We start from the raw sequence: 230686 nt of genomic DNA on the forward strand, positions 1-230686 counted from the left end.
GATTCGTCGGTGCCGGCGACCTTCGCGGCGAAAACCTTCTGTGCGCTGTACCGCATCGAGAAGACCTACCTGAAGCCGTGCCTGGATGCCCGCCACGACATCAATGAGGCGATGAAAGCCTTGCTCGATTATCGCCTGCACAAGGCTCAGACCCTGACCCAGGACGTGCCGCCCGTGGTGGCGAAAACCGGGTTTCTGCAGTGGTTGCGCAATCGCGTGTGATGCGGTGGTCTACTCGTCTTCCGGGAGATTGGCTATTTGTGCGGAGCGGGGGTGGGACTACCTTAGTCACACATTCACTGGCCCCGGAAACTCACCATGCAAACTCGTACCGATTTCTACACCGCTTCCCCTGACGCCATGAAAGCGATGATGGCCCTGGAAACCGCGGTCTCGAAACTGCCGCTGGAAAAGACCCTGATTGAACTGGTCAAGCTGCGCGCTTCGCAGATCAACGGCTGCGCCTTCTGCATCGACATGCACACCGCTGACGCGATCAAGGGCGGCGAAACCCCGCGCCGGCTGTTCGCCGTCACCGCGTGGCGTGAAGCGCCATTCTTCACCGAGCGTGAGCGCGCTGCGCTGCTGTGGACCGAATCGCTGACCCAACTGAGCCTGACCCACGCCCCGGACGAAGACTACGACATCGTCGCGGCGCAATTCACGCCCAAGGAAATGGTCGACCTGAGCGTGGCGATCAACACCATCAACAGCTGGAACCGTCTGGCGGTGGGCTTCCGCAAAATCCCGCAGCTCTAAGCCCCAGACACAATCTTTTGTAGGAGTGAGCCTGCTCGCGATAGCGATTATCCGTTCAACATTAATGTTGAATGAACTGGCGCCATCGCGAGCAGGCTCACTCCTACAGGGGGCATGCATTGCAGATCTGGATCAATGCCCATCCGCACTCGGCGCGGCCGGTGGTTGTACCTTGCGCATCAAGGGCACCATCGCCGTGGCGATGATGAAGCACAGCATGATCATCAAAAAGGTGTCGCCATAGGTCTGGGTCTGCGCCTCGCGGTAGGTCAGCAGCCACAGTTGACGCAGGCTGGCGGTGACCCCTACGTCACCGCTCTGACCCAGCGTCGCCAGGTTGCCACCGACCTGCGCCAGCCACTGATTCATCGCCTCGTTACTGCTGTTCAAATGCTCGGCCAGACGGGTGAAGTGCAGGTTGGTGCGGTCATTGAGAATGGTCGCGCACGCAGCAATGCCGATCGCCCCGCCCAGATTGCGCATCAGGTTGAACAGCCCCGAAGCGTGCTTCAAGCGTGCCGGTGCCAAACCTCCCAATGTCAGTGTCACTGCCGGCGGCACCGCCAGTTGCTGGGCGATTCCGCGCAGCGCTTGCGGTAGCATCAACTCAGCGGAACCCCAGTCGTGGGTGATCGGACTGAACTCCCACATCGACACCGCAAACAAGCCCAGGCCGATCATCATGATCCAGCGCAGATCCATGCGATTGGCGAGAAAGGCATACAGCGGAATCGCCATGATCTGGAACACCCCGGTGGAAAAAACCGCCAGACCAATGTCTAGCGCGCTATAGCCACGCACCCGTCCAAGAAACAGCGGAGTCAGGTAAATCGTTGCGAACAGGCCGATCCCGGTGACAAAGGAAAAGAAACAACCCAAGGCAAAGTTGCGATCCTTGAGCGCGCGTAGATCGACGATCGGGTTGGCCACGTGCAAGGTGCGTCCGATGAAGGCCAGACCCGCCAGACCGCTGATCCATGCCGTGGTCAGAATCGTTTGATCGCTGAACCAGTTCCAGCGCGGGCCTTCTTCGAGGGTGTATTCCAGGCAGCCGAGAAACAGCGCAAGAAACACCATGCTCAGGTAGTCCGCACCCTTGAGCAGCGACAGCTCCGGCTGGTCGATCTTCACCAGCATCGGCACTGCCACCGCGACGAAAATCCCCGGCACCAGATTGATGTAGAACAGCCAGTGCCACGATGAAATGTCGGTGATCCAGCCACCGATCACCGGCCCCAACGTCGGCGCCAGCGACGCTACGGCACCGATGGTCGCGGCGGCAATCACCCGTTGTTTACCGCTGAAGAAAAAGAACGCGGTGGTGAACACCAGCGGGATCATCGAACCGCCGAGAAAGCCTTGCAGCGCGCGAAAGGCGATCATGCTCTGGATATTCCAGGCCACGCCGCAGAGCAGGCTGGCCAGAGTAAAACCGACCGCCGAGGCGCAGAACAGCCAGCGTGTGGAGAACACCCGCGACAGCCAGCCCGACAGCGGGATCACGATGATTTCGGCGATCAGGTAACTGGTCTGCACCCACGCGGTTTCGTCGGTGCCGGCCGAGAGTCCGCCGCCGATGTCACGCAGCGACGCCGAGACGATCTGGATGTCCAGCAGCGCGATGAACATGCCGATGCACATCGTGGCGAAGGCGAACACTTTGGTCGCGGTGGCCATGTCGGCGGCGTTGAACGGTTGCGCCGGGGCGGTGAGGGCGGTGCTCATGGAGCGACGGCCACGGCGCTGGTTTCGGCTTGTGCGCGGGTGTCGACTTCAGCGGTGACCGACAGCCCCGGCCGCAGATGGCCGAGCACGCCATCAGCCGGATCGAGGAGGATTCGCACCGGCACCCGCTGGACGATTTTGGTGAAGTTGCCGGTGGCGTTCTCCGGCGGCAGCACGCTGAATTGCGAGCCGGTGGCCGGGGCGAGGCTGTCGAGGCGGCCGTGGAACTCCTGGCCGGAGAGCACGTCGGCACGGATGCTCACCCGTTGCCCGGGTTTCATCCGCGCCAGTTGGTCCTCCTTGAAATTGGCATCCACCCACAGACCGCTGGCCGGCACCACCGACAGCTGTTGCGAACCGGCCTGGGCATAGGCGCCGACCCGCGCGCGGCGGTTGCCGATCACGCCATCAACCGGCGCGCGCAGTTCGGTGTAGCCGAGATTCAACTGCGCCAGATCACGCTCGGCGCGGGCCTGTTGCAGGGCGGCGCGGGCCTGTTGTTTCTGAGTGTCGATCACCGCCAGTTGGCGCTGTGCGGCGAGCAGTTCTGCCTGGGCGCGGGCACTCAGGGCCTGGGCGGTCTTGAAGGTGGCGTCGGCGCGCTGGGCACTTTCCACCGACACGGCATTGGTGCTGACCAGGCGTTTGTAGCGCGCATTGTCATCCCGCGAGCGTGCGGTTTCGGCACCGGCGGCATCGATGCCGGCGCGGGCCTGGCCGATCACCGCATGCTGCAGTTGCTCAGTGGCGTCGAGGTTGGCCAACAGCGCTTCTTCGGCGGCGACTGCGCCTTCGGCTTTGGCGAGGTTGGCGCGATAGTCACGTGCGTCGAGGCGGATCAGCACGTCGCCGGCCTTCACCGACTGGTTGTCGCTGACCAGCACTTCTTCGATGTACCCGGCAACCTTCGGCCCGATCACCGTGACGTCGCCACCGATGTAGGCATCGTCGGTCTCTTCGAGAAAACGCCCGGTGCCCCACCAATAACTGGCGTACACGCCGACCACGATCAGCGCGATCAGGCCAGAGCCGGTCAGCAGCAGGCGCTTGCGCAGTGGCGGCTTGGCGGGGGAGACCGGGGCAGACAGGTCTGGCTCAAGGGTGGGCATGCTGGTCATTGCGTAATACCTGCGGAAACGGGCTGTTATTACGGCTGTAATATGACGCGAGTAATATTTTGTGGCAATTGAATTTTTGTGCCGGCCGTCAGTTGCTTGCCAGGACTCGGGGTTTGGAGCGGTTTCGATAAACGACAGCGTCGTTAATACGGGACAGGTCTTCGAGAACCCAATGAAAAGCTTCGGGGAAACCCTGATGGAGTGGCGTTGAACACAGCAAAATCAATTGTTTAAGAAATGTAAGCACTGTAGGAAGCGTCTTGCATTTGTGTTGGAAGGCTCTGACTATCACCAGCATTGATGAAGTGGCATTACGCCATTTTATGATTGCAAGGATGTTGCGTGCCGTATTCGCTTCGCGTTGTTTCTCGTCGTCGTTCCACGCTTTGCCCGCTGTTGTCGGCCTTTGTGTTGAGTGTGTGTGCCTCCTCGATTCAAGCGGCTGACCCTGTTGCGCCGGGCCAGGAAGTGCTGCGCCAGCAGCAACAGCAACAGCGCGATCTGCAACAACTGCAAATGGAACAACGCAAGCGCCAACTGGAGCGCGGTGCGTTCGGCCCGGCGCCGGCCACACCAGCGCTCCCGCAGACAGTCGCCCCCGATGAACGTTGCTGGCCGCTAAGTGGCACGCGCATCGGCGGTGTCACGCTGATCGACAGCGACAAACTCAACGCCCGGATCAAACCGCTGCTGGCACCGTGCATGGGCGTCGGCCAGATCAACCATTTGCTGGCGACCATCACCGCGATCTACGTCGAGCAAGGCTACATCGCCAGCCGCCCGTACCTGTTGAGCGCGCCGGCGGCGGGGCAGTCGCTGGACATCATGATCGACGAGGGCTACATCGAGTCCATCGAACTGGCCGATCAGAGCCTGCCCGTTTCGCTGGGCGGCGCGTTCCCGCACATGCTCGGCCAGCCGCTGAACCTGCGCGATCTGGAGCAGGGCCTGGATCAGTTGAACCGCTTGCGCTCGATTGACCTGACCGCCGACATCGCCCCCGGCAGCCAGCCCGGCGCGTCGCGAATCATCCTGCGTTCGCGCACGGCCGGGCAGTCGCGCTGGGCGTTGGGCCTGGGCATGGACAACCTCGGCAGCGCCAGCACCGGGCGTGATCGCGATACCGTCAGCCTGAGCTTCGACAGCCCGTTGCAACTCAACGATCTGTTGAGCCTCAGTGCCAGCGACACGTTGAATCAGGGCGACCGCTACAGTCGCAACGCCAGCCTGTATTACGCGATTCCCTACGGCTACTGGACCTACAGCGCGTTCGCCAGCCACGCCGAATATCGCGCGCCGTTCAAACTGCCCAGCGCGACCTTGTACAGCACCGGCATCACCGATCAACTGAGCCTGCGCGCCGACCGCGTGTTGTGGCGCGACCAGAGTCGCCAGCTCAGCGCCAACCTGCAACTGGCGCACAAAGACGTCGACAGCTATCTGGAAAATGTCCGTCTGGGCATTCAAAGCCCGACCCTGACCGTGGCCGAAGCCGGACTCAATCTGTTCTGGCTCGACCGTGCGGTGTGGAACCTCGACTTCACCTATTCGCAAGGCCTGCGCTGGCTGGGCGCCGATGACGACGCCAATCACTCGGTCAGCAACCTGCCCAAAGCGCAGTTTCGCAAGTACCGCGCCGGCCTCAGCCAGTGGCGCAACGGCCAGTTCGGCGCGCAAGCGTGGCAGTGGCAGAGTCAGCTCAATCTGCAATACAGCCCCGACCCGTTACCGGCTATCGAACAGTTGCTCGGCACCGACGATTCGGCGGTGCGCGGTTATCGGGTCAGCAGCGCATCAGGTGCCAGCGGCGCGATCTGGCGTAACACCTTGCGTCTGCCGCTGCGCAGCGATTGGCCAGTGCAGATCACCCCGCGCGTGGGCCTGGACAATGGCTGGCTGAAGGCCGATCACGGCGCTCCCGGCCAACGCCTGAGCGGTGCCAGCGTCGGGCTGAATCTGGGCTGGAAGAATCTGCAAGTGGACGTCGATTACCAACGCGCCCTCAACACCCCCAAAGGTTTGCAGCACGAGCCAGAGACCTGGCTGATGCGCGTGGGGTTGCAGATATGAGCACCACCGAAACTCATCATGCAGTGAACAAACAGCCGTCGGATCTGAGCGCGACAGCCACGGCCAAGACTAAATCGCGCGCCGTGATGCCGTACTTACATGGAGACGTTTTTATGCCAGCACACACCTTTGCATTCCATCTTTCTCCTCGGGGCAAACTGCGCTGGGCGATCGCCAGCCTGTTCTTCGCCGTGCACCTGCCCAGCGCCATCGCCGGCGGTGTGGTGGTGGCTCCCGGCCCCGGCGGCACCGCGCAATTGCAGACCCAGGGCGGCGTGCCCATCGTCAACATCGTCGCGCCCAACGGTGCGGGCCTGTCGCACAACCAGTTCCTCGACTACAACGTCGACCGTCAGGGTCTGGTGCTGAACAACGCCTTGCAGGCCGGGCAGTCGCAGCTCGCCGGGCAACTGGCGGCCAACCCGCAACTGCAGGGGCAGGCCGCGAGCGTGATCCTCAACGAGGTGATCAGCCGCAACCCTTCAGCCATCAACGGCGCCCAGGAAATCTTCGGCCGCGCGGCCGATTATGTGCTGGCCAACCCCAACGGCATCTCGGTGAACGGCGGCAGTTTCATCAACACGCCTAACGCCAGTCTGCTGGTCGGTCGTCCGGAGTTGAACGACGGCAAACTGCAAGCCTTGAACACCCGCGACGCCAGCGGTCAGTTGCAGATTCAGAGTGGCGGCCTGCGTAACGCCGAGGGTTCGGTCAACCTGATCGCCCCGCGTATCGACAGCCAGGGCCGCATCGATGCCCGCGATCAACTGAACCTCACGGTCGGACGCAATCAGGTCGATTACGCCAGCGGGCAGGTCAAAGCTGTGGATCCGGCTGGCAGCACTAAAGATCAACGCATCGACGCAAGCCTGTTCGGCGCGATGCAGGCCGGGCGCATCAACATCGTCAGCACCGCCGAAGGCGCGGGCGTGCGCGTGGGTGCGGTACAAGTGGCCGGGCGGGACGGCGTGCAGATCCGTTCGGCTGGCGACCTCAGCGTCAGCGGTGAAACCATCCCCAACAGCCTCGAAGTGATCCGTGCCGGCATTCGCAGCAGTCAGGGCGATGTCGGCCTGCACAGCGGCAACGACCTGACGCTGGCCGCCACCGACGTCAGTGCTCGCGACGTCAGCGTCAATGCCAAGCGCAATCTGACCCTGAGCAGCGTCGAAAGCCGCAAGCTCCAGGAGCAGCGTGAAAACTGGAGCAACAGCACCATCGGCATCACCTGGGAAACCTACGACCGCACCCAGACCGACAGTGAAACTCGCCAGCACGGCAGCCAGATCGTCGCCAGCCGCGACGTCAAGCTGAATTCCGGCAAAGACACCGAACTCAAAGCCGCCAAGGTTGAAGCGGCGAAAAATCTCGATGTGCAGAGTGGCGGCGATCTGCGCCTGAGCGCGGCCAGCGAAAGCCATATCCAGACCGATCAGGGCAACCATCGCAAGCATCTGTGGAAAGCTGACTGGAACAACAGCAGCGAAGAACAGCGCAGCATCGGCAGCCAGTTGAAGGGCGGCAATATCGCGCTGCAGACCGCCGCGTTGTTGCGCGCCGAAGGTGCCGAACTGAACAGCGCCGGCGATGTGAAACTGGCGGGCAAGCAAGTGGACGTCACCACGGCCACGCGCACCAGTCGCAGCAATAACAACAGTTACTCCGGCGACCTGGTGGGTGGCGGTTTCTTCGGCAAGACCGGTGATGTCGACAAGGGCCAGACCCGGCATCAGGGCAGCAAAATCAATGCGGCGGGCAAACTGATCGTCAAGGCTGACGACGTGCGCATCAGCGGCAGCCAGGTCCGTGGCGGCACCGAGGCCAGCGTGATCAGCGATCAGGGTTCGCTGGTGATCGACGGCGTGCAGGACACTTCGCACAGCAACAACCACGACAAGGACAGCAAGTTCTTCGGCATCACCAAGGACGAGTCACGGCAGAACTCTAGGGACAGCACCACGCTGCGCAGCGAGCTGGTGTCCGACAGCAACCTCAAGCTCAAAAGCGCCAAGGACATTGAAGTGGCTGGCTCCACGGTCAAGGCCGGTGGTGCGCTGACGGCGGACGCCGCCGGTGATGTGAACGTGCATTCCACGCAGAACACTCACGACAGCAGCTCGACCACTGAGACCCGTGGCTTCGATGCCTACGCCAAAGAGCAAACGCCGGAGCAATACCGCGCCGGGGTGCACTACGAAGACAAGCAGCAGACCGTCACCCGTAACGACGTCAACCAGCAGGGCTCGAGCCTCAGCGGTGGCAGCGTGCAAGTGAAGGCCGGCGGCGATCTGACGATCAAGGGCGGTGAAGTCAAATCCACGGCCGGCGACACCACGCTGGGCGGCAAAAATGTGTCGTTGCTGGCCGAACAGGACAGCCACAAAACCTCATCCGACACCTCCAGTACTGGCGGCGGTTTCTACTACACCGGCGGCCTCGACCGCGCCGGCAGTGGCGTCGATTTTGCCCACAGCACCACGCAAGACAGCAGCAGCAAAACCACCGCGCAAACCACCAATGTGCAGAGCAGCGGCAGCCTGAACATCAATGCCGACAAACTGCTGACCGAAGGCGCGCAGGTCAAGGCTGGCAACGGCCTGAACGTCGCGGCCAACGAGATCGACAACCGCGCGGCGAGCAACACCGAAAGCAGCAGCCACAACCAGAGCAACTGGTCGGCGGACATCGGCGCCAACGTCGAGTACAAGGACATCGCCCGGCCGATTGCCGGTGCAGTCAAGGATGTGCTCAACGGCAAGGTGCCGGACAAGGAAGCCCTGAGCAATCTTGGCCAGCCGAACGTCGGTATCGACGTGGCGATCGGTCACGGCAGCGCCGACAAGACCGAGCACAACAGCAACGCCGTGGTCAGCCGTTTCGACGGCGGCAGCGTCGAGGTGAAAACTGCCGGCACCCTGCACGACCAGGGCACCCAGTACAGCGCGAGCAAGGGCAAGGTCAACATCAGCGCCGATAAACTGGTGGCCGATGCCGCGAGCAACACCCACAGCAGCACCGATAACTCAGTGGACGCCAAGGTCGACGTGCGGGTCTACACCAAGACCGGCGAAGACGTGAACGTCGCCGGCAGCGGTGCCGGTGGTAACAGCTATAGCAGCAAGGACAGCAGCACCGCAGTGGTTGGCGGTTTTGCCGGCAGTCAGGGCGTGAACATCAATGTTGGCGCTGACGCGCAGTTCGCCGGCAGCCGTTTCGACGGCGGCCAGGGCGGTGTGAGCATCAAGACCGGCGGCGATCTGGCGCTGAATCAGGCCAGTGACCGCCAGAGCAGCAGCGACTCCAGCCTGCGCGGCAACGGCTCGCTGACGGTCGGCACCTTGCCGGGCACCGACGGCACCAACGTCGACCTCGGCGCCGGGTTCCAGCTCGATCACACCGGCAAGCAGACCACTGACACTCAGGCCCATGTGGCGAGCATCAGCGCCAACGGTCCGGTGCAACTGAGCAGCGGCGGCAATCAGGTTCAGCAAGGCACGAAGATCGACAGCGTCGGCGCTATCGATCTGCACGCTGATGGCAAGCTTGATCTGCAAGCGGCCGTTGATACGCACACCGCGACTGGCAGCAATCTCGGCGGCGGTTTGAAGGGTGGCGGCAGCAAATCCAGCAGCGAGAAGAGTCGTGATCAGGGCGGTAACCTGAACGGCAACTTCAACATCGGCCGGATCAACGAAAGCTCGCAGACGTTGACCGGTGGCCAGCTCAACAGCCAGAGCGGGGTCGCGCTGAGCGGTGACGCGGTGCACCTGCAAGGCTCGCAAGTCAGTGCGCCGAACGTCAGCATCGATGCGCAGAAGGGCGGTTTGATTCAGGAGTCGGCGCAGTCCACCGAGAGCCGCAACAACTGGAACGTCGCACTGAATGCCGGCGGAAACCTCAGCAGCAAGACCCCGACCGCAGCCGATGAAAAGGCCAGCAGTGACCACGGCTTCAACGCCGGGGCCAAGGTCGGCGTCGATTACCTGCAAGGCACCACCCAGCAGAACAGCCAGATCAAGGCTGACAGCGTGGTGCTCAACAGCGCTGGCGATGCACAGATGTCAGGTGCGCGGATCGACGCGAAAAATGTCAGTGGCAAGGTCGCTGGTGATCTGACCGTCGAAAGCCGCCAGGACTCGACGATCCAAGCCAAGGTCGATGTCGATCTGGGCCTGACGGCGAAGAAGAACCCACCAAGCGACAAGGAAAAACTCGCCGGCACCGACTACAAACCGACGCTGAAAGCGCAAGGCGAATACGCGCATAAGGACAGTGTGGCGCAGGCGTCCGCCATCAGTGGCAATCAGGTTGTGAAGTTGAACGTTGGTGGTGGCACGCAGCTGACCGGCGCGCGGATCTCGGCGACTGAGGGCAAAGTGGATCTGGGTGCTTCGAAAGTGGGTAGCAGCGATCTGGTCAGTCGTGAATACGGAGTGAAAGCCGGGCTGGATCTGCCGCAGAAAACCGAGGAGAACGCACCCAAGGTGTCGTTCGATAACGGCAGTCTGAAAGTCGGCCCGGTGACCCTGAGCGGCAATCTGGACAGCCAGACCCTACAGGCCGGGATCGACGAAAAAGGCTGAGCAGCACCGCTGTAAAAACTGTGGGAGCGGGCTTGCTCGCGAAGGCGGTGGTTCAGTCGATAAATTAGCTGACTGAATTGACGCTTTCGCGAGCAAGCCCGCTCCCACATTGGTTTTCTGTCTCGACCCGATCTGGCGGTCAGCTCGAAGCCTTCGCTTTACCCGCATTCATCAGCACGACCACCGCCAGCAGCGCCGACAGGATCGAACCCAGCAACACGCCGACCTTCACCGAATCGACCAGATGCGGCGCGCCCGGGAAGGCCAGTGCGCCAATGAACAGGCTCATGGTGAAGCCGATCCCGCAGAGCAGGGCGACGCCGTACAGTTGCAGCCAGCTCGCGCCTTGCGGCAGTTGCGCCAGGCCGCTGCGAATCGCCAGGGCGCCGAGGCCGAGGATGCCGATCTGCTTGCCGAACAACAACCCCAGCGCCACGCCCAGTGGCACCGGCTCAAGCAGATTGCTTGGGGAAATGCCAGTCAGCGACACCCCTGCGTTGGCGAAGCCGAAAATCGGCACCACAGCGAACGCCACCCACGGATGCATTTTTTCTTCGAGGTACAGCAGTGGCGAATTGCGCTCGTCTTCCGGGTTACCCAGCGGAATGCACAGGGCCAGAATCACCCCGGCGAGGGTCGCGTGAATCCCCGATTGCAGCATGAAGAACCACAGCAGGGCGCCGGCGAACAGGTACGGCCAAAGCTTTCTGACGCCGCAGCGGTTGAGGATCACCAGCAATGCGATCACCGCCAACGAGGCCAGCAGCATGCTTATCGACAGGCCGCTGGTGTAGAAAATCGCGATGATCACCACGGCGCCCAGATCATCAAGGATGGCCAGCGCGGAGAGGAAGATTTTCAGCGACACTGGCACCCGTTTGCCCAGCAACGACAGCACGCCCAAGGCGAACGCAATGTCGGTGGCCGCGGGGATCGCCCAACCGCTTAGGGTCTGTGGATTGCCCCAATTGATCGCAACGTAGATCAGGGCCGGGACCAGCATCCCGCCCAGTGCGGCGAAGCCCGGCAGGGCGCGCTGACCCCAGGTCGACAATTGACCGGCGAGCATTTCGCGCTTGATCTCCAGGCCCACCAGCATGAAGAAGATCGCCATCAGGCCATCGTTCACCCAGTGCTCGATCGACAAGCCGGCGACTTTGATATGCAGGGTAGAGAAATACGTGGCCGCCCACGGCGAGTTGGCAACCAACAGTGCGGCAAGGGCCGCGGCCATCAGGATCAGACCACCGGCGGACTCGGCGGCGAAGAATCGGGTGAGAAAGGCCAGGGCAGACGGCGACTGCTGACGGGCAGGGGCAGCATGCGGGCGTGACGGATCGTGGCTCATAGGCACGGCGACTCCGCGCGGCGGCCCGACCTGCGCTGAATTAAACCTGCCCTGCCGCGTTGTTGCGGTGGCACCCGGGCGGCATTTTACACAATAGGTGGGGGAAGGCGCGGTTTTACTGACGGTTGCCCTTGAATCGAGCGTTTCCAAGGAATGAATTGCCGGCCTTAATAGGAAGCATTACTATTCACGCCCTTTCCACAGCACGCCGTTATGAACCCCATGCTGCCCCGCAGACCCGGCTTTTTCGAGCATTACGAAGAGTTGATCGGCACCTGGACCCGGCGTCTGCGCAATCGCGCGCAGGCCGAGGATCTGGCGCACGACACCTTTGTGCGGGTGCTCGAATCCGATTCGGCAGCGGTGCAGCAGCCACGGGCGTATCTGCACCAGACCGCACGCAATATTGCGGTCGACGGTTATCGGCGTGAGGATCGGCGGGAAGCCATGGAGTCGCAGGCGATCGATCACAGTGTGTCGTCCACCGGCGACCCGGAGCATTACATGCAGGCGATCCAGCTGGTCGACTCCATCGAACGGGCGCTGCAGGAACTGCCGCTCAACTGCCGGAAGATTTTCGTCTGGCAGAAGATCGAAGGCCTGACCCAGGCGGAAATCGCTGAACGTCTGGGGCTGTCGAGGAACATGGTCGAAAAGTATATGATCCGCACCCTGCGCCACTTGCGCGATCGCCTCGACGGCATGCAGTCATGAGCGGCCGCCGCTTTTCATCCCCAGCCCGACAGGACATTCCATGATGGATACCCGTGATTGCGCGTGCGGGCAAACAACGGTGCGCGATGAAGCGGCACGCTGGTTTGTGCGTTTGCAGGAACCGCTGATCAGCGCCGACGAACAGCAGCGCTTCGACGTCTGGCTCAATCAGCATCCGCAACACCGTGACGAATTCCAGTTGCTGCAAGGCCTGTGGACAGCGGCCGATCTGCTGCCGGCGCCACGTCTCAAGGCCCTGGTCGAAACCCAGCCAACCCGCCGCGAACGTCGCCCGCTGCTGCGCTATGCGGTGGCGGCCAGTGTGCTGGCGGTGGCGCTCGGCCTCGGTTTGTTCAGTGGTCTGAATCACCCGGACGGCTATAGCGCCGAGTTCGCGACGGCGTTGGGTGAGCGCAAGCATGTGGCGCTGCCGGACGGATCGGTGATCGACCTGAACAGCCGCAGCCGTCTGCAGGTGCGTTATGAGAAAGATCGACGGCTGATCGAGTTGAGTGAAGGCGAGGCACTGTTCAGCGTTCAGCACGACACCGCGCGGCCGTTCGTGGTCGAGGCCGGTAGTGGCAAGGTCACGGTCACCGGCACGCGTTTCGATGTGCGCCGCGATGTCACGCAAACCCGGGTCGCGGTGGAGCAGGGCACCGTCAAGGTGCAGGGGCGCAATGCGCCGGACGACCAATTCATCAATCTGACCGCCGGCCTCGGCACCCATGTCGATGCCGAAGGCAAAGTCGCTGCCGCCTACGCGGTCAACCCCGCCGAACTGACGGCCTGGCGCAGCGGCAAACTGGTGTTCAACAACGCCAGCCTCAGCGAAGTGGTGGCGGAGGTTTCGCGTTATCGCGACAAGCCGCTGACGGTCAGCAACCCGGCCGTGGCCAGTCTGCGCCTGACCAGCGTGTTCAAATCCGACAACACCGACGCCTTGCTCAAGGCCCTGCCAGACATCCTGCCGGTGGCCGTTCGCACCTTGGCCGATGGCAGTCAGGAAATAATTTCAAAATAAAATTCAGGTTTTTTTCGAGTTCATCGTCTTCCTGTTCAACTGCAACTGGTTTGCATTAACAGACGCACACTCTTGCGCTCCACAGGACTACGTTCGACGTGAAAAACACCTCAGCCAACAACAAAAAATCCCCTTGGTTGCCGCTGGCTCTGGCGCTGGCGGTCAACGCCGCCGTGCCGCTGGCCTTCGCCGCTGAAGCCATTCACATCCGCGCCCAGCCGCTGGGCCAGGCTCTGAGCGAACTGGCCCAGCAAACTTCGCTGCAAGTGTTTTTCAGCCCGGATCTGGTCGCCGGCAAACAGGCGCCGGCGGTTGACGGCAATCTTTCCCCCGAGCAGGCGTTGCGCCAATTGCTTCAGGGCAGCGGCCTCGACTATCAGATCAACGAAGGCTCGGTGACTCTGGCGCCAGTCGCAACCGCCGCCAGCAATGGCCCGCTGGAACTGGGCGTGACCGACATCAAAGTGGTCGGCGACTGGCTCGGTGACGCTGACGCCGCCGTGGTGCAGAACCACCCGGGCGCACGCACGGTGATCCGTCGCGAAGCCATGGTCGAGCAGGGCGCGATGAACGTCAGTGATGTGCTCAAGCGTGTGCCCGGCGTGCAGGTGCAGGACTCCAACGGCACCGGCGGCAGCGACATTGCGCTGAACGTCGGCGTGCGTGGCCTGACTTCGCGCCTGTCGCCACGCTCCACCGTGCTGATCGACGGCGTGCCGGCCGCGTTCGCACCGTACGGCCAGCCGCAACTGTCGATGGCGCCGATCTCCTCGGGCAACCTCGACAGCATCGACGTGGTACGCGGTGCCGGTTCCGTGCGTTATGGGCCACAGAACGTCGGCGGGGTGATCAATTTCGTCACCCGCGCCATTCCGGAAAAAGCCACCGGGGAAATCGGCACTACCCTGGAAACCACCCGTTACGGCGGCTGGAAGCACATCGACACGGCGTTTCTCGGCGGCACCGCCGACAACGGCATGGGCGTGGCGCTGTTGTATTCCGGGGTCAATGGCAACGGTTACCGCGAGCGCAACAACGGTAACGATATCGACGACGTGCTGCTCAAGACCCACTGGGCGCCGACCGATCAGGACGACTTCAGCCTCAATTTCCATTACTACGATGCCAGCGCCGACATGCCCGGTGGCCTGACGCAGAAGCAGTACGACGACAAGCCGTACGACTCGGTGCGCGATTACGACAACTTCAGCGGTCGGCGCAAAGACGTGTCGTTCAAGTGGATTCGGCAGATCGACGAGCGCACTCAGGCAGAAATCCTCACCTACTACACCGACAGCTTTCGCGGCAGCACCATCGCCGCCCGCGACCAGAAAACCCTCAGCTCGTACCCGCGTTCCTACTACACCCTCGGTGTCGAGCCGCGGGTGTCGCGGGTGTTTGACGTCGGCCCGACCACCCAGGAAGTCAGCGTTGGTTATCGCTACCTGAAAGAGGCGATGCACGAGCAGTCGAGCCGTCTGGCGCTGGTCAACAATCAGCCGGTGGTCACGCCGACGTCCGACGGCCATGTATTCCAGGACCGCACCGGCGGCACCGAGGCCAACTCGGTGTATGTCGACAACAAGATCGACGTCGGCAACTGGACCATCACCCCGGGCATTCGCTTCGAACACATCAGCACTGACTGGCATGACCGCGCCGTGCTCGACACCGCAGGCAAACGCGTGCCGGAGAAAAACCGCAGCATCGAAAGCAACGAACCGCTACCAGCGCTGAGCGTGATGTATCACCTGTCGGACGCGTGGAAACTGTTCGCCAACTACGAAACCTCGTTCGGCAGTCTGCAGTATTTCCAGCTCGGCCAGGGCGGCGCGGGTGACCAGACCGCCAACGGCCTGGAGCCGGAAAAGGCCAAGACCTACGAGATCGGTACGCGCTACAACAATGACGTGTGGGGCGGGGAAGTGACGCTGTTCTACATCGACTTCGATGACGAGCTGCAATACATCAGCAACGATGTCGGCTGGACCAACCTCGGCGCGACCAAGCACCAGGGCATCGAAGCCTCGGTGCACTACGACATGGCCGCGCTGGATCCGCGTCTCGACGGTCTGACCGCCAACGCAGGTTTCACCTACACCCGTGCGACTTACGAAGGTGAAATTCCGGGCTTCAAGGGACGTGATCTGCCGTTCTATTCGCGGCAGGTGGCGACTGTGGGCTTGCGCTACGACGTCAACCGCTGGACCTACAACATCGACGGTTTCGCCCAATCGAAACAGCGCTCACCGGGCACCGGGGTCAACGCCGATGGCAGCTTCAACGGCAACTACATCACCGAAGGCACGGCCGACGGGCAATACGGCGACATCCCGGGTTATGTGACCTGGAACGTGCGCGGCGGGTATGACTTCGGGCCGCAGGTGTCGAACCTGAAGCTCGGCGCCGGGGTGAAAAACGTCTTCGACAAGCAGTACTTCACCCGGTCCAGCGACAACAATTCGGGGATGTATGTCGGTGCGCCAAGGACGTTCTTTGTGCAGGCCAGCGTCGGTTTCTGATAACGCCTGACCCTGTGGCGAGGGAGCTTGCTCCCGCTGGACTGCGCAGCAGGCCCGATTTTTTGGGGTCGCTTCGCAACCCGGCGGGAGCAAGCTCCCTCGCCACAATGATGCTGTTCAGACTTTGAGTGTTTTGCCGCCAATCGCCACCGCCACCAACAGCACCGCCATCAACCCGAACGCAAAACTCAAACTGCTGGCATGCGCGACAAAGCCGATCACCGCCGGCCCCGCCAGAATTCCTGCGTAACCCAGCGTGGTGATCGCCGGCACCGCGATGCTTTCCGGCATCACCGTCTGCTTGCCCACCGCCGTGTACAGCACCGGCACGATGTTCGAGCAGCCGGCGCCGACCAGCGCGTAACCGAGCAGCGCGGCTTCCCAGCTCGGGGCGAAGGTCGCCAGAAACAGACCTGCCGCTGCCAGCAGCCCGCCGAACAGAATGATCCGCGTGGCACCGACACTGCGCACGATCCGGTCGCCCAGCAAGCGTCCCGCCGTCATGGTCAGGGCAAACGCGGCGTAACCCAATCCTGCATACGCCGTGTCGATCCCGCGTTCCTGGGCGAGAAACACCGCGCTCCAGTCCAGCGCCGCGCCTTCGGTGAGGAACACGATGAAGCACATCCCGCCGATGAACAGCACGATGCCGTGGGGAATGGCGAATGCCGGGCCGGAACTTTCGCTGCCGTACGGCAGCATGTGCGGCACCGCTTTGAACAGCGCGCCGATCAACACCGCCACCACCACCAGCATCGCCGCCAGCGGCGTCAGCCCGAGGCCGAGCAGGGCGCTGACACCGGCCGCGCCGACAATCCCGCCGAGGCTGAACAGGCCATGAAACCCCGACATCATATTTTTGCCGCTGGCTCGCTCGACGATCACCGCTTGCAGGTTGACGGTCGAATCCACCGTGCCCAACCCGGCGCCGAACATGAACAGCGTGGCGATCAGCGCCGGTATCGACGACACCGTCGCCAGCAACGGCAGTGCCGCGCAAATCAGCAGGGTACCGCCGGTGGCGACTTTGCGGCAGCCGAAGCGCGTGGCGAGAATCCCCGCCAGCGGCATCGCCAGAATCGAGCCGACCCCCAGGCACAGCAACAGCAGACCCAACGTACCCTCATCGAGCCCGGCGCGGGCCTTGGCGTACGGCACCAGCGGCGCCCACGCGGCAATGCCGAGGCCGGCGATGAAAAAAGCGATGCGCGTCGACATCTGTTGCAGGCGTCCGGGGACGAAGGTGTCTTGGGGGTTGAGGCTGGTCATATCGGTCCTTGGCAAAAAACGTCGCGTCCCCGAATGACAGTGATAGCGCGTCGAGGTTCGATCGCAGGTCTCGGGGCGGTGCAACCGATATCCTAACCTGTAGGGATGAGTCTGCTCGCGATAGTGGTGTGTCAGCCAAAAAATATAGTGAATGACACACCGCCTTCGCGAGCAAGCCCGCTCCCACAGTGATCTGCGCATGACAGCAGATTTGTGAGCGCCCGCCATTTAATGTGGGAGCGGGCTTGCTCGCGAAGGCGGTGGCTCCGGCAATGAATAGGGCGCCTGACACCCCGCTATCGCGAGCAGGCTCACTCCTACAGGGGATCGCGGTTTACAGTAGGTGCTTCGACTAGGTGAGTGAGGCTAGTGATGACGCAGTTCTACGATGCACGGGGCAATATCTACGGGGTGGTTTCGCCTCAGGCACTTCGTGAGGCGGGGATCGATTTGCCTGTCGGTGCCGCGCAGTGTGCCTTGTCGAGAAAGGCATGGAGTCAGGCAGCCATTGCGCTGTGCTGCGACTGGCCTGAGGGGCGGCGTCCGGCGGGGAGCAAATCGCACCGCAGCGATGGCCTGCTGATCGGCCCGTTTCAGTCGGCAGCGCCGTTCGACGTGCTGATCGTCAACACCGACGGCACCTTGGCCGAGCGCAGTGGCAACGGTCTGACGATCTTTTCCCAAGCGTTGCTGGAGCAGGGGCTGATGCCGGAAGAAGGCGCGTTGCTGAAGGTGCATCACGACAAGGGTGATGCTGTGCAAACCGTGGTGAAACCGGCCGCAGTCGAAGACGCTAACGGCTTCTGGCTGGACCTCGGTCAACCGGGCTTCGGGCCTTCAGCGGTGACCGCCCGGAATGTTGAAAGCCGCGAATTCAATGGTCATGAAGTGAGCCATGTAAAACCCTTGGCGCAGCTCGATCCCGCGTGGCAGCACAGCCAGTTTGTGCGCATCGGCAACCCGCATTGTGTGACGTTGTTGAGCGACGTCGCCGAGCTGCCGAGCAACTCACAAATGCGCGAATCGCCCTTGGCTGAAGGCCTGACCGGAATCGCCTACGCCATGCCGACTGGCGCCGGATTGCCATGCCCGGCGGGCGTCAATCTGCAATGGGCCGCGCTTGAGTCCGCGCAGCGCATCGTCGCCCGAGTATTCGAGCGTGGCGAAGGGCCGACGGCGTCTTCCGGCACCAGTGCCAGTGCGGTGGCGTGTGCGGCATGGCGAGTGAATTGGGTGACGGCGGGGGAGGTGGAAGTGATCATGCCCGGCGGCACCGCGCCGATTCTGCTCGAAGAAGTGCACGGAGAGCTGGTGCGGGTCAGGTTGTTCGGTGCGGCGCGGTTGATGGGCTGAGTTCTGAATCGTCATCGCTGGCAAGCCCGGCGCCCACATTGGATTCAGGTGGACACGAATAATGTTTCCACACAAAACCCTGTGGGAGCCTGGCTTGCCAGCGATGAGGCCCGCAGAGTTACCCTGTCAAATGAGCCTTGAACAACGTCACCGACACTACATGATCATCCTGCACCGCCAACCAGAGCAGTGCACGTGGCGAAAGCTCATCCTCGAAACATTCAACAATCACCGTGTGCGCCGAACTGGCCTGTAGCGCCAGCCTTTGCGCATGTTTCAACTGGCGCTTTACCGCGCCACTCACAGGAATCGGTGCATGCCCAGCGCGCACTTTTTCACAGAAGGCCTGTGCGACTTCACGGGGTGTCGGTGGGGGCGGTGAGGTCAGGCCGGCTTCGTCGAACAGCCGATTGAGTTGCTCCGCTGCGCTGACCGCCCGAGGAAAACCGGCAAATGCCGAGGCCTGCAACAACACTTCGGTCATTTCGCCGGGCGCCAGCCCCGAGGCCATTCCCGTCTTGAGGTGCACACTCAGCGGCGGACCGACCATCCCCGAGGCGACAATTGCAGCAAACGATACGGCTTCACGCAAACGCGGGTCGAGGCCGGGGCGCGCATGCAAATGCCCGTAAACCACACCCACCGCCAACTCGCCCAACGCGGGCACGGTGTGAAACAGTGCATCGAGACGAGCGCCTCCATCGGGTACAAGTCCGGTAAAGGTATGACGGCCTTCTTGGTACAGCGTGGCCATGGGAGAAGGTTTGTGATTCATGGAGAAATCCTCAAGCCAATGAGGATGGCGGTTGATCAACTACGCACGAACTTCAGCATGAAAAAGCGTCCATCGAGGTGGGGGGAAATCGGCGTCATCGCGACGCCGATATGATTATCCTAGACGAACTCCACCACCGGCATCTGCCGCTGCATCAGCACCTTGCCGCCGCGAATCGAATACAGCGGCAGGCCCTGGCTGCGAATAACCTCGTAATCGCTGTCCGCCGACAGAATCAGCAGGTTCGCCGGGCGCCCCTCTACCAGCCCATATCGCTCGCCCAGGTGCATGGCCTTGGCGCTGTTGTCGGTGACCAGATCCAGCGCGTTCTGCAGGTTGCGATAGCCGAGCATGTGGCAGATGTGCAACCCGGCTTCCAGCACGCGCAGGATGTTGCCGTTGCCCAGCGGATACCACGGATCGACGATCGAGTCCTGGCCAAAACACACGTTCATCCCGGCCTCCAGCAATTCATTCACGCGGGTCACGCCACGGCGTTTCGGGAAGTTGTCGAAGCGCCCCTGCAGGTGAATGCTTTCGGTCGGGCACGAGACGAAGCTGATCCCGGAATGCCCGAGCAGGCGAAACAGTTTGGCGCAGTAGGCGTTGTCGTAAGAGCCCATTGCCGTGGTGTGGCTGGCGGTGACCCGCGCACCCATGTCGCGGCTGCGCGCCTCTTCGGCGAGCACCTCAAGAAAGCGCGAGTGCGGGTCGTCGGTCTCGTCGCAATGCACGTCAACCAGGCAGCCGGTGCGTTCGGCCAGGTCCATCAGAAACTTCACCGAACTGACGCCCTGATCACGGGTGTACTCGAAATGCGGAATGCCGCCGACCACATCGGCGCCCATGCGAATCGCTTCCTCCATCAGCTCGCGACCGTTGCGGAACGACTCGATGCCCTCTTGCGGGAACGCAACGATTTGCAGGTCGATCAGCTGCCGGGTTTCTTCGCGCACTTCGAGCATCGCCTTGAGCGCGGTGAGTTGCGGATCGGTGACGTCGACGTGGGTGCGCACGTGCTGGATGCCGTGGGCGGCCAGCGCCTGGATGGTTTTCTTGGCGCGGGTTTTGGTGTCTTCTTCGGTGATGGTGACCTTGCGCTCGCCCCAGCACTCGATGCCCTCGAACAGCGTGCCACTCATGTTCCAGCGCGGCTCGCCAGCGGTCAGCGTGGCGTCGAGGTGGATGTGCGGCTCGACGAAGGGCGGCACCACCAGATTGCCGCCGGCGTCGAGGTCGCCGGGGTTGAGGGTCGGGGCTTCGGTCTGGCGGCCGATGCTGCGGATCAGGCCGTCTTCCAGGTGCAATTCGTGCAAACCGTCCTGGTTGCGCAGTCGGGCGTTGATGATGTGCATCAGGCGAATCCTTCTTATAGGTCTGGTAGTGGCGCACTGGCGCGACGGGCGCCGAGCAGGCCGGTGACGATGACATACGTTAGCGCGGCGGCGGCAATCCCTACCAGCGGCGCGACCCAGGGCGAGTGGAACGCGGCGAGCGTGCCGACCGCGTAAGCCCCCAGCCCCGGCCAGTTGAACGCCGGTAGCCGTGCGTCGGCCAGCCGCGGATAGCGCCCGCGCCAGCGGAAGAAAAAGTCGGCCATGATCACCCCGCCAATCGGCGGAATCACCGTGCCCAGCAGAATCAGGTACGGCACCAGCATGTCGTACATGCCCAGCAGGGCGAGCAGGGTGCCGATCACCGCGCCGGCCAGGGTCACGGTTTTGCGCCGTCCGGTGCGCAGCAGGTTGCAGCCGGCGACGGCAAAGTTGTAGATGGTGTTGTCCTGGGTGCTCCAGATATTCAGCAACAGCATCGCCATCGCGGCCATGGCGAAACCTTGCAGCAGCAACACTTCAACCACGTCGGGCTGCTGATAGACAATCGCACCGTAGGCGCCGATCAGCACCATCAGGCCATTGCCGATGAAAAATCCGATCAGGCTGGCCAACACGGCAACGCGTGCCGAGCGTGAGAAGCGGGTCCAGTTGGTCGCCTGGGTCGCACCGCTGACGAAGGTGCCGAACACCAAGGTGATGGCGGTCGACCAGTCCAGCGAACCCGTCGGCACCACGCTGAGCAAACCTTCGAGGCCGCCGACTTTTACCGTCGCGACCAACATCGACAGCATCAGCAGCAACATCATCGCCGGCACCGCGATGTACGACAGAATCTCCAGACCGCGATACCCGACATACGCCGTGGCGCAGAACACCAGGCCGAACAGCACCATCAAACCGAGCACCGCGCCTTGCTCCAGATCGAAGTATTTGCCGAGCACCACGGCGGCGGTCGCAGTGCCCCAGGCGTACCAGCCGATCTGGGTGAAACCGAGGATCAGGTCGCTGAGCTTGCTGCCAACTTCACCAAAACAGAAGCGCCCCATCAGCACGGAGTTAAGTCCGCTCTTGAAGGCGATATAACCGAGGCCCGCCGCATACAGACCGAGCAGCAGGTTACCGACGATGATCACCGCCAGCATCTCGCCAAAACTGAAGGCGACCCCAAGCTTGCCGCCGGCAAACATGGTTGCGGTGAAAAATGTAAATCCCAGTAACACCATGGCGGTCGAGGCCAGGCCTTTTCGCGCGTGCATCGGGACTTCGCTGAGGGGGTAATCGTTGCCGGGATCGTTCTGCGTCATGGGGCGTTCCTTGCTGAAAGGGGGGGACGCGGGGTGGGTTGCAGTGGTCGTGCCAAGCTACGACATTGCGCGTAGGTATAGACGAGGCGGTGATATTTGGCGCGAAAACGGTGCACCTGAACGCACCGAAGCCCAATGTAGGAGCTGCCGCAGGCTGCGATCTTTTGATCTTGTTTTTTAAGATCAAAGTCAAAAGATCGCAGCCTGCGGCAGCTCCTACAGATGTATGTGTGTGGGGTCAGAGGAAGCGCAGCAGGGCGGCGACGATGGCTTCCGGGGCGTCCTCCTGGACCAGGTGGCCGGCGTTGGCGATTGGGTGAAATTGCGAACCGGGAATCATCTTGTGCAACGCCCGACCACGTTCGAACGGAATCCACTGATCGGCTTCACCCCAGAGAATCTGCACCGGGCAGCGGATGCTCGGGTACAGCGGTTCGGCCTCGCGGGTGTAGCGCTCGTCCATCTGCGCGATCTGCCGATAGAACGCCGCTTGCCCGGGATTGCCGAGCCACGGTTGCACGTAGGGCGCAAGTTCAGCATCGGGGATGTCGCGGTGAATCGCCCCGCGAATGTAAGTCGGGACGATCGCGCGCTGAATGTAATCCGGCAGGCCGCTGAACGCCGCTTCATGCTGGCGCACATGCTGCACGAACGGCGAACCCCACGGCGTCAGCGCCACCGGATCGATCAGCGTCAGGCTGCGGTAGTCCTTGCCATTGAGCAAATGCGTGCGCAACGCGGTGGCACCGCCGAAGTCGTGGGCGACCACGTCCGGGCGCTGGATGTTCCAGTGATCGAGCAACTGCGCGAGAAGTTGATTCTGCACGCCGAGGGAAACATCGGCATCCGGTTGTGCGGAGCGTCCGTAGCCCAGCAGGTCGAAATAATGCACCCGATGACTGGCAAAGAAATGCGGCACGATGCGGTGCCACACGTAAGACGAGAACGGCGTGCCGTGCACGAACACCAGTGGCGGGCCGTCACCGCGCACGGCGTGGCGCACCGGATGCCCATTGAAATCGAAGACCTGATCCAGCAGCCAGTCTGTCATCGGCCTGTCCTCTTGGCGGGGTTGAGCCAAAAAGCATAGGCATAAAAAAACAGCCGTGAAGGCTGTTTATTCATTTACTGACACGCCGCCTGTCCCTGTGGGAGCGAGCCTGCTCGCAAAGACATTGTGTCAGTCAACATTTGTGCGACTGGCAGACCGCATTCGCGAGCAAGCCCGCTCCCACAGGTTTTTCGGTGATCTCTGGATCAGGTCACTCACCGCGATAGATGCAACCGCTGGTGCAGGTCTCGTGAATGCGGATCGCGCTGAGTTCCGGCAGCAGTGGCTTCATTTCATTCCAGATGAATTTGGCCAGCACTTCGCTGGTCGGGTTTTCCAGGCCGGGAATGTCGTTCAGGTAGTTGTGATCCAGACGCTCGTACAGCGGCTTGAAAATCGCCTTGATCTCGGAGAAGTCGCGGATCCAGCCGGTGTGCGGATCGAGGTCGCCGCTCAGGTGCAGCGCCACTTTGAACGAGTGACCGTGCAGGCGTCCGCACTTGTGGCCGTCCGGGACGTGCGGCAAGCGGTGGGCGGATTCGAAAGTAAATTCCTTGAAGATTTCCACAGTATTTTCGGCTCTGTTCAGGTGGCGTTCGCCGCAGCGATTCGGGCAGGCGGCGAGTTTACCAGCTTGTGTTTGGCGATGCGGGAAAACACTGACTAAAGGGTCAGCAAGCGCTCGGCGAGGCGACCGTTGGCGGCCAGTTCGAGAAACTCGTCGCCCAGTCGGCGGCTCTCGTCCATCGCCGCGTGCCAGTACTTTTGGCGGCTCGGCGCATCACCCATGAAGCGCTTGAAGTCATTACGGTCGGGCAGTTTGCCGTAGGGCAGGCGTGCCAGATATTCCTTGGATGGCGCGAGCAACAGCACGTCCTGCAAGCGCTCGACCGACGCGCGGCGCCACGGCAGGGTCTTGTCGAACCAGCCCGGAATCACCCGGTCGGTGAAGTGCGGATAAAGCACGATGCCGTCGCCGCTGTAGGGCAGGTCGAGGTGGTAGTCGAGCAGCCCGCCATCGCGGAACGTGCCGGCACCGGCACCCGGCAGGTCGCGCACGCCTTCCATGACCATCGGGATCGAGCCCGAGGCCAGCAGCGCCTGACGCAAGTTGCCGGCATTCAGGGCGACGAAGCGCGACGGAAAGTCATTCAGCGCATTCACCGGCGGGGCGAGGCGCGGGTCGTGAATGATCAGCCGTTCGAAGTGCCGCGACAGCCGCGCGCGACCGCGCAGGTTATCCGCGATCACCGAACCCAGCGCCAGACCGAGGCGGCCACGATGATCGTCGGCCAGGCGTCCGTGGCTTTTCACCACCATGATGTTCAGACGGTAGTCGGCATTGTTGAGGATGCTGGCGTCGCGGCCGTCGAGCAGGTCATTGAGCATGCGCTGCGAGCTCTGGCTGATCGCGGCCATGGTCACGCCTTTGTTGAAATTCTGCTCGGCGTACAACTGACCGAGGCGGCGGATGCCTTCGGCGGCGTCCGGCAGGCAGGCGCTGGCGAAGCGCCAGGAACCGACCGACGCGCCGATCAGCGAGCGCTCACGCGGCGCGCTCGGCAGCCATTCACCGAACAACGCCAGGTCCAGCCCCTGAATCCCCAGAGCCTTCGGCCCGCCGGCCGCACCGGGCAGGGTGCCGACGTCAGCGGCGTTCAGACCCTGAGCGCGAATGCGCGCCATGGCCCGTGGGCCGGCCTTGAGGGTGAGGGCGGGGAACTTGATGTGGATGGCAGTCATACCGGTCTCGATCGTTAGCAAGCGAACAATTATAAGCACATGTTGCAAAACACTGTAGGAGTGAGCCTGCTCGCGATAGCGGTGTATCAGACATATCAATGCTCAATGACACATCGCAATCGCGAGCAGGCTCACTCCTACAGGGGAAATGGGTTGCTCTGGGACAATGATGGCAATTCAGTTTCAGTTAAGTTCGCACCGCTATGGTGCCCACCGTAGCTGCACATAAAAATACGGAGACACCCATGAGAACCCTGACTGCCCTGTCCATTGCCTCGATCATCGGCCTGACCGCCAGCCTCGCCCATGCCCGCGATCTTGGCCCCGATGAAGCCCTGCGCCTGCGCGACGCTGGTACTATCGTCTCCTTCGAGAAGCTCAACGCCACGGCGCTGACCAAACATCCGGGGTCGACCATCACTGATACCGAGCTGGAAGAGCAGTACGGCAAGTACATCTATCAGATCGAAATGCGTGATCCGCAAGGGCTGGAGTGGGACCTGGAATTGGACGCTGTGACTGGGCAGGTTCTCAAGGATCATCAGGATACGTAATGAAGGTTAATGTTCGCGCCACCCGCCGCACGGCGCTGGCGCTGGTGATGTGTTGTTCGACGGCCATGGCCCGCGATCTCGGTCCGGACGAAGCGCTGGATCTGCGCAAGCAGGGCGTGATTCTGCCGCTTGAGCAAGTGCTGCAGCAGGCAATGGATCGTTACCCCGGCGCAAAACTGCTGGAAGTCGAGCTGGAAGAAAAACACGACGTCTACATTTATGAAGTCGAGTTGCTGACCGTCGAAGGTGTCGCCCGTGAGTTGCACCTGAAGGCCGATACCGGCGAACTCGTGAAAGACAAGGAAGATTGACTGATGCGTTTGCTACTGGTGGAAGACCACGTGCCGCTGGCCGACGAACTGATCGCCGGCCTGCAGCGCCAAGGCTACGCGGTGGACTGGCTGGCGGACGGGCGCGATGCGGTTTATCAGGGCAGCAGCGAGCCCTATGACCTGATCATTCTCGACCTCGGCCTGCCCGGCGTTCCCGGGCTGGAGGTGCTGGCGCAATGGCGGGCCGGTGGCCTGGCGACCCCGGTGCTGATCCTCACCGCTCGCGATTCCTGGGCCGAGCGCATCGAAGGCCTGAAGGCTGGCGCCGACGATTACCTGACCAAACCGTTCCACCCTGAAGAACTGCACCTGCGGGTGCAGTCGTTGCTGCGCCGCTCCAAGGGCCAGGCCAACCAGCCGACGCTCAAGGCCGCCGGCCTGCATCTGGACGAAGGCCGCCAGTGCGTGATCCGCGACGGCAGCGAGATTCAGCTGACCGCCGCCGAATTCCGCCTGCTGCGTTATTTCATGCTGCACCCGGAACAGATCCTGTCGAAAACCCACCTCGCCGAGCACCTCTATGACGGCGAGACCGAGCGTGACTCCAACGTCCTCGAAGTTCACGTCAACCACCTGCGGCGCAAGCTCGGCAAAGCGGTGATCGAAACCCGTCGCGGCCAGGGTTACCTGTTCGGCGGGCAAGCTTCGTGAGGTCGATCCAGCGCCGTTTGAGCCTGGGATTGATCAGCGTGATGGTGATCGTCGGCCTGGTGCTGGCGCAAACCAGCCTGTGGTTGTTCGAAGTCGGTTTGCAGCGTTATCTCGAAGCCGGCCTGCGCAACGACAGTGAAAGCCTGCTGGTCGCGCTGGTGCGTGGCCCGCAAGGTTTGCAACTGGATGAGAGGCACCTGTCGCCGGCCTATCAGCGACCGTTTTCCGGGCATTACTTCCGCATCGATTTTGCCGACAGCCACTGGCGCTCGCGTTCGCTGTGGGATCAGGATCTGCCGCTGCTGGAGCACCCGGGTTTGCACAGCAACCTGCAACTGGGGCCGGACGGTCAGCAGTTGCTGGTATTGCGTTCGGATTATCGGCGTCTGGGACAGTCGATCTCGATCAGCGTCGCCCAGGATTACACCCCGGTGCGCGAGAGTTTCCAGCGCATGCGCCAGATCGGCCTCGGTCTGGGCCTTGCCGGTTTGCTGCTGATTCTGCTGCTGCAACGGCTGACGGTGCGCCGCGCGTTGAAGCCGCTGGAACGCGCGCGCGAGCAGATCGCCCAGTTGCAACAGGGCCAGCGCTCGCAACTGGACGATCAGGTGCCGGTCGAGCTGGAGCCGCTGGTGGCGCAGATCAACCATTTGCTGGCGCACACCGAAGACAGCCTCAAGCGCTCGCGCAATGCGCTGGGCAATCTGGGACATGCGCTGAAAACCCCGCTGGCGGTGCTGCTGAGTCTGGCGTCGAGCGAGAAACTCGATGCCCACCCGGAGTTGCGCCGAATCCTCAAGGAGCAACTGGAGCAAGTGCAACAGCGGCTCAATCGCGAACTCAATCGGGCACGGTTGTCCGGAGATGCGCTGCCCGGTGCGCTGTTCGACTGCGATGCCGAACTGCCGGGATTGCTGGCAACGCTGAACATGATCCACGGCGAGCATCTGGCGCTGAGCTACGTTGCGCCGCCGGGGCTGCAATTGCCATGGGATCGCGAGGACTTGCTGGAGCTGCTCGGCAACCTGCTGGACAACGCCTGCAAATGGGCGGACGCCGAGGTGCGTCTGAGTGTGATCGAACGTACTGACGGCTACGCCCTGAGCGTTGAAGATGACGGGCCGGGGATTCCTCAAGAGCAGCGCACTCAAGTGTTCAGCCGTGGCACGCGGCTCGATGAGCAGACTGACGGGCATGGTCTGGGGCTGGGGATTGTGCGCGATATTGTCGAGACGTGGGGCGGGTTGCTGGTATTGGGCGAGAGTGAGTGGGGCGGGTTGAAGGTGGTGATCGAATTGCCTAAACGCTAACCCCGGCCTGCCAAAGAACTGTAGGAGTGAGCCTGCTCGCGATTGCGCCGATACATTCGAAATCAATGTGTCTGACAAACCGCTATCGCGAGCAGGCTCACTCCTACAGGGACGGATGGTTTTCAGACCCGGAACTGATCCATCAGACTCTGCTGCTGATTCGCCAGACTGTTCAGCGACTGGCTCACCCGCGCCGACTCGTTGGCCTGTCCGGACAGCGATTCGGTCACGTCGCGAATGGTCGCCACGTTGTTGTTGATCTCCTCGGCCACCGCGCTCTGTTCTTCCGCCGCGCTGGCGATCTGCAGGTTCATGTCGCTGATCACTGTCACCGCGTCGCCGATCTGGCGCAGTGCGGTCACCGCTTGCCCGACCTGTTCGACACTGCCCTGCGCCTGACGATGGCTGTTGCCCATCGAACCGACCACATCCTGGGTACCGGTCTGCAATTGCTCGATGACCTGACGGGTTTCTTCCACCGACTCCTGCGTGCGGCGGGCGAGGTTGCGCACTTCGTCGGCGACCACGGCAAAACCACGCCCGGCTTCACCAGCGCGTGCGGCTTCGATCGCCGCGTTGAGGGCCAGCAGATTGGTCTGTTCGGCGATAGCGCGGATGGTTTCCAGCACGGTGCCGATTTTCTCGCTGTTGGCGGCCAGGCCTTCGACCTGAACCATCGCCGCGCTCATGTCGGCGGCGAGGGTGTCGATACTCGCGGTGGTGCGGTCGATCACGGTCAGGCCCTGGCGGGTGGCGCGGTCGGCGTCCTTGGCCGCTTCGGCGGCTTGCGCGGCGCTGCGTGCGACGTCCTGCGCGGTGGCGCTCATTTCGTGGGAGGCGGTGGCGACCTGATCGACCTGACGGTATTGCTGCTCCATGCCGGCGCTGGTCTGGGTGGCGATCGCCGAAGACTGGTCGGCGGTGTTGCGCGCGTCCTGCACCGAGCGTTTCACTTCGGCGATGATCGGCTGCAACTTGTCGAGGAACTTGTTGAACCAGCCAGCCAGTTGACCGAGTTCATCCTGCTTGTCATAGGCCAGACGCCGGGTCAGGTCGCCTTCGCCACTGGCGATGTCTTCAAGCATGTTGGCCACGCCGAGGATCGGTTTGGTCACGCTGCGCGCCATCAACCACACCAGTAGCAGGCCGACCAACGCCGCTAGCACGCCGAGGCTCAGTTCGATCAGGGTGCCGGAGTTGTTGCTCGCATCCAGTTGCTGCTTGAGCGCTTCGGCGCGGCTGACCAGCACCTTTTCCGGCACGTCGAGCAACACGGCCCACGACGGCCCGCCGGGGATCGGCTGGAACGGCGACAGGACTTTCAACTGGCCGTTGCTGTGCAGGCTGCTGACGCTGCTGCTGGCCGCGAGCTGACGCAACAGTTCGGCACCACTGACGGTGTCCACGGCATCCAGACGCTTGCTCAGCTTGCTGGCGTCCGGGCTGTAGCCGGCGAGCAGGCCGGTGGGGCTGATGATGCTCACGGCGGTCTGGCCGTCGTAGAGTTTTTTGCTCGCGCCCTGGCTGATCGCCTGCAGGCTGTTGAGGTTGATGTCCACCGACAGCGAGGCGATGACTTTGCCGTTGACCATCAGCGGGAAGACGATGCTGGTCATCAGCACGTTCTGGCCGTCGATCACATAGAAGTACGGTTCGATCACGCACGGTTTGAGCGTGGTGCGCGGGCAGGTGAACCAGGCGTTGGCCGCCTGACCGCTGGGGCCGGTGCTGGTATCGGTCATGTCGCTTTCCGGCAGGGCCATCGAGGTGACTTTGCCGGGAGTCGGCTGCGACCAGTACAGGGCGAAGCGGCCCTTGTCGTTGCTGCCGAGTTCAGCCTGACCGGCGAACAGTTCATCCTTGCCATCCAGCGCGTTGGCTTCGAACACCAGCGACAGACCGAGCAGATCCGGGTTGGCCTGCAGGGCGGACTTGACCTGACGGGTCATGTCTTCGCGCAGGTCGAAGGCGTCGAGGAAGCGCTTCTCGGCCTGTTCACGCAGGAACAGCACCTGACGCGAGAAGCCGTGGCCGTATTGATAGGCGTCCATGAACTGCTGGCGAATCCCGGCAGCCTGCACTTCGCCTTGCGATTGAATGCGCGCTTGGGCCGACTCGGTCAGCATCTCCATGCTCGAAGCCTTCACCAGCTCGGAGCTGTGCTCCATGCGGTACAGCGAAAGACCCACCAGCAGGGTCACGATGCCCGCCAGGCACAGGCCGGCGAGCAGGGTGATTTTCCATTGAATGGAAAGTTGTCTGAGCGACATGGAGACGTCCTTATTCGATAAATATCTGAGACTTTGCACTGTAACGGCCGCGTTTCGGCTTTCTTTATTGTTCAAGTGCAATATGACTAATTGCCGCATGCAACCAATCCCCTGTAGGAGCTGCCGAAGGCTGCGATCTTTTGATCTTGTTTTTTAAAAATCAAAATCAAAAGATCGCAGCCTTCGGCAGCTCCTACAGGGTTGTTCATCGGTTGTTACATTCGGTTGCTTTGACACCGCCGCCACTCTGCGGCACAGTGCGCGCCCTTCTAATAAGACCCTCTTTGCAAATCCGCCGGTTAACCGTGGGCGGACTCATCCTGTCTGGCGGTGATATTTCATCGCAGTGTTTTTGAGGTAGTGAAATGAATGCAGTGATTGCTGCGGTCGGCGTCATGCTGATCCTCAGCCTGTCCCGCGTGCACGTGGTGATCGCCCTGATCGTCGGTGCGCTGGTCGGTGGCCTGACCGGTGGTCTGGGCATCGACGCCACGCTCAAGGCGTTCAACAGCGGCCTGGGTGGCGGGGCGACGGTGGCGTTGTCCTACGCATTGCTCGGCGCTTTCGCCGTGGCGATTGCCAAGTCCGGCCTGGCCCACGCGCTGGCCGACAAGGCCCTGGCGATGGTCGACCGTCAGCACTCGACGGGCGGCGGCAGCGTCAAGTGGCTGCTGATCGGCCTGCTGTGGGTGGTGGCGATTGCCTCGCAGAACATCCTGCCGATCCACATTGCGTTCATTCCGCTGCTGGTGCCGCCGCTGCTCTATGTACTGACCAAGTTGCAGCTGGATCGCCGGCTGATCGCCTGCGTCATGACCTTCGGCCTGATCACCCCGTACATGGTGTTCCCGGTGGGGTTCGGCAACATCTTCCTCAACCAGATCCTGCTGGCTAACGTCAGCAAGGCCGGGGTCGACATCAGCCAGATCAACGTCATGCACGCCATGGCGATTCCGGCGCTGGGCATGGTCTTCGGCCTGTTGCTGGCGGTGTTTTTCAGCTATCGCAAGAAGCGCGTTTACGATCTGCAGAAGATCGAACAGGTCGAGCAGGTCAGCGTGGCGTACAACCCGAAGACCATTGGCATTGCCGGCCTGGCGATTGCCGCCGCGTTCATCATTCAGCTGCTGCTGGACTCGATGATTATCGGCGCACTGGCCGGGTTCCTGATCTTCTCGGCCTCGGGCATCGTCAAATGGCGCGAGACCGACGACCTGTTCACCGAAGGCATGAAGATGATGGCGATGATCGGCTTCATCATGATCTCCGCTTCGGGTTTCGCCGAAGTGCTCAAGGCCACCGGCGAAGTGCGTTCGCTGGTGGAAAGCGCGGCGGCGTGGATCGATCACAGCCAGGCGATCGGCGCGTTGTTGATGCTGCTGGTGGGCCTGATGGTGACCATCGGTATCGGCTCGTCGTTCTCCACGGTGCCGATTCTGGCGGCGATTTTCGTGCCGCTGTGCGTGCAACTGGGCTTCAGCCCGATGGCCATCGTGTGCATCGTCGGCACCGCCGGGGCATTGGGCGATACCGGCTCGCCGGCCTCCGACTCGACGCTGGGCCCGACCTCGGGTCTGAACGTCGATGGCCAGCATCACCACATCTGGGACACCGTGGTTCCGACCTTCCTGCACTACAACTTGCCGCTGCTGGCGTTCGGCTGGGTGGCGGCGATGGTCCTCTAAACCCGCCAATCCTCTGTGGGAGCGGGCTTGCTCGCGAAAGCGGTGTATCAGAAACATAAATGTTGACTGACACGACGCCTTCGCGAGCAAGCCCGCTCCCACAGGGGAATGCGGTGAATCCCCCGCTCAACTTTTGCTATTGCGTGCCGTTAACGCCTTTAACCACGCCAATAAAACCAAAAGAGTGAGCCCCCCCAATGCGCTTGAGTCTCAAGGCCAAAGTCCTGTCCCTTGCCGTCCTGCCGGTGCTGCTCTTTGCGCTGGTCATCAGCCTGACCATGCTGTTCATCCTCCAGCAGCAGGCGCACACCGAGGTCGAACAGACCCGCGAGCGCTTGCTCGCCGACGCCAAGGCCACGCTGCAAAGTTACGTCGCCGTGGCCATGACCACGATCAAACCGCTGTACGACGCAGCCGCCCCCGGTGACAACGCGGCGCGGGCGCAGGCGATCAAGTTGCTCTCGGGCATCCGCTACGGCAAGGACGGCTACTTCTTCGGCTACGACTCCGAGACCGTGCGCCTGTTCAAGGCCAACGACCCCGAAGGCGTGGGCAAAAGTTTCAAGGACAACCGCGATCCGAATGGCGTCTACGTCAACCTCGGCCTGGTGAAAGTGGCGAAGGACGGCACCCACTATCTGCAATACAGCTCACCGCTGCCGGGCAATGCCAGCGTGCTGGTGCCGAAACTCGGCTACACCGAATACCTGGCGAAGTGGGACATGGCGGTCGGTACCTCGGTCAACCTCGACGGCATTGAAGCGCAAGTGGCGGTGGTCGAGGCGCAAGTGCAGGAGCGCATGCAAGGCGTGATCCTCAGCATCGTTGGCGTGGCGGTGCTGGTGCTGCTGGTGATCGCCGCTGCGGGGATGCTGCTGGCCAACGCCATTCTGCGCCCGCTCAACCTGATGAAAGCCAACCTCGACGACATCGCGGCGGGCGAGGGCGATCTGACCCGCCGGTTGAACATCACCAGCCAGGACGAACTCGGCGAACTGGCCGGCTCGTTCAACCGCTTCGTCGACAAGATCCACGGTCTGGTGCGGCAGATCACCGAGATGACCACGCAACTCACCGGCCTGGTGACCCAGGTGTCGGATCAGGCCCAGCGCTCGGATCAGGCGATGGAGCGTCAGCGCCACGAGACCGATCAGGTCGCCACGGCGATCAACGAGATGTCCGCCGCCGCCCAGGAAGTCGCCAAGAGCGCGCAGAACGCCGCGGTCGCTGCGCAGCAGACCGACGAAGAAGGCCAGAGCGCCAAACGCGTGGTCGCCGGCAGCATCAAACAGATTCATGCGCTGGTGGATGACATTCGCAGCAGCGGCGTGTCGCTCGACAGCCTGCAGCAGGACGTGTCGTCGATTGTCGGTGTGCTCGGGGTGATCCGCTCGATTGCCGAGCAGACCAACCTGCTGGCGCTCAACGCGGCGATTGAAGCGGCGCGGGCCGGGGAGGCCGGGCGCGGCTTTGCGGTAGTGGCGGACGAAGTGCGGGCGCTGGCCAGCCGTACGCAGATCAGTACCCAGGAAATTCAGGGCATGATCGATCGCCTGCAAGCGGGTACGCAGTCGGCGGTCGAGGCGATGCGCCGTTCCAGTGAAGCGGGCGATGGCACCTCGGCGCAGGCCAATCAGGCCGGGGCGTCGCTGGACGCGATGGCCGATCTGATCGCGACCATCAACTCGATGAACGCGCAGATCGCCAGCGCGGCCGAGGAACAAACGGCGGTGGCCGAAGAGATCAACCGCAGCGTGCATCAGATCGCGGTGGCGGTGGACAGCGTGGCGGACGAGACCCAATTGGGCGCGCAGACTTCGCGCAGTCTGGCGGAGCTGGGGCAGCGGTTGGGCAAACTGGTGGGCCAGTTCCGCATTTAAAAAACTCTGCAAAAAACCATTGTGGGAGCGGGCTTGCTCGCGAAGGCGTCATGTCAGTCAGTATTTTTGTATCTGACACACCGCCTTCGCGAGCAAGCCCGCTCCCACATTGGGTTTTGTGTAGGGCTCAGGGCCTGTCCCAGTACGGCACTTCGCCGAAGCACTCGACAAAGAAATCGATCACCGTACGCACCTTCACCGACAGCCGCCGGCTCCCCGGCCACAGCACCGCAATCTGCTGCGGCTCCAGGCTGTTCGATACCTGATATTCGCCCAGCACTGGCACCAGCGTGCCTTCGCGCACCGCCTCACCAATCAGCCAGGACGGAAACATCACCAGCCCCAGGCCTTGCTCGGCGGCCTGGGTGAGGGTGTCGGCGTGGTTGCCGGTGATCGGGCCTTTGACCGACCAGGGCGTCCAGTCGCCCTGGTCCTGACGGAAGAACCAGCGCTGCTGACCGGTCGCACCTTTGTAGGCCAGGCATTGGTGTTGCGCGAGTTCGTCGGGATGCTGCGGTGTGCCATGGCGCTTGAGATACGCCGGGCTGGCCGCGACCTGAAAGCGATGCGGCGCGAGGATCCGCGCCTGCATGCTCGAGTCGTGCATCGGCCCGATGCGAAACAGCAGGTCGGCGCCTTCCTGCAACGGGTCGACGTAATGGTCGGTCTGCTGGATGTCCAGTTGCAGCTTCGGATAGCGCGCGCACAACTGGCCGAGCCACGGCGTCAGATGACGTTGGCCGAACACCACCGGCGCGTTGATCCGCACCAGTCCGGTGGGTTCGCTTTGCTGCTCCTGCAACGCCTGCTCGGCTTCCTCCAGTTGCACCAGCACCAGCCGCGCGTGGTGGCCGAGCATGCGCCCGGCTTCGGTCGGGGTGACAGCGCGGGTGTGGCGGTAGAGCAATTGCTGGTTCAGCGCCTGCTCCATCAACTGGATCTGTCGCGAGATCGAAGAGGGCGCCACGCCCTCGCGGCGGGCGACTTCGGAAAAACTGCCGTGGTCGAGCACCGCCACAAACAGCCTGAGTGCCTTGAATCCCAGTTCATTGAACCCGTGCATGAATCATCCTGCTGTGCATGTTTCGCAAAAGTGTTGTCCGGATGCTCCCATTTATCGCACAGCTGCGCCAGCCGATAATCCGCGCCATCGTTTACTTGCACGGGTTTTGGATATGCAGACGTTGGATGAGGTGAGTGTGGCGGCGCCGGCGACCCGGTCGTGGTTGCGCCTGTTGTTGCTGCCGCTGGTGATTCTGGCCGGCATGGGGCTGTCGGTGGAGGCCGGGTTACTGGGGCCGTTGGGGGAGCAGGTCGGGCATCTGTGGGCGACCTTGAGCATCTTCGGTGTGGGTTCGGCGATTCTGTTTTTGCTGCTGTTGTTCGCCGGCCCGCAGAAAGGCCCGGCGCTGAGCGATCTGCCGCGCTGGCAATTGATCGGCGGGTTTCTCGGGCCGATGTACGTGGTGGTGCTGACCCTGGCGACGCCGCATATCGGGATTGCGATGACGATGATCGCGATCCTGTCCGGGCAGGTCGGCAAGAGTGTGCTGATCGACCATTTCGGCTGGTTCGGCGCGACGCGCAAGAAGGTCAATGCCGAGCGCTGGCTGGCGTTGGGGTTGATTGTGGTGGCACTGGTTCTGATTGCGCGGGGTTGAGAATATGAGTCTGGTTATTTTGTTGGCAGTGGTGGTGTTGGCTGGTGCGGTATTGAGCGTCCAGGCGGCGATCAATGGGCGCCTCGGTGAAAGCGTCGGGGTATTGCGCAGCAGTTTGCTGACGTTTTTTGTCGGGGCTGTGGTCACCGGGTTGTTGATTGTGTTTTTTGAGCCGGCGCATGCGGTGAGTTTGCTCGATGTGCCGAAGTGGCAGGTCTGCGGTGCGCTGTTTGGCGTGGTTTACATGATGGTCATGGTGGGGGCGGTGCCTGTTGTGGGGACTGCGGTGGCGACTGTTGCGGTGATTGTCGGGCAGCTTGGGATGGGGATGTTGATCGATAATTTTGGCTGGCTTGGGAATCCGGCGATCGAGCTTTCGTCTTCTCGGGTGTTGGCGATGGTGTGTCTGGGGTTGGCTTTGGTTTTTATGTATCGGAGTAGTGTTCGTCGTTCTGATTGAGTTTTGGGTGTATATCCGTTGCTGCGGTAACGGCGGCTTAGGGTTCCGCCCTTACGGCGGGTCACTTTTTCCAGACGCCGAAAAAGTAACCAAAAAGGCTTTACCCTGACGTTCGGCCCTCGCCTAGGCTCGGGTTCCTTCGCTGCGGGATTCATCCGGGGGGCAGCGCCTACGGTTTGCTTCGCTGCACCTCCTCTCGCTGTGTTTGGCTGCGCCAAACGGTCGCTGCGCTCCCACCCCCGGATAAATCCCTCCGCTCAGCCTGCCGACGGGCCCTGAGATCAAAAGCGGTACTCGAGCTAACGCTCATTGTGTTGAGTGGGGCGGCTTCGCCGCATGCGGGGCACGCAATCTGAACTGTAGGAGCCAGCCTGCTGGCAAAGGCGGCCTACGAGCCGACCAGTCTCTAACTGACCACACCCCATCCCCCTGTGGGAGCGGGCTTGCTCGCGAAGGCGGCCTGCCAGTCGACCAAACTCCAACTGAACACACCCATTCCAACTGTGGGAGCGGGCTTGCTCGCGAAGGCGGCCTGACAGCCGACCAAACTCCAACTGAACACACCCATTCCAACTGTGGGAGCGGGCTTGCTCGCGAAGGCGGCCTGCCAGTCGACCAAACTCCAACTGAATGCACTCCGTCCAACTGTGGGAGCGGGCTTGCTCGCGAAGGCGGCCTGACAGCCGACCAAACTCCAACTGAACACACCCAATCCCATGTAGGAGCTGCCGAAGGCTGCGATCTTTTGATCTGGCTCTGGCTCTGGCTCTGGCTCTGGCTCTGGCTCTGGCTTTGGCTCTTGATGTGGCTTTTGATTTTTTGCCCCTTCGGCAGGCCGAGCGAAGGTGTCCATCAGGGGGTTAGGCGCGCAGCGCCATGCGGCGGAGCCGCATACATCGAGAGGAGGTGCAGCGAAGCAAACCGGAGGCGATGCCCCCGGATGGACACCGTAGCGAGGGAACACTGAGCCTCAGCGAAGTGCCGTACGCCGGGGCAAAGCCTTTTGGGTTACCTTTTCGGCGTCTGGAAAAGGTGACTCGCTGTAAGAGCGAAACCGCCAGCGGCAGCACCCGCAGAAACGGATATTCACCCCATCCCCCAAAAAAACCAGATCAAAAGATCGCAACCTTCGGCAGCTCCTACACTGGTATCTACGGCTTATCCCAAAAGCCCAGACAACCACCCAAAAAGGAGTCTGCCCCCATGACCGAAAGAAAATGCGATTGCCCCAACTGCAAATGCACGATCAAGGAAGGCGACCACGCCTACGCCGTGCACGGCAAACACTATTGCTGTGAAGCCTGCGCCCACCACCACAAGGACGGTGCGGAGTGTTCAAGCAAAGGCTGCCATTGCGCCCACCCCAAATAACCGCGCGCAAAAAAAGTGGAGCCTAATCAGGCTCCACTTCCAGTTTCAGGCTTTCATCATCCAGCCGTTCGGTATGGCGAACCGTGCCTTGCAGTCGCCGACCGTCAACCCGCACCACCACGGTTTTCGCCTGGTCCAGGTCTTCCGGTAGCGGCGCCGGCACGCGCACTGCAAAGCGGTACGGGTCATCTTCGACGGGTTCCAGGCCCAGCTCACAGTCGACGCTTTTGGTGATACGGCCGAACAGGGTGTCGAGGCCGTAATCCAGATGCGCCAGGCTGAAGAGGTTGCTCATGTGTATCCCCCGAAAAGTCCCCGTTGCCGGGCGAGAGTCTAGCCCGCCGGTCGCCATGTGACATTTTCCACCCCGAATTTCTCCGCCATCGGTTTGCTGGTCTTTTGCACTTTTTCCCGGCCGAAACGCGGGATGCGACCCACACCGGCGTCGCAGCTTGCCCAGTGCCACGCCTCGGCGTTGTCCATTCTGTCCGAGCGGATAATGAACGACTTAGGCGTGCCGTGAAGGGTGTAATCGATGACAAACAGTTTTGCGTTGTTCATAAAGCCCGTATTCCTCCCTGTGGTATTAGAAGGATCGCGGCGCGTCGGGAAAATTCACTCGGATTGTCCGACGGTATCTATCGTTGTCGACGCTGTGACCGGCTGGTTACCATGCGCCTTCCGCCAACCCCAATGAATGCTCGCCATGGCCCTCGCCGCACCCCCTGATCTCACGGATACCGATGTGCCGGTACAACCGCTGGCGCGTACCTATCCGCGTGGGTTGTTCATCGAGCCGCACGAGCATGTCTGGGGGCAGTTGCTGTATGCGATGAGCGGGGTGATGTGGGTCGAGACCCCGCACGAGGCGCTGGTGGTGCCGCCGCAGCGCGCGGTGTGGTTGCCGCCCGGGGTGCCGCACGGGATTCGCGTGGTCTCGGACTTGCAGATGCGTAATATCTACCTGCGCCCGGCGCTGGCGGCAACGCTGGATCCGATGGTGCAGGTGATCGAGGTCGGTGGCCTGTTGCGTGAGTTGATCGTCGGGCTGGTGGAGCAGGGCGACAGCGGTGAGCCGGCCTATTACGACGCCTTGGTCGGGCTGGCGTTGCTGGAGCTCAAGCGTGCCCGGCGCTCACAATTGAAGATCCCGCTACCGGACGATTCCGACCGGCGTCTGATGAACTTGTGTCAGGCAGTGATGGCGGCGCCGTCGCTGGACATTCCGTTCGAACAGCACGCGGAAAACGCCGGGGCGAGTGTGCGCACGCTGGCGCGGTTGTTCAAGGACAGCCTGGGCATGGGCTTCGCCGAATGGCGGCGGCAGGTGCAACTGGCAACGGCGGTGGCGGAGTTGATTCAGGGCGTGCCGGTGAGCGCGATCGCTCGCGAGCTGGGCTATTCGCCGAGCAGTTTCAGTGACATGTTCCGCCGCGAGCTGGGCGTGGCGCCTTCGCAATTTACGATCACCTGAACGCAACCCCTGTGGGAGCGGGCTTGCTCGCGAAAACGGTGTGTCTGTGAAGCATAAAGGGACTGACCTGCTGCCTTCGCGAGCAAGCCCGCTCCCACATTTTTACCGTGTTGTACTCAGGACTACGGGACGCCGTTTTCCCACGCCGACCAGTGTTTCAGGATGTCTGCACCAGCGGACTGCCTGTGCGATAGAGGTTCTCCAGCTCCGGCTCCCCTGACACCGCAAAACAACTGTGGGAGCGGGCTTGCTCGCGAAAGCGGTGTGTCTGTGAAGCATAAAGGGACTGACCTGCTGCCTTCGCGAGCAAGCCCGCTCCCACATTTTTACCGTGTTGTACTCAGGATTACGGGACACCGTTTTCCCACGCCGACCAGTGTTTCAGGATGTCTGCACCAGCGGACTGCCTGTGCGATAGAGGTTCTCCAGCTCCGGCTTCCCTGACACCGCAAAACAACTGTGGGAGCGGGCTTGCTCGCGAAAGCGGTGGGTCTGTGAAGCATAAAGGGACTGACCCGCCGCCTTCGCGAGCAAGCCCGCTCCCACAGGGGACGGCAGTGAACGCGGGGAATTGGCCGAAATTCAGAAGTCCTTGGCCGATACCTCTGCCGAACCTTCCCTAGACTTTGCCCATTCCTTTCACGCGGCGGAGTTTCCTCCCATGAACTACCTGATTTCGCTGGGCATCGGTCTCGGTGTCGGCCTGCTCTATGGCGCGCTGGATTTTCGTTCCCCGGCACCTCCGGCGATTGCGCTGGTGGGGCTGCTGGGCATGCTCGCGGGTGAGCAGCTGTGGCCGATGGGCCGGCAACTGGTGGCCGGTTGGCTGTCTTGAATGTCCTTTTTTCCCTTTGGTGGATGTCCTCATGAAAGCACTGCAATTCGATAAAACCGGCGACCTGTCCTCCCTGCATTTCGTCGACGTACCGACCCCGGTGCCCGGCGCTGATGAAGTGCTGGTCGAGATCAAGGCGGCCGGACTGAACCCCAGCGATGTGAAGAACGTGCTCGGGCGGTTTCCGTACACCACGTTGCCACGGATTCCCGGGCGTGATTTTGCCGGTGTCGTGGTCGAGGGGCCGCAGGCGTTGCTCGGTCAGGAAGTCTGGGGCACCGGGCGCGAGTTGGGCTTTTTCGCCGATGGTTCGCACGCGCAGTTCGTCAAACTGCCGGCCAATGGCGTGGCGCACAAGCCCTCGCACTTGAGTTTCGCCCAGGCCGCCAGCCTCGGCGTGCCGTACACCACGGCGTGGGATGCGCTGGAGCGTAGCTTGGTGACGGCTGAAACCCGTTTGCTGGTGATCGGTGGCGGCGCGGTGGCCACGGCGGCGTTGGCGTTGGCCAAGGTACGCGGGGCGCAGATCCTCGCGGCCGCGCGTAGGCCGGAGCAGGTCAAGGAGTTGCAGGCGCAGGGCTTCCAGACGATTCAGCTGGAGAAACCCGAAGACCTCGGCGCACAGGTCAACGCGGTGTACCGCGGCGGCGCTGACGTGATCTTCGACACCACCGGTTTCTGGCTGCCGGCCTCGGTCGCGGCATTGGCAGCGTTCGGGCGCATCGCGATCATCGCCGCACCGGTCGACGGCCATGTGCAATTGCCGGCGCTGGCGCTGTACCGCAAGGGCGGTTCGGTGGTCGGGATCAACTCGCTGCTGTACGGCGTGCAAGCCTGCGCAGCGATGCTGGAGCAATTTGGGCGATTCTTTGATGAGGATCTGTTGCCGTTGCCGCAGGGGTTGGTGGAGGTGCCATTGGCGGAGGGGTTGGACAGCTACGCGCAGGTGAATCAAGGCAGTGGCGACAAGATAATTCTCATCCCCTGACACCACAAAACAACTGTGGGAGCGGGCTTGCTCGCGAAAGCGGTGTGTCAGCGAAGCAAATATTGACTGATACAGCGCATTCGCGAGCAAGCCCGCTCCCACATTTTTTACCGTGTTGTACTCAGGATTGCGGGACGCCGTTCTCCCACGCCGACCAGTTTTTCAGGATGTCCTGCACCAGCGGATTGCCGGCGCGATAGAGGTTTTCCAGCGCTGGCACGAACCCGCCCTGATCGGCGTACTTGAGCAGGTTGTCCACTTCGCTGCCGCCCGGCTCCGGACGATCAAAGTCAGAGCCTGCACGCACCACGGCCAGACGCTGCACATCCACCAGACCTTCGCGACTGGCGCGTAACAAGGCCTCGTAGGTCGAGTTGTCTTCCTGTTGCGTGGTGCAATATTCACCCTGGTTGTCGGTCAGCAGTTTGGTCCAGACTTCGGCACGTTCGCTCAGGCGTGTGCCGGAGAACCAGGTGTTGCCCGCCAGTGTGTCGCAACGCGTGACGACCGGCGGCTGATTGGCCGGGGCTGACGGGTATTTCCGGCGCCAGGCCGCCGATTCCTTGCTCTCGCTCAGTTCGACCTTGTGGCTCAGGGCGAAGGCCTTGGCCTGCAATTTCGGGTTGAGTTCGAAGACTTCGGTCTTGTAGTCCAGCGGCGGTTTTTCGTTCGGCCCCTTGGTGTTGATGCCCAGGTAGCCGGTCGGCCAGCTCGCCGGCGCGTCGCGCGAATCCAGCTCCCATTGGGTACCGAATTCCACCAGGTAGTGCGCCCACGCGGCGGTGCCGATGGTCCCGTGTTTGGGGCTGATGCCGGCGATCCCGGCGATCAGAAACCAGCTTTTGCGCAGGTCGAATTTCGGCGACAGGGCCAGTGCCAGGGTCGAAGCGGCGGCATTGGTCTGGCCCATGCCGGTGGTCAGCAGGCACACCTGTTGCGCGTTGCAGCGCACAGTCGGGTACTCGGCAGACAGGCCCGGCACGCGGATTTCCTGTTTCAGATCGAGGCGCTCGATCCAGTTCTGCGCCTCGGGGGCGAACATGGTGATCAGCACGACTTTCGGCTGGATCGGCGCTTCAGCCGCCCAGGTGGTGGAGGAGAGCAGGGCCGCAGCGGCCAGGGTCAGACGCGTCATTGCTTGCATGAGAATCTCCTGATTTCAGAACTGGTAGCCGATGCCGGCGTAGTAACCCCAACCATTGGAGCGTGCGCGGAAATTGCCGTCGCCGAAGTTCAGCTCACTGCCGTCCTCCCAGTTGCCGCCGTTGTGGAAATAACGGCCGACCAGGGTGAAGCGCAAGTGGGTGAACGAGTACAGCAAGACGTTGGTCGCCACCGTGGCATTGGCGGTGCGTGCGGGGTTGTCCTTGTGGATGTCCGAGCCGAAATCGAAGTTGGTGAAACCGATGTAGGTCAGCGACGCGCCATTGCTGAATTTATCGATGGGCACGATGTACTTGAGCTGCGCGCGGTAGCCGTCCCACGAATACTCATTGCTCGCGCCGTAGTTTTCCCACTGATAGCGCCCGTACAGGTTGGCCGACAGGTTGACCCGCGAATGGGTGTCGATGTCGGTGCCGAAGCCGCTGTACAGGGTGTTGGCGCGGTTCTCTTTACGGCTGCCGTGATCGTAGATCCAGTCGAACGCCACGTACCATTCCTTGAACGGGCCGATGGCCAGGCTGCGGCCGGCGAGGTAGTCGATGGAGATGCGCGGCTCGTGCTCCATGAACACCGGTGAGCCGTGATCCCACACGCCTTTGTCGTGGCTGTTGCCGATGTTGAAGATCTTCGGAATGTCGACATAGCCGTACAGCTCGAACGGCCCCTTGCGCCCGAAGTACTCGTATTCCAGATAGATGTCGTCGGCCGGTTGCGGGCCGAAACTGATGTCTTTGCTGCCGATCAGCGTCAGGTCCTGGTTGTACCAGTCCGACAGATACGCACCTTGTTTGGGCGGGCTGGCCTCGGGGCTGAGGGTTTCGCCTTGCGCCGATTCTTCGGGAAGCGCCGGTTGCGCCAATGCGCTGTGGCTGAGAAGTCCGGTAACGCCGGTCAGTAGCAAGGAAACAGCAAACGTGCGCGAGAAAGGTGCGCGAACAGGGCATGCGATGGGCATTCAAAGTCCTTTTTTGCAGATCAAGGCCCGTGTTCCGTGGGCTTGTACGGTTTTGTTACGAAAACGTTGGCATCGACGTTACGCAAACGTTTGCACAAGGCGTACCAAAACCTTCAATGGGCTGAAAAATCCGTCTTTTTTCAGTATTTCCTGATGGATCGGTCAGGCGAGGGTTTGCAGACCCTACAGGTCCCTGTGGGAGCGAGCTTGCTCGCGAAGGCGGGGTATCAGAAAAGTATCCGCAAGCTGACACAACGCATTCGCGAGCAAGCTCGCTCCCACAGTTTTAAACCTCTTCACAGTCAATGATTGCGGGCTGAAACGCTGATTCCAGACCCCTCTAGTATTAAAGTATTAACACCATTTAATCAGTGCTCCATGGCGGGGCGTCTACTAGCTTGTCACCCAGAACGCGGTTTTGTGATGACCGTCGCAGTCTTGATTCGCGTGTGGAATAAGCACGGTTTGCACGCCTTCAAGGAAGAATTTGGCCACGACAAGGAGTAGCCCGTGGAAGCAAGGTTTGGTGTCGCCCTCGTTTCGCGTTTTTCCCCACTTTCCCTTGCTGTGCACCTGAGCGTTGCCGGGCTGTTGTTCGGCGGCGTCAGCGCACCTGCACTGGCCACATGCTCCACGGCGGGTTCCACAGTGACCTGTACCGGCGTGCCGAGTCTGCCGCTGTTTCTCAACAATTTCGCCAGTGCCACCAACGGCCTGACGGTCAACGTCAACTCCGGGGCGCAGATGAACGCGACGCTCGGCGGCCACGTGATGGACCTGACCGGGGTCAACATCAGCCTGAACAACTCCGGGACGATCGACCCGGCGCTGCTCGGGCTGGTCTCGGTGTTGAGCGGCGGCGCCTTCATCGGCACCGGCGCAACCAGTACCGTCAGCGTGCTCAACAATGCCAGCGGGATCATTCGCGGTACCGGCATGTTGCTCGGGCTCAACCTGACCAGCCTCGACGGCTTGGGTATTGCGGTGAACAACGCCGCGGCCGGCACCACCAGCATCACCAACAACGGCACCATCACTTCGACCGGACTCTCGATCGGCGGCATCACCCTGGCCGATACTCCGGTGGTCGGTGTGTACGGCGGCTCGCAGGTCAACATGACCAACAGCAGCACTGGCGTGATCAACGGCCGGATTGCCTTCGAGACCTCGGCGGCGGGCAACACTTTCACCAACGCCGGTGCGATCACTGGCGGCGTTTCGATGGGCGCGGCCAGTACCAACACCTTCACGGCGGTAACCGGTTCCAGCGTCAACGTGGGTGACGGCGTACAGATCAGTGTGGGGCTCGGCGGGCTGATCGGCATCAACCTGACTTTCGCCCCCACCGGTACCGTCGACGGTGGCGCAGGCGGCACCAACAGCCTGATCCTGCAGAACCCGATTGGCGTCGGCGGCGGCACCACCGGGGTCGGCACGGCGTCCAGCGCGACCTACGTCAATTTCAATAACCTGACCATCAACAGCGGCACCTGGACCTTGCAGGGACCACTGGTCAGCGGCGCGACCACGCTCAATGGCGGCGTCGCGCAGTTCAACAACAACGCCACGTTCGGCAGCGGGGTGCTCACTTCCAACGGCGGGATCCTCCAGGCCAGCAACGCCGGGTTGAACCTCAGCAACCCGATCTCCCTCGGTGCCGGTGGCGTGACCGTGCAGGGCACCAACGCCACCACCCTGAGCGGGGTGATTTCCGGCAGCGGCGGCCTGACCAAAGTCGGTTCCGGGCAACTGAGCCTCAGCGCCGCCAACACCTACCTGGGCAACACCACGCTCAACGGCGGTACCGTGCAGTTGGGCAACAACCTGGCGCTGAGCACCGGAACCCTCAACGTCACCGGCGCGACGACGCTGAGTGCACCGGGCACCGTCAGCCTGGCCAACGCCATCAGCCTCGGCGGCACTTTGACGGCTGGCGGCGCGGGGGCACTGACCCTTGGTGGCCTGATCAGCGGCAGCAGCGGCCTGACCAAGACCGGCACCGGCAGCCTGACCCTCAGCGGGGTCAACAGCGGCTTCACCGGCACCACCACCCTCAGCGCCGGCAGCCTGCTGGTGACCAATAACAACTCGCTGGGCAGTGGTGCACTGAACACCGCCGCCGGCACCAGTCTGGACAGCACCACCAACGTCACGCTGGCCAACAACATAGGCATGACCGGCGCGCTCAACGTGCTCGGCAGCAATGCGCTGACCCTCGGTGGCGTGTTGTCCGGTACAGGCGGGATTACCAAATCCGGCACCGCCAGCCTGACCCTGACGGGCAACAACACCAACTCCGGCAACACGCTACTGAACGCCGGCAGCCTGTTTGTCGGCAGCAACACTGCGCTGGGGACCGGCACGTTGAACGCGGCGGCCGGCACCACGCTGGATGCGACCACCGCTGTCACCCTGGCCAACGCCGTCGCGCTGGCAGCGGATCTGACCATTGGCGGCACCCAGGCACTGGGCCTGAGCGGTGTCGTCAGCGGCGCCGGCAACCTGATCAAGAACGGCACTGCGAGCCTGAGCCTCAGTGGCAACAACACTTTCTCCGGCGGTACTGCGCTGAATGCCGGTACGCTGATTGTCGGCAGCAACACCGCGCTGGGTACCGGGGCATTGGCTGCAGCGGCAGGTACCAAGCTCGATGCCAGCACCACGGTCGCGCTGACCAACGCAGTGTCCCTTGGTGGTGATCTGGAAGTCCTCGGCAGCGCTGATCTGACCCTCGGCGGTTTGATCAGCGGCAGTGGCGGGCTGATCAAACGCGGGTTCACCAACCTGGTACTCAACGGAGCCAACACCTTCACCGGCGGCACCACGCTGACAGCCGGCACGCTCACAGTAGGCAACGCCGGGGCGTTGGGCAGCGGCGCCTTATCGGTTACCGATACGGCAACGCTGGACAGCAATACTGCCGTCACCCTGAACAACAACGTCAACCTCAACAGCGCCCTGACCATTGGTGGCAGTAGCGGCCTGACCCTCTCCGGTTTGATCAACGGTTCCGGCCAGTTGCTCAAAAATGGCGCGGCCAACCTGACGCTCAGTGGCGTCAATACCTACAGCGGCGGCACCACCCTGAATGCCGGCAGCCTGACCGCTGGCAACGGTGCTTCACTTGGCAGCGGAGCACTCACTGTTGCCGGGGCCGGAACGCTCAACAGCAGTTCGGCGGTAACGCTGAACAACGCGATCACTCTCAATGCCAACCTCACCGCCGGCGGCGCCAACGCGCTGACCCTCGGCGGGGTAATCAGTGGCGCGAACGGCCTGATCAAGACCGGGGCATCGAGTCTGACCCTGACCGGCAACAACACCTACACCGGCACCACAGCACTGAATGCCGGTTCGCTGGTGGTCGGCTCCAACACCGCACTCGGCACCGGCACACTCAACGCGTCGAACGGCACCACTCTCGATGCCAGTACCGCCGCGACCCTGGCCAACAACGTCAACCTCGCCGGCACGCTGACGGTGGGTGGCACCAATGCGCTGACCCTTGGCGGTGTGGTCGCCGGTATCGGTGGGCTGACCAAGAACGGCGCCGCAGACCTGACCCTCAATGGCGCCAACACCTATTTCGGTAACACCGCGCTGAACACCGGCAAACTCATCGTCGGCAGCAACAGCGCGCTCGGCTCCGGCACGCTGAACGCGGCGGCCAACACCACGCTGGACGCCAACACGGCGGTCAGCCTGAACAATGCCGTGGCACTCGCCGGTGCCTTGAACATCGGCGGCACGGCGAATATGACGCTGACCGGTCTGGTCAGCGGCGCCGGCAGTCTGGTGAAAGACGGCGCGGCCAATCTGATTCTCAATGCGGCCAACAACTACCTCGGCGGTACCACGTTGAACGCCGGTACGCTGACTGTCGGCAACAGTTCGGCGCTGGGTTCCGGCGCACTGACCGTCGCTGGCGCTGCCACACTGGACAGCAATTCGCCGCTGGTCAGCCTCAACAACGCGGTCGCCTTGAATGCGGCGCTGACCGTGGGTGGCACGCAGAATCTCACCCTTGGCGGCGTCACCAGCGGCACCGGTCAGTTGATCAAGAACGGCGCGGCCAATCTCACCCTCAACGGCAACAACACTTTCAGCGGCGGCACCACCCTCAACGCCGGTACCCTGACCCTGGGCAATGCCAACGGTCTGGGCAGCGGCGGCTTGATCGTCGGCGGTGCGGCGACTCTGGATAACAGCGCCTCGTTCGGCATCGGCAACGCAATCACCCTCAACGCCGGGCTGACGGTGGCCGGCAATAACGACCTGAGCCTCAACGGCATCATCGACGGCGCCGGCAGCCTGACCAAAAACGGTTTGTCTGACCTGACTCTGGCCGGCAACAACACCTTTACCGGCGCACTGAACATCGTCTCCGGCAGCGTCACCACGCTCAACAGCAATGCGCTGGGCAGCACTTCCGGCGTCAACATCAGTGCCGGTGCCGGCCTCAATCTGGGCAGTGACGCCAGCCTCGGCGCGCTGACCGGCAGCGGCAGTGTGCAACTGACCGGCAGCAATACCCTGACCGTCGGAGGCGGTAACGTCACCAGTACGTTTGACGGTGATCTCAGTGGCAGCGGCGGCCTGACCAAAATCGGCACCGGTACTTTGAACCTCACTGGCATCAACGGCATCACCGGCAATACCGCGATCGATGGCGGTATCGTGAACCTGAGCGGTTCGCTGGGCAGTGCGCAGGTCAACGTCAACACCGGTGGCACGCTGACCGGTAGCGGTTCGGCGCTCGGCGCGGTGAACATCAATAGCGGCGGTCATCTGGCGCTGTCATCGGGCAACACCCTGTCGGCGGGTGCGCTGACCCTTGGGGCCGGCAGCAATGTCGATGTGGCGCTGGGGACTCCGTCGACCAGTTCGCTGATGAACGTCGGCGGCAACCTCACCCTCGACGGCAATCTCAACGTCAGCGATGCCGGTGGTTTCGGCGTCGGCGTGTATCGCCTGTTCAACTACACCGGCGCCCTGACCAATCTCGGTCTGGACGTCGCCAGCGTGCCGGTCGGTTACGCCCTCGGCGATCTGGTGGTGCAGACCGGCGTGGCCAATCAGATCAACATTCAAGTGTCGGCACCGAACAGCAACATCCGTTACTGGGACGGCAGCCAGACCATCGCCAACGGCGTGGTCGATGGTGGCAGCGGCACCTGGAACGCGGTCGGCACCAACTGGACCGATGCCAACGGGCTGGTCAACCAGCCGTGGGCCGGTGATTTCGCGGTGTTCCAGGGCACCGCCGGCACCGTGACGGTGAACGGCACACAAGCATTCACCGGCATGCAATTCCTTACCGATGGTTACAGCCTGGTCAACGGCGCGGCGGGGCAACTCACAGCGGTCAACGGCACCGGCGGCACTACTTCGTTGCGCGTCGATCCGGGTGTGACGGCGACCATCAATGCCAATATCGATGGCAGCGGCATTCTCAATAAACTCGACGCCGGCACCTTGGTGCTCGGCGGTGCCAACGCCTACACCGGCGGCACGCAACTGGACGGCGGCAAAATCATCGTCGGCAGCAACACCGCGCTCGGTACCGGTACGCTGACGGCAAATGCCGGCACACAGCTGGACAGCAACGCGGCGGTGACACTGGCCAACGCGGCGACACTCAACGGCAACCTCACCGTGGTCGGCAGCAATGCGCTGACGCTTAACGGCGTAATTGGCGGCACTGGTGGCCTGATCAAAACCGGCACGGCGAACCTGACCCTCGGCGGCAACAACGCCTTCCTCGGCCCGGTAGCCTTGAACGCCGGCGGGTTGATTCTGGCGTCGAACTCGGCGTTGGGTTCCGGCACCTTGAACGCGGCGGGCGGCACCACGCTGGATGCGAGCACGGCGGTTTCGCTGAACAACGCGGTGAATCTGGCCGGCAATCTCGGCATTGGCGGCACCGCGGATCTGACCCTGGCCGGCACGGTCAACGGCGCCGGCAGCCTGAGCAAAAATGGCGCAGCCAACCTGACACTCAGCGGCAACAACAACTTCCTCGGTGGCACCACCCTCAACGCCGGCACCCTGACCGCCGGTAGCAACTCGGCACTCGGCCTGGGTAACCTGACCGTGGCCGGCGCTTCGGCGCTGGACAGCAGCAGTGCGCTGAGCCTGGGCAACAACGTCGTGCTCAATGCCAATCTGAGCAACTCCGGCAGCAACAACCTGACCCTCGCTGGTGTGGTCAGCGGCGCGGGCGGGCTGATCAAGAACGGCGCGTCGAACCTGACGCTCAACGGCATCAACACTTACTCCGGTGGCACCACGCTGAACGCCGGTACGCTGACCCTCGGCACGGGCGGCTCCCTGGGCAGCGGCGCGCTGACTGTGACCGGCGCTTCGACCCTCGACAACTCCGCGCCTCTGGTGCTGGCCAACAACCTCGACGTCAATGCCAACCTGAGTCTGGCTGGCAACAACAACCTGACCCTCGGCGGCGTGATCGCCGGGGCGGGCACCCTGACCAAGAATGGTCTGGCCGACGTGACACTGTCCGGCAGCAACACTTTCAGCGGCACTTTCGATGTGCTCTCCGGCAGTCTGACGACCCTGAGCGGCACGGCATTGGGCAACAACGCCACGGTCAATCTCGCGGGTGGCGCGGCGCTGAATCTCGGCGCTTCGGGCAGCCTCGCCAGCCTGACCGGCAGCGGTACCGCGCTGGTCGGCACCGGCAACAACCTGAGCCTGGGTGGCAACAACGTCAGCAGCACCTTCGCCGGTATCCTCAGCGGTGACGGCGGGCTGACCAAACTTGGCTCGGGTACGCTGACCCTCAGCGGCATCAGCGATCTGACCGGCGATACCAACGTCAACGCCGGCAGCTTGCAGGTCAACGGTTCGCTGGCCAGCGGCAACGTGCTGGTCAACAGCGGCGGCACCCTCGGCGGCAGCGGCACCCTGACCGGTGCGGTGACGGTGGCCGATGGCGGGCATCTGGCGGGCGTTACCGGCAGCACCCTGTCGGTGGACTCGTTGGTGCTCAACGGCAATTCCAACTTCGATGTCGGCCTCGGCACACCGGTGTCCGGTGGCGGCAATGCGCTGGTGAATGTCGGCGGCAACCTGACCCTCGACGGCAACCTCAATGTCAGCGACATCGGTGGATTCGGCAGCGGCGTGTATCGGCTGATCAACTATACCGGCGGCCTGACCGACAACGGCATGCTGATCGGCACGGTGCCGGGCAGCGTCACCCCGGGCGATCTGACCCTGCAAACCGCGCTGGCCAATCAGATCAACCTGCTGGTCACCGCACCGGGCGTCACCGTGCAGTTCTGGGACGGCAACCAACTGGTGGCCAACGGCTCGGTGGAGGGCGGCAGCGGTACCTGGGGCACCGGCACCACCAACTGGACCGACGTCAACGGCACCACCAATCAGGCCTGGACCAATAATTTCGCGGTGTTCCAGGGCGCGGCGGGCACGGTCACCGTCAACGGTGCACAAACCATCACCGGCATGCAGTTCGTCACCGACGGCTACAGCCTGGTAAACGGCACGGCGGGCTCGCTGAATCTGGTCAACGGTTCGCTGGGCAATGCCACGGTGCGGGTTGATCCGAACGCTACCGCGACCGTCGGCGTTGCGCTCAATGGCAGCGGCACCCTCGGCAAATACGACAGCGGGACACTGGTGCTCAACGCCGCCAACGGTTACACCGGCGGCACCGCGCTCAATGGCGGCAAGATCGTGGTCGGCAATAACGCAGCGCTGGGCACTGGCGTGTTGACTGCCGCGGACGGCACCGCACTGGACAGCAACGCGGCCGTCACGCTGGGCAACGCTGTGGTGGTTAACGGTGGCCTGACTGTCGCCGGCAACAACGCCTTGACCCTCGACGGTGTCGTCAGCGGTGCGGGCAGCCTGATCAAGACTGGCGCATCGAGCCTGACCCTCAACGGCAGCAACACCTACAGCGGCGGCACGCAACTGGCTGGCGGCACCCTGGTGCTGGGCAACAACAGCGCAATCAGCAGCGGTGCATTGAATGTGACCGGCAACGCCAGCCTCGACAGCAGCGCGGCGCTGCAACTGGCCAATGCCGTCAACCTCGGTGCGCAACTGACCCTGGCCGGCAATCAGAACACCACCCTGCTCGGTGCCATCACTGGCACCGGCAGTCTGGTGAAAAACGGTGCCGGCGATCTGGTGCTCAGCGGCGCCAATACCTACAGCGGCGGTACCACGTTGAATGCCGGCACTACGCGCGGTGACACCAGCAGCCTGCAAGGTGCGATCGTCAACAACGCGACGCTGACCTTCGAACAAAACGCCGACGGCAGCTACACCGGTAACCTCACGGGTGCCGGTACGCTGAACAAAACCGGTACGGGTGAGTTGCTGCTGACTGGCAATAACAGTTTCACCGGTAACACCTCGGTGCAGGCCGGTAACCTGATCGTCAACGGCGTGCTCAACAGCGCCAATGTCAGTGTCGCCAGCGGCGCGAGCATCGGCGGTGGCGGTCAGCTCGATGGCGCTGTGCAACTGGCCGACGGTGCGACGCTGGCCGGTGGCGGCACCGCGACGCCGTTGTCGGTCGGTTCGCTGGCACTGTCCTCGGGGACCAATCTGGACTTCAGCCTTGGCTCGGCAACCAGTTCGACCACCGTGGTCAATGTCGCTGACAACCTGACCCTCGACGGTACGCTCAACGTCAGCAATGCCGGCGGGTTCGGTACCGGGGTCTATCAACTGTTCAGCTACGGCGGCAGCCTGACCGACAACGGTCTGGACTATGGCAGCCTGCCGGTGTCGGCGGCCAATCTGACCCTGCAAACCGCGATCGCCAATCAGGTCAACCTGCTGGTGCAAGGTACGCCGGGTGAGGTGCAGTTCTGGAACGGTGGCAAAACCAATCCGGACGGCAGCATTGGTGGCGGCAGTGGCGTGTGGGGGCCGGGGACCAACTGGACTGATCCGAACGGCACCCAGGCACTCGTTTCGAATGGCCAGTTTGCGGTGTTCGGTGGTCAGGGCGGCACGGTCACCGTGCAGGGCAATCAGAACTTCACCGGCCTGCAATTCCTCGCCAATGGCTACAGCCTGACGCCGGGTGCCGGTGGCTCACTGACCCCGGTCAACGGCACGGACGGCAGCCTCGCACCGGTACGGGTCAATGCCGGCGCGAGTGCGGAAATCTCCGCGCCGCTGGTGGGCACAGGGGGTATCGAGAAGCTTGATTCCGGCACGCTGGTATTGAGCGGCGCCAACACCTACAGCGGTGGCACCACGGTCAGCGGCGGTACGCTGGTCGGTAACACCACCAGCCTGCAAGGCAACATCCTTAACAACGCTTCGCTGTTGTTCGTGCAGAACTTCAACGGTCAATTCAATGGGTCGCTGCGCGGACTTGGTGCGATGCTCAAACGCGGGACCGGCACCTTGCTGTTGACCGGTGACAATCCATTCAGCGGCACCGTTTCGGTCGATCAAGGGGTGCTGCAGGTGGGTAGTCGTGCCGCGCGCGCCTCGTTGGGCGGGCAAGTCACCGTGGCCAACGGTGCGGGCCTGAGTGGTAATGGCAGCGTCGGTTCGGTGGTCAACCATGGCGTTGTCGCCTCGGGTTCTGAAGCGGGCACCTTGAGCGTGGCCGGTAACCTGACCAACGCCAGTGACGGTGTGCTGGCGCTGACCGTCAGTTCACCAACCGCAACGCCACTGGCAATCGGCGGCACGGCGACCCTGGGCGGCGGCTTGCAAGTCAACTCGCTGGCCCCGTTCACCGGTAACACCACGTATTCGCTGATCACGGCGGGCGGCGGGGTAAACGGCACTTTCAGCGCTGCAGACCTGCCGCAATACGCGTTCCTCAACAGCGCACTGGTGTATGACGCCAACGCGGTGAATCTGGTGGTCAGTCGCAATGGCAATTCCTTTGCCGATGTCGCCGCCACCGGCAACCAGTTCCGGACCGCCACTGCGCTGTCGAACAACGGCCCGGCGGGCGCAGCGTTGCAGAACGAAATCGTCAACCTCAGCGTGGCCGGTGCACGCAATGCCTTCGACAGCCTGTCCGGCGAAATCCACGCCAGCACCGCCAGCGCCATCCTCGAGGATTCGCGCTACGTGCGTGAGGCGGTCAACGATCGCATGCGTCAGCCATCGTGCAGCGCGCCGGATGATCCACGCCGTGCCCTGGCGCCGAGCGACAACCAACTGAGCAGCAACGGTTGCCACGGTGAAATGGTCGGCTGGGCGCGCGCACTCGGTGCCTGGGGAGAATCGGATGGCGACAGCAACAGCGCCAAGCTTGATCGCAACCTCAGCGGCTTCATGCTCGGTACCGACAAGCAACTCGATGACCAGTGGCGCGTGGGCATGGCCGCCGGTTACACCCGCAGCGACCTCGATGCGCATGATCGTCGCTCGGATGCCACTGTCGAAAGCTACCACCTGGCGGCCTACCTCAACTCGCAGTTCGATGCCCTGGCGGTGCGCCTCGGCGCGGCTTACAGCTGGCACGACATCGAAACCAAACGCGACGTCAGCGTCGGCGGCTACAACGACCGTCTGAAGGCCAACTACGACGCACGCAGTGCGCAGGTGTTCGGTGAAGTCGGTTACACGATTGAAGCTGGCGGCATTGCGCTTGAGCCGTTCGCCGGGCTGGCCTACGTCAATTACGACACCGACAAGGCCAAGGAAAAAGGCGGAGTAGGGCGCCTGGAGGCCGATGCCGATCAAGACATCACCTTCTCGACCCTCGGTGTGCGCGCCGGCAAGGTCATCACTCTGGCCAACGGTGGGCAATTCACCCCGCGCGCGGCCATCGGCTGGCGCCACGCGTTTGGTGACACCAAGCCTGACGCTGATCTGACCTTCATCGACGGCGGCGCGTCGTTCAGCACCCAGGGCGTGCCGATCGCCAAGGACAGCGCCATCGTCGAAGCGGGAGTGGACTTCCAGATCAGCCCGACCGGCAAGCTCGGGGTTGGCTACTCGGGTCAACTGTCGAACGACAGCAACGACCATGCGATGACCATCAGCTTCAGCCTGGGGTTCTGAATTTAGGGTCGAAGCACTTTTAGCCGCCCGTAAGGGCGGTTTTTTTTGGCTTGGCAGAAAGTCCGGCCGTGAAGTCGCGGTGACCGGGCGACAGCTTTCGCGAGCAAGCCCGCTCCCACACTGGATCTGAAGTGAACACAGGATTTGTGAATCACAGCGATCTGCTGTGGGAGCGGGCTTGCTCGCGAAGGGGCCCGGCCATTCAACGCAAAATTCAGCCGGCCCGCGCTCTGCTAGAATCGCCCCCATCAACTGCCAGAGACTCCCCCATGAGCGAGCCGATTCGTCTGACCCAATACAGCCACGGTGCCGGTTGCGGCTGCAAGATTTCCCCGCAAGTACTGGAAGTGATTCTGGCCGGCAGCGGCGCACAGAACCTTGATCCGAAGCTGTGGGTTGGTAATGCCTCGCGTGATGACGCGGCGGTGTACGAGATCGATGCCGAGCGCGGTGTGGTGTCGACCACTGATTTTTTCATGCCGATCGTCGACGACCCGTTCGACTTCGGTCGTATCGCCGCGACCAATGCGATCAGCGACATCTATGCGATGGGCGGCGATCCGCTGATGGCGATTGCGATCCTCGGCTGGCCGGTGAATGTGCTGGCGCCGGAAGTGGCGCGGGAAGTGATTCGCGGCGGGCGTGCGGTGTGCGACGCCGCCGGCATTACGCTGGCCGGCGGGCATTCGATCGATGCACCGGAGCCGATCTTCGGCCTGGCCGTGACCGGTCTCGTCGAAAAACGCCACATGAAACGCAACGACACCGCCACCGCCGGTTGCCTGCTATACCTGACCAAGCCGTTGGGCATCGGCATCCTCACCACCGCCGAGAAAAAGGGCAAATTACGCCCCGGCGATGTCGGTGTGGCCCGCGACTGGATGTGCACCCTGAACAAACCCGGCAGCCGTTTCGGCAAACTCGCCGGCGTCACCGCGATGACCGATGTCACCGGTTTCGGCCTGCTCGGGCATCTGGTGGAAATGGCCGATGGCAGCGGCCTGACGGCACGCATCGCCTATGCTCGCGTGCCGCGTCTGGACAGCGTCGAGTATTACCTCGATCAGGGCTGCGTGCCCGGCGGCACGCTGCGCAACTTTGACAGCTATTCGAGTAAGGTCGGTCGCGTGCAGGAGCTGCACAAGCGTGTGCTGTGCGACCCGCAAACCAGCGGCGGTCTGCTGATTGCAGTCACTCCCGAAGGCAACGACGAGTTCCTTGCCGTCGCTGCTGAACTGGGCCTGAACCTGATGCCGATCGGCGAGCTGGTTGAGCGACAGACCCACGCAGTCGAGGTGATCTGATGTCACGCGACTGCACCGATTACCGCGATATTTTCCTCAACGACCGGCCAATGATGGATGCCCGTGCGCCGATCGAGTTTGCCCACGGCGCGTTTCCCGGCGTGGTCAACTTGCCGCTGATGAACGACCGCGAGCGCGAGCAGGTGGGCACCTGCTACAAGCAGCATGGGCAACAAGCCGCCATCGCCCTGGGTGAGCGGCTGGTGTCTGCCGACGTGCGTGAGCAGCGCATTCAGGGCTGGGTCGAGTTTGCCCGGGCGCACCCCGACGGCTACCTGTATTGCTTTCGCGGCGGCTTGCGTTCGCAGATCGTCCAGCAATGGATCAAAGAGGAGGGCGGGATCGATTACCCGCGGGTCGGCGGTGGCTACAAGGCCATGCGCACGTTCCTGCTGGAGACGATCGATCAGGCCGTTGCCGAGTGCGATCTAGTGCTGCTGGGCGGGATGACCGGCACCGGCAAGACCGAACTGCTGGTGCAATTGCGCAACGGTCTGGATCTGGAAGGTCACGCCAATCATCGGGGATCGAGCTTCGGCAAGCGCGCCACCGGGCAACCGACCAACATCGATTTTGAAAACTGTCTGGCCGTTGATCTGCTGAAAAAACGCGCTGGCGGCATCCAGCAGTTTGTACTGGAAGACGAGAGCCGGGTAGTCGGCAGTTGTGCCTTGCCATTGCCGCTGTACCGAGGCATGCAAGTGGCGCCGATGGTCTGGCTCGAAGACAGCCTGGAGCAGCGGATCGAGCGGATCCTGCAGGATTACGTGATCGACCTGCACGCCGAGTTCGTCGCCGTGCATGGCGAGCAGGGCTTTGCGCTGTATTCCGAGCGGTTGATTGCGAGTTTGAACAATATCCAGCGCCGGCTGGGCGGCGAACGCCATCAGCGGATGTTCCTGCAGATGGAAGAGGCCCTGGCCGAGCAGGCGCGCAGCGGTTCGGTCGAGATGTTCCGGGACTGGATCAGCGTGTTGCTAAGGGAATACTACGACCCGATGTATGCGTTCCAGCGTGAGAAAAAGGGCGGGCGGATTGAATTTGCCGGGGAGCGCGGGGCGGTGTTGGAGTATCTGCGTGAGCGGGTGACTCAGCGGGTTTGAGGGTGTTGCTGCCGGCCTCTTCGCGAGCAAGCCCGCTCCCACAGGATATTTGCGCAGATCGAATGTGGGAGCGGGCTTGCTCGCGAAAGGGTCGGCACAGGCAGCCAATCACTCAAGTCGGACAGGTCGCCTTGCCGTTATCCAGCCCCTGCTTGTAGCTGTGGCTTTGCAGGCTGGCCTTGCCGTTGTGCCAGGTCAGGGTCAGTACGTACAGCGAATCGAAATCACCTGAGGCCCAGTCGTCGGTGATGGTCTGCTTCTCGCCGACGGCCTTGCCCGCGACCTTGTTGATCAGCTCCGGCAAGTAGCCGTGCGACCAGGCAGTGTAGATCGTCGCGTTGTGGTACTTGTCCTCGGTCAGTTCACGCGCCAGGTCACTGGTGTCGTTGGCGGAAAACTCGATGTTCACCGGCAGGCCGAGCTTGATCGCGGCGGGGCTGATGGTCATCAACGGACGGATGTAGCTGTAGGAATTGTCCAGTTCGCCTTCCTCGACATTGCGCGTCGGGTTGGCGGCGAACACATAATCGGCCTTGCCGAATTTTTCCGGCAACAGGGTCGACAGGTCGATGGCGCGATTCAGGCCCTGACAATTGAGCTGGCCGAGACCGCCCTCGGGCTTTTCCGCATGGCGCAGGAAGACCAGTGTCTGCGTACCGTCCACCGGTTGCGCGCGAATCTGGCTCGACTCCAGCGACAGGAACAATGCACTGACCGCCAGCAGCGAAGGCAGGGCCACGTAGGCGCGATGTTTGAAACGTTTGGCGAAACTCATGAGGTTCGTCATTGAATATAGGTTCTTCAGCAAATTCGGTTGGGGCTGACCAACCCTTACACCACGGGCTCCCAGCACCGGATGTTGTCCATGTCGTGTGTCGCGCTTCCTCTGCGAAGGGCTTAGCTCAGAGTCCTCTGAAGCCGGTTTGGTTCATGCACAGTACCCGCAAGATGTTACGGTTCGTGTAGGAGCTGCCGCAGGCTGCGATCTTTTGATTTGGTTTTTAGAAGCCAGATCAAAAGATCGCAGCCTGCGGCAGCTCCTACTTTATGATCAGCGCTTCCCATGTGACTGGATGTTTCCAATGACCGATCTGTCCGCGTTCCAAATTACCCAGAAATGGCCGGCGCAGTACCCCGACTGGATTCAGCTCTACTCCCTGCCGACCCCCAACGGCGTCAAGGTCGCGATCATGCTCGAAGAGATCGGCCTGCCTTACGAGCCGCACCGCGTGGGCTTCGACACCCAGGATCAGCTGTCCCCCGAGTTCCTGTCGCTGAACCCCAACAACAAGATTCCGGCGATCCTCGACCCCCACGGCCCCGAGGATCAGCCGCTGCCGCTGTTCGAATCCGGCGCAATCCTGATCTACCTCGCCGACAAGAGCGGCCAGTTGCTGGCCCAGGAAGGCGCGCTGCGTTACGAGACGATTCAGTGGCTGATGTTCCAGATGGGCGGTATCGGCCCGATGTTCGGTCAGCTCGGCTTCTTCAACAAATTCGCCGGCAAGGACTACGAGGACAAGCGTCCGCGTGATCGTTACGTCGAGGAGAGCAGACGCCTGCTCAACGTGCTCGACAAACGCCTGCAAGGTCGCGACTGGATCATGGGCGAGCGCTACACCATCGCCGACATCGCCACGTTCCCGTGGGTGCGCAACCTGATCGGGTTCTATGAGGCGGGAGATCTGGTCGGGATCAGCAACTTCCCGAACGTGACCCGGGTGCTGGAGCGCTTTCTGGCGCGCCCGGCTGTGGTGCGCGGGTTGACCATTCCTTCCTGAGGCCACACATAACCCTGTGGGAGCGGGATTGCTCGCGAAGGCGTCGTGTCAGTCAACACGTCTTGTTCTGATACACCTCCTTCGCGAGCAAGCCCGCTCCCACAGGAATAGTGATGACGCCCGCAGATTATTGCGTCCTTGGTAACGCACTGTTGATTGATCCAGGTTTGTACCTGCGCCCAACGAAGGCATAAGCTTCGCCCCCTACGACTTTCGTCTCATCTGCCGTTTTCAGGAAGCGCCATGTCCAGCCAGTTCCCCGAAGCACGTCCCCGCCGTCTGCGCCGCAATGCGAGCCTGCGCAGTCTGTTCCAGGAAACCGAGTTCAGCCTGAATGATCTGGTGCTGCCGATTTTCGTCGAAGAAGAAATCGATGACTTCGTACCGATCAAGAGCATGCCGGGGGTGATGCGCATTCCCGAGCGCAAGCTGGCCAGTGAAATCGAGCGTTATGCCCGTGCCGGGATCAAGTCGGTGATGACTTTCGGCGTGTCCCATCACCTGGACGCCAACGGCAGCGACACCTGGCGCGAAGACGGTCTGGTTTCGCGCATGTCGCGGATTGCCAAGGACGCCGTGCCGGAAATGATCGTGATGTCCGACACCTGCTTCTGCGAATACACCGATCACGGCCACTGTGGCGTTATGCACAACCACGAAGTCGACAATGACCAGACCCTGATCAACCTCGGCAAGCAAGCCGTGGCGGCGGCGCGTGCCGGTGCGGACGTGATCGCGCCGTCGGCGGCGATGGACGGCCAGGTGCGGGCGATCCGCCAGGCGCTGGACGCCGCCGGTTTCACCCAGATTCCGATCATGGCCTACTCGACCAAATTCGCCTCGGCGCTGTATGGCCCGTTCCGCGAGGCCGGCGGCAGCGCGCTGAAGGGTGATCGCAAAAGCTATCAGATGAACCCGATGAACCGCCGCGAAGCCCTGCGCGAATCGCTGCTCGACGAGCAGGAAGGCGCCGATGCGCTGATGGTCAAGCCGGCCGGTGCGTACCTCGACATCATCCGCGACATTCGTGAAGCCTCGAACCTGCCGCTGTCGGCGTATCAGGTCAGTGGCGAGTACGCGATGATCAAGTTCGGCGCCCAGGCCGGTGCAATCGACGAGGATCGCGTGGTGCGCGAAAGCCTGGGCGCGATCAAGCGCGCGGGTGCGGATCTGATCTTCACCTACTTTGCGATGGATCTGGCGCTGGCCGGGATCTGACAGACACCGCAGAACCCCCTGTGGGAGCGGGCTTGCTCGCGAATGCGGTGTATCAGCAACGAATAGGTTGACTGACACGACGCCTTCGCGAGCAAGCCCGCTCCCACATTGGGACTGTGTAGTGTCACGGACAGTTGAAGTAGGGCCGGATGCCGTGATCGCGGAAGTACCGCTCGATCACCTTCGGATCCGCGCTGTTATCGGCAATCGCCACATAGGTATCCGGGCGCAACAGGTAAAAGCCGTTACGCCCCAACCCCGCCGTTTCAAACGCCGGCCGCCAGTCGAACACGTGCAGCGGCAGATGGCGTTCATTGCACCAGGCGATCATCTCGTCGCTGGTGTCGCCGTACACGTGCACCTGCCAGCAGGGCTGGCGCAGCGGCTCGAAATTATCCCCCTCGCCATCATGCGCCCACGGCAAGCGGTCGCCGCCGTGGACATGGCCGGCCGTGCCTTGGCTCAGCGGCATGCCGCGATAGTTGAGGGTGACTTGCGAAACCGTGCGAAAGAGGAATTCGCGGCTGGCCTCGAACGTGGCCATTTTCGGGATCAGGAACGGTGCCAGGCGCGTGCGCAGCAGATCGGCAATGCGCCCTTCGGCGGTGACGAAGCTGAACACCTTGTCGGTGGTCGACACCAGCCTGCGGGCGAAGGCGATGCGTTCGGTTTCGTAGGTGTCGAGCAGTTGCGCCGTGGCGCTGCCGTTGAGCACCGCGGCGAGTTTCCAGGCCAGGTTGATCGCATCGCCAATCCCGGTGTTCATGCCCTGGCCGCCGGCGGGGCTGTGCACGTGCGCCGCGTCGCCAAGCAGAAACGCCCGGCCGCTGCGAAAGTGCTCGGCCACGCGGTGATGCACGCGGTAGGTGGAGAACCAGTTGACCTCGTCGATATGCACTTTCAAATGTTCGATGGCGCGGCTGCTGACGTCGGCAAATTGCAGGGTTTCAGCACGGTCGGCACGTTCGTCACGCACCGTGCCGATCAGCCGGGCGCGGCCTTCACCGGCCAGCGGGAACACCGCGAGAAAATCCGCTTCGTCCAGATCCAGATGCAGCTCGCCATTGAGTGCCGGGCCGCTGGCCTGCACATCCGCGACGTAGAAAATCTGCTGATAGGTGCCGCCCGGGAACCCGGTGTCGAGGGTTTTGCGCACCACCGAACTTGCGCCATCGCAGCCTGCCAGAAAACACGCCTGACAGATTTCCTGCTGCCCGTCCGGCAAGCGCAAATGCGCGCTGAGGCCGTCGCCGGTTTCTTCGAAACTCTCCAGTTCGGTGTTGCGCTCAACCACTACGTCGTAGTCTTCGAGGCGTTCGAGCAGCAGCCTTTCGTGCAGGTCCTGGGGAAATATTTCGATGAACGAGTAGGGCGTCAGGCCTTCGCCGATGCGCTGTAACGGCAACTGCGCGACCGGTTTGCCCTTGACCCAGAAACTCGCCGCCGCGACCTTGTGACCGTTGCGCACCACGGTATCGGCCAGGTCCAGCTGGCGGTACAACTCCAGGGTGCGCGCCTGCACCGCCAGTGCCCGCGAGGTGGTGCCGGGCGCAGAGGTCTTGTCGATGATGCGCACGCGCACGCCCAGTTTGCTCAGCCACAGGGCCAGCACCAGACCGGTCGGGCCGGCGCCGATGATCAGTACGTCGCTGCGGTTCATGGGCCTGTCCTCCGTTTGCTGTGGAGCAAGTATGGATCAGATGGAAAGGGTAGCCAGTGCCGGCCCCTTCGTGAGCAAGCCCGCTCCCACAGTCGAACGCATTCCAAGGTGGGAGCGAGCTTGCTCGCGAAGGGGACTTATGACCCGCCACAAAAACAAAAAAAGGCCCCGCAACGCTGAAGCTGCGGGGCCTTTGTTACGACGGGATGACGCTTAGAAATCGATCGTCCCCGACAGCTTCGCCACCCGTGGCTCACCCTGGGTCAAGTAGCCACCCTGAGCCGATTCCCAGTACTTCTTGTTGGCCAGGTTCTCGACGCCCAGACGCAACGTCACGTCTTTCTGCGAGACCTTGAAGGCGTAACGCGCGCCGGCGTCAAAGCGGTTCCAGCTCGGCAGGCTGAGGTTGTTGGCCGCGTCGGCGTACTGGCCGCCGGTGCGCAGCATCCGCGCATTCAGCGCCACACCTTGCAGGCCCGGTACATCCCAGTCGGCACCAGCGTTGAACTGGAAGCTCGGCACGCCGATCGCTCGGTTGGCGTCGTTGGCACCGTTCTGAGTGTTGCGCAGTTCAGTGTCCATCAGGGTCAGGCCGCTGATCAGGCGCAGGCCGTTGATCGGTTCGCCGAACACGTTCATCTCTACGCCTTTGTTGATCTGCTCGCCTTCACGCACGTAGGTGCAGGTGGTGGCGCTGTTGATTTCGCAGTAACCGTCGCTCGGCTGCTCGATGCGATAGACGCCCAGGCTCGCGCCGTAAGTGCCCATGTCGACCTTGACCCCGGCCTCGGTCTGCTTGGAGCGGGCCGGTGCGTAGACTTCGTTGCCGTTGGTCACGCGCAAGCCGCCGGCGCTGGTCGGCGAGGTCGGGCCTTGTGCCAGGCCTTCGATGTGGTTGGCGTAGAACGACACGTGCTCCCACGGCTTGAATACGATGCCGTAGACCGGCGTGGTGATCGATTCGTCGTAGCTCGACTTGCGGCTGCCGCTGCCGTAACTGGCGTAGTTGTAGCCTTGCACCACCAGTTGCTGACGACGCAGGCCGGCGGTGATCAGCAGGCGATCATCGAAGAAACCGAGGGTGTCGGAGAGCGCGAGGCTGCGGTTGAAAGTCTTGCCGACAATGCCCGGATCGCTGACGTCGCCGCCGGCAAAATTGCCGACCGGCGACGGGGTTTGCACCGGATGGTAGATGTTGTTGGCGTATTGGGTCAGGTCGAAATCATAGGCGCTGCGCTGTTCCGCCCACAGACCGCTGAGGCCGAAGTTGAGTTTGTGGCTGACGGCGCCGGTGTTGAATTTGCCGTTGAGGCCGGCCATCAGGCTGGTGTTGTCTTCATCGTGGGGGATGAACGAGCCGGTGGTGTAGGAGGCGCCGTTGTTGCCCACCAGCGTGGTCGAGTTATAGCGGCCGACTTCGCGGGTGTGCTTGGCGCCGCCGGCGACGTAGGCGGTCCAGTTGTCGTTCAGGTCGTATTCGGCGCGGAGCATGCCGAAGGTGTCTTCGATGTCGGTGTAACCCCACTTCGGCGCGTAATTGGTGTCTGCCGACGGCGCGTCCGGAATGTGCGTGGCGGTGCCGAGGTTGACCGAGTTGCGTCCACCGTTGACGCGTTCTTTCTGGTAGGCGAAGTCACCGGAAATTCGCAGCGCGTCACCACGGTAATCAAGGCCGATGCTGAACAGTTTCGAGCGCTGGTTTTCGTGATCGATGCCGGTGTCGCCCTCGCGCTGCGACAGGTTGATCCGCGCGCCGAAGCGGTTGTCTTCGCCAAAACGCTGGCCGATATCGAAGTGCTGACCGATGCGGCCTTCGCTGTTGATGTCGGTGGTGTAGCGGCGCAGCGGCTCGTCGCCGGCACGCTTGGGCTGCAGGTTGACGCCGCCACCGATGCCGGAGCCGGTCGGGGTCACGCCGTTGATGAAGGCGTTGGGGCCTTTGAACACTTCCACGCGCTCCAGGGCATCGGTGGAAATGATCTGCCGGGGCAGCACGCCGTACAGGCCGTTATAGGAAATGTCGTCACCGTTCAGCGGCAGACCGCGGATCATGAACACCTGCGCCTGGTTGGAGAAACCCGAAGCCTGACGCACCGAAGCATCGTTGAGCAGGACGTCGGCAACGTTTTCCGCTTGCTGATCCTGAATCAGCTGTTCGGTGTACGACGCGGCGCTGAACGGCACGTCCATCATGTCCTGATTGCCGAGCACGCCGAGCTGGCCGCCACGGGCGACCTGACCACCGGCGTAGACCGGGGGCAGGGCGTTGGGCGTCGGTGCCTGGGCGTTGATGTTGACGTTGTCGAGCACCAGCTCCTTGCCGTTTTCATCGGCAGCGTGAGCGGTGACAGTCAGGGAGCACAGCAGGGCGAGAAGCGTCGGGCGAAACGGGACGGCGAGTCGAGCTGAAACGGGCATGTCGATACCTGGAGGCGTACGGCCGGTGAGAAAATTAGAACGGCGCGGGGAACTCCTTGCGCAAATACGACTCCAGGCGCAAATGATAGGAGTTCGCAGTAACGTTTTGCAATCAGTTTGTCATCAATCCGGAAAACTCATTCACCTGTAGGAGCTGCCGCAGGCTGCGATCTGTTGACTTGGTTTTTAAAAGACAAGATCAAAAGATCGCAGCCTGCGGCAGCTCCTACAGGGATTGTGTATGGTGGTTCTGGCTTACTGGATTGGATTAAGCAACATGCGATTACTTATTACCCTCGCCGCCCTGTTGGTGCTCGCCGGTTGCGCCGGCCAGCGCAGCCAGGAGCCGGCACCGCGTGCACCGGCCGAAGTGAAGGCCGAAATAGTGCGGCTGATGCCGGCCAAAGTGCCCGACCGTCAAGGCTGGGCCACCGACATCTATGCCGCGTTTGCCGCGCAGAACATCAGCCCGACCACGCAGAATCTGTGTTCGGTGCTGGCCGTGGCCGAGCAGGAATCGACTTTCCAGGCCGACCCCACCGTGCCGGGCCTGGGCAAGATCGCCCGCGATGAAATCGACCGTCGTGCCGCCAAAGTGCATATCCCCGGCCTGCTGGTCAGCGGCGCGCTGCAAGTGCGCTCCACCAACGGCAAGACCTACAGCGAACGCTTGAACGCGGCACGCAGTGAAAAAGAACTCAGCGCCATTTTTGACGACTTCATCGGCAGAGTGCCGATGGGCCGCACCTTGTTCGGCGGCTTTAACCCGGTGCACACCGGCGGGCCGATGCAGGTCAGCATTGAATTCGCCGAGCAGCACGCCAAGGATTATCCATACCCGGTAGACGGCACGATCCGCCGCGAAGTGTTTACCCGCCGTGGCGGCATGTACTTCGGCATCGCGCACTTGCTTGGCTACCCGGTGAGTTATCGCGAGCCGCTGTACCGCTTCGCCGACTTCAACGCCGGCTGGTACGCCAGCCGCAATGCCGCGTTTCAGAACGCCGTCAGCCGAGCCTCGGGCATCCCGTTGGCGCTGGATGGCGACTTGATCCGCTACGAATCGATCATGCCCGGCGGCACCGAACTGGCGGTGCGCACCCTCGGCAAGTCGCTGGGCATGCGCAACCCGACCATTCGCGATCAACTGGAGAAAGGCAAGACTCTGGAGTTTGAAGACACCAAGCTTTATCAGCGGGTGTTCGAACTGGCGGAGCAAGCGGAGGGAAAAAAACTGCCGCGTGCGGTGTTGCCGGGGATCGTGCTGCAGAGCCCGAAAATCACGCGCAAACTGACCACGGCGTGGTTCGCCAAGCGCGTGGATGAGCGCTACAAGCGCTGCATGGCCAAGGCCGGGTGAAAAAACGAAACAAACTAGACCTAAAAATGACCCGGATTATTTTCTGAGAATCTATCTCAAATGTGAGAGATGAGTGGGAGATGGAAAGTACAAATAATTTTCCAGCTCGCGAGTCACGTGCGAAAACTGGCATTGTCGTAGGTCGATCGAAGCTTTAGCGCTATTAAAAAGCATGCGATTCCAAAGCGTGATGCGGGAGCGGAATGATGAAAAGTTAGATCTTAACCCCCCCAGACCGGCCTTGCGGCCGGTTGTGTCATAAAGTGAACTTTTTTATTTGGCCTTAGTACCTGGTTTTTTTAATGTTCTTGTAGATGCAGAAGCAATCGACGTCGCAAATTCGAATAGCTCGGTGGTGACTGCTTTAATGTGATGGTTAGTGTCAATAGCAATCCAGTCGGTTGAATTGCCGACAAAGAGCTTTTTGCTGCAATCGAGAATTCTTTTGTCTCCCCAGCTAAAAGGGGGAGCGGTATTGATGTAGTGTTTCGAAGCCACTATGACTTTGGAAAGTGTTTGGCTTTGTGCATATCCTTCATCTCCCCGAACAGAGTGACCCCTAACAATAAAAAAACCATTCTCAATCGTATAGCGAATTTTAACATTCATGTCGGGTGCAATCACATCGGATGAGCGAGGATTGCGTATCCCGTAGTCACCAAAGCTCAATGTTGCTTGAGGATTAGCTGAAATGTATCCCTTCCACGCAAGCATTTCTTTCCGGTCAACGACGTCTGAGGAATCTCTATCCTTTACAGCTTTCTCTATTGAATCCGGTATAGAGCTTGCGGTAACGATAACTTTTTCGAAGTCAAATGAGGTAAGTGTTAAGTAAGCATCCTCCATGATCTCCGTTATTTCCGAGATTGGAAGCTTAGTAACGTCACCAATGTCTACGATTATCGGAGTGTCCGAATTCGACATGCCAATGGTAGTAGATATGTCATCAAGTACTCCTTCAAAGTGATCTACATCAGCCATGTCTTCTAGCGCAATGTCATCAAGGCGTATGCAAAAATTCTCGTTTTCTGCAAGAGATATATTTTTGATGCCCTGCCGATATTGAACGGACTCCCATCTGTCGTACCCAATCACGGGGAAAACGGTGACGCCTAGTGATGAAAGCCTAGAGTGCATAAAGCCTAGGATTTGGCTGCCACTTTCTGTGAGGAAGTTGGTCGGCCATTGAGACGCATCCAAGAATACGGTTGCGCCTTTGAAAATCGATCCAATTTTATCAGCTCTATTATCCAGCCAGTATTCATAAGGTGTTGTCGACTTTTTGCAGGCTCTTGCATAATCGTCAGCTGACATTTTGGGGATTTCAAGTACTGGCGTGCAGCGATTTAAAACGCTTTTTGGCAGATTCTTGAAAGCGTCAAACTCACCTTTTTTTGCTCTAACAACTGGATAATAGTGTTCGTTCATTTTTTGTCTACCTATATGTTTTCAAAGTGTTTTCGTACTTCGCCGTGGCCGATGAGATCTGTGAATTGGTTAAAATTTCCTGTTTCTTTTCTTAATCTTCCCGCGACTATTGCAGGGTGAATTTTTAACTCTTTTGAAAAACTCAAAATACTCTCTCTTGAAGGGGATAAATAAGCATCGCTGCTTTTCCAAAGTGAGCGAGGTATAAATGCGTCACGGGCGATCCTATTCGCTTCCGCTTCTCTTTTGTCGTCTGATGAGTGCTCCAAATCATCGAGGATCACTTCATCGGGGCTCTTTATGTGCTTCCATATATGGGCTAGTTCATGTGTTAAAGTGAACCAGAAGTTGTCAAGTCGATCGTGTCGTAGTGTCAGTGCGATTATAGGGGTCCCGTCTGTATCCATAAGCGCTGCCCCGTCTAGCATAGTGCCCTTAAGTTGGGGTTCTATAACTACTGCTATTCCTTGTTTTTTTATAAGCTCTACAGCGAGTTTTGGGCCGGAAATGGAGGTGCTTAATTTTATAAGTTTTTTTATGAAGGCGTCGCTTATGGTTGTGTGGTTGTATTTTGGTCTGGAAATGGCATCCTCTCGAGACTTTTGAATTACTCTCGCTAGCCACGCGTGAAGCGTATAGGTCGTAGTCTGAGTTAATGCGTCCCCGGATAATGTTCTTCTGAAAGCGGCGTTTTCCGTTTGTAATCCCATGCTCTTGATGAAGTTTTTTACAATTTCTTCAGGAGACTGCTTCGGCTTTTCACTGGCTGATTTTATCCAACCACGTGTGATCATTTCTTTGATCGGAAATTTTGACCAATCTATGATGCTGTTGTCTTTTTTTTGCTCTATTTGTTCTAGCCCTATAAGCACTTCAGCGGAAATACCCAGCCCAATTGATAGTGCTTTGATCATTGGGACGGTGAGCGGTCTTTTGCGAGCTAGTACTTCGGATACTCTACTGCGTGTTCCAAAATAACGAACGAGATCAGCTTGACGCAGCCCTTTTTCATTCATTCTGAATAAAATAGCATCGATAGGATCAGGCGGTTCTATAGGGTGTTTCTGTAGCTCGTAATTTTCAATAAGTACAGATAGTAGTTCGAGTTTTTCGCTTTCTTCTGTTCCGAGGTTTGGCGATTTATTAATGAGCTCTTGAACTTCTTCGAAATATTCAAAATACTGTTTTTCTGTCTTAATAATTTTTGCAGTTGTCGTAATCATGATTTTTTAGTTAACTCTGTGATGATTGCGATTCCTTGCGCAAAAGCTATCTGTAACTTTATTACTATTCCTGTTTCTAAAACAGAAAAAAGATAGCTCTCATCTTCCGTTATAACTACTGCTGGAAAATGATCTGTAAGATTTTCGGGATTTTTCCAGTTAGCATGAGTCATTTCACTCACCCAACTGGACACCCATTTATCGATCAGATCGCTTTCACCCTTTACTAAGGCTAGCTTTGGTATTCCAAGCAGTTTCATAGATTTATTCGTGTTCCCAATTTGGGAACAAGCTACGTCTGCCCAATTGATCTGTCAAGAAGGTGTTACCAATTTGGGAACATTTATGTGTTGGCTATGCTGGTGACGCGCCCTTAATCCCGGAGGATATCAGCCCTGGGCCAAGGTAACTGGTCGATAAAACACAATGTAAACAAATAGATAGGATGTTCGCTCTAGACTAAGGGGCGCTATGCCTATAGACATAAAAAACCCGGCCAGGGGAGCCGGGTTTTTCTGGGGTGTTGCGCTTGCCGCCATTCATCAGGCAACGCGTCGTTCCAGCAAACGATCCGAGCCACCTTCGGCAACGCGGCGTTCAATCAGTCGATCCGCACCACCTTCAGCAACGCGGCGTTCAAGCAGACGATCAGAACCACCTTCAGCAACGCGACGTTCAATCAGACGATCCGAACCACCTTCAGCAACGCGACGTTCGATCAGACGATCCGAACCACCTTCGGCAACGCGACGTTCCAGCAGACGATCAGAACCACCTTCAGCCACACGGCTTTCGATCAGTTTGTCCGAGCCGCCTTCGGCGATCATGGTGTGGGCCGGGGTGGCGGCGAAAGCGTTGATAGCGAAGACCGAGAAAGCGATGCCGAGAAGGGTTTGGCGTTTCATGATGGTGTGCTCCGGGGTGTTGTTGGTTGGTATGGAGCCGATGTTACGCCGGAGATTTTTTATGAGAACTTCATTGCCGTGATGGTGAACATCGATGTCGATGATGGTCGCCAGAAGCCGCAGATCAGAGCCTTACAGCACCTTCACCGCACGCCCGATCGCCTGAATCGGCCCGGTCGGTTTACCGATCGGCGAGCCATTGGCGCCTTCCAGCGTCAGCTCGAATAGCTGATTCGGTTGCAGCGGCGGCAATTTGTCCAGCGGCACCGACAGCGTCTGCCCCGGTTTGACCAGCCCCAGCGACACCGGCCCCTGCCAGCCGTCAGCCTTGGTCCAGAACTCCAGCGCCTTGTCCGCCGGCACTTCGACCACGCCCAGCGGGATCAACTGGATTTCACGCGGATTGCTGGCCTGGATCACCCAGCCCGGCGCCTTGTCCTGCGGGGCGACCAGCACCACCAGATAATTCGGTTTAGGCGGGGTCTGGGTCAGCAGAATTGAACCCAGGACCAACGTCGCAGCCAGTCCGGCAGCGCTCAGCCCGCGCCACAGCGGCAGCAGATTCCACCACGAGGTGGTGGACGTTTCAGGCGTCAGTCGCTCGACGCTGCGCTCGATTCGCGGCCACAGGAACGCCGACGGTTGCTGCGCTTCGGCATAGTCCGTCAGCTCCAGCAGCCGCCGTTCCCAGGCGTCCACCGCTGCGCGCAGATCCGGCTCATGCGGCAGACGTTTCTGCACCTCTATCCGCTGTTCAGCAGAGAGTGTGCCGAGCACGTATTCGCCGGCCAGTTCATCACGTTCCTGCGCCGATTCAGTGGTCATCCCATGCACTCCCGCAAAGCGTTGAGGCTGCGTTTGATCCAGGCTTTGACCGTGCCCAGCGGCGTGCCCAACCGTTGGGAAATCTGCGCGTGGCTGTAGCCATCGACATAGGCGTGGAGGATGCAGCTTCGGCGTTGTGGGTCGAGTTGTTCCAGGCAGCGATGGATGCGCCCCGAATGCGCCTGGGCATCGAAGCCGTCATCTTCTTCGGCAGGCATTTCATGATCTTCGCTGAACGGGGTTTCCCGAGCCTGATTGCGCAGCAGATTCAGCGCCAGATGCCGGGTCACGCTGAACATCCAGCCCCGCGCCGAGCCGCGCGCCGGATCGAACTGCGCCGCACCGTTCCAGATCTTGATGAATGCCTCATGCACGATGTCCTCCGCCAGTGCCGTGTCACGCACCAGCCGTTTGGCCACGCCGAGCAGGCGCGGGCCTTCCTGCACGTACAAATCGCGCAGGGCCTGACTCTCGCCGCGGGCACAGGCAGCGAGGCGGGCTTCGTAATCAAACACGGATTCGGGCAAGGACATGTGGTGCAATCTAGCTCACATTCCGCAAACATCCAGACAACTCGGCTCTCCCTATGGACTCCTCTGTGGGAGGGGGCTTGCTCCCGAATGCAGTGTGCCAGTGAACGAGATGCTGGCTGACACGCCGCCTTCGGGAGCAAGCCCCCTCCCACTAGGAAGATTTGAGTAGGCCAGAAACTCAGTTCGCCGCCCAGAAAATGTAATCGGCCTGGTATTTCACCACTTCCTGCTTGCCCTTGTTCGCCGCCGTGCATTCGCTGCCCGGGGCCACGCCGCCCTTGAGTGCGACCCGCTGGATGTAACTCACGCCGCTCATCGCGCCTTTGCCTTCAGCCGGGTTGGCCTTGACCAGTTGATAGGGCAGGTTGCCCGGGCTCGACGGAGCGACGGCCAATTGCGTGCCGGTGACTTTCGATCCGTCCTTGGCCTGCCAGGTGGCTGGCGGGCCGAAGTAGGTGCCGACCTGCTTGCCGCTGCGATCATTGAGCACCGCTTTAGGGCCGACGAAGGTCCATTCGGTCTGCCCGGCGGCATTGGGCTTGTCGCGGCATTCGTAAGTGATCTCGCCGACGCCGGTGGTTTCCATGGCGATCTTGTGGCCTTCCGGGACTTTGATCGCATCGGGATAGCTGCTTTGGGCGAAGGTTGTCGAGGACAGGGCGAGCAAACCGGTGAGGCCAATCAGTTGAGTGATGTTCATCAGTGTTATCTCCGAAAGGGGTAGACCGCTGACAGCCGAAGAGGGCTGTTACAGGGACTACCCGTGACGGAGGCGTTTGGATGCAGTGCCTGAAAAATATTTTCCACCTCCACCGATCTCCCCCTGTGGGAGCGGGCTTGCTCGCGAAGGCGTCCTGTCAGTCGATATTCATGTCACAGGCATATCGCATTCGCGAGCAAGCCCGCTCCCACAGGGATTTGCGTCGGGCTTGAGGCCGGAGGCTTTCAGCAGTTCCTGGGTGTAGGGGTGGGTTGGCGCAGCAAAAATCTCCCGCGACGAACCCTGTTCCACCACTTTGCCATCCTTGATCACCAGCAAGTCATGGGCCAGCGCATGCACCACCGCCAGGTCATGGCTGATGAACAGATAGGTCAGCCCATGCTTGATCTGCAGTTGCCGCAACAGGTCCACCACTTGTTTCTGTACCGTGCGATCCAGCGCCGAGGTCGGTTCGTCGAGCAGAATCAGCGCCGGCTCCAGCACCAGCGCGCGGGCGATGGAGATGCGCTGACGCTGGCCGCCTGAAAATTCGTGGGGGTAGCGATGACGACTGCTGGGGTCGAGGCCGACTTCCTCCAGCACGCGAATCACCGCTGCTTCGCGCTCCGCCTCAGTGCCGATGCCGTGGGTCAGCAACCCTTCGGCAATGATCTGCTGCACCGACATCCGTGGGCTCAGGCTGCCGAACGGGTCCTGGAACACCACCTGAATCTGCCGTCGCAGGGGGCGCATCAAGCGCTGATTGAGCAGGCTCAGCTGCTTGTTGCCGAAGCGGATATCGCCCTCGGATTCCACCAGCCGCAGGATCGCCTGGCCCAGCGTCGATTTGCCCGAACCGGACTCGCCGACAATCCCCAGGGTCTTGCCGCGTTGCAGGCGGAAACTGACTCCATCCACCGCTTTGACGTACGCCTGTGAACGACTGAACAGCGTCTTGGGCAGGGCAAACCAGACCTTCAGATCATCGACTTCCAGCAGATTGTGTTCGTACGGACTGGGCACCGGCGCACCGCTCGGTTCAGCTTCGATCAGCAAGCGGCTGTAAGGATGCTGCGGCGCGCGAAACAGCGTCTCGCAGTCGGCCTGTTCGACGATTTCGCCGTGGCGCATCACGCACACCCGTTGCGCGATGCGCCGCACCAGATTGAGATCGTGACTGATCAGCAGCATCGACATGCCGAGCCGCTGTTGCAACTCGATCAACAGTTCGAGAATTTTCTGCTGCACGGTGACGTCCAGCGCCGTGGTCGGCTCATCGGCGATCAGCAGTTCTGGCTCGTTGGCCAGCGCCATCGCAATCATCACCCGTTGCCGTTGACCGCCGGAGAGCTGATGTGGATAGGCTTTCAAACGCTGCAGAGGTTGGCGAATGCCCACCAGTTCCAGCAGTTCCAACGTGCGCTCACGGGCGGCGCGACCCTTGAGGCCCTTGTGAATCTCCAGCACTTCGCTGACCTGTCGTTCCACGGTGTGCAGTGGATTGAGCGAGGTCATCGGCTCCTGGAAAATCATTGCGATCCGGTTGCCGCGCAAACCGCGCATCTGCTGCTCGCTGGCGTGCAGCAAGTTCACCCCGTTATAAGCAATCGAACCGTTGCTGCTGACGGTTTTGCCCGGCAACAGACGCAAAATCGAATGCGCCGTGACCGACTTGCCCGAGCCGGACTCGCCGACCAGTGCCAGGCATTCGCCACGACGAATGTCGAGGTTCAGACCGTGCACCACTTCCTGCCCGGCGAAGGCGACACGCAGGTCGCGGATTTCAATCAGGTTGTCGCTCATGTCAGCTCCTCGGATCAAGATCTTGGATCAAACGCATCACGGCAAGCCTCACCGATGAACACCAGCAACGACAGAATCAGCGCCAAGGCAAAAAATGCCGTCAGCCCCAGCCATGGCGCTTGCAGATTGCGCTTGGCCTGACCGATCAATTCGCCCAGCGAGGCGGTGCCGGCGGGCATGCCGAAACCGAGGAAATCCAGGGCGGTGAGGGTGGCGATGGCGCCGGTCAGAATGAACGGCAGGTAGGTCAGGGTGGAGGTCATCGCGTTGGGCAGGATGTGCCGCAGCATCAGTTCGCTGTCGGTCAGCCCCAGCGCCCGCGCGGCTTTGACGTATTCCAGATTACGGCCACGCAGGAACTCGGCGCGCACCACGTCCACCAATGCCAGCCAGGAAAACAGCGCCATGATTCCCAGCAACCACCAGAAACTCGGCGAGACGAACCCGGACAAGATGATCAGCAGATACAGCACCGGCAGCCCCGACCAGATCTCCAGCACCCGTTGCCCGAGCAGGTCGACCCAGCCGCCGTAGTAACCCTGCAGCGCCCCGGCAACGATGCCGACCAGCGCACTGATGCCGGTGAGGATCAGCGCAAACAGAATTGAAATCCGTGTGCCGAAAATCACCCGTGCCAACACGTCCCGCGCCTGATCGTCGGTGCCCAGCCAATTGCTGGAAGAGGGTGGGCTGGGTGCCGGTTCAGTCAGGTCGTAATTGACCGTGTCGTAGCTGAACGGGATCGGCGGAAACAGCATCCAGCCGCCCTGATCCTCGATCAGCCCGTGCACGTAAGCGCTGGCGTAATCCGGCTGGAACGGCAGTTCGCCGCCGAAATCGGTTTCCAGGTATTCGCTGAGGATCGGGAAGTAGTAGGCGCCGTGGTAGCGGATCACCAACGGTTTGTCGTTGGCAATCAGTTCGCCGCCGAGGCAAATCAGGCACAGGCCAATGAACAGCCACAGCGACCAGCCTCCACGGCGGTTGGCCTTGAACTGCGCGACCCGGCGCTGACCCAGAGGAGAAAGTGTGAACATCAGGCAGTCCTCGCCGAGAAGTCGATACGCGGGTCGAGCAGGGTGTAGCAGAGGTCACCGATCAGCTTGATCAACAGGCCGAACAGGGTGAACAGAAACAGCGCGCCGAACACCACCGGATAGTCACGCGACACTGCCGCTTCGTAACTCATGCGCCCGAGGCCGTCGAGGTTGAAGATGGTTTCGATCAGCAAGGAACCGGCGAAAAACACCTCGATCAGCGCCGAGGGCACCCCGGCCACCACCAGCAGCATCGCGTTGCGAAACACGTGGCCGTAGAGCACGCGGCGCTCGGTCAAACCCTTGGCCCGCGCGGTGATCACGTATTGGCGGCTGATCTCGTTGAGGAAGCTGTTTTTGGTGAGGATGGTCAGGGTGGCGAACCCGCCGATCACCAGTGCCGTGACCGGCAACACCAAGTGCCAGAGGTAGTCGCCGACCTTGCCCAGGGGGCTGAGGCTGTCGAAGTTATCCGACACCAGGCCCTGCACCGGAAACCAGTTGACGTAGCTGCCGCCGGCGAACACCACGATCAGCAGCATCGCAAACAGAAACGCCGGCATCGCGTAGCCAATGATGATCGCGGTGCTGCTCCAGACATCGAACGCGCTGCCGTTTCTGATCGCCTTGCGGATGCCCAGCGGGATTGAAATCAGGTAGGTGATCAGCGTTGCCCAAAGACCCAGGGACAGTGACACTGGCAGCTTCTGCATGATCAGATCGGTGACCTTGGCGCCGCGAAAGAAACTGCTGCCCAGATCCAGCTGGGCGTAGTTTTTAAGCATCAGCCACAGGCGTTCGTGCATCGGCTTGTCGAAACCGTAGTGATGCTTGATTTCCTCGATCAGCGCCGGGTCCAGCCCGCGACTGCTGCGCCCGGCACCGCCAATCGCGGCGACTTCGCCACCACCGCCCATGCCGTGCCCGCCGAAACCTTGCAGGCGCGCAATGGCTTGCTCGACCGGCCCCCCCGGTGCGGCCTGCACAATCACGAAGTTGACCACCAGAATGCACAGCAGCGTAGGGATGATCAGCAGCAAACGTCGACTCAGATAACGCAGCATGTCACTGACCCCCTGCGAGCTGGGAGTGCATCTGTTGCGTGGTCAACGGCTTGGCCGAGACCTCCCACCAGGTGTTGAGGCCTTCGTCGTACGCCGGTTGCACCGCCGGCATGCCGAAGCGGTTCTGATACACCGTCGGCGTGCCTTTGGAGTAGTAGTTGGGAATCATGTAGTAACCCCATTGCAGCACCCGGTCGAGGGCGCGGGCGTAATGCACCATGGCGTCGCGGGTATCAGCCTTGACCAGCCCGTCGATCAGTTGATCGACCGCCGGGTTGGCCAGCACCATCGAGTTCGAACTGCCGACTTGCGTGGCACTTTGCGAGGCGTACAGGCTGTACAGCTCGCGTCCGGGAGAGACGATCGGATCGCCGCTGCGCGGGAAACTGGTGACGATCATGTCGTAGTCGCGGGCGTTGAGCCGATTGACGTATTGCGCCGAGTCGATCCGGCGCAGATTGAGGGTGATGCCGATCTGCGCGAGGGTGCGTTTGAACGGCAAAAGCATGCGATCGAACCCGCCCTGACCGTCGAGGAAGGTGAACTCCAGAGGCTCGCCGGCGGCGTTGACCAGTCGGCTGTGTTGCGGCGTCCAGCCCGCCTCGGCGAGCAGCTTCAAAGCTTGCAGTTGCTTGTCGCGGATGTAACCGCTGCCATCGGTTTTCGGCGCCTGATACACCGTGGTGAACACCTCGTCCGGAATCTGCCCGCGCAACGGTTCAAGGATCTTCAATTCCTCGGCGTCGGGCAGGGCGGTGGCGGCCATTTCACTCTTCGGCCAGAAGCTGTTCTGGCGCACGTAGAAGCCGCGCATCATCTGCTTGTTGGTCCATTCGAAATCCCACAGCAGGCTGATCGCCTGGCGCACGCGGCGATCCTGGAAGATCGGGTTTTGCAGGTTGAACACGAAGCCTTGGGCCGCGGTGGGTTTCTGCGGGGCGAGGATCGCCTGTTGCAAGCGACCGTCACGCAGTGCCGGGCTGTCGTAACCCACCACGTAGCCGGACGAGGAAAACTCGCGGTTGTAGTCGAACGCCCCGGCCTGCAACAGCTGGCGCGCGACGTCGGTGTCGCCGTAGAAATTCACCGTGAGCGTGTCGAAGTTGTACATGCCGCGACTGACCGGCAGGTCTTTGCCCCACCAGTCCGGGTCGCGCTGGAAACTGATGCTGCGTCCGGCATCAACCTTGCTCACGCGGTACGGGCCGCTGCCCAGCGGCGGTTCGAAGCCGCCGCCGTTGGCGAAATCGCGCGTCTTCCACCAGTGTTCGGGCACCACGCGCAGTGTCGCCAGATCCAGCGCCAGGGTGCGGTTGAGGTTGTTCTTGAAGGTGAAGCGCACCTGCCGTGGGTTTTCGATCAGCACGTCCTGCACGTCGGCGTACTGCTGACGATAACTGAGGCTGCCCTTGGTCATCAGCAGGTTGAAGGTGTAGCGCACGTCCTCGGCGGTGATCGGCGTGCCGTCGGCGAAGCGTGCCTTGGGGTTCAGGGTGAAGCGCACCCAGAGACCCTCGGGATCGCGCTCGATCTGCTGCGCGACCAAGGCGTAAACGGTGTAGGGCTCGTCCAGCGAACGGAACGCCAGCGGCGCATACACCCAGTCGTTGACCTGCACAACGGAAATGCCCTGATCGGCATACGGAGTGATGTAGTTGTACTGGCCGATCTCCATCGACGCGCGGCTGAGCGAACCACCCTTGGGCGCCTTGGGATCAACGAAATCAAAATGCTCGAAGTTCGCCGGATACTTCGGCGCCTCGCCGTACACCGTCAGTGCATAGCTGCCAGCGGCCATTGCCGGCACGGCGGCGCAGAGCAAAGCGCCGCCGAGCAGCAGGCCTGCCATGTTGCGCAAAACACTCATGCAATCACTCCTCAAAATCCCTGGAAAAGCTCAGCTCAACCTGTGGGAGATCTACTGTGGGAGGGGGCTTGCTCCCGAAGGCGGTGTGTCAGTCAACACACCCTTCACGGATATACCGCCTTCGGGAGCAAGCCCCCTCCCACAGTGGAAACATCTCCCACAGGAGAGACATCCGGTGCTCTCGGTCAGAAGTGATACGTCATGCGCGCAAACAGCGTGCGGCCCAGCGGGTCGGTGTAGCGCGGGTCATAGCCGCTCTGGAAGTTGTAGGCCTGGTTGGAGAACGGTGGGTTGCGGTCGAACATGTTCTTCATCCCGGCATCGACATCCAGCACCTTGTTGAAGGTGTAGCCGGCCGACAGGTCCCACACCGAATACGAGGCCACGCGAGCATGGGTATCGCGGTCGTAGTCGTTGTAACCGGTGGTGAAGCGGTTGGTCAGCGACGCACGAGCTGCACCGAAGGTCCAGCTGCCGGTCAGGTTGTGTTTCCAGCGCGCGATCACGCCGTCACCCTGGAAGTCGCCGACCTTGTCAGTGAACGGGCCCTTGATGGTGCTCTGGAAGTCGTACTCGTCCACGTAGGTGCCTTGCAGGCCCAGACCGAACTGGCCGTAAGGCGTGTTCGGGAAGCGGTAGTCCAGCGACACATCGACACCGTTGGTCTCGACGATGCCGAGGTTGGCATTGCCGGTGACGATGTAGTTGAGCGTGCCGTCGGCGTTGCGCACGAAGCGATCCGGGTAGCTGCCGGCCTGATCGAACACGGTGGATTCAGGGAACGGCTGGATCTGGTTGGAAATGTGAATCCACCAGAAATCCAGACCCACCGACAGGTTGTTGACCGGCTGATAGACAAAGCCCAGGGTCACGTTACGCGCCTTCTCCGGTGCCAGATCTTCGTTGCCGCCAATCTGGTTGAGGAACTGCTGGCCGCAATCGCGCCCGCCGTTGCCACCCGGTTGCACCACGCCACCGGTACACAGCACCGGGTCGTTGTAGTAGCCCTGAGTGAAGGTGATGCTGCGCGGCGAATACAGCTCGTACAGCGACGGCGCACGGAAGCCTTCACTGTACGCCCCGCGCACCACCAGCTCTTTGAGCGGTTGATAACGGAACGAGTATTTCGGGTTGGTGGTGCTGCCGAAGTCGCTGTATTTGTCGTGGCGCACGGCGGCGGACAGTTCGAGGCTGTCGAGCACCGGCACGTTGATTTCGGCGTACGCGGCTTTCACGCTGCGGTCGCCCTCGACGCTGCCGGCCGGGTCGATGCCGAGGCTCTGAATGTCGCCGGCAAACTGCTCGAAATCCTGATGGAATTTCTCTTTGCGGTACTCGCCGCCCAGCGCCAGACCGGAGGGACCGGCACCGAACCAGTCGCCGATTTCGCGGCTGATCCGCCCGTCAAACCCGGCGACCCGACCAACAGCGGTGGAATAGGCGCCGTGGTAAGCCGCTTGATCGATGTACTGCTGACCGGCGGCCGATTGCGGGCCGAACGGGTTGAGCAGACCGCTGGCCAGGCCATCGATCATCGCCTGATCGCTGACATAACCGCTGGTGACGCTGGAGACGATTTTGTTCTGGTTGTACGAGGCGCCGACGTTGTAATCCCAACCGCCGACCAGACCGTCAAAACTCAGCAGAAAGCGCTGGCTGGTGTTCTGGTCTTTCGATTCACGCGGGCCAGCGGCGGTTTCGCGCCAGTTGACGTCGACCGGCTGCGTCGGGTCGAGGGCGAAATCGGTCGGGGCCGGGGTAATGCCGTTGCCGGGGTAGTAGGGCGACGAGGAATCCAGGCTCAAACCGGTGAGCGGGGCCGGGCCGACTGCGGTGGCGTTGTTGTTGCGCGACCAGAAGTATTCGAGGTTGACGTTGTGATCGTCGCCGAGCTTGCCGGTGGTCTTGCCGAAAAACGAAGTCTTCTCGGTTTGCGGCACCAGGTCGATGTATTCGCGGGTGCTGAAGCGGCATAGGCCATCACGGGCGACCAGGTTGGGGCCGTTGCAATTGCTGTTGGCCAACGGGTTGGTGGCGTTGCCGTTCTGGCTATAGTTGCCGGGGAATGCGGTGCCGGAGGTCTGGTCCAGGCCACGACCAGGATCGTAGTCGCGGGCGAAGGAGCGGTCGTTGGCGTCGAGGTTCTGTTGCTTGTTGTAGTTGAATACGCCGAGCACGTTGAAGCGGTCTTGCTCAAGGTCGCCGTAGCCCCAACTGGCGCTCATGTCTTTGGTGGCACCGCCGCCGCTGTGGGTCGGGGTTTCGCCACCGAGGGTGAGCTGGCCGTCGGTCAGGGATTTCTTGGTGATGAAGTTGATCACGCCGCCGATGGCGTCGGTGCCGTACAGGGCTGATGCGCCGTCGCGTAGAACCTCCACTCGCTCGATCGCGGCAAACGGGATCATGTTCAGATCCACCGCGCCGCCGGCCGAGTTGGTGCCCGACAAGGCGTTGTTCGCCAGGCGTCGACCGTTGAGCAGCACCAGGGTCTTGTTCGCGCCGATGCCGCGCATGTCGGCAAACGAAGCGCCACCGGTGGCGGCGCCGACCGAGCCGGCGCTGTTGTTGATCGACTGGCTGCCGGTGATTCGCTGCACCAGTTCGGCGGTGGTGGTCACGCCCTGTTTGCGCAGCTCATCGGCCTTGAGAATGGTGATCGGCACCGCCGTTTCCGCATCGACCCGGCGAATCGCCGAACCCGTCACTTCCACCCGTTGCAGTTGCGTGGTCGGCGCCACCACCGCTGCCGCAGCGGGCACGGTGGCGTTGTCATCCTCGGCGGCTTGCACAGTCCCGGCGCCCATCCCCATGGCCACCAGATACAACGGAACAAAACGGTGACGAGAGATCGTTGCCACCAAAGGTTTGAGCGTGAAGCGTGGAGTGTTCATCAGCATGGTTGTTTCCGACTTGTCAGACGTTATCGAATTGGCCTTGTGAGCCCCTCATTGCTCCGCTATCGGTGATACCGCGTGCGGAAAACCACTTTCTTCAAGCAAGCCGATCCCCTCCGAAGACGCGTGGCGTTTTTTCGGTCGGCTGATTGCGACGGGAGTCAGCGAACGGTGGCGGGCGTGTCCCTCAATGCGCGCCCGCCACCGCACTCAATGGGTGGTCATCACCGAAATCTTGGTAATGCCCGAGCGTTCGATGGATGCCATGGCTTTCGCCACCTGGCCGTAATTGACGGCGGAGTCGGCCTGCAACTGCACGCGAACTTCGGCGTCCTTGGCCTTTACCTCCTTGAGGCTGGCTTCCAGCGATTCCGGCGCCAGTTCGGTTTTCGCCAGGTAGAACTTGCCGTCCTGATCGACGCTGACCACCACCGGGTCTTTCTTTTCGGCGGGGGCGACGGCATCGGTTTTCGGCAGGTTGACCTTGATCGCGTTGGTCATCAGCGGCGCGGTGACGATGAACACCACCAGCAGCACGAGCATTACGTCCACCAGCGGCGTGACGTTCATTTCGCTGAGCACTTCATCGCTGTCTTGCGTGGAGAACGACATCAGCTGGCCTCCCGCACGGCGGCTGTGGTTTTGCTGGCGATGGCCTGACGGCTGATGGAAAACGCGCTGCGCGAGGCGAGCGCATCGAAGTCGTGGGCGAAGTCATCCATGTCTGCCGAGGCGAGTTTCAGGCGGCGCAGGAAGAAGTTGTAAATCAGCACTGCCGGGACCGCGACGGCGATCCCCACACCGGTGGCGATCAGTGCATGACCGATGGGGCCGGCGACCGCTTCAAGGCTGGCCGAACCGGTTTCGCCGATGCTTTGCAGGGCTTCCATGATTCCCCACACGGTGCCGAACAGACCAATGAACGGCGCGGTGCTGCCGATACTGGCGAGGATCGCCTGACCGTTTTCCAGCGAGCGGCGTTCCTTCTGGATCTGCTGGCGCAGGTTGCGCTCCAGGCGATCGGAACGGTTGATGGTGTGCGCCAGTTGTTGCGTGGTCCGCGGAGACTCTTCCACCAGCAAGGCTTCGAAACCGCTGCTGGCGATGCGCGCCAGCGAGCCCGGATACTGACTGGCGTGTTCGGCCGCGGTGAGCAGATCCGGCGCGCCCCAGAAAGCTTTGCTGAACTGTTTGTTCTGGGATTTCTGGCGCAGGTATTGCGCCGACTTGACCAGCAGGATCGCCCAGCTGACCACGGAAAACAGCACCAGGCCCCAGAGCACACCGGGGACAATCATCGAAGACAGTGAATTGTTCATCGCTACACCTCGCTTGCATTAAGTCGGTTGTGAGTTCGTCGGGTTGTGCCGTTATTGCGGCAATTTGAAATCGATGGTCTGGGTGGCGAAGCCGTCAATCGGCGTGTCACCGCGTTTGGCCGGAATGAACTTCCAGTTCTTCACCGCCGCGACGGCGGCGTCATCCAGTTGCGGCTTGCCGCTGGACTTGGTCACTGTCACCGTGCCGGCGCGACCGTTGGCCAGCACCTGAATGCGCAGCACCACGCTGCCTTCCCAATTGCGCCGCAGCGCCAGCGACGGGTATTCCGGCGGCGGGTTGCCAAGGCTGGCGAGACCGGAAATCGCTGCCGATTCCTTGACCGGGCCAGGCGCGGCGGCCGGGGCCGGTGGCGCGCTCGGTGTCGCCGGCGCAGCGGGAGCGGCCGGTTGTGCCGGGGCGGGCGGAGCTTTTGGCGGCTCGACTTTCTTCACCGGTTTGGGCTTCTCGACCGGTTTCGGTTTTTCGATCGGCTTGGGTTTCTCTACCGGTTTTGGCGGTGGCTTGACCGCGTCTTCGTCTTCCACCGGTTGTTCAGGTTCCGGAGGGGGCGGCGGCGGCGGTGGGGGCGGTGGTTCCGGTGTGGGCGGTGCCGGCGGCGTCGGGCTGGTCAACTCGACGGTCATTTCCGGAATCTGCGGCGGAGTCGGCAGTGGCTCGGGCCGGGTCTGCTGGAAAAACCACCAGGCGCCGCCGTGTATCAGCGCCGATACCGCCACCAGCAACAGCATCTGCTGTTTGTTCAACCCGCCGGGCTGCGAGGTATTGGCCGTGAAGGCTGGCCTGTCCGGCGACGGCGGGACGGGCGCTTCCCGTAACGACCCCGGCAGGGTTCTGTGCTTTACCGCATCGTTCATTAAAGCTCCCTCGGGTTGATGAAGGGCAATAAGGTGCCGTCCGAACATTGGGGTGATGTTCGAGTGGGTGGGTGTAACTTTCTTTAAGGTGTGCGCAGGCCGATAGTTGAACTATCCATTGAACAGGGCTTGCTTACAGTTACTGGCTTAGAGCCATCGACTTCGAGTGTTCATTACCCATTCCCTGGTTGTTCTGGTGCTTTATGTAGGAGCTGCCGCAGGCTGCGATCTTTTGATATTGAAAGCAAAGATCGCAGCCTTCGGCAGCTCCTACAAATTTCGTGTTCGCAGTTCAATTAGCAACCGCTGTGCCAGATATTGCTGAAATGTAGAGCGCTTATTTCATCAGTGTTACCCATGTCGCATTTATATAAGTTTTGCCTTGGTCGTGTATTTCTTCGGCCAACAGTTTCCCGTAACGCCCGTGAGTGGAGTTTTTTCAGAGGCGAGTCAGGCTCTACGCGGTATCACGCTGATCGGCGGGATAGAGCGGCGGCTTGGCTAACTGCCGGGGCACTTGCTGGTGCGCGGCGGACTGATTTGGTGCGGGTCTTTGTTTTAGCGGATCACGGCGTTTATTCCTTGTTCTTGTTTAAATGAAATCAGTGTTTTCAGTGTTGAGTAGTTCAGGTTGCTGGAGCCGTTTTGGTGCACTTGCAAAGTCATTGAAAGTTATTGTCCGACAATCTCGTCTACGCTCACTTAATACGGCGCTCGTGCAGTAACTTTTGCAGTTGTATTTAAAAAATAAATAGCACGCCATTGTCGGCGAAGAGCTCATCGCCAATCACGGTGTGCGGCCATGCAGTCAGGTAATAAAGTAAAGGCGCTCGCCGCCGGGACTGTTCGAATGAACGCGGCGTTGTGGATAAACAAACAAGCAGAGGTTGATGCGGCAGAGCGTTTGAAGATTCACGCGGTGAACTCCTTGTTGCCAGCTCGGATACGCGAACTTTTGGTTCGGTATCGCACCTTACAAGAACGCGGATAGCGTTCGATGATTGCTCTTGGTGCGGGATGGGCACCGCCAGCGCTGTTTTGCGAGGTTTGAATTCGCAAGTCGCGATTGCATGGGAAAAACGTGCCAAAGCGGATACACCCGCTATAAATAGGGCTACACAGATCTGTCGAGATCGAGGAGGGGGCATGTATCAACTGTACGGACATCGCAATTCAGGTGCCGCAGCCATCGAGGCGGCGCTGGAGTTATGCCAGATCGCCTATCGCTTTATCGATATCGAAGCCTCGACTGAGGCCGCGGAGGTACTGGCGCGCCTCAATCCACTGAAGCAGGTGCCGACCCTGCAATTGCCCGATGGCAGTGCGATCACCGAGAGTGTGGCGATTCTGATTCATCTGGGCCTGAGCTTTCCCGAGTCCGGCCTGTTGCCGGCCAAGGCTACCGATCGCGATCAGGCGATTCGCGGCATGGTCTATATCGCCAGCAATTGCTATGCGGCCATCGGCGTCATCGATTATCCCGAGCGCTGGCTGGTGATGCCGGACGAAGCCTCACGGCAGAACCTGATGGCCGGCGCACGTGAGCGCCTGCACTGGAGCTGGGAAGTGTTTGCCGACCAGTTTTCCGCCGAGTTGTACCTGGACGACGAAGCGCCCGGCGCGCTGGATGTGCTGGCGGCAGTGGTGACGCGCTGGGCGGGGAGCCGCGAGCATCTGCGCCAGACCCGTCCAGGGTTTTATGCGTGGCTGCAACGCATCGACCGGCATCCGGTGCTGGCGCCTGTCTTCGCCCGGCATTGGCCGTCCTGAACACCCGGTAAACCAATGTGGGAGCGGGCTTGCTCGCGAATGCGGTGTGTCAGTCAGAGATGTTTCGACTGATACACCGCATTCGCGAGCAAGCCCGCTCCCACAGGGGATTTGCGGTGCTCGGACGGAAGGAGATCACTCCCCGCGAATGTACTGCTCCAGCTGCTTGATCAGCTCTGCCTGTTCGGCAATCGCCTCTTTCACCAGGTCGCCGATCGACAGCAGGCCGATCAGCTTGCCGTTCTCCACCACCGGCAAGTGGCGCAGGCGTTTGTCGGACATGATGCCCAGGCAAGTGTCGACGGTCTGGTGGGTGTCCACGGTGATGACGTCCTTGACCATGATGTCGCGCACCGGTGTGCCCACTGACGAGCGCCCGTGCAGTACCAGTTTGCGTGCGTAATCACGCTCACTGATGATACCGACCACTTTTTCGTCCTCCACCACCAGCAAGGCCCCGACGTTTTTTTCGGCCATTTTCATCAACGCTTCGAGCACCATGTGATCAGGTTTGATCTGGTGCACTTCCTGATTTTTCTGATCTTTGAGCTTGAGCAGTTGGGCGACGGTCTTCATGGCGGTTACTCAGGTGTTGTCGTTGTTCTTCAAGCATCGTAGACCCTTGCGCGCAGGGCAAGGTGGCAAAGCGGCAGATAGCACGCAAAAAACGTCATTTGGCGGTTTTTCCGGGTTGGCTCTAACCCTGTGGCGAGGGAGCTTGCTCCCGCTGGACTACGTAGCAGGCCCAAACCCTGAGAATTCGGTTTGTCTGATACGCCGCATTGCCTGGTTTTGCGACTGCTGCGCAGCCGAGCGGGAGCAAGCTCCCTCGCCACAGGGGATGGGGTTATCTCGGACGATGCCGCGTAGAATGCCCCTCTGATTCAATTCCTGAGGTTGCAGTGGTGGATTTACAGCAGGGCTTCGTCCTGACCCGGCATTGGCGCGATACCCCGGCCGGCACCGAAGTCGAGTTCTGGCTGGCGACCGACGCCGGGCCGCGCCGTGTGCGCCTGGCGCCGCAGACGTCGGTGGCGTTTATCCCTGCCGCACAACGCGAGGCGGCCGAACGCCTGCTGCTTGACGAAAAGAACGTCGAACTCCGACCACTGGCCTTGCAGGATTTCGAACATCGTCCGGTGTTGGGCCTGTATTGCCAGCAACACGGCCAGTTGATGCGCCTGGAAACCGCGCTGTCCCGCGCTGGTGTCGATGTCTTCGAAGCCGACGTGCGTCCGCCCGAGCGCTACCTCATGGAGCGTTTCATCACCGCACCAGTGCTGTTCGGCGGTAGCGCCGACGCTGACGGCGTGCTGCTCAACGCCCAACTCAAACCTGATCCGAAATACCGACCGCAACTACGGCTGGTCTCGCTGGATATCGAAACCACCGAAACCGGCGAGCTGTATTCCATTGCCCTTGAGGGCTGCGGCCAGCGTCAGGTGTACATGCTCGGCGCGCCCAACGGTGACGCCAGCATCGTCGACTTCGATCTCGAATACTGTGATTCGCGCACCGTGATCCTGAAAAAGCTCAACGACTGGTTCGCCCGCCACGATCCCGACGCGATCATCGGCTGGAACGTCGTCCAGTTCGACTTGCGCATCCTTCACGAACACGCGCGGCGCCTCGGCGTGCCGCTGAAAATCGGCCGTGGCGGCGAAGAGATGCAGTGGCGCGAACACGGCAGCCGCACGCACTTCTTTGCTTCGGCGGCGGGGCGGCTAATCATCGACGGCATTGAATCGCTGCGGTCGGCGACCTGGAGTTTTCCCTCCTTCAGCCTGGAAAACGTCGCCCAGACCCTGCTCGGCGAAGGGAAAGCGATCGACAACCCGTACCAGCGCATGGACGAAATCAACCGCATGTTCGCCGAGGACAAACCGGCGCTGGCCAAGTACAACCTCAAGGACTGTGAGCTGGTCACGCGGATCTTCGCCAAGACCGAGCTGCTGACGTTTCTCCTGGAACGCGCCAGCGTTACCGGCCTGCCGGCGGATCGCAGCGGCGGCTCGGTGGCGGCGTTTACCCATTTGTATATGCCGCTGATGCACCGTCAGGGTTTCGTTGCGCCAAACCTGGGCACCAACCCGCCACAGGCCAGCCCCGGCGGTTTCGTCATGGATTCGCAGCCGGGGCTGTACGAGTCGGTGCTGGTGCTCGATTACAAGAGCCTGTATCCGTCGATCATCCTCACCTTTCTGATCGACCCGGTGGGCCTGATCGAAGGCCTGCAACACCCGGATGATGCCGATTCGGTGCCGGGTTTTCGCGGCGCACGGTTTTCGCGCACCCGGCATTGCCTGCCGTCGATTGTCGCGCGGGTCGCCGAGGGCCGCGAGACCGCCAAGCGCGAGCACAACGCACCGTTGTCGCAAGCGCTGAAGATCATCATGAACGCTTTCTACGGCGTGCTCGGCTCCAGTGGTTGTCGGTTTTTCGACACGCGGCTGGCGTCGTCGATCACCCTGCGCGGCCACGAGATCATGCTGCGCACCCGTCAACTGATCGAAGCGCAGGGCCACGCGGTGATCTATGGCGACACCGACTCGACCTTCGTCTGGCTGCGTCGCGCGCACGGGCAGGAGGAAGCGGCGCAGATCGGTCAGGCGCTGGTCAAGCACGTCAACGACTGGTGGCGCGCGCACGTACGTGAGGAGTACGGCCTGCAAAGCGCCCTCGAATTGCAGTACGAAACCCACTACAAACGCTTTCTGATGCCGACCATTCGCGGCGCCGAGGAGGGCAGCAAGAAGCGCTACGCCGGACTGGTGACCCGCGCCGACGGCAGCGAAGAAATGGTCTACAAGGGCCTGGAAACCGTGCGCACCGACTGGTCGCTGCTGGCCCGGCAGTTCCAGCAGGAACTCTACGAGCGGATCTTCCAGCGCAAGCCGTATCAGGATTACGTGCGCGATTACGTGCGCAAGACTCTGGCCGGCGAGTTCGATGAGCGACTGGTCTACCGCAAACGCCTGCGCCGTACCCTCGACGACTACGAACGCAACGTGCCGCCGCATGTGCGTGCGGCGCGGCTGGCCGACGATTACAACGCGCAGCAGGGTCGCCCGCGGCAATACCAGAACGGCGGCTGGATCAGTTACGTCATCACCCTGGCCGGGCCGGAACCGTTGGAAGTGCGCCGCGCCGCGATTGACTACGACCACTACATCACCCGCCAGCTGCAACCGGTGGCGGATGCGATCCTGCCGTTTGTCGACGACGATTTCTCAACCTTGATCGGGGGGCAACTGGGCCTGTTTTGAGTCCAGCAGTTGCAGGGTCCATTCATCGAGGATGCCGTGGAAGTAGCGCTCCAGTGCCTGAGCAAACAGGCAATCTTCGGCGCTGAACTGCGCAAACAGGGTCATCGAGGAGTGGAATTTCAGGTCATCCGGGTGGCCGAAAATCTCGGCAATCGAACGCTGGCGGAGGTTCAGCACCAACTGCGTGCAGGTACGCAGCCGTGCACCGAGCAGGTCGTGGGCCAGATAGGCCCGCGCCTCGTCAGCGGATTGAATGGCGAAGCGTCTGGACATTTCGCTGCCGCCCAGCCCGGCGAACTGCGGGAACACAAACCACATCCAGTGGCTGCGCTTGCGCCCCTCGTTGAGCTCACGCTGGACCCGTTCGAACACCGGATCCTGGGCCTGGACGAAACGCTGCAGATTGAACGGGTCGTACTGATCAGTGCTTCTCATGACGAAGCCCTCGCCAGCAGCCAGCGACTCAGACCATCGCCAGCCGCTGCTTGCGTTGTGGCGCTTTGAATACCTGGTCCAGCGCCGCCAGATCCCCGGCATCCAGTTGCAACTGCGCCGCTTGTGCATTGAGTTGCACATGTTCCGGTCGCACAGCTTTGGGAATCGCAATTACACCATCCTGACGCAGAATCCACGCCAGCGAAACCTGCGCCGGGGTCACGTTGTGACGAGCGGCAATCTCTTTCAACACCGGTTCGGCCAGCATCGCACCGCCCTGGCCGATCGGGCAGTACGCCATCAACGGCAGGCGCTGTTGTTGGCACCATGGCAGCAAGTCGAATTCGACGCCGCGCTCCTCCAGGTTGTACAGCACCTGATTGGTCGCGCAGGCCGGATTGGTCAGCTCTTCGAGGTCATCGACGTCAAAATTCGACACTCCCCAACGCCCGATCTTGCCGTCCTCGCGCAGGCGTTCGAACGTTTCGACGGTTTCTTCCAGCGGATACTGGCCGCGCCAGTGCAGCAGATAGAGGTCGATGTAGTCGGTGTCGAGCCGGCGCAGACTGCGCTCGCAGGCTTGCGGGATGCCTTTGCGGCTGGCGTTGTGCGGATAGACTTTGCTCACCAGAAACACCTGATCACGCAGGCCGGCAATGGCTTCGCCGACCACGCTTTCGGCACCGCCTTCGGCGTACATTTCTGCGGTGTCGATGAGGGTCATGCCCAACTCGATACCTTGTCGCAGCGCGGACACTTCACGCTGGTGCGCCGAACGGTCTTCGCCCATGCGCCAGGTGCCCTGGCCAATCACTGGAACCTGCACGCCTGCCAGTTCAAGGGTACGCATTCAAACCTCCTGTGCTGATGGTCATACCTTAGTGGGCAGCAGGATAGCGCAGGGGTTCCATGGGGCTCAAAAGCAAAAGATCGCAGCCTTCGGCAGCTCCTACAGGAGGGATGGGGTCCCACTGTAGGAGCTGCCGCAGGCTGCGATCTCTTGATCTTCAGCTTTTACCTGGCAGAAAACTTCAACACCACTTTATGGTTGTAAGTCTGCCCCGGATCAAGACGCGTGCTCGGGAAGTCCGGCTGATTCGGCGCATCCGGATAGTGCTGGGTCTCCAGGGTAAACGCGCCCCAGTGCGGATAGACCTTGCCACCCTTGCCCTTGACCGTGCCATCAAGGAAGTTGCTGGTGTAGAACTGCACGCCAGGTTCGCTGGTGAACAGCTGCAGATGCCGCCCTGACTGCGGATCGCTGACCTCGGCGGCGACTTTGCTCACATCACCTTTGGTATCCAGCACCCAGTTGAAATCGAAGCCACCCTGTTTCGGCTCGGCGAATTTCAGCTGTGGGTGATCAGCCTTGATGTGCGTGCCGATCGCGGTGGGTTTGGTGAAGTCCATCGGTGTGCCGGCCACTGGCGCCAGTTCGCCGGTCGGGATCAGTTTGCCGGTGACCGGGGTGTAATGGCTGGCGTGCAAGGTGGCAACCTGCTGGAGGATGTCGCCATTGCCGGCGCCGGCGAGGTTGAAGTAGCTGTGGTTGGTCAGGTTGAGCACCGTCGGTTTATCGGTGCTGGCCTTATAGTCGATACGCAACTCGTTGCTGTCGGTCAGGCGGTAGGTCACTTCGGTGGTGAGGTTGCCGGGGAAGCCCATTTCGCCGTCTGCCGACAGATAGGTGAGGGTCACGGCGACTGAATCCTTGTCTTTGGTTTCCTGCGCTTTCCAGACCTTCTTGTCGAAGCCCTGAGTGCCGCCGTGCAAAGCGTTGGACTTGTCGTTCTGCGGCACCTGATAGCGCTTGCCGTCGAGTTCGAACGCACCGTCCGCGAGTCGATTGCCGAAACGGCCGATGGTCGCGCCGAAATACGCCGTGCCTTTCTGGTAACCCTGGACATCGTCAAAGCCGAGCACCACGTCAGCGGCTTTGCCGTGTTTGTCCGGCACCAGCAGTGATTGCAGGGTGGCACCGTAGGTGATGACAGTCGCCTGCATGCCGTGGCTGTTGCGCAGGATGTATTGCTCGACGGGCGTGCCGTCATTGGTTTTGCCGAAGGCTTTGTGTTCAGCGGTCAGGCCCGCCGCATTGGCGGAAAGGGTGGCAATCATCAGAGACAGTCCGAGGCCGGAGAGCAGGTGACGTGATTGAAGCATGGTTGACCTTCCTTTTTGTTGTTGTTTTGAAAACACCACAATTCCCCTGTAGGAGCTGCCGCAGGCTGCGATCTTTTGATCTTCGTTTTTTAGAATCAAGATCAAAAGATCGCAGCCTGCGGCAGCTCCTACACGGTACTAGTCAATCTATTTTGGCGTCTGAAGAAGATTTATAGTTGATTGATCGTGTATTTCAACAATAAAGACTGACTAATTGGCTTGGCGCTCCTTCGCCGTCAATCGACCGGGAAAATCCGCCACTGCACTTTTTCGCAATTGCCGGCTCTATCCATGGCCAGGATGCGGCGACGCCCGCCGCACAGGAATGTGCCTGTTCGAGAATTCATGCCGAGAGTTTTTCATCAGATCGCCCGATTTGTTCACCGCCCGTGCCTGATGCTGGCCTGTCTGTCATTGCTGTCTGTCAGCGGTTGCTCGCATCAGGACGGCAATGGCTTTATCGCTCAGATGCGTGAAGGACAACCGCAGGAATTCCTGCAGACCAGCGTTGACCGCATGGCCACGCTGGCGATGCGCGACAACCTCAACAGTCTTTATCGGCTAATGGGCAAGCTGTACCTGCGCAACCCGGAAGAACTGCGCAAATCGGGATTCCTCGACATCAACACCGCGGTGAAACAGGTGCGCCTGGCGGTCGAGCAGCAACAACCGTTGCCGGTGCTGGGCGGCCGCAAGGATCTGGCAGCGCTCAGCTATGCGATGAGTCCGGAGTTTCTCGGGGATCGGGTCGGCGCCTTTATCTATGCCATCGGCAGCATGCTGGTCACCGCCCACGGTAATCGCGTCGAGTTCTACATGACTGATGCGATCAACCCGACCTTCGTCCACAACGCCGCGCGCAACATCGAGAAAGCCACGTGGATTCTGGCCCAGCGCCAGAACAAGGAAGGCCAGCCGTTGCTGTTCTCCAACGAAATCTCGGAGGAGGGCAGCAACCTCAGCTTCGCCACCGAGTTCGGCAAGATCGTCGCGCGGCTCGATCTGCTGACGCAGATGCTCGACGAGCGCTACCGGCGCATCGGGTTGAATTACGCGCAGAGTCTGTTGTTCCTGAATTTCCTGCCGGTGCAATAAAACCCGTGGGGAGCGGGAGTGGTATCGAGAAGGCATAACGATAGACCGCATCGATATATGTGGTTATATGAAAAATCGCTATGCTGCGGGCCAGATTTTTCCTGTCGTTTTTCTGGACGTCTTAATGGAATTGGCAAATTTCGGCCTGGTGATTGCCGGGCTGGTGGTGGGTTTTATTGTCGGCATGACCGGTGTCGGCGGCGGTTCGTTGATGACGCCGATCCTGCTGTGGTTCGGCATCAACCCGGCAACAGCGGTGGGCACTGACCTGCTGTATGCGGCCATTACCAAATCCAGTGGCGTGCTGGTGCACAAGAAGAACAACAACATCGACTGGGCCATCACCGGATGGCTGACACTCGGCAGCGTGCCGGCAGTCGCCATGACGTTGTGGTTTCTCAGCACCCTGCACACCGCGCCCGAAGCGATGAACGCGATCATCAAACAAGCCTTGGGCTTCGTGCTGTTCGCCACGGCGCTGGCGATTCTGTTCAAGAAGCGTCTGCTCGAATTCGCCCACAAACGCGCGGGCGGCAACTACAACCCGAGCGGCGCGCGCCTGAATGTGATGACGGTGATCACCGGGTTGATCCTCGGCACCATGGTCGCCCTGACCTCGATCGGCGCCGGCGCCCTCGGCACGGTCGCGCTGTTCATCCTCTATCCGCTGCTGCCGACCCGGCGGCTGGTCGGCACCGAAATCGCCCACGCCGTGCCGCTGACGCTGGTTGCAGGGCTGGGCCACGCGAGCATGGGCAACATGGACTGGGGCGTGCTGGGCTTTTTGCTCATGGGTTCGTTGCCGGGCATCTGGCTCGGCAGCCACCTGACCGGGCGCATTTCCGATGAATTGCTGCGCCCGTGCCTGGCGACCATGTTGCTGTTGATCGGCTACAAACTGGCGTTCTGAACCAGCCCTTTCGAGACGCCGCAGTCCCCTGTAGGAGCTGCCGCAGGCTGCGATCTTTTGACCTTGAAAATCAAAAGATCGCAGCCTGCGGCAGCTCCTACAGTGGGTCTTGAAGGATGTTGAATTTCATGACGGTCACTGGCAGGTCTTCGTAAACCAGATCCTCGACCACCTCCCACCCCAGCCGCGCATACAGCGATTGCGCGGCGTCGGTGTACAGATACAACTCGGTCACGCCCAGCGCCGCCGCTTCATCGACGATCCTGTTGACCAACTGCGAAGCAACCCCGCGTCCACGCTCCTCGGCCTTCACATAAACCCCGGCCAGCCAAGGCGTCAGTTCGGGACGGATCTTCATGTCGCTGTCGATCAACAGCGCGCCACCGAGCAAGCGGCCGTCTTCAATGGCCACCACCGCGCTGGGAACCGCACCCTTGCCGCAGGCCGCGCGCATCCGTTCGGTGCGGGCTTCAAGAGTATCGCCGTCACGGAATTCGCCCCATTCCTTGAAATTGAGAGTAGCCAGTTCCTCAATCAAATGGGGGTGATCGCAAAGGTAGTCGATGTGCATGGGTTGAACTCCATTTCGTGGGCAGAACGACCACCCTAATGCGCTCATAAAAGGTAATCAAATCCGCGTCACGATTACGCCGATGCGGTTGCGCAATGACGCGGCTGACCTAAGCTTCTGACAAGGCGAAACATACTTGCCGGGCACGACCCCGGAACAATCGCCGCGATGCGCAATCATTAGAGCGTGGATATCAAAAGGAGATGCGCATGCTCATCAGGTCACTGACCCTGACACTCTTGCTGGCGATTGCCGGCCCCTTGTTCGCCGCTGACAACGACTCGCCCATAGCCGGGGATATGGGACGGGCCCGACCGTTGATCGTGATCGCACAAAGCACCGTCGACCCGGTGTGGGTGGGGCTGAAAAAGTCGCTGGAAGATCCGGCGAACAAGAAGGGCGTCGCCGACCGCAACATCAAGGTCTACACCATTCTCAATATGGCCGGCCAGCTCGACGGCAAGGATCTTGGTCAGCAGGACACCATGGCCCTGTTGCGTTCGTTGAAGCTGGGCGCCGGGGCGTATCCAAAAGTCTTCCTGGTGGGCAAGGACGGCGAGATCAAGCTTTCGGCCTCGGGTGATGAAGCGAAGTCGGTGGACCTGAAGAAAATCTTCGACACTATCGACGCCATGCCAATGGCCGAGAAAGAAGCGGCCGCTGCAGCCGCCGCTCAGACCCCGGCCGCCGCTGAGTCTGAACCCGCCAAAGGTGTAAAGGGGGCCAAACCGGGCAAGCCTGCGAAACCGAGCAAGCCACCGCAGATGCCGGATGATTGATGGCGTGGCCTGAATCAGAAAAATGGGCGACCTCTGCAGGTCGCCCATTTTTATTGCCCGTCAAAAAGATCGCAGCCTGCGGCAGCTCCTACATGGGATCGGTGTAGGAGCTGCCGAAGGCTGCGATCTTTTGATTTTCAGTCGGTCAAAACGCTGAGGATCGTGTGAGCAATCTTCACCCGCTCCGGAATCGGAAAGTTCTTGTTCGCCAGAATCACCACGCCGACATCCTTCGACGGCACAAACGCCACGTAACTGCCAAAACCACCCGTCGATCCGGTTTTGTTCAGCAGCACATTATCCACCTGCGGCTGTGGCGGGTTGAGCCACTGCACCTTGTGCGGCTGCATGGCCATTTCCGTGCTGTTACCGGCCAGCAAGCGCTCGAGGCTGATCGGGTAACGGTACATTTCCCAGCCCAGACCCTGGGTCATGTCGCCGACGCTGTAATAACCGGTGTGGGTGTTGGCGATGGCTTGTTGCAGCGGGGTTTCCAGGCTTGCCGGTTTCAGGTTGGCCTGCACGTATCGCAGCATGTCGGCGGCGCTGGTTTTCACGCCGTAGGCTTCTGAATCCATTGCGCCCGGGGTGACGCGCACCGGTTGATTGTTCTTGTCGTAGCCCTGCGCGTACAGGTTCATTTGTGCTTTCGGCACCTGCAGGTAGGTGTGTTGCAGGCCGAGTTTCGGCAGCAGGGTTTCGCTCATCGCCTGATCATAGGGCTGGCCAAGGGTCTTGGCGGCCAGATAACCGAACAGACCCAGGCTCGGGTTGGAGTACAGACGCTGGCTGCCGGCCGGAAAGCTCGGTTTCCACTGTTGGTAATAGCCAAGCATCTTGTCGGCCGAATCCCACTCGGCCGGGAATTGCAGCGGCAGGCCGCCGGCGCTGTAGGTGCCCAGTTGCAGCACGCTGATGTTGTCGAAAGCGCTGCCTTTCAGTTCTGGCCAGAGCTGGCTGGCCTTGGTCGAGAGGTCCAGTTTGTCGGTCGCCTGCGCATAGCCGGCCAGGGTTGCGGCGAAGGTTTTGCTCACCGAGCCGATTTCGAACAAGGTGTTTTCGCTGACTTTCTGCCCGGTATCCTTGGCGGCGACGCCGTAGTTAAAGTAATGCGGCTGACCCCTGACGGTGATAGCCACGACCAGGCCCGGAACCTGCTGTTGCTGCATCACCGGGGTGACGGCTTTATTCACCAGGGCTTGCAGTTGCTCGTCGCTGGGCGTGGCAGCCATGCACGCGTTTGCAGCGAAAATTACGCCGAATGCGCTGCAGGAAATGACTTTGCTCGGGTTGATGAAGGACATGAGTGAACCACTCTCCATGAGTGTTGAGGGTGATATCCCGCTAGACTGCGGGCAATTGAAACGTTAGTCGACTGATCAGCGCCGACAATTTAGGCAGTCTGGCACTCGTCGACAAACGATGATATTTCGCATGAGCCATTAGAAAAATTTGGGACTGGGTATGATTCGACCTCAATTGTCGCTCAATGCACTGCGCGCGTTCGAAGCCTCGGCGCGGCATCTGAGCTTCACCCGTGCCGCCGTCGAGCTGTGCGTGACCCAGGCGGCGGTGAGCCATCAGGTCAAAAGCCTTGAGGCGCAGCTCAACGTCACCCTGTTCAAGCGTCTGCCGCGTGGGCTGATGCTGACGGGGGAGGGCGAAACCCTGTTGCCAGTGCTGACCACCTCGTTCGATCACATTGCGCAGATGCTTGAACGTCTGGCTGGAGGACAGTACCGCGAAACGTTGACCGTCGGCGCCGTGGGGACGTTCGCGGTCGGCTGGCTGTTGCCGCGGCTGGCGGATTTTCAGGCGAAACATCCGCTGATCGATTTGCGCCTGTCGACCCACAACAACCGGGTCGACGTCGCCGCCGAAGGGCTGGATTACGCGATTCGTTTCGGCGCCGGGGCGTGGCATGGGATCGAGGCGACGCGACTGCTCGATGCGCCCCTGTCGGTGCTGTGCGTGCCGGAAATCGCCCGGCAACTGCACACGCCGACGGATCTGCTGCAACAGCGCTTGCTGCGTTCCTATCGCACCGATGAATGGCCGGAATGGTTTCATGCCGCCGGCTTGGCGACTCACGTGGCGCCGCCGCAGAGCATTGTGTTCGACTCATCGCTGGCGATGATGGAAGCCGCGCTGCAGGGCAGCGGGGTAGCGTTGGCACCGCCGCTGATGTTCGCCCGGCAACTGGCGGCGGACGTGATTCGCCAGCCGTTTGCGATTGAAATCACCACTGGCAGTTATTGGCTGACGCGCTTGCAGTCACGGCCGGAGACGGCGGCGATGACGGCGTTCAAAAACTGGCTGCTGCAAATCTCTGTCTGACATAAATCCCCCCCGTGGGAGCGGGCTTGCTCGCGAAGGCGGCGTGTCAGTCAACTCAAATATCGACTGACACACCGCCTTCGCGAGCAAGCCCGCTCCCACAGGGGACAGTGGTGGACTAGAGATCAGGATTCAGCGCACCAGACACGGCCGCTTGTTATCGAACGTCCATCCCGGAATCAAAAACTGCATCGCCACGCTGTCATCCCGCGCGCCGAGGCCCATGCCTTTGTACAGTTCGTGAGCCTTGGCCAACTGATCCATGTCCAGCTCCACACCCAGCCCCGGTTTCTGTGGCACTTGCACGCAACCGTCGACAATTTGCAGCGGTGCCTTGGTCAGACGCTGGCCGTCCTGCCAGATCCAGTGCGTGTCGATGGCGGTGATGTCGCCCGGTGCCGCCGCCGCGACGTGGGTAAACATCGCCAGGGAAATATCGAAGTGGTTGTTGGAGTGCGAGCCCCAGGTCAGGCCCCACTCATGGCACAACTGCGCGACACGCACCGAGCCTTGCATGGTCCAGAAGTGCGGGTCGGCCAACGGAATGTCCACCGACTGCAACTGGATGGCGTGGCCCATTTCGCGCCAGTCGGTGGCGATCATGTTGGTCGCCGTCTTCAGCCCGGTGGCGCGGCGGAACTCGGCCATGACTTCGCGCCCCGAGTAACCGTTTTCCGCACCGCAGGGGTCTTCGGCGTAAGCCAGCACGTGATGTTGATCGCGGCACAGGCGGATCGCTTCTTTCAGTGACCAGGCGCCGTTCGGGTCGAGGGTAATTCGTGCCTCGGGAAAGCGTTCGGCCAGTGCCGTCACGGCTTCGATTTCCGCGTCGCCGCTGAGCACGCCGCCCTTGAGTTTGAAGTCCTGGAAACCGTATTTCGCCTGAGCCGCTTCGGCCAGACGTACCACCGCTTCGGCGCTCATGACCTTCTCGTGACGCACGCGGAACCAGTCGTTATCGGCATCCGGTTCGCTGCGGTAGGCGAGGTCGGTCTCGCGTTGATCGCCGACGTAAAACAGATAACCGAGCATCTTCACTTGGTCGCGTTGCTGGCCTTCGCCGAGCAACGCCGCGACCGGCACGTCGAGGTGTTGCCCGAGCAGGTCGAGCAGGGCGGCTTCGAGTCCGGTGACCGCGTGGATGGTGATGCGCAGGTCGAACGTCTGCAGGCCACGGCCGCCGGCGTCACGCTCGGCGAAGGTCTGGCGCACCTGATTGAGGATTTTCTGATAGTTGCCGATCGCGTTGCCGAGCACCAGGTTGTGGGCGTCCTCCAGCGTCTGGCGGATGCGCTCGCCACCGGGCACTTCACCGACGCCGGTGTGCCCGGCGTTGTCCTTGAGGATGACGATATTGCGGGTGAAAAATGGCCCGTGGGCGCCGCTCAAGTTGAGCAGCATGCCGTCGTGGCCGGCCACGGGAATCACCTGCATGTCAGTGATGATTGGCGCTTTGGCAGTGTCGTATGCGGTCATGTTTTTTATCCTTGTCAGCATTCTTCAAAACGAAATTCAGGCGTGCTTCGGCGCGGCTTCGGCCACGGCGAGGTCAGCAGCGGGTTTCGGGGTGGTGCGTGCAGCGAAGACGATGACCGCGGCGATGATCGAGGTCGCGGCCAGGCCGTAGAGGCCGCCCTGAATCGAACCGGTGTGTTCTTCGAGCAGGCCGAAGGTGGTGGGCGCGACGAAGCCGCCGAGGTTGCCCACCGAGTTGATCAGTGCGATCACTGCCGCGGCGATCCGTGCATCCAGATAGGCCTGCGGAATCGGCCAGAACAACGATGAGGCGGACTTGAAACCCAGCGCGGCAAAACAGATCGCGACAAAGGCGAAAATCGGCCCGCCGGTGGTGGACATGAACATCCCCGCTGCGGCGATCAGCAATGCGGTGGCGACCCAGGCTTGCTGGTGCTTCCACTTGGCCGAGAGCGAGGCGAAGGCGTACATGCCGACGATCGACAGCAACCACGGAATCGAGTTGAACAGGCCGACCTGGAAGTCACTCATCTCGCCCATTTTCTTGATGATGCTCGGCAGCCAGAACGTCGCGGCGTAGATCGTCAGCTGAATGAAAAAGTAGATCAGGCAGAACAGGATGATCTGCCGGTCCTTGAGCAGTTTGCCCATTGATGGACGGATCGGCGTCGCGGCTTCGCGGGCCTTCTGTTCATCGTCGATGGCGCTGACCAGTGCGTCCTGTTCGGCGCGGGTCAGCCATTTCGCGTCGTGGGGTTTGGCGTCTAGCCAGAACCAGACGAACACGCACAGCCCGACGGAAAACATCCCCTCGATGAAGTACATCCATTGCCAGCCGTGCATGCCAAGACCGTTGATCTGCAAGAGCAGGCCGGACAGCGGGCCGGAGATCAGCGAGGCCACCGCCGAACCACTGAGGAAAATCGCGATGGCCTTGCCGCGTTCGGCGCCGGGTAGCCAGCGGGTGAAGTAGTAGATCACTCCGGGAAAGAACCCGGCTTCGGCCACGCCGAGCAGAAAGCGCAGGATGTAGAAGTGCGTTTCGTTCTGGATGAACGCCATGCCGGCGGCGACCAGACCCCAGGTGAACATGATGCGGGTCAGCCAGATGCGCGCGCCGACTTTCTGCAGGAGCATGTTGGACGGCACTTCGAACAGTGCGTAACCGATGAAGAACAGACCGGCGCCGAAGCCGTAGGCGGCAGCGCCGATGCCCAGATCATGTTCCATGTGGGTGCGGACGAAACCGATGTTCACCCGGTCAATGTAATTGACGATGAACATGATCACGAAGAGCGGCAGGACGTGGCGTTTCACTTTCGAGATGGCGGACGCGAGTGTCGAATCGACGCCCTCGTTCATCCCGGAGACGGAGGTTTTCACTTGGTTTTCTCCCACTGATTATTTTTATGCGGGGTAGGGCTGAGTGTTGCGTTGTTGATAGACATCATACAACCTGATTTTTTTGTCCTACAAGTGGGGTGCAGCGATTAAATTTGTCTGGTGAACGAATTTTTTATTTCTTTTTGGTGTTTGGCCCAGTTTTTATTGGCTCTAGACGCACCCGTCAGACGCACTTCACGGTTCACGATCCAAATGTTCAAACAGGGCGTAGCGCTTGCTTGTTGCAGTTATTTTCTTTTGCATTGAGTGTTGTCATACAAGTTGAAGGCTGATTCGGCGCTAAAATCAAATCTCGTCAGCCACCGCGCAGTGCTACGATCGCCAAGCCCCGATCACCGGAACCGAACATGCAAGAAGACCTCGACGCTCCCGCCCGCAAACGTGCGCATAACCTTGCGCATGATCTGGTGGAAAAACTCACCCAGAGCATCCTGCTCGGCCAGCTGTCGCCCGGCGACAAACTGCCGTCGGAGAACGCCATCGTTCAGGAGCACGGCGTCAGTCGCACGGTGGTGCGCGAGGCGATTTCCAAGTTGCAGGCGTCGGGGCTGGTGGCGACGCGGCACGGCATCGGCACGTTCGTCATCGAGCGCGTCGCGGAGCAGGGCTTGCGCCTGAATGTCGACACCGCGCTCGGGGTGCGCAGCATTCTTGAATTGCGCATGGGCCTGGAGACCCAGGCCGCCGCGTTGGCCGCGCAACGGCGCAGCGAGCAGCAACTGCTGCAGATGCGCCAAGCGCTGGATGACTATCAGCGCTTGCTGGACAGCAATGACAGTTGTGTTGAAGCCGACCGACGTTTTCACCTGCTGATCGCTGAAGCCACCGGCAACGTCTGTTTCAGCGAAATCATGCAGCACCTGGGCAGCGCGATGATTCCGCGTCAGCGGCTCAATGCCGCCGAGCGTGGCGCGGCGGATTTGAGCAAGCTGGGGCAGTTGGCGCATCTGGAGCACGAAGCGATCCTGAATGCGATCAAGCGTCAGGATCCGGACGCGGCGCGCGCGGCCATGTGGCTGCACCTGACCAACAGCCGCGACCGCTTCGGTGCACAGGGCTGATTGCCGTTGGTCTGCTCGATGGCACGGGCTGCGCAGGCACGCTTCCAAGCTGTATGGCCCGGGTTTTCCGGACCTCCTTGGTGAGGTGTGTCATGGCTAATGATTTGCTGTTTCAAGGTGGTGTGCTGCCGACCGATCCGACCCGTCCGGTGCCTGGCACGGATGAGCCGACACTGGCCGATCACGATGCGCCGCCGGGCATGAGCCCCGGGCGTGATCCGTTGAGTGATGCCGATCGGCCGGAAGACTGGAAGGAACCGGCGGCGGACGATGATGATGTGCCGCCAGCGGATGAGCCGACGCCGTTGTCGGATGATCGCAGGTAGTGAAAACCCGGCCTTGGTGCCGGGTTTTTTGTGGGCGGTCAGCGGCAGGGTGTGTTGTTCATGCCGGCCTCTTCGCGGGCAAGCCCGCTCCCACAGTGGTCGGTGGTGGCATGAGATTTTGTGTTCGACACGCACAGCGGGTGATCAGGACAAGCGTTCAAACAGGATTGGTTGCTATATCGCGCATCAGCAGGCCAAAGCGCAAATCCACCGCATCCGGAATCGGCAGGTACACCGTGTGTCCATCCCCCGGCGCAACCTCGATCGCTTCACCCTTGGCACTCTGCAACTGGTGCAGATCGAAGTGGAAATTGCCCTTCGGAGTCATCAATTCCAGATGATCGCCCAAGGCAAAACGGTTCTTCACTTTGACCTCGGCCAACCGGTCGCGGCGCTCGCCGGTGAGTTCGCCGACGAACTGCTGACGCTCGGACACCGAGCTGCCGTTCTGATAATTCTGGTATTCGTCATGCACATGGCGACGCAGGAAACCTTCGGTGTAGCCGCGCTGGGCCAGTGATTCCAGATCGGTCATAAGGCTGCGATCGAACTCGCGTCCGGCCACTGCATCGTCGATCGCCCGGCGATAGACCTGGGTGGTGCGTGCGCAATAGAAGTGCGATTTGGTGCGGCCCTCGATCTTCAGCGAATGCACGCCCATGCGCGTCAGGCGTTCGACGTGTTGCACCGCGCGCAGATCCTTGGCGTTCATGATGTAGGTGCCGTGCTCGTCTTCAAATGCCGGCATCAACTCATCGGGGCGATTGGCTTCCCGCAGCAGGAACACCTGATCGGTCGGCGCGCCGATGCCCAGGGTCGGCTCCGGCTGGAAGGTCTGCACGATCTCGCCGAGCTGATTTTCCGTGGCTTGCTGCGCCGAATACTTCCAGCGGCAAGCGTTGGTGCAGGTGCCCTGATTGGCGTCGCGCTTGTTCATGTAGCCCGACAACAGGCAGCGCCCGGAGTAAGCCATGCACAGTGCACCGTGGACGAAAACTTCCAGCTCCATGCCGGGCACCTGTTCGCGGATTTCGCCGATTTCTTCCAGCGACAATTCCCGCGACAGGATGATCCGGCTCAGGCCTTGTTGCTGCCAGAACTCGACGCTCGCCCAGTTCACCGTGTTGGCCTGCACCGAAAGGTGGATCGGCATCTGCGGGAAGTGCCGGCGTACCAGCATGATCAGGCCCGGGTCGGACATGATCAGTGCGTCCGGAGCCATCTCGATCACTGGCGCCAGATCCTTGAGGAAGGTTTTCAGTTTGGCGTTGTGCGGGGCGATGTTGACCACCACGTAGAAACGCTTGCTCTGAGCCTGCGCTTCGCGAATACCGAGGGCGAGGTTGGCGTGGTCGAACTCGTTGTTGCGCACCCGCAGGCTGTACCGCGGCTGGCCGGCGTAGACCGCATCGGCACCGTAGGCGAAGGCGTAGCGCATGTTCTTCAGGGTGCCGGCGGGGGCGAGCAATTCCGGGGCGGCGAGGGGGAGGTCTGGCTTCATGGCGGCTTCGGTCGCAAAAGCGCGGCAGGGTAGTGCAGTGGCAAGTGCGGTTTATTGATCTGGATCTACGTTTGCGTGCGCGGAGTCGATCTGTGCAGAAAGGGCACAGATCATGTGCCGGTTTCACTGTGTTCGGTGCGGCGGTGGCTGCTTAGGATTCGCTTATCAAATCAACCGACGCAGGACTTTCCCATGCAGAACTTTACACGCCGCTTTCTCACCGCTTGTGCATTTTCCGGTGTATTGGCCAGCAGCGCAGCGATGGCCGACAACCACTCGACCATTCGGGCAATGTCAGGCGCTACACCGGTCGATCATTTGCCAGCCGGAAAGTCTGCGCTGGTGGTGATCGACTTCCAGAATGAATATTTCAGCGGCCGGATGCCGATCCCGGACGGTGCCGCTGCGTTGGCGAAAACCCGAGAGCTGATCACCTTTGCCGACAGTCACAAGATCCCGGTGTATCACGTGCAGCACATCGCGCCGGCCGGTTCGCCGGTGTTTGCCATCGATGGTCAGACCGTCAAATTTCACCAAGACATGCAGCCGCGCCCGCAAGACGTGGTGCTGCAAAAAAGCACCGTCAGCGTGTTCGCCAGTACCGACCTTGACCAGCAACTGAAAAAGGCCGGCATCCAGACACTGATCATTTCCGGCCTGATGACCCACGCCTGCGTGGCGGGTGCCGCTCGGGATGCCGCGCCTTTGGGTTACAACGTGATTGTCGCCTCCGATGCCTCGGCGACCCGCGCCATCACTCGGGCCAACGGCGTTTCTATCGACAAGGACTCCCTGCACAAAGCCGCGCTGGCGGAAGTCGAAGACACCTTCGGCGACGTGTTGAGCACTGCGCAGATCGTCAAACTGCCGGTGCGCTGATTAGCCGGGCTGCGTCGTCCAGGCAATCTATGCTCCATGAACAAAGATGGCACTCGCGCGCGCCCCGGCTGACTAAGGTTCGGGGCGTGCGAGACGCCTGACTGACATGGATCGGACATGAACGAAAAAACCCTGCAATTCAAATCCCTCACCGTGCTGTTGCTGTTGGTGACGGTCGCCTTCATCTGGATTCTGCTGCCGTTCTACGGCGCGGTGTTCTGGGCGGTGATTCTCGGCATTCTGTTTGCGCCGATGCAGCGCAAGTTACAGCTCAAATTTGGCTGGCGGCGCAACCTGACAGCGCTCTGCACTCTGGGCATCTGCCTGGTGATCGCGATTCTGCCGGTGATCATCCTCAGCATCCTGTTGGTCCAGGAAGGCGCAACGCTGTACAACAACATCGAAAGCGGCCAACTGGACATCGGTGCCTATCTGGCGCAGTTCAAGCACAGCCTGCCCCCGTACTTCCAGCATCTGCTCGATCGCTTCGGCATGGGCGAGCTTAACGGCGTGCGCGAGAAAATCGTCAAGGCGTCGATGCAGGGCAGCCAGGTGCTGGCGAGTCAGGCCTTCAGTTTCGGCCAGGGGACGTTCGAGTTCGTGGTCAGCTTCGGCATCATGTTGTACCTGCTGTTTTTCTTTTTGCGTGATGGCGCCGAACTGGTGCGCAAGGTACGCACCGCGGTGCCACTGGAAGAGAGCCACAAGCGCCGTTTGCAGTTGAAGTTCAATCGGGTGGTACGCGCGACGGTCAAGGGCAACCTGGTGGTGGCGGTCACTCAGGGCGCATTGGGTGGGGCGATTTTCTGGTTTCTCGACATCCCCAGCGCATTGCTGTGGGCGGTGTTGATGGGCTTTCTGTCGCTGTTGCCGGCGGTGGGTGCGGGGATTGTCTGGGCGCCGGTGGCGCTGTACTTCCTGCTCAGCGGGATGATCTGGCAGGGCGTGGTGCTGGCGCTGTTCGGGGTGTTTGTGATCGGCCTGGTGGACAACCTGCTGCGCCCGATCCTGGTCGGCAAGGACACGCGCATGCCCGATTACATGATCCTGATCTCGACCCTCGGCGGCCTCGCGGTATTCGGCCTCAACGGTTTCGTGATCGGGCCGCTGATCGCGGCGCTGTTCATGTCCAGTTGGGCGCTGTTCATCGAGACCAAACCGAAAGTCCAGTTGCCTTAGGCGTGGAACGGCGCACTGACCAACTTCTGTGACAGGGCCTGCGCCGCTGTCAGCGACGTGAGCGGGCCGCTGATCGGCTCGCCTTCGCGCACCAGATACCAGCAGGCGAGCAATCCCGACGCTCTGAGCGATGCGGGAACAGCGCTGCCGATTACCGACATGATTTGAACCTGAGCCATGAAAAGTACCTCCATCAATCTGTGGAGTTACCTTAGGGATTCGCTGCGCTCAGGAACAATCAACGCTTTTGATAGTGGTCATTGATCACAGTGAGGGCTGAATCAGTCGACAACCTGGTCGAGCATGTGCACCACTTCGCGCTCATTGAGCAGGCCCTTATGCACGAGATTCTCCGCCAGCAGCGAAAGAAACTTGGCGCAGCGGTGGCCTTCCAGGTGTTTCAGTTCAGTCAGCGCGCTGTACACCTTGCTTGAAGTGCACAGGCCGACGATGCGGTGCGGATTTTGTGTAGGCATGGGTCGTCCTTGTTTTTATCAACCTGTTGTTTACGGACGGATTCAGATTGCGGTTCCGTCATGACAAATAGATGACCGTTCTGTGTTTTGCCCCCAACGGTCAAGTCCATCATGCCGACTTTAGCTGCTGGAACTGTCCTCACAGCGACCTTGACGAGATTTTTTCAGACTTTGCCCGACCGACGGTCATAAAAAAGCCCCGCTATAAAGCGGGGCTTTTTGTTTGCGATTACCAGCGTGGGCCACCGTAGTAGCCGTGTGGCCGGCCGTAGTAGCCGCGTGGCGGGCCGTAGTAGACCGGGCCTGGCACATAAACCGGTTGTTGCACGTACACCGGAGCCGGCTGGTAGTAGACCGGTGGCGGCGGTTGTTGCACATAAACCGGTGCCGGTTGAGCGTAAACAGGCTGTTGCACGTAGACCGGCCGGTCCTGGTTGATCAATGCGGAGCCGATGATGGCCGAGCCGACGATCGCACCAAACACTGCCGGACCCTGCCAGCCACCGCCGTGGGCTTCTGCCTGACCTGTGATAGCGAATGCACCAATCAACAAGGCCACGATGGGGAGTTTACGAATCATGATAATTCCTCGGTTCTTCGACCCGGCGTCCGGGCCTGCACCAGGCCCAACGTTGTCGCGGGGATACTTCTATGACAGCGAAATTCTGAAAATCAGCACAGCCGTTCGGTAAATTTTGTGTAAGGTCTGTACCGGTTTCTTTACCGGCAGGTCAAAGGGGCTCGCAGCCCGTTGCAGACAGGCGCTTATGATCGTCCAGAACCCGATGGAATGGCTAACTCCGTCCATCCGAAAGTCCGTTTTGAAGGAGAAGTTTCATGCAGATGAATCCCAACAAAGACACCCAGCTGTGCATGTCCCTGTCCGGGCGCCCCGGGAATTTCGGTCTGCGCTTTCATAACCATTTGTACGAGCAGTTGGGCCTGAACTTCTATTACAAGGCGTTCAGCAGTCAGGACTTGCCGGGTGCGGTGGGCGGCATTCGTGCGCTGGGGATTCGCGGTTGTGGCGTGTCGATGCCGTTCAAGGAAGCCTGCATCGCGCTGGTCGATGAACTGGATGCGTCGGCGGCGGCGATCCAGTCGATCAACACCATCGTCAACACCCACGGCCACCTCAAGGCTTACAACACCGACTACATCGCCATCGCCCAGTTGCTGGAAACCCACTCAGTGCCAAAGGATACGAGGTTCGCCCTGCGCGGCAGCGGCGGCATGGCCAAAGCGGTGGCCAGTGCCTTGCGCGATGGTGGCTACAAAAATGGCTTGATCGTTGCGCGTAACGAGCGCGCCGGACGGGCACTGGCGGACTCGCTGGGCTATCGCTGGCAGGCTGAGCTGGGCGAAGAGCGGCCGCAGATGCTGATCAACGTCACCCCGGTAGGCATGGACGGCGGGCCGGAAGCCGGGCAACTGGCGTTCGAGCCTGAAGTGATCCAGGCGGCCGAGATCGTGTTTGATGTGGTGGCGATTCCGTCCGAGACGCCGCTGATCGTGCGGGGGCGGGCCGAGGGCAAGAAGGTGATTACCGGGCTGGAGGTGATTGCGATCCAGGCGCTGGAGCAGTTTGTCCTGTACACCGGGGTGCGGCCAAATGAAGAGCAGTTTGCGGCGGCGGTGGCATTTGCTCGCAGCTGATCATTGAGTTTTGCGCTGATCCATCGGGCCTCTTCGCGAGCAAGCCCGCTTCCACAGGTATCAGGTTGCAACACAACCAGGTAAGCAACCACAAATCCTGTGGGAGCGGGCTTGCTCGCGAAGGCCGCGACTCGGTTTTTAGTCGGTTGCCTATACTGCGGCCTCAGCAAGCCCAGACTTGCCCCTCATAAAAAACCTGATCGAGGCTCCCCATGCATCCGCCTATCCTCAACCTGCACCAGGTCGAACTCGAACCTTTACCCGAAGCCCTTGCCCCGGAAGGCGAAACGGCTGGCCGCTATCAACAACGCATGGCGCGCATTGGCCAGCAGCTTGGTGCGCAGAAACTCGGCTATCGGTTGTACGCATTGCCGCCAGGCATGCGCGGCAGTCCGTTTCACAGCCATCGGGTCAATGAAGAGATGTTTTATGTGGTGGCCGGGGAGGGCGAAGTGCGGTTAGGAGCCGAGCGCTTTGCGATCCGCGCGGGCGACGTGATTGCCTGCCCGCCGGGCGGCCGGGAAACGGCGCATCAGATCATCAACACCAGCGACGCGGAGCTGCGTTATCTGGCGGTCAGCACCCAGCAGCAACCGGATATCTGTGAATACCCGGACTCCAACAAATACGCGGTGATGGACAACTTCAAAGTCGATGACCAGGGCAATGCGTCAGGCTTTGTTGCCGTGGCGCGGCAGGCGGATGGAGTGGATTACTGGGATGGGGAGTAAATAGAGATCTTCGGCTTGGTATAGATCCTGTGGGAGCGGGCTTGCTCGCGAATACGGTGTGTCAGTCACAGTGATTTGACTGACACAGCCTCTTCGCGAGCAAGCCCGCTCCCACCATAGGACTGTGGTGATTATTCGAGACGCGCCAAACGCTCTTCCAGTGCGGCAATCCGTGCTTCCAGCTCTTCGATGCGTTCAACTGACACGCCGCTTGGCGCGCGTTCTCCCGGATTCTGCCGAGCCGCCAGAATCGCCTCGATATCCGCCGGATCGCCCAGCGCATGGGTGTAGCGGTCTTCACGCTGACCGGCCTGACGCGGAATCAACACCGCCAGCCCGCGCGCGATCAGGCGTTCGAGCTGATGCACCACTTGCTCGGCATCTTCGAAGTCGTGCATGCGGCCGCTGCGGGTCAGCAGCTCATTTACCGTCTGCGGGCCACGCAGGAACATCAAGCCAGTGAGAATCACCTGGGCCGGCACCAGTTCCAGCGCCTTGTCGAGCTTGTGCTCCCAGCGGTCGGCGCGACTGCCCATGACCAGTCTGGCGTAACCGTGGCTTTCCAGCGCGCGCAGGCTCTGGCCGACCTGGCCTTGAGTCAGGTTCATCACCGGCTCGCGGCTGGTTTTCTGATTGCAGGCCAGCACCAGCGCATTGAGGGTCAGCGGATAGGTTTCCGGGCTGGTGGCCTGTTTTTCGATCAACGCACCCAGAATGCGGATTTCCGTGGCGTTGAGCCGTGGTTCGTCGGTAGTTGTTTCAAGTTCTGTGGTCATCGCGCGTTCCCTCTGCAGTCGAAGGCGCCTAGCCTAATCCTTGGCTAACAAAAGGCAAGCCGTGCGGTCATCAAGCATGGCTATAATCGCCTCCACGTTCCACCCAGCCACTACACGAGACTGCCATGACCATTTCCCTGTACGCCGCATCCGTCCCGGTTTTTCAACAAATGCTCAACGCCCTGAGCGATGTCCTGAAAAAGGCTGAAGCCCACGCCACCGAGAAAAACATCGACCCGAACGCCTTCCTGCAAGCGCGCCTGTACCCGGACATGTTCCCGCTGGTGCGTCAGGTGCAGATCGCGGTCGACTTCGCCAAGGGCGTTTCCTCGCGTCTGGCCGAAGTCGAAATCCCGAAATATGACGACACCGAAACCACCTTCGCCGAGCTGCAGGCGCTGATTGCCAAGGTCCTGGCCTACATCGGCGAGATCAAGCCGGAGCAGATCAATGGCAAGGAAGGCATCGAGATCGTGACTCGTCCGGGCACCCCGAAGGAGAAGCGCTTCAGCGGCCAGGCTTACCTGCTGAGCTACGGTCTGCCACAGTTCTTCTTCCACGTCACCACCACCTACGCGCTGCTGCGCCACAACGGTGTTGAAGTGGGTAAACGCGATTACATGGGCGCGTACTAAATCGTTAGAAGCCCTCACCCTAGCCCTCTCCCAGGGGGAGAGGGGACTGATCGCGTTGTTTGTTCGAGATACGCCGACTTGATCTATCGAGTCGAACTCAAGACTTGAATGCGACAAAGATCGGCTCCCTTTCCCCCTCGCCCCTTGGGGGGAGAGGGTTGGGGTGAGGGGGGGAAAGATCTCGGCCACAAAAAAGCCCGCCAGGGTTCACACCTTGGCGGGCTTTTCATTGCAGCAATTGTTACGCAGTGCGCTGGGCTTTCGCCTCTTCACCCAGGCACGCCGCGGCGGTAAACAGCACATCGGTGGACGAATTCAACGCCGTCTCCGCCGAGTCCTGCAACACCCCAATGATGAAACCGACCGCCACCACCTGCATGGCAATCTCGCTCGGAATGCCGAAAAGGCTGCACGCCAGCGGAATCAGCAACAGCGAACCACCGGCCACGCCCGAGGCGCCACAGGCGCAGATCGCCGCGACGACGCTGAGCAGAATCGCGGTCGGAATGTCCACGGCAATCCCCAGCGTGTGCACGGCGGCCAGGGTCAGTACGGTGATGGTGATCGCCGCGCCGGCCATGTTGATGGTCGCGCCCAGCGGGATCGATACCGAGTAGGTGTCTTCGTGCAGGCCCAGGCGCTTGCTCAGTTCCAGGTTGACCGGAATGTTCGCCGCCGAGCTGCGGGTGAAGAACGCTGTGATCCCGCTTTCGCGCAGGCACTTGAGGGTCAGCGGGTACGGGTTGCGGCGCAGTTTCCAGAACACGATCAGCGGGTTCATCACCAGCGCGACGAACAGCATGCAGCCCAGCAGCACGCCCAGCAGGTGCGCGTAACCGATCAGTGCACCGAAGCCCGATGTGGCCAGAGTCGAAGCCACCAGACCGAAAATCCCCAGGGGAGCGAAGCGAATCACTACACGCACGATCAGCGTCACGCCGTTGGACAGATCGCCAACCACTTCGCGGGTGGTGTCACCGGCATGGCGAATCGCGACGCCCATGCCGATCGCCCAGGCCAGAATGCCGATGAAGTTGGCGTTCATCAGCGCGCTGACCGGGTTATCGACCACGCTCAACAGCAGGCTCTGCAGGACTTCAGTGATCCCGCCCGGTGCCGTCACCGCGACGTTTTCGGTGGACAGCACCAGATGCGAGGGAAACGCCATGCTGGCAACCACCGCCACCACCGCCGCAGCGAATGTGCCGAGCAGATACAGAAACAGGATCGGCCGGATATGGGTTTCCTGACCGTGCTTGTGGTTGGCAATCGACGCCATCACCAGCACGAACACCAGAATCGGCGCCACGGCTTTCAGTGCCGAGACGAACACTTTGCCGATGAACGCCGAGCCTTTCGCCGCTTCCGGGGCGAACAGCGCCAGAGCGATGCCGGCAATCAGGCCGATCAGGATCTGCGTGACCAGGCTGAGGTTTTTCAGGCGTTGCAATAGAGAAGGGGATGAAGCGGTCATAACGGCATCTCTGATTTTTTATAGGGTGCAAGGTTGCGTGAAACCGGTGATACATCGGGGGCAGGTCACCGGCACCAACCGAAAGGGCTGACGCGCCATCAACGCTGTTAAACAGGTCGCTGAATAGGGTGTACGTTTTTCAGGGCGCGGACTTTATCACAGCGTAGGCGTTATCCTTCAGGCCTGTGACGATCTGCCACCGGATTGATCGGCAAGTCGGCAGGTTTGTGCAAGTCAGCCCGGAAACACTCTGTTAAGATTCGCCATCCTCATTTTCATAGTCTGCCAGCGGGCCTCTTGGTCATCGCTGGTGTCGTCGTTTTGCTGGAGTTGCTCATGCTGTTGCCCATTCTTCTGTTGTCCGCCGCCGGATTCACGGTGCTGACCACGGAATTCGTCATCGTCGGCCTGTTGCCGGCCATTGCCCGCGACCTGGCGGTAACCATTCCGCAGGCCGGCTTGCTGGTGACCTTATTCGCTTTCACGGTGGCGATGTTCGGTCCATTTTTGACCGCGTATTTCGCCCGCTTCGAGCGGCGCAAGTTGTTCATCACCATTCTGATCATGTTCGGTCTGGCCAACACCGTGGCGGCGCTGGCGCCGAACATCTGGGTCATGGCCATCGCCCGGTTGATCCCGGCGCTCGGCCTGCCGGTGTTCTGGGCCTTGGCCAGTGAGACAGCTGTAGACATCGTCGGCCCGGATCACGCTGGCCGTGCGATTGCCAAGATCGGCTTCGGCATTGTTTGCGCGACGGTGTTCGGCATTCCGGTGGGTACGTTGATTTCCGATGCATTCGGCTGGCGCAGTGCGTTCGCAATTCTGGCGGTGATCGCTTTCGCCAAGGCCTTGCTGCTGTTGGTTTACCTGCCGAAAACCAGCCTGCACCAGCATCAGGTCAGCTTCGCCTCGCAGTTCAAGATCCTGCGCAGCCCGCTGATGCTCGGCCATGTGCTGTTGTCGATTCTGGTATTCAGCGGCATGTTCACCGCCTACACCTATCTGGCCGACATTCTTGAACGTCTGGCCGGGTTCAACGGCACGCTGGTTGGCTGGTGCCTGATGGGCTTCGGTGCGGTCGGGCTGATCGGCAACTCGCTGGGCGGCCGCGCGGTGGATCGTCATCCGTTGGGCGCGTCAGTGCTGTTCTGCGCGTTCATGATCGCCGGCATGGTCTCGCTGGTGCCGAACATTCACTCGACGGTGGGTCTGGCGGTGGCCATGGGCATCTGGGGCATTACTCAGGCTGCGCTGTTTCTGGTCAGCCATGTGCGTCTGATGAAAGCCGCGCCGGAAGCACCAGCCTTTGCCGCGTCGCTGAATATCGCCGGGGCCAACCTCGGGATTGGTCTGGGTGCGATGATCGGCGGTCGGGTAATCGACAGTGCCGGCCTCGGCTTTCTGGGGTTCGCCGCTGCCGGGTTTATTCTGTTGTCGGTGTTCCTCGCCATGGTGCTGATGACGCTCAAGCCGCGCGAAGCGTGCGCCCAGGCGTCATAACGCGGTAAACAGCTCGCGTCGGGCACCTTCGGTAATCGCAACGATGCCGGGGTGCTTGACCTTTCGCTCCACCGAAATGGCATAGAACGACTCGGTCACCGCATCGGTCTGGCCAATCACTTCGACGCCATACTGGCGTTTCACTTCATCGGCAATCACGCTCGGACCGATGAAAATCCCGCTGCCCGATTGGCCGAAAGCCTGCATCAGGGCGCTGTCATCGAACTCCCCGACGATTCGCGGCTGAATCTGTTGCTCGGCGAACCAGCGCTGCAAACGGCTGCGCACTACGGTTTCCGCGCCGGGAATCAACAGCGGTGCACCGTTGAGGCTGCGCGGGAAATCCTGCCCGTATTGTGCCGCCAATTGCGCGGTGGCGAAGAAACTGATCCCGCATTCGCCGAGCTTCTGGCTGTAGCCCTTGATGTCGAGGTGCGACGGCATCGGGCTGTCGGAAATCACCAGGTCCAGGCGCTGGATCGCCAGATCCGCCAGCAGGCGTTCGAGTTTGTCCTCGCGGCAGGTGATGCGTAGCGGCTCGTGCAACTCCATGGTCGGCGCAATCAGGCGGTAGACGATGGATTTGGGCACCACGTCCGCCACGCCGACGCGAAACAGGATCTGCTGCTCGTCAGGCTGCGCGCGCAGCATCAACTCCAGTTCGCCGCCTAACTGAAACATCTGCTCGGCGTAGGGCAAGGCCTGGCGTCCGGCTTCAGTCAGCTCCAGTTGGCGGCCGACCCGTTGAAACAGTTCGATGCCGTAGGTTTGTTCGAGCAGCGAGATCTGCCCGCTGATGGTTTGCGGGGTCAGGTTGAGCTGTTCGCAGGCGCGCACGATGCTGCCGGTCTTGGCGACCACCCAGAAGTAATGCAGTTGTCGGTAATTCAGCATCCGTCGCGCCCCCTCTGTAGGAGCTGCCGCAGGCTGCGATCTTTTGATCTTGCTTTAAAAAATCAAAAGATCGCAGCCTTCGGCAGCTACTACACTGATTGTCATAGTTCGTTAGAGCCGAAGTATAGCCGCTAAAAATACGAATTTTCCTGAAGTGTTTGTCTCCCTAGAATGCCCAGCCATCGACGGGCGGTCTGTGGCCCTGTCTGTTCATTCGAAGGAAAGCCTCATGAAATACACAATTCCAGCATTGATGTTTACGTCTTTACTGTTTATGGCCGGTTGCGATCAGGCCGAGAAAAGCGCCCAGGAATTGATGGGCAAGGCCGCCGAGAGCGCCAAACAGGCGATCGACGATACGCACAAGGCTGCTGAACAAGCGCTCAGCGACGCCACTGGCGGCTTGATCGAGAAAAAAGAAACACCGGAAAAAGACGCGGAAAAATCCGAATCTTCCTCCAAGACCATCTAAATCGTCTTACACAGAGTCAGGACTGACCCATGGAATATCTGTTAGAACTCGCCGCCAGCCCCGCCGCCTGGGTTGCTTTGGCCACACTGGTGGTGATGGAAATCGTGCTCGGCATCGATAACCTGATCTTTATTTCGATCCTGACCAACAAGCTGCCCGTGCAGCATCGGCAGAAGGCGCGGCGCATCGGTATCGGCATGGCGCTGATTCTGCGTCTGGCTCTGTTGAGCACCATCGCCTTTATCGTGCAGTTGACCGAACCTGTGATCGAAATCATGGGTCAGGCGTTCTCCTGGAAGGACATGATCCTGATTGCTGGTGGTCTGTTCCTGGTGTGGAAAGCCACGACCGAGATCCATCACAGCATGGACCCGGCGCCGGAAGACCCGAAATCCGCGACGTCGACCGTGACCCTGGGTTTTGCGGCTGCGATCGGTCAGATCCTGATGCTGGACATGGTGTTCTCCATCGACAGCATCATTACTGCGGTGGGCATGACTGAGCACTTGCCGATCATGGTGATCGCGGTGGTGGTCTCGGTGATGGTGATGCTGTTCGCGGCTGAGCCGCTGGCCAAGTTCATCAACGACAACCCGACGGTGGTGATGCTGGCGCTGGGCTTCCTGATCATGATCGGCATGACGCTGATCGCCGAAGGCTTCGGCGCCCACGTACCGAAAGGTTATGTGTACGCGGCCATGGCCTTCTCGGCAGCGATTGAGGTGCTGAACATGATGTCGCGCCGGGCGAGACAGAAGAAGCTGGCTGAGCAGGCGTAAACCGTAACAAATAAAAAGGCCGGCTGAACTTCAGGAGTTCAGCCGGCCTTTTTGCTTTATGGCTTGTGCTTATGTAGGAGCTGCCGAAGGCTGCGATCTTTTGACTTTGAAGATCAAAAGATCGCAGCCTTCGGCAGCTCCTACAGGGGGGCATATCTGGCGAGGTGGCAACGTTTCAGTGCGCAGTCGCGTGGCGGGTACGGTGTTTTTCAGGCTTGTGAGCCGAGGCGGATTCGACCGGGTGGTGATGGCGCCGCGCGATTCGCAGCACGCCCCACAACATGGCGCTGGCCACGGCCAGCCAGCCGGCTATCAACATTACGATGGTCATGGTCAGGCTCATCAGTGCCTCCTCTTTGCCCTGCATCGGGCACACACTTTTTCAATTCGCTCTGTTTCAGTGACAGTCTAGACAATGGGGTGTTTCAGACTATTGACCAAAGGTCGGTAATGACCAATCAGTTCGCTCTATGCAAACGATCGGTCTGCGGTTTAAGGCTATACCGCAGGCGTGCGCCGCCCTATGATCGCAGGCGTTGCCGGAACACGATGACCGGCGTCTGATGAGAGTGATCATGGTGCAGGTATTTTCTCGATTGCGAGGGGCGTTGCTGGTGGCCGGTTGCGTGGCCGTGTTGGCGGGGTGTGCGGGCAGTGTGGCGCCTCAGGTCAAGCGCCTGCCGGAGCGTGTCGAGCTCAGCGGCACCTTCTATCGCGGCGAAGCCAATCAAAGTGGTCCGCAAGTGCTGGCCAGCCTGTTGTCGCAGCAGGGCATCATGATCACCCCGGGCCTGCTGGAAAAACCGTTGCATCTGCCGGATGCACAAGAGCAGTTGCAGCAGAATCTGCAGAGCCTGGCTCGCGATTACGGCATGGTGGTCTATCCGCTGGACAAGAATTTGCCTGCCCTGTTGACCCAGGTCGCGGCAGGTTATCCGGTAATGGTGCGCTTCAGTGAAGGCTCGGCGTTCTGGGCCGAACCGCGTTACGCGATCCTTTCCGGGTATGACCGGCTGAAACAGAAGGTGCTGTTGCGCGCCGGAATGAATCGCCGCGAACTGATGAGCTTCAGCTCCTTTGAATCGGCGTTCGAAAAGTCAGGCGGCTGGGCGGTGCTGATCCAGAAACCGTCGCAGATTCCCGCCGAGGTTGATCGCCAGCGCTGGCTCGCCGCAGCGGATGAGCTGGCGCAAGCCGGGCAGGAACGTGAAGCGGCGCAAGCCAAAAAGGCTCTGGCCGCACATTAAGGCTCCGTTCGTCATCTGCCGGGCACCCTCACGCTCGGCAGGCCTCTCACTGATAGAGCCCGAATGTGCGGGTGAATCAGGAGGCGAGCATGGCAGATTCCCCATCCCCGAAAGGCCCACACTCAAGCGAGCATTCGTCCGGTCATGATCTGGGTTTCGATCCGGATTCACCGGACCTCGACGATCCACAGGTCGACCCCGTCGGCCCGGCCAAGGCACCGAAAGACGTGGACCCCGGCGAAGACAGCAAGCGTCCGGCCAAACCTTACGATCCTTTGGCTGACTTGAAACCGTGAAGTGAGGTGCGTATGAGTACCGATTCAAGTTTCGACGATAAACATCCCGCCAGTGTGCCGACCACGCCTGAAGAGGAAGTGGATCCGGTACTGGACCCGGACAGCCCGCTGCGGGATCCGCTGGCCCGGCCTAATGTGCTGACGCCAGATCCGAGCGCCGGCGACGGCATTCCTGATGACGACAAAATGCCGTTACCCAATGATTGAGTAACGGGTTTTTAAAGACTGGCTAATAACCTCTGTGGCGAGGGAACAAGCTCCCTCGCCATCGGTTACTTCGAGGCTTCGACCACGCCGCTCTGGCGTGCCTTGAGGTTCTTCTGAGCCTTGTATTGTTGAGCCACTGCCGGAACGTTGGCGCTCCGGCCGGTTTCCATCCAGCTGCGGATACGACTGGCATCGGCAAAATGCGTGTACTTGCCGAACGCATCGAGAATCACCAGGGCAACCGGGCGGTTGCTCATCCGCGTCACCAGCACCAGGCAATGACCCGCCGGGTTGGTGAAGCCGGTTTTGGTGATCTTGATATCCCAGTCGGCCTTGTTCACCAAGTGATCGGTATTGCGGAAACCCAGGGTGTAATTGGGTTTGCGGAACGCTACGGTTTTTTCCTTGGTGGTGGTCAACTCGCTGAGGATCGGATGCTTGCTCGCCGCCACCAGCAGTTTGGCCAGATCGCGTGCAGTGGACACGTTGCGTTCCGACAGACCGGTCGGCTCGACATAGTGAGTGTTGGTCATGCCCAGCGCTTTGGCCTTCGCGTTCATCGCCGCGATGAACGCGGCGTAACCACCGGGATAGTGATGCGCGAGGCTGGCGGCCGCACGGTTCTCCGAGGACATCAGGGCAATCAGCAGCATCTCGCGACGCGGCAATTCGCTCTTGAGTTTGACTCGGGAGAATACGCCTTTCATTTCCGGCGTATGGCTGATGTCGACGTCGATCCATTCGTCCATGTTCTGGTGCGCTTCAACCACCACCAGTCCGGTCATCAGTTTGCTCACCGAGGCGATCGGCACGATCACATCCGGGTTGCTCGAATAGATGACTTTATTGGTCTGCAAATCCATAAGCAGGGCGCTGCCGGAGGCGATCTTCAGTTGTGAAGCGTCGCGTGGCGCGGCGGTAGTTTCTGCGGCGTTGACCGTTGGCGTGACGAATGTGCCTGAAACAGCAAATAACAGGCTCAGGATCGAAAGACGAATTTTCACGCGGGCGAACTCATAAAGGTTGGATATTCCGTTAGTTTGTAACGGGTTATTTCTTCAAAGCGTCGCATTCTAGAAGTATGGCTGAAGATCTGTCGATGGTTGTTTGAATGACCTGAAAATCTCGTGAAAAGGCCTGTAAAAAGAGGGGTTTCCGGCGAACGGTTAGTGTTTTTTCTCAGATACAAAAAAACCCCGCACAAGGCGGGGTTCTTTTATTGCGGAAAAGCGTCTCAGGCGTGCAGGGTTTCTGCCGCGTAGAGGGTGTTTTCCAGCAGGCAGGCACGGGTCATCGGGCCAACGCCGCCCGGAACCGGAGTGATCCAGCCGGCGCGGGGCAGGGCGGTTTCGTATACCACGTCACCGACCAGCTTGCCGTCGTCCTGACGGTTTATGCCGACGTCGATGACGATCGCACCTTCCTTGATCCACTCGCCCTTGACCAGGCCCGGCTTGCCGGCGGCGACCACCACCAGATCGGCGCGACCGACGTGGCCGGCCAGGTCCTTGGTGAAACGGTGGGTGACGGTCACGGTGCAACCGGCCAGCAGCAGCTCCATCGCCATCGGACGACCGACGATGTTGGACGCGCCAACCACCACTGCATCCAGACCATAAAGATCCACGCCGGTGCTTTCCAGCAAGGTCATGATGCCTTTTGGCGTGCACGGCCGCAGCAGCGGAATGCGCTGGGCCAGGCGGCCAACGTTATAAGGGTGGAAGCCGTCGACGTCTTTGTCCGGGCGAATGCGCTCCAGCAGTTTGGAGGCGTCCAGGTGCTCGGGCAGCGGCAGTTGCAGCAGCACGCCATCGATGGCCGGGTCGTCGTTGAGGCGATCGATCAGATCGGTCAGCGCTTCTTGAGTGGTGTCGGAAGGCAGGTCGTAGGCTTGAGAGAGGAAGCCAACCTCTTCACAGTCTTTACGCTTGTGCGAGACATAAACCTGAGAGGCAGGATCGCTGCCGACCAGGATCACCGCGAGGCCGGGAGTGCGCAGGCCTTGCTGGCGACGCTCGGCAACTCGTTGGGCGATCTGCTGGCGCAGGCTGGCGGCGATCGATTTGCCGTCGATTAGTTGTGCAGTCATTGCGCGTGATTAACCATCGAGAGGGGAAAAAAAGAGAACGCATTCTCGCATGTCAGACGGTGAGGGCAAAGGCGCTTGGTCAGCAAATTCCCCTAACTCCTTTAATTAAATGAATTTTTTTCAAAAAGGATTTGACGACCTTGGGAGCGCTCTATACTATTCGTCGCACTTGTCGGGCACAGCCTAGCACTGGTTAAGAAGGTTGAGCGGAATTAGCGTTCTGCGAAGCTGGAAAGCATTTAGTTTGTAGTCCTCCAAGAGTACAGATTAATAAGGCGCCCGTAGCTCAGCTGGATAGAGCATCCGCCTTCTAAGCGGATGGTCGCAGGTTCGAGTCCTGCCGGGTGCGCCATTAGGCAGCTTTGGCACAAGTAGCGCGATATGGTGGGCGTAGCTCAGTTGGTAGAGCACGGGATTGTGACTCCCGTTGTCGTGGGTTCGATCCCCATCGTCCACCCCATATTTCGAAAGGCGCCAGATGTAACAGTCTGGCGCCTTTGCTTTAAAAAGCTTCATCTGCGGATGTGGTGGAATTGGTAGACACACTGGATTTAGGTTCCAGCGCCGCGAGGCGTAAGAGTTCGAGTCTCTTCATCCGCACCAATTAAAGCTTCATTCATGCCGCAGGCCTGATGAAGTTCAGCAAAGAAGTTGAATGGCTTTTTTGTGACGCAATATGGTGGGCGTAGCTCAGTTGGTAGAGCACGGGATTGTGACTCCCGTTGTCGTGGGTTCGATCCCCATCGTCCACCCCATATTTCGAAAGGCGCCAGATTTAACAGTCTGGCGCCTTTTTTGTTTTACGGCTGGTGGTTTGTCGCGCAGCGTTTCGGGTCGAAGGGCAGGGCGTTTCGTCGTGTTCAGGGGTTTGCTGCCAGCGTGCCGACCGCCGGCCATGTTCGCGGGATCAGCCGTCAGGGAGATGGTTCGCGGTCTCTTCTATATATAGAAGCGGTTGAACAGAGCCCTGGCGTGATGGTCTTTATTCGTCTTCGGGGTGGAGTGCATTGCTGCATTCACACCTATAAATGGCCTGCTGTTTTTTTACCCGTTTTCAGTAGGGTGACTTCTTGAGTTTGACCCACTAGAATGCATGCCCTTGATTCTGGGGTCGGAAACGGCCGGCTAACGTCTGTGCAACGAGGAATATCCATGCAAGTTTCTGTTGAAAATACTACTGCTCTTGAGCGCCGCATGAGCGTCACCGTGCCGGCTGAGCGCATTGAGAGCCAGGTCAACAAGCGTCTGCAGCAGACTGCCCAAAAGGCCAAGATTGCTGGCTTCCGTCCAGGCAAAGTGCCAATGAGCGAAATCAAGCGCCGTTTCGGTGCTGACGCTCGTCAGGAAGCTGTTGGTGATGTCATCCAGTCCTCCTTCTACGAAGCCGTGGTTGAGCAGAAGCTGAACCCTGCCGGTTCGCCTTCGATCGAGCCGAAGTCGCTGGAAGCTGGCAAGGACCTGGAATACGTTGCCGTATTCGAAGTGTTCCCTGAGTTCACCGTTGCCGGTTTCGACGGCATCACTGTCGAGCGCCTGAGCGCTGAAGTGGCTGACGCCGATCTGGACAAGATGCTGGACATCCTGCGCAAGCAGAACACCCGTTTCGAAGTGGCCGATCGCGCTGCTCAGAACGAAGACCAGCTGAACATCGATTTCGTTGGCAAGGTTGACGGCGAAGTGTTCGCTGGCGGCTCGGCCAAAGGTACTCAGCTGGTGCTGGGTTCCGGTCGTATGATCCCGGGCTTCGAAGAAGGCCTGGTGGGTGCTAAAGCGGGCGAAGAGCGCGTTCTGAACCTGACCTTCCCTGAGGATTATCAGAACCTGGATCTGGCCGGCAAAACCGCCGAGTTCACCGTGACTGTAAACACCGTGTCCGAGCCTAAGCTGCCAGAGCTGAACGAAGAGTTCTTCGCTCAATTCGGCATCAAGGAAAGCGGCATCGACGGTTTCCGCACCGAAGTTCGCAAGAACATGGAGCGTGAGCTGCGTCAGGCCATCAAGTCCAAGGTAAAAAATCAGGTAATGGACGGTCTGCTGGCCACCAACCCGATCGAAGTGCCAAAGGCTCTGCTGTCCAACGAAGTCGACCGTCTGCGCGTGCAGGCTGTTCAGCAGTTCGGTGGCAACATCAAGCCTGACCAACTGCCGGCCGAGCTGTTCGAAGAGCAAGCCAAGCGCCGCGTAGTGCTGGGTCTGATCGTGGCTGAAGTGGTCAAGCAATTCGACCTGAAGCCTGACGAAGCCCGCGTTCGCGAAATGATTCAGGAAATGGCTTCGGCTTACCAGGAACCTGAGCAGGTCGTGTCCTGGTACTACAAGAACGAGCAGCAACTGAACGAAGTTCGTTCGGTTGTGCTGGAAGAACAAGTTGTGGATACTGTTCTGCAGAAAGCTAGCGTGACCGACAAATCGGTCTCTTACGAAGAAGCGGTCAAGCCGGTAGAAGCTCCAAAAGCCGACTGATTGTTTTTGCGTTAAGAAGTACACACATAAGCCAGCCTTCGAGCTGGCTTATGCGTATTCAAGACATAACTATTTGGGAGTGACTGCAGAGCATGTTCCGTAATTCGTATATTCAGCAGAACTCTGATATCCAGGCCGCCGGCGGCCTGGTCCCGATGGTTGTCGAGCAATCTGCTCGTGGCGAGCGCGCCTATGACATCTACTCGCGCCTTCTGAAGGAGCGCGTCATTTTTCTGGTGGGTCCTGTAGAGGACTACATGGCCAACCTGATCTGTGCGCAATTGCTGTTCCTTGAAGCGGAAAACCCGGACAAGGACATCCATCTCTATATCAACTCCCCGGGCGGTTCGGTGACAGCGGGCATGTCGATCTACGACACCATGCAGTTCATCAAGCCAAACGTATCGACGACGTGCATTGGTCAAGCGTGCAGCATGGGTGCATTCCTGCTGACGGCCGGTGCTCCAGGCAAGCGTTTCTGCCTGCCGAACTCGCGTGTGATGATTCACCAGCCACTGGGCGGTTTCCAGGGCCAGGCGTCGGATATCGAAATCCATGCCAAGGAAATCCTCTTCATTCGCGAGCGTCTGAACACGCTGATGGCCAAGCACAGCGGTCGTACGCTTGAAGAAATCGAGCGTGACACCAACCGCGACAACTTCATGAGTGCAGAAGCTGCGAAGGAATACGGCCTGATCGACGAAGTCATCAACCAGCGTCCTGCGTAAAATAAGCAGCTCAAAATAAGGTGGGTCGGCAGGTCCGACCACCAGCGGGCTTGAAAAAGCCCGCAATAGCCTTCATCTTGTGTTGCAAGCCTATCGGATTTGGATCGAACGAATGACTGACACCCGCAACGGCGAGGACAACGGCAAGCTGCTCTATTGCTCCTTCTGTGGCAAAAGCCAGCATGAAGTGCGCAAATTGATTGCCGGCCCCTCGGTCTTTATCTGCGACGAGTGCGTCGACCTGTGCAATGACATCATCCGCGAGGAGGTGCAGGAAGCACAGGCCGAAAGCAGCGCGCATAAATTGCCTTCGCCTAAAGAAATCAGCGGCATCCTTGACCAATATGTAATCGGTCAGGAGCGTGCGAAAAAGGTTCTGGCCGTAGCGGTGTACAACCACTACAAGCGCCTGAATCAGCGTGACAAGAAGGCTGACGACGTCGAACTCGGCAAGAGCAACATCCTGCTGATCGGCCCGACAGGCTCCGGTAAAACCCTGCTGGCCGAAACACTGGCCCGCCTGCTGAACGTTCCGTTCACCATCGCCGACGCAACCACCCTCACCGAGGCCGGTTACGTAGGTGAAGATGTCGAGAACATCATTCAGAAGCTGCTGCAAAAGTGCGATTACGACGTGGAAAAGGCCCAGATGGGCATTGTCTACATCGACGAAATCGACAAGATTTCCCGCAAGTCCGACAACCCGTCGATCACCCGCGATGTTTCCGGTGAAGGCGTGCAGCAGGCCTTGCTCAAGTTGATCGAAGGCACGGTCGCTTCCGTCCCGCCGCAAGGTGGTCGCAAGCATCCGCAGCAGGAATTCCTGCAGGTCGACACCCGTAACATCCTGTTCATCTGCGGTGGTGCGTTCTCCGGTCTGGAAAAGGTTATTCAAAACCGTTCCACCAAGGGCGGCATCGGTTTCAACGCAGAAGTGCGCAGCAAGGAAGAAGGCAAGAAAGTCGGTGAATCCCTGCGTGAAGTCGAGCCTGACGATCTGGTCAAGTTCGGTCTGATCCCGGAATTCGTCGGTCGTCTGCCGGTTCTTGCGACGCTGGACGAGCTGGATGAGGCTGCGTTGATGCAGATCCTCACCGAGCCGAAAAATGCTCTGACCAAACAGTATGCCAAGCTGTTCGAGATGGAAGGCGTGGATCTGGAATTCCGGACCGACGCACTGAAATCGGTCGCCAAGCGTGCCCTGGAACGTAAAACCGGTGCCCGTGGCCTGCGCTCGATTCTCGAAGGTGTGCTGCTCGACACGATGTACGAAATCCCTTCGCAGTCCGAAGTGAGTAAAGTCGTCATCGATGAAAGCGTGATTGAAGGCAAGTCCAAGCCACTGTATATCTACGAAAACAGTGAGCCGACGGCCAAGGCAGCGCCGGACGCGTAAGCGTCCACACTGCCGGAACAAAGAAGGGGCCTTCGGGCCTCTTTTTTTTTATGTCGTTTTTTACATCCGCTTTGCGCTTGTTTTTTTTCAAGGCAGCCCCCATCTTGGTTTCAAGTTTAATTCCATCTGATTACGGCCATATGGCCGCCGTAGAGGCGAAATCATGAAGACAACCATCGAATTGCCTCTCCTGCCATTGCGTGATGTCGTGGTTTATCCGCACATGGTTATCCCGCTGTTCGTGGGGCGCGAGAAATCCATCGAAGCCCTCGAGGCCGCGATGACGGGCGACAAGCAGATCCTGCTGCTGGCCCAGAGAAACCCGGCTGACGATGATCCCGGTGAAGACGCTCTCTATCGCGTAGGTACTATCGCCACTGTATTGCAGCTGCTGAAGCTGCCGGACGGCACCGTCAAGGTTCTGGTCGAAGGTGAGCAGCGCGGCGCTGTAGAGCGCTTCAGCGAAGTCGACGGGCATTGCCGTGCCGAAGTCTCGCTGATCGACGAAGTCGACGCCGCCGAGCGCGAATCTGAAGTGTTCGTGCGTAGCCTGCTGTCGCAGTTCGAACAATATGTGCAGTTGGGCAAGAAAGTCCCGGCTGAAGTCCTGTCTTCGCTCAACAGCATCGATGAGCCTGGCCGCCTGGTCGACACCATGGCCGCGCACATGGCGCTGAAAATCGAGCAAAAGCAGGAAATCCTCGAAATCATCGATCTGTCGGCCCGGGTCGAGCACGTGCTCGCCTTGCTGGATGCCGAGATCGATCTGCTGCAAGTTGAAAAACGCATTCGCGGCCGCGTCAAAAAGCAAATGGAGCGCAGCCAGCGCGAGTACTACCTGAATGAGCAGATGAAGGCCATTCAGAAAGAGCTGGGCGACGGTGACGAAGGTCACAATGAAATCGAAGAGCTGAAAAAGCGCATCGATGCCGCCGGCCTGCCGAAAGATGCCTTGGCCAAGGCCACCGCCGAGCTGAACAAGCTCAAGCAAATGTCGCCGATGTCCGCTGAAGCCACCGTGGTGCGCTCCTACATCGACTGGCTGGTGCAGGTGCCGTGGAAGGCACAAAGCAAGGTACGCCTCGACCTGGCGCGTGCTGAAGACATTCTCGATGCCGATCACTACGGTCTCGAAGAGGTCAAGGAGCGCATCCTTGAATACCTCGCCGTGCAGAAGCGTGTGAAGAAGATCCGTGGCCCGGTGTTGTGCCTGGTGGGTCCTCCTGGCGTGGGTAAAACCTCGCTGGCAGAGTCGATTGCCCACGCCACCAACCGTAAATTCGTGCGCATGGCCCTGGGTGGCGTGCGTGACGAGGCGGAAATTCGTGGCCACCGCCGGACTTACATCGGTTCGATGCCGGGAAGATTGATTCAAAAGATGACAAAAGTGGGTGTACGCAACCCGCTGTTCTTGCTCGATGAAATCGACAAAATGGGCAGCGACATGCGTGGCGACCCGGCATCGGCGTTGCTGGAAGTGCTCGATCCGGAGCAGAACCACAACTTCAACGATCACTATCTGGAAGTCGATTACGACCTGTCCGATGTGATGTTCCTGTGCACCTCGAACTCGATGAACATCCCGCCGGCACTGCTGGACCGGATGGAAGTCATTCGTCTGCCGGGCTACACCGAAGACGAAAAGATCAACATTGCCGTCAAGTACCTGTCGCCCAAGCAGATCGCCGCTAATGGTCTGAAGAAGGGCGAGCTGGAATTCGACGAGGAAGCGATTCGCGACATCATCCGTTACTACACCCGTGAAGCCGGTGTGCGTGGCCTCGAACGTCAGATCGCCAAAGTCTGCCGCAAGGCCGTGAAAGAGCACGCGCTGGAAAAACGCTTCTCGGTAAAAGTGACAGCAGATTTGCTGGAGCATTTCCTCGGCGTACGTAAATTCCGCTACGGTCTGGCAGAGCAACAGGATCAGATCGGTCAGGTGACTGGCCTGGCGTGGACTCAGGTGGGCGGCGAATTGCTGACCATCGAGGCGGCTGTGGTGCCGGGTAAAGGTCAACTGATCAAGACCGGTTCGCTGGGCGATGTAATGGTCGAATCGATCACTGCCGCGCTGACCGTTGTGCGCAGCCGTGCCAAAAGCCTGGGCATTCCTCTGGACTTCCACGAGAAGCGCGACACCCACATTCACATGCCGGAAGGGGCGACCCCGAAAGACGGTCCTAGCGCTGGTGTGGGCATGTGCACGGCATTGGTGTCGGCCTTGACCGGGATTCCGGTGCGCGCCGATGTTGCCATGACCGGTGAGATCACGTTGCGTGGTCAGGTACTGGCGATTGGTGGTCTGAAGGAAAAACTGCTCGCGGCTCATCGCGGCGGAATCAAGATTGTGATTATTCCGGAAGAAAACGTGCGCGATCTGAAGGAGATTCCTGACAATATCAAGCAGGATCTGCAGATTAAACCGGTTAAATGGATTGACGAGGTCCTGCAAATTGCGCTGCAATACGCGCCGGAGCCCTTGCCGGATGTGGCTCCGGAGATAGTTTCCAAGGACGAAAAACGTGAGTCTGATTCAAAGGAAAGAATTAGCACGCATTAATACGTTTTTGCCTGGGTGGCTTCCTTGACAGCTTTTTAGAGCCCTTGTTATAAAGCGGCTCTTAAGTGTCTGTAGGCCATTCAGCACTCGTTTTTGCTTTCACCAAAAAACTTAGAATCATCTCAAAATAGATATAAGGGGACTTAGAGTGAACAAGTCGGAACTGATTGATGCTATCGCTGCATCCGCTGATATCCCGAAAGCTGCTGCTGGCCGTGCGCTGGACGCTGTGATCGAATCCGTCACTGGCGCTCTCAAGGCTGGCGACTCCGTTGTTCTGGTTGGTTTCGGCACTTTCTCCGTGACTGATCGTCCAGCTCGCGTTGGTCGTAACCCACAGACCGGCAAGACGCTGCAAATCGCTGCTGCTAAAAAGCCAGGTTTCAAAGCCGGTAAAGCACTGAAAGAAGCTGTTAACTAAGTTAGTTTGTTTCAGGTTTTTACCCATCCGGGTCGGGGTCATGCCTGACTTGGCAGCGGAGCGGTAGAGCAGGTCGCTGGAACAGCCGCCTGTAACGCCGGGATCGAGGGTTCGAGCCCTGTCCGCTCCGCCAGTTACGAGAAGGCGCATCCTCGGATGCGCCTTTCTTCTATCCGGATTCTACCCACGCTCCACGGTTGCCAAATTTTTGAAGTTCAACCGTTTCTGGGGGACGCATGCTGCAGAATATCAGGGACAATTCACAAGGCTGGATTGCCAAGACCATTATCGGGGTCATCGTTGCACTGATGGCTCTGACCGGTTTCGACGCCATTTTCCAGGCCACGACGCATACCAACGATGCGGCCAAGGTCAATGGTGAAGAAATCAGCCAGAACGAGCTGAGCCAGGCCGTTGACATGCAACGCCGTCAGCTGATGCAACAGCTGGGCAAGGACTTCGATGCTTCCTTGCTTGACGAAAAAATGCTCCGCGAATCGGCCCTTAAGGGGCTGATCGATCGCAAGCTGCTGCTGCAAGGCGCAGAACAGTCGAAATTCGCTTTCTCCGAAGGCGCACTGGATCAGGTGATCCTGCAGACTCCTGAATTCCAGGTGGACGGCAAGTTCAGCTCCGAGCGCTTCGACCAGGTGATTCGTCAACTGGGCTACACCCGCATGCAATTCCGCCAGATGCTGGCTCAGGAAATGCTGATCGGTCAGTTGCGCGCCGGTGTTGCCGGCAGCGGCTTTGTTACCGACGCCGAAGTGCTGGCCTTTGCCCGTCTGGAAAAACAGACCCGCGATTTCGCCTCGCTGAACGTCAAGGCCGATCCGGCCGCGGTCAAGCTGACTGACGATGAGGTCAAGGCTTACTACGACGAGCACGCCAAAGAGTTCATGACCCCTGAGCAAGTGGTTGTCGATTATGTCGAGCTGAAGAAGTCCTCGTTCTTCGACCAGGTTGCGGTCAAGGACGAAGACCTGCAGGCGGCGTATCAGAAAGAGATCGCCAACCTGTCGGAACAGCGTCGAGCGGCGCACATTCTGATCGAAGTCAACGACAAGACCACCGACGCTCAGGCCAAGGCGAAGATCGAAGAAGTCCAGGCGCGTCTGGCCAAGGGCGAGAAATTCGAAGCGCTGGCCAAGGAGTTCTCGCAGGATCCGGGTTCGGCCAATAATGGCGGTGACCTCGGTTTCGCCGGTCCTGGCGTTTACGATCCTGCCTTCGAAAAAGCCCTGTACTCGTTGAACAAGGATCAGGTGTCCGAGCCGGTGCGTACCGATTTCGGTTACCACCTGATCAAGCTGTTGGGTGTTGAAGCGCCGGAAGTTCCGACCTTGGCCAGCCTGAAAGACAAGCTGACCCGCGAGCTGAAGACTCAACAGGTCGAGCAGCGTTTTGTCGAGGCAACCAAGCAACTGGAAGACTCGGCGTTCGAAGCGTCTGACCTGGCTCAGCCAGCAGCGGACCTGAAGCTGACCGTGCACACTTCCAAGCCGTTCGGCCGTGAAGGTGGTGAAGGCATTGCGGCCAACCGTGCTGTGGTGACCGCTGCGTTCAGCCAGGAAGTGCTGGAAGAAAACGCCAACAGCACCGGCATCGAGCTGGATCCGGAAACCGTGGTTGTCCTGCGTGCCAAGGAGCATCTGAAGCCCGAGCAACTGCCGCTGGAAGCGGTCAACACCTCGATTCGTGCCCAGTTGACCAAAGAGCATGCCAGCGCTGCGGCCAAGACCAAGGCTGACCAGTTGATCGCCAGTCTGCGTGATGGCAAGACTCCGCTGGACAAGGCAGTTGATGGCCAGAGCTGGAAGGTTGTGACGGCGGCGACTCGTGCTCAGGAAGGGGTTGACCCGACTGTGCTGCAGGCGTTGTTCCGTATGCCGAAACCGGCGGCCAAGGGCAAGCCGACGTTCAGCAGCGTGACCTTGCAGGACGGTAGTCTGATGATTGTGCGTCTGGACGGTGTGAATGAAGCGGTAGCGCCGACTGATGAAGAGAAGGCGCAGTACCGTCGTTTCCTTGCTTCGCGTGAGGGGCAGCAGGATTTTGCGGCGTTGCGTAAGCAGTTGGAGAGTCAGGCGGACATCAAGCGGTATTGATGGTTGACTGAGTGGTAACAGGGAAGCCCCGATCTTATGGTCGGGGCTTTTTTTTCGCTTGGGTTTTTGGGCTTGGCGGCCTTTGGGCCGACCATGCTCTTGTGAGTTGGGTGAATATCCGTTGCTTCGGGTGCTGCGGCTGGCGGTTTCGCCCTTACGGCGACTCCCTTTGGCAAACGCCCCAAAGGAAGCAAAGGTCTGGGCCCCGGCGTTCGGCCCTCGCCGTGGCTCGGGTTCCTTCGTTACGGGATTCATCCGGGGGCATCGCCTACGGTTTGCTTCGCTGCACCTCCTCTCGATGTGTTCGACTTCGTCGAACGGTCGCTGCGCTCCCATCCCCGGATAAACCCCTTCACTCAGCCTGCCGATGGGGCCGGCACGGCAAGATCAAGAGCTGCAGCCGAGCTTGCGCTCATCCTGTTGAGTGGTGAAAAGCGTGCGGTCGGCTTTTGCTTTTCTGTAGGAGTGAGCCTGCTCGCGAAGGCGGCCTACGAGCCGACCTGTCTCTAACTGACTATCCGCAGATCAATTGTGGGAGCTGGCTTGCCAGCGAAGACGGCCGACTAGTCGCCCCGACCCCTCAAAGACAAACATCCCAATCACACAAACCCATAGCCCCGAGCCCTAAGTACCGCACTCAAAGTCAAAACCAGCAATCCCACAACAATCCACGGAAAAACCCCAACCCCCAGACTCCCCAGCAGCAAACCACCCGCCAAACCACCCCCGGCAATCCCGACATTCCACAGGGTCACCAGCATCGACTGGGCCGTATCGGCAGCTTCTCCAGCGGTTTTCGCCGAGGCAGTCTGCAGCAGCGAAGGCATCGCACCGAACGCCAGGCCCCACACGGCGACGGCGATGTAGACCACGGTCGCCGAGTCTCGCCACAGGCCCAAGGCGATGGCGGAGAGCATGAACAGCAGCGTGCTGATCAGTACCAGTTCGCGCAGCCAGTGATCGATCAGGCTGCCGACGATCCACAGGCTCAGCACTGAGGCCAGGCCGAACACCAGCAGCACCCGGTCGATGTCGCTGGCCAGTCCCGACGGTTGCAGGAATGGTGCGATGTAGGTGTACAGCAGGTTGTGGGCGATCACGTAGGTCAAGGTTACGAAGAGCACTGAGCGTACGCCGGGCAGGGTGAAGACCTGACGCAGAGGCAGGCGTTTTCCTGCGCGTTCTCCGGCAAAATCCGGCACTTGCCAGCGTACCCAGATCACCAGCAGCAGCGTCAGCGCAGTCATGATGGCGAAGCTCAGGCGCCAGCCGACCAGTGTGCCGAGCAGTGTTCCCGCCGGGATGCCCAGCGACAGCGCCAGCGGCGCGCCGAGCATGGCTACGGTAATCGCGCGGCCTTGCAGGTGTGGGGCGACCATACGGCTGGCGTAGCCTGCCAGCAACGCCCATAGCAGTCCGGCAAATATCCCGGCGAGCAAGCGTGCGGTCAACGTCAGCCAGTACCACTCCGACACGGCGGTGATGCTGTTGGCGATGGCGAAGCCGCCGATGGCTGACAGCAGCAATGGCCGACGACGCCAGCCGCGGGTGGCGATGGTCAGCGGGATGGCGGCGAGCATCGAGCCAATCGCGTACAGGGTAACCAGTTGCCCGACCAGTGCCTGCGAGACATTCAGCCCCGCGCTCATTTGTGGCAGCAGGCCGGCGGGCATGGCTTCGGTCAGCACTGTGATGAAGCCGGCGGTGGCCAGGGCCAGCAGAGCGCCGAGGGGTAATCGTTCGCGGGTGTCGACTGGCTGGGTGAGGGCCGAGGAGGCCAGTTGTGCGTCGTTCATGAGTCAGCGTCCATGTGCCGAAGTGGGAGAAGGCCTTAGGCTAGGGCGCTGCGCAGTGGAGAAAAATGGGTTACGGTTCCGAACATATCGGACACGGATGTCGTGAATCGGAGGGATGGAATGGACAGTCTGGGCAGTATTTCGGTGTTTGTGCAGGTCGCCGAGACCCGCAGTTTTACCGAAGCGGGGCGGCTGCAGGGCGTGTCGGCTTCAGCGGTGGGCAAGAGTATCGCCCGGCTGGAGGCGCGATTGGGCGTGCGGCTGTTTCACCGCACCACCCGCAGCATCACCCTGACCAGCGAGGGCGCGCTGTTTCTCGCACGCTGTCGCAAAATTCTTGCCGAGGTGGAAGCCGCCGAGTTCGAACTCTGCGATTCCGCATCCCAGCCCCATGGCAAACTGCGCATCAGCCTGCCGCAGGTGCATGGCCTGGTGATGCCGGTGGTGAATGAGTTCATGGCGCTGTACCCGCAGATCGAGCTGGATCTGGACCTGACCGATCGCATGGTCGACGTGGTCGAGGAGGGCTTCGATGCGGTGATTCGTACCGGTCAGCCACGAGATTCACGGCTGATGGCGCGGCCCTTGGGCGAATTTCACATGGTGCTGGTGGCGAGCCCGCTGTATCTGCAGCAGCGCGGCGTACCGCAAATCCCCGGCGATCTGGCGGAGCACGCCTGCTTGCGGCACACCTTTCATGCCACCGGCAAGCTGGAGCCTTGGCCATTGATTGGCGAGGAGGGCGCGCCGGAGCCGAGGTTGCCGACGCGGCTGGTCACCACCTCCATCGAAGCCGTCAAACATGCGGCCCTGGCAGGGATGGGTATCGCCTGCCTGCCGGATTTCATGACCCATGAGGACGTAGCGCAGGGGCGCTTGCAGCGGGTGCTGGATGCGCATCTGCAACACGTCGGTCAGTTCTGGGTGTTGTGGCCGTCCAGCCGCCATGCCACGGCCAAATTGCGCGTCTTCATCGATCACTTGGCGCTGCGACTTTTTCCGGTAAACAAGGGTCAATAGGGTTGTAACGGCTTTAAGACACAATCCATGCGCCGCAGGGCCAAGTTCTGTTGCACAATACGCCCCGGACTGTTTTTCCTCAGGATGTTCAATGTTGATTTCAATTCCCATGCGTGTCGTTGGGTTGGCGCTGTTGTTGACCGCTGTTGCTGGCTGTTCGAAGGACAAGCCGATCTATGAGCATGAGAACTTCGATGATTCCGGCACGTTCTCGCGCAATTATCCGGTGGCCGACACCGCGAGTTGCGAGGCGGCCCGTCGTGCGTTGCTCAGCCAGGGCTACATCATCACCAGCAGTGACCCGAAACTGGTCAGTGGCCACAAGAGTTTCCAGCAGACCGGGGAAACCCACCTGGAAATCAGCTTCAACGTGGTATGTGCCGAAGATGGCAGCGCCAAGCACCATGCCACGGTGTTCGCCAATGCCCTGCAGGATCGCTACGCGCTGAAGAAGACCAACAACTCCGCCAGTCTCGGGGTTGGCGTACTGGGTTCGGTATCGATGCCGATCGGTTCTTCTGACGATTCGATGGTCAAGGTTGCCAGCGAAACCGTGACTTCGCAGAAATTCTACGAGCGGTTCTTCACTCTGGTTGAGTTGTTCCTGCCGGCAGATGCGAAGAAAGCCGCGCATATCGAAGAGAAACCCAAGACCGATCTCGGTGTGCCGGAGCCCAAGCCTGCCGCTGCAGCGCCGGCGACGCCCTCAACACCTGCGCCGGCAGCAGAGACAGCGCCTGCGCCACAGCCAGCCGGGATTGTCGAGCCTGCCCAGAACACGACGCCGGCAGCCCCGGCAGCGACCCCGGCGCCGGCCCAGGTTGCGCCGACGCCAACGGGTTCCGAGCCGGTAGTGCCGCCGGCCGAGTCAGCGCCGATTACCCCGGCACCGAGTGCAGAGCCTGCACCGACCACCGAAACGATCACTCCGCCGGCCAACCCGACCAATATCCCGCCACCGTCCGAGCCGATTCCGGCAATGCAGTAAGCCGCGCCGGGTTCTCCTGTGGGAGCGGGCTTGCTCGCGAATACGGAGTGTCAGTCCATGTACATGGCGACTGACACTGCGCTTTCGCGAGCAAGCCCGCTCCCACATTTGTTTTGTGGTGTACTCAAATCTCGTTACATTCCCCTGACAAAAATCCTGCGATAAATTCCTGACCACCTGCTACGTTTTATTCATGAAGGCTGGATGTCACTTTTCCTTCATACGGGCACGATAGGCTCGAGGCACTGGTCAGTTGGCCGGGCTATTTTCAAGCGGGCAGCAGGGGGATCACACGATGGACGAGTATCAAGAAGAACTGCTCGAATACCAGGCGTATGAACTGGATCAGCCAGAGCCGGCCGAAGACGCCACCGAGCTGTAAGGTGTCAGGCGGTTTTGCGGTGACTGCGGCGAAACTCGCCGGGCGTCTGGCCGCTCCAGCGCTTGAAGGCGCGTTGAAACGCCTCGGCTGAAGCAAAGCCCAGCAGGTAGGCAATTTCGCCGAACGCCAGTTCGGTGTCGCGGATGTAGGTCATCGCCAGATCACGGCGGGTGTCGTTGAGGATCGCGCGAAACTGTGTGCCTTCCTCCGCCAGTTTGCGGCGCAAGGTCCAGGTCGGCAGCTTCAGGCGCGCCGCCACTTCTTCCAGGTCGGGTTCCCGGCCACCATTGAGCAACGGCCCCAACAGCTGAGTAATGCGTTCACGCAGGCTGCGGGTGCGGGTCAATTGCTCCAGTTCCCGTTCACACAATGCGAGCAAATGCTTCCAGGTACTCGGGCAGTGCTCGGGGTTGCGCAGCGCAAGGCTGTTCAGGCTCAGGCGCAATTGATTGCGCTCAGCGCCGAACTGGATCGGGCACTCGCCCAGTGCGCTGTAGGCGTCGCGATAGTCCGGCGCGTCAAATTCGATCTCGATGCGTTCGGCGCGCAGTGGCTCGCGACCGACGCTGGACAGCTGATGCAGCCAGCCGGCGATAATTGAATCCACCACAAAGCGGTTATAGGCGTTGTACGGGCTGATCGAATAGAAGCGCAGCCACGCGCCATGGGCGTCTTCATGAAAACTCGACTGGCCGCGATAGTTGGAGCCGTACAGCGGCTCGAAGCGGATCAGGCAGCGGGCCGCCTCGCGCACGGTCGGCGCTTGTGCGGCGGTGACCCCGGCCAGTCCAGCCTGACTCAAGCGGCTGAGCTGGCCCATGCGCAGGCCCAGCGCCGGATCGCCGGTCAACTGGATCGCGCTGTGCCCCAGACGCATGTAGCGCGGGATCGACAGCCGCGCACCGGCCTCGGCCAGTCGCGCGGCATCCAGACCATATTGTTCAAGCAGTGATTGCGGATCAGCGCCGTGGCTGCGCACCGCATCGGCCAGGCTGTGAACGAAGCCTACCGACAGATCCCCAAGGCGCATCGGCAGCGGCTTCATGTCTTACAACCAGACGTTCAGCAGGCGCGCACCACGGGCCTCGCCGTCGGCGAATTGCTGGCCGTTGCTGCTGAGGAAGCTTTGCCCCGAGCCGGGCTTGTCCCAGAATTGGCCGCGCAGGAACACACTCATGCCGGCAATTGCACGGCTGCTCGGCGGTTGCGCGGTCAGCGTCAGGCGATGCCACGCCTGACCTTCACTGATTTCCCCGGGCTTGAGGCTGACCGACCCCGGCGTACTCGAACCCTTGTAGCCGGCCCACGGCTGATTCCAGGCGTCGTGACCGACGACGAAGGCGGGCACCGCCACCAGTTGCGCGCCATGCTCGTCGAGTTGGCGATAGTTGTCGGGGTACCAACTGTCGCTGCCGATCAGCACACCCAAACGCCCGGCCGGGGTCTCGACCACGTTGATCGCGTGGGCGTCTTCGCTATCGAGCACGTCGCGCTGTTCGAAGATCGGGTGCATCTGCCGCTGGGGCTGGCCCAGCGGCACGCCATCACGACCGAACACCACGCTGCTGTTGAACAGCGCGCCGCTGCCGGGCTTGAGCTGGCCATCGCGAATGCTTGGTTCGGGCAGGACGATGGAGCCGGCCACCAGCGTCACCTGGAACTCCTTGGCAAGACCACCGAACAACGCCTGGTAGTCCTTGGCCATGGCCTTGGACTTCATGCGCAGGTGCGCGTCGTTCAGGCGGTTATCGCCCTTGGCGGTGAGCCAGGCGCGGGCGAACAGCAGCGGGTTGCTCGCCGCCAGCCAGTTCATCGCTTCGGCGAGGGTCGGGGCCTGATACAGCTCGTCTTTTTCGCCGCTGATCATCAGCCAGGTACCGACATGCTCGGGCAGGACTACCACGGTTTTCTCGTTCAGCAACCCCTGATCCTGCGCCTGTTGCAGATAGGCCGCGAGTTTGCGATGCAGGCGTTCCGGGCTTTGGTAGTCGGTGGGAAACAGTTCCGGCTGGATGCCCAGCAAATTGCCACGGTCGGACGGGGTGCCCTGATCGACCGCCAGTTTGATCCGCAGGTCCGACAGGTAATGCCCCGCCGGCCGGTCCGCCGCCCACATGGCGTAGGTGGTCAGGGCGGCAACGATGGCCATGGAGAAAAACAGATACAGAAGTTTGCGCATGAAAACCAACAACAGCCGGGTACAGGGTGTGGCGACTAGGGTAGGGCGCATACCTGCGCTTGCCAAGGGGCGCTGCGCATTTGGATCAATAAGTTGTCAGTTTCGGTCATTGAGTGACAGCAGTGCGACTCTTAGTCTGTCGAACATGACTGACGGGGGACGCAGAGCTCCCGCAATTTCCGTGATTGCTCGTTGTGGAGTTACCGATGACCGCCGCTCACTACCCGCACCTGTTGGCCCCGCTGGACCTGGGATTCACCACGTTGCGCAACCGCACCCTGATGGGCTCGATGCACACTGGCCTAGAAGAGAAACCGGGCGGCTTCGAACGCATGGCCGCGTACTTCGCCGAGCGTGCCCGTGGCGGCGTCGGCCTGATGGTGACTGGCGGTATCGGCCCGAACGACGAGGGCGGCGTGTACTCCGGCGCAGCCAAGCTGACCACCGAGGAAGAAGCGCTCAAACACCGCATCGTCACCCGCGCAGTGCACGAGGCGGGCGGCAAGATCTGCATGCAGATCCTCCACGCCGGGCGTTATGCCTACAGCCCGAAACAGGTCGCGCCGAGTGCGATCCAGGCGCCGATCAACCCGTTCAAGCCCAAAGAGCTGGACGAGGACGGCATCGAGAAACAGATCAGCGATTTCGTCACCTGCTCGGTGCTGGCACAGAGCGCCGAGTACGACGGCGTGGAGATCATGGGCTCGGAAGGTTATTTCATTAACCAGTTCCTCGCCGCGCACACCAACCACCGCACCGACCGCTGGGGCGGCAGCTACGAAAACCGCATGCGCTTGCCGGTGGAAATCGTTCGCCGCGTACGCGAAGCAGTCGGCCCGAACTTCATCATCATTTTCCGTCTGTCGATGCTCGATCTGGTCGAGGGCGGCAGCAGTTGGGAAGAGATTGTGACCCTGGCCAAAGCCATCGAGCAGGCTGGCGCGACCATCATCAACACCGGCATTGGCTGGCACGAAGCGCGGATCCCGACCATCGCCACCAAGGTGCCGCGTGCGGCGTTCAGCAAGGTCACCGCCAAGCTGCGTGGTTCGGTGAGCATCCCGCTGATCACCACCAACCGCATCAACACCCCGGAGATCGCTGAGCAGATTCTCGCCGAAGGCGATGCCGACATGGTCTCGATGGCGCGGCCGTTCCTCGCCGATCCGGACTTCGTCAACAAGGCCGCCGAAGGCCGCGCCGACGAAATCAACACCTGCATCGGTTGCAACCAGGCGTGCCTCGATCACACCTTCGGCGGCAAACTCACCAGTTGCCTGGTGAACCCGCGTGCCTGCCATGAAACCGAGCTCAACTATTTGCCGGTGCAGCAGATCAAGAAGATTGCCGTGGTCGGTGCCGGGCCTGCCGGTCTGTCCGCCGCGACCGTGGCCGCCGAGCGTGGCCATCAGGTGACGTTGTTCGATTCGGCCAGCGAGATTGGCGGGCAGTTCAACATCGCCAAGCGCGTGCCGGGCAAGGAAGAATTCTTCGAAACCCTGCGCTACTTCAAGCGCAAGCTGCAGACCACGAATGTCGAGGTGTGCCTGAATACTCGCGTGGACGTGGCGAAACTGGTCGAGGGCGGTTACGACGAAATCATCCTCGCCACCGGCATCGCACCGCGTGTGCCGGCGATTCCGGGAGTGGACAACGCCAAGGTGCTGAGCTATCTGGACGTGATCCTAGAGCGCAAACCGGTGGGCAAACGCGTTGCCGTGATTGGCGCGGGGGGTATCGGTTTCGATGTCTCCGAGTTCCTCGTGCACCAAGGCGTGGCCACCAGTCTGGATCGCGCCGCGTTCTGGAAGGAGTGGGGCATTGACACCCATCTGGAAGCCCGTGGTGGCGTGGCCGGGATCAAAGCAGCGCCGCACGCGCCGGCTCGCGAAGTGTTCCTGTTGCAGCGCAAGAAAACCAAGGTCGGTGATGGTCTGGGCAAGACCACTGGCTGGATTCACCGCACCGGTCTGAAGAACAAGCAGGTGCAGATGCTCAACAGCGTTGAATACCTGAAAATCGACGATGAAGGCCTGCACATCCGCATCGGCGAAACCGGCGAGCCGCAAGTGCTGGCGGTGGACAACATCGTCATCTGCGCCGGCCAGGATCCACTGCGGGATCTGCAGGAAGGTCTGGTCGCGGCGGGGCAGAACGTGCACCTGATCGGCGGCGCTGATGTGGCGGCCGAGCTGGATGCCAAGCGCGCGATCAATCAGGGTTCGCGTCTCGCCGCTGAACTGTAACCACCATAAATCCCCCTGTGGGAGCGGGCTTGCTCGCGAAGGCGGAGTGTCAGTCAACGCATAGGTCGGCTGACACGACGCTTTCGCGAGCAAGCCCGCTCCCACAGTGGATTGGCGGTGTTCGCAACATTTATGGATGGCGCGGATCCTGTAGGAGTGAGCCTGCTCGCGATGGCGTACTGTGAGCGACTAGAATGCGGGCCTCTGCCCAGAATGATCAGTCGCCCATGCTTGTTCCTCCCGCCAACTGGCTACCCCAAGCCCCACTCGAATTGCTTCAACTCGACTGGCTCACCAACGCCGGAATCGAGGTCGCGATCCTGCGTCTGGACCGGATCGACCCGCTGATCAGCGGCAACAAATGGTTCAAGCTCGTCGAGCATCTCAAGGCCGCCGACCGCGCCGGCGCGCAGGGCATCATCAGCCTGGGTGGCGCGCATTCCAATCATCTGCATGCGCTGGCTGCGGCTGGCAAGCGTCTGGGTTTCGAAACCGTTGGGCTGTTGCGTGGCCATCCACAGCAGACGCCCACGGTTGAGGACTTGCAGGCGTTCGGCATGCAACTGCACTGGCTCGGTTACGGCGGCTATCGGGCGCGGCATGAGCCCGGCTTCTGGGAGCCGTGGCAGGCGCAGTACCCGAATCTGCACACAGTGCCGGAGGGTGGCGGCGGATTGGCCGGTGCGCTGGGCTGCAAAGCGCTCAGGGAGCAAGTCAACACGCAACTGAACCATCTGGGCTGGAGCGATTATCAAGGCTGGTGGCTGGCGTGCGGCACCGGGACAACCCTGGCGGGGCTAGTGCTCGCCGAGGCGGGAGAGCGTGCGGTGTACGGCGCGCTGGCGGTGCCGGAGGATCACGGCGTGGCGGCGCAGGTGGAGGCGATCGTTCGGGAGACGGATATGGCAATGACGAATTACGCATTGTTCGACGCGAGTCGGGGTGGTTTCGCCAAAGTCGATCCGGTGTTGCTCGAATTCATCGACAACACTGAACAGAGCAGCGGCGTCCCGTTGGAGCCGCTGTATACCGGCAAGGCGTTGTTGGCGCTCAAGGAGCAGATCGAGGCCGGCAGATTCGAGCCAGGTACCCGGTTGATCTTTGTTCATACCGGCGGTTTGCAGGGGCGCCGCGGATTCACTTCCTACAGTTGAAGTTCTGTGGCGAGGGAGCTTGCTCCCGCTCGGCGGCGCAGCCGTCGTCGATTCAGCGAATACAGTTTGCCTGACAGTCCACATTTTCAGGATTCAGGTCTGCTACGCAGCCCAGCGGGAGCAAGCTCCCTCGCAAATTCACCGAGTTGGTGTTCAACCGCGCTTGGGCATCATCCGCAGCAACGTGTTATCGCCCACCACATAATGGTGATAAAGCCCCGCCAAGGCATGCAGACCGATCAGCCAGTAACCTGCGGTGGCAATCAGCACGTGCCAGCCTTCAACTTGTTTGGCGAACGCTTTGTCCTCGCTCACCAGCAATGGCAAATCGAAACCGTAGAACATCACCTGATGCCCCTCGGCGCTGGTGATCAGCCAGCCGAGAATCGGCATGCTGATCATGAACAGGTACAACAGCCAGTGCATCACCCGCGCCAGCAGGATTTGCCATTGCGGCGAGGCCGGGAAGATTTTCGGTGCCGGGCCAATGCTGCGTGCTACCAGACGAAACCACACCAGCACGAACACGGTCAGGCCGAGCATGTAATGCACTTCGCGGATCAGCGTGCGACCGCCACTGCCTTTGGGAAAAATCCCGCGCAACTCCATGCTGGCGTACACCAGCACCAACAGGATCAGCATCAGCCAGTGCAGCAGCACGGACACGGTGCTGTAGCGGGATTCGGAACTTGTCCACGGCATACGGTGTTTTCCTCACAGATCAGGGTCGCCACGTGCCGTTCTTGCGCGACGGCATGCTTTAACTGTAAACCGCTTTGGCGGATTTGCCTGAGGCTGATCGGAGTTTCACTGCGCTGAGTCAGGGCTTTAGCCAAAAAAAACGCCAGTGTCGCGAAGACCCTGGCGTTTTCTATTGTTGACCAAAGGCGCAATCAGCTCGATTGCGGCATCTCACCGTTGGCCAGACGCTTGTTGATGTCGGCAATCACTTCCGGCAGGTCGCTGATGGTGTCGATCATGTAGTGCGGACGCGAATCGGCGAACAGCGCGTGGATGCGTTTGCGTTCGCTGGCCAGTTCGTCGCTGCCCAGCGCCCGGTAGCCGGCGTAGTCCAGGCCCAGTGCGTTGCCCGAGCAGATCAGCGCCACGGTCCACATTCCGGCGCGACGACCTTCGAGGATGCCCGGTACGGTGTCGTCGATCTTCACGCAGGCGCCGACGTCGTCGATGCCCAGGGCGATCACGTTGGCCAGGGCCTGAGCCGGCCATGGCCGACCGTTCGGCACTTCGTCGGTGGCGACTACGTGGTCGGCGACGTAGCCGTTGGTAGCGGCCAGCGCCACGACCTTGTCCATCACCTGTTTCGGGTAGCCGGAGCAGGAGCCGATCTTGATCCCTTGCTGGCGCAGGTTGGCGATGGTTTCCAGTGCGCCGGGAATCAGCGCCGAGTGCTCGGCGATCTTCTCGATCTGCAGCGGCATGAAGCGGTTGTAGATCGCGGTCACGTCATCATCGGTCGGGGTGCGGCCGAAGGCTTTGCGGTAACGCTCGGCCACTTGTGGCTGATCGCACAGGGTACGAATGTGATCCCACTTGCCCATGCCCATCGGGCCACGGGCCTCTTCGATGGAGACCTGAACGTCGAATTCGGCGAAGGCTTCAACGAAGATCTGCGTCGGTGCGAACGAGCCGAAATCGACCACGGTGCCGGCCCAGTCGAGGATGGCGGCTTGCAGTTTGTTTGGGTTGGTGTAGTTCATGTTGGTCAGAATCCTGTATTGGAATGCGATTCAAACTGTAGGAGTGAGCCTGCTCGCGATAGCGGTGTGTCAGTCGCCATCGTCGGTGAATGCTGAAACGCAATCGCGAGCAGGCTCACTCCTACAAAGGGATTTTTGGTGTGGGTTAGATCTCTAGCACTTCCATCTCGCGCAGCACTTCACCCACTGCCGCCACGGCCTGGCGCATTTGGTCCGGATTGACGTGGCCGATGCAGCCGACGCGGAAGGTTTCGACCTGGGTCAGTTTGCCGGGGTAGAGGATGTATCCCTTGGCCTTGACCCGTTCGTAGAAGTCCTTGAACTGGTAGCGCGGGTCTTGCGGGGCATGGAAGGTGGCGATGATCGGTGCCTGGATCGCCGCCGGCAGGAAGCTGCGCAGGCCGAGTTTGCCCATCTCTTCCATCAGCGCCTGACAGTTGGCGGCGTACCGCGCATGACGGGCGGGCAGGCCACCTTCTTCGTTGTATTGCAGCAACGCTTCGTGCAGCGCGGCGACCACGTGGGTCGGCGGGGTGAAACGCCACTGACCGGTCTTTTGCATGTAGGTGTGCTGGTCGTACAGGTCCATCGCCAGCGAATGCGAGTTGCCGGCCGCTGCAGCCAGCGATTCCTTGCGAGCGAAGACGAAACCCATCCCCGGCACGCCTTCCAGACACTTGCCCGAAGCGGCGATCAGCGCATCGAACGGGACTTTTTGCGCATCCACCGGCAACGCGCCAAACGAGCTCATGGCGTCGATGATCAGGCGCTTGCCGTGCTGCGCAACAACGTCGGCAATCTCTGGCAGCGGGTTGAGGATGCCGGTGCTGGTTTCGCAGTGGATCAACGCGACGTGGGTGATGTCGCCATCGGCGCACAGCAAACGGTCGACGTCAGCGGCGGTGGTCGGTTCGTCTTCGGCGGTTTCGAAGGTGCTGTACGAGCGGCCGAGCACTTCGCAGATCTTCGCCAGACGCTTGCCATAGGCACCGTTGATCAGCACGAGGATTTTGCCGTCGCGTGGCACCAAGGTACCGATGGCGGCTTCGACCGCGAAAGTGCCGCTGCCCTGTAACGGCACGCAGTGGTGAGTGGCGGCGCCGTTGAGGATCGCCAGCAATTGTTCGCAAAGGCTGGCAGTCAGTTGGTTGAAGCGGTCATCCCATGACCCCCAGTCGATCATCATCGCCTGGCGGGTGCGGGCTGAAGTGGTCAACGGGCCGGGAGTGAGCAGGATGGGTTCGGCGATACTCATTCGTGTGTCCTCGGGAAGCGCTGGGGGATGAAGCTACGGGGCATACGTTGCAATTCGGCGGTCTATCAATCAAATTGTTTGTTGTTATGCCAGCCATCAGTGAGGGTTATTCATGAATCTGTTCCAGCTGCGCGCCTTCGACGCCGTGGCCCGGGAAGGCAGCTTCACCCGCGCCGCCGCGCGTCTGTTCATCAGTCAGCCGGCGGTCACCGGACACATCAAGGCGCTGGAGGAGCATTACCAGATCACCTTGTTGCGCCGTACTGCGCGCCGGGTGGAGTTGACCGAGGAGGGCATTAAACTGGCGGCGATCACCCGCGCCATGTTCGGTCTGGCCGAAGAAGCGCAGACCCTGCTCGAAGCCAACCGCCAGTTGCTGACTGGGCGTCTGGAGGTGGCGGCAGACGGCCCGCACATGGTCATGCCAATGCTCGCCAGCCTGCGTGCGCGCTATCCGGGGATCACGGTGAATTTGCGCCTGGGCAATGCGCAGGAAACCCTTGCCGCGCTGTTATCCGAGCATGCCGACGTGGCGGTGCTGACCGAGGTCGAACCGCGCAAAGGCCTGCATTTGCAAGCGTTGAGCGAATCGCGGATTTGCGCGCTGGTGCCCGCCGCACATGCGTGGGCGCAGCGTGCCGGCGAAGTAGAGCTCAAGGCGCTGGATCAAGTGATCATGGTGTTGCGCGAGCCGAGTTCGATTACCCGCCGTACCTTTGATCAGGCGTGTGCGCAGGCGGCGGTCAATCCGCGAGTGTTGCTGGAACTCGACAGCCGTGAGGCGGTGACCGAAGCGGTGGCAGCGGAGCTGGGGGTGGGGGTGGTGTCGTCGGTGGAGGTCAGCCATGACCCGCGGGTGGTGGCGATTCCGATTGTCGGGGACGGGCTGGTCAATCGGCACATGATCGGCTGCATGGAGCGGCGGCGGGAGTTGCGCCTGATTCAGGCGTTCTTCGGTCTGGCGCCGGCCTGATACACCGTGGTGCTCCAATCGCGAGCAGGCTCACTCCTACAAGTGTTGTGGGGAGCACATAATGTTTGACCGACATAGATCCTCTGTAGGAGTGAGCTTGCTCGCGAAGGGGCCAGACCGGTTTACACAAGGCTCTCGCGCACCATATCGAGAAACGTCGCCACCACCCGCCGTGAACTCTGCTCACGCAAGCACACCAGTGTCTCGGTCAAGCGCCGGGTGCAATCGGTAATCGGCAACGCACACACCCGCGAATCCGCGCCAAACTCGGCCGCCGACACCACCCCCACACCAATCCCCACCACCACTGCCTCACGCGCCGCTTCCCGGCCCTCGACCTGAATCGCCGGACGAATGCGGAACCCGGCGCGGGCCATTTCTTCCTCCAGGGTCTGCCGGGTCACCGAGCCGTGTTCGCGCAGCACCAGCGGTGTGTCGTCCAGGTCGGCCAGGCAGATCGACTCGCGCTCGGCCCACGGATGATGGCGCGAGACGAACGCCACCATCGGGTCGTTACGCAGCGGCACGCACAGCAGACGTTCATCAGTGACATCACGCCCGAGCAGCGCCAGATCGGCCTGATAGTTGAACAGGCGAAACAGCGATTCATCGGTGTTGCCGGTCTCGATCTTCACGCTGATCCCCGGATACCGCTCACAGAACCGCGCGATCTGCGGCAGCACGTGTATCGGCGCGTCCACTGCGAGAATCAGGCTGCCGGTCTGCAACGCCTGGGATTCCTGCAGCAGCTCCTGGGCTTCAGACTCGATCACAAACAGCCTCTGAGTGATTGCCAGCAGGCGCTCGCCGAGATCGGTCAGCCGCACCGAGCGCTTGTTGCGATGAAACAGCAACACGCCGAAGCGTTCCTCGAGTTTGCGCACCTGGTCGGAAATCGCCGGTTGCGTGAGAAAAAGCCGTTCGGCGGCTTTGGTGAAGCTTCCATGAACGGCCACGGCGTGGAAGGCTTTGAGCTGGGCGTGGGACACCGACATGCAGCCTCCAGTAACAAGCTGAGCTTATGTGTGAAATACGATAAATCGATTTTATTTATTAAACAGTAATTGCTTTGATCCGCTCACGCCAGCGCTGACTGTCCGCTCGGACAGCAGCGTTGGCGATGAGCCTGTGCGTGCAACAACAGGACTCATCTGACCGCTATCGCCATCAGGGATGGGGCGCTGGCGCAGTGCTCAACAATAAAAAACACAGGCGTTTACTTAACGATTCTGCCGGCACACTCACACCCTGAGGTCAGAACCACAATGAACAAGCACATCGGCACCATTGCGCGTTGGCGCATGCAGATTTTCGCTATCACCTGGCTCGCATACGCCGCTTTCTATTTCACCCGCAAAGCCTTTTCGGTGGCCAAACTGGGCATCGCCGAAGACCCGACCTTCATGCTCGACAAAATGGCCATGGCCAACCTCGATGCGATCTATCTGGCAGCCTACGCCATCGGCCAATTCACCTGGGGCATGCTCGCTGACCGCTTTGGCCCGAGGGTCGTGGTGCTTGGCGGGTTGTTGATTTCCGCTGGTGCGGCATTGGTGATGGGCAGTTTTGCCACCTTGCCGATCTTCGCCACCTGCATGCTGATTCAAGGGCTGGCGCAGTCCACCGGCTGGTCGGGGTTGTGCAAAAACCTCGGCAGTTTTTTCCCTTCCGCACAACGTGGGCGAGTGCTGGGGTTGTGGAGTTCCTGCTATGCGTTTGGCGGTCTGGTGGCGTCGCCGTTCGCCGGTTGGTGGGCGTACACGCTGATGGGCACCTGGCACGCGGCGTTTATTTCCAGTGCGGCGGTGGTCGCGGTGGTGGCGGTGTTGTTCTTCATTTTTCAGCGCAACAAACCCGAAGATGTCGGCCTGCCAGCGGTAGAGCCGGAGCCGGAACTGAGCGCTGAAGAGATCGAAGCCAACAGCAAACTCAGCGTCTGGGAGCCGTTGAAGGAAATCCTGCGCAACCGCACGGTGCTGGTGCTGGGGCTGGCGTACTTCATGTTGAAACCGGCGCGTTACGCGATTTTGCTGTGGGGTCCGGTGATTGTCTTTGAGCAGATGCCCAGCGTCGGCAAGGTGGGGGCAGCGATCATTCCGACCTCGTTCGAACTGGCCGGGTTGCTCGGGCCGATCCTGATCGGTCTGGCCTCGGACAAACTGTTCGGTGCCCGGCGCATGCCGGCCTGTGTGTTGAGTCTGCTGGCGCTGACCGTGACCCTGGCGCTGTTCATGGGCGCCTTGCAAACCGGCAGTGTGTTGCTGGTGGTGGCGCTGCTGTTTGTCATGGGCCTGACCCTGTACGGCCCGGATTCGATGATCAGCGGCGCGGCCGCCATCGACTTCGGCAAAGCCAAGGCCGGTGCCACGGCGGCCGGTTTCGTCAACGGTTGCGGCTCGGTCGGCGCGGTGCTCGGCGGATTGCTGCCGGGTTACTTCGATTCGGTGACGGTGTTCATCGTCTTCGCCGGCTGCGCGTTGTTCTCGGCGCTGGTGCTGATTCCGCACTGGAACAGCCGCCCGGTCGGAGTGATGGAACCGCGCGCGTCCATTCCCAATTGCCCGCTGACGATCAAACCCCTGCGTAACTGAAAACCCTTGCCTCGTGGCCTGCTGCGGCGCTCGCGGCGGGCTGTGCCGTGGCCATCTGACACTGGAGAATCCCATGCGACCGTTTTGGCTCGAACAGGCCTTGCAGGCCGACCCATCCCCGACGTGCCCGCCGCTGCAAGGCGAAGTGCGCAGCGACGTGTGCATCGTCGGCGGCGGCTACACCGGGTTGTGGACGGCGATCATGCTCAAGCAGCAGAACCCGGAACTCGATGTGCTGCTGATCGAAGCCGACATCTGCGGCGCCGGCGCCAGTGGGCGCAACGGTGGTTGCGCATTGTCGTGGTCGGCCAAGTATTTCACCCTTGAACGGCTGTTCGGCGTCGAGGAGGCGGTGCGCCTGGTCAAGGAGTCCGAGCGCAGCATCCACGCCATCGGCGCGTTCTGCGAACAGTTCGGCGTCGATGCCGATTACCGCCTCGACGGCACGCTGTACACCGCCACCAACAAGGCGCAGGTCGGTTCGACCGACGCCGTGATCGCAGCACTGGAGCGCAATGGCATCAACTCGTTCACCCAGCGTCCCGTGGCCGACGTGCAGCGCATGGCCGGTTCCAGCAAGCATCTGGAGGGCTGGTTTTCGCCGGCGGCGGCCAGTGTGCAGCCGGGCAAACTGGTGCGCGGGCTGCGTCGGGTGGCGTTGCAGCTAGGCGTGAAGATCCACGAAAACACTGCGATGACCGGCCTGGAGGAGGGCCGTCCGGCGCGCATTCACACCGCTGGCGGCAGTGTGATTGCCGACCGCGTGGTGCTGGCGATGAACGCGTGGATGGCCCGGGCGTTTCCGCAGTTCGAGCGCAGCGTGGCGATCGTTTCCAGCGACATGCTGATCACCGAGCCGCGCCCGGATCTGTTGCAGGAAATCGGTTTGACCAGCGGTGTCACGGTGCTCGATTCGCGGATTTTCGTGCACTACTACCACAACACGCCGGACGGCCGGATCATGCTTGGCAAGGGGGGCAACACGTTTGCGTTTGGTGGGCGGATGTTGCCGGTGTTTGATCAGCCATCGCCCTATGCGGATTTGCTCAAGCGTAGCCTTGGGGAGTTTTTTCCGGCGTTTGCCGAGGTCAAGGTGGATGCGACCTGGAATGGGCCCTCGGATCGTTCGGTGACCGGGTTGCCGTTTTTTGGGCAGATGAGTGCCAGTGGCAATGTGTTTTATGGTTTTGGTTATTCCGGCAGTGGTGTCGGGCCGTGTCACATGGGCGGGCAGATTCTCGCCTCGTTGGTGCAGGGGCTCGATAACCCCTGGACCCGTTCGCCGTTGGTGAACGGGCCGCTGGGGTATTTTCCGCCGGAGCCGATTCGGTATCTGGGGTCGTTGATGGTGCGTAATGCGATTCGACGCAAGGAGCGGGCTGAGGATCATGGGCGGCGACCGCGGCATCTGGATGTGCGGTTGGCGAAGTTTGCGGCGGCGGCTGGGAAGGCTGACAAGGGGTGATTGGGGGCTTTGATTTATGGGGTACATATCCGTTGCTGCGGTAACGGCTGCTTAGGGTTCCGCCCTTACGGCGGGTCACTTTTGACAAACGCCTCAAAAGTAACCAAAAAGGCTTGGCCCCGGCGTACGGCCCTCGCTTAGGCTCGGGTTCCTTCGTTACGGGGTTCATCCGGGGGCATCGCCTCCGGTTTGCTTCGCTGCACCTCCTCTCGATGTGTTTGGCTGCGCCAAACGTCGCTGCGCTCCCACCCCCGGATAAACCCCTCCACTCAGCCTGCCGATGGGGCCGGCACGGCAAGATCAAGAGCTTTCGGCGAGCTGACACTCGGCCATTTGAGTGGTGAAAAGCATGCGCCCGGCTTTAGTTCTCCTGTGGAAACTGGCCTGCCAGCGATGGCGGCCTACGAGCCGACCCACCTCCCACTGCCCACACCCAATCCACTGTGGAAGCTGGCCTGCCAGCGAAGGCGGCCTACGAGCCGACCAATCTCTAACTGCCCACACCCAATCCACTGTGGGAGCTGGCTTGCCAGCGAAGGCGGCCTACGAGCCGACCAATCTCTAACTGCCCACACCCAATCCACTGTGGGAGCTGGCTTGCCAGCGAAGGCGGCCTACGAGCCGACCAACCTCCCACTGCCCGCACCCAATCCACTGTGGGAGCTCGCTTGCCAGCGAAGGCGGCCTTACAGCCAACCAACCTCCCACTGCCCGCACCCAATCCACTGTGGGAGCTGGCTTGCCAGCGAAGGCGGCCTACGAGCCGACCAATCTCTAACTGCCCACACCCAATCCCACTGTAGGAGTGAGCCTGCTCGCGATGGCGGCCTACGAGCCGACCAATCTCCAACAGCCCACACCCAATCCACTGTGGGAACTGGCTTGCCAGCGACGGCGGCCTGACAGTCGACCAATCTCCAACTGCCTGCACCCAATCCCACTGTAGGAGTGAGCCCGCTCGCGATAGCGACCTCACAACCGACCAATCTCCAACAGGCCACACCCAATCCACTGTGGGAGCGAGCTTGCTCGCGAAGGCGGCCTGATAGCCAACCAACCTCCAACAGCCCCCACCCAATCCAACTATAGGAGTGAGCCTGCTGGCGATAGCCACCTCCCAGCCAACCATTGTCCGGCCGCTGTACTCAGTTCCTATATTCGCGGCGCTTACGGATCGGCACCATGCAGCAGCCAATCGAGCAACAGGCTGCTGTCGCGCGGTGGTGGTGTTTCGCTCGGTGGCGCAGGGCGTGGGTTGGCGAGGCAGAGAATCGGGCGATCCGGGTCGCTGTCGAGGAAGCTGACCCACACCTCACTGCCGGCGCGGGGCAACTGGTGGGTGGCGAGCCGGCCGGCGCCGGTCAGCGCGATTGGCAGCCACAGGCATGCAGGCTCGGCTGTTTGCGCCGGCCAGAGGCTGACGCCGATGCGCCCGCGATCATCCAGTTGTGCGGGCTGGCCGGGCGATCCCAGCACTTGTGCCAGGTGGTAGCCGCCGATGTTCGGGCGCGGCTGTGCCAGTGGCGGGCGAAAATCGTTTGACCAGGGCAGGGCAGTGAAGTCGTTTCGATAGCGATGCACATCCGTTGTCGGATCGAGGATCGAGGGATGCTGGCCTTGATGGTGCAGCTCGGTGATCAGCCATTGTTCATTGAAGGCATTGATCGGATGTTCGCTGATCTGCAACAGATGCCCGCTGCGCAACGCGCTGCAATCGCAGGTGCCGCGGATCGAGCGCGACTGACAGCGCTGGCGCTGCAGATGGCGACGGCTGCGTTGTTCGGCGTGACGCTGTTCCCCCGACAGGTTCTGCGGCGTGAGCGGGGGCACGGGATGATTGGCTGCGTCGGCGGCGATGGCCTCTTGTCCACGGTTGCGAATGCCGTGCGCGGCCATCAAGGGTGGCGCGTCATGGCGCTGAAACAGCGTGCTGACACGCGGTGATGGTGTGTCGTCGGTGATGCCAAACGGCACCGGCAATGGTTCCTGCGGCAGACTGAGGTTGTCATCGGCAAATATCAGCACATGCCCGTTCGGGTGATGTTCGAAGTGATAATGGATGCCTTCCTCCTCACACAGCCGTTGCACAAAGGCCAGGTCGCTTTCCTCGTACTGGATACAAAAGGACCGCGGCGGGTATTGGCCGACGCTCATTTCGATCCGGTAACTGTCCGCCGGCAATTCATATTCGCCGAGCAATTGCGCGAGGATCGCCGGCACGCTCGTTTGCACGAAGACCCGGCGCCGGGGCGGCTGGTCCAGACTCAGCAGCAGCGGCACGAGGATCAGCCGGTAGCCGATGCGGTGGCTGGCGCGATGCTCGCAACTGACGCTGTGGATCAGACCGTGAATCCCGTGATCGGCGCCCAGGCGCAGGAACGCCGGTTGATGCAGCAGACTGCCAGGGGACAATGCCGGCGCCAGACCGATCACTTCGATCTCGAAGCGAAACGGCTGATTGAGTGCTTCCTTGCCACTGAAACGCAAGACCGGCAGGCACAGCGGGCCGTCGGTCAGGGTCAGGGTGAACGGGCTTTCCTTGTCATTGAGCATTCGTACGGGCTCTGTGGGCAATACGGACGGCAGAGGGTACGAAAACGCGAGCACGAATGGTCATGGCTGGTGGGCTTTTCAGAATCGCCCTACAAGTCGTGGTGAAGATGTCGATTCAACATTGATTTTTTTGGTCGATTGCCGACTTTAGGCCGTATAAACTTGGCGCCACGCGTCGGCCAATAGATGTCTCGGCGCCACAGATCAAGAGAGTGAGTAATGGGCGCACAGTGGAAGGTTAAACACAAAGAAGCGGCAGCCAACGCCAAGGGCAAGATCTTCGGCAAACTGGTGAAAGAAATCACCATCGCTGCCCGCAACGGTGCCGATACCGCCACCAACGCACACCTGCGTCTGGTGGTCGAACAGGCCAAGAAAGCCTCGATGCCCAAGGAAACCCTGGACCGCGCCATCAAGAAAGGCGCCGGCCTGCTGGGCGAAACCGTGCAGTACCACCGTGTGACGTACGAAGGTTTCGCGCCGCACCAGGTTCCGTTGATCGTCGAGTGCGTCACCGACAACATCAACCGCACCGTCGCGGAAATCCGCGTGGCCTTCCGCAAGGGCCAACTGGGCGCTTCCGGTTCGGTGGCCTGGGACTTCAACCACGTCGGCATGATCGAAGCCTCGCCGGACACCCCGGACGCCGATCCGGAAATGGCCGCGATCGAGGCCGGTGCCCAGGACTTCGAGCCGGGCGAAGAGGGCGCGACCCTGTTCCTGACCGATCCGACCGACCTCGACGCTGTGCAGAAAGCCCTGCCTGAGCAAGGTTTTACCGTGCTGTCGGCCAAACTCGGTTACCAGCCGAAGAACCCGGTCAGCGGCCTGAGCGCCGAGCAGATGGCTGAAGTCGAGGCGTTCCTCGAAGGCCTCGACAACCATGACGATGTGCAGGACATGTTTGTCGGTCTGGCGGGCTGATCTGTTGCAAAGATAACTGTGGCGAGGGAGCTTGCTCCCGCTCGGCTGCGCAGCAGTCGTTGTTTTTGGGACGGCTTTGCCGTCCAGCGGGAGCAAGCTCCCTCGCCACAGGATTTGTGTCAGTTACAACTTTTCCAGCACCTCACTCACTTCGCTGAACCCCGGCCGCGCCAGCACATCTGGCTGACAGCAACGCTGTTGCAGCGCTTCCAGCACCTCACGCTGTTCATCGCTCAACCCCGAGTCGATGCGCGCCAGCAATTCCCCGAGCAGAACCCCGAACGCCCGCACTTCGATGCGTTGCAGCGCCCGGGTTTCCAGGGTATCGGTGGTGGCATGGAACGACGCCGCGCCGAAATCCCCGAGCAAGCAATCACCCTGATCGTTCAACAGAATGTTATGGCCGTAGAGGTCGCCGTGGGTGATGCCCTGTTGATGCAGGTGTTCGGCCGCCGAAGCGATGCCTCGGGCAATGTTCAGTGCCACTTCGGCACTGAAGCGGCAATCCTCGGCATACACATCCCGCGAGCAGCTCGCCAGGCTCGGTAATGCCGCCAGATTGCGAAAGCTTGGGTCGATCAGTTGCATCACCAACCCCTGTTGGCCATCGGGATGCCCGTGAATACGGCCTTCGACGCGGATCAGGTTCGGGTGCAGTCCGGCGGTGATGCAGGCGTTCATCTCGTGCAGCGGCGAACCGTCGCTGGTCATTTCACCTTTATAGAGCTTCACCGCGACCGGCACCTGCGAGCCGTCGTCGCGCTGCCACTGCGCCCGTGAAATCACCCCCGAGGCGCCTTCGCCCAGGCGCTGTTCCAGACGCAGCGCCGACCAGTCGATCAGCGGCGTGGCTTCCAGCGCGGCGGCATCGGCCTCGGTTTCCAGCGGATTACCGGCGTACGCCAGCCAGGTCAGGCTCGGCAGGGTCAGCAGCCACTGCGGCAGTTCACGCATCTGGTTGGCAGCGATGCGGATCAGCTCCAGGCGATGGCATTGGCTCATGGAGGCGGGCAGCGCTTGCAGGCGATTGCCGGCCAGCAGCAGTTTTTGCAGATACGGGCGCTCGCCCAATTCGTTCGGCAAGGTTTCAATGCAGTTGTCGGTCAGGATCAACCAGCGCAACAGCGGCGGCAGTGCGGCGCCCGGCACCTGGCTGATGCGGTTGGCCTTGAAGCCGATCATCGTCAGCGCTGTACATTGGCCGACGCATTCCGGCACTTCGGTGAAGCGGTTGTCCGAGCAGAACAGAATGCGCATCCTGGTCAGGCGATGCAGGTCGTCCGGCAGGCTGCTCAAGGCGTTGCCGCTGAGGTTGAGCACCTCCAGCGTATCGGCCAGCTCGAAAATCTCCCGGGGAAACTCGGTCAGTCCGCAGGACAGATCCAGCCGGGTAATGCCCGACAACTCGCCGGCGCGCAATTGAGCAAGTGTGTGCATGGGGATGTTCACTATCAAAAGAAAGAAGCGTCGGGCGCTCGAAACGGGCGACATGATAACGGCAAAGCCTGAATTTGCACTGACCCGACTCCCGATAACACCGGAAACCCTGTGGGAGCGAGCTTGCTCGCGAAGGCGTCCTGTCAGTCAGTGATTCGTCACTGACACTCCGCCTTCGCGAGCAAGCCCGCTCCCACAGGGGATCCGAGTTGTCAGTGGATTTCCTGCAACTGCCCCAGGCGACTGCGGGTGCGGGCCAGGTCGATGGCATTGCCGCCAAGCGCCTCGCGCAGTGGCAAGCGGCTGAGCAGGGTCAGGTGTTTGTCCTGGTCGTAGAGCACGTCGATCAGGTTGATGAAGCGCTGTTGTGCAGCGATCGAACACTCACCGAGTTCCGGCAGATCGTCGATGATCCACTGGTCGAAACGCCGACACAGCTCCAGGTAATCCATTACCGCCGTCGGTTGCTCGCACACATCGTTGAAGGTGAAAGCGACCCGGCTGCCATCACACAGGCGCGCCTGAACGTGTCGGCTGCCCACCGGCAACGCAATGGCCGGGGCACCTTCGGGCGGCAGGTTCAGCGTCTGGCGCTGGGTTACGGTGGCTGGCCACACATAGTGACCCTGCGTGAAAACCTGATGCGCATGGTTGCTCGCCTGGCTGCGGTAATCGTGCGGGCCGCCGACCTCCATCACTTGCATTCGGGCGTTGATCAATTCGATCACCGGTTTGAAGCGCGCGTGATAGAGCGGATTGGGCAGCAAGCCTTCCGGCGGATAGTTGGAGGTCACCAGCAGCAGAATTCCGCGCTGAAACAAGGCCTTGAACAGCCGAGTGATGAGCATCGCATCGCCGATGTCATGCACATGAAATTCGTCGAAACACAGTACCCGGCAATCATCTAACAGCTCGTCGAGGGTGACGCCGAGAGCGTCGTCCTGTTCGCGATGGTGGAACATGCCCTGATGCAGCCGGGCGAAGAATTCATGGAAATGCACGCGCTGTTTCTGCGCGGTCGGCAGTGCCTGGAAGAAACCGTCGAGCAGCCAGCTCTTGCCGCGTCCGACCGCGCCATGCAGGTACAGGCTCGGCGGCGTTTGCGGCTTGGCGCCGAACAACAGGCTGGCCTGCTGCGCCATGCAGTCGATCACCCGCTGCTGGCTGTGGCTGAGGGTGTAGCCCTGACCGTGAGCCTTGTGCCGGAAATATTCGCGGATCGACTGGGCATTCGCGTCATGCCCGGCATTCGCGGGCCGGCCCTTGGCGAACCAGCGGCGCAGCGCCGACCAGCGTAGGGTCAGTGGCGATCGTTTGGGCGATCGAGAGGGCACAGTGCAGTCACTCCGTAGTCATCACGCCGACGCCCGGGAGCGCGGCGCCGTAGTGTAACCAGAGGCGGCGCCCGGCTTCCATCACGGCTTGTCGACTGTGGGCGATCACTGAACAAATTTGTGCGGGACGTACAGCTATTTTCAGCGATGTAATTCGCCGTGTTGCCAAACTTTCGAAACATATCCCGGCAGATCCATGGATCCAATCGACTGGCGGATTCGTCGACCGTTGCTAACCTGAAACACAGCAACGTCATCCAGGATGTTCCCTCGCAAGGAATGGGAAAGTGATTGCACGTGTGGTGGTGGGCCTGCTCGGGGTGCTTGGGGCCTCGGTGTATGCGGCGGATCTTCAGGTCGAAGTACGCGTTGACGTGCAGCGTGGTTGCCAGTTGATCGGCCAGCAGCGCGAAGCGGGTATCGAACAATTGGGCGTGCTGGATTTCGGCAGTACTGCGCGTCTCGATGACCCGGCCGGGCCACTCGGAGCGGCGCTGACCAACCAACGGTTGCCACGCCTGGAGTGCAACCCTGACACGCCGTATCAGCTGCGGGTCGACGGTGGCCTGCATGGTGGCGTTGGCGAGGTTCGCTACATGGCGGGGGCGGCGGGGAGCAGGCCGATTCCTTATCGGCTGTATCAGGACGCGGCGCGCAGGGTGCCGCTGGTGGTGGACGTACCGGTGAGCGGTCGGGTGCCGGACACCGGCACGGTGGAGCTGCCGCTGTACGCGCGGATCGAGCGTCTGGCCCAAGTGCCGCAGGTCAGCCGCTATTCGGATCTGGTAAAGGTCACCGTGACCTGGTGAGTGCGGGATTTCAGGCAATCCGCTGGAGGCGGGTTGCGCAGGGAAGGCGCGTTCAATGCTGAACGCGAGGTACGCAGGCATCCTGAAGGAGTAGGAGCGGACGCAATGACAGGCAAGCACTGGATGGTTATCGCCGCAGGGACAATGCTGTTGCTCGCTGACGACGCACAGGCGGCAATCAGTGGGCAGATCAATGCGCGGCTGATTCTGATCGCCGGGTGCGAAGTCACCAACAGTGCCACGCCCGCGATCCCGGTGAGCAATCTGGGCACCCTCGACTTCGGTCAGCAGGGGCCGACCTGGACCGCGCCGATCAAGGCCAGTCTCGACGGCGACAGCAGCGGCAAGCTGAACGTCGCCTGCAATCCCTCGGTCACCGGTTTCACCGTCACTATCGATGGCGGCAGCCACGGTGACGGCACCACCCGCCGCCTGAGCAACGGGCGCCAGACCCTGCCTTATCAACTCTTTCTGGATGCCTCCGGCAGCCAGCGCTACAGCATTGGCCAACAACACAACTTCGCTGTCACCAGCGGTGCGCAGATACCGATTCCGGTGTTTGGCACGGTGGTGGCGAATACCCGCGCGGTACCGGCAGGTGTCTATACCGACACGCTGACGGTGACGCTCGACTGGTAACCCCGTAGAGGACGGACACCATGCGCAAGTATGCATCAAGGATAGGTTTGTCGTTGCTCGGCCTGACGCTGGTTCCCAGTGCCAACGCCGCCACCACAGTCACCGGCCAGATCACCGCCAGCCTGACCCTGATCAGCAGCTGTCAGGTCAACGGTGCCGGCGGTTCCACCGGTCTGAACTTCGGTGCGCTGAACTTCGGCACCGCCAACAGTCTGTTCACCACCGCCAGCGGGCAAGTGCTCGGCGGTGGCGGCGGGGCGCTGTCGATTCTCTGCTCCAGCGGCACGACCCCGGTGGTCAAGGTGCGTGCCGGTGCTCACGACGGGCAATCGCCGGGTGGCGCTCGCGCGCTGTATGACGGTGTTGCCAACTACGTGCCGTACGACTTCTACACCGATGCCGGGCATTCGCAGCTGCTGCCGATCGACGGCACGATCAACCTGGCGACCAGCACTGGCGTGGCGCAGACGGTGAATATCTACGGTCAGGCGGTGGGCAAGGCCGGGTTGCCGGCGGGTACGTACACCGACACTGTCGCTGTCGAACTGACGTTCTGATGCCATGCGCCGCCAGGGCTGCGCCGCGCTGCTCCTGCTCTGTGCGGGCAGTGTGCCGCTGCCGCTGGGGGCGGCGACCAGCCAGAGCTTTCAGGTCAGCGCGACCATCACGCCGGGGTGTCTTGTGGTCGGCGGAGTGTCGAATTACGGCGGGCTGAATTTCGGTTCGAGTTCGGCCCTCGCGACCGGCACGGTGCAAGTGGCATTGACCGGCGGCGTGCAGCTGCAATGCACGCCGGGGGTGGCACTGAACATGACGGTCGATGGCGGCCAGTACAACAGCAGCGGTCGGCATATGCAGATCAACAGCGGCAGTGCGCGGGTGGCGTATGCGCTGTTTCGCGATGCGGCTTACAGCCAGAGCCTGGGCATTGGCCAGAGCGTGGCGGTGGCCTATAGCGATGCGAACAACATCAGCCTGCCGATTTACGGCCAGGTGCAATTGCCGGGCAATCAGCCTGGGGGGACGTACAGCGACGTGTTGCAGGTGCAGCTGTCGTGGTGAGGCGAAGTTTGAATGCTGACAAGGAGCAGGTTCATGGGGGTAGTTACTTCACGGCATTCGGTTGTGCAGCGGGTGTTGCTGGCGCTGGTCATATTCGGGGCCGGGCATGCACAGGCCGCCAGTTCGGTGCTGATCTGGCCAATCGATCCGGTGCTGGAGGCCGATCAACAGGCCAGTGCGTTGTGGCTGGAGAATCGCGGCACGGAAACCGCCAACCTGCAGATCCGCGTGTTCGGCTGGAGTCAGAGTGGCTTTGCAGAGCAATACCAGAACCAGCGCGATGTGATCGGTAGCCCGCCGGTGGCGAAGATCGAGCCGGGGCAAAAACAACTGGTGCGCCTGACCCGGACCAAGGATGTGCCGCCGGGGCAGGAACTGGCCTACCGGATCATCATCGACGAAATCCCTTCTGCCCAGCCGCCGGCTGCCGAGGGCGGCAAAACCGCAGCCGCGATCCGCTTTCAGATGCGTTATTCGGTGCCCTTGTTTGCCTACGGTGCGGGGCTGTGGAGCAAGGAAGACAGCACCCGCCCGCGTGATCCCAAAGGTGTCGGTGTGCCGCAACTGAGCTGGCGCACGGTGGCGGTGGACGGTCGGCCGTATGTCGAGGTGCGCAACCAGGGCGCGGTGCATGCGCGGCTGACCGACGTGGTGATCAAACAGGGTGGGCAGAGCAAGCCATTGGCCGAGGGCTTGCTGGGTTATGTGTTGCCGGGAGCAGTGATGCGCTGGCCGGCACCGGGGCCGTTGGCCAGTGAGTCGGCGTTGCAGGTGCGAGTCAATGGTGGCGCGCAGGTGCAGAGCATTGCGCCGGGACGCTAAAACAAGACGCTGTGTCGAGAGGATTACTGTGGCGAGGGAGCTTGCTCCCGCTGGGTTGCGAAGCAGCCCCAAGCCGTGTCAGGTAGTCCGCTTCAACAGTTCTGACAACGGCCGCGCCGCCGAGCGGGAGCAAGCTCCCTCGCCACAATGATTGCGTCGGGTCGTCAAAAAACCAGAGAAAGATAACTGGCTTTGGCAAGAGTGGCATCAGGAGGATCAAGTCCATTGACGGACACAAAGCGTGTATGAGCCCGGGATGGGCTCGTCGTATTCAGCGTCCGTTGTGGCTCATGACCGGCGCGTGGTGCCTGATGTTCGTGCAACCATCCGAGGCCGGCGAACTGCCGCCACCGCCCAGCGGCATGGAGGCCGTGAGTGATGCACAGCTGTTTCTGGAACTGGTGGTCAATCAGATGAACACCGGGCGGGTGGTGGCAGTGCAGCAGCGCGACGGGCATCTGTTTCTGCCGGCCAGCGTATTGGCTGAAACCGGGATGAAACTGCCGGGCAATGCTGGGGCCGAAGTCGATCTCGACGGCCTGCCGGGACTGCACAGCGAGTACGACAGTGTCGGTCAGCGGCTGCTTCTGGATGTGCCGCCGCAGTGGCTGCCGGATCAGTTCATCGGTAATCGCGAGAACTATCCGCGCACCCCGGCGCTGAGCAGTTTCGGCGCGCTGTTCAACTACGACTTGTACCTCAATGACACCGACGATGCTGGCACTTATCTGGCGGCCTGGAACGAGGTGCGGCTGTTCGACAGTTGGGGCACGCTGTCCAACACCGGGCAGTACCGGCGCACCTTGGCCGGGGATTCGGTCAGTACGCTCGACAATGGTTACCTGCGCTACGACACCACCTGGCGCTACTCCGATGATGAGCGAATGCTCACCTACGAAGGCGGGGACGTGATCAGTGGCGCCTTGCCCTGGAGCAATTCGGTGCGTCTGGGCGGTGTGCAGTTCTCACGGGATTTTGCCGTGCGCCCGGATCTGGTGACCTATCCGTTGCCGCAGTTCGCCGGTGAGGCCGCGGTGCCGTCGTCGGTTGATCTGTTTATCAACGGCTACAAGTCGAGCAGCACCGACCTGCAACCGGGGCCGTATACCCTGACCAACATTCCGTTCATCAACGGCGCCGGGGAGGCGGTGGTGGTGACCACTGATGCGCTGGGGCGGCAGGTGTCGACCACGGTGCCGTTCTATGTCACCAGCAGTCTGCTGCAAAAAGGCCTGAGTGATTTTTCGGTGGCGGCCGGTACGTTGCGCCGCGATTACGGCTTGAAGGACTTCAGCTATGGCCCCGGCGTGACCTCCGGCAGCCTGCGCTACGGTGTCAGCGACAGCTTCACTCTGGAAAGCCACGCCGAAGCGGCTGACTCGCTGACCCTCGGCGGGATCGGCGGCAATTGGCGTCTGGGCAATTTCGGCGTAATCAACAGCGCCATCAGTCAGAGCCGATTCGACGGCGACGGCGGCGAGCAGTTGAGTCTCGGTTATCAGTACAGCAGCCAGCGCTACAGTTTTTCCTGGCAGCGCCTGCAACGCCGTGATCAGTACGCCGACCTCAGCGTGATCGACAGCCCTTACATCAGCCTCAGCCGGCGCAGCGAGCAGGCGACCCTGAGCGTCAACCTCGAACGCTGGGGCAGCCTCGGTGCTGGCTACTTCGACGTGCGCGCGGCGGACGATTCGCGCACGCGGTTGCTCAACCTGAGCTGGAGCAAACCATTGTGGCGCAACAGCAGTTTTTATCTGTCGGCCAATCGCGAGATCGGCGACAGCAACTGGGCGGTGCAGGCGCAACTGGTGATTCCGTTCGATCTGCGCGGCAGCCTGGCGATCAGCAGCGAGCGCAGCAAGACCGGGCAGAGTCAGCAGCGGGTCAATTACAGCCGCTCGGTGCCGACCGAGGGCGGGGTCGGTTTCAATCTGGGGTACGCCAAGGGTGATGGTCCCGATTATCGCCAGGCCGACGTCACCTGGCGTCTGCAATCGGTGCAATTACAGGCCGGTGTTTATGGCACTTCGGAGGCTGAAACCCGTTGGGCCGATGCCAGTGGTTCGCTGGTGTGGATGGACCGCCAGGTGTTCGCGGCCAATCGCATCGACGATGCTTTTGTGGTGGTCAGCACTGAGGGTTTTGCCGATATTCCAGTGCGCTACGAAAACCAGCAGGTCGGTCAGACCGATAAAAACGGCCACTTGCTGGTGCCGTGGAGCAGCGCGTACTACCGCGGCAAATACGAAATCGATCCGCTGAATCTGCCGGCCAACGTGCGCAGCCCCAACGTCGAACAGCGCATCGCCGTGCGTCGTGGCAGCGGCTATTTGCTGGAGTTTCCGCTGACCCGGGTGATCGCCGCGAGCATCGTGCTGGTGGATGCGCAGCAACGCGAGCTGCCATTGGGCGCGGGCGTGCTGCACGAGCAGAGTGGCGCGCGCACGGTGGTCGGCTGGGACGGGCTGGTCTATCTGGAAAACCTGCAGGCGCAGAACGCGTTGCTGGTGACGCTGGCGGACGGCAAGACCTGCAAGACGCAGTTCGAAGTGGACATGCAGCAGAGCCAGGTGCCGCTGATCGGCCCGTTGGTGTGCCAGTGAATGCGGTGCGGATCTGCCTGTGTCTGGCGCTGCTACTGCCGGGGGGGGCGCAGGCCTTGTGTTCGGTGGTGAGCACCACGCCGGTGGCGTTCGGCTCAATCAGTTCGATTGCCGTGCGTACCACGACGCAGCCCAGTTCAACCCTCAACGCCGGGTTGAGTTGTACCGGTTCATTGCTGTCATTGCTGACCAGCAACGACCATTTCTACGCCACCATCACCTCGACCCAGAGCGGCTTGCGCGGGCCGACCGGCGACGTCATCGGCTACACGATCTACGCCAACAACAGCACCAGCTACCCGGTCACCCGTGGCACCGCATTCGACTTCGCCCGTAACGGCATCATCGATGCCTTGGGGCTGCTCAACGGCACCACCCCGAAAACCGTGCCGCTGTACCTGGGCACGACCATTGGCAGCAACGTCGCCGCCGGGGTCTACACGGAAACCCTGAGCATTTTCTGGAACTGGAATTACTGCTCGGGCATTGGCATTGGCGCCATTTGCATCGGCCGCGATATTGCCAGCGGCACCACCACGCTGACCGTGAACCTCACCGTGTCCAACGACTGCACGATTACCGCGCCGAACATCGCCTTCGGCAGCGCGCCGGTGATCAGCGCCTTTACCCCGGTGACCGGACAGACCATCAACCTGGCCTGTACCAAGGGCAGCGCCTACACCGTCGGTTTGAGCGACGGGCAGAACCCGCTCAGCGTCGGCGGTCGGCGGCGGATGATTTCCGGCAGCAATTATCTGGCCTACGACATCTTCAAAAGCGCCGGCACCACCCGGTGGGGCAGTGTCGGCAGCGCGCGCCGGTCGAGCACTGACGCGGAGGTCAATCCGGGGAATGGGCTGGGCACGGGGAGCCAGATTTTCAATTACAACGCGAAGATCTACACCGACCAGACCACGCCGCCGGCGGGGACGTACCTGGACAATGTAGTGCTCGACGTAGGTTTCTGACTCATGCGATGAACCCTGTGGGAGCGGGCTTGCTCGCGAATACGGTGTGTCATTCAACATGATGGTGGCTGATCTATCGCTTTCGCGAGCAAGCCCGCTCCCACAGGGGGATTTGCGCAGTTTTCACAATGGCAGTGATTGCCTCAGTTGCTGCGCCGCCGGCGAGTCCGTCGGGCTGACCATCGCATAGTTGTACCCGCCACCGGACCAGTAATCGGCCTGCAGATCACCGTCGCTGCGGCTACCGCGTGGCAGGAAGGTGTTCTTCGGTCCCGGTGGCCGCACGTAGAAACTGACCTTGTGGCCGCTGCGATCCTCATACATGACCATCGCCGCCGGGCCTTCGTCGGTGCTGAGCAGGCGACCGCTGACCGGTTCGAAACCGGCGGATTTCAGATCCGGCAAGCGACTGGCCTGGGTGAAATAGCGGTCGAGCCAATGCTGCATGCCGCCGTCACTGTCGACTTTGTAGTCCGCCGGCAAAATCCCTTGCTGGGCGATCAAACGATAGGCCTGCAAGGCATCGGTCATCGGCAGCATGGAGGAGCGCACGAGGGTCATCTCCCGCGCCTGCCAGCCACTGAAACCGCCGATGCCGACCGCGATCAGCAACACCGCCGCGCTGGCCAGGTGGCGCCGCGACTGACGCTTGAGGCGCTGGCGAATCAGCGCCGGATCAAGCTCCGGATTGGCCGGTTGCTGCAAGGCACCACCCAGGGCTGCGCGCAACAACTGGGCGTCGTGCTGCCAGGCGCGCACTTGCGCGGCGGCTTCCGGGTGAGTGGTCAGCCAGGTGTCGACCAGGCGCCGGTCGGCTTCGTTGAGTTGGTGATCGACGTACGCGTGCAGGTCGCGCTCGCTGGGGGGCATGCTGATCATTTGAGTATCCGCAAGGAAGGGCTGCTGATTTCGCCGTCGCTGAGTTGGCGCAAGGCCTGGCGGGCGCGGGACAGGCGCGACATCACGGTGCCGCTGGGGACGTTGAGGATTTGCGCGACTTCCTTGTAGCTCAGGCCTTCGACCGAAACCATCAACAGCAGCGCGCGTTGCTCGCTGGGCAGTCGATCGAAGGCTTGCAGGGTCGATTGGGCGATCACGGTGCGCTCGGTCGAGGGTTCGGCATCGTCGCGACCGGTGAAGAATTCGAGCATCCGCGCATAACGACGCGAGCGCCGATGGGCATCGAGAAACTGGCGATAGAGGATCGCGAACAGCCACGCGCGCACATCACCCTCGGCGCGTTTCTCGCTCCAGCCGGACAGGGCCCGCTCAAGGCTGGCCTGCACCAGATCGTCGGCGCTGCTGCTGTTGCGGGTCAATGACACGGCAAAGCGGCGCAATCTGGGAATGATTTCTCTCAACTGTTCGTCGAATTCGCTCATGATTTTCTGCTAGTCACTACGCTGTGGACTAGGGAGACGTCTGCCGTTCGAGGTTATTCCACGTTCGGAAAAATAAATACCGGGCCATGGAATAAATCCCGATGGGGCGCGTCTTGCTGATTCTTCCTACTTGTGGCCGATGGCCCTGGAGTTATTCATGGTTGATCGCACTTCACCGCCGGGCAGGCCTTCGCGCCCGCCCTTGAGTGCCGCGAGCACAGTGTTGCGCCTGACGGCGATTGCCGTGGTGGTTGCCGCAGTGGCCGGGGCGTTTGCCTTCGTGCACGGTAACCTTGACCCACAACGTCTGACGCCAAAGGCGCTGGTCGATGTGCTGGAGAAAAACAACGGCGTGCACCCCGGATTTCGCCGCAATCACGCCAAGGGAGTGTGCGTGATCGGACATTTCGAGAGCAGTGGCGAGGCGCGGGCGTTTTCTTCCGCGCAGGTGTTCAACGAGGCGCAGACCCCGGTGGTCGGACGCTTCGCATTGCCGGCGGGGAATCCCTATGCCCCGGACAGCAGTGTGCCGATCCGCAGCCTGGCGCTGCGTTTCACCCAGGCCAACGGGCAGCAATGGCGCACCGGGATGAACAGCATGCCGGTGTTCCCGGTCGGCACTCCCGAGGCGTTCTATCAGTTGCAGCAGGCACAATCGCCGGATCCGGCCACAGGTAAACCGGACCCTTCGAAAGTGCCGGCATTCTTCGCCGCGCACCCGGAAGCCGTGCCGTTTCTGACGTGGGTGAAGACCGCCAAACCGTCGGCCAGCTATGCCACCGAAACCTACAACAGCGTGAATGCGTTTTATCTGGTCAACGCCAGCGGGCAGAAGCAGGCGGTGCGCTGGAGTGTCACGCCGCTGGCGCGTGATGCCGCCGGAGCCTCGGCGCCGGAGGGTGCGGATTTTCTCGAGAAGGATCTGGTGCAGCGCCTGGCCGAGGGGCCGTTGCGTTGGCAGCTGAATATCACCTTGGCCAATCCCGGTGATCCGGTGAACGACGCCAGCAAAACCTGGCCCGAGGGCCGCAAGGTGATCAACGCCGGCACGCTGGTGCTGGAGAAGACTCAACCGCAGCTCAGCGGCGAATGCCGTGACATCAACTACGATCCGCTGGTGTTGCCGGCTGGTATCGAGGGTTCCGACGACCCATTGCTCGCGGCGCGTTCCGCCGGTTACGCCGATTCTTATCTACGGCGTACCAGTGAAGTCAGCCAATTGCCCGCCGCCAAACAGGAGGCTCGCCCATGAGCACGCAACCGACTCATTTCGCTCTCTTGGCGCGCCTGCTGCACTGGCTGATGGCGGTGATGATCATCGCCATGTTGTTCATCGGCGCCGGGATGGTCACTTCGGTTTCACAGCGGCATGAGTGGCTGATCCATCTGCATAAACCGCTGGGGATCGCGATTCTGCTGCTGGTGGTGGTGCGCCTGTTGGTGCGGTTTTCCACCCGCCAGCCGCCACTGCCGGACGATCTGCCGGGCTGGCAGGTGCTGGCGGCCAAGGCCTCGCATGTGTTGTTGTACGCGTTGATGCTGGTGCTGCCGCTGCTCGGTTGGGCGATGATCAGTGCGTCGGGGGAGCCGGTGATGCTCAGCAATACCTTTCATTTGCCGTCGATCCTGCCGGCCGATGCGCAAGTGTTTGCCCTGCTGCGCAAGGCGCATGGCTATCTGGCGTACCTGTTGTTCCTGACCGTGCTGTTGCACCTGGCGGCGGCGCTGTTCCACGGTTGGGTGCGTCGCGACGAGGTGCTCGACAGCATGTTGCGCGGTCGCGATCGCGACTAACCTGCCTGGGTGGCGCATCGCTGGGGTGCGCCACTTTTCACGGTCAGCCACCAATAGCCCAGCGCCACCGCATTGATAGCGGCGCCAAGCAGACACACGCCGATCCAGCCGGCCCAGGCGTACATCGCCGTCGACGTAATCGAACCCAATGCACTGCCGATCGAATAGAACAGCATGTAGCCGGCGGTGAGGCGGCTTTGCGCTTCGGGGCGCACGTTGTAGATCATGCTCTGGCTGGTGACGTGCACGGCCTGCAAGCCCAGATCGAGGGTGATCACGCCGAGTAACAGCGCCCACAGCGAGGACTGGGTGAGGGCGATCGGTAGCCATGAGGCGAGCATCAGCAGCAGCGACAGACCGCTGACCCATTGGCCCAGACCGCGATCAGCCAGATGTCCGGCCCGCGCGGCGGCGAGTGCACCGGCGGCGCCGGCCAACCCGAACAGGCCAATTTCGCTATGGGATAACGACAGCGGCGGGGCGGCCAGCGGCAGCACCATCGGCGTCCACAGCACCATGGCGCTGGCGAAGGTCAGCAACGCGAGAATCGCCCGTTGTCGCAGCACCGGCTCTTGCCTGAACAGGCGGAACACCGAAGCGATCAGCGCGCCGTAACGGCTCGCCGGCTGCGCGGCTTCATCCCGGGGTAATACGCGCAACAGCAGCAGCGCCATCAGCAGCGTCAGCCCCGCCGACAGCAAATAGATCGCCCGCCAACCGGCCAGATCAGCCATGGCCCCGGCAATGGTGCGGGCGAGCAGAATGCCGAGGACGATACCGCTCGTGACCACGCCGACCACCCGACCACGTTGCGCCGGGATCGCCAGGGTCGCGGCGTACGCCACCAGCACTTGCGTCACCACCGCGAGCAAACCGGTCAGGGTCATGCCGAGCAGCAACCACACGCTGCTGGGCGCCAGCGCGATCATCAGCAGGGCGGCAGCCGATAGCAGGGTCTGGGTGACGATCAGCCGGCGGCGGTTGAGCAAATCGCCGAGTGGCACCAGCAACACCAGACCGATGCCATAGCCGATCTGCGTCAGGGTGATGACGATGCCGATGGTTGCCGGCGACATAGTGAACGCCTCGGCCATGGCGTCCAGCAGCGGCTGCGCGTAATACACGTTGCCCACCGCCAGACCACAGGCAATGGCGAACAGCAGCACCACACTGCTTTTGAGAGGTTGAGATTGCATGCCCTGAATCCTTTTTGGGTTTCAAATTAAAACCAGAATCACGGTAAGCATTCTGGTTTTAATTTGCAACCTTGTTGATCGTGGCATTTCATTGCGCAAAAAAAGATCGCAGCCAACAGCTGCGATCTTTGGGTGGAGCGGAGGAGGGATCAGCGCAGAGTGTCGACCATGTCTGCGATGGTGGTCAGCACGTCCTTGCCCAACTGTTTCGAGCGCTTGCCCGACCAGCCCGTTTCTTTGTCCGGATGGTCGTCGTGATCCTTGAACGGCATTTCCAGGGTCAGCGACAGACAGTCGTACTTCTGACCGACAGCGTTGCAGGCCAGGGTCATGTTGGCCTGGCCCGGTTCGTCGCGGGTGTAGCCATACTTGGTCTGGAAGTCTTTGGTGGTGTGCTTGAGGTGCGTGCGGAAATGCTCTTCAAGCTTCTCGATGCGCGGCGTGTAACCCGGGTTGCCTTCACAACCGGCGGTGAACACGTGGGGGATTTCTTCGTCACCGTGTACGTCGAGGAACAGATCGACGCCGTACTTTTCCATCTGCTGTTGTACGAAAAGTACCTCGGGGCTGACTTCCTGACTGGCGCTCTGCCAGGCGCGGTTCAAATCCTGGCCCATGGCGTTGGTGCGCAGGTGACCGTGGAAGGCGCCGTCCGGGTTCATGTTCGGCACCAGATACAGATCGGCGCTGGCCAGCAACTTGTTCAGCACCGGGTCGTCGTGGCGTTCCAGGCGTTCGATCACACCTTCCATGAACCATTCGGCCATGTGCTCGCCCGGGTGCTGTTGCGCGATGATCCAGATTTTGCGCTGGCCTTCGGCGCCGCTGCCCTTGCGCAGCAGCTGAATGTCACGACCCTCGACGCTCTTGCCGGTGGCCAGTAGCTCGGTGCCGGCCTTGCTCAGCGCTTGCTCGATCAGCCAGTCATGACGACCGCGGCTGTAGGGTTCGAAGTAGGCGAACCAGGCGTGGGTCTGCTCGGCTTCGAGGCAGAAGCGCAGGCTGTCGCCTTCGAAGCTGGTAGGAATACGGAACCAGTTGACGTGGTCGTAGGACGCGACAGCCTGATAGCCAGTCCAGGCCTTGTTGTAAGAGGATTGACTGGCGTTGACCAGGCGAAACCAGTGCTCCTGGCGAACATGCAGGCCGCTGGCCTTGAAGTGGAACCACTGGAAGTGAGCGCTCCGGGTATCCGGGCGAATGGCCAGAACCGGGTTGAGCGGATTGGAGATGTCGATGACTTGAATGTTGCCGCTGTCGAAGTTGGCGCTGATGTCGAACGAAGATTTGGCCACGGTCATAATCGGTTCCTGAATATGATTTTTATGGCGGCTACTTTACACGCAAGACAGGGCTGAAACCGAGGGAAATTGCGGGTTGCGGTGGGGGGCGTCTTCCGTGACGCGCAAGCAGCTTAGAGAGTGTGCGATTGATTCTCAAGTGCTAATTGTCATTAGTTTGGCCCAATCCGGCCGGGCTTTGCTTGCCAAGCGATATTCTTTTGATATTATCCGCGCCATCGAATTTGCAACACCAACGTCTTCATTAGCCTGAAGCCATAAGCCCGAAAAACGGGCAAAAAAAGACCCGGCAAAAAGCCGGGTCAAAAACCGTGATTAGCCTGATGAGGAGATAGTCCAGAAGACCGACCTAAGGTCTCTGGTCCATCGACTGATCTCGCGACCAGCTGCTTGCAATAATAATCATTATCATTTGCAAGTCAAATGTTTTTATCTGCGCGATTGGAAAATTCTTTCCTGTCCGTCCGCTTCCCGTGTCCGTCAGAGCTGTTCGCCATCGATTGAATGGTCGACCATCGCCCGCGCCATATCCACCATGTGCACTACCGAAAAGGCCAGGTCGCGGCTTGCACCCTGCAGATTTTCGGCTGCCTTGAAGGCAGTGGCCGCTGCACAGCGCAACAGATCTGACGCGTGCACGAGGGCTTCTTCGCCGCTGAGATGGCGTTTCACATTGAAAAAACGTTCCTCGACCTCGGGTTCTGAAACAGCTGGTTTCAAGTAATAATCCAGCGCCCGCTGCGCTGCCGCGTTGCCTTGAGGGGAGGTGAACGTGGTGTCCATTTGCAGATCGGGCAAGTCTTTGCTGCTGATATTCATGGTGAAGGGTCACTCCTTGTTCGATTGAAAGTCCGTGCTTTCAGCATAGTACGATTCGTAGTTGTGACCAGAATTTAAATACTACAATATGTGTTTTGTCGGCCGAAGGCGGGGCAAGTAAGGTGCCGCACATGGATAAATGGATTGAGTTGGTCAAGGCCAAGATGAGTGAACTCAAAATCACTCAAACAGAGCTCGGAGAGCGCGTCGGCATGTCCCAGGGCGGCATCGGCCATTGGCTGAACAAACGTCGCGAACCGGGCATCACCCAAATGAACCGCGTGTTGCAGGCGCTGGGCATGGACTTCCTCGAAGTCGTGCTGGTGATCCGTGAGCCGCAGGAATCCACGGATGACGAGATGCCACTGGCGCAGAAGTACAACCCGTACTTCCGCTACCCGGTCAGCGACTGGCGCACCTCGTGTGAAATCCGCGAAAGTGCAGCCACGAGCTATGCCCCGGCGCAGGACAAGCAGCGCTTCGAACTGACGGATTATCACGCCCGTGGTGCAGCGTTCTGGCTGACGGTGGCGGGGGACTCGATGACCGCACCCACCGGCCAGAGCATCGCCGAAGGCATGCTGATCCTGGTGGACCCGGAGGTGGAAGCGGTGCCCGGCAAACTGGTGATCGCCCAGTGGCAGAACAGCGAAGAAGCGATCTTCCGCAAACTGGACGAAGAGGGCGGCCAGCGTTATCTGGTACCGCTCAATCCGACCTGGCCCAAAGCCCTGTTCACCGAGGAGTGTCGAATCATCGGCGTGGTGGTTCAGGCCACGGCGCGTTTCTAGTCAGATCGATCCTCGCTCGGCGTAGGATCGATCTCCCATTTACACGGCTTCCAATTCAACCAAAGCGCTGCCTTCGCCGACCATTTCGCCTTCCTGGCAATACAGCGCTTTGATCACTCCCGCATGGGGCGCGCGAATGCTGTGCTCCATCTTCATCGCCTCCAGCACCACCAGTTGCGCACCGGCCTCGACCGATTGCCCGGCCTCCACCAACACCCGCACGATGCTGCCGTTCATGGGCGCAGTCAGACCGCCCTGATGGCTGTGGCTGGCGTCGACGGCGCTGATCGGATCGTAAGTCTGAATGCGCCGCAACTCGCCGTCCCATTGCAGGTACAGCGAATCGCCCTGACGAATTGCCCGCAAGGTGCGGCGCACGCCATCGTGCTCGACGACCAATGCTTCATCCGTCAGTTTGGCGTTGTCGGCGGTGCTCAAGGTCAACGCCCGATCCTGACCTTCACAGCTCAAATGCAAGGTGATTTCCGCCGGCAACCCCGCGCGCAAACCGCTGTTCAACGCCCACGGCGAACCCAGGTCATCCGCCCGAACAGTGCCCGGCAAGCTCTGCGCGAATGCCTGCGCTGCGGTCTGCCAGAACTCATCGCTCAACGCACGCGGCGCTGGTAACAACTGTTCCTGATAACGCGGAATAAACCCGGTATCCAGCTCTGCCGCGGCAAACGCCGGATGCGCGATGATCCGCCGCAAAAAATTGATGTTGGTCTTCAAGCCGCCAATCGCGAACTCATCGAGCATGCTCAACAGCCGCAGGCGCGCCTGCTCTCGATCTTCGCCCCAGGCGATCAGCTTGCCGAGCATCGGGTCGTAGAACGGCGAAATTTCATCGCCTTCTGCAACCCCGCTGTCCACCCGACGCCCAGGTCCTTCAGCCGATTCACGGTACAAATCCAGGCGACCGGTAGCCGGCAGGAAATCATTCGAGGGATCTTCGGCATACAGGCGCACTTCAATCGCATGGCCATTGAGCGGGACCTGATCCTGGGTGATTGGCAACGCTTCACCGCGCGCTACACGAATCTGCCACGCCACCAGATCGAGGTCGGTGATCGCTTCGGTGACCGGATGTTCGACCTGCAGGCGCGTGTTCATCTCCATGAAGAAAAACTCGCCGCGCGCATCGAGCAGAAACTCCACGGTGCCGGCACCGACGTAACCGATTGCCTGCGCCGAACGCACGGCCGCTTCGCCCATGGCGCGGCGCAGTTCCGGGGTCAGGCCCGGGGCCGGGGCTTCTTCGACGACTTTCTGGTGCCGGCGCTGAATCGAGCAATCGCGCTCGTTGAGGTACAGGCAGTTGCCGTGCTGGTCGGCGAATACCTGGATTTCCACGTGACGCGGTTTGAGCAGGTATTTCTCCACCAGCATCCGCGAATCGCCGAACGACGACTGCGCTTCACGCTGCGCCGAGGCCAGCGCTTCGGCCAGTTGGCTGACGTCCTCGACGACTTTCATGCCTTTGCCGCCGCCTCCGGCAGTGGCCTTGAGCAGCACCGGATAACCAATGCGTGCGCAGGCATCGCGGAAGGTTTCGAGATCTTGCGCCTCGCCGTGATAGCCCGGCACCAGGGGCACACCGGCGGTTTCCATCAGCGCCTTGGCTGCGGATTTGCTGCCCATTGCGTCGATGGCCGAGGCGGGGGGACCGAGGAAAATCAGCCCGGCCTGTTCAATGGCGCGAGCGAAGCTGGCGTTCTCCGACAGAAAACCGTAACCCGGGTGAATCGCCTGCGCGCCGCTGGCCTTGGCCGCCGCGATCAGTTTGTCGATTTGCAGATAGCTGTCGGCGGCTTTGCTGCCACCAAGGTCAACGCGGATATCCGCTTCCCGGCTGTGCCGCGCTTCGCGGTCAGTGGCACTGTGCACGGCGACGGTGGTCAGGCCCAGCGCCTTGGCGGTACGCATGACCCGGCAAGCGATTTCGCCACGGTTGGCCACCAGCAGGGTGGTGAGAACAGGTGCGCTCATCAACGCGGCTCCTTGGTGGTGGTTGCGGCTTGCCAGTTCGGCGGACGTTTTTGCAGAAAGGCGCGCAAGCCTTCCTGGCCTTCAGGGCTGACGCGGATGCGCGCGATGGCGTTTTCGGTGTAGCGGCGCAGGGCCGGGGTCAGTGCGCCGTTGCCCACTTCGCGCAGCAGATCCTTGCTGGCGCGCATCGCGGCGGGACTGTTGAGCAGCAGATTGTCGATCCATTGCTCGACGGCTTGATCAAGCTCGGCGGCCGGGTAGCTCTCGGACAACAAACCGATTTCCCGCGCACGCTGCCCGCCGAAGCGCTCGGCGGTCAGGGCATACCGACGCGCCGCACGTTCGCCGATGGCCTGCACCACGAACGGACTGATCACCGCCGGCGCCAAACCGATGCGCACTTCCGACAGACAGAACTGCGCATCGTCGGCACCGATTGCCATGTCGCAGCAACTGATCAGCCCCAGCGCGCCGCCGAACGCCGCGCCTTGCACCACGGCCACGGTCGGGATTTTCAGCTTGGCGAGGTTGTACATCAGCTCCGCCAATTCGCGGGCGTCGTCCAGATTGGTGTGGTAATCGAGTTCGGCTGACTGCTGCATCCACGCCAGATCGGCGCCGGCGCTGAAATGCTTGCCACGCCCGCGCACCAACAGGAAACGCAGGCTGGCGTCGCTGGCAACCTTGTCCAATGCCAGAATCAGCTCGCGGATCATCTCTGCGTTGAACGCGTTGTTCTTTTCCGCACGGTTGAGCCACAGGGTGGCGAAACCCCGTGGGTCGTTGTGCAGTTCGAGGGTGTTGAAGTCGCTCATATTCATCCGTCTCCACGGTCTCTGTGGGAGCGGGCTTGCTCGCGAAGACGGTCTTTCAGTTCCGGACACGTCGACTGATACACCGCTTTCGCGAGCAAGCCCGCTCCCACAAAAAAGCATCACATCCGGAACACGCCGAAGCGGCTCGGTTCGATAGGCGCGTTCAACGACGCGGACAAGGCCAGGGCCAGCACATCACGGGTCTGCGCCGGGTCGATGACGCCGTCGTCCCACAGTCGTGCGCTGGAGTAGTAGGGGTGACCCTGCTCTTCGTACTGGTCGAGGATCGGTTGTTTGATCTCGGCTTCCTGCGCGGCGCTGAAGTCCTGGCCGCTGCGTTCGGCCTGCTCGCGCTTGACCTGCACCAGCACGCCCGCGGCCTGCTCGGCACCCATTACGCCGATGCGCGCATTCGGCCACATCCACAGGAAGCGCGGATCGTAAGCGCGCCCGCACATGCCGTAGTTACCGGCGCCGAAACTGCCGCCGATGATTACGGTGAATTTCGGCACCTTGGCGCAGGCCACCGCCGTCACCAGTTTCGCGCCGTGCTTGGCGATGCCGCCGGCCTCGTACTTCTGGCCGACCATGAACCCGGTGATGTTCTGCAGGAACAGCAGCGGAATGCCGCGCTGGCAGGCCAGTTCGATAAAATGCGCGCCTTTTTGCGCGGCTTCGGCGAAGAGGATGCCGTTGTTGGCGAGGATCGCGATCGGGTATCCATGCAGGTGCGCAAAACCGCAGACCAGCGTGGTGCCGAACAATGCCTTGAATTCATCGAACACCGAACCGTCGACCAGCCGCGCAATCACTTCGCGCACATCGAACGGCTGCTTGGCGTCGGCCGAGACCACGCCGTACAACTCATCGCTGGCGTACAGCGGCGCAATCGGTGTGCGCTGTTGCACCTCGCCAAGTTTGCGCCAGTTGAGGTTGGCAACGCTGCGGCGGGCGAGGGCGAGGGCGTGTTCGTCGCTCTCGGCGTAATGGTCGGCCACGCCGGAAATTTTGCAGTGCACATCGGCACCGCCAAGGTCTTCGGCGCTGACCACTTCACCGGTCGCGGCTTTTACCAACGGAGGGCCGGCGAGGAAAATCGTTGCCTGATTGCGCACCATGATCGCTTCGTCCGCCATCGCCGGCACATAGGCGCCGCCAGCGGTGCACGACCCCATGACCACGGCGATCTGCGGAATGCCCATCGCGCTCATATTGGCCTGGTTGAAGAAGATCCGGCCAAAGTGCTCGCGATCCGGGAACACTTCGTCCTGACGCGGAAGGTTGGCGCCGCCCGAGTCCACCAGATAGATGCACGGCAGGCGGTTTTGCTGGGCGATGGTCTGCGCGCGCAGGTGTTTTTTCACGGTCAGCGGGTAGTACGAGCCACCTTTCACCGTCGCGTCGTTGGCGACGATCATGCACTCGACGCCTTCTACCCGGCCGATCCCGGCAATCACCCCGGCGGCCGGTACGTCTTCGCCATACACGGCGTGCGCGGCGAGCTGGCTGATCTCGAGAAACGGCGAGCCCGGATCGAGCAGACGATTGATCCGCTCACGCGGCAGCAATTTACCGCGCGAGGTGTGTCGTTCCTGGGCTTTCGCGCCGCCTCCCTGCGCCACTTGGGCAAGCAGGGTGTGCAGAGCGTCGACCTGTTCAAGCATCGCCGCGCTGTTGGCGGCGAACTCCGCTGAACGGGGGTTGAGCTGGGTATGCAGGATAGCCATGTGCAGCTCCGTTTAGCGGGTTTCGTTGAACAGTTCGCGACCGATCAGCATGCGCCGGATCTCACTGGTGCCGGCGCCGATCTCGTAGAGCTTGGCGTCACGCAGCAAGCGGCCCGCAGGGAATTCGTTGATGTAGCCGTTACCGCCAAGAATCTGGATGGCGTCGAGGGCCATTTGCGTGGCGCGTTCGGCGGTGTAGAGGATCACCCCGGCGGCGTCCTTGCGCGTGGTTTCGCCACGCTCGCAGGCCTGGGCCACTGCGTACAGGTAAGCGCGGCTGGCGTTGAGTTGGGTGTACATGTCGGCTACTTTGCCCTGGATCAGCTGGAATTCGCCGATGCTCTGGCCGAACTGCTTGCGGTCGTGGATGTACGGCACGATCAGGTCCATGCACGACTGCATGATCCCGGTCGGGCCGCCGGACAGTACGACGCGTTCGTAATCGAGGCCGCTCATCAGCACTTTCACGCCGCCGTTGAGCACACCGAGGATGTTTTCTTCCGGCACTTCGACGTCATCGAAGAACAGCTCGCAGGTGTTGGAACCGCGCATGCCGAGCTTGTCGAACTTGTTGCTGCGGCTGAAGCCTTTCCAGTCGCGCTCGACGATGAACGCAGTGATGCCGTGCGGACCTTTTTCCAGGTCGGTCTTGGCGTAGATCACATAGGTGTTGGCGTCGGGGCCGTTGGTGATCCAGGTCTTGCTGCCGTTTAGCACGAAACGGTCGCCGCGTTTGTCGGCGCGCAGTTTCATCGAGACCACGTCGGAACCGGCGTTCGGCTCGCTCATGGCGAGTGCACCAACGTGTTCGCCGCTGATCAGCTTCGGCAGGTATTTGGATTTCTGTTCGTGGTTGCCGTTGCGGTTGATCTGGTTGACGCAGAGATTGGAGTGCGCGCCGTAGGACAGCGCCACGGAAGCCGAGCCGCGGCTGATTTCTTCCATCGCCACCACGTGCGCCAGGTAACCCAGACCCGCACCGCCGTACTCTTCCGGCACGGTGATGCCGAGCAGGCCCATGTCACCGAATTTGCGCCACATGTCGGCCGGGAACAGGTTGTCGCGGTCGATCTGCGCGGCGCGTGGCGCGATCTGATCGGCGACGAAGGACTGAACCTGATCGCGCAGCATGTCGATGGTTTCACCGAGGGCGAAGTTCAGGGATGGGTAGCTCATGGGTCACCTTTTGGCTTTTTTGTAGGGTGGGGAGGGCGGTCAATGGCTCTCACCTTTACGTTAACGTAAGCTTGCGTCGGGTGGCTGTCAATCACCCTTTACGTTAACGTCAACTTGAGCGAGAGTAGGGGCAGTTCAAGATTGAAAGCGGACAGACTTTTGTGGAAGTGATCCTCTGTGGTGAGGGGATTTATCCCCGACGGTTGGCGAAGCCGACCCAAAACCTGTGAATGCGGTTCAACAGGAAAAACTGAGGGTGCGCTTCGCACACCATCGGGGATAAATCCCCTCGCCACAAAGGCCACCCGCAAAAAAGTGAGCTCCGGTAAACCCACTAATAAAGACAATAGGGGTCGTCATGGATCAACCCAGTGCAAACCCGCAACGCAGCTACACCCGTGGTTCTCAGGACCAGGCCTTGCTGGCGCTGACCATCGGGCAGCAGTTCGACCAGACAGTGGCGCAACACCCGGATGGCGAGGCGCTGGTGGTGCGTCATCAACAGTTGCGCTATTCCTGGCAACAACTGGCCGACGCGGTGGATCTGCACGCCAGAGCCTTACTGGCGTTGGGTTTGCAGGCGGGGGACCGGCTCGGCATTTGGGCGCCGAACTGTGCGCAGTGGTGCATCACGCAAATCGCCACGGCGAAGATTGGCGTGATCCTGGTTAACATCAACCCGGCCTATCGCAGCTCCGAACTGGAATACGTGCTCAAGCAATCCGGCTGTCAGTGGCTGGTCTGCGCCGGGGCGTTCAAGTCCTCGAACTACCACAGCATGCTGCAGGGGCTGCTGCCGGAACTGGCGCAGCAATCCATCGGCCAGTTGCGCAGTGAGCGCCTGCCGGACTTGCGCGGGGTGATCAGCCTCGACGCACAGCCGCCGTCAGGCTTCCTGCCGTGGTCGCAACTGGCGGATCTCGCCGCCGAAGTCTCAGCGACACAGTTGCGCGAACGCAGTGACAGCCTGCACTTCGATCAACCGGTGAATATCCAGTACACCTCCGGCACCACCGGTTTCCCCAAGGGCGCGACCCTCAGTCATTACAACATCCTCAACAACGGTTACATGGTCGGCGAAAGCATCGGCCTGACCCCGAGCGACCGCCTGGTGATCCCGGTGCCGCTGTATCACTGCTTCGGCATGGTCATGGGCAATCTCGGCTGCATCACCCACGCCAGCACCATGATCTACCCCAACGACGCGTTCGACCCGTTACTGACCCTGCAAACCGTCGCCGAAGAACAAGCCACCGGCCTCTATGGCGTGCCGACCATGTTCATCGCCATGCTCGATCAACCGCTGCGGGGCGAATTCGATCTGTCGAGCCTGCGCACCGGGATCATGGCCGGCGCCACGTGCCCGATCGAAATCATGCGCCGGGTCATCAGCGAGATGCACATGAGCGAAGTGCAGATTGCCTATGGCATGACCGAAACCAGCCCGGTGTCGCTGCAGACCGGACCCAGCGATGAGCTGGAACTGCGCGTGACCACCGTCGGCCGCACTCAGCCGCAACTGGAAAGCAAAATCATCGACGAGGCCGGCAACCTGGTGCCGCGCGGTACCATTGGTGAGCTGTGCACCCGCGGTTACAGCGTGATGCTCGGTTACTGGAGCAACCCGCAAGCCACCGCTGAAGCCATCGATGAGGCCGGCTGGATGCACACTGGCGATCTGGCGAGCATGAACGATGAGGGTTACGTGAACATCGCCGGACGTAACAAGGACATGATCATCCGTGGCGGCGAGAACATTTACCCGCGCGAACTGGAAGAGTTTTTCTTCACCCACCCGGCGGTGGCGGACGTGCAGGTGATCGGCATTCCGTGCTCGCGTTACGGTGAGGAGATTGTCGCCTGGATCAAGTTCCACCCCTGTCACAGCGCCTCCGAACTGGAATTGCAAACCTGGTGCAAGGAGCGCATCGCGCACTTCAAGACGCCGCGTTACTTCAAGTTCGTCGAAGAGTTTCCGATGACGGTGACGGGCAAGATCCAGAAATTCAGGATGCGTGAGATCAGTATCGAGGAGCTCCGCGAAAAGCAGGCCTGACAACGATCAAATGTGGGAGCGGGCTTGCTCGCGAATGCGGTGTATCAGTCAATATTTGCATCGACTGACACACCGCTATCGCGAGCAGGCTCACTCCTACAAGGGGCGGCGGGGGATTCGGGAATCACAGAAAGCACAAAGGGGAGCCGAAGCTCCCCTTTAATTTTGTCGTCGCGTGCTCTTTCTTATTATTGAGGGGCGGTCTGTTGTTGTTTTTGGCAACCGTGGCCCTTTACCGCTGTTTTTGGCGACCCCCATCCGGGGTCAAGAGCAAACGTATTTTTTTGAGCGCTGATCTGCTTTCTCGTTAAACGATCCAACCGATTCGGGAGCTACCTGAAGGTAGTTTTATTGTTCTCTGCCCGGTTGCGGGTCACTCCTGAGAGCACCCTGAAAAGCACACCTTCTCCAAAAAAATCTGTTAGCTGCGTCTCTGCCGTGTTGTTTTTGTTATGTCAGAGTCGGTACGTCTTATTTTTATTGGTTTGCTGCTTTTTATTCTTGTTATGCCATAGATATAGCAGAAGCCGTGCCAACTTTTTAAAATCCTTGTAAATCAATGGTTTGAGATTTTTGAAGGATTTTTCCTTCAGAGCAAACCAGACAATTTGTTTCCGTGTTACTCGACTACGCCCACGTTTCCGACACAGCGGTAACACCTTCACCCTCACTGGGCGTTACGGGCCTTGGCCACACGCGAACCGCTCGGGCGACCGAGCACCGCGCTGATCTGCTGACCCGCCGCAATCAAGGCGTCCAGGTCGATACCAGTCTCGATGCCCAAGCCGTTGAGCAGGTACACCACGTCTTCGGTGGCGACGTTACCGCTCGCGCCTTTGGCGTACGGGCAGCCGCCGAGGCCGGCGATAGAGCTGTCGAACACCGCGATGCCTTCCAGCAGGCTGGCATAGATGTTGGCCATCGCCTGGCCGTAGGTGTCGTGGAAGTGCCCGGCGAGTTTTTCCCGTGGCACTTGCGCCGACACCACTTCGAACAACCGCCGGGTCGCGCCGGCGGTGCCGGTGCCGATGGTGTCGCCGAGGGATACTTCGTAGCAGCCCATCGCATACAACTCGCGCGCGACCATCGCCACTTGCTCCGGCGCGACCTCGCCTTCATAGGGGCAACCGAGCACGCAGGACACGTAACCGCGCACGGTAACGCCATGCTGTTTCGCCGCTTCCATGATCGGTGCGAAGCGCGCCAGACTTTCGCTGATCGAGCAATTGATGTTGCGCTGCGAGAACGCCTCGGACGCCGCAGCGAACACCGCGACTTCTTTCACACCGGCAGCCAGCGCGTCTTCAAAGCCGCGCAGATTCGGCGCCAGTGCGCCGTAGGTCACACCGGGCTTGCGCTGGATCTGCGCGAACACCTCGGCGGACCCGGCCATCTGCGGCACCCATTTTGGTGAGACAAAACTGCCGACTTCGATGTAACCAAGGCCGGCGGCGCTCAGGGCGTCGACCAGTTGCACCTTGTCAGCCACGCTGATCGGTTGGGCTTCGTTCTGCAGGCCATCGCGCGGGCCGACTTCGATCAGGCGTACTTGAGAGGGGAGGGACATGGGATTGACCTGCTCATTTTCGGAATTACATGAGGTCCCTGTGGGAGCGGGCTTGCTCGCGAAGGCGGTGTATCAGATACAAAATTTGTCGCCTGACACTCCGCCTTCGCGAGCAAGCCCGCTCCCACAGGGAATGAGTTGTGGCTGATTACTGCGCTATCTGCTGGCTCTTCAGCGTCTGCTCCAACGCCTGCACGCAGCGCTCTTCAGCGGTATCGAGTTCCAGCTTCATCTGTTCGATGTCGAGCAGCTGCTGCTCGAGCTGTTCGCGGCGCTCGCTGATTTTCGCCAGCATGCTGTTGAGCTGTTTGGTGTTACCGCTGGACGGGTCATAGAGCTCGATCAACTCACGGCATTCGGCCAGCGAGAAACCGATGCGCTTGCCGCGCAGGATCAGCTTCAGGCTGACTTTGTCGCGCGGTGAATAGATGCGTTCCTGGCCACGGCGCTCAGGGCTGAGCAGGCCTTGTTCTTCATAAAAACGGATCGCCCGGGTGGTGATGTCCAGCTCACGGGCGAGGTCGGAAATGCTGTAGGTCTGGCTGCTCATGAACGCGCTCGGAAAAAGGTCTTGGCGCTAAGCTAATGGCGAGTTGACGTTTACGTCAAGGTTCAAGATGTGTGCTGTGAGGGATGGCCCCTTCGCGAGCAAGCCCGCTCCCACAGGATCAGTGGCGTACACAAGACCATGTGGGAGCGAGCTTGCTCGCGAAGAACGATGACTCGGTAAAAAGACTTACACCTTATCGAGCTTCTTCTCCTGCGCCGCCACCTGCTGGCACAACTCGATGATCTGCTCGCGCATCCAGCGATTGGCCGGGTCCTGGTCGGTGCTTTCATGCCAATACAGATGAGTCTCCAGCGGCGGCACGTCGTTGACCGGCAGGTTGAACGCATGCAAGTCATTACGCCGGGCAAACCGCTCGGGTACCGTCATCACCATGTCGGTCTGCTGCATGACCTGCGACGCCATCAGATAATGCTGCGAACGCAGGGCGATCTTGCGCTGAATGCCCATTTTGCCCAGCGCCAGATCCACGTAGCCCAGCCCGCTGCGGCGGCTGGAGATATGGATGTGGGTCAGCGACAGATAGTCATCCAGCGACAGTTTTTCCTTGCCCGCCAGCGGATGGCCCTTGCGCATCGCACAGACGTAACGGTCCTCCATCAGCTTGACGTGACGCACCTGCGGGTCAGTGTTGAGCGGTGCATCGACGGCGAAATCCAGGCGCCCGGCAGCCAGTTCCTTGGTGGTTTCGCGGCGTTTGGACAGGAAACTCTCGATGATCACCGTCGGCGCCAGACGCCGCAAACGCTGGAACAGCGGCGGCAGAATCACCGCCTCAGTGAGGTCGGTCATGCTGATGCGGTAAGTCTTCACCGCCTGCGCCGGGTTGAAAATCCGGCTCTCCTGCACTGACACCCGCAGCAGCGACAGCGCGTTGCGCACCGGGCCGATGATGTTCTGCGCCATCGGCGTCGGCACCATGCCCTGCGCGGTGCGCACGAACAGCGGATCGTTGAAGGTTTCGCGCAACCGCGCCAACGCGTTGGACACCGCCGGCTGGGTAATCCCGACAATCTGCCCGGCGCGGGTCAGGTTGGCTTCGGTGTAGATCGCGTCGAAGACGATGAAAAGGTTGAGGTCGACCTTACTCAGATTCATAACGCGGCTTCTCTTGTTCTGTGGGCTGACGATCAGCGGATCATATATCGGTGATGAATGTTTATACACGCCGAGAATAGGCTAGGTAAATTATCCGCGCTGTTCTAGCATCGATTGCATGATCTGAACAACCTCTGCCTAAAGAAGGTAATTGCTCATGGATTTCGCTTATTCGCCCAAGGTGCAGGAACTGCGTGAGCGCGTGACCGCGTTCATGGACGCTTACGTTTACCCGGCCGAAGCCGTGTTCGAACGCCAGGTTGCCGAGGGCGATCGCTGGCAGCCGACCGCGATCATGGAAGAGCTCAAAGCCAAGGCCAAGGCTGAAGGGCTGTGGAATCTGTTCCTGCCGGAATCGGAACTCGGCGCCGGCCTGACCAACCTTGAATACGCACCGCTGGCGGAAATCATGGGCCGTTCGTTGTTGGGGCCGGAGCCGTTCAACTGCTCGGCGCCGGACACCGGCAACATGGAAGTGCTGGTGCGCTACGCCAACGAAGAGCAGAAGCAGCGCTGGCTCGAACCGCTGCTGCGCGGCGAGATCCGCTCGGCGTTCGCCATGACCGAGCCGGACGTGGCCTCGTCCGACGCCACCAACATGGCTGCCCGCGCCGTGCGTGATGGCGACGAGTGGGTGATCAACGGCAAGAAATGGTGGACTTCCGGCGCCTGCGATCCGCGCTGCAAGATTCTGATCTTCATGGGCCTGAGCAACCCCGACGCACCGCGCCATGCGCAGCACTCGATGATCCTCGTGCCGGTCGATACCCCCGGGGTGAAAATCGTCCGTCCGCTGCCGGTGTTCGGCTACGACGATGCACCGCACGGCCACGCCGAAGTGCTGTTCGACAACGTGCGCGTGCCGTACGAAAACGTCCTGCTTGGTGAGGGAAGAGGCTTCGAGATCGCTCAGGGGCGCCTCGGCCCAGGACGGATTCACCACTGCATGCGCTCGATCGGCATGGCTGAACGCGCACTGGAATTGATGTGCAAACGCTCGGTGAGCCGCACCGCGTTCGGCAAACCGCTGGCGCGTCTGGGCGGCAACGTCGACAAGATCGCCGACTCGCGGATGGAAATCGACATGGCGCGCCTGCTGACCCTGAAAGCGGCGTACATGATGGACACCGTCGGCAACAAAGTGGCGAAGAGCGAGATCGCGCAGATCAAGGTCGTCGCACCGAACGTGGCGCTGCGGGTGATCGACCGGGCGATCCAGATTCACGGCGGGGCCGGGGTCTCGAATGATTTCCCGCTGGCCTACATGTACGCCATGCAGCGCACCCTGCGCCTGGCCGACGGCCCGGACGAAGTGCACCGCGCGGCGATCGGCAAGTTCGAAATCGGCAAGTATGTGCCGAAGGAAATGTTGCGTAGCGGTCATTAAGACCGCGTCGCCGGCTTCGCGAGCAAGCCCGCTCCCACATTCGACCGCATTCCAGCTGGAAGCATGCGATCAAAAGTGGGAGCGGGCTTGCTCGCGAAGGGGCCCATGCATCCAGCACATCAACATCAGGTTCAGTAAACCCAAACCTCAACCCGCCGATTCTTGATCCTGCCTTCATCCGCACTGTTCGCCGCCACCGGCATCAGCGCGCCAAACCCGCGCACCTCGCGCAGCACCACGCCGTTCTTCACCAGCTCGCGACGCACCGCCATCGCCCGCAGTTTCGACAGCAGGTCAGCGCGTGCCGGATCATCTTTCTCGTCGCCAAATCCCACCAGCGTCACCGCACGCTCGGTCTTGTGGTGGCGCTTTATATAGTCGAGCACCCGCGCCAGATCCTGCCGCGCCTTGTTGTCGAGGCTGGCGCTGCCTTCTTCGAAACGGAAATTCACCGTCAGACGCTGGGCATGCCGGCTGAGGGATTGATAACCCTCGGGCATCAGCGCATTCGGCGTGACGGTCATCGCGTGCACGGTCTGGCTGATGAAGCCGTTGGCCGCGACAATCTTCTGGCCCTGTGAGCTTTGCGCAAACGCCACCAATGCCGATGCCCACGGATTCTGGTTGTGGGGCGGCAGATAAAAGAACAGGCGCCGCGACAGCGGATAGTCCTCAGTGGCAATCAGGCTGTTGAGCGGCAACATCGATTGCGATGCGCCGTCGGCGATCGCCACCGCTTTGGCCTGGCGCACATACGGCAGACCGATGAAGCCGATACCCTGCGGATCACTGCTCACCGCGTCGGACAGTTGCTCGCTGGATTCGAAGCGTTTCGCACTGGAACTCAGACTTTTCCCACGCCGACCCAGCACCAGTTCCTTGAACGTGTCGTAAGTGCCGGACTGATCATCCCGCGCATATAAATGAATCGCACCGCCGCGACCGCCGAGTTCTTCCCAGGTTTTCACCTCGCCGCTGAAAATCCGCGCCAGTTGCTCGGTGTCCAGTTGCTGCAGTGGGTTGCCGGGGTGCAGGATGATCGCCAGGCCGTCGATGGCAATCACCTGCTCGGCGGCGGCGCTCTTCATGTCGCCGAGCGCTTGCAGGCTGAGCAGTTCGCTGTCCTTGATCGGGCGGGAAGAGGCGGCGAGGTCGGCACTGGCGCTTTTCAGTGCAGTGAAACCGGTGCTGGAACCGTGGGCGGCGACTTCAATCACCACCCGTTTGCCTTGGGCAGTCTGGCCGACGATGTGTTGTTCGTTGGCGGTGTCGGGGTTCTCGCGGTGAATTTTCAGCAGGCCCTGATCCTGCAGAAAACCTTCAACCAACGCCGGGCCAAGGTCGGCGCCAATGGTGTTGGAACCCTGAATGCGCAATGCCGGGCCGTTTTCGGGGATGGGCAGAGTGGCGGCAGACACCGACAGCCATGCACTCGACAGAAAAACGAACAGAACACGCAGGGTCATGCCGGCACCGAATCAAGCCAAGGGGATTGCCGGGGAGATTAAGTCAGGCGCATGACCAAAACATGACAGTGATCCAATGTAGGAGTGAGCCTGCTCGCGATGGCGGAGTATCAGCCAACAAACACATCGACTGATCCACCGTCATCGCGAGCAGGCTCACTCCTACAAGGTTCTCTTAAAGCTTGAGATCAGGCCAGCTCAAGCCAGATCGGCGCATGATCCGACGGCTTTTCCATCCCGCGCAGTTCATAGTCCACGCCCGCATCCTTGACCCGCGGCAGCAAGCCATGGGAAGCGAGGATCACGTCGATGCGCAGGCCACGTTTCGGTTCGTCCTCAAACCCACGGCTGCGATAGTCGAACCAGCTGAACATGTCGGTCACGTCCGGGTTCAGGTGACGATAGCTGTCGGTCAGGCCCCAGTTTTTCAGGCGGGCCATCCACTCGCGTTCTTCCGGCAGGAAGCTGCACTTGCCGGTTTTCAGCCAGCGCTTCATGTTGTCCGGGCCGATGCCGATGTCGCAGTCTTCCGGGGAAATGTTCACATCGCCCATCACCACCAGCGGCTGTTCATTGTGGAACTGGCTTTCCAGCAGGGTTTGCAGGTCGCTGTAAAAGCGTTGCTTGGCCGGGAATTTGGTCGGGTGGTCGCGGCTTTCGCCCTGCGGGAAGTAGCCGTTCATGATGGTCACCGGCACGCCATTGGCGTCGGCGAAAGTGCCCCAGATAAAGCGGCGCTGCGCGTCTTCTTCATCGCTGGCGAAGCCTTTGTGAATCGCGATCGGCTCTTTGCGCGACAGTAGCGCGACGCCGTAATGGCCTTTCTGGCCGTGGAAATAAACGTGATAACCCAGCGCACGCACTTCTTCCAGCGGAAACTGGTCGTCGTGGACCTTGGTTTCCTGCAGGCCGATCACGTCCGGCTGGTGCTTTTCGATCAGCGCTGCCAGCTGATGCGGACGGGCGCGCAGTCCGTTGATGTTGAAGGAAACAATCTTCATGGTCGGCAGTCCTGGCAAAAGGGCGATGCTAGCTGACATGTGGGATGGGGGCCAGTGTGGGGTGGGAGAAATCATTTTCATCTGTGGGATGTGGGTTGGCCGAGCTGACGCCATCGCGAGCAGGCTCGCTCCTACAATTGGAATGCGTACCCCCTGTAGGAGTGAGCCTGCTCGCGATGGCGGCCGCCCAGTCGATGAAGATCCCGAGTTGGTCTATACCTGTGGGGAACTGCGCCACCGGCAAAAGGTTCGTACCATCAAGAGCGCAGTCATTTGAGCCGCGCCCCGGGGAGAATCACCGTCATGCCTGAAACCCAGACCGCCATCGCCGACATCCACATGCTCGACCGCGGTTACTCGCGCGAAGCCCGATCGCTGCTGTATCAGGCCTATCGCCACGAGCCGACCTTCGGTTACCTGTTCGAGGCCGAGCGGCCGGGCTACGAGCAGCGCGTGCGGGCCACGGTGCGCGAACTGGTCAAACAGCATTTTCTGCAGGATCAGCCGGCCATCGGCCTGTTAGTCAATGACCGCCTGATCGGCATCGCCCTGATCGCGCCGCCGCAGCGTCGCCTGGGCATCACCGAAAGTTGGGCGTGGCGCCTGCGCATGGTGCTCAGCACAGGTTTCCGCTGCACCCGGCGTTATCTGGAATATCACGATGCAGTGGCCGCCTGCGTGCCCAGCGACTCGGTGCACATGCTGCCGCTGCTGGGCATTCATCCGCAGTTTCAGGGCAAACACTTCGGCGAGCAGTTGCTGACCGCCGTGCACAACTGGTGCGCGGTGGACGAAACCTCGCAAGGTGTGGTGCTCGACACCGGCAACCCGCGTTACCTGGAATTCTACAAGCGTCAGGGCTACGAAGAGATCGGTGAAGTGGCCGTCGGCCCGGTGCGCGAGCACGTGTTTTTTCACGCCAATCCGCAGGTGTTACAAACTGCAACTGCTTAGCCGTAGAACTTTTCAGGAAATTTCCTGTTCTATCACGCTCCCAAGCCCGTGATAGCATCCGCGCCTATGAAGTTTCCAGGAAGATTTACCAGTGGCGTGCTCATGCTGTTAACCAGCTGCGCGGCGCTGGCGCAAAGTGAATTGGACGTGCGGATCAAACCGTCCAACGATGAACTTAAAGCCAATATAGAAGGCTATATCGGCAGCCTCGGCGACCGTGACGAAGAAGCCTTGCTGCGCTTCAGTCGCGGGGCTGAGGAGCAGGCGCGCAAAGCGGCCCAGGCCTTGGGTTATTACCAGCCGCAGATCGACAGTGACGTGAAGGGCGGCGACAAGCCGCGCCTGGTGCTGAACATCGATCCCGGCGAACCGATTCGTCTGCGCAACGTAACCATCCGCGTCGACGGGCCTGCTGCCTCCCTCAAATCCTTTCGTGTGCCGAGCAGTGACACGCTCAAGTCCGGCGCGGTGCTCAACCATGGGCGTTATGAAGACGCCAAACGCCTGATCCAGAACCAGGCCTCGCGCTTCGGTTTTTTCAGTGGCCATTTCACCAGTCAGAAACTCCTGGTCGACCCGCGTGCCGGGGTGGCCGACGTTGAATTGATCTACGAAAGCGGCCCGCGTTATGCGCTGGGCAAAGTTAGTTTCGAGGGCGATACGCCGTTCGACGAAGACCTGCTGCAACGCATGGTGTCGTTCAAGGCTGGCGATCCGTATGACTCCGAGCTGATCGCCGAACTCAACCGCGACTTGCAATCGAGCGGCTATTTCGAAGGTGTGCGCGTCGATGCGGCGCCGACGGCGGCGAAAAACGACGTAATCCCGGTCGACGTCAAACTCGACACGCGCAAACCACGCACCATGGGCCTGGGCCTCGGTTATTCCACCGACGTCGGCCCACGGATCAAGGCCAACTGGACGCGCCACTGGGTCAACCCGCAGGGCGACAGTTACGGCTGGGAGGCCGAGTTGTCGGCGCCACGGCAGAACGTCGGGTTGTTCTATGACATCCCGCTCGACCCGCCGCTGACCGACAAGCTGCGTTGGGCCGGTGGTTATCAATTTGAAAACATCGACGGCTCGGACACCCTGAGCAAACTGCTGACCTTCGGCCCGGAATGGCACAGCAAGTTGCCCAGCGGCTGGCAGCGGGTGATCTCGCTGAAATGGCAGCGCGAAGAATATGAACTCGGCGACGACTCCGGCCTGAGTACGTTGCTGATGCCCGGCATCAGTTACTCGTACCTGAAAAGCGACAACCGCATCGACCCGCACAACGGCTATCGCCTGAGCTTCGAAAGCAAAGTGGCCAAGGAAGGCCTCGGTTCGGACAACAACCTTTTATATGGCACGGCGTTGATCAAAGGCCTGACCACGGTGTTCGACAACCACCGCTTCCTCGGTCGGGTGCAGGTCGGCGGCAGCGCCACCAACGGTTACAACTCGGTACCGCCGTCCCTGCGTTTCTTCGCCGGTGGCGATCAAAGCGTGCGCGGTTACGACTATCAGAGTCTGTCCCCGGAAAACTCCGATGGCGACCGCATCGGTGGACGCTACATGATCGCCGGCAGCGTCGAGTACCAGTATTCGATTGCCGAGAAATGGCGGGTCGCGACCTTCGTCGACCAGGGCAACTCCTTCAACAAACTCGAACTGCCGAACCTCAAGACCGGGGTCGGTATCGGTGTGCGCTGGGTCTCGCCGGTGGGGCCGATCCGCCTCGACCTGGCCCACGCGCTGGACGACGACGGCGGCATCCGGCTGCACTTTTCCATGGGGCCTGAGCTGTGAAGCGTGGTTTGAAAATAGTGGCACTGGCGCTGTTGGCGCTGGTGCTGTTGGTTGTATTGAGCATCGCAGCCGTACTCGGAACGCAGGCCGGCAGCCGCTGGGCACTGGGCCTGATACCGGGTTTGAGCGTGGAGAATTTCCAGGGCCGTCTCGGCGGTCAATGGAGCGCCGATCATCTGCTGTGGCAGCAGGACAGCAGCCGGGTCGAGCTGATCAAGGCAATCTTCGCCTGGTCGCCGCTGTGCCTGACCCGCATGACCCTGTGCATCGAACAGCTCAAGGCGGATCAGGTGATCCTGCAATTCCCGCCGAGTGAGGAAACCACCGACAGCGGCCCGATCAAACTGCCGGATCTGCAACTGCCGTTGGCCATCGAACTCGGCGACGTACAAGTCGGCAGCCTGCTGTTCAACGGCAGCGAGCAGCTCAAGGGCCTGCAACTGGCGGCGCACTGGACCGCTCAAGGCATGCAGATCGACAGCGTGAAATTGCAGCGAGACGACCTCAGCCTGAACCTCTCCGGCCTGCTGCAACCGACCGGCAACTGGCCGCTGAACATCGCTGGTGACCTGACTTTGCCATCGCCGGGCAACGGCCCCTGGACACTGGCGCTGAAGGTTGACGGCGATCTGCTGAAAACCCTCAACCTGCATGCCGACAGCCGTGGCTACCTCGACGGCCAGTTGAGCGGAGAACTGCAACCGCTGGCGGAAAACCTGCCGGCCAAGGTGCGTATCACCTCCGAGGCATTCAAACCGAGCGCCGATCTGCCGGACACTCTGCAACTCAATCAACTGGTTTTGACCGGCGAAGGTGACCTGAAAAACGGTTACCAGTTAAACGGCAACGCCACGCTGCCCGCCGATAAAGGCCCGGTGGCGCTGCTGCTCAAAGGCAAGGTCGACGCCAGCGGCGTGCAGATCGCCGGCCTCGACCTGAGTGCCAACGACAAGCAAAGCCTCAAGCTCACTGGCAGCGTTGACTGGAGCAAGGGCCTCACGGCTCAGGCCAATATCAACTGGCAGGATTTCCCGTGGCATCGGCTGTATAACGAAATCGACGAGCCGCAAGTCGCCTTGCGCACCTTCACTGGCGAAGTCTCCTACACCGACGGTCAATACCTCGGTAACTTCGCCGCCGACCTCGATGGCCCGGCGGGGGCGTTCAGCCTGAGCAGTCCGTTCAGCGGCAGCCTGAAGCAAATCGCCTTGCCACAGCTGAAGATGGAAGCGGGGCAGGGCAAGGCTGAAGGGCATGTCAACGTGCAGTTCGCCGATGGCATCGCCTGGGACACCGCGCTGGATCTCTCTGCGCTGAACCCGGCGTACTGGGTTGCGGAGTTGCCGGGCACCCTGGCCGGGCCGTTGCGCAGCAAAGGCGAAATGAAGAACGAGCGCTTGAGCCTGACCGCCGACCTCGATCTGAAAGGCAAACTGCGCGGCCAACCGGCGATCCTGCAAGCCAAGGCTGACGGCGCGGGCGAGCAGTGGAACCTCAACGCCCTGCAAATCCGCCTCGGCGACAACAGCATCAGCGGCAAGGGTAGCCTGCAACAGAAACTCACCGGCCAGATCGACATCAAACTGACGCGTCTGGCCCAGCTCTGGCCGCAGCTGCGCGGGCAGGTCACGGGGCAGGTCAACGTTGCTGGCACGCTCAAAGCTCCGCAAGGCAAACTCGGCCTGCAAGGTTCGCAACTGGCGTTCCAGGACAATCGCCTGCAAAGCCTCAACCTCGACGCCACGCTCGACAGTGCGCAACGGGCGAAGATCGATCTGAAGGGCAGCGGCATTCAGGTCGGCGATACCAATCTTGGCGTGTTGACCGCCAGCGCGCAGGGCGACATCAAGAGCCAGAAACTCAACCTCGACCTGCTCGGGCCGAAGCTGAAACTGGCCCTCGGTCTGGACGGCAATCTGGACAAGGGCAACTGGCGCGGCCGTCTGGCCAGCGGCGATATTCAGGCCGGCGGCCAGGACTGGAAACTGCAGAGCCCGGCCAAACTCGAACGCCTCGCCGACGGCAAGATCAACTTCGGCGCGCATTGCTGGATGTCCGGCAATGCCAGCCTGTGCGGTGAAGATCAGCGGCTGCTGCCTGAGCCGAAACTGCGCTATCACCTCAAGCAGTTCCCGATCGAAAGCCTGGCGCAATGGTTGCCGAAAGACTTTGCCTGGCAGGGCAAGCTCAACGCCGACCTGCAACTGGACCTGCCGGCCAGCGGCCCCAACGGCGTGGTCAGCGTCGACGCCAGCGGCGGCACCTTGCGCATGAAGGAAAAGGATCAGTGGCTGGATTTCCCCTACCAGACGCTGAAACTCACCAGCAAACTCACGCCCAAGCGCGTGGACACCGAACTCAACTTCGTCGGCGGCAAGCTCGGCGAATTGATGGTGCAGGCACAGCTCAATCCGCTGCCGAAAAACAAACCGCTGAGCGGCTCGTTCCGTCTCTCCGGACTGGACCTGTCGGTGGCGCGGCCGTTTGTGCCGATGGTAGAGAAACTCACCGGGCGCTTGAACGGCAGTGGCACGATTTCCGGCGGACTGCTGGCGCCGCTGGTCAACGGCACCGTGCAACTCAGCGACGGCGAAGTGTCTGGCGCCGAGTTGCCGATGGAGTTGCAGAATCTGCAACTCACCGCCGTGATTGCCGGCGAATCGGTGCGCCTCGACGGTGGCTGGAAAAGCGGCAAGAGTGGGCAGGGCAGCCTGAACGGTAACGTCGCCTGGGGCCAGGCGCTGGTGGTCGATCTGGCGCTCAAGGGCACGCAATTGCCGGTCACCGTCGAGCCCTATGCCAAGCTTGAAGTGGCACCGGACCTGAAAATTTCCATGGCCGGCGATGAGCTGAAAATTGCCGGCAAGGTACAGGTCCCGCGAGGCGAAATCACCGTGCGTGAACTGCCGCCGTCAACGGTGAAAGTGTCCGACGACACGATCATCGTTGGCGCGCAGACCGAAGAGGGCAAACCACCGCTGGCGATGAAAATGGACATCGACGTGGTGGTCGGCGAAGACAAACTGAGCTTCGCCGGGTTCGGCCTGACCGCCAACCTGCAAGGTCACGTGCACATCGGCGACAACCTGGACACCCGTGGCGAGCTGTGGCTCAACGACGGCCGTTACCGCGCCTATGGCCAGCGCCTGAACGTGCGTCGTGCGCGTCTGTTGTTTGCCGGCCCGATCGATCAGCCGTATCTGGACATCGAAGCGATCCGCCAGACCGACGACGTGATCGCCGGTATTCGCCTGAGCGGCAGCGCCGAGCAACCGACCACGCAAATCTTCTCCGAGCCGGCGATGAGTCAGGAACAGGCCTTGTCCTACCTGGTACTGGGGCGTCCGCTGAGCACCAACGGCGAAGACAACAACATGCTCGCGCAAGCAGCATTGGGTCTGGGCTTGATGGGCAGTTCCGGGGTCACCAGCGGTCTGGCCAAAGACCTGGGGATTCAGGACTTCCAGCTCGACACTCAGGGCAGCGGCAACACCACCAGCGTGGTCGCCAGCGGCAATATCTCCGAGAAACTCAGCCTGCGTTATGGCGTCGGCGTGTTCGAACCGGCCAGTACCATTGCCCTGCGCTACAAGCTGAGCAAGAAGGTTTATGTCGAAGCCGCCAGTGGCGTCGCCAGTTCGCTGGATATCTTCTACAAGCGCGATTTCTGAGGACGTGGCCAATAGCCGGGTCGTGACGCTGCGATCCGGTTTTTCCAGGATGTATTAGACTCACCGAACCCTCAAAACCTTGCCGGTTGCGCCTATGGTTCGCTTGAGTATGGTCTTGCTCGGTAATGACTTTGTCCGCAAACGCTGGACCGCGCTGGCGCTGACCGGCATTGTCTGGGGCGCGGCCGGGCTGGCGATCTTCATCGATGCGCTGGATGGCGTTTTGTATTTCCCGCTGCATCTCTTCGGCTATCTGTTGTTGCTCGAAGCGCTGATCCTGCTGCTGGTGCCGGCCCCGCAAACTGGAACGGCTGCTGCACTGCGTAAAGCGCGAGGTCTGGCGTTTCTCTTGCTGGGGCTGCTGATCGTTGACCGGCAACATGCTGCCGGGCTGATCCTGGCGGTGCTATTTGGCGGGGCTTTCATCGTTGATGGGGTCTTCAGGCTGGCGGCTGCGTTGGTGGTGCGCTTTGTCGGCTGGCAAGTGTCGCTGCTGGCGGGGTTGTTCGAACTCGGCTTTGGCGTGTTCATCCTCGAACCGTATCCGACGCTGTATAAGGGCACGGTGCCGTTCTGCATCGGCATGAGCCTGTTTCTCTCGGGCTGCGCGTTGTTGCGCCAAGCCGTGCGCTTCAGGCACCTGCCGCCGCTGACAAGCCCTGTTGCGCTTAGTGCGCCGGCCAGCAGCGACGCATTGGTCATTCATGTCTGGACCCCCAGCGGCACCGTCGATGACACTCTGGTGCGCAACCGTCTGCTCAACCGCTATATCGCCGCAGTCGACATCAACGGCGTAATCTCGGCTGGCCACGCGGCACTGGAATGTGGCCCGGACATTTACATCAGCCATTACCCGCTGGACGACATCGATCGTTCGGCGGGGGATTTCGTGCGCTTGCTGCGGGCGACGCCGAACAACGATGTCGCCGGGCGGTTTCTGCCTGACTATGCGGGGGAAGTGGCGGACTGGTGCCCGTCTTCGGTTCAGGTCAGTTTTGCTCACTACGACGCCCGGCGACTGCAGGCGTTCTGGGCTGAGTATCGACAGAACAGCACATACAACCTCACCAGTCGCAACTGCTCGAGTGCTGTCGCCCATAGTCTCGAAGCGGCCCTTGAAGGGGCGATGAATCGCGGGCATTCGAGCATGCTCGATTTCGCCAGAGTGATACTCAGCCCCGAGTTCTGGGTGGCGGCGCAGGTGCGTAAACGCGCCGAAGTAATGGCCTGGACGCCCGGTCTGGTGCTCGATTACGCACGGGCGCTGCATGCCGCCATCGAGCCGGCACCGCCGGGCTGGCACAGCATGTATGCGGTGACCAAACGCGCTTGCGGTTATGCGCTGACGGCCTTGCGCGGGCGCGAAGTGCATCCCCTCCAGCCGCCATCTGTGCATCCTTCCGACAAATCCTGACCGACGTTACACCGAGTCGCTGCCTTCGCGAGCAAGCTCGCTCCCACATTGGTCCATGTATGCATGAGATCCCTGTGGGAGCGAGCTTGCTCGCGAAGACGTCCGCCTGTGCAACACAAAAACCCAGTCCACTGGTCAACTAATTACAAAGCAACCTAACTATTACGTTGACATTCGCTGCCTAGGCAGTAACATCTCGACATACATTCACTGCCTAGGCAGTTATTAGGTGAGCACATGAAGCATTTCACCCCGGACGAATTCAAACACTGCCATCTCGGCCTGTTGCTCGGCCGTGCCGCGCTGCTCAAGGACCGGATTATCGACACCCACATGGAACCCCACGGCATCACCGCTGCGCAGTTCAAGGTGTTGATCATCATGGCCCAGTTCGGCGTCGACACCCCGGCCGAGCTGTGCCGGCATCTGTCGCTGGACAGCGGTTCGATGACACGCATGCTCGATCGTCTGGAGCAGAAAGGTTTCCTGGCTCGCCAACGCAGCGAAGGCGATCGCCGTCAGGTGCAACTCAAGCTCACCGAGCAGGGCCAGCAACTGGCCGATCGCCTGCCCTACATCGGCGCCGATGCGATGAATGAACTGGCCGGCGCCGTCACCACGGACGAGTTGAAGACCCTGGAATACATCCTCAAGAAAATCCTGCTGGCAGCCGGTGATCCGATCACTATCCAGCGGTTAGGTGAACACAATGAGCGGTAAAACCTTGCGCAGCAGCCTGACCCTGGTGCTGTCGGCGATGATCCTCGCCGGCTGCGCCAACTACAGCGGCCTCGACACTCAAGGCAAAAGCCTGGATGCGAAAAGCCTCAACGCCAGCCAGTCCCTCAACGGCGTGACTCTGTCGCCGGCCGCGTGGCCGAAGAGCGACTGGTGGACCAGCCTTGGCGATCCGCAACTCGACGGTCTGATCCGCGAAGCGCTACACGACAGCCCGGACATGCAGATCGCCGAAGCCCGCGCGCATCAGGCCAGTGCCGCCGCGTATGCCGCCGATGCCGAACGCTATCCGACCCTCGACGCCAGCGCCGGCATCAGCCGTTCGCGCTTGGCCAAGGATCAGGACCCGCGAGGGCAGGGCGATGCCTACGCCACCGTGCGTAACGTCAGCGCCGGTTTCAATTACAACTTCGACCTCTGGGGCGGTCAGCGTGATGCCTGGGAAGCTGCACTGGGTCAGGCTCGCGCTGCCGAAGTCGACCGTCAGGCCGCGCAATTGACCCTCGCCGCCGATGTGGCCCGCGCCTACAGCGATCTGGGTCAGGCGCATATCGTCTACGACCTGGCCCACGAAGATCTTAAACGCACCAAACAGATGCTCGATTTGAGCCAGCGCCGCTTGAGTGCCGGGATCGACAGCCAGTACCAGTTCCAGCAAACCCAAAGCCTTGAGGCCAGTTCCGAAGCCAGCCTGATCGACGCGGAAAAACGCTTGAACAGCGCCAAAATCGCCCTTGCCGTGTTGCTCGGTAAAGGTCCGGATCGCGGCGGCGAAATCGCCCGGCCAAAAGTGTTGCAGGCCAGTGCCGTGGCGGTGCCGTCGGTGCTGCCGGCGGAACTGCTTGGCCGTCGCCCGGATCTGGTCGCTGCGCGCTGGCGTGTAGAGGCGGCGAGCAAGGACATCGACTCGGCGAAAACCCGCTTCTATCCGAACTTGAACCTCACGGCCTCGGCCGGTGCGGAATCCTTGTTGGGTGACGCGATGTTCGGTTCGGCCAGTCGTTTCTTCAACATCGCCCCGACCATCTCGGTGCCGATTTTCGATGGCGGGCGCCTGCGCGCCAACCTCGATGCGCGCGACGCCGATTACGATCTGGCGGTGGCGCAGTACAACAAAAGCCTGGTGAAAGCACTGGGCGATGTCAGCGACACGATCAACCAGTTGCGCGACATCGGCCGGCAGATCGGCGCGCAGCAGCACGCCACCGAGATTGCTCAGGATTCTTACAACACCGTCGTCCAGCGTTACGGTTCCGGCATCGGCAACTACCTGGACGTGCTCAGCATCGAGCAGCAATTGCTGCAGGCCCAGCGTCAGCTGGCCAACCTCAATGCCGAGCAGATCGACCTGTCGATTCAACTGATGCAAGCGCTGGGCGGCGGCTTCCAGGGTGAAACCCTGACCGCAGCCAACGCCACCCCAGCCACGTCGCACAACTAATTCAGGTATTTGTCATGGCCACTGCCGAAAACACTCAAGCTCAAGCCAACACCCCCGACACCGGCAATCCGCGCAAGCGCAAAGTTATGCTGTTGGTCTTGGCCGTTATCGTGCTCCTCGCCTGTGCTGGCGTGTGGGCGTATCACGAATTCATCGGGCGCTTCAACGAAAGCACCGACGACGCCTACGTCAACGGCAACGTCGTTGAGATCACGCCGCTGGTGACCGGCACCGTGGTCAGCATCGGCGCCGACGATGGCGATCTGGTTCACGAAGGGCAGGTGCTGATCAACTTCGACCCGAACGACGCTGAAGTCGGCCTGCAAAGTGCCCAGGCCAAGCTGGCGCGCACCGTGCGTCAGGTACGTGGCCTCTACAGCAACGTCGACGGCATGAAAGCTCAGGTCAACGCGCAACAAGCCGAAGTGCAGAAGGCCCAGGACAACTACAACCGCCGGAAAAACCTCGCTGCTGGCGGGGCGATTTCCCAGGAAGAGCTGTCCCACGCTCGTGACGACCTGACCTCGGCGCAAAACGCCCTGGCCAACGCCAGACAGCAACTGAAAACCACCAGCGCGCTGGTCGATGACACCGTGGTCTCGTCGCACCCGGACGTGATGTCGGCCGCAGCGGATCTGCGTCAGGCGTACCTGACCAACGCCCGTAGCACCCTGATCGCGCCAGTCACCGGTTATGTCGCCAAGCGCACCGTGCAACTCGGTCAGCGCGTACAGCCGGGCACCGCGCTGATGGCGGTGATTCCGCTGGATCAACTGTGGATCGACGCCAACTTCAAGGAAACCCAACTGCGTGACATGCGCATCGGCCAGCCGGTGGACATCGAGTCCGACATCTACGGCAGCGACGTGAAATACAGCGGCACCGTCGACAGCCTCGGCGCCGGCACTGGCAGCGCGTTCGCCCTGTTGCCGGCGCAGAACGCTACCGGTAACTGGATCAAGATCGTGCAGCGCGTGCCGGTGCGGATTCACATCAACGCCGAAGAACTGGCCAAGCACCCGCTGCGGGTCGGTCTGTCGACCAACGTTGAAGTGAACCTGCACGACCAGAGCGGCCCGGTGCTGGCTCAGCAACCGCCGCAAAAGGCCTCGTTCAGCACCAACGTCTACGACCGCCAACTGGCTGAAGCCGACGCGATGATTGCGCAGCTGATCCACGACAACAGCGCAGCGGTGAGCAAGACCGCGCAACGCTGAGATCACACCTGACCCTGTGGGAGCGAGCTTGCTCGCGAAAGCGGTGGGTCATTCAGCATTGATTTGTCTGACAGGCCGCCTTCGCGAGCAAGCTCGCTCCCACAAGAGGGCGGCGTCAACCCGGTTCCAAAGGATTCACAATGAGCAATAACGCCTCTTTCACGCCGCCCAGCCTGTTGCTCAGCACCATCGGCCTGTCGCTGGCGACGTTCATGCAAGTGCTCGACACCACCATCGCCAACGTGGCGCTGCCGACCATTTCCGGCAACCTCGGAGTGAGTTCGGAGCAGGGCACCTGGGTAATCACCTCGTTTGCCGTGAGCAACGCCATCGCGCTGCCGCTGACCGGTTGGCTCAGTCGGCGTTTCGGCGAGGTGAAGCTGTTTCTCTGGGCCACCATCCTGTTCGTGCTGGCCTCGTTCCTCTGCGGTATCTCCACGTCGATGCCGGAACTGATCGGCTTCCGTGTGCTGCAAGGCCTGGTGGCCGGGCCGCTGTACCCGATGACGCAGACGCTGTTGATTGCGGTCTATCCCCCCGCGAGGCGCGGCATGGCCCTGGCGTTGCTGGCGATGGTCACGGTGGTCGCGCCAATTGCAGGTCCCATTCTTGGTGGCTGGATCACTGACAGCTACAGCTGGCCGTGGATCTTCTTCATCAACGTACCGATCGGCATCTTTGCGGTGATGGTGGTGCGCTCGCAACTGGCCAAGCGTCCGGTGGAGACCAGTCGCCAGCCGATGGACTACGTCGGTCTGATCACGCTGATCATCGGCGTCGGCGCGTTGCAGGTGATCCTCGACAAGGGCAATGACCTGGACTGGTTCGAGTCGAACTTCATCATCATCGGTGCGGCGATTTCGGTGATCGCCCTGGCAGTGTTCGTCATCTGGGAAATGACCGATCAGCATCCGGTGGTGAATCTGCGCCTGTTCGCCCATCGCAACTTCCGCATCGGCACACTGGTGCTGGTGCTGGGTTACGCCGGGTTCTTCGGCATCAACCTGATCCTGCCGCAGTGGCTGCAAACGCAGATGGGTTACACCGCGACCTGGGCCGGTCTGGCGGTGGCGCCGATCGGGATTCTGCCGGTGCTGTTGTCGCCATTTGTCGGCAAGTACGCGAACAAGTTCGACCTGCGCCTGCTGGCCGGTCTGGCGTTCCTCGCGATTGGCCTGAGCTGCTTCATGCGCGCCGAGTTCACCAACGAGGTGGACTTCCAGCACATCGCTCTGGTGCAGCTGTTCATGGGTATCGGCGTGGCGCTGTTCTTCATGCCGACCCTGAGCATCCTGATGTCCGACCTGCCACCGAGCCAGATCGCCGACGGCGCAGGCCTTGCGACCTTCCTGCGCACTTTGGGCGGCAGCTTTGCCGCATCGCTGACCACGTGGATCTGGATCCGCCGCGCCGATCAGCATCATGCATACATGAGCGAAAGCATCAGCACCTATGAGCCGGCGACCCGCGAGACCTTGAATCATTTGGGCGGCGCGAGCCAATCGGCGTACGCGCAGATGGATCAGATCCTCACCAGCCAGGCGTACATGCTCTCCACCGTGGATTACTTCACGTTGTTGGGTTGGGGCTTCATGGGGCTGATTCTGATTGTGTGGCTGGCGAAGCCGCCGTTTGCTGCCAAGGCCGGCCCGGCTGCCAGCGGCCACTAGGCAAAACGCGGTCAAAAATGTGGGAGCGGGCTTGCTCGCGAAAGCGGTGTGTCATTCAGCTGAGATGTCGACTGAACCACCGCCTTCGCGAGCAAGCCCGCTCCCACATTGGGTTTTGTGTTGTGTCAGCTGGCAGGTGCTGCCAGTTGTGGTGGCGGGGCAAAGTCGAACGGCGCCAGGGCAAACCCGTTCTCATCCACCTGTAACGCCCAACCCTGACGATCCCAGTCCCCCAGCACAATCCGCTTCGCCGCTTGCTCGCCGAGCTGCAGCTTGTGGATCGCCGGACGATGGGTGTGGCCGTGAATCAGGGTTTTCACCGCGTATTGCTGCATGATCCGCGGAATTTCCTCAGGCGTGACATCAACAATGTCATTGGCCTTCATCCGCGTCTGCGCGCGGCTTTCGCTGCGCAGCTTGCGCGCCAGTTTGTGGCGGGTGCTCAGCGGCAGGTGGCGCAGGATAAACAGAGTGATCGGGTTGCGCAGGTAGCGCCGCAACTTCATGTAGCCCACGTCGCGGGTGCACAGGCTGTCGCCGTGCATCAGCAGCACCGGCTCGCCATAGAACTGCACGACACTCGGGTCCTTCAACAGGGTGCAGCCGGCTTCTTTGCAGAAGGCCTTGCCGAGCAGGAAGTCGCGATTGCCGTGCATCAGAAAGATCGCCGTGCCGCTGTCGCTCAACTGGCGCAGGGCCTGGCAGATGGAACGCTGGAAGGGCGTCATGGCGTCGTCGCCAATCCACGCCTCAAAGAAGTCGCCGAGAATGTAGAGCGCACTCGCCGAGCGGGCGCGTCCGGCGAGCAAATCCAGAAACGCCCGGGTGATGTCCGGGCGCTCCTCTTCCAGATGCAAGTCTGAAATCAGCAATATCACGCTTCGATGATCTCGGCTTTCTCGATGATCACGTCGTCTGCTGGTACGTCTTGATGGCCGGACTTGGAAGTGGTGGCGACGCCTTCGATCTTGTCGACTACATCGGTACCGGCAACGACTTTACCGAACACGGCATAACCCCAGCCCTGAGCGGTCTTGGCGGTGTGGTTCAGGAAGCTGTTGTCGGAAGCGTTGATGAAGAACTGCGCCGAAGCCGAATGCGGGTCCATGGTGCGGGCCATGGCGATGGTGTACTTGTCGTTCTTCAGACCGTTGTCAGCTTCGTTCTGGATGCTCGGGCTCTTGTCTTTCTTTTCTTTCATGCCTGGCTCGAAACCGCCGCCCTGGATCATGAAGCCCTTGATCACACGGTGGAACACCACGTTCTCGTAGTGACCTTTCTTAACGTATTCGATGAAGTTGGCAGCGGTGATCGGCGCTTTTTCCGCGTCCAGTTCGATGACGATGTCGCCGTAGTTGGTGGTCAGTTTGACTTGAGTCATGATCGCTACTCTTTATAAGGAATTCGTGGTTTTCGGACACTGAGTACCGAAACCGGTTCAGCCTGCATCGGCCAAGGTGCGCAGTTTAGCGTGACAGGCGCGAATTTCGAGGCTGTTTTTCAAATCCCGGTGATTAAATGCGCTCCTTTATAGGCCACGCTCTGTCAGCCCCTTGACAGCATCGGCTATGATAGCGGCTTTGTTTTGTCTGGCCCCCTTTGCGGCCGCGCACATGTAAGTCAAGGATCCTATGAGCAAGCCCACTGTCGACCCTACCTCGAATGCCAAGTCCGGCCCTGCCGTGCCGGTCAATTTCCTGCGGCCGATCATCCAGGCAGACCTGGACTCGGGCAAGCACACCCAGATCGTCACCCGTTTTCCGCCTGAGCCCAACGGCTACCTGCACATCGGCCACGCCAAGTCGATCTGCGTGAACTTCGGCCTGGCCCAGGAGTTCGGCGGCGTCACGCACCTGCGTTTCGACGACACCAATCCGGCCAAGGAAGACCAGGAATACATCGACGCGATCGAATCCGACGTCAAATGGCTGGGCTTCGAGTGGTCCGGCGAAGTGCGCTACGCCTCGCAGTATTTCGACCAGTTGCACGACTGGGCGGTGGAACTGATCAAGGCCGGCAAGGCCTACGTCGACGACCTGACCCCTGAGCAGGCCAAGGAATACCGTGGCAGCCTGACCGAGCCGGGCAAGAACAGTCCGTTCCGCGACCGTTCGGTGGAAGAGAACCTTGACTGGTTTGCACGCATGCGCGCCGGTGAGTTCCCGGATGGCGCCCGTGTGCTGCGCGCGAAGATCGACATGGCCTCGCCGAACATGAACCTGCGCGACCCGATCATGTACCGCATCCGCCACGCCCATCACCATCAGACCGGTGACAAGTGGTGCATCTACCCGAACTACGACTTCACCCACGGTCAGTCGGACGCCATCGAAGGCATCACTCACTCGATCTGCACCCTGGAATTCGAAAGCCATCGTCCGCTGTACGAGTGGTTCCTGGAAAACCTGCCGGTGCCGGCCAACCCGCGCCAGTACGAGTTCAGCCGCCTGAACCTGAACTACACCATCACCAGCAAGCGCAAGCTCAAGCAACTGGTCGATGAAAAGCACGTCAATGGCTGGGACGACCCGCGCATGTCGACGCTGTCGGGCTTCCGTCGCCGTGGCTACACGCCGGCGTCGATCCGCAACTTCTGCGACATGATCGGCACCAACCGTTCCGATGGCGTGGTCGATTTCGGCATGCTCGAGTTCAGCATCCGTCAGGACCTCGACGCGAACGCGCCGCGCGCCATGTGCGTGCTGCGTCCGTTGAAAGTCGTGATCACCAACTACCCGGAAGGTCAGGTCGAAAACCTCGAACTGCCGCGTCATCCGCAGAAAGAAGAACTCGGCGTGCGCCAGCTGCCGTTCGCCCGTGAAATCTACATCGACCGCGATGATTTCATGGAAGAACCGCCAAAGGGCTACAAGCGCCTGGAGCCGAACGGCGAAGTGCGTCTGCGTGGCAGCTACGTGATCCGTGCGGACGAAGCGATCAAGGACGCCGACGGCAACATCGTCGAGCTGCGTTGCTCGTACGACCCGGACACCCTCGGCAAGAACCCTGAAGGCCGCAAGGTCAAAGGCGTGATCCACTGGGTGCCGGCGGCTGCCAGCATCGAGTGCGAAGTGCGTCTGTACGATCGCCTGTTCCGTTCTCCGAACCCGGAGAAGGCCGAAGACAGCGCGAGTTTCCTCGACAACATCAACCCTGACTCACTGCAAGTGCTGACCGGTTGTCGTGCTGAGCCATCGCTTGGCAACGCACAGCCGGAAGACCGTTTCCAGTTCGAGCGCGAAGGCTACTTCGTTGCCGACATCAAGGACTCGAAACCAGGTCAGCCGGTATTCAACCGTACCGTGACCCTGCGTGATTCGTGGGGCCAGTGATTTAGCGTCAAGGAAATATAAAGTGCTGACGATCTACAACACGCTCACCAAGAGCAAAGAAGTCTTCAAGCCGCTGGATGGCAACAAGGTGCGCATGTACGTGTGCGGCATGACCGTGTACGACTACTGCCACCTCGGCCACGGCCGCAGCATGGTCGCGTTCGACCTGGTGACCCGCTGGTTGCGTTTCAGCGGTTACGACCTGACCTACGTGCGCAACATCACCGACATCGACGACAAGATCATCAATCGTGCCCGCGAGAACGGTGAGTCGTTCGAAGCGCTGACTGAGCGCATGATCGCCGCGATGCACGAAGACGAAGCGCGCCTGAACATCAAGAAGCCGGACATGGAACCGCGCGCCACGGATCACATTCCGGGCATGCACGCGATGATCCAGACCCTGATCGACAAGGGCTTCGCCTACGCCCCGGGCAATGGTGACGTGTACTACCGCGTCGCCAAATTCATGGGCTACGGCAAGCTGTCGCGCAAGAAGATCGAAGACCTGCGCATCGGCGCGCGCATCGAAGTCGACGAGTCGAAAGAAGACCCGCTGGACTTCGTGCTGTGGAAAGCCGCCAAGCCGGGCGAGCCGAGCTGGGAATCGCCGTGGGGCGCCGGGCGTCCGGGCTGGCACATCGAGTGCTCGGTGATGTCCACCTGCTGCCTCGGTGAGACCTTCGACATTCATGGCGGCGGCAGCGACCTCGAGTTCCCGCACCACGAAAACGAAATCGCCCAGAGCGAAGCGGCCACCGGCAAGACCTACGCCAACGCGTGGATGCATTGCGGCATGATCCGTATCAATGGCGAGAAGATGTCCAAGTCCTTGAACAACTTCTTCACCATTCGCGACGTGCTCGACAAGTACCACCCGGAAGTCGTGCGTTACCTGCTGGTATCGAGCCACTACCGCAGCGCGATCAACTACTCGGAAGACAACCTCAAGGACGCCAAGGGCGCTCTGGAGCGTTTCTACCACGCGTTGAAAGGCCTGCCGAGCGTTGCTCCGGCTGGTGGCGAAGCCTTTGTCGAGCGTTTCACCACGGTGATGAACGACGACTTCGGCACGCCGGAAGCCTGCGCGGTGCTGTTCGAGATGGTGCGTGAGATCAACCGTCTGCGCGAGAGCGATCTCGACGCGGCGGCCGGTCTGGCGGCACGTCTGAAAGAACTGGCGAGCGTGCTGGGCGTGTTGCAGCTGGAAGCCGATGACTTCCTGCAGGCGGGCGCTGAAGGGCGTGTCGATGCGGCTGAGGTTGATGCGTTGATTGCGGCGCGTCTGGCGGCACGTGCGGGTAAGGATTGGGCTGAGTCCGATCGTATCCGTGACCAGCTGACGGCAATGGGCGTGGTGCTGGAAGACGGCAAGGGTGGGACTACCTGGCGTTTGGCTGACTGAATGCCTGATCCGCTTTAAAAACAAAACCCGCCGTGTGCGGGTTTTTGTTTTTGGGGGGGCGCTGTGGTTTTTGTGGTGAAGGGACTGGCGCCTTCGCGAGCAAGCCCGCTCCCACACGGGTCATCGGTTACGCCACCAATCCTGAGTCGGTCGCAAATCCCTGTGGGAGCGGGCTTGCTCGCGAAGAGGCCCACAAGGCCGACGCATCATTCAGCCTGGCGCAAGCGCTTGTAGAGGGTATTGCGGCTCACACCAAGTCTGCGTGCCAGATGCGAAATATTGCCCCCGGACGCTTTCAACTCGCGGTTCAACGCCTCCACATCATTCAGATCCAGCCCCAGCGGCTGCACGCTCTCCACCGGCTCCATCTCCAGATCGACAAAAAAATCATCCGGCAGATGCTCCGGCCGCACCGGTTGCTCCTCGGCCATTGCCAGCGCTACCTGCATCACACTGCTGACCTGACGCAGATTACCCGGCCACGGGTGCCGCTCGAACAGCTCCAGCACTTCGCGGCTGAGCCCGGCCCACTGCGTCGGCTCACGATGCTGTTCCCACAAGCGTTTGAACAGCGCCTCCTTATCACTGCGCTCTCTGAGCGGTGGCAACTCCAGGGTCAAACCGCCGATGCGGTAGTACAAGTCCTCACGAAACCGCCCCAGTTGCACTTGTTCGCGCAAAGAGCGGTTGGTCGCCGAGATGATCCGCAGATCCACCGGGAACAAATCGCTGCTGCCCACCGGTTGCACGCAGCGCTCCTGCAACACCCGCAGCAGCCGGGCCTGAGTCGGCAACGGCATGTCGCCGATTTCGTCGAGGAAGAGGGTGCCTTTGTCGGCTTTGCGGATCAGGCCGATGCTGCCTTTCTGGTTGGCACCGGTGAACGCGCCTTTTTCATAGCCGAACAGTTCCGACTCCACCAGTTCGGCGGGGATCGCCGCGCAGTTGACGGCGATAAATGCCTGTTTGCTGCGCGAGCTGGCCTGATGCAAAGCTTTGACGAAGACTTCCTTGCCGACCCCGGTTTCGCCGTGGATCAGCAGCGGAATGTCTTTTTCCAGCAGGCGTTCGGCCTGGCGCACGGCTTTCTCGACGCGGCTATCACCGAAGTGCAGGGTGCTGAGGCTGATCGCTCCAGCTGGTTTGTTCGACGTTTCGGTGTTTTTCGGGTCTGCAAACACCCGGGGCTGGATCGCAGCCTGTTTCGGCCGCTTCAGCAAACACTGAAAACGGTTGCGCCCGGAGGTCTGCAGGGCGAACGGCAAGCCGTCCGGCTGATTGATCAGCTCCAGCAGCGACACGTTGAACAGGCTCTCGACACTGACCCGCGACAAGCGCACGCCGAGCAGATTGTCGGCGCGGCGATTGGCCGACAGCACTTGACCGCTCTCATCGAAAATCAGCAAACCGGCCCACTGACTGTCGAGGTTGTTCAACCCGGTGTTGAAGGTCAGTTGAAAGTGCTGGCCATGGAACAGGTTGAGGATCAGCCGGTTCTCAACGGTCTGGCTCATCATCTTGACCATGCCCAGGGTGTGCGACGGCGGCAGGTAGCTGTCGCTGGACACGTCGAGCACCGCGATCACCTTGCGCTCGGCATCGAAAATCGGCGCGGCGGAACCGGTCATGAAACGGTTGGCTTTCAGAAAGTGTTCATCGTGCTCGATGTGCACCGCCTGTTCGCAGGCCAGCGCGGTACCGATCGCGTTGGTGCCGCTGCAGCGCTCCATCCAGCTCGCCCCGGCCTGAAACCCCCGCGCCAGATTCGGCTCGATAAAGCGCTGAGTACCCCACGAGGTCAGCACCTGGCCCTGATGGTCGGCGAGCATGATCAGGCAGTTGGAGTTGCTCAGGATGTTCTCGTAGTACGGCAGCACTTCCTGATGGGTGGTCTGCACCAGCGCGTGGTGACTGTCGAGCAACTGCGCGATGCCGGCGGCGGGCAGTTGATCGAAGGCCGGGGTGCTTTGGTGGTCAAGGCCGAACGCGCGGCAACGTTGCCAGGAGGTCTGGACAATTGCGTCGTGGGACAGCGGCGGGGCAGGTGCGGCCATGGTGGTGGGCCTCTGAAGGGCATTTTATTGTTGTTATGGCACTGCTTTCAAAACCAACACAGATCAAAACTGTGGGAGCGGGCTTGCTCGCGAAAGCGGTATATCAGACACATTTACATCGACTGACCACCGCCTTCGCGAGCAAGCCCGCTCCCACATTGGATTTTCATCGTTCACAGAATTTGGGCAAAAAGCGTTCATAGAGTGTTGTTCACTATTGTTCATTGTCAATCGCCCAACTGTTCAAATGTGTTCAGCAATGAACGCCCATTTCCCGCGTTTTCAGCCCTTTTCACGACAAATCAAGCACTTGTCATTTCTGGCACGAATGTCGCTCTGCTGCACAGGTCGCTTGACTCCAATAATAAAAAGGCCGAGCCATGTCACTCACCCTGGAGCACGTCAGCCGCACCGTCGAGGGCCAGACCTGGATCGACGATGCGTGCCTGAAATTCGAACCCGGTTCGTTCAACGTTTTGCTCGGCCGTACCCTGTCCGGCAAAACCAGCCTCATGCGTTTAATGGCCGGGCTCGATAAGCCCGACAGCGGCCGCATCCTTATGAACGGCGTCGACGTCACCCAGCGCCCGGTGCGCCTGCGCAACGTGTCGATGGTTTATCAGCAGTTCATCAATTACCCGACCATGACCGTGTTCGAGAATATCGCCTCGCCGCTGCGTCAGGCCGGTGTTTCCAAAGAAATCATTCATAGCAAGGTGCTGGAAACCGCGAAGATGCTGCGCATCGAGAAGTTCCTGCAGCGCTATCCGCTGGAGCTGTCCGGCGGCCAGCAGCAGCGTACGGCGATGGCCCGGGCGCTGGTCAAGGATGCCGAACTGATCCTGTTCGACGAGCCGCTGGTCAACCTCGATTACAAGCTGCGCGAAGAGCTGCGTCAGGAAATGCGCGAGCTGTTCAAGCTGCGTCACACCATTGCGATTTACGCCACCACCGAGCCCAACGAAGCGTTGGCGCTGGGCGGCACCACGACGATTCTGCACGAGGGCCGGGTGATCCAGAGCGGCCCGTCGACCTCGGTTTACCACCAGCCGCAAACCGTGCTGGCGGCGGAGCTGTTCTCCGAACCGCCGATCAACCTGATGCCCGGGCGCATTGCCGGCAACGAAGTCAGCTTCGCCAATTTCGTGCACTTTCCGCTGAACGTCGACCTGCGTCCTGTAGGCGAGGGCGAGTTTCGCTTTGGCGTGCGCCCCAGCCATATCTCGCTGGTGCCGAGCAACGATGACGATCTGGAGCTGGCGGTTACCGTCGAAGTGGCGGAGATCAGCGGCTCGGAAACCTTCCTGCATGTGCGCAACGAGCATTTCCTGCTGGTGCTGCACCTGCCGGGGGTTCACGAATACGACGTCGATGCGCCGATCCGCATCTACATCCCGACTCACAAACTGTTCGTGTTCGATGCGCAGGGCCGTCTGGTGCAGGCACCGGGCCAACGTGTCGCGAGGGTTGCCTGATGGCCGAAATCCGTTTGCAGCACCTCGCCCACAGCTACAGCAAAACCCCGAGCGGCGCGGAGGATTACGCGATCCGCGAGATGGATCACGTCTGGGAGCAGGGCGGCGCCTATGCCTTGCTCGGCCCTTCGGGTTGCGGCAAGTCGACCTTGCTCAACATCATTTCCGGCCTGCTCAGCCCCTCGCAAGGGCATGTGCTGTTCGATGGCAAAGCGGTCAACGACCTGACCCCGGAGAAGCGCAACATCGCCCAGGTGTTCCAGTTCCCGGTGGTCTACGACACCATGAGCGTGTTCGATAACCTGGCCTTCCCTCTGAGAAATCAGGGCATGGCCGAGGCGAAAGTGCTCAGCAAGGTGCAGGAAATCGCCGAAGTCCTCGACCTGCAAAACCTGCTGAGCAAGAAGGCGCGCAACCTCACCGCCGACGAAAAACAGAAAGTCTCCATGGGCCGTGGTCTGGTGCGTGACGATGTCTCGGCGATTCTCTTTGACGAGCCGCTGACGGTGATCGACCCGCACCTGAAATGGAAGCTGCGGCGCAAGCTCAAGCAGATCCACGAGCAGTTCAACATCACCATGGTCTACGTCACCCACGATCAACTGGAGGCCTCGACCTTCGCCGACAAGATCGCGGTGATGTATGGCGGGCAGATCGTGCAATTCGGCACGCCCCGTGAGTTGTTCGAGCGGCCGAGCCATACCTTTGTCGGCTACTTCATCGGCAGTCCGGGGATGAACCTGATCGAAGTGCAACCGCAGCCCGGCGGGGTCGGTTTCGCTTCGACTCACCTGCCACTGTCCGCCGCCCTGCAACGACATATCGAACACGGTCAGTGGAAAAATCTGAAGGTCGGCATTCGCCCGGAGTTCATTCACGTCTGGGACGAGCCGTTTGATGACGCGATGCAGGCGCGGGTGGTACACGTCGAAGACCTCGGCACCTACAAGATCCTCACCCTTGACCTCGATGGCGCACCGCTGAAAGTGCGTCTGGCCGAAGACAAACCGGTGCCGCAGGGCACGGCGTACATCAGTTTTCCTGCGCAGTGGCTGATGGTTTATGCCGATGAGTTTCTGCTTGAAGCCGATGAAGAGGTGCAGCCATGAACAAGGTGCAGAACAACAAGGCCTGGTGGCTGGTGTTGCCGGTGTTCCTGCTGGTGGCGTTCAGTGCGGTGATCCCGATGATGACCGTGGTCAACTACTCGGTGCAGGACATCTTCGACCAGTCCAGCCGCTACTTTGTCGGCGCCGACTGGTACAAGCAGGTGCTGCTCGATCCGCGCCTGCATGACTCGCTGCTGCGCCAGTTCATCTACTCGGCCTGCGTGCTGTTGATCGAAATCCCGTTGGGCATCGCTGTCGCCTTGACCATGCCGACCAAGGGCCGCTGGTCGTCGGTGGTGCTGATCATTCTGGCGATTCCGTTGCTGATCCCGTGGAACGTGGTGGGCACCATCTGGCAGATCTTCGGCCGCGCCGATATTGGACTGCTCGGTTCGAGCCTGAATGCGCTGGGCATCAGTTACAACTACGCGGCCAACACCATGGACGCCTGGGTCACGGTGCTAGTGATGGACGTCTGGCACTGGACTTCGCTGGTGGCACTGCTGTGCTTCTCCGGGTTGCGGGCGATTCCCGACGTGTATTACCAGGCGGCGCGGATCGACCGCGCCTCGGCCTGGGCAGTGTTCAGGCACATCCAGTTGCCTAAACTGAAAAGCGTGCTGCTGATCGCGGTGATGCTGCGCTTCATGGACAGTTTCATGATCTACACCGAGCCGTTCGTGCTCACCGGCGGCGGGCCGGGCAATGCCACGACCTTCTTGAGCCAGACCTTGACCCAGATGGCCGTCGGCCAATTCGATCTGGGGCCGGCGGCGGCGTTTTCGCTGGTGTACTTCCTGATCATCCTGCTGGTCTCGTGGCTGTTCTACACCGCCATGACCCATTCCGACGCCAATCGCTGAGGGCCCGGCCATGAGCAAGAGAAAGCTGATCCCGTTGCTGGTGTACATCCTGTTTCTGCTAGTGCCGATCTACTGGCTGCTGAACATGTCGTTCAAGAGCAACACTGAAATTCTCGGCGGGTTGACCCTGTTTCCGCAGGATTTCACCTGGCACAACTACAAGGTGATTTTCACCGACCCGAGCTGGTACACCGGTTATCTCAATTCGCTGTATTACGTCAGCCTGAACACGGTGATCTCGCTGAGTGTGGCGCTGCCGGCGGCGTACGCGTTTTCGCGCTATCGCTTCCTCGGCGACAAGCACCTGTTCTTCTGGCTGCTGACCAACCGCATGGCGCCACCGGCGGTGTTTCTGTTGCCGTTCTTTCAGTTGTATTCGTCGATCGGACTGTTCGACACGCACATTGCCGTGGCCTTGGCGCACTGCCTGTTCAACGTGCCGCTGGCGGTGTGGATTCTGGAAGGCTTCATGTCGGGTGTGCCGAAGGAAATCGACGAAACCGCCTACATTGATGGCTACAGTTTCCCCAAGTTTTTCGTGAAGATTTTCATCCCGTTGATCGGCTCCGGCATCGGCGTCACGGCGTTTTTCTGCTTCATGTTTTCCTGGGTCGAGCTGCTGCTGGCGCGCACGCTGACCTCGGTCAACGCCAAGCCGATCGCCGCAGTGATGACCCGCACGGTCTCGGCTTCGGGTATCGACTGGGGCGTGCTGGCGGCGGCGGGGGTGTTGACCATCCTGCCGGGCATGCTGGTGATCTGGTTTGTTCGCAACCACGTGGCCAAGGGCTTTGCCCTCGGTCGGGTCTGAGGAGCTGATGATGGAATGGATGAGTTGGACGACACCTACAGCTGCATTCTTTATCGTCATCGGCCTGATTCTGGTGGGGATGACGACGTGGGAATTGCGCTCGCCAAGCATCCTGCGACGCGGTTTTCTGCCGATTGCCACCACCCGTGGCGATCGCTTGTTCATCGGTCTTCTCGGCAGCGCCTACCTGCATCTGCTGGTAATCGGCGTCACCGACTGGAGCATCTGGGTAGCGTCCGCGCTGTCTCTGGTGTGGCTGTTGGTTGTGATGCGCTGGGGCTAGTCGAGTCGCTCGGCAATCGTGCTCCGTAACTCAAACTGGAGGTCTCTATGTTCGACAAAAACAATAAGCTGCGACATAGCATTTCATTGGCAGCCTTGCTGGCACTCAGCGGTTTGAGCGCATCTGCCTGGGCCGATGCCTACGAAGACGCTGCGAAAAAATGGATCGGCAGCGAGTTCAAACCGTCGACCCTGACGGCCGAGCAGCAGCTCGAAGAATTGAAGTGGTTCATCAAGGCCGCCGAGCCGTTTCGCGGCATGGAAATCAAAGTGGTTTCCGAGACCCTGACCACCCACGAATACGAGTCCAAGGTGCTGGCCAAGGCCTTCAGCGAAATCACCGGGATCAAGCTCACCCACGACCTGCTGCAAGAAGGCGATGTGGTGGAAAAAATGCAGACGGTGATGCAGTCGGACAAGAACATCTACGACGGCTGGGTCAACGACTCGGACCTGATCGGTACGCACTTTCGCTACGGCAAAACCGAATCGATCACCGACCTGATGGCCAACGAAGGCAAGAACTTCACCTCGCCGACCCTCGACATCAAGGACTTCATCGGCATCTCGTTCACCACCGCGCCGGACGGCAAGATCTATCAACTGCCCGACCAGCAGTTCGCCAACCTGTACTGGTTCCGCGCCGACTGGTTCGAACGCGCGGATCTGAAAGCCAAGTTCAAGGAAAAATACGGCTACGAATTGGGCGTGCCGGTGAACTGGTCGGCCTATGAGGACATCGCCAAATTCTTCAGCGAAGACGTCAAGGAAATCGACGGTAAACGCGTCTACGGCCACATGGACTACGGCAAGAAAGACCCGTCGCTGGGCTGGCGTTTCACCGATGCCTGGTTCTCCATGGCCGGTGGCGGCGACAAGGGCCTGCCCAACGGCTTGCCGGTGGACGAGTGGGGGATTCGCGTCGAGGACTGCCATCCGGTTGGTTCCAGTGTGACCCGCGGCGGCGACACCAACGGCCCCGCGGCGGTGTTCGCCACCACCAAGTATGTCGACTGGCTGAAGAAGTACGCGCCACCGGAAGCGGCGGGCATGACTTTCTCCGAGTCCGGCCCGGTGCCGTCGCAAGGCAATATTGCCCAGCAGATCTTCTGGTACACCGCGTTCACCGCCGACATGACCAAACCGGGCCTGCCGGTGGTCAACGCCGACGGCACGCCGAAATGGCGCATGGCGCCGTCGCCGCGTGGGCCGTATTGGGAAGAGGGCATGAAGCTCGGGTATCAGGACGTGGGGTCGTGGACGTTCATGAAGTCCACTCCTGAGAAACAGAAACTCGCGGCGTGGCTGTACGCGCAGTTCGTCACTTCGAAAACCGTGTCGCTGAAGAAAACCATCGTCGGCCTGACGCCGATCCGCGAGTCGGACATCAACTCGCAGGCGATGACCGATCTGGCGCCGAAGCTCGGTGGCCTGGTCGAGTTCTACCGCAGCCCGGCCCGCGTGCAATGGACCCCGACCGGGACCAACGTGCCGGACTATCCGCGTCTGGCGCAATTGTGGTGGAGCCACATCGCCGAAGCGGCCAGCGGCGAGAAGACTCCGCAACAGGCGCTGGACGGCCTGGCCAAGGATCAGGACGCAATCATGACCCGCCTCGAACGCTCCAAGGCGCAAGCTACTTGCGCACCGAAAATGAACCCGGAACGCGACGCGCAATACTGGTTCGATCAACCGGGCGCACCAAAACCGAAACTGGCCAACGAGAAGCCGAAGGGCGAGACCGTGAGCTACAACGAACTGCTGAAATCGTGGGCGGATGCGCGTAAGTAACAGCTGAAACGTGAAAGGCGAACGGCACCGGAAGGTGCCGTTTTTTTGCTGCCTGATCTACCGTAATCGCTTGCAGGCAAGCTCCCACAGGTTTCTGCGTCGCTCACACATTCCGAGTGCACCTGAAACCACTGTGGGAGCTTGCCTGCAAGCGATTGCTCTCTGACATTCAACATGGATATCGCTTGATCCGACGCTTTCGCGAGCAAGCTCGCTCCCACAGGTTTCGGCTGTGTTAACACACTCTGTGGATGACTACTGCCCCTGTGGGAGCGAGCTTGCTCGCGAAGGCTGAGTATCAGATTACTGTGGGAGCTTGCCTGCGAGCGATGGGGCCATGGGTGTCGCCGCAGGAAAACCGAGGCGGAATACGGTCATGACGCCGGGCAAGCTCTTCACCTCCGCCACGCCCTGATGCAGGCTCATGATCGAGCGCACGATTGCCAGTCCCAGCCCGGTGCTGCCCTGTGAACGCGAGCGGGCGCTGTCGACGCGGTAGAAGCGGTCGAACAGGTGCGGCAGGTGTTGCGCCTCGATGCCGGCGCCGGGATTGCTCACCAGCAGTGACGCTTGCGTCGCGCCTTGCTCGATCAGCAAGGTGATGGTTTTGCCATTCGGGGAATGGCGCAGCGCGTTGGACAGCAGATTGGAAATCGCCCGCTGAATCATCAGCCGATCGCCCAACACCGATGCGCTGCCAACAACATTCAAATGAATCTGCTTGTCCTGCGCCGCCAGCGAAAACATCTCCGCGACCTTCGCCGCTTCCGCCTCCAGCGCCACCGATTCAAACGGCGCCAGTGCCGACGGATGACTAACCTGCGCCAAAAACAGCATGTCGGAAACAATCCGCGCCACGCGCTCCAGCTCTTCGGTGCAGGACACCAGCACATCCTGGTATTCCTCGCTCGTGCGCTCGCGCGACAGCGTCACCTGGGCCTTGCCCATCAGGTTATTGATCGGGGTGCGCAGTTCATGCGCAAGGTCATCGGAGAACTGTGACAACTGCTGCACCCCGGCATCGAGGCGATGCAGCATGAAGTTGATGCCCTGCGCCAGTTCGCTCAACTCCTGCGGCATGTTCACCACCGACAGCCGATGCTCCAGGTCCTGCGTCGAGACCATCGCCGCCACTTTGCGAAACTCGCGCAGCGGCGCCAATCCACGCTGCACCGCGCCCCACGCGGTGAGGCCGATGAACACCAGCAACAGCGGCAGGGCAATCAGCGTCGAGCGCAGATAGGCGCTGAGCAAAGCCTGATCATGGGCGTTGTCCATCGACAGCAGCACCGGCACGCTGCTGCCATCCTTGAGGCGAATCAGCTTCGACGCGGTGAGGAACTTCGCACCTTCGGCATCGCTGCTGTCGCTGTAGGTCAGTTGATCGGTGGTCCCGCGAACAGCTCTGAGTTCCACCCGTGGATCGGTCAGACCCGTGCCGGATTTGAGCAGCGGCGAACGCAGATTCGAGCGCTCGTAAATCGTCAGCGTCAGGTTGTCATGGCCCATGACCTGATCGAGCAGAATGTGCGGCTTGCCACTGACTTCATTGGCATCGGCGTACAGCGACAGGCTGTGCTCGACCTGTGCCATCTTCTTTTGCAGGCTGTCGCGGGACAGCGCATTCAGCTCATGGGTCAGGGCGAAGTACGCGAGGATCGCCAGAAATACCACCAACAGCGCGCCGAGAATACTCACGGTCAAACCAAGGCGCATCGACAGGCTGGCCGGCTTCATTCCCGCGCCTCCAGCACGTAGCCGACACCGCGCAGGGTGTGGATCAGCTTGTTGTCGAACGGGTCATCGATCTTCGCCCGCAAGCGCCTGATCGAGACTTCGACCACGTTGGTGTCGCAGTCGAAATTCATGTCCCACACCAGCGAGATGATTTGCGTACGGGTCAGCACCTCGCCGGACTGGCGCATCAGCAGGTGCAGCAGGGCGAATTCCTTGGTGGTCAGGTCAATACGCTGCTCGCCGCGAAATGCGCGATGACGCCCGGGATCGAGTTCCAGATCGGCGACTTTCAGCACCTGCGGCAGCGGGATGTTTTCACTGCGGCGCATCAGGGTACGCACCCGCGCCAGCAGTTCGGGAAACTCGAACGGCTTGACCAGATAGTCGTCGGCGCCCAGATCCAGACCGCGAATCTTGTCCGCCAGCCGCCCGCGCGCGGTGAGCATCATTACCCGCGTCGAGTGGGTGCGGCGCAGTTGCTCCAGCACGCCCCAGCCGTCCAGTTCCGGCAGGTTCACGTCGAGAATAATCAGGTCATACGCCTGCTGTTGCGCCAGATGCAAGCCATCGGCGCCAGTGGCGGCGTGGTCAACGATATAACCACTTTCGGTCAAACCCTGATGCAAGTATTCGGCAGCTTTAAGCTCGTCCTCGACGACAAGGATTCGCATGATCTATCACCACTTTTATTTAAGGGATATTTAATTAAGGTGGCCGGGAGTTATGGTTTTTGTAAGGTCTTCCGGACGCTGTTCAATAACTGAATGACGCACACGGTAAAGGCTGTAGTGGCTACAGGGTCAATCTCGGAGGCCTTTAAAACGGCCATCCGCGACAGCCTGTCGCAGCCTGAATGCCCCAGCAGACATGTATTGCATTCAGGCAAGTGCTGTTCAGCAGATAACTACCGAGTATTTGTTTCCATGTATTGCGGCAAAGCCGTTTGCACTTCGCATCCTAGAACAAAACAACTTTGCTGAACCGTGGATAACGGATTTGTAATGTTCCAGTCACCTTGTCGATAAGTTCAAAACCCTAACGTGGCGGCATCGAAAAATCCTGAATCAAAGGAAGTCCTCCATTGCCCGGTCTAATTGAACTGACGGCGCGATCACGCCTGAAAAAAGCTGCCAGCGGCCTCTTGTTGCTGGTTGGCAGCAGCTTGGCCAGCGCATCGACCCTGACACTGGATCAGGCGCTGCAAAGTGCCTTCGCCGGCAACCCCGATCTCGCCGCCGCGCAGTGGGAAATCGGCATTGCCCAGGGCGATCGGCAACAGGCCGGGCTGATCCCCAATCCCGAGGTGTCGTGGGAGGCCGAAGACACCCGGCGCGACTCGCGCACCACTACGGTGATGCTCAGCCAGCCGATTGAACTGGGCGGCAAACGCGGTGCGCGCATTGATGTCGCCAGCCGTGCGCAGGACGCCGCCGGCATCGAACTGGAGCGCAAGCGCAATGCCTTGCGCGCCGATGTGATTCAGGCGTTCAACAGCGCGCAAACCGCGCAGCAACGCTTGCAGCTGTCGCGTCAGTCACTGCAACTGGCCGAGCACGGTTTGCGCGTCGCTCAGGGGCGGATCGAGGCCGGCAAATCATCGCCGGTCGAGGGCACGCGAGCACAGGTGCAGCTCTCGGAAGTGCGCCTGGAGGTGAACCGCGCCGAGCGCGATCAGGCCAACGCCTATCAGCAACTGGCGCAGGTCATGGGCGCACCGTTGCCGACCTCGACCAACGTCCAGGCCGCCACGCAAAACCTCGCCACGCTGCCGCCGCCCGGCCGTTTGTTCGAGCGTCTGAACCAGACCGCCGAGCTGCGTCTGGCGAAACTGCAGATCGATCAGCGCGAAGCCTCGTTGGGCCTGGAAAAGTCCCAGCGCATTCCTGATTTGACCGTGAGCATCGGCAGCCAGTACAGCGAAACCGAGCGCGAGCGGGTCAACGTGGTCGGGCTGTCGATGCCGATTCCGCTGTTCAACCGCAATCAGGGCAATGTGCTCGCCGCCGCACGGCGCAGCGATCAGGCGCGGGATCTACGCAACGCCACCGAGCTGCGTTTGCGCACCGAAGTCCAGACCAGCCTTGAGCAATGGCAGACCGCCAACGGCGAAGTCAACGCGTTCAACCAGACCATCCTGCCTGCCGCACAAAGTGCAGTGGACAGCGCCACCCGTGGTTTCGAAATGGGCAAGTTCGCTTTCCTCGACGTACTCGACGCCCAGCGCACCTTGATTGCCGCGCGCAGCCAATACATCCAGGCCGTCAGCGAGGCGACCGACGCCCGCGTGCGCCTCGAACGGATCTTCGGCGACCTCAGCGTCAGCCCTTGAATTTCACTTTTCAGACAACTGCGCGATGGCACGGCGCAGAGGAGTTTCCATGGATAAAAAACTGATGGTGGTCGCGGTGGCGACCTTGGCGCTCGGCATTGGCATCGGTTCGATGTGGCCGGCCAATTCAAATATCGACGCGCATGCCGATGAGGCTGCTGAACACGCCGATCATGCTGAAGAAGGTGCAGCGGCTGACCATGCCGAAGAAGGCCACATCGAATTGAGCACTGAGCAGGTCGCGGCGGCGGGCATTCAACTGGCCGAGGCGCGGGCGCAGAGCATCAGTCTCGGCCTGTCGTTCCCCGGCGAAGTGCGTTTCGATGAGGACCGCACGGCGCATGTCGTGCCGCGCGTGCCGGGGGTGGTCGAGTCGGTCGCGGTCAACCTCGGGCAAACCGTGAAGAAGGGCCAGTTGCTGGCGGTGATCGCCAGTCAGCAGATCTCCGATCAGCGCAGCGAACAGGCCGCCGCGCAACGTCGCTTGGCGTTGGCGCGCACTACCTACGAACGCGAAAAGAAGTTGTGGCAGGACAAGATCTCCGCCGAGCAGGATTTCCTCCAGGCGAAGCAGGCGTTGGAAGAGGCGGAAATCGCCATGAACAACGCTCGGCAAAAAATCAGCGTGCTCAGCGGCAGCGTGGTCGCCACCGGCGGCAATCGCTACGAACTGCGTGCGCCGTTCGACGGCGTGGTGGTGGAAAAACACCTGACGCCGGGCGAGGTGGTCGATGAAACCACCGCCGCGTTCACCCTTTCGGACTTGTCCCGGGTGTGGGTGACCTTCGGCGTTTCACCCAAGGATCTGACCCAGGTGCAGGTGGGCAGACCGGTCACCGTGAGCGCGCCAGAACTGAAAGCCGAAGTGAGCGGCAGCGTGGCTTACGTCGGCAGTCTGCTCGGCGAACAGACCCGCACCGCGACCGTGCGCGTGACCCTGGAAAACCCGCAGGGCTCATGGCGTCCAGGGCTGTTCGTCACCGCACTGGTCGCCACCGAGAGCCGCCAGGCCAAAGTCGCCGTGCCGGAAACCGCGATCCAGACCGTCGAGGACAAAACCACGGTATTCGTCCGAACCGACGACGGCTTCAAGGCGCAGGCGGTGGAGCTGGGCAGCCGCGCCGCCGGCCACGTCGAAGTCACCCAAGGCCTGGAGCCGGGCGTGCAAGTCGCCAGCGCCGGCAGCTTCGTCCTCAAGTCGGAGCTGGGCAAAGCCTCAGCCGAGCACAGTCATTAATTCTGGAAGGTCCCCATGTTCGAACGCCTGATCCAGTTTGCCATCGAGCAGCGCATCATCGTGCTGCTCGCCGTTCTGCTCATGGCCGGCCTCGGCATCGCCAGTTATCAGAAACTGCCGATCGACGCCGTGCCCGACATCACCAACGTCCAGGTGCAGATCAACACCGGCGCCGCCGGGTTCTCACCGCTGGAAACCGAGCAGCGCATCACTTTCCCGATTGAAACCGCGATGGCCGGTTTGCCGGCGCTGGAGCAGACCCGTTCGCTGTCGCGTTCGGGGCTGTCGCAAGTGACGGTGATCTTCAAGGACGGCACCGACCTGTTCTTCGCTCGCCAACTGGTCAACGAGCGTCTGCAGATCGCCAAGGAGCAATTGCCCGAAGGCGCGGAAGCCGTGATGGGGCCGATCTCCACCGGCCTCGGTGAAATCTTTCTGTGGACGGTCGAGGCGAAGGAGGGCGCGTTGAAGGACGACGGCACAACCTACACGCCGACCGATCTGCGAGTGATTCAGGACTGGATCATCAAGCCGCAATTGCGCAACGTACCGGGCGTCGCCGAGATCAACACCATTGGTGGCTTTGCCAAGGAATACCAGATCGCGCCGGACCCGAAACGCCTCGCCGCGTACAAGCTCACGCTTACCGATCTGATCACCGCGCTGGAGCGCAACAACGCCAACGTCGGCGCCGGCTACATCGAGCGCAGCGGCGAGCAGTTGCTGATCCGCGCGCCGGGGCAAGTGGCGAGTACTGAGGACATCGCCAACATCGTCATGGCCAATGTCGACGGCACGCCGATCCGGGTGAAGAACGTCGCCACGGTGGAAATCGGCCGCGAACTGCGCAGCGGCGCAGCCACGGAAAACGGTCGGGAAGTGGTGCTCGGTACCGTGTTCATGCTGATTGGCGAGAACAGCCGCACGGTCTCGCAAGCGGTCGCGAGCAAGCTCGAACAGATCAACAAATCCCTGCCGCAAGGCGTGATCGCCGTGCCGGTGTACGACCGCACGCACCTGGTCGACAAAGCCATCGCCACAGTGAAAAAGAACCTGATCGAAGGCGCGATTCTGGTGATCGCGATTCTGTTCCTGTTCCTCGGCAACATCCGCGCCGCGCTGATCACGGCGATGGTGATTCCGCTGTCGATGCTGTTCACCTTCACCGGCATGTTCAGCAACAAGGTCAGCGCCAACCTGATGAGCCTCGGCGCGCTGGACTTCGGCATCATCGTCGACGGCGCGGTGGTGATCGTCGAAAACACCCTGCGTCGTCTGGCGCATGCGCAGCAACATCACGGGCGTTTGTTGACCCGTGCCGAGCGTTTCAAGGAAGTCTTCGCCGCGGCGAAAGAGGCGCGGCGACCGCTGATTTTCGGCCAGTTGATCATCATGGTGGTGTACCTGCCGATCTTCGCCCTGAGCGGCGTCGAAGGGAAAATGTTCCACCCGATGGCGTTCACCGTGGTGATCGCGTTGCTCGGTGCGATGTTGTTGTCGGTGACCTTCGTGCCGGCGGCGATTGCGCTGTTCGTGACTGGCAAGGTCAAGGAAGAAGAGGGCGCGGTGATGCGCGGCGCACGTCGCGTATATGCGCCGGCGTTGGCCTGGGTCATGGCGCATCGCGCGGTGGCCGTGGGCGCGGCGTTGGGGGTGATCTTGCTCAGCGGCGTACTCACCAGTCGCATGGGCAGCGAGTTTGTGCCGAGCCTCAGTGAAGGCGATTTCGCCCTGCAAGCGTTGCGCGTACCGGGCACCAGCCTGACGCAATCGGTGGATATGCAGCAGCGTTTGGAGACGCTGATCCTGGCCAAAGTACCGGAGGTTGAACGGGTGTTCGCCCGCACCGGCACGGCGGAAATCGCCTCCGATCCTATGCCGCCGAACATCTCCGACAGCTACGTGATGCTCAAACCGAAGGATCAATGGCCAGACCCGAACAAGTCCCGCGAAACCCTGATGGCCGAGCTACAAGCCGCTGCCGCGACGCTGCCGGGCAGCAACTATGAACTGTCGCAGCCGATCCAGTTGCGCTTCAACGAACTGATCTCCGGTGTGCGCAGCGATGTCGCGGTGAAGGTGTTCGGCGATGACATGGACGTGCTCAACGCCACGGCGGCGAAGATCGCGGCGGCGATGCAAAAGGTCAACGGCGCCTCTGAAGTGAAAGTCGAGCAGACCACCGGGTTGCCGGTGCTGACCATCAACATCGACCGCGACAAGGCGGCGCGTTACGGGCTCAACGTCGGTGATGTACAGGACACCATCGCTGTGGCAGTGGGCGGGCGTCAGGCCGGCACCTTGTACGAGGGCGATCGGCGCTTCGACATGGTGGTGCGTTTGTCCGACGCCATGCGCAAGGACATCGACGGCTTGTCGGCGTTGCTGATTCCGGTGCCGGCGTTGAGCGGTGCGGCGAATCAGATCGGGTTTATCGCGCTGAAGGACGTCGCCAGCCTCGATCTGGTGCTCGGGCCAAACCAGGTCAGCCGCGAAAACGGCAAGCGCCTGGTGATCGTCAGCGCCAACGTGCGCGGGCGCGATATCGGCTCGTTCGTCAGCGAGGCCGGTGCGCTGATCGAGCGCGAGGTGCAGGTGCCGGCCGGTTACTGGACCAGTTGGGGCGGGCAGTTCGAGCAACTGCAATCGGCGGCCAAGCGCTTGCAGATTGTGGTGCCGGTGGCGTTGCTGCTGGTGTTCGGGTTGCTGTTCATGATGTTCAACAACCTCAAGGACGGCTTGCTGGTGTTTACCGGGATTCCGTTTGCCTTGACTGGCGGGGTGATGGCGCTGTGGTTGCGGGATATTCCGCTGTCGATTTCCGCAGGCGTGGGGTTTATCGCGTTGTCCGGGGTGGCGGTGCTCAATGGGCTGGTGATGATCGCGTTCATTCGCAATTTGCGTGAGGAGGGGCGTTCGCTCACGGAGGCGATCAATGTCGGCGCGTTGACGCGGTTGCGGCCGGTGTTGATGACGGCGTTGGTGGCGTCGCTGGGGTTTATTCCGATGGCGCTGGCAACCGGCACCGGTGCCGAAGTGCAGCGGCCGCTGGCGACGGTGGTGATCGGCGGGATTCTGTCCTCGACGATCCTCACGCTTCTGATATTGCCCGCGCTGTACCAGATCGCCCATCGCCGGGATGAGGACACCGGCCCGTCTGAATAGGTAATCCCTTGTGGGAGCGGGCTTGCTCGCGAAGAGGCCGTGTCAGTCGACATCAATGTTGGATGACACACCGCTTTCGCGAGCAAGCCCGCTCCCACATGGGTTCCGTGCACTGATCGGGCAGATAACGGATATGTAATTCCCCCGCCACCGTCACGAAAGGTGCGCCTTGTTACCTTGATCCCGTCAGCTACTTAAACGAGGAATCAACCATGAAATTCGCCCAACTGAGCACCTTCGCAGCCGCCCTGATGCTGTCGTCCCTGGCCATGGCCGAAGGCGGCGGTGACCGCACCTTCGATCGGATGATGACCGCCAATGACCGTTCCATGGAGCTGTTCGTCGCCAAGGAACAGGCCCGCGACCCGGTCGTCGTCAACGAGAAAAAAGACGCCAACACCAAAGACCTGTAAGCCCGGCGTACTGGAACAAGCCCGTTGTCGTGTGCCGATGCCGGGTTTTTTTTACGGAGGAGTAAACATGCAGTTGATCAAATGGATGACCTTCGCCGGCGTCATGGCGATGTCGGTAAATGCACTGGCTGAAGGCGGCGGCGATCGCACTTTCGAGCGTGCGTTCAGCGCCAACGCCAAAGCCATGGAGCAATACGCCGCCGAGCAGGGCAAAGCGGCGCCGGTGGTCAAGGAATACGAATACGGCATGAAGCTCGACGTGGTGAAAATCGTCAGCGTGGTGAAGCCGCAGCCGGCTTGCTCGGTGGTGCCGACGGCCATGACCTACGAAGACTCGCAAGGGCAACTCAATACGCTCAAGTACAGCGTGGCAGGCGTGTGCCGCAACAGCGGTGGCTAATTGCTGCAGCATGAGCCCGCATTGAGACATTGATTCGACGGAATACAGTTACACGGTGCTGAGAGGTTTTTGGCATATATACAACTTCAATTGAGCCTAAAAAACTGTCAACTCTGACAGTTGCCCCCATGTCTGATCGCACCAAGAGTGAGAGCGGCATAAACAACTTCAATCACTCTGCATTTAGAAGGCAATCTTATGGGCACCCAAGTAGATAAGTGCAATGACTCCAATTTCGAATCCATCGTTCTACAAAACTCCACGCCTGCCTTGGCGATGTTCTACGCGACGTGGAACGGTGCTTCAAGAGGCATGGCTATCACGTTCAGGCAGGCAGCCCTCCGTTATTCAGCCGATGTGAGCTTCGTCATGTTGGATATAGAGGAAAGCCCTCAAATGGCTCAGAGATTTGAGGTCACTAACGTTCCTACAGTTTGCTTGTTCAAGAATGGCAAAGTGGTAGCGACGCTAGGGCTCGCTGACGAAGCTCAATTAACTGCCTTTATTGATGGGAATATTTAGCGCACAAAAAGTAATTGGTGGGCGAATTTCTCGAGGGCCGCGATTAAAGCGGCTCTTGCGCGTTCAGTATTTCATTTCGTGATGTTTAAAACTGTGTGGGAAAAACTGAACCTTCCCACAATGTTTTCAGGTTGTCCGTCGGACGTCCGCTCTCTAGCCTGTGTAGGTCGCTGCCAAATCAGCGATCGGGATTGGAACCCCTCGGCTTAACTGAAGCAAAACGCACCGTTCATGACGTATGCTTGCGCACTTTCATGTGTGCACTCCGTTATGGCGGCTGTGCGCGGGAGACTTCGAGTCTGTCGGGTTTTGCTCAGTTGCCCGGGTTCCAACCTGCGTACAGCTGCCACCCCTTCGCGTGGAACCGAAAGGGCCAGCTCCACCGTCAAGCTGAGTGAAAACACTATGAAAAAGCCAACACCCAATCCGCCCGAAGCGAACGCTGCTGCAGACCCCGATCCAACATCCCCCTACGCCGCCATCGACACCCACAAACTCCACGAAGCTGCCGAGCGCGCCCTCGACTACTACCTCAAGCCCGCAGCGCCCATCATGGCCACGCCTTACACGGCCAACGCGCTGTTCCTGGTCAACCCCAACGCCGACACCGAATCCCTGCTGGCCAACGCCTGCGAATCCCTGGCCTCGGCCACGGTGATGCTCGGCGACTTCGCCGCGTTGCTGGAGGGCACGCATCGCAAGACGCTGCTCGGCATCGCGCAGGTGGTCATGCTCGGTGAACTGGCGGTGAACAAAGCGCTGGATAACGTGGAAGTCGCGACGTAGGCGAAGGTCCTTTGACGAGGATCTTTTTCTCGCCAGACCTGAATAAAATGACCGTGTATCTGAAAGCTATACGCGTATATGCATTAGCTACACGGTCGGTATAGAATCGACTCCGAAGTCGCTCTCATGGCTTCGCACCTCAAACGTTAGATCTCACGTTAAGAGCATGGCCTAAACCTCTCCGGGCCACTCAAGGAGTCAGAAAATGAAAAATAAACAAAAGCTGATGTGCTAACGCCATAAGGAGGCTCCAGCTCCAACATCACCTACCCAGATGGGAAACAGAACAATGTCCACAACTGAAAGCGTTGAAAAATCCAAACCCGTTCCAATCAACATGAGAGCGGACGAAAAGAAACGTAATCTGATCGATTTGGCAGCCGCCATGTCTGGTCGTGATCGCACAAGTTTTATCCTGGAAGCTGCCTGCCAAAAAGCTGAAGAGGTGATTCTGGATAAACGACTGTTCCTTCTCGACGACAGCGCATTTGACGCATTCGAACAGGCTATTGAAGCCAATCCGGCTCGAGGTAACGAATGCCTGCACCAACTGCTCGCTCGTCCAAAACGTTGGAGTTGACCGCGCCCGAGAAGCTCAACGACCAACACGAACTTGATGCCTTCGATTCTGGTGAGGTGACCATTGACCAATACCTGCAGAGGAAGGCGCGAAAAGCCCAATCCACCAAGCAGGCTGTTGTGTACGTCAGTTGCCTCAAAGGCACGTCGAATGTGATGGCCTACTACACGCTATCCAGCGGATCAGTCGCCCGCGCCAGCGTCATGCCGAAAAGCCGTCAACGCAACTCGCCTAGTGTCCATCCGGTAACTCTATTGGGACGTATGGGCGTAACACGGGAAGCTCAGGGCCAGGGCTTCGCCATCGATTTACTGCAAGATGCGATTGAAAGAGCTCTCAACGCGTCTCAGTCGATCGGATCCAGCGCGATAATTGTTCATCCCTTGAATGATCGGCTGTCGAGCTTTTATATCAAGTACGCGGGATTCATTCCGTGCCCCGACATTTCCCCTATAACACTGATGCTGCCTTTACGCTAAAAGCTTGGATTAATCAGCTATCCGCCAGGTTGTCTCGATAGCGGGTTGATTATGTCGCGACCGCAGAGCAAAAAAGGCGCCCCGAAGGGCGCCAAAAAATTCACCTCTGACCAAAGGAGCAAGGAGCTTCTAAAGGTGAATGGTATTGCTCGGGGAAACTCAGAGAATCGCCAACGGATACTCGACGATCACCCGCACTTCATCCAGATCCGACTCGAACGCCGTGGCGCGGGTAGTGGCTTGGCGCAAGCGCAGTGACAGGTCTTTCATCGAGCCGCTTTGCACCACGTATTTGACTTCGATATCACGCTCCCAACGTTTCTGATCGGTCAGCGGATTGCCCTCGGCATCGCGGCGCATGTACACGGCGTTAGCCTTTGAATAGTCAGCGTCGGTGCCACGTGCGTAACGGGTCATGAACGACAGACCGGGTATGCCGTAAGTGCTCATGTCGAGGTCATAACGCACCATCCACGAACGTTCTTTCGGCGAGTTGAAGTCGCTGTACTGGATCGAGTTGTCGAGGAAGATCGAGTCCGACTGACGCAGGTAATCGAAGTCGTCGTTGCCGTTGTTGCGTTGGTGGGAGAGGGCGACGGAGTGCGCGCCGAGTTTCACGCCTACGCGGCCGCTCCAGATGTTGTTGTCGAATTCGCCGAGCAGTTGTTTGCCTTCATCGACTGCCTTGTAATAGTTCAGGCCGCCGAACAGCGACAGGTCATCCGACAGTGGATAGGTCCATGCGGTGCCGGCGTAATACTGGTTCCAGGCATCTTTCAGGCGACTGGAGTACAGGCTGAAACTGAGGTTTTTGTTCAGCACATAATCACCGCCGCCGTAAGCGATCCACGGCGAATTGACCGGGCCTGCGTAGAAGGTCGCGAAGTTCTCGCGCATGTCGCTCGACACCGGCTGGCTCATCGCGTGCAACCGACCGCCCTGCACCGACAGACCTTCAATGCTGGTGTTGCTTGCCGTCACCCCGCGAAAGCTTTCCGGCAGCAAGCGCGAGTCACCCGCCGCGACCACCGGATTGGCCGGGAACACATCGCCAACCTTGACCACCGTATCGAACGCCCGAATTTTCGCAGCGCCACCGACTTTGCTGTATTCGTCCCGTGCTTCGCCGTCGCTGTTGACCGGCAACACATCGAACGAACTGCGCCCGCCGTTGCGCCCGTCACCGGTATCGAGCTTCAGACCGATCATCGCAAACGCATCGACTCCAACCCCGACGGTGCCTTGGGTGAAACCGGATTCGAACTTGCTGATCACGGCATGCGACCAGGCTTCGGAATAACCGTTGCCGGTCGGGCTGGACTGGCCGTTGCGATGATCACGATTGAAGTAGAAGTTGCGGTTGAGCAGCGTCAGGCTGCTGCCCTCGACAAAGCCTTCAGGCTTGTCTTCTGCAAACACCATGGACGGCCCGGCGCCGACCACCACCGCTAAAGCGGCCATCGACATTTTTGTATTGTTAACCATCAAACACTCCTTGGGTTCGGCAGAACGGGAACGTGCGTCGGCGTGGTTTTATTGTTCGACGGGCAAAGGCCCGCCGGCATTGGTCGCCGGGTCACATCGTTGCAAGCTGCGGATAACGCCAAGGTGATGGGGGAATTACAATTTCGTCATGTGGCTGGAATGAAAACCCTGTATCAGGTCAGGGCTGCGAGTTGTTCGATTGTCTGTGGAAAACGCTCGACCAGACGGATCAGGGTTGTGGCCTGAGCATTGGGCGTTGCTCGTCCTTGCTCCCAGTTTTCGAGCGTTCGCGTGTTGGTGCGTAGATACATCGCGAATACTGACCGAGAGAGATTAAGTTGCTGACGGATGGCTACCACTTCCTCAGCAGTGATCGGCATCAGTTTTGGTAGCTGAACCTTGTGGGTACGCAAGGTGATTTTGCCTTGGCGTTCATTGGCCAGTGCTTCCAGTCCATCCATCAGTTCGGAAAAAATGTCACGTTTCATAGTGGCTTCTCGCGTTGAGTTCTCTATCCAGTGTTTTTCTGAAAAGTTTTTTCTGGGCAGGCGTCAAATCGTCCTGCTCGTTTTTGTTGTAGACGGTAAAGAGCCAGAACTGATCGAAGCCTGACCACCAGTAATAAATCACTCGTAATCCGCTGCGCTTGCCTTTCCCTCTTCGTTGGTCGCTAAAGCGAATTTTACGAAGCCCGCCTGTGTCCTCGATGAGATCGCCCGCTTCCGGATTTTTCAGCAACTCCAATTGAAAGCTGCGAAAGAGATCGTCATCCAGATAGTCGTCTCGGTGCTTCTGAAATACAGGTAATTCGATAAATAGAGCATCCATGTTCTGTACGTTACCTACGTATAGTGTTGTCTCGATAATCGAATCGGTCAAGGCTTCCTGGCCTTGCTTTTCGTCCCTTTTTCAACGGTAGACGCCGGTCGTAAAAACACCTGTAGGACGAATCGACGAGTGTGGTGAGAACGTTCGATTGAGTAGCGAGGAGGCTTGGCAATTGACGTGTCGGAACAATCCGCAGCACTATCGCCCCATGACTGTCCAACTTCGAATGACCATTATGTGCTCCTCCATGACCGCTTCCGGCGGGCCATGAGGTCATACGTGTTTGTCATTTGACGTGTTACCCAAAGCCCCGCCAGCAATGGACGGGGCTTTTTCATGCCCCGTCCGCACATGGCTCAAGGAGAGAGAAATGTTCGACATCAGAAGAGCTACCCCGGACGATGCCCAGATTGCCTTCGATATCCGGCGACTAGCGATTCGGCATCAGTGCATTGGTGCCTATAGCGAGCAGCAAATGCTCGATTGGACCAAAGGAGCGGCCGAAGACGGCTACGACGTGCTGATGGAGAGACACTTCTATCTGGGCTGCATTGAGGGTGAAGCCGTAGCGACCGGCATGCTCGATCTGGATTACCGTGAAATCGGCGCGATCTTCATTTGCCCGGATTTCATGCAGCGCGGGCTGGGTAAGCGTGTTCTGTACTTTCTCGAAGATTTGGCGCGGGATCTCGGGCTGACAGAGGTCTGTCTGGACGCGACGTTGAATGCGGTCAACTTTTACCGGCGCTGCGGTTACATCGGGGAGGAAAGTGCGGTTTATCAATCGCCTTCTGGCCTGCAACTGGCCTGCGTGCCAATGGTGAAGACATTGGGATGAAGATCAAAAGATCGCAGCCTGCGGCAGCTCCTACAGGGGAGTTGTGTAGGAGCTGCCGAAGGCTGCGATCTTTTGACGTTAAATCCCGCAAAAACAAAAACGGCACCCGAAGGTGCCGTTTTCATTTGTAGCCAGCCGAGCAATCAGCCCGCCAGACCCGCCTGCTGAACCAAGGTCAGCAATGGCTGCGGGTACACACCGAGGAAGAACGCGACCACGGCGATAGCCAGCAGCATTACACCGCCTGCCTTCTGTTCCCAGTGCAGCTGGGCGTCGTGGCGGCGCAGGTTCGGTTCGATCAGGTACAGGGTGACCATCACGCGCAGGTAGTAGAACACGCCGATGGCGCTGCCCAGTACCAGGGAACCGACCAGCCACCATTGGTGCGACTCGACACCGGTGGCGATGATGTAGAACTTGCCGATGAAGCCAGCGGTCAGCGGGATACCGGCCAGGGACAGCATCATCACGGTCAGTACGGCGGTCAGGTACGGACGGCGCCAGAACAGGCCGCGGTACTCGTACAGGGCGTCGGCGTCACGACCGTTGTACGGCGAGGACATCAGGGTGATCACGCCGAAGGCGCCGAGGCTGGTGATCACATAAGTCACCAGGTACACGCCGATGGCTTCCACCGCCAGACCCTTGCTCGCCACCAGCGCGATCAGCAGGTAGCCGAAGTGCGCGATGGACGAGTAACCGAGCAGACGCTTGAGGTTGCTCTGGGTCAGGGCCAGCAGGTTACCGAAAAGGATCGAGGCGACGGCGATCACGCTCAGTACGTCGCTCAGCACGCCACTGCTCGCGGCAGGGGAGATCTGGAACAGACGCACCATCACCGCAAACACGGCAACCTTCGACGCCGTGGCAAGGAACGCGGCGACCGGTGCCGGAGCACCTTCGTAGACGTCCGGCGTCCACAGGTGGAACGGTACCAGCGACAGCTTGAACGCCAGACCGATCAGCATCATGCCCAGACCCAACTGCGCCAGCGAGCTCGGCAGGTTGGTGGTAGCCAGGGCCTGACCGATACCGACGAAGCTCAGGGTGCCGGCGTCAGCGTAGAGCAGGGCCATACCGAACAACAGGAACGCGGAACCGGCGGCCGACAGCACCATGTACTTGATGCCGGCTTCCAGCGAACGCTTGTTGAAGAAGGCGTAAGCGACCAGACCGTAGACCGGCACCGACAGCAGTTCCAGACCGATGAACAAACCGGCCAGGTGCTGCGCGCTGACCAGAACCAGACCACCGGCGGCGGCCATCAGGATCAGCAGGTACAGTTCTTCACGGTTGCCCGGGTAACCCGAACCGCCATCGCCGAGGTAGGCGTGGGCGAGGGTTACACAAGCGAGGGTGGCGACCAGGATCAGCGCCATGTACAGGCAGGCGAAGGTGTCGATCTGCAGCAACGGGGTCACGGCCAGAGGCGCGACTTTCAGGGCTGGCAGGATCGACAGCAAGGCCAGGTTCAGACCGGCGACCGAGATCAGGAAGGTCTGCGAGTGGTTGCGGCGCCAGGCGATTGCCAGCATCACCACGATAATGGTGAGGCTGGTGATCAACAGTGGCGCAAGCGCAATAAAGTGTTGAATCGTGAATTCCATAGCGCTCTTACCGGGCCGAAGCGAGTTGAGTGAAGGCGGTGCCGAGCCACTGCTGCACGCCATGCATCGTGGCGGCGGAAGTGTCGAGGAACGGTTGCGGGTAGACGCCGAGGTAAATCAGCAGCACCGCAAGGCCCAGCACCATGGTCAGTTCGCGACCGTCCATGCCGTGCAGGATCGAATCCGATTTCGACGGACCGAAGTAGGCACGGTGGATCATGATCAGCGAGTAGACCGAACCGAACACCAGACCGGAGGTGGCAATCGCGGTGATCCATGGCGCGCTGGCGAAGGAACCGATCAGGATCAGGAACTCGCCGACGAAGTTACCGGTACCCGGCAAGCCCAGCGACGCGGCGGCGAAGAACAGGCTGATCGCCGGCAGGTAAGCGATACGCGACCACAGACCGCCCATCTCACGCATGTCACGGGTATGCAGACGCTCGTACAGCTGGCCGCTGAGGATAAACAGTGCCGCGGCCGACAGACCGTGCGCCAGCATCTGGATCACTGCACCTTGCAGCGCCAGTTGGCTGCCGGAGTAGATGCCGATCAACACGAAGCCCATGTGGGAAACGGACGAGAAGGCGATCAGACGCTTGATGTCGGTTTGCGCGAACGCCAGGAATGCACCGTAGAAGATCCCGATCAGACCGAGGGTCATGGCGATCGGCGCGAATTCGGCCGAGGCATTCGGGAACAGCGGCAGGGCGAAACGCAGCAGGCCGTAGGCCGCGGTTTTCAGCAGGATACCGGCGAGGTCGACGGAACCGGCGGTCGGCGCCTGGGCGTGGGCATCAGGCAACCAAGAGTGGAACGGTACAACTGGCAGCTTGACCGCGAAGGCGATGAAGAAGCCGAGCATCAGAATGTACTCGGTGGTCATCGACATCTTGGTCTTCAACAGATCGGCGTAGTTGAAAGTAATCACGCCGGTGTTGTTGAAGTTGACCAGCACCAGACCGAGGATCGCCACCAGCATGATCAGGCCGGAAGCCTGAGTGAAGATGAAGAACTTGGTCGCGGCGTAGATCCGGGTTTTCTTGCCGTCCGAAGAACTGTGACCCCAGAGCGCGATGAGGAAGTACATCGGCACCAGCATCATTTCCCAGAAGAAGAAGAACATGAACAGGTCGAGGGCGAGGAACACGCCGACAACGCCGCCCAGGATCCACATCAGGTTCAGGTGGAAGAAGCCAACGTGACGCTGGATCTCTTTCCACGAGCAGAGTACCGAGAGGATACCCAGCAGACCGGTCAGCAGGATCATCAACAGCGACAGGCCGTCGAGGGCCAGGTGCACGTTGATGCCGAAGCGCTGGATCCAGACGTGTTTGAACTCAAGCGCCCAGGTCGGATCGGCACCAGGCGCCGGCGCAAATGAATAGTCACCGTGGGCCCACAGCCAGAGGCCGAGGGCGAGTTCCAGGGTCATGGTCAACAGCGCAATCCAGCGGGGGAGGGTAGCGCCGAAGCGCTCACCCATCCAGCACAGCAGGCCGCCGATGAAGGGGATCAGGATTAGCCAAGGCAGAATCATGACGGGCTCGTTTCCTTTCGCAAATTCGCAAGGTTCATATCAGACCGCTACCAGCACGATGGCGCCGATTACCAGCACGGCACCAGCAGCCATCGAGGCGGCATACCAACGCAGTTGACCGGTCTCGGTACGGCTCAGGGCGGTGTGACCACCCTTGGCCATACGCGGGATCAGACCGATGGTCTGGTCGAGCGGGTCTCTGCGCAGTACATGGCTGATCGCAAGGTACGGCTTGACGAACAGTTTGTCGTAGATCCAGTCGAAGCCCCAGGCAGCGAACCACCAGGCCGAAAGGAAACGGCCGATGCCGCTGTTGGCGATCGCCGTCACGAAGCGACGCTTGCCGAGGAACAGCAGGGCCGCCAGCAGGATACCGGCCAGAGCGATGGCGCCCGAGGCGATTTCCAGACTGTGCTTGGCTTCGCCACCGGCATGGCCAACGCTTTCCGGCAGTACGCCGTGCAGCGGTGGGACGATCATGGCGCCGACGAAAGTCGACAGCACGATCAGCACCGACAGCGGCAGCCAGTGAGCGATGCCGTGACCGGCGTGGGCTTCAGTCTTGGCTTCACCGTGGAACGTGATGAAGATCAGGCGGAAGGTGTACAGCGAAGTCATGAACGCGCCGACCAGACCTGCGTAAAGCAGACCGTGGTTGCCGCTGGCGAACGCTTCCCAGAGGATTTCGTCCTTGGAGTAGAAACCGGCGGTGACCAGTGGCAGGGCGGCCAGTGCAGCACCACCGACGATGAAGCTGGCGTAGGCCAGTGGCAGTTTTTTCCACAGACCGCCCATCTTGAAGATGTTCTGCTCGTGGTGGCAGGCAACGATCACCGCACCGGAAGCAAGGAACAGCAGGGCCTTGAAGAAGGCGTGGGTCATCAGGTGGAAAATCGCGCCATCCCAGGCGCCAACGCCCAGCGCCAGGAACATGTAGCCGATCTGGCTCATGGTCGAGTAGGCGAGGATACGTTTGATATCGGTTTGTACCAGTGCGGCGAAACCTGCGAGAACCAGCGTCACACCGCCAACGATGCCGACCAGGTGCAGGATTTCCGGCGCCAGGGTGAACAGGCCGTGGGTACGGGCGATCAGGTAGACACCGGCGGTCACCATGGTTGCAGCGTGGATCAGTGCCGACACCGGGGTCGGGCCCGCCATCGCATCCGCGAGCCAGGTTTGCAGCGGCAGTTGCGCCGATTTACCGACCGCACCACCCAGCAGCATCAGGGTCGCCAGGGTGATCCAGAAGTCGCCGACCTGGAATTTCTGCGGTGCCAGCACCAGCAGTTCCTGGATGTTCAGCGTGCCCACTTGCTGGAACAGGATGAACAGGCCGATGGCCATGAACACGTCGCCGATCCGGGTCACGATGAAGGCTTTGAGTGCGGCGTTACCGTTGTTGCGGTTGCTGTAGTAGAAACCGATCAACAGGTACGAGCACAGGCCCACGCCTTCCCAGCCGAAGTACAGGAACAACAGGTTATCGCCGAGGACCAGGAACAGCATGCTGGCGATAAACAGGTTGGTGTACGAGAAGAAGCGCGAGTAGCCCGCTTCGCCGCGCATGTACCAGGACGCGAACAGGTGGATCAGGAAACCGACACCTACCACCACGCCGAGCATGGTGATCGACAGGCCGTCGATGTAGAGGGCGAAGTCAGGCTTGAAGCCTTCGACCGCCATCCACTTCCACAGTACCAGGGTGTAGTGACCGCCCTCGGGAGGCGCGACGTTGAATTGCCAGATGACGTAGGCGGCGACAATCGCCGACAAGCCAATGGAACCCACGCCGATCAGCGCCGAGAGGTTTTCCGACCAGCGTCCACGGGAGAACGACAGCAGCAGGAAACCGATCAGAGGGAATACAAAAGTCAGAAAGATTAGGTTCATCCGCGCATCTCACTGGCAGCGTCGATATCGAGCGTGTGGAAGCGGCGATACAGTTGCAGCAGGATCGCCAGACCAATACTGGCCTCGGCGGCTGCCAGGCTGATCACCAGGATGAACATGATCTGTCCATCCGGTTGCGCCCAGCGGGCGCCCGCAACGATGAAGGCCAGGGCAGAGGCGTTCATCATCACTTCCAGACTCATCAACACGAACAAAATGTTGCGGCGGACCATCAGGCCGACCAGACCAAGGCAGAACAGGATCCCGGCAACGGCCAATCCATGTTCGAGAGGGATAGCAGGCATGTCTTACTCCTTCGCCTCGTTACGGCCCAAATGGAACGCCGTGACGGCTGCGGCGAGCAGCAGCATCGAGGCGAGTTCGACCACCAGCAGGTACGGACCGAACAGGCTGATGCCCACGGCTTTCGCGTCTACGGTGGTGTGGCCGATGGCCTGACCGCTCTGGTGAGCGAACAGCACATACAGCAGTTCGGCCAGCAGCAGGGCGGCGAGAATCACTGGCCCCGCCCAGATACCGGGCTTGAGCCAGGTGCGTTCCTGCTGCACCGAGGCCGGGCCCAGGTTCAGCATCATCACCACGAACACGAACAGCACCATGATGGCGCCGGCGTAGGCGATCACTTCCAGCACGCCGGCGAACGGTGCGCCGAGGGCGAAGAAGGTCATGGCCACGGCGATCAACGAGATGATCAGGTAGAGCAGGGCGTGCACAGGGTTGGTGTTGGTGACCACACGAAGCGTGGACACAACCGCGATACCCGATGCGAAATAGAAAGCGAATTCCATCGTTCTTCCTTAAGGCAGCAAGCTCTTCACGTTGATCGGTTCGGCTTCGTTCTGTGCAGAGCCTTTCGGCTTGCCAGCGATTGCCATACCTGCAACACGATAGAAGTTGTAATCAGGGTTTTTGCCGGGGCCGGAGATCAAAAGATCTTCTTTCTCGTACACCAGGTCCTGACGTTTGAACTCGGCCATCTCGAAATCCGGGGTCAACTGGATTGCGGTGGTCGGACAGGCTTCCTCGCAGAGACCGCAGAAAATGCAGCGCGAGAAGTTGATACGGAAGAAGTCCGGGTACCAGCGACCGTCTTCGGTTTCAGCTTTCTGCAGCGAGATGCAACCTACCGGGCAAGCCACGGCGCACAGGTTGCAGGCTACGCAACGCTCTTCGCCATCGGGGTCACGGGTCAGGACGATGCGACCACGGTAGCGTGGCGGCAGGTAGACCGGCTCTTCCGGGTATTGCAGGGTGTCGCGCTTGCGAAAGCCATGGCCGAAGACCATGACCAGGCTGCGCAACTGGGTACCGGTACCCTTAACGATGTCGCCAATATATTTGAACATGGGTCAAATCCTCACTGAACCGCAACCGCAGGTGTGTTCCACAACACAACCGCAGCGGTTATCAGCAAATTGATCAGGGTCAGTGGCAGGCAGAATTTCCAGCTGAAATCCATCACCTGGTCATAACGCGGACGCGGAATGGAAGCGCGCAGCAGGATGAACAGCATGATGAAGAACGCGGTCTTCAGTGCGAACCAGACGAAGGACAGTTGCGGCAGGATGCCGAACGGACCGTGCCAGCCACCGAAGAACAGGGTGACCAGCAGCGCCGAGATCAGGATGATGCCGATGTATTCACCGACGAAGAACATGCCCCATTTCATACCGGCGTATTCAATGTGGTAACCGTCTGCCAGTTCCTGTTCCGCTTCCGGCTGGTCGAACGGGTGACGGTGAGTCACGGCGACGCCTGCGATGAAGAAGGTACAGAAGCCGAAGAACTGCGGAATGATGAACCACAGGTTCTGCGCCTGGTACTCGACGATGTCGCGCATGTTGAACGAGCCGACCTGCACCACGATGCCCATCAGGGCCAGGCCCATGAACACTTCGTAGGACACGGTCTGCGCCGAGGCACGCAAGCTGCCGAGCAGGGCGAACTTGTTGTTACTCGACCAGCCGGCGAACAGCACCGCGTAGACCGACAGACCAGCCATGGCGAAGAAGAACAGCAGGCCGATGTTCAGATCCGCGACGCCCCAGGTCGGGGTGATCGGGATGATCGCAAACGCGATCAGCAGGGCGGACATGGCCACCACCGGTGCCAGGGTGAAGATCACCTTGTCGGCAAACGGCGGGGTCCAGTCTTCCTTGAAGAACATCTTCAGCATGTCGGCGGCGATCTGGAACATGCCGAACGGGCCAACGCGGTTCGGACCGTAACGGTCCTGCCACCAGCCCAGCAGGCGACGTTCGACAAAGCTGAGCAACGCACCCGCGACCACAACGGCCAGCAGAATCACGATGGCTTTGATGACCGTCAGGATCACATCGATCACTTCAGGGGTGAACCAGGTCATTGCGCTGCCTCCTGCAGACCGTCGACGGACAGGCCGGCGAATGCCGGTGGAATGCCGGCGATGCCCGCAGGCAAGGCCACCAGACCAGCGCCCAGTTCTTCATTGATGCGCAGCGGCAGACGCAGGGTCTGGCCGGCCACGTTCAGGCTCAGCAGAGCACCGTCGTTGACGCCCAGGCGATCCGCTTCGGATTTGGCCAGCGCCACGTACGGAGCCGGGATGCGTTCCTGTACCGGTGCGGCTTTCGACGAGTTTTCGTCGCTGCCGAACAGGTGGTAGAACGGCACGGCCTGCCAGGTGCCCGGCGCCGGGTTGAAGGCGCGCGGAGCAGCAGCGAACCAGTTCAGCGAATCACCGGTGCCTTCGATCAGGCGGGTGCCCGGGTCGCCAGCACGCAGGTGACCACCGACTTCGTCCTGGAACTTGTTCCAGGCTTGTGGCGAGTTCCAGCCCGGCGACCAGGCAAACGGCACCTGCTGACGCGGTTCGGCCGAGCCCGAGTAACCTTCCATGGAGAAGGCGAACGCGGTGTCTTTGTCTTGCGGGGTGCGCGGTTCGTGAACGCTGATGTCGGCGCGCATCGCGGTGCGACCGGAATAACGCAGCGGCTCACGCGCCAGTTTCAGACCCTTGATGCGGAACGCGGCAGACGGCGCGGCATCGACGATACGCGCCAGTTGCTCGGTGCTCGATGCCACGGCAGCGGTGACGTGGTCGAGTTGCGTCCAGTCGATCGGTTGGTTCAGCAGGGTCGAGCGCAGGGCGTGCAGCCAGCGCCAGCCTTCGTGAACCAGGATGCTCGCATCCATGTATTGCGGATCGAAAACCTGGAAGAAGCGCTGGGCGCGACCTTCCTGACTGACCAGCGTACCGTCGCCTTCAGCGAAGCTCGCCGCTGGCAGAACCAGTTGCGCGCGCTCGGTGGTGGCGGTCTTCTGGTGGTCGGCAACGATCACTACTTTCGCAGCGTTCAGCGCGGCATCGACCTTGGCTTTCGAGGTGCGGGTGTACAGATCGTTTTCCAGCACGACGATGGCGTCGGCTTTGCCATCGATCACGGCTTGCAGCGCCGCGTCGACCGATTCGCCACCGAGCATGGCCAGGCCCAGGCTGTTGGCTTCCGGGACGATCAGGCTGATCGAACCGTTCTTCTCGCGCAGCTTCAGGGCTTTGGCGATGTTCGCCGCCGCTTCGATCAAGGCTTTGGAACCCAGCGAAGTACCGGCGATGATCAGCGGACGTTTGGCCGCGAGCAGGGCGTCAGCGATACGCTGAGCCAGTTCCAGTGCTTCGGCGTCCAGACCTTCAACGGCCGGGGCGCTGGCATCCAGTGCGTGAGCCACGGCGAAACCGATGCGCGCCAGATCGTCCGGAGCGGCGTGAACGCACTCTTCCGCGATGTCGTCGAGCTTGGTTTCCGCCAGGCTGGCGATGAACAGCGGGTTCAGTTCGTGCTGACCGATGTTCTTCACCGCGGCGTCGAGCCACGGCTGAACGCGCATGGCTTCGGCCATGTCTTCAGCTTTGCCCTTGACCGACTGACGCAGGGACAGCGCCATACGGGCGGCGGTCTGGGTCAGGTCTTCACCGAGGACGAACACGGCGTCGTGGTCTTCGATGTCGCGCATGTTCGGCACGGGCAGCGGGCTGTCCTTGAGCACTTGCAGGACCAGACGGATGCGCTCCAGTTCGGAGGCTTCGATACCGGAGTAGAAGTGCTCGGCGCCGACCAGTTCACGCAACGCGTAGTTGCTTTCGAGGCTGGCACGCGGCGAACCGATACCGACGATGTTGCGCCCGCGCAGCAGGTCAGCGGCTTTATCCAGCGCGGCATCCAGACCGAGCTTGGTGCCGTCGGCCAGCAGCGGCTGACGTGGACGGTCGGTGCGGTTGACGTAGCCATAACCGAAACGGCCACGGTCGCACAGGAAGTACTGGTTCACCGAGCCGTTGAAACGGTTTTCGATGCGACGCAGTTCGCCGTAACGCTCGCCCGGGGAGATGTTGCAGCCGCTGGAGCAGCCATGGCAGATGCTCGGCGAGAATTGCATGTCCCATTTACGGTTGTAGCGCTCGGAGTGAGTCTTGTCGGTGAACACACCGGTCGGGCAGACCTCGGTGAGGTTGCCGGAGAACTCGCTTTCGAGGGTGCCGTCTTCAACGCGACCGAAGTACACGTTGTCGTGGGCGCCGAATACACCGAGGTCGGTGCCGCCGGCGTAGTCCTTGTAGAAACGCACGCAGCGGTAGCAGGCGATGCAGCGGTTCATTTCGTGGGAAATGAACGGGCCCAGTTGCTGGTTCTGGTGGGTGCGTTTGGTGAAGCGATAACGGCGCTCGTTGTGGCCGGTCATCACCGTCATGTCTTGCAGGTGGCAGTGACCGCCTTCTTCGCACACAGGGCAGTCGTGCGGATGGTTGGTCATCAGCCATTCGACAACACTGGCGCGGAACGCCTTGGATTCTTCATCGTCGATGGAGATCCAGGTGTTGTCTGTGGCAGGGGTCATGCAGGACATGACGATGCGACCACGGGTGTCGTTCTCGTCGGTGTACTGCTTGACCGCGCACTGGCGGCAGGCCCCGACGCTACCAAGCGCGGGGTGCCAGCAGAAATAAGGGATGTCGAGGCCCAGCGACAGACATGCCTGTAACAGGTTGTCTGCCCCGTCGACTTCGAGCGCTTTGCCGTCTACGTGGATAGTGGCCATGGTTCAAAGGTCTTCGTTGGCCCGGTGTCAGCGGGCGTGGCTAATGGAATCTTGTTATCCGTCCGAATCCAGTCAGCCCCGAAAGGCGTCATCGGACGAAAGGCGAAGGGCACGGACCCTTCGCCTTTTTAAGCGTTTACGCGCCGACTACGATCGGCCTTGCCAGAGGCGGGACGGCGGCGCTTGCGGGCGCGATACCGGCTTCGAACTCTGGACGGAAGTATTTGATGGCACTGCCCAACGGCTCCACGGCACCCGGTGCGTGAGCACAGAAGGTCTTGCCTGGGCCGAGGAAACCGACCAGACCCAGCAGGGTCTCGATGTCGCCTGGCTGACCACGGCCTTCTTCAATGGCCATCAAGAGCTTGACGCTCCATGGCAAGCCATCACGGCACGGGGTGCAGAAGCCACAGGACTCGCGGGCGAAGAACTGCTCCATGTTGCGCAGCAAGGAAACCATGTTGACGCTGTCGTCCACCGCCATCGCCAGGCCGGTACCCATACGGGTGCCCACTTTGGCGATGCCGCCGGCGTACATTTGTGCGTCGAGGTGCTCAGGCAGGAGGAAACCGGTACCGGCGCCACCTGGCTGCCAGGCCTTGAGCTTGTAACCGTCGCGCATGCCGCCGGCGTAGTCTTCGAACAGCTCACGGCCGGTGACGCCGAATGGCAGTTCCCACAGGCCAGGGTTCTTGACCTTGCCGGAGAAGCCCATGAGCTTGGTGCCCATGTCTTCGCTGCCTTCGCGGGCCAACGATTTGTACCAGTCAACGCCGTCGGCAATGATCGCCGGCACGTTGCACAGGGTTTCGACGTTGTTCACGCAGGTCGGCTTGCCCCATACGCCGACGGCGGCAGGGAAGGGCGGTTTGGAGCGCGGATTGGCGCGGCGGCCTTCGAGGGAGTTGATCAGTGCGGTTTCTTCACCGCAGATGTAACGCCCGGCGCCGGTGTGGACGAACAGTTCGAAGTCGAAACCGCTGCCCAGAATGTTTTTACCCAGCAGGCCTGCAGCCTTGGCTTCTTCCACGGCACGGTTGAGGTGCTTGGCGGCGGTGGTGTACTCGCCACGCAGGAAGATGTAGCCACGGTAGGTTTTCAGTGCGCGGGCACTGATCAGCATGCCTTCGATCAGCAGATGGGGCAGTTGCTCCATCAGCATGCGGTCTTTCCAGGTGTTCGGTTCCATTTCGTCCGCGTTGCACAGCAGGTAGCGGATGTTGATGGATTCGTCCTTGGGCATCAGGCCCCACTTCACGCCAGTGGGGAAGCCTGCACCGCCGCGACCTTTGAGGCCGGCGTCTTTCACGGTCTGGACGATGTCGTCCTGAGCCATGTCGGCGAAGGCTTTGCGCGCAGCGGCGTAACCGTTCTTGGCCTGGTATTCGTCGAGCCACACGGCTTCGCCGTCGTCACGCAGACGCCAGGTCAGCGGGTGAGTCTCGGCCGAACGCTTGATGCGGTTGGCAGGACCGAAAGATGTCAGGGTCATACGTAGCCCTCGAGCAGTTTGGCCACGCCGGCAGGCTGCACGTCGCCAAAGGTGTCGTCGTCGATCATCAGCGCCGGTGCCTTGTCGCAGTTGCCGAGGCAGCAGACAGGCAGCAGGGTGAAACGACCGTCGGCGGTGGTCTGACCCAGGCCGATGCCCAGATTGTTCTGGATTTCGCTGACCACCGACTCGTGGCCGCCGATGTAGCAGACCATGCTGTCGCAGACGCGAATGATGTGGCGGCCGACCGGCTGACGGAAGATCTGGCTGTAGAACGTCGCCACACCTTCAACGTCGCTGGCCGGGATGCCGAGGATCTCGCCGATCGCGTACAGGGCGCCATCCGGCACCCAGCCGCGTTCTTTCTGAACGATCTTCAGGGCTTCGATCGACGCCGCGCGCGGGTCTTCGTAGTGATGCAGCTCGTGCTCGATGGCCGAGCGCTCGGTTTCACTCAAGGTGAAACGGTCTGTCTGGATAAGCGTG

192 protein-coding genes, 4 tRNA genes and 2 pseudogenes (2 of these 198 cut by a window edge) are annotated in these 230686 nt (G+C 60.8%); 103 read left to right on the forward strand and 95 right to left on the reverse strand.

The genetic code is table 11. The features are described 5' to 3' along the window. A protein-coding gene (locus CKW11_RS18820; protein WP_095138710.1) for a mechanosensitive ion channel domain-containing protein crosses the window boundary here: on the forward strand, positions 1–222 show its 3' end. Its footprint begins 1221 nt before the window's first position; the window shows 222 of its 1443 coding nt (coding positions 1222–1443); the start codon falls outside the window, past its left edge; the stop codon is at positions 220–222. Between the two features lie 96 nt (positions 223–318). Further along, on the forward strand, positions 319–759 hold the full coding sequence (locus CKW11_RS18825) for a carboxymuconolactone decarboxylase family protein (protein WP_095138711.1): 441 nt from the start codon (positions 319–321) through the stop codon (positions 757–759). Between the two features lie 132 nt (positions 760–891). Here the strand turns inward: CKW11_RS18825 and CKW11_RS18830 are convergent, their stop codons facing one another. Together CKW11_RS18830 and CKW11_RS18835 are read right to left on the reverse strand one after the other, a co-directional pair. Further along, entirely contained in the window at positions 892–2484 is a 1593-nt protein-coding gene (locus CKW11_RS18830) for a DHA2 family efflux MFS transporter permease subunit (RefSeq protein ID WP_095138712.1), read from the reverse strand. Next, positions 2481–3602 carry an HlyD family secretion protein gene (locus tag CKW11_RS18835; protein WP_095138713.1) on the reverse strand — a complete coding sequence of 374 codons (1122 nt, stop codon included), beginning with the start codon at positions 3600–3602 and terminating at the stop codon, positions 2481–2483. Before CKW11_RS18835 ends, CKW11_RS18830 begins: the two co-directional genes overlap by 4 nt. Before the next feature lie 342 nt (positions 3603–3944). Here CKW11_RS18835 and CKW11_RS18840 point away from each other — a divergent pair, with 342 nt between their 5' ends. Both CKW11_RS18840 and CKW11_RS18845 read left to right on the forward strand, forming a co-directional pair. Beyond that, positions 3945–5672, forward strand: a complete 1728-nt coding sequence (locus tag CKW11_RS18840; RefSeq protein ID WP_095138714.1) for a ShlB/FhaC/HecB family hemolysin secretion/activation protein — start codon at positions 3945–3947, stop codon at positions 5670–5672. A 113-nt stretch (positions 5673–5785) separates the two neighbouring features. Further along, entirely contained in the window at positions 5786–10255 is a 4470-nt protein-coding gene (locus tag CKW11_RS18845; protein WP_095138715.1) for a hemagglutinin repeat-containing protein, read from the forward strand. Between the two features lie 139 nt (positions 10256–10394). On the opposite strand, the gene nhaA is transcribed toward CKW11_RS18845, so the two are convergent. Continuing rightward, positions 10395–11603: a Na+/H+ antiporter NhaA gene (gene nhaA / locus CKW11_RS18850; RefSeq protein WP_095138716.1), complete on the reverse strand. Its 1209-nt coding sequence runs from the start codon at positions 11601–11603 to the stop codon at positions 10395–10397. A 213-nt stretch (positions 11604–11816) separates the two neighbouring features. On the opposite strand from nhaA, the gene CKW11_RS18855 reads away from it, so the two are divergent. The 3 genes from CKW11_RS18855 to CKW11_RS18865 all read left to right on the forward strand — a co-directional run bounded on the left by CKW11_RS18855 (position 11817) and on the right by CKW11_RS18865 (position 15863). Beyond that, complete coding sequence (locus CKW11_RS18855) at positions 11817–12317, forward strand: sigma-70 family RNA polymerase sigma factor (RefSeq protein ID WP_095138717.1); 501 nt, start codon at positions 11817–11819, stop codon at positions 12315–12317. 40 nt (positions 12318–12357) lie between these two features. Beyond that, positions 12358–13341 carry a FecR family protein gene (locus tag CKW11_RS18860; protein ID WP_095138718.1) on the forward strand — a complete coding sequence of 328 codons (984 nt, stop codon included), beginning with the start codon at positions 12358–12360 and terminating at the stop codon, positions 13339–13341. A 98-nt stretch (positions 13342–13439) separates the two neighbouring features. After that, on the forward strand, positions 13440–15863 hold the full coding sequence (locus CKW11_RS18865; RefSeq protein ID WP_095138719.1) for a TonB-dependent receptor: 2424 nt from the start codon (positions 13440–13442) through the stop codon (positions 15861–15863). A gap of 117 nt (positions 15864–15980) precedes the next feature. On the opposite strand, the gene CKW11_RS18870 is transcribed toward CKW11_RS18865, so the two are convergent. Then, positions 15981–17132 (reverse strand): MFS transporter, encoded by a 1152-nt coding sequence (locus tag CKW11_RS18870; RefSeq protein WP_095138720.1) that lies wholly within the window; start codon positions 17130–17132, stop codon positions 15981–15983. Between the two features lie 372 nt (positions 17133–17504). On the opposite strand from CKW11_RS18870, the gene CKW11_RS18875 reads away from it, so the two are divergent. Beyond that, positions 17505–18485 carry a diaminopimelate epimerase gene (locus CKW11_RS18875; protein WP_095138721.1) on the forward strand — a complete coding sequence of 327 codons (981 nt, stop codon included), beginning with the start codon at positions 17505–17507 and terminating at the stop codon, positions 18483–18485. Positions 18486–18603: 118 nt separating this feature from the next. Here CKW11_RS18875 and CKW11_RS18880 read toward each other — a convergent pair whose 3' ends face one another. From CKW11_RS18880 to CKW11_RS18905, 6 genes are all read right to left on the reverse strand, one after another. Beyond that, complete coding sequence (locus tag CKW11_RS18880) at positions 18604–19260, reverse strand: carboxymuconolactone decarboxylase family protein (protein ID WP_095138722.1); 657 nt, start codon at positions 19258–19260, stop codon at positions 18604–18606. A gap of 119 nt (positions 19261–19379) precedes the next feature. After that, on the reverse strand, positions 19380–20615 hold the full coding sequence (gene codA, locus CKW11_RS18885; protein WP_095138723.1) for a cytosine deaminase: 1236 nt from the start codon (positions 20613–20615) through the stop codon (positions 19380–19382). A gap of 14 nt (positions 20616–20629) precedes the next feature. Continuing rightward, positions 20630–21901, reverse strand: a complete 1272-nt coding sequence (gene codB, locus CKW11_RS18890) for a cytosine permease (RefSeq protein WP_095138724.1) — start codon at positions 21899–21901, stop codon at positions 20630–20632. A gap of 238 nt (positions 21902–22139) precedes the next feature. Then, positions 22140–22952, reverse strand: a complete 813-nt coding sequence (locus tag CKW11_RS18895) for an alpha/beta fold hydrolase (protein ID WP_095138725.1) — start codon at positions 22950–22952, stop codon at positions 22140–22142. 211 nt (positions 22953–23163) lie between these two features. Then, positions 23164–23520 (reverse strand): 6-carboxytetrahydropterin synthase QueD, encoded by a 357-nt coding sequence (queD, locus tag CKW11_RS18900; RefSeq protein ID WP_007915588.1) that lies wholly within the window; start codon positions 23518–23520, stop codon positions 23164–23166. A 95-nt stretch (positions 23521–23615) separates the two neighbouring features. Further along, complete coding sequence (locus tag CKW11_RS18905; RefSeq protein WP_095138726.1) at positions 23616–24695, reverse strand: patatin-like phospholipase family protein; 1080 nt, start codon at positions 24693–24695, stop codon at positions 23616–23618. A gap of 245 nt (positions 24696–24940) precedes the next feature. Between CKW11_RS18905 and CKW11_RS18910 the strand changes: the two genes are divergently transcribed. The 4 genes from CKW11_RS18910 to CKW11_RS18925 are packed head-to-tail and all read left to right on the forward strand — an operon-like array spanning position 24941 to position 27542. Beyond that, the gene (locus CKW11_RS18910; RefSeq protein WP_095138727.1) at positions 24941–25249 is read left to right on the forward strand and encodes a PepSY domain-containing protein; all 309 of its coding nucleotides are present in this window, start codon (positions 24941–24943) and stop codon (positions 25247–25249) included. Further along, the gene (locus CKW11_RS18915; protein ID WP_007915591.1) at positions 25249–25560 is read left to right on the forward strand and encodes a PepSY domain-containing protein; all 312 of its coding nucleotides are present in this window, start codon (positions 25249–25251) and stop codon (positions 25558–25560) included. The genes CKW11_RS18910 and CKW11_RS18915 overlap by 1 nt, the downstream gene beginning before the upstream one ends. A 3-nt stretch (positions 25561–25563) precedes the next feature. Beyond that, positions 25564–26232, forward strand: a complete 669-nt coding sequence (locus CKW11_RS18920; protein WP_095138728.1) for a response regulator transcription factor — start codon at positions 25564–25566, stop codon at positions 26230–26232. Then, positions 26229–27542 carry a sensor histidine kinase gene (locus CKW11_RS18925; RefSeq protein ID WP_095138729.1) on the forward strand — a complete coding sequence of 438 codons (1314 nt, stop codon included), beginning with the start codon at positions 26229–26231 and terminating at the stop codon, positions 27540–27542. The genes CKW11_RS18920 and CKW11_RS18925 overlap by 4 nt, the downstream gene beginning before the upstream one ends. A gap of 122 nt (positions 27543–27664) precedes the next feature. On the opposite strand, the gene CKW11_RS29160 is transcribed toward CKW11_RS18925, so the two are convergent. Together CKW11_RS29160 and CKW11_RS29165 are read right to left on the reverse strand one after the other, a co-directional pair. Further along, on the reverse strand, positions 27665–28420 hold the full coding sequence (locus CKW11_RS29160) for a methyl-accepting chemotaxis protein (RefSeq protein ID WP_371262551.1): 756 nt from the start codon (positions 28418–28420) through the stop codon (positions 27665–27667). Positions 28421–28522: 102 nt separating this feature from the next. Next, positions 28523–29911 (reverse strand): annotated as a pseudogene (locus CKW11_RS29165) (HAMP domain-containing protein); the annotation flags it as partial. A 266-nt stretch (positions 29912–30177) separates the two neighbouring features. Here CKW11_RS29165 and CKW11_RS18935 point away from each other — a divergent pair. The 3 genes and pseudogenes from CKW11_RS18935 to CKW11_RS29175 all read left to right on the forward strand — a co-directional run bounded on the left by CKW11_RS18935 (position 30178) and on the right by CKW11_RS29175 (position 33377). Then, positions 30178–31497 carry a Na+/H+ antiporter family protein gene (locus tag CKW11_RS18935; RefSeq protein ID WP_027613996.1) on the forward strand — a complete coding sequence of 440 codons (1320 nt, stop codon included), beginning with the start codon at positions 30178–30180 and terminating at the stop codon, positions 31495–31497. Positions 31498–31775: 278 nt separating this feature from the next. Continuing rightward, positions 31776–32519, forward strand: a pseudogene (locus CKW11_RS29170) (cache domain-containing protein); the annotation flags it as partial. A gap of 102 nt (positions 32520–32621) precedes the next feature. After that, positions 32622–33377 carry a methyl-accepting chemotaxis protein gene (locus tag CKW11_RS29175; RefSeq protein WP_371917818.1) on the forward strand — a complete coding sequence of 252 codons (756 nt, stop codon included), beginning with the start codon at positions 32622–32624 and terminating at the stop codon, positions 33375–33377. A 127-nt stretch (positions 33378–33504) separates the two neighbouring features. On the opposite strand, the gene CKW11_RS18945 is transcribed toward CKW11_RS29175, so the two are convergent. Next, entirely contained in the window at positions 33505–34440 is a 936-nt protein-coding gene (locus CKW11_RS18945; protein ID WP_095138732.1) for a LysR family transcriptional regulator, read from the reverse strand. A gap of 112 nt (positions 34441–34552) precedes the next feature. Between CKW11_RS18945 and CKW11_RS18950 the strand changes: the two genes are divergently transcribed. The 3 genes from CKW11_RS18950 to CKW11_RS18970 all read left to right on the forward strand — a co-directional run bounded on the left by CKW11_RS18950 (position 34553) and on the right by CKW11_RS18970 (position 36869). Next, positions 34553–35038, forward strand: coding sequence for a DMT family transporter (locus CKW11_RS18950; protein WP_095138733.1), 486 nt, complete (start codon positions 34553–34555; stop codon positions 35036–35038). Between the two features lie 4 nt (positions 35039–35042). Beyond that, a complete protein-coding gene (locus CKW11_RS18955) occupies positions 35043–35498 on the forward strand; it encodes a DMT family transporter (RefSeq protein ID WP_095138734.1) in 456 nt (151 codons plus the stop codon). A gap of 1203 nt (positions 35499–36701) precedes the next feature. After that, entirely contained in the window at positions 36702–36869 is a 168-nt protein-coding gene (locus CKW11_RS18970) for a metallothionein (RefSeq protein WP_095138737.1), read from the forward strand. Positions 36870–36891: 22 nt separating this feature from the next. On the opposite strand, the gene CKW11_RS18975 is transcribed toward CKW11_RS18970, so the two are convergent. After that, the gene (locus CKW11_RS18975; RefSeq protein ID WP_095138738.1) at positions 36892–37164 is read right to left on the reverse strand and encodes a hypothetical protein; all 273 of its coding nucleotides are present in this window, start codon (positions 37162–37164) and stop codon (positions 36892–36894) included. A 38-nt stretch (positions 37165–37202) separates the two neighbouring features. Beyond that, positions 37203–37430, reverse strand: coding sequence for a DUF6555 family protein (locus CKW11_RS18980; RefSeq protein ID WP_095138739.1), 228 nt, complete (start codon positions 37428–37430; stop codon positions 37203–37205). Between the two features lie 136 nt (positions 37431–37566). Here CKW11_RS18980 and CKW11_RS18985 point away from each other — a divergent pair, with 136 nt between their 5' ends. The 3 genes from CKW11_RS18985 (at position 37567) to CKW11_RS18995 (ending at position 40166) form a co-directional block, all read left to right on the forward strand. Beyond that, positions 37567–38343, forward strand: a complete 777-nt coding sequence (locus CKW11_RS18985) for a helix-turn-helix domain-containing protein (RefSeq protein ID WP_095138740.1) — start codon at positions 37567–37569, stop codon at positions 38341–38343. A gap of 661 nt (positions 38344–39004) precedes the next feature. Beyond that, positions 39005–39178, forward strand: coding sequence for a DUF1427 family protein (locus tag CKW11_RS18990; RefSeq protein WP_095138741.1), 174 nt, complete (start codon positions 39005–39007; stop codon positions 39176–39178). 31 nt (positions 39179–39209) lie between these two features. Next, positions 39210–40166 (forward strand): zinc-binding alcohol dehydrogenase family protein, encoded by a 957-nt coding sequence (locus CKW11_RS18995; RefSeq protein ID WP_095138742.1) that lies wholly within the window; start codon positions 39210–39212, stop codon positions 40164–40166. A gap of 121 nt (positions 40167–40287) precedes the next feature. Here CKW11_RS18995 and CKW11_RS19000 read toward each other — a convergent pair whose 3' ends face one another. Continuing rightward, positions 40288–41310 (reverse strand): purine nucleoside permease, encoded by a 1023-nt coding sequence (locus CKW11_RS19000; RefSeq protein WP_095138743.1) that lies wholly within the window; start codon positions 41308–41310, stop codon positions 40288–40290. Between the two features lie 15 nt (positions 41311–41325). After that, the gene (locus CKW11_RS19005) at positions 41326–42285 is read right to left on the reverse strand and encodes a nucleoside-specific channel-forming protein Tsx (RefSeq protein WP_095138744.1); all 960 of its coding nucleotides are present in this window, start codon (positions 42283–42285) and stop codon (positions 41326–41328) included. Positions 42286–42795: 510 nt separating this feature from the next. On the opposite strand from CKW11_RS19005, the gene CKW11_RS19015 reads away from it, so the two are divergent. The 3 genes from CKW11_RS19015 (at position 42796) to mnmH (ending at position 55726) form a co-directional block, all read left to right on the forward strand. Further along, positions 42796–53319, forward strand: a complete 10524-nt coding sequence (locus CKW11_RS19015; protein WP_095138746.1) for an autotransporter-associated beta strand repeat-containing protein — start codon at positions 42796–42798, stop codon at positions 53317–53319. 269 nt (positions 53320–53588) lie between these two features. Further along, positions 53589–54623 carry a selenide, water dikinase SelD gene (selD, locus tag CKW11_RS19020; RefSeq protein ID WP_095138747.1) on the forward strand — a complete coding sequence of 345 codons (1035 nt, stop codon included), beginning with the start codon at positions 53589–53591 and terminating at the stop codon, positions 54621–54623. Next, positions 54623–55726, forward strand: a complete 1104-nt coding sequence (gene mnmH / locus CKW11_RS19025) for a tRNA 2-selenouridine(34) synthase MnmH (protein WP_095138748.1) — start codon at positions 54623–54625, stop codon at positions 55724–55726. The genes selD and mnmH overlap by 1 nt, the downstream gene beginning before the upstream one ends. Positions 55727–55838: 112 nt before the next feature. On the opposite strand, the gene CKW11_RS19030 is transcribed toward mnmH, so the two are convergent. Then, a complete protein-coding gene (locus CKW11_RS19030) occupies positions 55839–56513 on the reverse strand; it encodes a histidine phosphatase family protein (RefSeq protein ID WP_095138749.1) in 675 nt (224 codons plus the stop codon). A 295-nt stretch (positions 56514–56808) separates the two neighbouring features. Between CKW11_RS19030 and CKW11_RS19035 the strand changes: the two genes are divergently transcribed. Both CKW11_RS19035 and hemB read left to right on the forward strand, forming a co-directional pair. Then, positions 56809–57507, forward strand: a complete 699-nt coding sequence (locus CKW11_RS19035) for a glutathione binding-like protein (protein ID WP_095138750.1) — start codon at positions 56809–56811, stop codon at positions 57505–57507. A gap of 243 nt (positions 57508–57750) precedes the next feature. Further along, positions 57751–58725 carry a porphobilinogen synthase gene (gene hemB, locus CKW11_RS19040; protein WP_041074196.1) on the forward strand — a complete coding sequence of 325 codons (975 nt, stop codon included), beginning with the start codon at positions 57751–57753 and terminating at the stop codon, positions 58723–58725. A 124-nt stretch (positions 58726–58849) separates the two neighbouring features. On the opposite strand, the gene CKW11_RS19045 is transcribed toward hemB, so the two are convergent. Then, entirely contained in the window at positions 58850–60385 is a 1536-nt protein-coding gene (locus tag CKW11_RS19045; RefSeq protein WP_095138751.1) for an FAD-dependent oxidoreductase, read from the reverse strand. 213 nt (positions 60386–60598) lie between these two features. Then, on the reverse strand, positions 60599–62803 hold the full coding sequence (locus CKW11_RS19050) for a TonB-dependent siderophore receptor (protein WP_095138752.1): 2205 nt from the start codon (positions 62801–62803) through the stop codon (positions 60599–60601). Positions 62804–63080: 277 nt separating this feature from the next. Between CKW11_RS19050 and CKW11_RS19055 the strand changes: the two genes are divergently transcribed. Then, positions 63081–64163 (forward strand): DUF1615 domain-containing protein, encoded by a 1083-nt coding sequence (locus CKW11_RS19055; RefSeq protein WP_177440018.1) that lies wholly within the window; start codon positions 63081–63083, stop codon positions 64161–64163. A 273-nt stretch (positions 64164–64436) separates the two neighbouring features. Here CKW11_RS19055 and CKW11_RS19060 read toward each other — a convergent pair whose 3' ends face one another. From CKW11_RS19060 to CKW11_RS19130, 15 genes are all read right to left on the reverse strand, one after another. Next, complete coding sequence (locus tag CKW11_RS19060; protein WP_095138754.1) at positions 64437–65591, reverse strand: beta family protein; 1155 nt, start codon at positions 65589–65591, stop codon at positions 64437–64439. A gap of 11 nt (positions 65592–65602) precedes the next feature. Continuing rightward, entirely contained in the window at positions 65603–66814 is a 1212-nt protein-coding gene (locus CKW11_RS19065) for an ImmA/IrrE family metallo-endopeptidase (RefSeq protein WP_095138755.1), read from the reverse strand. Continuing rightward, positions 66811–67074, reverse strand: a complete 264-nt coding sequence (locus CKW11_RS19070; RefSeq protein WP_095138756.1) for a type II toxin-antitoxin system HigB family toxin — start codon at positions 67072–67074, stop codon at positions 66811–66813. The genes CKW11_RS19065 and CKW11_RS19070 overlap by 4 nt, the downstream gene beginning before the upstream one ends. 282 nt (positions 67075–67356) lie before the next feature. Further along, positions 67357–67719, reverse strand: coding sequence for a hypothetical protein (locus tag CKW11_RS19075; RefSeq protein ID WP_095138757.1), 363 nt, complete (start codon positions 67717–67719; stop codon positions 67357–67359). Positions 67720–67851: 132 nt separating this feature from the next. Continuing rightward, positions 67852–68544: an anti-sigma factor domain-containing protein gene (locus CKW11_RS19080; RefSeq protein WP_095138758.1), complete on the reverse strand. Its 693-nt coding sequence runs from the start codon at positions 68542–68544 to the stop codon at positions 67852–67854. Beyond that, the gene (locus tag CKW11_RS19085) at positions 68541–69077 is read right to left on the reverse strand and encodes a sigma-70 family RNA polymerase sigma factor (protein WP_095138759.1); all 537 of its coding nucleotides are present in this window, start codon (positions 69075–69077) and stop codon (positions 68541–68543) included. The genes CKW11_RS19080 and CKW11_RS19085 overlap by 4 nt, the downstream gene beginning before the upstream one ends. A gap of 178 nt (positions 69078–69255) precedes the next feature. Then, positions 69256–69777, reverse strand: coding sequence for a DUF3455 domain-containing protein (locus CKW11_RS19090; protein WP_027613866.1), 522 nt, complete (start codon positions 69775–69777; stop codon positions 69256–69258). A 168-nt stretch (positions 69778–69945) separates the two neighbouring features. Next, a complete protein-coding gene (locus CKW11_RS19095) occupies positions 69946–71580 on the reverse strand; it encodes an ABC transporter ATP-binding protein (RefSeq protein ID WP_095138760.1) in 1635 nt (544 codons plus the stop codon). A gap of 14 nt (positions 71581–71594) precedes the next feature. Continuing rightward, on the reverse strand, positions 71595–72617 hold the full coding sequence (locus tag CKW11_RS19100; protein WP_095138761.1) for an ABC transporter permease: 1023 nt from the start codon (positions 72615–72617) through the stop codon (positions 71595–71597). Further along, on the reverse strand, positions 72617–73681 hold the full coding sequence (locus CKW11_RS19105; RefSeq protein ID WP_095138762.1) for a microcin C ABC transporter permease YejB: 1065 nt from the start codon (positions 73679–73681) through the stop codon (positions 72617–72619). Before CKW11_RS19105 ends, CKW11_RS19100 begins: the two co-directional genes overlap by 1 nt. Before the next feature lies 1 nt (position 73682). Next, a complete protein-coding gene (locus tag CKW11_RS19110; RefSeq protein ID WP_095138763.1) occupies positions 73683–75548 on the reverse strand; it encodes an extracellular solute-binding protein in 1866 nt (621 codons plus the stop codon). 185 nt (positions 75549–75733) lie between these two features. Then, a complete protein-coding gene (locus CKW11_RS19115; RefSeq protein ID WP_177440019.1) occupies positions 75734–78445 on the reverse strand; it encodes a TonB-dependent receptor in 2712 nt (903 codons plus the stop codon). Between the two features lie 207 nt (positions 78446–78652). Beyond that, a complete protein-coding gene (locus CKW11_RS19120) occupies positions 78653–79054 on the reverse strand; it encodes a biopolymer transporter ExbD (RefSeq protein WP_007918272.1) in 402 nt (133 codons plus the stop codon). Further along, on the reverse strand, positions 79054–79761 hold the full coding sequence (locus CKW11_RS19125; RefSeq protein WP_095138764.1) for a MotA/TolQ/ExbB proton channel family protein: 708 nt from the start codon (positions 79759–79761) through the stop codon (positions 79054–79056). Before CKW11_RS19125 ends, CKW11_RS19120 begins: the two co-directional genes overlap by 1 nt. A 51-nt stretch (positions 79762–79812) precedes the next feature. Next, positions 79813–80637: an energy transducer TonB gene (locus CKW11_RS19130; RefSeq protein ID WP_095138765.1), complete on the reverse strand. Its 825-nt coding sequence runs from the start codon at positions 80635–80637 to the stop codon at positions 79813–79815. A 1146-nt stretch (positions 80638–81783) separates the two neighbouring features. Here CKW11_RS19130 and CKW11_RS19135 point away from each other — a divergent pair. Further along, the gene (locus tag CKW11_RS19135; protein ID WP_095138766.1) at positions 81784–82407 is read left to right on the forward strand and encodes a glutathione S-transferase N-terminal domain-containing protein; all 624 of its coding nucleotides are present in this window, start codon (positions 81784–81786) and stop codon (positions 82405–82407) included. Between the two features lie 135 nt (positions 82408–82542). Here the strand turns inward: CKW11_RS19135 and CKW11_RS19140 are convergent, their stop codons facing one another. Further along, positions 82543–82983 carry a CBS domain-containing protein gene (locus tag CKW11_RS19140; RefSeq protein ID WP_095138767.1) on the reverse strand — a complete coding sequence of 147 codons (441 nt, stop codon included), beginning with the start codon at positions 82981–82983 and terminating at the stop codon, positions 82543–82545. A 329-nt stretch (positions 82984–83312) separates the two neighbouring features. Here CKW11_RS19140 and CKW11_RS19145 point away from each other — a divergent pair, with 329 nt between their 5' ends. Then, positions 83313–85673: a DNA polymerase II gene (locus CKW11_RS19145; RefSeq protein ID WP_177440020.1), complete on the forward strand. Its 2361-nt coding sequence runs from the start codon at positions 83313–83315 to the stop codon at positions 85671–85673. Here CKW11_RS19145 and CKW11_RS19150 read toward each other — a convergent pair. The 3 genes from CKW11_RS19150 to CKW11_RS19160 form a co-directional block, all read right to left on the reverse strand. Further along, on the reverse strand, positions 85638–86108 hold the full coding sequence (locus CKW11_RS19150; RefSeq protein WP_095138769.1) for a DUF1810 domain-containing protein: 471 nt from the start codon (positions 86106–86108) through the stop codon (positions 85638–85640). The two genes, CKW11_RS19145 and CKW11_RS19150, sit on opposite strands and share 36 nt — an antisense overlap. 28 nt (positions 86109–86136) lie before the next feature. Beyond that, positions 86137–86958: an aldo/keto reductase gene (locus tag CKW11_RS19155; RefSeq protein WP_095138770.1), complete on the reverse strand. Its 822-nt coding sequence runs from the start codon at positions 86956–86958 to the stop codon at positions 86137–86139. A 164-nt stretch (positions 86959–87122) separates the two neighbouring features. Next, a complete protein-coding gene (locus CKW11_RS19160) occupies positions 87123–88271 on the reverse strand; it encodes an aldose epimerase family protein (protein WP_095138771.1) in 1149 nt (382 codons plus the stop codon). Positions 88272–88616: 345 nt separating this feature from the next. On the opposite strand from CKW11_RS19160, the gene CKW11_RS19165 reads away from it, so the two are divergent. Further along, on the forward strand, positions 88617–89366 hold the full coding sequence (locus CKW11_RS19165; RefSeq protein WP_095138772.1) for a hypothetical protein: 750 nt from the start codon (positions 88617–88619) through the stop codon (positions 89364–89366). 124 nt (positions 89367–89490) lie between these two features. Beyond that, the gene (locus tag CKW11_RS19170) at positions 89491–90276 is read left to right on the forward strand and encodes a sulfite exporter TauE/SafE family protein (protein ID WP_064586898.1); all 786 of its coding nucleotides are present in this window, start codon (positions 89491–89493) and stop codon (positions 90274–90276) included. Between the two features lie 97 nt (positions 90277–90373). Here the strand turns inward: CKW11_RS19170 and CKW11_RS19175 are convergent, their stop codons facing one another. Then, entirely contained in the window at positions 90374–90847 is a 474-nt protein-coding gene (locus tag CKW11_RS19175) for a GNAT family N-acetyltransferase (protein WP_095138773.1), read from the reverse strand. Positions 90848–91056: 209 nt separating this feature from the next. Here CKW11_RS19175 and CKW11_RS19180 point away from each other — a divergent pair, with 209 nt between their 5' ends. Continuing rightward, on the forward strand, positions 91057–91626 hold the full coding sequence (locus CKW11_RS19180; RefSeq protein ID WP_095138774.1) for a DUF4174 domain-containing protein: 570 nt from the start codon (positions 91057–91059) through the stop codon (positions 91624–91626). A gap of 137 nt (positions 91627–91763) precedes the next feature. Here the strand turns inward: CKW11_RS19180 and ampC are convergent, their stop codons facing one another. Beyond that, positions 91764–92930, reverse strand: coding sequence for a class C beta-lactamase (gene ampC, locus CKW11_RS19185; RefSeq protein ID WP_095138775.1), 1167 nt, complete (start codon positions 92928–92930; stop codon positions 91764–91766). Between the two features lie 160 nt (positions 92931–93090). Between ampC and CKW11_RS19190 the strand changes: the two genes are divergently transcribed. Beyond that, the gene (locus CKW11_RS19190; protein ID WP_095138776.1) at positions 93091–93963 is read left to right on the forward strand and encodes a LysR family transcriptional regulator; all 873 of its coding nucleotides are present in this window, start codon (positions 93091–93093) and stop codon (positions 93961–93963) included. Between the two features lie 132 nt (positions 93964–94095). On the opposite strand, the gene gudD is transcribed toward CKW11_RS19190, so the two are convergent. After that, entirely contained in the window at positions 94096–95439 is a 1344-nt protein-coding gene (gene gudD, locus CKW11_RS19195) for a glucarate dehydratase (protein WP_095138777.1), read from the reverse strand. A 36-nt stretch (positions 95440–95475) separates the two neighbouring features. Then, positions 95476–96822, reverse strand: a complete 1347-nt coding sequence (locus tag CKW11_RS19200; RefSeq protein WP_095138778.1) for an MFS transporter — start codon at positions 96820–96822, stop codon at positions 95476–95478. Between the two features lie 368 nt (positions 96823–97190). Between CKW11_RS19200 and CKW11_RS19205 the strand changes: the two genes are divergently transcribed. Beyond that, positions 97191–97904, forward strand: a complete 714-nt coding sequence (locus tag CKW11_RS19205) for a FadR/GntR family transcriptional regulator (RefSeq protein WP_095138779.1) — start codon at positions 97191–97193, stop codon at positions 97902–97904. A gap of 92 nt (positions 97905–97996) precedes the next feature. Beyond that, positions 97997–98230 (forward strand): hypothetical protein, encoded by a 234-nt coding sequence (locus CKW11_RS19210; protein ID WP_095138780.1) that lies wholly within the window; start codon positions 97997–97999, stop codon positions 98228–98230. 157 nt (positions 98231–98387) lie between these two features. Here the strand turns inward: CKW11_RS19210 and yegQ are convergent, their stop codons facing one another. Next, entirely contained in the window at positions 98388–99731 is a 1344-nt protein-coding gene (gene yegQ / locus CKW11_RS19215; RefSeq protein ID WP_095138781.1) for a tRNA 5-hydroxyuridine modification protein YegQ, read from the reverse strand. A 192-nt stretch (positions 99732–99923) separates the two neighbouring features. Between yegQ and CKW11_RS19220 the strand changes: the two genes are divergently transcribed. Both CKW11_RS19220 and CKW11_RS19225 read left to right on the forward strand, forming a co-directional pair. After that, positions 99924–100610, forward strand: a complete 687-nt coding sequence (locus CKW11_RS19220) for a cysteine hydrolase family protein (protein ID WP_095138782.1) — start codon at positions 99924–99926, stop codon at positions 100608–100610. A gap of 117 nt (positions 100611–100727) precedes the next feature. After that, complete coding sequence (locus tag CKW11_RS19225; protein ID WP_095138783.1) at positions 100728–101789, forward strand: AI-2E family transporter; 1062 nt, start codon at positions 100728–100730, stop codon at positions 101787–101789. Here CKW11_RS19225 and CKW11_RS19230 read toward each other — a convergent pair. The 3 genes from CKW11_RS19230 to CKW11_RS19240 all read right to left on the reverse strand — a co-directional run bounded on the left by CKW11_RS19230 (position 101786) and on the right by CKW11_RS19240 (position 102845). After that, positions 101786–101968 (reverse strand): hypothetical protein, encoded by a 183-nt coding sequence (locus CKW11_RS19230; protein ID WP_095138784.1) that lies wholly within the window; start codon positions 101966–101968, stop codon positions 101786–101788. The genes CKW11_RS19225 and CKW11_RS19230 overlap by 4 nt on opposite strands. 102 nt (positions 101969–102070) lie before the next feature. Further along, positions 102071–102265: a hypothetical protein gene (locus CKW11_RS19235; protein ID WP_025108897.1), complete on the reverse strand. Its 195-nt coding sequence runs from the start codon at positions 102263–102265 to the stop codon at positions 102071–102073. A gap of 229 nt (positions 102266–102494) precedes the next feature. Next, on the reverse strand, positions 102495–102845 hold the full coding sequence (locus CKW11_RS19240; protein WP_007965394.1) for a hypothetical protein: 351 nt from the start codon (positions 102843–102845) through the stop codon (positions 102495–102497). Positions 102846–103102: 257 nt separating this feature from the next. On the opposite strand from CKW11_RS19240, the gene CKW11_RS19245 reads away from it, so the two are divergent. Both CKW11_RS19245 and CKW11_RS19250 read left to right on the forward strand, forming a co-directional pair. Then, positions 103103–103921, forward strand: coding sequence for a shikimate 5-dehydrogenase (locus tag CKW11_RS19245; RefSeq protein WP_095138785.1), 819 nt, complete (start codon positions 103103–103105; stop codon positions 103919–103921). A 212-nt stretch (positions 103922–104133) separates the two neighbouring features. After that, positions 104134–104652: a cupin domain-containing protein gene (locus CKW11_RS19250; protein WP_095138786.1), complete on the forward strand. Its 519-nt coding sequence runs from the start codon at positions 104134–104136 to the stop codon at positions 104650–104652. Between the two features lie 131 nt (positions 104653–104783). Here the strand turns inward: CKW11_RS19250 and CKW11_RS19255 are convergent, their stop codons facing one another. Next, positions 104784–105428, reverse strand: coding sequence for a YceH family protein (locus CKW11_RS19255; RefSeq protein WP_095138787.1), 645 nt, complete (start codon positions 105426–105428; stop codon positions 104784–104786). A gap of 125 nt (positions 105429–105553) precedes the next feature. On the opposite strand from CKW11_RS19255, the gene CKW11_RS19260 reads away from it, so the two are divergent. Continuing rightward, on the forward strand, positions 105554–106063 hold the full coding sequence (locus tag CKW11_RS19260; RefSeq protein WP_007965386.1) for a DUF1993 family protein: 510 nt from the start codon (positions 105554–105556) through the stop codon (positions 106061–106063). 241 nt (positions 106064–106304) lie between these two features. On the opposite strand, the gene sstT is transcribed toward CKW11_RS19260, so the two are convergent. Next, complete coding sequence (gene sstT, locus CKW11_RS19265; protein ID WP_095138788.1) at positions 106305–107537, reverse strand: serine/threonine transporter SstT; 1233 nt, start codon at positions 107535–107537, stop codon at positions 106305–106307. A gap of 336 nt (positions 107538–107873) precedes the next feature. Here sstT and CKW11_RS19270 point away from each other — a divergent pair, with 336 nt between their 5' ends. Beyond that, positions 107874–109037 (forward strand): MFS transporter, encoded by a 1164-nt coding sequence (locus CKW11_RS19270; RefSeq protein WP_095138789.1) that lies wholly within the window; start codon positions 107874–107876, stop codon positions 109035–109037. Here CKW11_RS19270 and nhaR read toward each other — a convergent pair. Further along, on the reverse strand, positions 109032–109931 hold the full coding sequence (gene nhaR / locus CKW11_RS19275) for a transcriptional activator NhaR (RefSeq protein ID WP_095138790.1): 900 nt from the start codon (positions 109929–109931) through the stop codon (positions 109032–109034). The two genes, CKW11_RS19270 and nhaR, sit on opposite strands and share 6 nt — an antisense overlap. Before the next feature lie 229 nt (positions 109932–110160). On the opposite strand from nhaR, the gene CKW11_RS19280 reads away from it, so the two are divergent. Further along, complete coding sequence (locus CKW11_RS19280; RefSeq protein WP_095138791.1) at positions 110161–110403, forward strand: hypothetical protein; 243 nt, start codon at positions 110161–110163, stop codon at positions 110401–110403. Positions 110404–110432: 29 nt separating this feature from the next. After that, positions 110433–111182 (forward strand): TerC family protein, encoded by a 750-nt coding sequence (locus CKW11_RS19285; protein ID WP_095138792.1) that lies wholly within the window; start codon positions 110433–110435, stop codon positions 111180–111182. Between the two features lie 175 nt (positions 111183–111357). Here CKW11_RS19285 and CKW11_RS28675 read toward each other — a convergent pair whose 3' ends face one another. Further along, positions 111358–111525 carry a hypothetical protein gene (locus tag CKW11_RS28675; protein WP_177440021.1) on the reverse strand — a complete coding sequence of 56 codons (168 nt, stop codon included), beginning with the start codon at positions 111523–111525 and terminating at the stop codon, positions 111358–111360. Positions 111526–111757: 232 nt separating this feature from the next. Between CKW11_RS28675 and CKW11_RS19295 the strand changes: the two genes are divergently transcribed. The 3 genes from CKW11_RS19295 (at position 111758) to CKW11_RS19305 (ending at position 112932) form a co-directional block, all read left to right on the forward strand. After that, on the forward strand, positions 111758–112429 hold the full coding sequence (locus tag CKW11_RS19295) for a peptidase C39 family protein (protein ID WP_095138793.1): 672 nt from the start codon (positions 111758–111760) through the stop codon (positions 112427–112429). A gap of 89 nt (positions 112430–112518) precedes the next feature. Then, entirely contained in the window at positions 112519–112725 is a 207-nt protein-coding gene (locus tag CKW11_RS19300) for a DUF6021 family protein (protein ID WP_095138794.1), read from the forward strand. Between the two features lie 12 nt (positions 112726–112737). Next, the gene (locus tag CKW11_RS19305; RefSeq protein ID WP_095138795.1) at positions 112738–112932 is read left to right on the forward strand and encodes a hypothetical protein; all 195 of its coding nucleotides are present in this window, start codon (positions 112738–112740) and stop codon (positions 112930–112932) included. 65 nt (positions 112933–112997) lie between these two features. On the opposite strand, the gene pbpG is transcribed toward CKW11_RS19305, so the two are convergent. Both pbpG and folD read right to left on the reverse strand, forming a co-directional pair. Then, positions 112998–113936, reverse strand: a complete 939-nt coding sequence (pbpG, locus tag CKW11_RS19310) for a D-alanyl-D-alanine endopeptidase (RefSeq protein ID WP_095138796.1) — start codon at positions 113934–113936, stop codon at positions 112998–113000. Between the two features lie 230 nt (positions 113937–114166). Beyond that, positions 114167–115021 (reverse strand): bifunctional methylenetetrahydrofolate dehydrogenase/methenyltetrahydrofolate cyclohydrolase FolD, encoded by an 855-nt coding sequence (folD, locus tag CKW11_RS19315; protein WP_041074114.1) that lies wholly within the window; start codon positions 115019–115021, stop codon positions 114167–114169. 275 nt (positions 115022–115296) lie between these two features. Between folD and CKW11_RS19320 the strand changes: the two genes are divergently transcribed. The 10 genes from CKW11_RS19320 (at position 115297) to CKW11_RS19365 (ending at position 124697) form a co-directional block, all read left to right on the forward strand. Continuing rightward, positions 115297–115373, forward strand: a tRNA-Arg gene (locus tag CKW11_RS19320). A 32-nt stretch (positions 115374–115405) separates the two neighbouring features. Next, positions 115406–115481: transfer RNA gene (locus CKW11_RS19325), tRNA-His, on the forward strand. A 58-nt stretch (positions 115482–115539) separates the two neighbouring features. Further along, positions 115540–115624 (forward strand) — tRNA-Leu (locus tag CKW11_RS19330). Between the two features lie 76 nt (positions 115625–115700). After that, positions 115701–115776: transfer RNA gene (locus tag CKW11_RS19335), tRNA-His, on the forward strand. A 397-nt stretch (positions 115777–116173) separates the two neighbouring features. After that, positions 116174–117484, forward strand: coding sequence for a trigger factor (gene tig / locus CKW11_RS19340; RefSeq protein ID WP_095138797.1), 1311 nt, complete (start codon positions 116174–116176; stop codon positions 117482–117484). A gap of 92 nt (positions 117485–117576) precedes the next feature. Further along, positions 117577–118212, forward strand: a complete 636-nt coding sequence (clpP, locus tag CKW11_RS19345) for an ATP-dependent Clp endopeptidase proteolytic subunit ClpP (RefSeq protein ID WP_007951559.1) — start codon at positions 117577–117579, stop codon at positions 118210–118212. 112 nt (positions 118213–118324) lie between these two features. Then, positions 118325–119608, forward strand: coding sequence for an ATP-dependent Clp protease ATP-binding subunit ClpX (gene clpX, locus CKW11_RS19350; protein WP_003223632.1), 1284 nt, complete (start codon positions 118325–118327; stop codon positions 119606–119608). Positions 119609–119771: 163 nt separating this feature from the next. After that, a complete protein-coding gene (lon, locus tag CKW11_RS19355) occupies positions 119772–122168 on the forward strand; it encodes an endopeptidase La (RefSeq protein ID WP_003223634.1) in 2397 nt (798 codons plus the stop codon). A gap of 148 nt (positions 122169–122316) precedes the next feature. Beyond that, positions 122317–122589 (forward strand): HU family DNA-binding protein, encoded by a 273-nt coding sequence (locus tag CKW11_RS19360; RefSeq protein ID WP_008077714.1) that lies wholly within the window; start codon positions 122317–122319, stop codon positions 122587–122589. A gap of 236 nt (positions 122590–122825) precedes the next feature. Continuing rightward, positions 122826–124697 (forward strand): SurA N-terminal domain-containing protein, encoded by a 1872-nt coding sequence (locus CKW11_RS19365; RefSeq protein ID WP_095138798.1) that lies wholly within the window; start codon positions 122826–122828, stop codon positions 124695–124697. Positions 124698–125296: 599 nt separating this feature from the next. Here CKW11_RS19365 and CKW11_RS19370 read toward each other — a convergent pair. After that, positions 125297–126493, reverse strand: coding sequence for an MFS transporter (locus CKW11_RS19370; protein ID WP_095138799.1), 1197 nt, complete (start codon positions 126491–126493; stop codon positions 125297–125299). 120 nt (positions 126494–126613) lie between these two features. Between CKW11_RS19370 and CKW11_RS19375 the strand changes: the two genes are divergently transcribed. From CKW11_RS19375 to CKW11_RS28880, 3 genes are all read left to right on the forward strand, one after another. After that, positions 126614–127513 (forward strand): LysR family transcriptional regulator, encoded by a 900-nt coding sequence (locus tag CKW11_RS19375; RefSeq protein WP_095138800.1) that lies wholly within the window; start codon positions 126614–126616, stop codon positions 127511–127513. Between the two features lie 91 nt (positions 127514–127604). Continuing rightward, positions 127605–128501, forward strand: coding sequence for a DUF2242 domain-containing protein (locus CKW11_RS19380; RefSeq protein WP_095138801.1), 897 nt, complete (start codon positions 127605–127607; stop codon positions 128499–128501). Positions 128502–128754: 253 nt separating this feature from the next. After that, the gene (locus CKW11_RS28880; protein ID WP_256582100.1) at positions 128755–128883 is read left to right on the forward strand and encodes a hypothetical protein; all 129 of its coding nucleotides are present in this window, start codon (positions 128755–128757) and stop codon (positions 128881–128883) included. A 4-nt stretch (positions 128884–128887) separates the two neighbouring features. On the opposite strand, the gene CKW11_RS19385 is transcribed toward CKW11_RS28880, so the two are convergent. Next, on the reverse strand, positions 128888–129928 hold the full coding sequence (locus CKW11_RS19385) for an AraC family transcriptional regulator (protein ID WP_095138802.1): 1041 nt from the start codon (positions 129926–129928) through the stop codon (positions 128888–128890). Between the two features lie 3 nt (positions 129929–129931). Continuing rightward, entirely contained in the window at positions 129932–131062 is a 1131-nt protein-coding gene (locus CKW11_RS19390) for a nitrilase-related carbon-nitrogen hydrolase (protein ID WP_095138803.1), read from the reverse strand. A 206-nt stretch (positions 131063–131268) separates the two neighbouring features. Between CKW11_RS19390 and CKW11_RS19395 the strand changes: the two genes are divergently transcribed. Beyond that, positions 131269–133308 carry an FAD-dependent oxidoreductase gene (locus tag CKW11_RS19395; RefSeq protein ID WP_095138804.1) on the forward strand — a complete coding sequence of 680 codons (2040 nt, stop codon included), beginning with the start codon at positions 131269–131271 and terminating at the stop codon, positions 133306–133308. Positions 133309–133535: 227 nt separating this feature from the next. After that, entirely contained in the window at positions 133536–134462 is a 927-nt protein-coding gene (locus CKW11_RS19400; RefSeq protein WP_095138805.1) for a 1-aminocyclopropane-1-carboxylate deaminase/D-cysteine desulfhydrase, read from the forward strand. Between the two features lie 153 nt (positions 134463–134615). Here CKW11_RS19400 and CKW11_RS19405 read toward each other — a convergent pair whose 3' ends face one another. The 3 genes from CKW11_RS19405 to CKW11_RS19415 form a co-directional block, all read right to left on the reverse strand. Further along, positions 134616–135164, reverse strand: coding sequence for a cytochrome b (locus CKW11_RS19405; protein WP_095138807.1), 549 nt, complete (start codon positions 135162–135164; stop codon positions 134616–134618). 191 nt (positions 135165–135355) lie between these two features. After that, positions 135356–136183: a phosphonoacetaldehyde hydrolase gene (phnX, locus tag CKW11_RS19410; protein WP_095138809.1), complete on the reverse strand. Its 828-nt coding sequence runs from the start codon at positions 136181–136183 to the stop codon at positions 135356–135358. A 145-nt stretch (positions 136184–136328) separates the two neighbouring features. After that, positions 136329–137438 (reverse strand): 2-aminoethylphosphonate--pyruvate transaminase, encoded by a 1110-nt coding sequence (locus CKW11_RS19415; protein WP_095138811.1) that lies wholly within the window; start codon positions 137436–137438, stop codon positions 136329–136331. 112 nt (positions 137439–137550) lie between these two features. Between CKW11_RS19415 and CKW11_RS19420 the strand changes: the two genes are divergently transcribed. After that, complete coding sequence (locus CKW11_RS19420; protein ID WP_095138813.1) at positions 137551–138411, forward strand: LysR substrate-binding domain-containing protein; 861 nt, start codon at positions 137551–137553, stop codon at positions 138409–138411. Positions 138412–138533: 122 nt separating this feature from the next. Here the strand turns inward: CKW11_RS19420 and CKW11_RS19425 are convergent, their stop codons facing one another. After that, complete coding sequence (locus tag CKW11_RS19425) at positions 138534–139406, reverse strand: LysR family transcriptional regulator (RefSeq protein WP_095138814.1); 873 nt, start codon at positions 139404–139406, stop codon at positions 138534–138536. Between the two features lie 270 nt (positions 139407–139676). On the opposite strand from CKW11_RS19425, the gene CKW11_RS19430 reads away from it, so the two are divergent. Both CKW11_RS19430 and CKW11_RS19435 read left to right on the forward strand, forming a co-directional pair. After that, entirely contained in the window at positions 139677–141002 is a 1326-nt protein-coding gene (locus CKW11_RS19430) for an MFS transporter (RefSeq protein ID WP_095138816.1), read from the forward strand. Between the two features lie 73 nt (positions 141003–141075). Continuing rightward, complete coding sequence (locus tag CKW11_RS19435) at positions 141076–142467, forward strand: FAD-dependent oxidoreductase (protein WP_095138818.1); 1392 nt, start codon at positions 141076–141078, stop codon at positions 142465–142467. Positions 142468–143634: 1167 nt separating this feature from the next. Here the strand turns inward: CKW11_RS19435 and CKW11_RS19440 are convergent. Further along, positions 143635–145020, reverse strand: a complete 1386-nt coding sequence (locus CKW11_RS19440; protein ID WP_095138820.1) for a type VI secretion system Vgr family protein — start codon at positions 145018–145020, stop codon at positions 143635–143637. A 219-nt stretch (positions 145021–145239) separates the two neighbouring features. Between CKW11_RS19440 and CKW11_RS19445 the strand changes: the two genes are divergently transcribed. Beyond that, positions 145240–145944: a YebC/PmpR family DNA-binding transcriptional regulator gene (locus tag CKW11_RS19445; RefSeq protein WP_027614601.1), complete on the forward strand. Its 705-nt coding sequence runs from the start codon at positions 145240–145242 to the stop codon at positions 145942–145944. A 123-nt stretch (positions 145945–146067) separates the two neighbouring features. On the opposite strand, the gene CKW11_RS19450 is transcribed toward CKW11_RS19445, so the two are convergent. Together CKW11_RS19450 and zapE are read right to left on the reverse strand one after the other, a co-directional pair. Further along, entirely contained in the window at positions 146068–147381 is a 1314-nt protein-coding gene (locus CKW11_RS19450; protein ID WP_095138822.1) for a leucine-rich repeat-containing protein kinase family protein, read from the reverse strand. Between the two features lie 212 nt (positions 147382–147593). Continuing rightward, positions 147594–148715: a cell division protein ZapE gene (zapE, locus tag CKW11_RS19455; protein ID WP_095138823.1), complete on the reverse strand. Its 1122-nt coding sequence runs from the start codon at positions 148713–148715 to the stop codon at positions 147594–147596. 287 nt (positions 148716–149002) lie between these two features. On the opposite strand from zapE, the gene CKW11_RS19460 reads away from it, so the two are divergent. From CKW11_RS19460 to CKW11_RS19490, 7 genes are all read left to right on the forward strand, one after another. Continuing rightward, positions 149003–149524 (forward strand): spore coat U domain-containing protein, encoded by a 522-nt coding sequence (locus tag CKW11_RS19460; protein WP_095138825.1) that lies wholly within the window; start codon positions 149003–149005, stop codon positions 149522–149524. 105 nt (positions 149525–149629) lie between these two features. After that, complete coding sequence (locus CKW11_RS19465; protein ID WP_095138827.1) at positions 149630–150163, forward strand: spore coat U domain-containing protein; 534 nt, start codon at positions 149630–149632, stop codon at positions 150161–150163. Between the two features lie 20 nt (positions 150164–150183). Continuing rightward, positions 150184–150720: a spore coat U domain-containing protein gene (locus tag CKW11_RS19470; RefSeq protein WP_095138829.1), complete on the forward strand. Its 537-nt coding sequence runs from the start codon at positions 150184–150186 to the stop codon at positions 150718–150720. Between the two features lie 4 nt (positions 150721–150724). Then, a complete protein-coding gene (locus tag CKW11_RS19475; RefSeq protein ID WP_095138831.1) occupies positions 150725–151225 on the forward strand; it encodes a spore coat U domain-containing protein in 501 nt (166 codons plus the stop codon). 33 nt (positions 151226–151258) lie between these two features. Next, complete coding sequence (locus tag CKW11_RS19480) at positions 151259–152047, forward strand: molecular chaperone (protein WP_095138833.1); 789 nt, start codon at positions 151259–151261, stop codon at positions 152045–152047. Between the two features lie 245 nt (positions 152048–152292). After that, positions 152293–154650 (forward strand): fimbria/pilus outer membrane usher protein, encoded by a 2358-nt coding sequence (locus CKW11_RS19485; RefSeq protein WP_095138834.1) that lies wholly within the window; start codon positions 152293–152295, stop codon positions 154648–154650. Beyond that, positions 154647–155618: a spore coat U domain-containing protein gene (locus CKW11_RS19490; protein ID WP_095138836.1), complete on the forward strand. Its 972-nt coding sequence runs from the start codon at positions 154647–154649 to the stop codon at positions 155616–155618. The genes CKW11_RS19485 and CKW11_RS19490 overlap by 4 nt, the downstream gene beginning before the upstream one ends. A 123-nt stretch (positions 155619–155741) precedes the next feature. On the opposite strand, the gene CKW11_RS19495 is transcribed toward CKW11_RS19490, so the two are convergent. Next, entirely contained in the window at positions 155742–156497 is a 756-nt protein-coding gene (locus CKW11_RS19495) for an anti-sigma factor (protein ID WP_095138838.1), read from the reverse strand. Continuing rightward, complete coding sequence (locus CKW11_RS19500) at positions 156494–157000, reverse strand: RNA polymerase sigma factor (RefSeq protein ID WP_095138839.1); 507 nt, start codon at positions 156998–157000, stop codon at positions 156494–156496. The genes CKW11_RS19495 and CKW11_RS19500 overlap by 4 nt, the downstream gene beginning before the upstream one ends. Before the next feature lie 157 nt (positions 157001–157157). Here CKW11_RS19500 and CKW11_RS19505 point away from each other — a divergent pair, with 157 nt between their 5' ends. Both CKW11_RS19505 and CKW11_RS19510 read left to right on the forward strand, forming a co-directional pair. Next, positions 157158–158252, forward strand: coding sequence for a catalase family peroxidase (locus CKW11_RS19505; protein WP_095138841.1), 1095 nt, complete (start codon positions 157158–157160; stop codon positions 158250–158252). After that, positions 158249–158794 (forward strand): cytochrome b, encoded by a 546-nt coding sequence (locus CKW11_RS19510; RefSeq protein ID WP_095138843.1) that lies wholly within the window; start codon positions 158249–158251, stop codon positions 158792–158794. Before CKW11_RS19505 ends, CKW11_RS19510 begins: the two co-directional genes overlap by 4 nt. Here CKW11_RS19510 and CKW11_RS19515 read toward each other — a convergent pair. The 3 genes from CKW11_RS19515 to CKW11_RS19525 form a co-directional block, all read right to left on the reverse strand. Then, positions 158791–159990, reverse strand: coding sequence for an MFS transporter (locus CKW11_RS19515; RefSeq protein WP_095138845.1), 1200 nt, complete (start codon positions 159988–159990; stop codon positions 158791–158793). The two genes, CKW11_RS19510 and CKW11_RS19515, sit on opposite strands and share 4 nt — an antisense overlap. 149 nt (positions 159991–160139) lie before the next feature. Beyond that, positions 160140–161291 (reverse strand): M14-type cytosolic carboxypeptidase, encoded by a 1152-nt coding sequence (locus CKW11_RS19520; protein ID WP_095138847.1) that lies wholly within the window; start codon positions 161289–161291, stop codon positions 160140–160142. Between the two features lie 480 nt (positions 161292–161771). After that, positions 161772–162110 carry a DUF6124 family protein gene (locus CKW11_RS19525; protein ID WP_027614617.1) on the reverse strand — a complete coding sequence of 113 codons (339 nt, stop codon included), beginning with the start codon at positions 162108–162110 and terminating at the stop codon, positions 161772–161774. A gap of 131 nt (positions 162111–162241) precedes the next feature. On the opposite strand from CKW11_RS19525, the gene CKW11_RS19530 reads away from it, so the two are divergent. Further along, positions 162242–162901, forward strand: coding sequence for a LexA family transcriptional regulator (locus CKW11_RS19530; RefSeq protein WP_095138849.1), 660 nt, complete (start codon positions 162242–162244; stop codon positions 162899–162901). A 39-nt stretch (positions 162902–162940) separates the two neighbouring features. Here CKW11_RS19530 and CKW11_RS19535 read toward each other — a convergent pair whose 3' ends face one another. From CKW11_RS19535 to CKW11_RS19550, 4 genes are all read right to left on the reverse strand, one after another. After that, positions 162941–164890: an acetyl/propionyl/methylcrotonyl-CoA carboxylase subunit alpha gene (locus tag CKW11_RS19535; RefSeq protein ID WP_095138851.1), complete on the reverse strand. Its 1950-nt coding sequence runs from the start codon at positions 164888–164890 to the stop codon at positions 162941–162943. Further along, positions 164890–165705, reverse strand: a complete 816-nt coding sequence (locus CKW11_RS19540) for a gamma-carboxygeranoyl-CoA hydratase (protein ID WP_095138853.1) — start codon at positions 165703–165705, stop codon at positions 164890–164892. Before CKW11_RS19540 ends, CKW11_RS19535 begins: the two co-directional genes overlap by 1 nt. 119 nt (positions 165706–165824) lie before the next feature. Next, positions 165825–167432 (reverse strand): carboxyl transferase domain-containing protein, encoded by a 1608-nt coding sequence (locus tag CKW11_RS19545; RefSeq protein WP_095138855.1) that lies wholly within the window; start codon positions 167430–167432, stop codon positions 165825–165827. A 12-nt stretch (positions 167433–167444) separates the two neighbouring features. After that, positions 167445–168608, reverse strand: a complete 1164-nt coding sequence (locus CKW11_RS19550) for an isovaleryl-CoA dehydrogenase (RefSeq protein ID WP_007961115.1) — start codon at positions 168606–168608, stop codon at positions 167445–167447. Between the two features lie 358 nt (positions 168609–168966). On the opposite strand from CKW11_RS19550, the gene CKW11_RS19555 reads away from it, so the two are divergent. Then, complete coding sequence (locus tag CKW11_RS19555) at positions 168967–170664, forward strand: AMP-binding protein (RefSeq protein ID WP_095138857.1); 1698 nt, start codon at positions 168967–168969, stop codon at positions 170662–170664. 667 nt (positions 170665–171331) lie between these two features. Here the strand turns inward: CKW11_RS19555 and CKW11_RS19560 are convergent. From CKW11_RS19560 to CKW11_RS19570, 3 genes are all read right to left on the reverse strand, one after another. Next, entirely contained in the window at positions 171332–172231 is a 900-nt protein-coding gene (locus CKW11_RS19560; RefSeq protein ID WP_027614624.1) for a hydroxymethylglutaryl-CoA lyase, read from the reverse strand. Between the two features lie 148 nt (positions 172232–172379). Beyond that, positions 172380–172781 (reverse strand): MerR family DNA-binding transcriptional regulator, encoded by a 402-nt coding sequence (locus tag CKW11_RS19565; RefSeq protein ID WP_003223708.1) that lies wholly within the window; start codon positions 172779–172781, stop codon positions 172380–172382. 186 nt (positions 172782–172967) lie between these two features. Next, positions 172968–173897: a LysR family transcriptional regulator gene (locus tag CKW11_RS19570; protein ID WP_027614626.1), complete on the reverse strand. Its 930-nt coding sequence runs from the start codon at positions 173895–173897 to the stop codon at positions 172968–172970. 157 nt (positions 173898–174054) lie between these two features. Here CKW11_RS19570 and CKW11_RS19575 point away from each other — a divergent pair, with 157 nt between their 5' ends. Further along, entirely contained in the window at positions 174055–175284 is a 1230-nt protein-coding gene (locus CKW11_RS19575) for an acyl-CoA dehydrogenase (RefSeq protein ID WP_007961105.1), read from the forward strand. A 131-nt stretch (positions 175285–175415) separates the two neighbouring features. Here CKW11_RS19575 and CKW11_RS19580 read toward each other — a convergent pair whose 3' ends face one another. Together CKW11_RS19580 and xthA are read right to left on the reverse strand one after the other, a co-directional pair. Further along, entirely contained in the window at positions 175416–176750 is a 1335-nt protein-coding gene (locus CKW11_RS19580) for a substrate-binding domain-containing protein (RefSeq protein ID WP_095138859.1), read from the reverse strand. A 188-nt stretch (positions 176751–176938) separates the two neighbouring features. Beyond that, positions 176939–177751 carry an exodeoxyribonuclease III gene (gene xthA / locus CKW11_RS19585; RefSeq protein WP_095138861.1) on the reverse strand — a complete coding sequence of 271 codons (813 nt, stop codon included), beginning with the start codon at positions 177749–177751 and terminating at the stop codon, positions 176939–176941. A gap of 303 nt (positions 177752–178054) precedes the next feature. On the opposite strand from xthA, the gene CKW11_RS19595 reads away from it, so the two are divergent. The 8 genes from CKW11_RS19595 to CKW11_RS19630 all read left to right on the forward strand — a co-directional run bounded on the left by CKW11_RS19595 (position 178055) and on the right by CKW11_RS19630 (position 190650). Continuing rightward, entirely contained in the window at positions 178055–178705 is a 651-nt protein-coding gene (locus tag CKW11_RS19595; RefSeq protein ID WP_007961094.1) for an N-acetyltransferase, read from the forward strand. A gap of 66 nt (positions 178706–178771) precedes the next feature. Then, the gene (locus CKW11_RS19600; RefSeq protein ID WP_095138865.1) at positions 178772–180499 is read left to right on the forward strand and encodes an autotransporter assembly complex family protein; all 1728 of its coding nucleotides are present in this window, start codon (positions 178772–178774) and stop codon (positions 180497–180499) included. Further along, positions 180496–184170, forward strand: a complete 3675-nt coding sequence (locus CKW11_RS19605; protein WP_095138867.1) for a translocation/assembly module TamB domain-containing protein — start codon at positions 180496–180498, stop codon at positions 184168–184170. Before CKW11_RS19600 ends, CKW11_RS19605 begins: the two co-directional genes overlap by 4 nt. Before the next feature lie 94 nt (positions 184171–184264). Next, entirely contained in the window at positions 184265–185584 is a 1320-nt protein-coding gene (locus tag CKW11_RS19610) for an HdeD family acid-resistance protein (RefSeq protein ID WP_095138868.1), read from the forward strand. 237 nt (positions 185585–185821) lie between these two features. Then, on the forward strand, positions 185822–186304 hold the full coding sequence (locus CKW11_RS19615) for a MarR family winged helix-turn-helix transcriptional regulator (RefSeq protein ID WP_095138870.1): 483 nt from the start codon (positions 185822–185824) through the stop codon (positions 186302–186304). Continuing rightward, positions 186294–187763: an efflux transporter outer membrane subunit gene (locus CKW11_RS19620; RefSeq protein WP_095138872.1), complete on the forward strand. Its 1470-nt coding sequence runs from the start codon at positions 186294–186296 to the stop codon at positions 187761–187763. Before CKW11_RS19615 ends, CKW11_RS19620 begins: the two co-directional genes overlap by 11 nt. A 14-nt stretch (positions 187764–187777) precedes the next feature. Then, positions 187778–188980: an efflux RND transporter periplasmic adaptor subunit gene (locus CKW11_RS19625; protein ID WP_095138874.1), complete on the forward strand. Its 1203-nt coding sequence runs from the start codon at positions 187778–187780 to the stop codon at positions 188978–188980. Positions 188981–189120: 140 nt separating this feature from the next. Further along, positions 189121–190650, forward strand: coding sequence for a DHA2 family efflux MFS transporter permease subunit (locus tag CKW11_RS19630; RefSeq protein WP_007961985.1), 1530 nt, complete (start codon positions 189121–189123; stop codon positions 190648–190650). 125 nt (positions 190651–190775) lie between these two features. On the opposite strand, the gene lpxH is transcribed toward CKW11_RS19630, so the two are convergent. Further along, the gene (gene lpxH, locus CKW11_RS19640) at positions 190776–191528 is read right to left on the reverse strand and encodes a UDP-2,3-diacylglucosamine diphosphatase (protein WP_095138878.1); all 753 of its coding nucleotides are present in this window, start codon (positions 191526–191528) and stop codon (positions 190776–190778) included. Continuing rightward, the gene (locus CKW11_RS19645) at positions 191525–192031 is read right to left on the reverse strand and encodes a peptidylprolyl isomerase (RefSeq protein WP_095138880.1); all 507 of its coding nucleotides are present in this window, start codon (positions 192029–192031) and stop codon (positions 191525–191527) included. Before CKW11_RS19645 ends, lpxH begins: the two co-directional genes overlap by 4 nt. A gap of 250 nt (positions 192032–192281) precedes the next feature. On the opposite strand from CKW11_RS19645, the gene CKW11_RS19650 reads away from it, so the two are divergent. Continuing rightward, entirely contained in the window at positions 192282–193982 is a 1701-nt protein-coding gene (locus CKW11_RS19650) for a glutamine--tRNA ligase/YqeY domain fusion protein (RefSeq protein WP_047291683.1), read from the forward strand. 22 nt (positions 193983–194004) lie between these two features. Beyond that, positions 194005–195387, forward strand: coding sequence for a cysteine--tRNA ligase (cysS, locus tag CKW11_RS19655; RefSeq protein WP_047291685.1), 1383 nt, complete (start codon positions 194005–194007; stop codon positions 195385–195387). Between the two features lie 206 nt (positions 195388–195593). Here the strand turns inward: cysS and CKW11_RS19660 are convergent, their stop codons facing one another. Beyond that, on the reverse strand, positions 195594–197441 hold the full coding sequence (locus CKW11_RS19660; RefSeq protein ID WP_095138882.1) for a sigma-54-dependent Fis family transcriptional regulator: 1848 nt from the start codon (positions 197439–197441) through the stop codon (positions 195594–195596). 380 nt (positions 197442–197821) lie between these two features. Between CKW11_RS19660 and CKW11_RS19665 the strand changes: the two genes are divergently transcribed. From CKW11_RS19665 to CKW11_RS19690, 6 genes are read left to right on the forward strand one after another with little or no spacing between them, the layout of a single operon-like run. Further along, complete coding sequence (locus tag CKW11_RS19665; RefSeq protein WP_095138884.1) at positions 197822–198916, forward strand: ABC transporter ATP-binding protein; 1095 nt, start codon at positions 197822–197824, stop codon at positions 198914–198916. Next, on the forward strand, positions 198916–200025 hold the full coding sequence (locus CKW11_RS19670; protein WP_095138886.1) for an ABC transporter ATP-binding protein: 1110 nt from the start codon (positions 198916–198918) through the stop codon (positions 200023–200025). Before CKW11_RS19665 ends, CKW11_RS19670 begins: the two co-directional genes overlap by 1 nt. Next, positions 200022–200888, forward strand: a complete 867-nt coding sequence (locus CKW11_RS19675) for a carbohydrate ABC transporter permease (RefSeq protein WP_007961995.1) — start codon at positions 200022–200024, stop codon at positions 200886–200888. The genes CKW11_RS19670 and CKW11_RS19675 overlap by 4 nt, the downstream gene beginning before the upstream one ends. Positions 200889–200898: 10 nt before the next feature. Beyond that, on the forward strand, positions 200899–201699 hold the full coding sequence (locus tag CKW11_RS19680) for a carbohydrate ABC transporter permease (protein ID WP_027614646.1): 801 nt from the start codon (positions 200899–200901) through the stop codon (positions 201697–201699). Between the two features lie 10 nt (positions 201700–201709). Beyond that, the gene (locus CKW11_RS19685; RefSeq protein ID WP_095138888.1) at positions 201710–201982 is read left to right on the forward strand and encodes a DUF2160 domain-containing protein; all 273 of its coding nucleotides are present in this window, start codon (positions 201710–201712) and stop codon (positions 201980–201982) included. Positions 201983–202029: 47 nt separating this feature from the next. Further along, complete coding sequence (locus CKW11_RS19690; protein ID WP_095138890.1) at positions 202030–203772, forward strand: ABC transporter substrate-binding protein; 1743 nt, start codon at positions 202030–202032, stop codon at positions 203770–203772. A gap of 303 nt (positions 203773–204075) precedes the next feature. On the opposite strand, the gene CKW11_RS19695 is transcribed toward CKW11_RS19690, so the two are convergent. Both CKW11_RS19695 and CKW11_RS19700 read right to left on the reverse strand, forming a co-directional pair. Continuing rightward, positions 204076–205509: a heavy metal sensor histidine kinase gene (locus tag CKW11_RS19695; protein ID WP_095138892.1), complete on the reverse strand. Its 1434-nt coding sequence runs from the start codon at positions 205507–205509 to the stop codon at positions 204076–204078. Further along, the gene (locus CKW11_RS19700; RefSeq protein ID WP_007968802.1) at positions 205506–206180 is read right to left on the reverse strand and encodes a heavy metal response regulator transcription factor; all 675 of its coding nucleotides are present in this window, start codon (positions 206178–206180) and stop codon (positions 205506–205508) included. The genes CKW11_RS19695 and CKW11_RS19700 overlap by 4 nt, the downstream gene beginning before the upstream one ends. Positions 206181–206590: 410 nt before the next feature. On the opposite strand from CKW11_RS19700, the gene CKW11_RS19705 reads away from it, so the two are divergent. From CKW11_RS19705 to CKW11_RS19745, 9 genes are all read left to right on the forward strand, one after another. Beyond that, positions 206591–207838, forward strand: coding sequence for a TolC family protein (locus CKW11_RS19705; RefSeq protein WP_095138894.1), 1248 nt, complete (start codon positions 206591–206593; stop codon positions 207836–207838). A gap of 49 nt (positions 207839–207887) precedes the next feature. Continuing rightward, complete coding sequence (locus CKW11_RS19710) at positions 207888–209075, forward strand: efflux RND transporter periplasmic adaptor subunit (protein WP_095138896.1); 1188 nt, start codon at positions 207888–207890, stop codon at positions 209073–209075. Positions 209076–209090: 15 nt separating this feature from the next. Then, complete coding sequence (locus CKW11_RS19715) at positions 209091–212240, forward strand: CusA/CzcA family heavy metal efflux RND transporter (protein WP_095138898.1); 3150 nt, start codon at positions 209091–209093, stop codon at positions 212238–212240. 212 nt (positions 212241–212452) lie between these two features. Continuing rightward, the gene (locus CKW11_RS19720) at positions 212453–212653 is read left to right on the forward strand and encodes a co-regulatory protein PtrA N-terminal domain-containing protein (RefSeq protein ID WP_095138900.1); all 201 of its coding nucleotides are present in this window, start codon (positions 212453–212455) and stop codon (positions 212651–212653) included. A 67-nt stretch (positions 212654–212720) separates the two neighbouring features. Further along, positions 212721–213053, forward strand: a complete 333-nt coding sequence (locus CKW11_RS19725; protein WP_095138902.1) for a DUF2790 domain-containing protein — start codon at positions 212721–212723, stop codon at positions 213051–213053. Positions 213054–213251: 198 nt separating this feature from the next. Beyond that, the gene (locus tag CKW11_RS19730; protein WP_095138904.1) at positions 213252–213575 is read left to right on the forward strand and encodes a co-chaperone YbbN; all 324 of its coding nucleotides are present in this window, start codon (positions 213252–213254) and stop codon (positions 213573–213575) included. Positions 213576–213980: 405 nt separating this feature from the next. Continuing rightward, positions 213981–214361: a DUF6124 family protein gene (locus CKW11_RS19735; protein WP_095138906.1), complete on the forward strand. Its 381-nt coding sequence runs from the start codon at positions 213981–213983 to the stop codon at positions 214359–214361. Positions 214362–214650: 289 nt separating this feature from the next. Continuing rightward, complete coding sequence (locus CKW11_RS19740) at positions 214651–214941, forward strand: DUF1778 domain-containing protein (protein ID WP_041073246.1); 291 nt, start codon at positions 214651–214653, stop codon at positions 214939–214941. After that, positions 214899–215420, forward strand: coding sequence for a hypothetical protein (locus CKW11_RS19745; protein WP_052510612.1), 522 nt, complete (start codon positions 214899–214901; stop codon positions 215418–215420). The genes CKW11_RS19740 and CKW11_RS19745 overlap by 43 nt, the downstream gene beginning before the upstream one ends. 159 nt (positions 215421–215579) lie before the next feature. Here CKW11_RS19745 and CKW11_RS19750 read toward each other — a convergent pair whose 3' ends face one another. From CKW11_RS19750 to CKW11_RS19760, 3 genes are all read right to left on the reverse strand, one after another. Then, the gene (locus tag CKW11_RS19750; protein ID WP_095138908.1) at positions 215580–216905 is read right to left on the reverse strand and encodes an OprD family porin; all 1326 of its coding nucleotides are present in this window, start codon (positions 216903–216905) and stop codon (positions 215580–215582) included. Between the two features lie 173 nt (positions 216906–217078). Continuing rightward, positions 217079–217393, reverse strand: coding sequence for a DNA-binding transcriptional regulator (locus CKW11_RS19755; protein WP_095138915.1), 315 nt, complete (start codon positions 217391–217393; stop codon positions 217079–217081). Then, entirely contained in the window at positions 217383–217733 is a 351-nt protein-coding gene (locus CKW11_RS19760) for a toxin (RefSeq protein WP_007964869.1), read from the reverse strand. The genes CKW11_RS19755 and CKW11_RS19760 overlap by 11 nt, the downstream gene beginning before the upstream one ends. A gap of 370 nt (positions 217734–218103) precedes the next feature. Here CKW11_RS19760 and CKW11_RS19765 point away from each other — a divergent pair, with 370 nt between their 5' ends. Next, positions 218104–218571, forward strand: coding sequence for a GNAT family N-acetyltransferase (locus tag CKW11_RS19765; protein ID WP_095138917.1), 468 nt, complete (start codon positions 218104–218106; stop codon positions 218569–218571). Positions 218572–218714: 143 nt separating this feature from the next. Here the strand turns inward: CKW11_RS19765 and nuoN are convergent, their stop codons facing one another. The 10 genes from nuoN to nuoE all read right to left on the reverse strand — a co-directional run. After that, the gene (nuoN, locus tag CKW11_RS19770; protein WP_095138920.1) at positions 218715–220178 is read right to left on the reverse strand and encodes an NADH-quinone oxidoreductase subunit NuoN; all 1464 of its coding nucleotides are present in this window, start codon (positions 220176–220178) and stop codon (positions 218715–218717) included. Between the two features lie 7 nt (positions 220179–220185). Continuing rightward, entirely contained in the window at positions 220186–221718 is a 1533-nt protein-coding gene (gene nuoM, locus CKW11_RS19775; RefSeq protein ID WP_095138922.1) for an NADH-quinone oxidoreductase subunit M, read from the reverse strand. 39 nt (positions 221719–221757) lie between these two features. Further along, positions 221758–223611: an NADH-quinone oxidoreductase subunit L gene (nuoL, locus tag CKW11_RS19780; RefSeq protein ID WP_095138924.1), complete on the reverse strand. Its 1854-nt coding sequence runs from the start codon at positions 223609–223611 to the stop codon at positions 221758–221760. Then, positions 223608–223916 carry an NADH-quinone oxidoreductase subunit NuoK gene (gene nuoK / locus CKW11_RS19785; RefSeq protein WP_003180046.1) on the reverse strand — a complete coding sequence of 103 codons (309 nt, stop codon included), beginning with the start codon at positions 223914–223916 and terminating at the stop codon, positions 223608–223610. Before nuoK ends, nuoL begins: the two co-directional genes overlap by 4 nt. A 3-nt stretch (positions 223917–223919) precedes the next feature. Then, on the reverse strand, positions 223920–224420 hold the full coding sequence (gene nuoJ, locus CKW11_RS19790; RefSeq protein ID WP_007951462.1) for an NADH-quinone oxidoreductase subunit J: 501 nt from the start codon (positions 224418–224420) through the stop codon (positions 223920–223922). Between the two features lie 9 nt (positions 224421–224429). Next, positions 224430–224978 (reverse strand): NADH-quinone oxidoreductase subunit NuoI, encoded by a 549-nt coding sequence (gene nuoI, locus CKW11_RS19795; protein ID WP_003223795.1) that lies wholly within the window; start codon positions 224976–224978, stop codon positions 224430–224432. 11 nt (positions 224979–224989) lie between these two features. Beyond that, positions 224990–225997: an NADH-quinone oxidoreductase subunit NuoH gene (gene nuoH, locus CKW11_RS19800; RefSeq protein ID WP_007964859.1), complete on the reverse strand. Its 1008-nt coding sequence runs from the start codon at positions 225995–225997 to the stop codon at positions 224990–224992. Next, positions 225994–228708: an NADH-quinone oxidoreductase subunit NuoG gene (gene nuoG, locus CKW11_RS19805; RefSeq protein WP_095138926.1), complete on the reverse strand. Its 2715-nt coding sequence runs from the start codon at positions 228706–228708 to the stop codon at positions 225994–225996. The genes nuoH and nuoG overlap by 4 nt, the downstream gene beginning before the upstream one ends. A gap of 136 nt (positions 228709–228844) precedes the next feature. Continuing rightward, on the reverse strand, positions 228845–230200 hold the full coding sequence (nuoF, locus tag CKW11_RS19810; RefSeq protein ID WP_027614663.1) for an NADH-quinone oxidoreductase subunit NuoF: 1356 nt from the start codon (positions 230198–230200) through the stop codon (positions 228845–228847). Next, a protein-coding gene (gene nuoE, locus CKW11_RS19815; protein WP_003223804.1) for an NADH-quinone oxidoreductase subunit NuoE crosses the window boundary here: on the reverse strand, positions 230197–230686 show its 3' portion. Its footprint extends 8 nt past the window's final position; 490 of the gene's 498 nt are visible here — the last part of the coding sequence; its start codon lies beyond the right edge, outside the window — the gene reads right to left on this strand; the stop codon is at positions 230197–230199. The genes nuoF and nuoE overlap by 4 nt, the downstream gene beginning before the upstream one ends.

Origin of the sequence: Pseudomonas sp. Irchel s3a10, from assembly GCF_900187525.1 — a bacterium.
Lineage (GTDB): Bacteria > Pseudomonadota > Gammaproteobacteria > Pseudomonadales > Pseudomonadaceae > Aquipseudomonas > Aquipseudomonas koreensis_G.

Coding starts and splice junctions, on each gene's coding strand:
- CKW11_RS19475 (WP_095138831.1), top strand. CDS start 150,725: ATGCGCCGCCAGGGCTGCGCCGCGCTGCTCCTGCTCTGTGCGGGCAGT.
- CKW11_RS19245 (WP_095138785.1), top strand. CDS start 103,103: ATGCAGATGAATCCCAACAAAGACACCCAGCTGTGCATGTCCCTGTCC.
- CKW11_RS19565 (WP_003223708.1), bottom strand. CDS start 172,781: ATGAGCAGCCAGACCTACAGCATTTCCGACCTCGCCCGTGAGCTGGAC.
- CKW11_RS19140 (WP_095138767.1), bottom strand. CDS start 82,983: ATGAAGACCGTCGCCCAACTGCTCAAGCTCAAAGATCAGAAAAATCAG.
- CKW11_RS19250 (WP_095138786.1), top strand. CDS start 104,134: ATGCATCCGCCTATCCTCAACCTGCACCAGGTCGAACTCGAACCTTTA.
- CKW11_RS19175 (WP_095138773.1), bottom strand. CDS start 90,847: ATGCACATCGACTACCTTTGCGATCACCCCCATTTGATTGAGGAACTG.
- CKW11_RS19120 (WP_007918272.1), bottom strand. CDS start 79,054: ATGTCGTTCTCCACGCAAGACAGCGATGAAGTGCTCAGCGAAATGAAC.
- CKW11_RS19115 (WP_177440019.1), bottom strand. CDS start 78,445: ATGCTGATGAACACTCCACGCTTCACGCTCAAACCTTTGGTGGCAACG.
- CKW11_RS19745 (WP_052510612.1), top strand. CDS start 214,899: ATGCCTGCACCAACTGCTCGCTCGTCCAAAACGTTGGAGTTGACCGCG.
- CKW11_RS19750 (WP_095138908.1), bottom strand. CDS start 216,905: ATGGTTAACAATACAAAAATGTCGATGGCCGCTTTAGCGGTGGTGGTC.
- selD (WP_095138747.1), top strand. CDS start 53,589: ATGAGCGAGCCGATTCGTCTGACCCAATACAGCCACGGTGCCGGTTGC.
- CKW11_RS19210 (WP_095138780.1), top strand. CDS start 97,997: ATGGCTAATGATTTGCTGTTTCAAGGTGGTGTGCTGCCGACCGATCCG.
- CKW11_RS19440 (WP_095138820.1), bottom strand. CDS start 145,020: ATGCTCAATGACAAGGAAAGCCCGTTCACCCTGACCCTGACCGACGGC.
- sstT (WP_095138788.1), bottom strand. CDS start 107,537: ATGACCGCTTCATCCCCTTCTCTATTGCAACGCCTGAAAAACCTCAGC.
- CKW11_RS18920 (WP_095138728.1), top strand. CDS start 25,564: ATGCGTTTGCTACTGGTGGAAGACCACGTGCCGCTGGCCGACGAACTG.
- CKW11_RS19710 (WP_095138896.1), top strand. CDS start 207,888: ATGGATAAAAAACTGATGGTGGTCGCGGTGGCGACCTTGGCGCTCGGC.
- CKW11_RS19000 (WP_095138743.1), bottom strand. CDS start 41,310: ATGCAAGCAATGACGCGTCTGACCCTGGCCGCTGCGGCCCTGCTCTCC.
- CKW11_RS19515 (WP_095138845.1), bottom strand. CDS start 159,990: ATGCAATCTCAACCTCTCAAAAGCAGTGTGGTGCTGCTGTTCGCCATT.
- CKW11_RS18935 (WP_027613996.1), top strand. CDS start 30,178: ATGAATGCAGTGATTGCTGCGGTCGGCGTCATGCTGATCCTCAGCCTG.
- CKW11_RS19300 (WP_095138794.1), top strand. CDS start 112,519: ATGGCAGATTCCCCATCCCCGAAAGGCCCACACTCAAGCGAGCATTCG.
- CKW11_RS18975 (WP_095138738.1), bottom strand. CDS start 37,164: ATGAGCAACCTCTTCAGCCTGGCGCATCTGGATTACGGCCTCGACACC.
- CKW11_RS19055 (WP_177440018.1), top strand. CDS start 63,081: ATGCGATTACTTATTACCCTCGCCGCCCTGTTGGTGCTCGCCGGTTGC.
- CKW11_RS19150 (WP_095138769.1), bottom strand. CDS start 86,108: ATGAGAAGCACTGATCAGTACGACCCGTTCAATCTGCAGCGTTTCGTC.
- CKW11_RS29160 (WP_371262551.1), bottom strand. CDS start 28,420: ATGGAGCAGCAATACCGTCAGGTCGATCAGGTCGCCACCGCCTCCCAC.
- CKW11_RS18825 (WP_095138711.1), top strand. CDS start 319: ATGCAAACTCGTACCGATTTCTACACCGCTTCCCCTGACGCCATGAAA.
- CKW11_RS18910 (WP_095138727.1), top strand. CDS start 24,941: ATGAGAACCCTGACTGCCCTGTCCATTGCCTCGATCATCGGCCTGACC.
- CKW11_RS19395 (WP_095138804.1), top strand. CDS start 131,269: ATGACCGCCGCTCACTACCCGCACCTGTTGGCCCCGCTGGACCTGGGA.
- CKW11_RS19695 (WP_095138892.1), bottom strand. CDS start 205,509: ATGAAGCCGGCCAGCCTGTCGATGCGCCTTGGTTTGACCGTGAGTATT.
- CKW11_RS19720 (WP_095138900.1), top strand. CDS start 212,453: ATGAAATTCGCCCAACTGAGCACCTTCGCAGCCGCCCTGATGCTGTCG.
- CKW11_RS19430 (WP_095138816.1), top strand. CDS start 139,677: ATGAACAAGCACATCGGCACCATTGCGCGTTGGCGCATGCAGATTTTC.
- CKW11_RS18835 (WP_095138713.1), bottom strand. CDS start 3,602: ATGACCAGCATGCCCACCCTTGAGCCAGACCTGTCTGCCCCGGTCTCC.
- CKW11_RS19495 (WP_095138838.1), bottom strand. CDS start 156,497: ATGATCAGCATGCCCCCCAGCGAGCGCGACCTGCACGCGTACGTCGAT.
- nuoM (WP_095138922.1), bottom strand. CDS start 221,718: ATGATTCTGCCTTGGCTAATCCTGATCCCCTTCATCGGCGGCCTGCTG.
- CKW11_RS19045 (WP_095138751.1), bottom strand. CDS start 60,385: ATGAACCGCAGCGACGTACTGATCATCGGCGCCGGCCCGACCGGTCTG.
- CKW11_RS19075 (WP_095138757.1), bottom strand. CDS start 67,719: ATGAAACGCCAAACCCTTCTCGGCATCGCTTTCTCGGTCTTCGCTATC.
- CKW11_RS19220 (WP_095138782.1), top strand. CDS start 99,924: ATGCAGAACTTTACACGCCGCTTTCTCACCGCTTGTGCATTTTCCGGT.
- xthA (WP_095138861.1), bottom strand. CDS start 177,751: ATGAAGATTGTTTCCTTCAACATCAACGGACTGCGCGCCCGTCCGCAT.
- CKW11_RS18875 (WP_095138721.1), top strand. CDS start 17,505: ATGACGCAGTTCTACGATGCACGGGGCAATATCTACGGGGTGGTTTCG.
- CKW11_RS19305 (WP_095138795.1), top strand. CDS start 112,738: ATGAGTACCGATTCAAGTTTCGACGATAAACATCCCGCCAGTGTGCCG.
- CKW11_RS19365 (WP_095138798.1), top strand. CDS start 122,826: ATGCTGCAGAATATCAGGGACAATTCACAAGGCTGGATTGCCAAGACC.
- CKW11_RS19595 (WP_007961094.1), top strand. CDS start 178,055: ATGCCTGAAACCCAGACCGCCATCGCCGACATCCACATGCTCGACCGC.
- CKW11_RS19540 (WP_095138853.1), bottom strand. CDS start 165,705: ATGAGCGACTTCAACACCCTCGAACTGCACAACGACCCACGGGGTTTC.
- CKW11_RS19400 (WP_095138805.1), top strand. CDS start 133,536: ATGCTTGTTCCTCCCGCCAACTGGCTACCCCAAGCCCCACTCGAATTG.
- CKW11_RS19700 (WP_007968802.1), bottom strand. CDS start 206,180: ATGCGAATCCTTGTCGTCGAGGACGAGCTTAAAGCTGCCGAATACTTG.
- CKW11_RS19715 (WP_095138898.1), top strand. CDS start 209,091: ATGTTCGAACGCCTGATCCAGTTTGCCATCGAGCAGCGCATCATCGTG.
- CKW11_RS19160 (WP_095138771.1), bottom strand. CDS start 88,271: ATGCTTCAATCACGTCACCTGCTCTCCGGCCTCGGACTGTCTCTGATG.
- CKW11_RS19545 (WP_095138855.1), bottom strand. CDS start 167,432: ATGGCTATCCTGCATACCCAGCTCAACCCCCGTTCAGCGGAGTTCGCC.
- CKW11_RS19070 (WP_095138756.1), bottom strand. CDS start 67,074: ATGAAACTGCTTGGAATACCAAAGCTAGCCTTAGTAAAGGGTGAAAGC.
- CKW11_RS19450 (WP_095138822.1), bottom strand. CDS start 147,381: ATGCACACACTTGCTCAATTGCGCGCCGGCGAGTTGTCGGGCATTACC.
- CKW11_RS19525 (WP_027614617.1), bottom strand. CDS start 162,110: ATGAATATCAGCAGCAAAGACTTGCCCGATCTGCAAATGGACACCACG.
- nuoL (WP_095138924.1), bottom strand. CDS start 223,611: ATGAACCTAATCTTTCTGACTTTTGTATTCCCTCTGATCGGTTTCCTG.
- CKW11_RS19535 (WP_095138851.1), bottom strand. CDS start 164,890: ATGAGCGCACCTGTTCTCACCACCCTGCTGGTGGCCAACCGTGGCGAA.
- CKW11_RS19030 (WP_095138749.1), bottom strand. CDS start 56,513: ATGACGAACCTCATGAGTTTCGCCAAACGTTTCAAACATCGCGCCTAC.
- CKW11_RS19500 (WP_095138839.1), bottom strand. CDS start 157,000: ATGAGCGAATTCGACGAACAGTTGAGAGAAATCATTCCCAGATTGCGC.
- CKW11_RS18845 (WP_095138715.1), top strand. CDS start 5,786: ATGCCAGCACACACCTTTGCATTCCATCTTTCTCCTCGGGGCAAACTG.
- CKW11_RS19420 (WP_095138813.1), top strand. CDS start 137,551: ATGAATCTGTTCCAGCTGCGCGCCTTCGACGCCGTGGCCCGGGAAGGC.
- phnX (WP_095138809.1), bottom strand. CDS start 136,183: ATGAACTACACCAACCCAAACAAACTGCAAGCCGCCATCCTCGACTGG.
- CKW11_RS19620 (WP_095138872.1), top strand. CDS start 186,294: ATGAGCGGTAAAACCTTGCGCAGCAGCCTGACCCTGGTGCTGTCGGCG.
- CKW11_RS19270 (WP_095138789.1), top strand. CDS start 107,874: ATGCTGTTGCCCATTCTTCTGTTGTCCGCCGCCGGATTCACGGTGCTG.
- clpP (WP_007951559.1), top strand. CDS start 117,577: ATGTTCCGTAATTCGTATATTCAGCAGAACTCTGATATCCAGGCCGCC.
- CKW11_RS19105 (WP_095138762.1), bottom strand. CDS start 73,681: ATGCTGCGTTATCTGAGTCGACGTTTGCTGCTGATCATCCCTACGCTG.
- CKW11_RS19385 (WP_095138802.1), bottom strand. CDS start 129,928: ATGAAGCCGCTGCCGATGCGCCTTGGGGATCTGTCGGTAGGCTTCGTT.
- CKW11_RS19005 (WP_095138744.1), bottom strand. CDS start 42,285: ATGCCCATCGCATGCCCTGTTCGCGCACCTTTCTCGCGCACGTTTGCT.
- CKW11_RS29175 (WP_371917818.1), top strand. CDS start 32,622: ATGGAGCGTCAGCGCCACGAGACCGATCAGGTCGCCACGGCGATCAAC.
- CKW11_RS18970 (WP_095138737.1), top strand. CDS start 36,702: ATGACCGAAAGAAAATGCGATTGCCCCAACTGCAAATGCACGATCAAG.
- CKW11_RS18950 (WP_095138733.1), top strand. CDS start 34,553: ATGCAGACGTTGGATGAGGTGAGTGTGGCGGCGCCGGCGACCCGGTCG.
- CKW11_RS19190 (WP_095138776.1), top strand. CDS start 93,091: ATGATTCGACCTCAATTGTCGCTCAATGCACTGCGCGCGTTCGAAGCC.
- CKW11_RS19080 (WP_095138758.1), bottom strand. CDS start 68,544: ATGACCACTGAATCGGCGCAGGAACGTGATGAACTGGCCGGCGAATAC.
- CKW11_RS19570 (WP_027614626.1), bottom strand. CDS start 173,897: ATGAATCTGAGTAAGGTCGACCTCAACCTTTTCATCGTCTTCGACGCG.
- CKW11_RS19225 (WP_095138783.1), top strand. CDS start 100,728: ATGAACGAAAAAACCCTGCAATTCAAATCCCTCACCGTGCTGTTGCTG.
- CKW11_RS19600 (WP_095138865.1), top strand. CDS start 178,772: ATGAAGTTTCCAGGAAGATTTACCAGTGGCGTGCTCATGCTGTTAACC.
- CKW11_RS19255 (WP_095138787.1), bottom strand. CDS start 105,428: ATGACCACAGAACTTGAAACAACTACCGACGAACCACGGCTCAACGCC.
- CKW11_RS19285 (WP_095138792.1), top strand. CDS start 110,433: ATGGAATATCTGTTAGAACTCGCCGCCAGCCCCGCCGCCTGGGTTGCT.
- CKW11_RS19580 (WP_095138859.1), bottom strand. CDS start 176,750: ATGACCCTGCGTGTTCTGTTCGTTTTTCTGTCGAGTGCATGGCTGTCG.
- codA (WP_095138723.1), bottom strand. CDS start 20,615: ATGCACATCATCAACGCCCGACTGCGCAACCAGGACGGTTTGCACGAA.
- CKW11_RS19060 (WP_095138754.1), bottom strand. CDS start 65,591: ATGAACGAACACTATTATCCAGTTGTTAGAGCAAAAAAAGGTGAGTTT.
- CKW11_RS19135 (WP_095138766.1), top strand. CDS start 81,784: ATGTATCAACTGTACGGACATCGCAATTCAGGTGCCGCAGCCATCGAG.
- CKW11_RS19425 (WP_095138814.1), bottom strand. CDS start 139,406: ATGTCGGTGTCCCACGCCCAGCTCAAAGCCTTCCACGCCGTGGCCGTT.
- CKW11_RS19530 (WP_095138849.1), top strand. CDS start 162,242: ATGGATAAATGGATTGAGTTGGTCAAGGCCAAGATGAGTGAACTCAAA.
- CKW11_RS19375 (WP_095138800.1), top strand. CDS start 126,614: ATGGACAGTCTGGGCAGTATTTCGGTGTTTGTGCAGGTCGCCGAGACC.
- CKW11_RS19155 (WP_095138770.1), bottom strand. CDS start 86,958: ATGCGTACCCTTGAACTGGCAGGCGTGCAGGTTCCAGTGATTGGCCAG.
- CKW11_RS19090 (WP_027613866.1), bottom strand. CDS start 69,777: ATGAACATCACTCAACTGATTGGCCTCACCGGTTTGCTCGCCCTGTCC.
- CKW11_RS19625 (WP_095138874.1), top strand. CDS start 187,778: ATGGCCACTGCCGAAAACACTCAAGCTCAAGCCAACACCCCCGACACC.
- CKW11_RS18895 (WP_095138725.1), bottom strand. CDS start 22,952: ATGACAGACTGGCTGCTGGATCAGGTCTTCGATTTCAATGGGCATCCG.
- CKW11_RS19680 (WP_027614646.1), top strand. CDS start 200,899: ATGAGCAAGAGAAAGCTGATCCCGTTGCTGGTGTACATCCTGTTTCTG.
- CKW11_RS18855 (WP_095138717.1), top strand. CDS start 11,817: ATGAACCCCATGCTGCCCCGCAGACCCGGCTTTTTCGAGCATTACGAA.
- CKW11_RS19405 (WP_095138807.1), bottom strand. CDS start 135,164: ATGCCGTGGACAAGTTCCGAATCCCGCTACAGCACCGTGTCCGTGCTG.
- nuoG (WP_095138926.1), bottom strand. CDS start 228,708: ATGGCCACTATCCACGTAGACGGCAAAGCGCTCGAAGTCGACGGGGCA.
- CKW11_RS19610 (WP_095138868.1), top strand. CDS start 184,265: ATGGTTCGCTTGAGTATGGTCTTGCTCGGTAATGACTTTGTCCGCAAA.
- nhaA (WP_095138716.1), bottom strand. CDS start 11,603: ATGAGCCACGATCCGTCACGCCCGCATGCTGCCCCTGCCCGTCAGCAG.
- CKW11_RS19555 (WP_095138857.1), top strand. CDS start 168,967: ATGGATCAACCCAGTGCAAACCCGCAACGCAGCTACACCCGTGGTTCT.
- CKW11_RS19065 (WP_095138755.1), bottom strand. CDS start 66,814: ATGATTACGACAACTGCAAAAATTATTAAGACAGAAAAACAGTATTTT.
- CKW11_RS19415 (WP_095138811.1), bottom strand. CDS start 137,438: ATGAGTATCGCCGAACCCATCCTGCTCACTCCCGGCCCGTTGACCACT.
- CKW11_RS19435 (WP_095138818.1), top strand. CDS start 141,076: ATGCGACCGTTTTGGCTCGAACAGGCCTTGCAGGCCGACCCATCCCCG.
- CKW11_RS19295 (WP_095138793.1), top strand. CDS start 111,758: ATGGTGCAGGTATTTTCTCGATTGCGAGGGGCGTTGCTGGTGGCCGGT.
- CKW11_RS19740 (WP_041073246.1), top strand. CDS start 214,651: ATGTCCACAACTGAAAGCGTTGAAAAATCCAAACCCGTTCCAATCAAC.
- CKW11_RS18985 (WP_095138740.1), top strand. CDS start 37,567: ATGCTCGCCATGGCCCTCGCCGCACCCCCTGATCTCACGGATACCGAT.
- CKW11_RS19100 (WP_095138761.1), bottom strand. CDS start 72,617: ATGTTCACACTTTCTCCTCTGGGTCAGCGCCGGGTCGCGCAGTTCAAG.
- CKW11_RS19520 (WP_095138847.1), bottom strand. CDS start 161,291: ATGACCGTGGCCAAATCTTCGTTCGACATCAGCGCCAACTTCGACAGC.
- CKW11_RS19130 (WP_095138765.1), bottom strand. CDS start 80,637: ATGAACGATGCGGTAAAGCACAGAACCCTGCCGGGGTCGTTACGGGAA.
- CKW11_RS19550 (WP_007961115.1), bottom strand. CDS start 168,608: ATGAGCTACCCATCCCTGAACTTCGCCCTCGGTGAAACCATCGACATG.
- CKW11_RS18860 (WP_095138718.1), top strand. CDS start 12,358: ATGATGGATACCCGTGATTGCGCGTGCGGGCAAACAACGGTGCGCGAT.
- CKW11_RS19235 (WP_025108897.1), bottom strand. CDS start 102,265: ATGCCTACACAAAATCCGCACCGCATCGTCGGCCTGTGCACTTCAAGC.
- CKW11_RS19735 (WP_095138906.1), top strand. CDS start 213,981: ATGAAAAAGCCAACACCCAATCCGCCCGAAGCGAACGCTGCTGCAGAC.
- mnmH (WP_095138748.1), top strand. CDS start 54,623: ATGTCACGCGACTGCACCGATTACCGCGATATTTTCCTCAACGACCGG.
- CKW11_RS19095 (WP_095138760.1), bottom strand. CDS start 71,580: ATGAGCGACAACCTGATTGAAATCCGCGACCTGCGTGTCGCCTTCGCC.
- CKW11_RS19575 (WP_007961105.1), top strand. CDS start 174,055: ATGGATTTCGCTTATTCGCCCAAGGTGCAGGAACTGCGTGAGCGCGTG.
- CKW11_RS19260 (WP_007965386.1), top strand. CDS start 105,554: ATGACCATTTCCCTGTACGCCGCATCCGTCCCGGTTTTTCAACAAATG.
- CKW11_RS19240 (WP_007965394.1), bottom strand. CDS start 102,845: ATGATTCGTAAACTCCCCATCGTGGCCTTGTTGATTGGTGCATTCGCT.
- CKW11_RS19765 (WP_095138917.1), top strand. CDS start 218,104: ATGTTCGACATCAGAAGAGCTACCCCGGACGATGCCCAGATTGCCTTC.
- CKW11_RS19510 (WP_095138843.1), top strand. CDS start 158,249: ATGAGCACGCAACCGACTCATTTCGCTCTCTTGGCGCGCCTGCTGCAC.
- CKW11_RS19675 (WP_007961995.1), top strand. CDS start 200,022: ATGAACAAGGTGCAGAACAACAAGGCCTGGTGGCTGGTGTTGCCGGTG.
- CKW11_RS19085 (WP_095138759.1), bottom strand. CDS start 69,077: ATGTCCTTGCCCGAATCCGTGTTTGATTACGAAGCCCGCCTCGCTGCC.
- CKW11_RS19560 (WP_027614624.1), bottom strand. CDS start 172,231: ATGTCCCTCCCCTCTCAAGTACGCCTGATCGAAGTCGGCCCGCGCGAT.
- CKW11_RS19390 (WP_095138803.1), bottom strand. CDS start 131,062: ATGCGCAAACTTCTGTATCTGTTTTTCTCCATGGCCATCGTTGCCGCC.
- CKW11_RS19725 (WP_095138902.1), top strand. CDS start 212,721: ATGCAGTTGATCAAATGGATGACCTTCGCCGGCGTCATGGCGATGTCG.
- nhaR (WP_095138790.1), bottom strand. CDS start 109,931: ATGCTGAATTACCGACAACTGCATTACTTCTGGGTGGTCGCCAAGACC.
- CKW11_RS19035 (WP_095138750.1), top strand. CDS start 56,809: ATGACCGATCTGTCCGCGTTCCAAATTACCCAGAAATGGCCGGCGCAG.
- CKW11_RS19280 (WP_095138791.1), top strand. CDS start 110,161: ATGAAATACACAATTCCAGCATTGATGTTTACGTCTTTACTGTTTATG.
- CKW11_RS19170 (WP_064586898.1), top strand. CDS start 89,491: ATGGAATTGGCAAATTTCGGCCTGGTGATTGCCGGGCTGGTGGTGGGT.
- CKW11_RS18880 (WP_095138722.1), bottom strand. CDS start 19,260: ATGAATCACAAACCTTCTCCCATGGCCACGCTGTACCAAGAAGGCCGT.
- CKW11_RS18915 (WP_007915591.1), top strand. CDS start 25,249: ATGAAGGTTAATGTTCGCGCCACCCGCCGCACGGCGCTGGCGCTGGTG.
- CKW11_RS19650 (WP_047291683.1), top strand. CDS start 192,282: ATGAGCAAGCCCACTGTCGACCCTACCTCGAATGCCAAGTCCGGCCCT.
- CKW11_RS19470 (WP_095138829.1), top strand. CDS start 150,184: ATGCGCAAGTATGCATCAAGGATAGGTTTGTCGTTGCTCGGCCTGACG.
- CKW11_RS19125 (WP_095138764.1), bottom strand. CDS start 79,761: ATGAACAATTCACTGTCTTCGATGATTGTCCCCGGTGTGCTCTGGGGC.
- gudD (WP_095138777.1), bottom strand. CDS start 95,439: ATGACCGCATACGACACTGCCAAAGCGCCAATCATCACTGACATGCAG.
- CKW11_RS19050 (WP_095138752.1), bottom strand. CDS start 62,803: ATGCCCGTTTCAGCTCGACTCGCCGTCCCGTTTCGCCCGACGCTTCTC.
- nuoK (WP_003180046.1), bottom strand. CDS start 223,916: ATGCCTGCTATCCCTCTCGAACATGGATTGGCCGTTGCCGGGATCCTG.
- ampC (WP_095138775.1), bottom strand. CDS start 92,930: ATGTCCTTCATCAACCCGAGCAAAGTCATTTCCTGCAGCGCATTCGGC.
- CKW11_RS19630 (WP_007961985.1), top strand. CDS start 189,121: ATGAGCAATAACGCCTCTTTCACGCCGCCCAGCCTGTTGCTCAGCACC.
- CKW11_RS19755 (WP_095138915.1), bottom strand. CDS start 217,393: ATGAAACGTGACATTTTTTCCGAACTGATGGATGGACTGGAAGCACTG.
- CKW11_RS19110 (WP_095138763.1), bottom strand. CDS start 75,548: ATGAGTGTTTTGCGCAACATGGCAGGCCTGCTGCTCGGCGGCGCTTTG.
- CKW11_RS18870 (WP_095138720.1), bottom strand. CDS start 17,132: ATGACCAGCCTCAACCCCCAAGACACCTTCGTCCCCGGACGCCTGCAA.
- CKW11_RS19615 (WP_095138870.1), top strand. CDS start 185,822: ATGAAGCATTTCACCCCGGACGAATTCAAACACTGCCATCTCGGCCTG.
- CKW11_RS19730 (WP_095138904.1), top strand. CDS start 213,252: ATGGGCACCCAAGTAGATAAGTGCAATGACTCCAATTTCGAATCCATC.
- CKW11_RS19465 (WP_095138827.1), top strand. CDS start 149,630: ATGACAGGCAAGCACTGGATGGTTATCGCCGCAGGGACAATGCTGTTG.
- CKW11_RS19690 (WP_095138890.1), top strand. CDS start 202,030: ATGTTCGACAAAAACAATAAGCTGCGACATAGCATTTCATTGGCAGCC.
- clpX (WP_003223632.1), top strand. CDS start 118,325: ATGACTGACACCCGCAACGGCGAGGACAACGGCAAGCTGCTCTATTGC.
- CKW11_RS18995 (WP_095138742.1), top strand. CDS start 39,210: ATGAAAGCACTGCAATTCGATAAAACCGGCGACCTGTCCTCCCTGCAT.
- CKW11_RS19180 (WP_095138774.1), top strand. CDS start 91,057: ATGCTCATCAGGTCACTGACCCTGACACTCTTGCTGGCGATTGCCGGC.
- CKW11_RS18990 (WP_095138741.1), top strand. CDS start 39,005: ATGAACTACCTGATTTCGCTGGGCATCGGTCTCGGTGTCGGCCTGCTC.
- CKW11_RS19485 (WP_095138834.1), top strand. CDS start 152,293: ATGAGCCCGGGATGGGCTCGTCGTATTCAGCGTCCGTTGTGGCTCATG.
- yegQ (WP_095138781.1), bottom strand. CDS start 99,731: ATGAAGCCAGACCTCCCCCTCGCCGCCCCGGAATTGCTCGCCCCCGCC.
- tig (WP_095138797.1), top strand. CDS start 116,174: ATGCAAGTTTCTGTTGAAAATACTACTGCTCTTGAGCGCCGCATGAGC.
- CKW11_RS18830 (WP_095138712.1), bottom strand. CDS start 2,484: ATGAGCACCGCCCTCACCGCCCCGGCGCAACCGTTCAACGCCGCCGAC.
- nuoJ (WP_007951462.1), bottom strand. CDS start 224,420: ATGGAATTCGCTTTCTATTTCGCATCGGGTATCGCGGTTGTGTCCACG.
- nuoF (WP_027614663.1), bottom strand. CDS start 230,200: ATGACCCTGACATCTTTCGGTCCTGCCAACCGCATCAAGCGTTCGGCC.
- CKW11_RS18905 (WP_095138726.1), bottom strand. CDS start 24,695: ATGACTGCCATCCACATCAAGTTCCCCGCCCTCACCCTCAAGGCCGGC.
- CKW11_RS19165 (WP_095138772.1), top strand. CDS start 88,617: ATGCCGAGAGTTTTTCATCAGATCGCCCGATTTGTTCACCGCCCGTGC.
- nuoN (WP_095138920.1), bottom strand. CDS start 220,178: ATGGAATTCACGATTCAACACTTTATTGCGCTTGCGCCACTGTTGATC.
- CKW11_RS19685 (WP_095138888.1), top strand. CDS start 201,710: ATGGAATGGATGAGTTGGACGACACCTACAGCTGCATTCTTTATCGTC.
- CKW11_RS19480 (WP_095138833.1), top strand. CDS start 151,259: ATGGGGGTAGTTACTTCACGGCATTCGGTTGTGCAGCGGGTGTTGCTG.
- CKW11_RS18945 (WP_095138732.1), bottom strand. CDS start 34,440: ATGCACGGGTTCAATGAACTGGGATTCAAGGCACTCAGGCTGTTTGTG.
- CKW11_RS19665 (WP_095138884.1), top strand. CDS start 197,822: ATGTCACTCACCCTGGAGCACGTCAGCCGCACCGTCGAGGGCCAGACC.
- CKW11_RS19205 (WP_095138779.1), top strand. CDS start 97,191: ATGCAAGAAGACCTCGACGCTCCCGCCCGCAAACGTGCGCATAACCTT.
- CKW11_RS18980 (WP_095138739.1), bottom strand. CDS start 37,430: ATGAACAACGCAAAACTGTTTGTCATCGATTACACCCTTCACGGCACG.
- CKW11_RS19380 (WP_095138801.1), top strand. CDS start 127,605: ATGTTGATTTCAATTCCCATGCGTGTCGTTGGGTTGGCGCTGTTGTTG.
- CKW11_RS19370 (WP_095138799.1), bottom strand. CDS start 126,493: ATGAACGACGCACAACTGGCCTCCTCGGCCCTCACCCAGCCAGTCGAC.
- CKW11_RS28675 (WP_177440021.1), bottom strand. CDS start 111,525: ATGAGCCTGACCATGACCATCGTAATGTTGATAGCCGGCTGGCTGGCC.
- CKW11_RS19645 (WP_095138880.1), bottom strand. CDS start 192,031: ATGACTCAAGTCAAACTGACCACCAACTACGGCGACATCGTCATCGAA.
- hemB (WP_041074196.1), top strand. CDS start 57,751: ATGTCCAGCCAGTTCCCCGAAGCACGTCCCCGCCGTCTGCGCCGCAAT.
- CKW11_RS19230 (WP_095138784.1), bottom strand. CDS start 101,968: ATGGCTCAGGTTCAAATCATGTCGGTAATCGGCAGCGCTGTTCCCGCA.
- nuoH (WP_007964859.1), bottom strand. CDS start 225,997: ATGACCTGGTTCACCCCTGAAGTGATCGATGTGATCCTGACGGTCATC.
- CKW11_RS19670 (WP_095138886.1), top strand. CDS start 198,916: ATGGCCGAAATCCGTTTGCAGCACCTCGCCCACAGCTACAGCAAAACC.
- lon (WP_003223634.1), top strand. CDS start 119,772: ATGAAGACAACCATCGAATTGCCTCTCCTGCCATTGCGTGATGTCGTG.
- CKW11_RS19505 (WP_095138841.1), top strand. CDS start 157,158: ATGGTTGATCGCACTTCACCGCCGGGCAGGCCTTCGCGCCCGCCCTTG.
- CKW11_RS19445 (WP_027614601.1), top strand. CDS start 145,240: ATGGGCGCACAGTGGAAGGTTAAACACAAAGAAGCGGCAGCCAACGCC.
- CKW11_RS19660 (WP_095138882.1), bottom strand. CDS start 197,441: ATGGCCGCACCTGCCCCGCCGCTGTCCCACGACGCAATTGTCCAGACC.
- CKW11_RS18955 (WP_095138734.1), top strand. CDS start 35,043: ATGAGTCTGGTTATTTTGTTGGCAGTGGTGGTGTTGGCTGGTGCGGTA.
- folD (WP_041074114.1), bottom strand. CDS start 115,021: ATGACTGCACAACTAATCGACGGCAAATCGATCGCCGCCAGCCTGCGC.
- nuoI (WP_003223795.1), bottom strand. CDS start 224,978: ATGTTCAAATATATTGGCGACATCGTTAAGGGTACCGGTACCCAGTTG.
- codB (WP_095138724.1), bottom strand. CDS start 21,901: ATGACGCAGAACGATCCCGGCAACGATTACCCCCTCAGCGAAGTCCCG.
- CKW11_RS19760 (WP_007964869.1), bottom strand. CDS start 217,733: ATGGATGCTCTATTTATCGAATTACCTGTATTTCAGAAGCACCGAGAC.